177 protein-coding genes, 1 tRNA gene, 5 pseudogenes and 1 riboswitch (1 of these 184 running past the window's edge) are annotated in these 197,748 nt (G+C 71.7%); of the genes and pseudogenes, 76 read left to right on the top strand and 107 right to left on the bottom strand.

Annotated features, from left to right (window positions below):
* The 13 genes from ACGFW5_RS15370 to ACGFW5_RS15430 all read right to left on the bottom strand — a co-directional run.
* A protein-coding gene (locus tag ACGFW5_RS15370) for an alpha/beta hydrolase (protein WP_393834714.1) crosses the window boundary here: on the bottom strand, positions 1 to 53 show its start. The gene continues 817 nt to the left of window position 1, outside the view; 53 of the gene's 870 nt are visible here — the first part of the coding sequence; its start codon is at positions 51 to 53; its stop codon lies off the left edge, out of view.
* A gap of 107 nt (positions 54 to 160) precedes the next feature.
* Entirely contained in the window at positions 161 to 1,351 is a 1,191-nt protein-coding gene (gene kynU, locus ACGFW5_RS15375; RefSeq protein ID WP_393834715.1) for a kynureninase, read from the bottom strand.
* Positions 1,344 to 2,177, bottom strand: coding sequence for a tryptophan 2,3-dioxygenase family protein (locus ACGFW5_RS15380; RefSeq protein WP_393834881.1), 834 nt, complete (start codon positions 2,175 to 2,177; stop codon positions 1,344 to 1,346). The genes kynU and ACGFW5_RS15380 overlap by 8 nt, the downstream gene beginning before the upstream one ends.
* Positions 2,178 to 2,306: 129 nt before the next feature.
* On the bottom strand, positions 2,307 to 3,086 hold the full coding sequence (locus tag ACGFW5_RS15385; RefSeq protein ID WP_393834716.1) for a DUF3152 domain-containing protein: 780 nt from the start codon (positions 3,084 to 3,086) through the stop codon (positions 2,307 to 2,309).
* Between the two features lie 571 nt (positions 3,087 to 3,657).
* Entirely contained in the window at positions 3,658 to 4,071 is a 414-nt protein-coding gene (locus ACGFW5_RS15390) for a DUF3151 domain-containing protein (RefSeq protein WP_393834717.1), read from the bottom strand.
* A gap of 265 nt (positions 4,072 to 4,336) precedes the next feature.
* Positions 4,337 to 5,785: an MFS transporter gene (locus ACGFW5_RS15395; RefSeq protein ID WP_393834882.1), complete on the bottom strand. Its 1,449-nt coding sequence runs from the start codon at positions 5,783 to 5,785 to the stop codon at positions 4,337 to 4,339.
* 671 nt (positions 5,786 to 6,456) lie between these two features.
* Positions 6,457 to 7,479, bottom strand: a complete 1,023-nt coding sequence (gene fbaA, locus ACGFW5_RS15400) for a class II fructose-bisphosphate aldolase (RefSeq protein WP_393834718.1) — start codon at positions 7,477 to 7,479, stop codon at positions 6,457 to 6,459.
* Between the two features lie 215 nt (positions 7,480 to 7,694).
* On the bottom strand, positions 7,695 to 8,234 hold the full coding sequence (pyrE, locus tag ACGFW5_RS15405) for an orotate phosphoribosyltransferase (RefSeq protein ID WP_393834719.1): 540 nt from the start codon (positions 8,232 to 8,234) through the stop codon (positions 7,695 to 7,697).
* Positions 8,235 to 8,257: 23 nt separating this feature from the next.
* Positions 8,258 to 9,046 carry an aldose 1-epimerase gene (locus ACGFW5_RS15410; protein WP_393834720.1) on the bottom strand — a complete coding sequence of 263 codons (789 nt, stop codon included), beginning with the start codon at positions 9,044 to 9,046 and terminating at the stop codon, positions 8,258 to 8,260.
* Between the two features lie 90 nt (positions 9,047 to 9,136).
* Positions 9,137 to 10,141, bottom strand: a complete 1,005-nt coding sequence (locus ACGFW5_RS15415; RefSeq protein WP_393834721.1) for an SRPBCC domain-containing protein — start codon at positions 10,139 to 10,141, stop codon at positions 9,137 to 9,139.
* Between the two features lie 731 nt (positions 10,142 to 10,872).
* Complete coding sequence (locus ACGFW5_RS15420; RefSeq protein ID WP_393834722.1) at positions 10,873 to 12,477, bottom strand: polyamine aminopropyltransferase; 1,605 nt, start codon at positions 12,475 to 12,477, stop codon at positions 10,873 to 10,875.
* Positions 12,478 to 12,562: 85 nt separating this feature from the next.
* Positions 12,563 to 13,087 carry a DUF2617 family protein gene (locus ACGFW5_RS15425; protein WP_393834723.1) on the bottom strand — a complete coding sequence of 175 codons (525 nt, stop codon included), beginning with the start codon at positions 13,085 to 13,087 and terminating at the stop codon, positions 12,563 to 12,565.
* 386 nt (positions 13,088 to 13,473) lie between these two features.
* Positions 13,474 to 13,800 carry a hypothetical protein gene (locus tag ACGFW5_RS15430; protein WP_393834724.1) on the bottom strand — a complete coding sequence of 109 codons (327 nt, stop codon included), beginning with the start codon at positions 13,798 to 13,800 and terminating at the stop codon, positions 13,474 to 13,476.
* Between the two features lie 111 nt (positions 13,801 to 13,911).
* Between ACGFW5_RS15430 and ACGFW5_RS15435 the strand changes: the two genes are divergently transcribed.
* Both ACGFW5_RS15435 and ACGFW5_RS15440 read left to right on the top strand, forming a co-directional pair.
* A complete protein-coding gene (locus tag ACGFW5_RS15435; RefSeq protein ID WP_393834725.1) occupies positions 13,912 to 15,102 on the top strand; it encodes a pyridoxal phosphate-dependent aminotransferase in 1,191 nt (396 codons plus the stop codon).
* A 303-nt stretch (positions 15,103 to 15,405) separates the two neighbouring features.
* Complete coding sequence (locus ACGFW5_RS15440; RefSeq protein WP_393834726.1) at positions 15,406 to 16,467, top strand: hypothetical protein; 1,062 nt, start codon at positions 15,406 to 15,408, stop codon at positions 16,465 to 16,467.
* Positions 16,468 to 16,486: 19 nt separating this feature from the next.
* Here ACGFW5_RS15440 and ACGFW5_RS15445 read toward each other — a convergent pair whose 3' ends face one another.
* Together ACGFW5_RS15445 and clpB are read right to left on the bottom strand one after the other, a co-directional pair.
* A complete protein-coding gene (locus tag ACGFW5_RS15445) occupies positions 16,487 to 17,029 on the bottom strand; it encodes a YbjN domain-containing protein (RefSeq protein WP_393834727.1) in 543 nt (180 codons plus the stop codon).
* A gap of 136 nt (positions 17,030 to 17,165) precedes the next feature.
* The gene (gene clpB, locus ACGFW5_RS15450; RefSeq protein WP_393834728.1) at positions 17,166 to 19,769 is read right to left on the bottom strand and encodes an ATP-dependent chaperone ClpB; all 2,604 of its coding nucleotides are present in this window, start codon (positions 19,767 to 19,769) and stop codon (positions 17,166 to 17,168) included.
* A gap of 131 nt (positions 19,770 to 19,900) precedes the next feature.
* On the opposite strand from clpB, the gene ACGFW5_RS15455 reads away from it, so the two are divergent.
* The gene (locus tag ACGFW5_RS15455; RefSeq protein WP_393834729.1) at positions 19,901 to 20,314 is read left to right on the top strand and encodes a pyridoxamine 5'-phosphate oxidase family protein; all 414 of its coding nucleotides are present in this window, start codon (positions 19,901 to 19,903) and stop codon (positions 20,312 to 20,314) included.
* A gap of 112 nt (positions 20,315 to 20,426) precedes the next feature.
* Here ACGFW5_RS15455 and ACGFW5_RS15460 read toward each other — a convergent pair whose 3' ends face one another.
* Both ACGFW5_RS15460 and ACGFW5_RS15465 read right to left on the bottom strand, forming a co-directional pair.
* A complete protein-coding gene (locus ACGFW5_RS15460) occupies positions 20,427 to 20,759 on the bottom strand; it encodes a (2Fe-2S)-binding protein (RefSeq protein WP_120722622.1) in 333 nt (110 codons plus the stop codon).
* Positions 20,756 to 21,097, bottom strand: coding sequence for a hypothetical protein (locus ACGFW5_RS15465; RefSeq protein ID WP_393834730.1), 342 nt, complete (start codon positions 21,095 to 21,097; stop codon positions 20,756 to 20,758). The genes ACGFW5_RS15460 and ACGFW5_RS15465 overlap by 4 nt, the downstream gene beginning before the upstream one ends.
* A 248-nt stretch (positions 21,098 to 21,345) precedes the next feature.
* Here ACGFW5_RS15465 and ACGFW5_RS15470 point away from each other — a divergent pair, with 248 nt between their 5' ends.
* Positions 21,346 to 22,245 carry a helix-turn-helix transcriptional regulator gene (locus ACGFW5_RS15470; RefSeq protein ID WP_393834883.1) on the top strand — a complete coding sequence of 300 codons (900 nt, stop codon included), beginning with the start codon at positions 21,346 to 21,348 and terminating at the stop codon, positions 22,243 to 22,245.
* A gap of 95 nt (positions 22,246 to 22,340) precedes the next feature.
* Here ACGFW5_RS15470 and ACGFW5_RS15475 read toward each other — a convergent pair whose 3' ends face one another.
* From ACGFW5_RS15475 to ACGFW5_RS15505, 7 genes are all read right to left on the bottom strand, one after another.
* Positions 22,341 to 22,808 (bottom strand): heat shock protein transcriptional repressor HspR, encoded by a 468-nt coding sequence (locus ACGFW5_RS15475; RefSeq protein ID WP_393834731.1) that lies wholly within the window; start codon positions 22,806 to 22,808, stop codon positions 22,341 to 22,343.
* A 1-nt stretch (position 22,809) separates the two neighbouring features.
* Positions 22,810 to 23,985, bottom strand: coding sequence for a molecular chaperone DnaJ (gene dnaJ, locus ACGFW5_RS15480; RefSeq protein ID WP_393834732.1), 1,176 nt, complete (start codon positions 23,983 to 23,985; stop codon positions 22,810 to 22,812).
* 45 nt (positions 23,986 to 24,030) lie between these two features.
* Positions 24,031 to 24,669, bottom strand: a complete 639-nt coding sequence (gene grpE / locus ACGFW5_RS15485) for a nucleotide exchange factor GrpE (RefSeq protein WP_393834733.1) — start codon at positions 24,667 to 24,669, stop codon at positions 24,031 to 24,033.
* The gene (gene dnaK, locus ACGFW5_RS15490) at positions 24,669 to 26,531 is read right to left on the bottom strand and encodes a molecular chaperone DnaK (RefSeq protein ID WP_393834734.1); all 1,863 of its coding nucleotides are present in this window, start codon (positions 26,529 to 26,531) and stop codon (positions 24,669 to 24,671) included. The genes grpE and dnaK overlap by 1 nt, the downstream gene beginning before the upstream one ends.
* Before the next feature lie 193 nt (positions 26,532 to 26,724).
* Complete coding sequence (locus ACGFW5_RS15495; RefSeq protein WP_393834735.1) at positions 26,725 to 27,495, bottom strand: FkbM family methyltransferase; 771 nt, start codon at positions 27,493 to 27,495, stop codon at positions 26,725 to 26,727.
* Positions 27,496 to 27,551: 56 nt separating this feature from the next.
* Positions 27,552 to 28,631 carry an MraY family glycosyltransferase gene (locus ACGFW5_RS15500; RefSeq protein WP_393834736.1) on the bottom strand — a complete coding sequence of 360 codons (1,080 nt, stop codon included), beginning with the start codon at positions 28,629 to 28,631 and terminating at the stop codon, positions 27,552 to 27,554.
* A gap of 14 nt (positions 28,632 to 28,645) precedes the next feature.
* Positions 28,646 to 29,503 (bottom strand): NAD-dependent epimerase/dehydratase family protein, encoded by an 858-nt coding sequence (locus ACGFW5_RS15505; protein ID WP_393834737.1) that lies wholly within the window; start codon positions 29,501 to 29,503, stop codon positions 28,646 to 28,648.
* A 250-nt stretch (positions 29,504 to 29,753) separates the two neighbouring features.
* On the opposite strand from ACGFW5_RS15505, the gene ACGFW5_RS15510 reads away from it, so the two are divergent.
* Positions 29,754 to 32,021 carry a (Fe-S)-binding protein gene (locus tag ACGFW5_RS15510; protein WP_393834738.1) on the top strand — a complete coding sequence of 756 codons (2,268 nt, stop codon included), beginning with the start codon at positions 29,754 to 29,756 and terminating at the stop codon, positions 32,019 to 32,021.
* Positions 32,022 to 32,173: 152 nt separating this feature from the next.
* Here the strand turns inward: ACGFW5_RS15510 and ACGFW5_RS15515 are convergent, their stop codons facing one another.
* Positions 32,174 to 32,674 carry a hypothetical protein gene (locus tag ACGFW5_RS15515; RefSeq protein ID WP_393834739.1) on the bottom strand — a complete coding sequence of 167 codons (501 nt, stop codon included), beginning with the start codon at positions 32,672 to 32,674 and terminating at the stop codon, positions 32,174 to 32,176.
* A 330-nt stretch (positions 32,675 to 33,004) separates the two neighbouring features.
* On the opposite strand from ACGFW5_RS15515, the gene ACGFW5_RS15520 reads away from it, so the two are divergent.
* Positions 33,005 to 33,970 (top strand): YIP1 family protein, encoded by a 966-nt coding sequence (locus tag ACGFW5_RS15520; protein WP_393834740.1) that lies wholly within the window; start codon positions 33,005 to 33,007, stop codon positions 33,968 to 33,970.
* Between the two features lie 160 nt (positions 33,971 to 34,130).
* On the opposite strand, the gene ACGFW5_RS15525 is transcribed toward ACGFW5_RS15520, so the two are convergent.
* From ACGFW5_RS15525 to ACGFW5_RS15535, 3 genes are all read right to left on the bottom strand, one after another.
* A complete protein-coding gene (locus tag ACGFW5_RS15525; RefSeq protein WP_393834741.1) occupies positions 34,131 to 34,637 on the bottom strand; it encodes a phosphoribosyltransferase in 507 nt (168 codons plus the stop codon).
* Positions 34,638 to 34,639: 2 nt separating this feature from the next.
* Positions 34,640 to 35,215, bottom strand: coding sequence for a dCTP deaminase (gene dcd, locus ACGFW5_RS15530; protein WP_393834742.1), 576 nt, complete (start codon positions 35,213 to 35,215; stop codon positions 34,640 to 34,642).
* A gap of 263 nt (positions 35,216 to 35,478) precedes the next feature.
* Complete coding sequence (locus ACGFW5_RS15535) at positions 35,479 to 35,664, bottom strand: hypothetical protein (RefSeq protein ID WP_393834887.1); 186 nt, start codon at positions 35,662 to 35,664, stop codon at positions 35,479 to 35,481.
* A gap of 229 nt (positions 35,665 to 35,893) precedes the next feature.
* On the opposite strand from ACGFW5_RS15535, the gene ACGFW5_RS15540 reads away from it, so the two are divergent.
* Positions 35,894 to 35,967 (top strand) — tRNA-Gly (locus ACGFW5_RS15540).
* 307 nt (positions 35,968 to 36,274) lie between these two features.
* Here ACGFW5_RS15540 and ACGFW5_RS15545 read toward each other — a convergent pair.
* The 3 genes from ACGFW5_RS15545 to ACGFW5_RS15555 form a co-directional block, all read right to left on the bottom strand.
* Positions 36,275 to 37,501 (bottom strand): tyrosine-type recombinase/integrase, encoded by a 1,227-nt coding sequence (locus ACGFW5_RS15545; protein ID WP_393834743.1) that lies wholly within the window; start codon positions 37,499 to 37,501, stop codon positions 36,275 to 36,277.
* The gene (locus tag ACGFW5_RS15550) at positions 37,501 to 37,713 is read right to left on the bottom strand and encodes a helix-turn-helix domain-containing protein (RefSeq protein ID WP_393834744.1); all 213 of its coding nucleotides are present in this window, start codon (positions 37,711 to 37,713) and stop codon (positions 37,501 to 37,503) included. Before ACGFW5_RS15550 ends, ACGFW5_RS15545 begins: the two co-directional genes overlap by 1 nt.
* Positions 37,714 to 37,922: 209 nt before the next feature.
* Positions 37,923 to 38,174 carry a helix-turn-helix domain-containing protein gene (locus tag ACGFW5_RS15555; RefSeq protein ID WP_393834745.1) on the bottom strand — a complete coding sequence of 84 codons (252 nt, stop codon included), beginning with the start codon at positions 38,172 to 38,174 and terminating at the stop codon, positions 37,923 to 37,925.
* Between the two features lie 655 nt (positions 38,175 to 38,829).
* Between ACGFW5_RS15555 and ACGFW5_RS15560 the strand changes: the two genes are divergently transcribed.
* The 7 genes from ACGFW5_RS15560 (at position 38,830) to ACGFW5_RS15590 (ending at position 44,796) form a co-directional block, all read left to right on the top strand.
* Positions 38,830 to 39,747 carry a hypothetical protein gene (locus ACGFW5_RS15560; RefSeq protein WP_393834746.1) on the top strand — a complete coding sequence of 306 codons (918 nt, stop codon included), beginning with the start codon at positions 38,830 to 38,832 and terminating at the stop codon, positions 39,745 to 39,747.
* A complete protein-coding gene (locus ACGFW5_RS15565) occupies positions 39,744 to 40,460 on the top strand; it encodes an ATP-binding protein (protein ID WP_393834747.1) in 717 nt (238 codons plus the stop codon). Before ACGFW5_RS15560 ends, ACGFW5_RS15565 begins: the two co-directional genes overlap by 4 nt.
* Positions 40,461 to 40,584: 124 nt before the next feature.
* On the top strand, positions 40,585 to 40,821 hold the full coding sequence (locus ACGFW5_RS15570; RefSeq protein ID WP_393834748.1) for a hypothetical protein: 237 nt from the start codon (positions 40,585 to 40,587) through the stop codon (positions 40,819 to 40,821).
* Positions 40,818 to 41,735, top strand: a complete 918-nt coding sequence (locus ACGFW5_RS15575) for a DUF2637 domain-containing protein (protein ID WP_393834749.1) — start codon at positions 40,818 to 40,820, stop codon at positions 41,733 to 41,735. Before ACGFW5_RS15570 ends, ACGFW5_RS15575 begins: the two co-directional genes overlap by 4 nt.
* Before the next feature lie 420 nt (positions 41,736 to 42,155).
* Entirely contained in the window at positions 42,156 to 42,554 is a 399-nt protein-coding gene (locus ACGFW5_RS15580) for a mobilization protein (protein WP_393834750.1), read from the top strand.
* Positions 42,551 to 44,242: a relaxase/mobilization nuclease domain-containing protein gene (locus ACGFW5_RS15585; protein ID WP_393834751.1), complete on the top strand. Its 1,692-nt coding sequence runs from the start codon at positions 42,551 to 42,553 to the stop codon at positions 44,240 to 44,242. Before ACGFW5_RS15580 ends, ACGFW5_RS15585 begins: the two co-directional genes overlap by 4 nt.
* Before the next feature lie 197 nt (positions 44,243 to 44,439).
* Complete coding sequence (locus ACGFW5_RS15590; protein WP_393834752.1) at positions 44,440 to 44,796, top strand: hypothetical protein; 357 nt, start codon at positions 44,440 to 44,442, stop codon at positions 44,794 to 44,796.
* Here the strand turns inward: ACGFW5_RS15590 and ACGFW5_RS15595 are convergent.
* Both ACGFW5_RS15595 and ACGFW5_RS15600 read right to left on the bottom strand, forming a co-directional pair.
* Positions 44,756 to 45,325 (bottom strand): flavoprotein, encoded by a 570-nt coding sequence (locus ACGFW5_RS15595; RefSeq protein ID WP_393834753.1) that lies wholly within the window; start codon positions 45,323 to 45,325, stop codon positions 44,756 to 44,758. The genes ACGFW5_RS15590 and ACGFW5_RS15595 overlap by 41 nt on opposite strands.
* Complete coding sequence (locus ACGFW5_RS15600) at positions 45,322 to 46,584, bottom strand: helix-turn-helix domain-containing protein (RefSeq protein WP_393834754.1); 1,263 nt, start codon at positions 46,582 to 46,584, stop codon at positions 45,322 to 45,324. The genes ACGFW5_RS15595 and ACGFW5_RS15600 overlap by 4 nt, the downstream gene beginning before the upstream one ends.
* A 259-nt stretch (positions 46,585 to 46,843) precedes the next feature.
* Here ACGFW5_RS15600 and ACGFW5_RS15605 point away from each other — a divergent pair, with 259 nt between their 5' ends.
* From ACGFW5_RS15605 to ACGFW5_RS15640, 8 genes and pseudogenes are all read left to right on the top strand, one after another.
* On the top strand, positions 46,844 to 47,197 hold the full coding sequence (locus ACGFW5_RS15605; RefSeq protein ID WP_393834755.1) for an ATP-binding protein: 354 nt from the start codon (positions 46,844 to 46,846) through the stop codon (positions 47,195 to 47,197).
* A pseudogene (locus tag ACGFW5_RS15610) lies at positions 47,194 to 48,521 on the top strand (UDP-N-acetylglucosamine 1-carboxyvinyltransferase). Before ACGFW5_RS15605 ends, ACGFW5_RS15610 begins: the two are co-directional and overlap by 4 nt.
* Complete coding sequence (locus ACGFW5_RS15615) at positions 48,518 to 49,726, top strand: metallophosphoesterase (RefSeq protein WP_393834756.1); 1,209 nt, start codon at positions 48,518 to 48,520, stop codon at positions 49,724 to 49,726. The pseudogene ACGFW5_RS15610 and the gene ACGFW5_RS15615 overlap by 4 nt, the downstream one beginning before the upstream one ends.
* Positions 49,723 to 50,262, top strand: coding sequence for a dCTP deaminase (gene dcd / locus ACGFW5_RS15620; RefSeq protein WP_393834757.1), 540 nt, complete (start codon positions 49,723 to 49,725; stop codon positions 50,260 to 50,262). The genes ACGFW5_RS15615 and dcd (ACGFW5_RS15620) overlap by 4 nt, the downstream gene beginning before the upstream one ends.
* Entirely contained in the window at positions 50,259 to 50,795 is a 537-nt protein-coding gene (locus ACGFW5_RS15625) for a deoxycytidine triphosphate deaminase (RefSeq protein WP_393834758.1), read from the top strand. Before dcd (ACGFW5_RS15620) ends, ACGFW5_RS15625 begins: the two co-directional genes overlap by 4 nt.
* Positions 50,792 to 51,889: a glycosyltransferase family 4 protein gene (locus tag ACGFW5_RS15630; RefSeq protein WP_393834759.1), complete on the top strand. Its 1,098-nt coding sequence runs from the start codon at positions 50,792 to 50,794 to the stop codon at positions 51,887 to 51,889. Before ACGFW5_RS15625 ends, ACGFW5_RS15630 begins: the two co-directional genes overlap by 4 nt.
* Before the next feature lie 83 nt (positions 51,890 to 51,972).
* Positions 51,973 to 53,016 (top strand): serine hydrolase domain-containing protein, encoded by a 1,044-nt coding sequence (locus tag ACGFW5_RS15635; protein ID WP_393834760.1) that lies wholly within the window; start codon positions 51,973 to 51,975, stop codon positions 53,014 to 53,016.
* A 111-nt stretch (positions 53,017 to 53,127) separates the two neighbouring features.
* Positions 53,128 to 53,640, top strand: a complete 513-nt coding sequence (locus ACGFW5_RS15640) for a hypothetical protein (RefSeq protein ID WP_393834761.1) — start codon at positions 53,128 to 53,130, stop codon at positions 53,638 to 53,640.
* Here ACGFW5_RS15640 and ACGFW5_RS15645 read toward each other — a convergent pair.
* The 4 genes from ACGFW5_RS15645 to ACGFW5_RS15660 all read right to left on the bottom strand — a co-directional run bounded on the left by ACGFW5_RS15645 (position 53,597) and on the right by ACGFW5_RS15660 (position 58,033).
* Positions 53,597 to 54,388, bottom strand: a complete 792-nt coding sequence (locus ACGFW5_RS15645) for an IS5 family transposase (protein WP_393834762.1) — start codon at positions 54,386 to 54,388, stop codon at positions 53,597 to 53,599. The two genes, ACGFW5_RS15640 and ACGFW5_RS15645, sit on opposite strands and share 44 nt — an antisense overlap.
* Positions 54,389 to 54,691: 303 nt before the next feature.
* Complete coding sequence (locus ACGFW5_RS15650; RefSeq protein WP_393834763.1) at positions 54,692 to 55,492, bottom strand: maleylpyruvate isomerase family mycothiol-dependent enzyme; 801 nt, start codon at positions 55,490 to 55,492, stop codon at positions 54,692 to 54,694.
* Positions 55,493 to 55,632: 140 nt separating this feature from the next.
* On the bottom strand, positions 55,633 to 56,469 hold the full coding sequence (locus tag ACGFW5_RS15655) for an arylamine N-acetyltransferase (RefSeq protein ID WP_393834764.1): 837 nt from the start codon (positions 56,467 to 56,469) through the stop codon (positions 55,633 to 55,635).
* A 652-nt stretch (positions 56,470 to 57,121) separates the two neighbouring features.
* Positions 57,122 to 58,033: a polysaccharide deacetylase family protein gene (locus ACGFW5_RS15660; protein WP_393834765.1), complete on the bottom strand. Its 912-nt coding sequence runs from the start codon at positions 58,031 to 58,033 to the stop codon at positions 57,122 to 57,124.
* A 486-nt stretch (positions 58,034 to 58,519) separates the two neighbouring features.
* On the opposite strand from ACGFW5_RS15660, the gene ACGFW5_RS15665 reads away from it, so the two are divergent.
* From ACGFW5_RS15665 to ACGFW5_RS15680, 4 genes are all read left to right on the top strand, one after another.
* The gene (locus tag ACGFW5_RS15665) at positions 58,520 to 60,304 is read left to right on the top strand and encodes an N-acetylglutaminylglutamine amidotransferase (protein WP_393834766.1); all 1,785 of its coding nucleotides are present in this window, start codon (positions 58,520 to 58,522) and stop codon (positions 60,302 to 60,304) included.
* The gene (locus tag ACGFW5_RS15670) at positions 60,277 to 62,415 is read left to right on the top strand and encodes a S9 family peptidase (protein WP_393834767.1); all 2,139 of its coding nucleotides are present in this window, start codon (positions 60,277 to 60,279) and stop codon (positions 62,413 to 62,415) included. The genes ACGFW5_RS15665 and ACGFW5_RS15670 overlap by 28 nt, the downstream gene beginning before the upstream one ends.
* Positions 62,416 to 62,663: 248 nt before the next feature.
* Positions 62,664 to 63,698 (top strand): DNA topoisomerase IB, encoded by a 1,035-nt coding sequence (locus ACGFW5_RS15675; RefSeq protein ID WP_393834768.1) that lies wholly within the window; start codon positions 62,664 to 62,666, stop codon positions 63,696 to 63,698.
* 350 nt (positions 63,699 to 64,048) lie between these two features.
* Complete coding sequence (locus ACGFW5_RS15680; RefSeq protein WP_393834769.1) at positions 64,049 to 64,690, top strand: LysE family translocator; 642 nt, start codon at positions 64,049 to 64,051, stop codon at positions 64,688 to 64,690.
* A gap of 11 nt (positions 64,691 to 64,701) precedes the next feature.
* On the opposite strand, the gene ACGFW5_RS15685 is transcribed toward ACGFW5_RS15680, so the two are convergent.
* On the bottom strand, positions 64,702 to 65,577 hold the full coding sequence (locus ACGFW5_RS15685; protein WP_393834770.1) for an IS5 family transposase: 876 nt from the start codon (positions 65,575 to 65,577) through the stop codon (positions 64,702 to 64,704).
* Between the two features lie 212 nt (positions 65,578 to 65,789).
* Positions 65,790 to 65,978, bottom strand: coding sequence for a hypothetical protein (locus ACGFW5_RS15690; RefSeq protein WP_393834771.1), 189 nt, complete (start codon positions 65,976 to 65,978; stop codon positions 65,790 to 65,792).
* Between the two features lie 247 nt (positions 65,979 to 66,225).
* Between ACGFW5_RS15690 and ACGFW5_RS15695 the strand changes: the two genes are divergently transcribed.
* The gene (locus ACGFW5_RS15695; RefSeq protein ID WP_393834772.1) at positions 66,226 to 66,927 is read left to right on the top strand and encodes a UdgX family uracil-DNA binding protein; all 702 of its coding nucleotides are present in this window, start codon (positions 66,226 to 66,228) and stop codon (positions 66,925 to 66,927) included.
* 47 nt (positions 66,928 to 66,974) lie between these two features.
* Here ACGFW5_RS15695 and ACGFW5_RS15700 read toward each other — a convergent pair whose 3' ends face one another.
* Positions 66,975 to 68,246, bottom strand: coding sequence for an MFS transporter (locus ACGFW5_RS15700; RefSeq protein ID WP_393834773.1), 1,272 nt, complete (start codon positions 68,244 to 68,246; stop codon positions 66,975 to 66,977).
* A 693-nt stretch (positions 68,247 to 68,939) separates the two neighbouring features.
* Between ACGFW5_RS15700 and ACGFW5_RS15705 the strand changes: the two are divergent.
* From ACGFW5_RS15705 to ACGFW5_RS15715, 3 genes and pseudogenes are all read left to right on the top strand, one after another.
* Positions 68,940 to 69,845: pseudogene (locus ACGFW5_RS15705) on the top strand (NAD-dependent epimerase/dehydratase family protein); the annotation flags it as partial.
* Positions 69,846 to 70,118: 273 nt separating this feature from the next.
* The gene (locus ACGFW5_RS15710) at positions 70,119 to 71,066 is read left to right on the top strand and encodes a glycosyltransferase family 9 protein (protein WP_393834884.1); all 948 of its coding nucleotides are present in this window, start codon (positions 70,119 to 70,121) and stop codon (positions 71,064 to 71,066) included.
* Positions 71,067 to 71,189: 123 nt separating this feature from the next.
* Positions 71,190 to 71,381 carry a hypothetical protein gene (locus ACGFW5_RS15715; RefSeq protein WP_359966669.1) on the top strand — a complete coding sequence of 64 codons (192 nt, stop codon included), beginning with the start codon at positions 71,190 to 71,192 and terminating at the stop codon, positions 71,379 to 71,381.
* A 190-nt stretch (positions 71,382 to 71,571) separates the two neighbouring features.
* On the opposite strand, the gene ACGFW5_RS15720 is transcribed toward ACGFW5_RS15715, so the two are convergent.
* The 16 genes from ACGFW5_RS15720 to ACGFW5_RS15795 form a co-directional block, all read right to left on the bottom strand.
* Entirely contained in the window at positions 71,572 to 72,468 is an 897-nt protein-coding gene (locus tag ACGFW5_RS15720) for a glycosyltransferase family 2 protein (RefSeq protein WP_393834774.1), read from the bottom strand.
* The gene (locus ACGFW5_RS15725; RefSeq protein ID WP_393834775.1) at positions 72,465 to 73,334 is read right to left on the bottom strand and encodes a glycosyltransferase family 2 protein; all 870 of its coding nucleotides are present in this window, start codon (positions 73,332 to 73,334) and stop codon (positions 72,465 to 72,467) included. The genes ACGFW5_RS15720 and ACGFW5_RS15725 overlap by 4 nt, the downstream gene beginning before the upstream one ends.
* Positions 73,331 to 74,332, bottom strand: coding sequence for a glycosyltransferase family 9 protein (locus ACGFW5_RS15730; protein ID WP_393834776.1), 1,002 nt, complete (start codon positions 74,330 to 74,332; stop codon positions 73,331 to 73,333). The genes ACGFW5_RS15725 and ACGFW5_RS15730 overlap by 4 nt, the downstream gene beginning before the upstream one ends.
* Before the next feature lie 80 nt (positions 74,333 to 74,412).
* A complete protein-coding gene (locus ACGFW5_RS15735) occupies positions 74,413 to 75,831 on the bottom strand; it encodes a PfkB family carbohydrate kinase (protein ID WP_393834777.1) in 1,419 nt (472 codons plus the stop codon).
* A gap of 2 nt (positions 75,832 to 75,833) precedes the next feature.
* The gene (locus tag ACGFW5_RS15740; RefSeq protein WP_359966657.1) at positions 75,834 to 76,421 is read right to left on the bottom strand and encodes an SIS domain-containing protein; all 588 of its coding nucleotides are present in this window, start codon (positions 76,419 to 76,421) and stop codon (positions 75,834 to 75,836) included.
* Positions 76,421 to 77,638 carry a glycosyltransferase gene (locus tag ACGFW5_RS15745; RefSeq protein ID WP_393834778.1) on the bottom strand — a complete coding sequence of 406 codons (1,218 nt, stop codon included), beginning with the start codon at positions 77,636 to 77,638 and terminating at the stop codon, positions 76,421 to 76,423. The genes ACGFW5_RS15740 and ACGFW5_RS15745 overlap by 1 nt, the downstream gene beginning before the upstream one ends.
* On the bottom strand, positions 77,635 to 78,585 hold the full coding sequence (locus ACGFW5_RS15750) for a glycosyltransferase (RefSeq protein ID WP_359966651.1): 951 nt from the start codon (positions 78,583 to 78,585) through the stop codon (positions 77,635 to 77,637). The genes ACGFW5_RS15745 and ACGFW5_RS15750 overlap by 4 nt, the downstream gene beginning before the upstream one ends.
* The gene (locus ACGFW5_RS15755) at positions 78,582 to 79,571 is read right to left on the bottom strand and encodes a glycosyltransferase family 9 protein (protein ID WP_393834779.1); all 990 of its coding nucleotides are present in this window, start codon (positions 79,569 to 79,571) and stop codon (positions 78,582 to 78,584) included. Before ACGFW5_RS15755 ends, ACGFW5_RS15750 begins: the two co-directional genes overlap by 4 nt.
* A complete protein-coding gene (locus ACGFW5_RS15760; RefSeq protein WP_393834780.1) occupies positions 79,568 to 80,161 on the bottom strand; it encodes a D-glycero-alpha-D-manno-heptose-1,7-bisphosphate 7-phosphatase in 594 nt (197 codons plus the stop codon). Before ACGFW5_RS15760 ends, ACGFW5_RS15755 begins: the two co-directional genes overlap by 4 nt.
* A complete protein-coding gene (locus tag ACGFW5_RS15765) occupies positions 80,158 to 81,162 on the bottom strand; it encodes a glycosyltransferase family 2 protein (RefSeq protein WP_393834781.1) in 1,005 nt (334 codons plus the stop codon). The genes ACGFW5_RS15760 and ACGFW5_RS15765 overlap by 4 nt, the downstream gene beginning before the upstream one ends.
* 3 nt (positions 81,163 to 81,165) lie before the next feature.
* The gene (locus ACGFW5_RS15770) at positions 81,166 to 82,797 is read right to left on the bottom strand and encodes a carbamoyltransferase (RefSeq protein WP_393834782.1); all 1,632 of its coding nucleotides are present in this window, start codon (positions 82,795 to 82,797) and stop codon (positions 81,166 to 81,168) included.
* A gap of 164 nt (positions 82,798 to 82,961) precedes the next feature.
* Positions 82,962 to 83,924: an NAD-dependent epimerase/dehydratase family protein gene (locus ACGFW5_RS15775; RefSeq protein ID WP_393834783.1), complete on the bottom strand. Its 963-nt coding sequence runs from the start codon at positions 83,922 to 83,924 to the stop codon at positions 82,962 to 82,964.
* 190 nt (positions 83,925 to 84,114) lie between these two features.
* Complete coding sequence (locus ACGFW5_RS15780) at positions 84,115 to 85,374, bottom strand: cytochrome P450 (protein ID WP_393834784.1); 1,260 nt, start codon at positions 85,372 to 85,374, stop codon at positions 84,115 to 84,117.
* Between the two features lie 381 nt (positions 85,375 to 85,755).
* Positions 85,756 to 86,172: a CBS domain-containing protein gene (locus ACGFW5_RS15785; RefSeq protein WP_393834785.1), complete on the bottom strand. Its 417-nt coding sequence runs from the start codon at positions 86,170 to 86,172 to the stop codon at positions 85,756 to 85,758.
* A gap of 155 nt (positions 86,173 to 86,327) precedes the next feature.
* Positions 86,328 to 86,888, bottom strand: a complete 561-nt coding sequence (locus tag ACGFW5_RS15790; protein ID WP_393834786.1) for a hemerythrin domain-containing protein — start codon at positions 86,886 to 86,888, stop codon at positions 86,328 to 86,330.
* A gap of 273 nt (positions 86,889 to 87,161) precedes the next feature.
* Positions 87,162 to 88,118: a SigB/SigF/SigG family RNA polymerase sigma factor gene (locus tag ACGFW5_RS15795; RefSeq protein WP_393834787.1), complete on the bottom strand. Its 957-nt coding sequence runs from the start codon at positions 88,116 to 88,118 to the stop codon at positions 87,162 to 87,164.
* Between the two features lie 554 nt (positions 88,119 to 88,672).
* Here ACGFW5_RS15795 and ACGFW5_RS15800 point away from each other — a divergent pair.
* A complete protein-coding gene (locus ACGFW5_RS15800; protein WP_393834788.1) occupies positions 88,673 to 89,068 on the top strand; it encodes an STAS domain-containing protein in 396 nt (131 codons plus the stop codon).
* 90 nt (positions 89,069 to 89,158) lie between these two features.
* Here the strand turns inward: ACGFW5_RS15800 and ACGFW5_RS15805 are convergent, their stop codons facing one another.
* The 8 genes from ACGFW5_RS15805 to ACGFW5_RS15840 all read right to left on the bottom strand — a co-directional run bounded on the left by ACGFW5_RS15805 (position 89,159) and on the right by ACGFW5_RS15840 (position 99,685).
* Positions 89,159 to 90,253 (bottom strand): glutamate--cysteine ligase, encoded by a 1,095-nt coding sequence (locus ACGFW5_RS15805; protein WP_393834789.1) that lies wholly within the window; start codon positions 90,251 to 90,253, stop codon positions 89,159 to 89,161.
* Positions 90,254 to 90,297: 44 nt separating this feature from the next.
* Entirely contained in the window at positions 90,298 to 90,480 is a 183-nt protein-coding gene (locus ACGFW5_RS15810; RefSeq protein ID WP_393834790.1) for a DUF6381 family protein, read from the bottom strand.
* Between the two features lie 122 nt (positions 90,481 to 90,602).
* On the bottom strand, positions 90,603 to 92,069 hold the full coding sequence (locus ACGFW5_RS15815; protein ID WP_393834791.1) for an aminotransferase class I/II-fold pyridoxal phosphate-dependent enzyme: 1,467 nt from the start codon (positions 92,067 to 92,069) through the stop codon (positions 90,603 to 90,605).
* Between the two features lie 177 nt (positions 92,070 to 92,246).
* The gene (locus tag ACGFW5_RS15820; RefSeq protein WP_393834792.1) at positions 92,247 to 93,068 is read right to left on the bottom strand and encodes an SDR family NAD(P)-dependent oxidoreductase; all 822 of its coding nucleotides are present in this window, start codon (positions 93,066 to 93,068) and stop codon (positions 92,247 to 92,249) included.
* Between the two features lie 79 nt (positions 93,069 to 93,147).
* The gene (locus ACGFW5_RS15825; RefSeq protein ID WP_393834793.1) at positions 93,148 to 93,639 is read right to left on the bottom strand and encodes a hypothetical protein; all 492 of its coding nucleotides are present in this window, start codon (positions 93,637 to 93,639) and stop codon (positions 93,148 to 93,150) included.
* A complete protein-coding gene (locus ACGFW5_RS15830; protein WP_393834794.1) occupies positions 93,636 to 96,128 on the bottom strand; it encodes a molybdopterin oxidoreductase family protein in 2,493 nt (830 codons plus the stop codon). The genes ACGFW5_RS15825 and ACGFW5_RS15830 overlap by 4 nt, the downstream gene beginning before the upstream one ends.
* 439 nt (positions 96,129 to 96,567) lie before the next feature.
* On the bottom strand, positions 96,568 to 96,945 hold the full coding sequence (locus tag ACGFW5_RS15835; protein WP_393834795.1) for a 6-pyruvoyl tetrahydropterin synthase family protein: 378 nt from the start codon (positions 96,943 to 96,945) through the stop codon (positions 96,568 to 96,570).
* A 55-nt stretch (positions 96,946 to 97,000) separates the two neighbouring features.
* Positions 97,001 to 99,685 carry an AAA family ATPase gene (locus tag ACGFW5_RS15840; protein ID WP_393834796.1) on the bottom strand — a complete coding sequence of 895 codons (2,685 nt, stop codon included), beginning with the start codon at positions 99,683 to 99,685 and terminating at the stop codon, positions 97,001 to 97,003.
* 663 nt (positions 99,686 to 100,348) lie between these two features.
* On the opposite strand from ACGFW5_RS15840, the gene ACGFW5_RS15845 reads away from it, so the two are divergent.
* Positions 100,349 to 100,921: a hypothetical protein gene (locus ACGFW5_RS15845; protein ID WP_393834797.1), complete on the top strand. Its 573-nt coding sequence runs from the start codon at positions 100,349 to 100,351 to the stop codon at positions 100,919 to 100,921.
* A 401-nt stretch (positions 100,922 to 101,322) separates the two neighbouring features.
* Here the strand turns inward: ACGFW5_RS15845 and ACGFW5_RS15850 are convergent, their stop codons facing one another.
* From ACGFW5_RS15850 to ACGFW5_RS15875, 6 genes are all read right to left on the bottom strand, one after another.
* Positions 101,323 to 101,640, bottom strand: a complete 318-nt coding sequence (locus ACGFW5_RS15850; protein WP_393834798.1) for a hypothetical protein — start codon at positions 101,638 to 101,640, stop codon at positions 101,323 to 101,325.
* A gap of 121 nt (positions 101,641 to 101,761) precedes the next feature.
* Positions 101,762 to 101,959, bottom strand: a complete 198-nt coding sequence (locus tag ACGFW5_RS15855; RefSeq protein ID WP_393834799.1) for a hypothetical protein — start codon at positions 101,957 to 101,959, stop codon at positions 101,762 to 101,764.
* A 189-nt stretch (positions 101,960 to 102,148) separates the two neighbouring features.
* A complete protein-coding gene (locus ACGFW5_RS15860) occupies positions 102,149 to 102,496 on the bottom strand; it encodes a hypothetical protein (RefSeq protein ID WP_393834800.1) in 348 nt (115 codons plus the stop codon).
* Positions 102,493 to 102,618: a hypothetical protein gene (locus ACGFW5_RS15865; RefSeq protein ID WP_393834801.1), complete on the bottom strand. Its 126-nt coding sequence runs from the start codon at positions 102,616 to 102,618 to the stop codon at positions 102,493 to 102,495. Before ACGFW5_RS15865 ends, ACGFW5_RS15860 begins: the two co-directional genes overlap by 4 nt.
* Positions 102,619 to 102,772: 154 nt before the next feature.
* On the bottom strand, positions 102,773 to 104,056 hold the full coding sequence (locus ACGFW5_RS15870; protein ID WP_393834802.1) for a condensation domain-containing protein: 1,284 nt from the start codon (positions 104,054 to 104,056) through the stop codon (positions 102,773 to 102,775).
* Positions 104,053 to 104,757 (bottom strand): TetR/AcrR family transcriptional regulator, encoded by a 705-nt coding sequence (locus ACGFW5_RS15875; RefSeq protein WP_393834803.1) that lies wholly within the window; start codon positions 104,755 to 104,757, stop codon positions 104,053 to 104,055. Before ACGFW5_RS15875 ends, ACGFW5_RS15870 begins: the two co-directional genes overlap by 4 nt.
* Positions 104,758 to 104,876: 119 nt before the next feature.
* Between ACGFW5_RS15875 and ACGFW5_RS15880 the strand changes: the two genes are divergently transcribed.
* On the top strand, positions 104,877 to 106,067 hold the full coding sequence (locus ACGFW5_RS15880; RefSeq protein WP_393834804.1) for a cytochrome P450: 1,191 nt from the start codon (positions 104,877 to 104,879) through the stop codon (positions 106,065 to 106,067).
* Between the two features lie 168 nt (positions 106,068 to 106,235).
* Here ACGFW5_RS15880 and ACGFW5_RS15885 read toward each other — a convergent pair whose 3' ends face one another.
* The 5 genes from ACGFW5_RS15885 to ACGFW5_RS15905 form a co-directional block, all read right to left on the bottom strand.
* Positions 106,236 to 107,594 carry a cytochrome P450 gene (locus ACGFW5_RS15885; RefSeq protein WP_393834805.1) on the bottom strand — a complete coding sequence of 453 codons (1,359 nt, stop codon included), beginning with the start codon at positions 107,592 to 107,594 and terminating at the stop codon, positions 106,236 to 106,238.
* A gap of 89 nt (positions 107,595 to 107,683) precedes the next feature.
* Entirely contained in the window at positions 107,684 to 109,042 is a 1,359-nt protein-coding gene (locus tag ACGFW5_RS15890; protein ID WP_393834806.1) for a cytochrome P450, read from the bottom strand.
* Positions 109,043 to 109,052: 10 nt separating this feature from the next.
* Positions 109,053 to 109,970: a hypothetical protein gene (locus ACGFW5_RS15895; RefSeq protein ID WP_393834807.1), complete on the bottom strand. Its 918-nt coding sequence runs from the start codon at positions 109,968 to 109,970 to the stop codon at positions 109,053 to 109,055.
* Positions 109,967 to 110,917 carry a polyprenyl synthetase family protein gene (locus ACGFW5_RS15900; RefSeq protein WP_393834808.1) on the bottom strand — a complete coding sequence of 317 codons (951 nt, stop codon included), beginning with the start codon at positions 110,915 to 110,917 and terminating at the stop codon, positions 109,967 to 109,969. The genes ACGFW5_RS15895 and ACGFW5_RS15900 overlap by 4 nt, the downstream gene beginning before the upstream one ends.
* 380 nt (positions 110,918 to 111,297) lie before the next feature.
* Positions 111,298 to 112,338 carry a cytochrome P450 gene (locus tag ACGFW5_RS15905; protein WP_393834809.1) on the bottom strand — a complete coding sequence of 347 codons (1,041 nt, stop codon included), beginning with the start codon at positions 112,336 to 112,338 and terminating at the stop codon, positions 111,298 to 111,300.
* Between the two features lie 365 nt (positions 112,339 to 112,703).
* Between ACGFW5_RS15905 and ACGFW5_RS15910 the strand changes: the two genes are divergently transcribed.
* From ACGFW5_RS15910 to ACGFW5_RS15920, 3 genes are all read left to right on the top strand, one after another.
* On the top strand, positions 112,704 to 113,855 hold the full coding sequence (locus tag ACGFW5_RS15910; RefSeq protein WP_393834810.1) for an acyl-CoA dehydrogenase family protein: 1,152 nt from the start codon (positions 112,704 to 112,706) through the stop codon (positions 113,853 to 113,855).
* 868 nt (positions 113,856 to 114,723) lie between these two features.
* Positions 114,724 to 115,704, top strand: a complete 981-nt coding sequence (locus ACGFW5_RS15915; RefSeq protein WP_393834811.1) for an ATP-binding cassette domain-containing protein — start codon at positions 114,724 to 114,726, stop codon at positions 115,702 to 115,704.
* Entirely contained in the window at positions 115,701 to 116,495 is a 795-nt protein-coding gene (locus tag ACGFW5_RS15920) for an ABC transporter permease (protein ID WP_393834812.1), read from the top strand. The genes ACGFW5_RS15915 and ACGFW5_RS15920 overlap by 4 nt, the downstream gene beginning before the upstream one ends.
* Here the strand turns inward: ACGFW5_RS15920 and ACGFW5_RS15925 are convergent.
* Complete coding sequence (locus ACGFW5_RS15925) at positions 116,473 to 119,631, bottom strand: ATP-binding protein (RefSeq protein WP_393834813.1); 3,159 nt, start codon at positions 119,629 to 119,631, stop codon at positions 116,473 to 116,475. The two genes, ACGFW5_RS15920 and ACGFW5_RS15925, sit on opposite strands and share 23 nt — an antisense overlap.
* A 330-nt stretch (positions 119,632 to 119,961) precedes the next feature.
* Here ACGFW5_RS15925 and ACGFW5_RS15930 point away from each other — a divergent pair, with 330 nt between their 5' ends.
* The 4 genes from ACGFW5_RS15930 (at position 119,962) to ACGFW5_RS15945 (ending at position 122,436) form a co-directional block, all read left to right on the top strand.
* Positions 119,962 to 120,165, top strand: coding sequence for a cold-shock protein (locus ACGFW5_RS15930; protein WP_393834814.1), 204 nt, complete (start codon positions 119,962 to 119,964; stop codon positions 120,163 to 120,165).
* Positions 120,166 to 120,393: 228 nt separating this feature from the next.
* Complete coding sequence (locus ACGFW5_RS15935) at positions 120,394 to 120,696, top strand: SCO5918 family protein (RefSeq protein ID WP_393834815.1); 303 nt, start codon at positions 120,394 to 120,396, stop codon at positions 120,694 to 120,696.
* Between the two features lie 299 nt (positions 120,697 to 120,995).
* Positions 120,996 to 121,343, top strand: coding sequence for a MerR family transcriptional regulator (locus tag ACGFW5_RS15940; RefSeq protein WP_393834816.1), 348 nt, complete (start codon positions 120,996 to 120,998; stop codon positions 121,341 to 121,343).
* A gap of 217 nt (positions 121,344 to 121,560) precedes the next feature.
* A complete protein-coding gene (locus tag ACGFW5_RS15945; protein ID WP_393834817.1) occupies positions 121,561 to 122,436 on the top strand; it encodes a helix-turn-helix domain-containing protein in 876 nt (291 codons plus the stop codon).
* Between the two features lie 44 nt (positions 122,437 to 122,480).
* Here ACGFW5_RS15945 and ACGFW5_RS15950 read toward each other — a convergent pair whose 3' ends face one another.
* The 10 genes and pseudogenes from ACGFW5_RS15950 to ACGFW5_RS15995 all read right to left on the bottom strand — a co-directional run bounded on the left by ACGFW5_RS15950 (position 122,481) and on the right by ACGFW5_RS15995 (position 129,016).
* A complete protein-coding gene (locus tag ACGFW5_RS15950; RefSeq protein WP_393834818.1) occupies positions 122,481 to 123,188 on the bottom strand; it encodes a GntR family transcriptional regulator in 708 nt (235 codons plus the stop codon).
* A gap of 88 nt (positions 123,189 to 123,276) precedes the next feature.
* Complete coding sequence (locus ACGFW5_RS15955; protein ID WP_393834885.1) at positions 123,277 to 124,746, bottom strand: FAD-dependent oxidoreductase; 1,470 nt, start codon at positions 124,744 to 124,746, stop codon at positions 123,277 to 123,279.
* Positions 124,747 to 125,148: 402 nt separating this feature from the next.
* Positions 125,149 to 125,421 (bottom strand): annotated as a pseudogene (locus ACGFW5_RS15960) ((2Fe-2S)-binding protein); the annotation flags it as partial.
* Positions 125,422 to 125,588: 167 nt separating this feature from the next.
* Entirely contained in the window at positions 125,589 to 126,758 is a 1,170-nt protein-coding gene (locus tag ACGFW5_RS15965) for an NAD(P)/FAD-dependent oxidoreductase (protein WP_393834819.1), read from the bottom strand.
* 117 nt (positions 126,759 to 126,875) lie between these two features.
* On the bottom strand, positions 126,876 to 127,088 hold the full coding sequence (locus tag ACGFW5_RS15970; RefSeq protein WP_393834820.1) for a DUF397 domain-containing protein: 213 nt from the start codon (positions 127,086 to 127,088) through the stop codon (positions 126,876 to 126,878).
* Positions 127,089 to 127,115: 27 nt separating this feature from the next.
* Positions 127,116 to 127,346, bottom strand: a complete 231-nt coding sequence (locus ACGFW5_RS15975; RefSeq protein WP_393834821.1) for a DUF397 domain-containing protein — start codon at positions 127,344 to 127,346, stop codon at positions 127,116 to 127,118.
* A gap of 82 nt (positions 127,347 to 127,428) precedes the next feature.
* Positions 127,429 to 127,584 (bottom strand): hypothetical protein, encoded by a 156-nt coding sequence (locus ACGFW5_RS15980; protein WP_393834822.1) that lies wholly within the window; start codon positions 127,582 to 127,584, stop codon positions 127,429 to 127,431.
* A 95-nt stretch (positions 127,585 to 127,679) separates the two neighbouring features.
* A complete protein-coding gene (locus ACGFW5_RS15985; protein ID WP_393834823.1) occupies positions 127,680 to 127,892 on the bottom strand; it encodes a DUF397 domain-containing protein in 213 nt (70 codons plus the stop codon).
* A 24-nt stretch (positions 127,893 to 127,916) separates the two neighbouring features.
* Positions 127,917 to 128,141 carry a DUF397 domain-containing protein gene (locus ACGFW5_RS15990; RefSeq protein WP_393834824.1) on the bottom strand — a complete coding sequence of 75 codons (225 nt, stop codon included), beginning with the start codon at positions 128,139 to 128,141 and terminating at the stop codon, positions 127,917 to 127,919.
* Positions 128,141 to 129,016, bottom strand: a complete 876-nt coding sequence (locus ACGFW5_RS15995; protein ID WP_393834825.1) for a helix-turn-helix domain-containing protein — start codon at positions 129,014 to 129,016, stop codon at positions 128,141 to 128,143. The genes ACGFW5_RS15990 and ACGFW5_RS15995 overlap by 1 nt, the downstream gene beginning before the upstream one ends.
* A gap of 339 nt (positions 129,017 to 129,355) precedes the next feature.
* Here ACGFW5_RS15995 and ACGFW5_RS16000 point away from each other — a divergent pair, with 339 nt between their 5' ends.
* The 7 genes from ACGFW5_RS16000 to ACGFW5_RS16030 all read left to right on the top strand — a co-directional run bounded on the left by ACGFW5_RS16000 (position 129,356) and on the right by ACGFW5_RS16030 (position 136,132).
* Positions 129,356 to 129,550 carry a hypothetical protein gene (locus ACGFW5_RS16000; protein ID WP_393834826.1) on the top strand — a complete coding sequence of 65 codons (195 nt, stop codon included), beginning with the start codon at positions 129,356 to 129,358 and terminating at the stop codon, positions 129,548 to 129,550.
* 307 nt (positions 129,551 to 129,857) lie between these two features.
* A complete protein-coding gene (locus ACGFW5_RS16005; RefSeq protein ID WP_393834827.1) occupies positions 129,858 to 130,160 on the top strand; it encodes a hypothetical protein in 303 nt (100 codons plus the stop codon).
* Positions 130,161 to 130,449: 289 nt separating this feature from the next.
* Complete coding sequence (locus ACGFW5_RS16010) at positions 130,450 to 132,198, top strand: ABC transporter substrate-binding protein (protein WP_393834828.1); 1,749 nt, start codon at positions 130,450 to 130,452, stop codon at positions 132,196 to 132,198.
* 13 nt (positions 132,199 to 132,211) lie between these two features.
* Positions 132,212 to 133,159 carry an ABC transporter permease gene (locus ACGFW5_RS16015; protein ID WP_393834829.1) on the top strand — a complete coding sequence of 316 codons (948 nt, stop codon included), beginning with the start codon at positions 132,212 to 132,214 and terminating at the stop codon, positions 133,157 to 133,159.
* Positions 133,156 to 134,142 (top strand): ABC transporter permease, encoded by a 987-nt coding sequence (locus tag ACGFW5_RS16020; RefSeq protein ID WP_393834830.1) that lies wholly within the window; start codon positions 133,156 to 133,158, stop codon positions 134,140 to 134,142. The genes ACGFW5_RS16015 and ACGFW5_RS16020 overlap by 4 nt, the downstream gene beginning before the upstream one ends.
* A complete protein-coding gene (locus ACGFW5_RS16025; protein ID WP_393834831.1) occupies positions 134,142 to 135,155 on the top strand; it encodes an ABC transporter ATP-binding protein in 1,014 nt (337 codons plus the stop codon). The genes ACGFW5_RS16020 and ACGFW5_RS16025 overlap by 1 nt, the downstream gene beginning before the upstream one ends.
* Positions 135,152 to 136,132: an ABC transporter ATP-binding protein gene (locus tag ACGFW5_RS16030; protein ID WP_393834832.1), complete on the top strand. Its 981-nt coding sequence runs from the start codon at positions 135,152 to 135,154 to the stop codon at positions 136,130 to 136,132. Before ACGFW5_RS16025 ends, ACGFW5_RS16030 begins: the two co-directional genes overlap by 4 nt.
* 22 nt (positions 136,133 to 136,154) lie before the next feature.
* Here ACGFW5_RS16030 and ACGFW5_RS16035 read toward each other — a convergent pair whose 3' ends face one another.
* The 3 genes and pseudogenes from ACGFW5_RS16035 to ACGFW5_RS16045 all read right to left on the bottom strand — a co-directional run.
* Entirely contained in the window at positions 136,155 to 137,222 is a 1,068-nt protein-coding gene (locus ACGFW5_RS16035) for a Dyp-type peroxidase (RefSeq protein WP_393834833.1), read from the bottom strand.
* 223 nt (positions 137,223 to 137,445) lie between these two features.
* A pseudogene (locus tag ACGFW5_RS16040) lies at positions 137,446 to 137,703 on the bottom strand (isochorismatase family protein); the annotation flags it as partial.
* A 153-nt stretch (positions 137,704 to 137,856) separates the two neighbouring features.
* A pseudogene (locus ACGFW5_RS16045) lies at positions 137,857 to 138,252 on the bottom strand (isochorismatase family protein); the annotation flags it as partial.
* Between the two features lie 86 nt (positions 138,253 to 138,338).
* On the opposite strand from ACGFW5_RS16045, the gene ACGFW5_RS16050 reads away from it, so the two are divergent.
* Both ACGFW5_RS16050 and ACGFW5_RS16055 read left to right on the top strand, forming a co-directional pair.
* A complete protein-coding gene (locus tag ACGFW5_RS16050) occupies positions 138,339 to 139,352 on the top strand; it encodes a GlxA family transcriptional regulator (protein ID WP_393834834.1) in 1,014 nt (337 codons plus the stop codon).
* A gap of 140 nt (positions 139,353 to 139,492) precedes the next feature.
* A complete protein-coding gene (locus tag ACGFW5_RS16055; RefSeq protein WP_393834835.1) occupies positions 139,493 to 141,163 on the top strand; it encodes a sigma-70 family RNA polymerase sigma factor in 1,671 nt (556 codons plus the stop codon).
* A 289-nt stretch (positions 141,164 to 141,452) separates the two neighbouring features.
* Here ACGFW5_RS16055 and cobN read toward each other — a convergent pair whose 3' ends face one another.
* Positions 141,453 to 145,097: a cobaltochelatase subunit CobN gene (cobN, locus tag ACGFW5_RS16060; RefSeq protein ID WP_393834836.1), complete on the bottom strand. Its 3,645-nt coding sequence runs from the start codon at positions 145,095 to 145,097 to the stop codon at positions 141,453 to 141,455.
* Between the two features lie 71 nt (positions 145,098 to 145,168).
* A riboswitch (cobalamin riboswitch) is annotated at positions 145,169 to 145,254 on the bottom strand.
* Between the two features lie 134 nt (positions 145,255 to 145,388).
* Between cobN and ACGFW5_RS16065 the strand changes: the two genes are divergently transcribed.
* The 4 genes from ACGFW5_RS16065 (at position 145,389) to ACGFW5_RS16080 (ending at position 150,085) form a co-directional block, all read left to right on the top strand.
* The gene (locus ACGFW5_RS16065; protein WP_393834837.1) at positions 145,389 to 145,628 is read left to right on the top strand and encodes a hypothetical protein; all 240 of its coding nucleotides are present in this window, start codon (positions 145,389 to 145,391) and stop codon (positions 145,626 to 145,628) included.
* 805 nt (positions 145,629 to 146,433) lie between these two features.
* The gene (locus tag ACGFW5_RS16070; RefSeq protein ID WP_393834838.1) at positions 146,434 to 147,897 is read left to right on the top strand and encodes a cobalamin biosynthesis protein CobG; all 1,464 of its coding nucleotides are present in this window, start codon (positions 146,434 to 146,436) and stop codon (positions 147,895 to 147,897) included.
* Positions 147,894 to 148,535 (top strand): precorrin-8X methylmutase, encoded by a 642-nt coding sequence (locus ACGFW5_RS16075; RefSeq protein ID WP_393834839.1) that lies wholly within the window; start codon positions 147,894 to 147,896, stop codon positions 148,533 to 148,535. Before ACGFW5_RS16070 ends, ACGFW5_RS16075 begins: the two co-directional genes overlap by 4 nt.
* Complete coding sequence (locus ACGFW5_RS16080) at positions 148,532 to 150,085, top strand: precorrin-2 C(20)-methyltransferase (protein ID WP_393834840.1); 1,554 nt, start codon at positions 148,532 to 148,534, stop codon at positions 150,083 to 150,085. The genes ACGFW5_RS16075 and ACGFW5_RS16080 overlap by 4 nt, the downstream gene beginning before the upstream one ends.
* An 88-nt stretch (positions 150,086 to 150,173) precedes the next feature.
* Here ACGFW5_RS16080 and ACGFW5_RS16085 read toward each other — a convergent pair whose 3' ends face one another.
* On the bottom strand, positions 150,174 to 150,920 hold the full coding sequence (locus ACGFW5_RS16085) for a cobalt-precorrin-6A reductase (protein WP_393834841.1): 747 nt from the start codon (positions 150,918 to 150,920) through the stop codon (positions 150,174 to 150,176).
* Positions 150,921 to 151,068: 148 nt separating this feature from the next.
* Here ACGFW5_RS16085 and ACGFW5_RS16090 point away from each other — a divergent pair, with 148 nt between their 5' ends.
* Positions 151,069 to 152,184: a cobalt-precorrin-5B (C(1))-methyltransferase gene (locus tag ACGFW5_RS16090; protein ID WP_393834842.1), complete on the top strand. Its 1,116-nt coding sequence runs from the start codon at positions 151,069 to 151,071 to the stop codon at positions 152,182 to 152,184.
* A gap of 504 nt (positions 152,185 to 152,688) precedes the next feature.
* Here ACGFW5_RS16090 and cobM read toward each other — a convergent pair.
* Both cobM and cbiE read right to left on the bottom strand, forming a co-directional pair.
* Positions 152,689 to 153,432, bottom strand: a complete 744-nt coding sequence (gene cobM / locus ACGFW5_RS16095) for a precorrin-4 C(11)-methyltransferase (protein WP_393834843.1) — start codon at positions 153,430 to 153,432, stop codon at positions 152,689 to 152,691.
* A complete protein-coding gene (gene cbiE, locus ACGFW5_RS16100) occupies positions 153,429 to 154,697 on the bottom strand; it encodes a precorrin-6y C5,15-methyltransferase (decarboxylating) subunit CbiE (RefSeq protein ID WP_393834844.1) in 1,269 nt (422 codons plus the stop codon). The genes cobM and cbiE overlap by 4 nt, the downstream gene beginning before the upstream one ends.
* Positions 154,698 to 155,069: 372 nt before the next feature.
* Here cbiE and ACGFW5_RS16105 point away from each other — a divergent pair, with 372 nt between their 5' ends.
* Together ACGFW5_RS16105 and ACGFW5_RS16110 are read left to right on the top strand one after the other, a co-directional pair.
* Positions 155,070 to 157,046 carry a GTP-binding protein gene (locus tag ACGFW5_RS16105; RefSeq protein ID WP_393834845.1) on the top strand — a complete coding sequence of 659 codons (1,977 nt, stop codon included), beginning with the start codon at positions 155,070 to 155,072 and terminating at the stop codon, positions 157,044 to 157,046.
* 130 nt (positions 157,047 to 157,176) lie between these two features.
* Positions 157,177 to 158,049: a lytic polysaccharide monooxygenase gene (locus ACGFW5_RS16110; RefSeq protein WP_393834846.1), complete on the top strand. Its 873-nt coding sequence runs from the start codon at positions 157,177 to 157,179 to the stop codon at positions 158,047 to 158,049.
* Positions 158,050 to 158,489: 440 nt separating this feature from the next.
* On the opposite strand, the gene ACGFW5_RS16115 is transcribed toward ACGFW5_RS16110, so the two are convergent.
* The 4 genes from ACGFW5_RS16115 to ACGFW5_RS16130 form a co-directional block, all read right to left on the bottom strand.
* Positions 158,490 to 159,248 (bottom strand): response regulator, encoded by a 759-nt coding sequence (locus tag ACGFW5_RS16115; protein WP_393834847.1) that lies wholly within the window; start codon positions 159,246 to 159,248, stop codon positions 158,490 to 158,492.
* Between the two features lie 105 nt (positions 159,249 to 159,353).
* On the bottom strand, positions 159,354 to 160,712 hold the full coding sequence (locus tag ACGFW5_RS16120) for a sensor histidine kinase (protein ID WP_393834848.1): 1,359 nt from the start codon (positions 160,710 to 160,712) through the stop codon (positions 159,354 to 159,356).
* Between the two features lie 438 nt (positions 160,713 to 161,150).
* The gene (locus ACGFW5_RS16125; RefSeq protein WP_393834849.1) at positions 161,151 to 161,600 is read right to left on the bottom strand and encodes a hypothetical protein; all 450 of its coding nucleotides are present in this window, start codon (positions 161,598 to 161,600) and stop codon (positions 161,151 to 161,153) included.
* 183 nt (positions 161,601 to 161,783) lie between these two features.
* The gene (locus tag ACGFW5_RS16130; RefSeq protein WP_393834850.1) at positions 161,784 to 163,070 is read right to left on the bottom strand and encodes a serine hydrolase domain-containing protein; all 1,287 of its coding nucleotides are present in this window, start codon (positions 163,068 to 163,070) and stop codon (positions 161,784 to 161,786) included.
* A gap of 208 nt (positions 163,071 to 163,278) precedes the next feature.
* On the opposite strand from ACGFW5_RS16130, the gene ACGFW5_RS16135 reads away from it, so the two are divergent.
* From ACGFW5_RS16135 to ACGFW5_RS16145, 3 genes are read left to right on the top strand one after another with little or no spacing between them, the layout of a single operon-like run.
* Positions 163,279 to 164,106 carry a Scr1 family TA system antitoxin-like transcriptional regulator gene (locus ACGFW5_RS16135; protein WP_393834851.1) on the top strand — a complete coding sequence of 276 codons (828 nt, stop codon included), beginning with the start codon at positions 163,279 to 163,281 and terminating at the stop codon, positions 164,104 to 164,106.
* Positions 164,103 to 164,429 carry a DUF397 domain-containing protein gene (locus ACGFW5_RS16140; protein ID WP_393834852.1) on the top strand — a complete coding sequence of 109 codons (327 nt, stop codon included), beginning with the start codon at positions 164,103 to 164,105 and terminating at the stop codon, positions 164,427 to 164,429. The genes ACGFW5_RS16135 and ACGFW5_RS16140 overlap by 4 nt, the downstream gene beginning before the upstream one ends.
* Before the next feature lie 21 nt (positions 164,430 to 164,450).
* Positions 164,451 to 164,687, top strand: coding sequence for a hypothetical protein (locus tag ACGFW5_RS16145; protein ID WP_393834853.1), 237 nt, complete (start codon positions 164,451 to 164,453; stop codon positions 164,685 to 164,687).
* An 11-nt stretch (positions 164,688 to 164,698) separates the two neighbouring features.
* On the opposite strand, the gene ACGFW5_RS16150 is transcribed toward ACGFW5_RS16145, so the two are convergent.
* Positions 164,699 to 165,169: a hypothetical protein gene (locus ACGFW5_RS16150; RefSeq protein WP_393834854.1), complete on the bottom strand. Its 471-nt coding sequence runs from the start codon at positions 165,167 to 165,169 to the stop codon at positions 164,699 to 164,701.
* 257 nt (positions 165,170 to 165,426) lie between these two features.
* On the opposite strand from ACGFW5_RS16150, the gene ACGFW5_RS16155 reads away from it, so the two are divergent.
* From ACGFW5_RS16155 to ACGFW5_RS16165, 3 genes are all read left to right on the top strand, one after another.
* Positions 165,427 to 165,975, top strand: a complete 549-nt coding sequence (locus ACGFW5_RS16155) for a hypothetical protein (protein ID WP_393834855.1) — start codon at positions 165,427 to 165,429, stop codon at positions 165,973 to 165,975.
* 76 nt (positions 165,976 to 166,051) lie between these two features.
* A complete protein-coding gene (locus tag ACGFW5_RS16160; RefSeq protein WP_393834856.1) occupies positions 166,052 to 166,519 on the top strand; it encodes a MarR family winged helix-turn-helix transcriptional regulator in 468 nt (155 codons plus the stop codon).
* 343 nt (positions 166,520 to 166,862) lie between these two features.
* Complete coding sequence (locus ACGFW5_RS16165; RefSeq protein WP_393834857.1) at positions 166,863 to 167,300, top strand: VOC family protein; 438 nt, start codon at positions 166,863 to 166,865, stop codon at positions 167,298 to 167,300.
* A 27-nt stretch (positions 167,301 to 167,327) separates the two neighbouring features.
* Here the strand turns inward: ACGFW5_RS16165 and ACGFW5_RS16170 are convergent, their stop codons facing one another.
* Positions 167,328 to 168,920, bottom strand: coding sequence for an MFS transporter (locus ACGFW5_RS16170; RefSeq protein ID WP_393834886.1), 1,593 nt, complete (start codon positions 168,918 to 168,920; stop codon positions 167,328 to 167,330).
* 487 nt (positions 168,921 to 169,407) lie between these two features.
* On the opposite strand from ACGFW5_RS16170, the gene ACGFW5_RS16175 reads away from it, so the two are divergent.
* Together ACGFW5_RS16175 and ACGFW5_RS16180 are read left to right on the top strand one after the other, a co-directional pair.
* Positions 169,408 to 169,800 (top strand): SH3 domain-containing protein, encoded by a 393-nt coding sequence (locus ACGFW5_RS16175; protein WP_393834858.1) that lies wholly within the window; start codon positions 169,408 to 169,410, stop codon positions 169,798 to 169,800.
* Positions 169,801 to 170,069: 269 nt separating this feature from the next.
* Positions 170,070 to 170,807, top strand: a complete 738-nt coding sequence (locus ACGFW5_RS16180; protein ID WP_393834859.1) for a DUF2690 domain-containing protein — start codon at positions 170,070 to 170,072, stop codon at positions 170,805 to 170,807.
* Between the two features lie 10 nt (positions 170,808 to 170,817).
* Here the strand turns inward: ACGFW5_RS16180 and ACGFW5_RS16185 are convergent, their stop codons facing one another.
* The 3 genes from ACGFW5_RS16185 to ACGFW5_RS16195 form a co-directional block, all read right to left on the bottom strand.
* Positions 170,818 to 171,786, bottom strand: a complete 969-nt coding sequence (locus tag ACGFW5_RS16185) for an aldo/keto reductase (protein WP_393834860.1) — start codon at positions 171,784 to 171,786, stop codon at positions 170,818 to 170,820.
* A 149-nt stretch (positions 171,787 to 171,935) separates the two neighbouring features.
* The gene (locus ACGFW5_RS16190) at positions 171,936 to 173,492 is read right to left on the bottom strand and encodes an MFS transporter (RefSeq protein WP_393834861.1); all 1,557 of its coding nucleotides are present in this window, start codon (positions 173,490 to 173,492) and stop codon (positions 171,936 to 171,938) included.
* Positions 173,493 to 173,700: 208 nt separating this feature from the next.
* Complete coding sequence (locus ACGFW5_RS16195) at positions 173,701 to 174,702, bottom strand: LuxR C-terminal-related transcriptional regulator (protein WP_393834862.1); 1,002 nt, start codon at positions 174,700 to 174,702, stop codon at positions 173,701 to 173,703.
* A 711-nt stretch (positions 174,703 to 175,413) separates the two neighbouring features.
* On the opposite strand from ACGFW5_RS16195, the gene ACGFW5_RS16200 reads away from it, so the two are divergent.
* A complete protein-coding gene (locus ACGFW5_RS16200) occupies positions 175,414 to 176,748 on the top strand; it encodes an IS701 family transposase (protein ID WP_393834863.1) in 1,335 nt (444 codons plus the stop codon).
* Between the two features lie 19 nt (positions 176,749 to 176,767).
* Here ACGFW5_RS16200 and ACGFW5_RS16205 read toward each other — a convergent pair whose 3' ends face one another.
* The 3 genes from ACGFW5_RS16205 to ACGFW5_RS16215 form a co-directional block, all read right to left on the bottom strand.
* Complete coding sequence (locus tag ACGFW5_RS16205) at positions 176,768 to 177,445, bottom strand: lytic transglycosylase domain-containing protein (protein ID WP_393834864.1); 678 nt, start codon at positions 177,443 to 177,445, stop codon at positions 176,768 to 176,770.
* Positions 177,446 to 177,893: 448 nt separating this feature from the next.
* Positions 177,894 to 179,039, bottom strand: coding sequence for a tryptophan--tRNA ligase (gene trpS, locus ACGFW5_RS16210; protein WP_393834865.1), 1,146 nt, complete (start codon positions 179,037 to 179,039; stop codon positions 177,894 to 177,896).
* A gap of 437 nt (positions 179,040 to 179,476) precedes the next feature.
* Positions 179,477 to 179,881, bottom strand: a complete 405-nt coding sequence (locus tag ACGFW5_RS16215) for a hypothetical protein (protein ID WP_393834866.1) — start codon at positions 179,879 to 179,881, stop codon at positions 179,477 to 179,479.
* Between the two features lie 97 nt (positions 179,882 to 179,978).
* Between ACGFW5_RS16215 and ACGFW5_RS16220 the strand changes: the two genes are divergently transcribed.
* From ACGFW5_RS16220 to ACGFW5_RS16230, 3 genes are all read left to right on the top strand, one after another.
* Entirely contained in the window at positions 179,979 to 180,905 is a 927-nt protein-coding gene (locus ACGFW5_RS16220) for a hypothetical protein (RefSeq protein WP_393834867.1), read from the top strand.
* A 170-nt stretch (positions 180,906 to 181,075) separates the two neighbouring features.
* A complete protein-coding gene (locus ACGFW5_RS16225) occupies positions 181,076 to 182,089 on the top strand; it encodes an endonuclease/exonuclease/phosphatase family protein (protein ID WP_393834868.1) in 1,014 nt (337 codons plus the stop codon).
* Positions 182,090 to 182,333: 244 nt separating this feature from the next.
* Entirely contained in the window at positions 182,334 to 184,292 is a 1,959-nt protein-coding gene (locus ACGFW5_RS16230) for an FUSC family protein (protein WP_393834869.1), read from the top strand.
* Positions 184,293 to 184,752: 460 nt separating this feature from the next.
* Here the strand turns inward: ACGFW5_RS16230 and ACGFW5_RS16235 are convergent, their stop codons facing one another.
* Complete coding sequence (locus ACGFW5_RS16235; protein ID WP_393834870.1) at positions 184,753 to 184,974, bottom strand: hypothetical protein; 222 nt, start codon at positions 184,972 to 184,974, stop codon at positions 184,753 to 184,755.
* A 21-nt stretch (positions 184,975 to 184,995) separates the two neighbouring features.
* Complete coding sequence (gene snpA, locus ACGFW5_RS16240) at positions 184,996 to 185,649, bottom strand: snapalysin (protein WP_393834871.1); 654 nt, start codon at positions 185,647 to 185,649, stop codon at positions 184,996 to 184,998.
* Positions 185,650 to 185,886: 237 nt separating this feature from the next.
* On the opposite strand from snpA, the gene ACGFW5_RS16245 reads away from it, so the two are divergent.
* The 8 genes from ACGFW5_RS16245 (at position 185,887) to ACGFW5_RS16280 (ending at position 196,973) form a co-directional block, all read left to right on the top strand.
* On the top strand, positions 185,887 to 186,831 hold the full coding sequence (locus ACGFW5_RS16245) for a LysR family transcriptional regulator (RefSeq protein WP_393834872.1): 945 nt from the start codon (positions 185,887 to 185,889) through the stop codon (positions 186,829 to 186,831).
* A gap of 637 nt (positions 186,832 to 187,468) precedes the next feature.
* Positions 187,469 to 188,956 (top strand): APC family permease, encoded by a 1,488-nt coding sequence (locus ACGFW5_RS16250; protein WP_393834873.1) that lies wholly within the window; start codon positions 187,469 to 187,471, stop codon positions 188,954 to 188,956.
* Positions 188,957 to 188,970: 14 nt separating this feature from the next.
* Positions 188,971 to 189,942, top strand: coding sequence for a hypothetical protein (locus tag ACGFW5_RS16255; RefSeq protein ID WP_393834874.1), 972 nt, complete (start codon positions 188,971 to 188,973; stop codon positions 189,940 to 189,942).
* 147 nt (positions 189,943 to 190,089) lie between these two features.
* Complete coding sequence (locus tag ACGFW5_RS16260) at positions 190,090 to 191,529, top strand: VWA domain-containing protein (protein WP_393834875.1); 1,440 nt, start codon at positions 190,090 to 190,092, stop codon at positions 191,527 to 191,529.
* A 121-nt stretch (positions 191,530 to 191,650) separates the two neighbouring features.
* Positions 191,651 to 193,231, top strand: coding sequence for a methionine--tRNA ligase (gene metG / locus ACGFW5_RS16265; protein WP_393834876.1), 1,581 nt, complete (start codon positions 191,651 to 191,653; stop codon positions 193,229 to 193,231).
* 208 nt (positions 193,232 to 193,439) lie between these two features.
* The gene (locus ACGFW5_RS16270; RefSeq protein WP_393834877.1) at positions 193,440 to 194,117 is read left to right on the top strand and encodes a response regulator transcription factor; all 678 of its coding nucleotides are present in this window, start codon (positions 193,440 to 193,442) and stop codon (positions 194,115 to 194,117) included.
* A 127-nt stretch (positions 194,118 to 194,244) separates the two neighbouring features.
* The gene (locus tag ACGFW5_RS16275; RefSeq protein ID WP_393834878.1) at positions 194,245 to 194,955 is read left to right on the top strand and encodes a DUF4255 domain-containing protein; all 711 of its coding nucleotides are present in this window, start codon (positions 194,245 to 194,247) and stop codon (positions 194,953 to 194,955) included.
* Positions 194,952 to 196,973, top strand: coding sequence for an ATP-binding protein (locus ACGFW5_RS16280; protein WP_393834879.1), 2,022 nt, complete (start codon positions 194,952 to 194,954; stop codon positions 196,971 to 196,973). The genes ACGFW5_RS16275 and ACGFW5_RS16280 overlap by 4 nt, the downstream gene beginning before the upstream one ends.
* Positions 196,974 to 197,748 lie beyond the last annotated feature (775 nt).

Here is a 197,748-nt window from a genome sequence, read left to right on the forward strand (position 1 = left end):
TGGGAGAAGGCGGAGGCCTCTTCGGCCGCGTCACGCTCTGCGGGATCCGTCATTCCCCAACCTTTCGCCAGGCCAAGCCGGTTGATCACCCGGGCGCCCCGGACGCTACCAGGGCGTCCGGGGCCCCCTGCGGACCGGTGCGGCTGAACCGCCGTGCGGGTCAGCTCAGCAGCGCGGCCAGCTCCGACGCCGCCCGCTGCGCGTCGGCGAAGCCCACGTACAGCGGGGTGAAGCCGAAGCGCAGGACGTCGGGGCGGCGGAAGTCGCCGACCACGCCGCGTTCGGTGAGGGCGCTCATCACGTCGCCCGCCTTCTCGCAGCTCAGCGACACCTGACTGCCCCGCTCCGCGGCGGCCGCCGGGGTCACCGAGGTGACCCGGCCGGCCGGGACGTACGCCTCGACGCACTCCAGGAAGAAGTCCGTCAGGGCGAGGGACTTCGCACGGACCGCGTCGATCGACACGCCGTCCCACACGTCGAGGGCCGACTCCAGGGCCAGCATGGACAGGATGTCCGGGGTGCCGACGCGGCCCCGCACGGCCCCTTCGCCCGGCGCGTAGGCCGGCCGCATCCCGAACGGGTCCTCGTGCGAGTTCCAGCCGGGCAGCGGGGTGTCGAAGCGGGCCTGGTGCTCGCCGCGCACGTACAGGTACGCGGGTGAACCCGGGCCGCCGTTCAGGTACTTGTACGTACAGCCCACCGCGAAGTCGACGCCGTGCGCGTCGAGACCGACCGGCAGCGCACCCGCGCTGTGGCACAGGTCCCAGACCGCGACGGCGCCGGCGGCCCGGATCGCCGCCGTCGTGCCGGGCAGGTCGTTCAGGCGGCCCGTGCGGTAGTCCACATGGTTGACCAGGGCCGCCGCCGTGCGCGGGCCGAGCGCGCCGACGATCTCGTGTGGCGCGAGGGCGCGGATCCGACGGCCCGTCATGCGGGCCGCGGACTGGGCCACGTACCCGTCCGTGGGGAACGTCGAGGCGTCGACCAGGATCTCGTCCCGGTCGTCACCGGCCAGGCGCACCGCGCCCACCAGCGCCTTGAAGACGTTCACGCTCGTCGAGTCCCCGACCACGACGCTGCCGGGCGGCGCGCCGATGAGCGGGGCTATGCGGTCGCCGATCCGCTCGGGCGCGGTCCACCAGCCGCTCTCCTCCCAGGAGCGGATACGCAGATGGCCCCACTCCCGGGTGATGACGTCCTGCATGCGGGCCGGGACGTGCCGGGGCAGCGCGCCGAGCGAGTTGCCGTCGAGGTAGACCACACCGTCGTCGAGCGCGAACAGGTCGCGGTGGCGGGCGAGTTGGTCGGCGGCGTCGAGCGCCGCGGCCTTGTCGGCCAGGGCGTCAGACATGGCTGCGCGCCGTCCACAGCTCGGGGAACACGTTCTTGGTGGCGCGCTTCTCCAGCCAGGCCACCCCGGCCGAGCCGCCGGTGCCCGCCTTGGCGCCCATGGCCCGCCGGGTCGCCACGAGGTGGTCGTTGCGCCAGCGCCACACGAGCTCGCCGACATCCGTCAACGCCTCGCCCAGGCGCACCAGTTCACCGTTCTGGTCGCCCTGGTACAGCTCGGACCAGACCGCTTCGACCTCGGGGGACGGCTCGTACTTGCGGGTCAGGTCGCGCTGGAGGACGGAGGCGGGGATCGCGTATCCGCGCCGCGCGAGCAGCGCCAGCACCTCGTCGTACAGGCTCGGCTCGCCCAGCGCCTTCTCCAGCTCGGCGTGCACGCGCGGCGCGCCCCGGTGCGGCACCAGCATCGACGCGGACTTGTCGCCGAGCAGGAACTCCATCCGCCGGTACATCGCCGACTGGAAGCCGGAGCCCTCGCCGAGCGCGGAGCGGTAGGAGTTGAACTGCGCCGGGGTCAGCTGTGCCAGCGGCGTCCACGAGGCGTTCAGCGCCTCCAGTTCCCGCACCGAACGCTTCAGGGCGTCCACCGCGACCTGTATCCGGTCCGCGCGCAGCGCCTTCGACGCGGTCTCCCACTCGTGCACGACGACCGTGAACCACAGCTCCATGACCTGGGTGGTGACCAGGAAGACCATCTCGCCCGGGTCGTCGGAGCGCAGGTGTTGCAGATGGGTGAGGACGTCCGCCTGGACGTAGTCCTCGTAGGGTGTCGTGCCCTCGAAGTCCAGGTTCGGGGTCTCCGGCTCGTCGCCCCGTTCGGGCGGCATGACCGGTTCGGACATCTTTGATGACATCGCTGTCTCCTCGATGTGTCCGGGTAGCGGTCCGCCCCTTCCTTGGTCGGCATCGGAGCCCCGGTCCCCACCGGCATCATAAACACGGTTCCGCCCCCTTCGTCAGGGCACCGATGGCCCCGAGACGAACGTCCCGCTCGCGGTGAACGGCCAGGCGTTGGACTTGCAGCCGTCGAGACCCTTGATCTGCTGCATCATCACCGGGGCGAGCTTTCCGGCTCCGGGGCAGGCCATGTGCCGGTGGTAGCCGATCAGGTGGCCTATCTCGTGGTTGATGATGAGGTGGCGGTACTCGGCGGGCGGCCCGTCGTACTGCGGGGAGCCCGTCACCCAGCGCTTGAGATTGACGATCACACCGCCCGCGACCTCACAGTTCAGCTCGCCCCCCGTGTCGCCGACGGAGGCGCACAGCTTGTCCGTGTTCCTGGGCGTGGCGATCTTGATGGTCACGTCGGCGTTGCCCGTGACCAGCTGGAAGCGGCCCTTGCCGTGTGCGGCCCAGCTGCGGGGGTCGGACAGGATGGTCTGGATGTCGTCGGCGGCCTGTTCGGCCGACACGCCCGACCCGTCCTCGACCTGCACCTGATAGCGGCGCAGCGGCCCGCCGGTGCCGACGACCTTGCCGGACGCCTTCGCGGTGGTGAAGGTGCCGGGCCCCGACACGGGTACGGTGACGGGCTTCGTGCCGCTGGAAGCGCTCGCACCACCTGAGGGCGTGGGCTTGGCGGGCGGGTCGACCGGCAGCGGGGAGGTCTGCTCCATGGGGCTGGCGGCCACGTTGCCCGGCTCCACGGCGGCGGAGTGGCCGCCGCTCGACCGCTGGGCGATGGCGACCCCGCCGATCAGGGTGAGTCCGAGCAGACAGCCGACGACGAGCAGCACGCGCGAGCGCGGACGTCGTCGGCCGGCGGATCCGCCCTGCCGTCGCCCACCCCCGTCCCGGCGCCGGCCACGCCCTTGTGCCCCTGCCGCATTCGGCCTGCGGTCACGATCTGCTGTGCTGCGGGCGCCTCGCTTGCCCAAGACGGAGTTCTCCCCTGGTCCCCGGCTGGGGTGGGGGGAGAGGAGTGGGGCCTCTGCACCAGCCTGTCGATGCGGTCGGGGCGGGCGCGAGGCGATCGTGCCGTACGCGGCCGCCCGAACCGTCCGTGTCAGACATGGAAGAGGGCACGGAGGGCCCGGGCGTTCCCGATCGGCCGGGGTTGTCGCTACGGGTGGGCTTCGTACCGGGGGCGCGTCGCTCGGCTCGGCGGGGGGCGGTGGTGCTTGGCCTGGCCGGCCGGGGGCGCTGGTGCTTGGCCTGCGGGGGCTGGGCGTGTGCCGTGGTGCTTGGCCTGGCCGGCCGGGTGCGGGGTGCTTGGCCTGGCCGGCCGGGGGCGGTGGTGCTTGGCCTGCGGGGCCGGCCGCGGGCAGTGGTGCTTGATTGCGGGGGCCGGCCGGGTGCGGGAGCCCGTCAGCCCAGGGTGTCGGCCGCGAGCGGGGACGAGTCGCGCAGGAAGGTCGTGCAGCGCTCGTACTCGGCCTCCTCACCGATCGCCTGGGCGGCACGGGCGAGGGCGTGCAGGGCGCGCAGGAAGCCGCGGTTGGGCTCGTGCTCGAACGGCACCGGGCCGTGGCCCTTCCATCCGGCGCGGCGCAGCGAGTCCAGCCCGCGGTGGTAGCCGGTACGGGCGTAGGCGTACGACTCGACGGTGCGGCCGGCGTCGAACGCGTCGTCGGCCAGCTGCGCCCAGGCGAGCGAGGAGGTGGGGTACTTCGCGGCGACGTCGGCGGGTGCGGTGCCGCCGGCCAGCAGCTCGCGGGGCTCCGGGTCGTCGGGCAGCAGGGTCGGGGCGGGGCCACCGAGCAGGTTCTCGTGAAGGGACATGCGGGCCAGTCTGCCACCGTGGCCCTCCGGGGGTGGGCGGGGTGCGGCTGGGCTTGTGCCTCCCGGATGCCGGCCTGGCTCGCCCTCCCCCTCATGGGGCTCCGCCCCGGCCCCATGACGCGCCGTGAGGGCGCTCGTCCTCACGCACCGGACAGGCGGAGATGCCCATACCGGCCGGCCTGCGCGCCGCTGAGGGGCGCGGGGAACTGCGCGACCAGCCACGCAACGCCCGCACCCGAAAACGAGGTGTCAAGGAGCGCGTGGGTCAGGACTCGTTGTGATTGGGCTCGATGGCCGGCCCGGACACCCCGCACTGCATGCGGCACGAGGGAACGACGGCCTCCGCCGGCCGGCGTACGGTCAGGAACGCCACCACGGAGGCCAGCGCCAGCGCCCCCGCACACATCGGCATCGCCCGCCGAAACGTCCCCCCGAACTCCGCCGCCGACCGGTACGCCTCCGGCCCCATCCCCGCGGCCAGCGGCAACGCCGCCACCGCGATCAGCCCCGCCGCACGCGCCGCGGCGTTGTTGATGCCGCTGGCCAGCCCGGCCCGTCCCTCGTCGACGGACGCGAGCACCGTCGCCGTGAGCGGCGCCACCAGGGTGACCATGCCGAGCCCGAGCACGACGAGGGCGGGCAGGACGTCACGTACGTACGACGCGTGCTCACCCACCCGCAGCATCAACAGCATGCCCGCCGCACACAGCAGCGGCCCCACCGTGAGCGGAATTCGCGGCCCGACGCGCTGGCCGAGCTCGCCCGAGCGGGCGGAAAACAGCAGCATCAGGACGGTCGTCGGCAGCAGGGCCGCGCCCGCGCCGAGCGCCGAGTACCCGGCGACGACCTGGAGCTGGAGCGCGGCCAGGAAGAAGAACCCGCCGAAGGCGGCGTACACGCACACCGTCACCGCGTTGACCGCGGTGAACGTGCGGGAGCGGAACATCGCCGGCGGCAGCATGGGGTCGGGCAGCCGTCGCTCACGCCGTACGAACGCCGCGCCGAGCCCGAGCCCGGCCACCGCCGCCCCCACCACCAGCCCCGACGAGCCCTGGCCGGGCGCCTCGATCAGCGCGTACGTCACCAGGGCGAGGGTCAGCGCGCCGAGCGCCGCGCCCGGCACGTCGAAACGGCCCGTGTGGACGCGCGGATCCCGCGACTCCGGTACGTGCCGCAGCGCGACCGCCACGCAGAGCGCCGCGAGCGGCACGTTGATCAGGAACACCCAGCGCCAGCCCGGGCCGTCCACCAGCCAGCCCCCGAGGAACGGGCCGACGGCGGCCCCCACCCCGCCGAGCCCGGACCACACGCCGACCGCGCGGGCCCGGTCGTCCGGGTGGAAGCCCGACTGGATGATGGCGAGCGAGCCCGGCGTGAGCAGCGCGCCGCCGATGCCCTGGAGCGCGCGGGCGGCGATGAGCACCCCGGCGTTCGGGGCGAGCCCGCACAGCAGCGACCCCGCGGCGAACCAGACCACCCCGGTCACGAACACCTTCCGCCGGCCGTACCGGTCACCCAGGGCGCCGCCGAGCAGGATCAGGCCGGCGAGGGTGAGCATGTAGGCGTTGACGGTCCACTGGAGGACGGCCATGTCCGTGTCGAGGTCGGTGCCGATGTGGGGCAGGGCGACGTTGACGACGGTGGAGTCGAGCAGGGCCATGCCTGAGCCGAGGACGGTGGTGAGCAGCACCCAGCGGCCGGGTGGGGTGCGCATGCGTACGTTGTCCGCCACAGCACGACTGTCCCCCACGGGGGGCCACCCCGAAACCCGGGCCCGGGGGTTCTCCCACCCACCCGCCCGTGCGGCCACTTGAGGGTGCAGCTCCCTGGGGCTCGGCCCCAGACCCCGGGGGACGTTTTCCCACCCACCCGCCCGTACAGCGCATTGAATGAGCTGACCCCTGGGGCTGCGCCCCAGACCCCACGCGGGGGCTCCGCCCCCTGCACCCCCGGTTCGCGCCTGAACGGCGCTCGTCCTCAATCGCCGGACGGGCTGAAGATGCCCATGCAGGCCCGCACCGAGTAGCCAGGGGCGCGAGGAACTGCGCGAGCAACCATCCACAGCCCGCACCCGAAGGGGGGTTCAGGGGCGCGAGGAACTGCGCGAAAAGCGACCACGACCCGCACCCGAAAACGGGTTCAGGGGCGCGAGGAACTGCGCGAAAAGCGACCACGGCCCGCGGCCGAAAGCGGGTTCAGGGGCGCGGGGAACTGCGCGAGGAGCGACCACGGGCCGCACCCGACAACCCCCCTCAAGGGGCGCGGGGAACTGCGCGAGTGCCCCGGGTGCAGGGGCGCCGCGGCGCGGGCGCAGGAAGGCCCGGCCACCCCGAGAGGGGCGCCGGGCCGAGGGGGCGTGGCGGCGCGTGCCTACACGCGCCCCGCCTACTTCAGCTTCGTACCCGTCGAGCGCAGATTCGCACACGCCTCAGTGACCCGCTTGGCCATGCCCGCCTCGGCGAGCTTGCCCCACGTGCGCGGGTCGTACGTCGACTTCTTGCCGACCTCACCGTCGACCTTCAGGACACCGTCGTAGTTGCGGAACATGTGGTCCGCGACCGGCCGGGTGAAGGCGTACTGCGTGTCGGTGTCGAGGTTCATCTTCACGACGCCGTTCTCCAGGGCCGTCGCGATCTCCTCCGCGGAGGAGCCCGAGCCGCCGTGGAAGACGAAGTCGAACGGCGAGGGCTTGCCGTACTTCTCGCCGACGCCCGCCTGGAGGTCCTTGAGCAGTTCGGGGCGGAGCACGACGTTGCCCGGCTTGTAGACACCGTGGACGTTGCCGAAGGACGCGGCCAGCAGGTAGCGGCCCTTCTCGCCCAGGCCCAGCGCCTCGGCGGTGCGCAGCGCGTCGTCGACGGTCGTGTACAGCTCGTCGTTGATCTCGTGGCTGACGCCGTCCTCCTCGCCGCCGGTCGGGGTGATCTCGACCTCAAGGATGATCTTCGCGGCGGCGGCCTTGGCCAGCAGCTCCTGGCCGATCGCCAGGTTGTCCGCAAGGGTCTCGGCCGAGCCGTCCCACATGTGCGACTGGAACAACGGGTTCAGGCCCTTGGCCACACGCGCCGCGGAGACCTCGATCAGCGGACGGACGTAACCGTCCAGCTTGTCCTTCGGGCAGTGGTCGGTGTGCAGCGCGACCGTGACGTCGTACTTGGCGGCGACGACGTGCGCGAACTCGGCCAGGGCGACCGCGCCGGTCACCATGTCCTTGTTGTACTGGCCACCCAGGAACTCCGCACCACCGGTGGAGATCTGGATGATGCCGTCGCTCTCGGCCTCCGCGAAGCCGCGCAGCGCAGCGTGCAGGGTCTGGGTCGAGGTCACATTGATGGCCGGGTAGGCGAACTTGCCTGCCTTCGCCCGGTCGAGCATCTCGTTGTAGACCTCGGGGGTTGCGATGGGCATCTGTCCGCTCCTTGTGATGTGCGGGGTGTGCGATATGTGCTGGCCCTGACCTGGGGGCGACGTCATCGTCGCGGCCCATCTTTCCAGACTCTGGCGGCGGCTCCGCCCCCCGCACGCCCAAGGGGTGGACCGTTTCACGTGAAACAGTCCACCCCTTGAGAAATACCCAGGTCGGGAGCCGTACGACCGGATCCCGGGCCCGCGCACCACGCGTTTTACGCCAGCCCGAGGTCCGCCAGCTGGTATCCGGTGAGGTAGGGCAGCCCGGCCTCGTCGATCGCCGTGGCGGCGCCCCGGTCCACGATCGTGGCGACGGCGACGACCTCGCCGCCCGCCTCACGCACCGCCTCGACGGCGGTCAGCGGCGAGCCGCCGGTGGTGGAGGTGTCCTCGACCACGAGGCAGCGCCGGCCCTTGACCTCGGTGCCCTCGATGCGGCGCTGCATGCCGTGCGCCTTCTGCGCCTTGCGCACGACGAACGCGTCGAGACGCTGTCCCCGCGCGGCCGAGGCGTGCAGCATCGAGGTGGCGACCGGGTCGGCGCCGAGGGTCAGGCCGCCCACGCAGTCGAAGTCGAGCTCGGCGGTGAGGTCGAGCATCACCTGACCGACCAGCGGCGCGGCCTCGCCGTCCAGCGTGATGCGGCGCAGGTCGATGTAGTAGTCGGCCTCACGCCCCGAGGAGAGGGTCACCTTGCCGTGCACCACGGCCTTGTCCTTGATCTGCTGGAGCAGGTCAGCGCGTACGTCAGTCATGAGCGAGAGCTTACGGGCCGTCCTTACGGACGGCGCCAGGTCCACGTCGTCGCCAGCTCCAGGGGGTCGATGGGGGTGACCTGGCGGGGCAGGGTGTTGAGGCCGTTGGGCGGGCCCGACTGCGGCTCCACGCACACGGCCTCGTCCTGCTCGTCGTAGACGACGACCCACTCGGTGGGGCTGGTCACCTTCAGTTCGAGCCGCCCGGGCCAGGTGAGGGTGACATCGACGCCGTCCGGCATCCCGAAGCAGTCGTCCCACGGGCCCGGCAGCGGCTCGATGCGCCGTCCGGTGGGCAGGTGGTCGTCGCCGCGCTCCTCCTGCCACGCCGCGTCGAAGGCCAGCTCGACCCGGCTGCCGTCGATCTCCCGCACGAACCAGGGGTGCCAGCCCACCTGTGCCGGGAAGGAGTTGTCGTACGTCTCGATGCCCATCCGGACGGTCAGCGCGTCGGGGCTCAGCTCGAAGATCTGGGTGACCTTGCCGCTGAACGGCCAGGGCTCGGTCAGCTCATGAGTGAACACCGCTTCGGTGTCCGAGACCCGCGCGGTCTTCCACGCGTGGTCGCGGGCGGTGCCGTGAATGGCGTGCGGCGGCGAGTTGAGCGGCATCTGGTACTTCACGCCGCCGTCACGGAACTGGCCGTTCTCGACCCGGCCGCACCACGGCACCATCGGGAAGCAGCCGTACTTCTCGCCCTGGCGCAGCACCTCGGTGCCGTCGATTCGCAGGCTGCTGATCCGGCAGCCGTTGCCCGCGTCGACGGTCAATTCCACCGCGCCGACGCCCAATTTGATCTGGTCACTGCTCACACCGTCGACCCTAACCGGTGGCTTGCCACCGTGGGCTCACCCGCGAGTGCCCCGCGTCGCGGCCGGCACGGGCGGGGGCGGCGCGACGGCTCAGCGTCGGCGCCGCAGCGCCCGCCCCACCACGACCGCGGAGGCCAGCGCGAGGGCCGCGGCCGGGGCGACCCAGCGCAGCGTGGCACCGGCGTTGCTGCCGGAGGGTGCGGGCACCGGGGCGTACCGGCCGCGCGGCGGTGCGTGGTCGACCTCCTCGGCACTGCGGCCGATCATCGTGCGGCGCGCGTGCGCGGCCTCGGCGGGCATCGGCTCGCCCACCTCGATGGCGAAGTCGTCGTCGGCGAGCGGGTCGAGGGACGGCGGCGGCACCTCGGCGTCGAACACGGAGGGAAGGTCGTCGTCCCCGGGACCCACGCCGGGGCCCACGCCGGGGCCGGCACCCGGGCCGGCACCCGGGCCGGAATCGCGAGCGGCGTTCCGCTGCGCGCTCGGGTCCGTGTTCAGGTCGGTGTCCGCGAGGTCGGGTGCGCCGTCCGCGTCCGGATCAGCGTCTCGGTCGGCGTTCCCGTCGGCGCCGCGGTCCGTGTTGCGGTCCGTGTCGGTGGTTTTCGCCGGTGCCGTCGGTGCCGTCGGGTTGCCGGCTGCCTCCGCGAGACTCGCCGCGCCGGGCTGCTCCGCCCCGGCCGGACGGGCCAGCTGCGCGGCGAACCGGTCGAGTAGCCGCACGGCCGACGCGGTGACCGTCTCGTGCGGTACGTCCGCCGCCCGGCCCTCCGCGAGCGCCGTGCCCGAGAAGGCGAGGGTGGTGCCGTCGGAGGTCTCCTCAAGCCGTACGGTCAAGGTGAGTTTGGCCGCGCCCGCGCCGCGGACCTCGACACCCTCGCCCTCCAGGGCGAACGCGCCGCCGTCCTGCTCGGTGATGCGCAGGGCGCCGCGGTAGGTGATGGTGCTCCCGCCGAGACGGACCTTCAGCCGGCCCGCGATGGGCGGCTCCCCCGCATCCTGCTGGAGCCCCGGCACACAGCGCGCGACCCGGGCGGGATCGCGCAGCGTCTGCCGGAGTGCCTGGGCCTCAACCGGAACGAACACCTCATGCTCCATAGCCACCGAGCCTACTCAGCGCCGGCCGATACGTCTGCGCAAACGCGGCCCCGATCCCGCCCCTCCCGCGGCCGCCCCTGAACGGCGCTCGTCCCCAATCGCCGGACGGGCTGAGATGCCCCGTGCTGGCCCGCACCGGGCAGCCCGGCGGGCTGAGGATGCGCATGCGGGTCGGCACCAGCCCTGCCAGGGGCGCGGGGAACTGCGCGCCCAGCCCGCACGGCCCGCACCCGAAAGCCGAGGACCCCTGGGGCTCCGCCCCAGACCCCGAACGCGCCTGAACGGCGCTCGTCCTCAAACGCCGGACGGGCTGAAGATGTCCATGCAGGCCCGCACCGGCCGGCCCGCCGGGCTGAGGACGCGCATGCGGGTCGGCACCAGCCCTGCCAGGGGCGCGGGGAACTGCGCGAGAAGCGACCACGACCCGCACCCAAAAGCCGAGGGACCCCTGGGGCTCCGCCCCAGACCCCGAACGCGCCTGAACGGCGCTCGTCCTCAATCGCCGGACGGGCTGAAGATGCCCGCACCGCCCGCACCGGACAGCCCGCTGGGCTGGGGATGTCCATGCCGGCCCGCACCAGCACCGCCAGGGGCGCGGGGAACTGCGCGAGAAGCGACCACGACCCGCACCGAACAGCCCGGCCGGCTGAAGATGCCGATGTGCGGCCACACCGGGCAGCCCGCCGGGCTGAGGATGTGCATGCCGGCCCGCACCGGGCAGCCCGGTGGGCTCAGTCCCCGTACCGCGGATGCACCAGCGTCGACGGCGGGAAGCCGGCCGCACCCGGTGGCGGGGTAAGGGGGCGGCTTCCGCTGGGCAGCCGCACCCCCGTGCTGACGCCGGGGCCCATGTCGGGGCGGGCCGCCGACCGCGCCCGCAGCAAGGTCGGGGCCGGTCGCGTGGCGAGGACGAAGCCCCAGTCGCGGGGGGACGTCGCGGGGCCCGAGGCGCGGTCGGGGCCCGGGGAGAAACCGGGGCTGCGCCCGGCCGCCCGGTAGGCGAAGGGCGTCAGGCCCGCCGCGCGCAGGGTCGAGGCGACCGTCCAGAACGCGCGCGGCCTGCCCGCCACCGGGCCCGCGTGGACCGCGAGCCGCCCGCCGGTGGCCAGCACGCGGGAGGTCAGCCCGTAGAACTCCTGCGAGTAGAGCTTGGTGCTCGATGTGATGCCGGGGTCGGGCAGATCGCACACGACGACGTCGTACGGCCTCGACATGCGGCCCTCGCCGCGCAGCCAGTCGAAGGGGTCGGCGGTCACCGGGCGCAGCCGCGGGTCCCGGTAGGCGTGGTCGTTCAGCTCCGCCAACGCCCGGTCGCCGCGCGCCAGTTGGACGAGCTCGGGGTCGACCTCGACGAGGGTCACCGAGCGCACACCGGGGTGGCGCAGGACTTCACGGGCGGCGAGTCCGTCGCCGCCGCCCAGGATCAGGACCCGGCCGTGCGGGCCCGCGTCGAGCGCGGGGTCCACCAGCGCCGCGTGGTAGCGGGACGCGTCGCGGCCGTCGACGCGCAGCCGCCCGTCGAGGAACAGGCCGAGGTGGGCGCCCGCCCTGCCGGTGAGGACGATCTCCTGGACGCGGGTCTGGACGGCGACCCGCACCTGGCCGCCGTACACCGCGCGTCGCGCGGCCTGTTCGAAGTCGCCGGCCAGGGCGGTGGTCAGGGCGAGCACGGCCAGGACGAGCACATTGGCGCCGAGCAGCGCCCAGCGGGCGCGCGGGGACAGGTCGCGCCCGAAGACCAGCAGGACCAGCGCGCCGCCCGCGACCGCGTTGACCGAGCCGGTGAGCAACGCCGATGCCAGCTGGCCGAGTTGGGGCAGCAGCAGGAAGGGGAAGGCGAGGCCGCCGACGAGCGCGCCCACGTAGTCCGCGGCGAACAGGTCGGCCACCGTGCCGCTCGCGTCGCCCGCGGCGCCGCGCGAGACGCGCTGGATGAGGGTCATCAGGAGCGGGATCTCGGCGCCGATCAGCATGCCGATGGCGAGCGAGAAGGCGACCAGCGCGTACCGCGAGCCGCCGAACCAGGCGAACGTCGCGTACAGGACCACCGCCGAGCAGCCGCCCACCAGGGCCAGCGCGGCCTCGATGAGGCCGAAGCCGACGGCGGCCCGGCAGCGCAGCCGTTTGGCGAGCAGCGATCCGACCCCCATCGCGAAGACCATCACGGAGAGGACCACCGAGGCCTGGGTGACCGAGTCCCCGATCAAGTACGAGGCGAGGGCGACCAGTTCGAGCTCGTACACCAGGCCGCAGGCGGCGCAGATGAACACCACGGCCAGGACGAGGAACCGGCCCGACCGCGGACTACTCACGGGAGCGGGGAGCGGTTCGATCATGATGCGAACGCTACGTGACACTTCGTTCGCATCCTGTCACCCACACGGGTGCAACTGAAGCCAATCGCCGGGCACTTCGCGCGCCTCAGAGCCCGGCGTGGGCAGGCACCCGTAGGCCGACCCGGGTGCGGGTGACCACCAACTGGCCTTCCTGGGGGTAGGCGTGCCAGGTGCGCCACCACACCTGGCCCTCGCCGCGCTGGGCGAGCATCGCGGTGAAGGCGTGCGGCGATCCGGGAAACGTGCCGGCCAGCCCGTTGGGATGGTCGCAGACGAGGGCGAGGAGTTCCTGGGCGCGCCCCGCGAACGAGCCCTGCGAAAGCGTCTCGACGCGCGCGGCGAACTCGTAGTCCCACTCCCCGAGGCGTTTCGCCACGCCGAGCGGCAGCGGCGTACTGCTGCCGGGCATGCAGGCGACGGTCTCCGAGCAGGTTCCGCGCTCCTCGTCGAGGAGTACCTGGTGCGAGGCTCCCAGGAGCCTCAGTTGGAGCTTGGCGCCCGAGAGTTCGAGGTCGAGCACGGCGAGGGCGGGCAGCGGCTCGCGGCCCAGCGCCCAGGCGAGGTCGGCGGCACGCGTGTCGGTGTAGGCGGTCTTGAGGGTCGTGAGCATGGGTGGGCTCCGCAAAACACACATGTGGCGGGTGGGTGACCGATGTCGACTCGGACCGCAACGAAGGACCGGGGGACCGCTCCCTGATCGCCCAGGGTCCGAAGGCTGCGTGGTCTCTCTTGTTTCTTTCTGCGAGGGAATCATGAACTGTGCGCCGCTCACAGCTTTTTTACCCAACTTGATGGGGTTTCCATCCCCTCGGGGGCCACTCGGTTCAAACGTTCAACTACCGGCGTGGAAAACGGCGCCCGGCCGGCCGTGGCCGACCGGGCGCACAACGGGCGGCTCCGGTGGCGGAATCGGCTGCCCCGTGTCAGCCGCGACCGCCCACGCGCCGGCCGCCCGTCGGTCTCGCAGGACCGGGGCTCCTTCGCGCCCCGGGTCCGTCAGCTCGAACCGCAGCCGCCGCCCCCGCAGGACGAGCCGCCGCACGAGGAGTGGCCGCCGCCGCCGCAGGAGTGCCCGCCGCCGCACGAATGGCCGCTGTGGTGGCCGCCCCCGTGATGGCCGCTTCCGCTGCTCCCGCTGCTCGCGCACGACGAGTTCCCGCCGTCCGAGCCGCCGGCCGCCCACCAGCTGGAGCCCCCCGCCGCCGAGGCCGCCGACCGCTTGCGCGAACCCGCGCCCTTGCACCGCCGCTTGCGCGACGCGGAACCGGCCGTGACGACCAGCGCCACCAGTACGACCATCCCGAGCACGATCGCGATGCCCATCCCCCACCGTCCCTCCGTGACGCGGCCCCCCGTCGGCCCGCGTGGAGAGGGGATGCCCTTCGCCGTCCGGCGCCAAAGCACACTTGAGCAAGTCCAGAGGTTGCCCCCAGGATGGCCGTCATGACCTCCAGCGCGCGCCCTCTCCTCAACCGCCGTCTCGCCGAGTTCGGGACGACGGTCTTCGCCGAGATGTCCGCCCTCGCCCAGCGGACCGGGTCCATCAACCTCGGCCAGGGCTTTCCCGACACCGACGGCCCCGAGGCCGTACGGGAAGCCGCGGTCCGCGCCCTGCGCGAGGGCCACGGCAACCAGTACCCGCCGGGCCCCGGCGTCCCCGAACTGCGTACCGCGATCGCGGAACACCAGGAGCGCTTCTACGGTCTGACGTACGACCCGGACCGCGAGGTGCTGGTCACCGCGGGCGCCACCGAGGCGATCGCCGCCTCCCTGCTCGCCCTGGTCGAACCGGGCGACGAGGTCATCGCCCTTGAGCCGTACTACGACTCCTACGCCGCGTGCGTCGCGATGGCGGGCGGCACCCGGGTGCCCGTCACCCTGCGCCCCTCGCAGGGCCGCTACGTCCTCGACCTGGACGAGCTGCGCGCCGCCGTCACCCCGCGCACCCGGCTGATCCTGCTCAACACGCCGCACAATCCGACCGGCACGGTCCTGACCCGTGCCGAGCTCGCCGCGGTCGCGGAGCTGGCCTGCGAGCGCGATCTGCTGGTGATCACCGACGAGGTGTACGAGCACCTGGTCTTCGACGACGCCGCGCACATCCCGCTGGCCTCCTTCCCCGGCATGCGCGAGCGCACCGTGACCATCGGCTCGGCGGGCAAAACCATTTCTTTCACGGGCTGGAAGGTCGGCTGGGTGACCGCCTCCCCCGAGCTCGTGGCCGCGGTCCGCTCGGCCAAGCAGTTCCTGACGTACGTCGCGTCGGGCCCCTTCCAGTACGCGGTGGCCGAGGCGCTGCGCCTTCCCGACTCCTACTTCGACGCCTTCCGCGCCGACCACCAGGCCAAGCGGGACCTGCTGAGCGCGGGGCTCGCGGCGGCCGGGTTCGGCGTGTTCCGGCCGGCCGGCACGTACTTCGTGACCGTCGACATCCGCCCGCTCGGCGAGAGCGACGGCATCGCGTTCTGCCGCGCGCTGCCCGAGCGCTGCGGCGTCGTGGCGATCCCCAACGCCGTCTTCTACGACCACCGCACCGAGGGCGCCCCCTTCGTCCGTTTCGCCTTCTGCAAGCAAACGGCAGTCCTCGAAGAAGCGGTGACCCGCCTCAAGGGGCTGGCCGGGTAGGTCCGCCTCAGAGGGCGGCCGGCTGGTCGAAGTTCCCGGCGCCCGAGCCGCCCGGCCGCGCGCCGGCCGGTGTTCGCGCACCGCCGGGTGGGGGGACTTCCACCCGGTCGGGGGTGCAGCGGTCGCGGGGGACGGGATCCGCGCCGAAGGTCGGTCTGACCGATCACGCGCGCCCGGAGGTGCCTTCTGTCCGCCGAGATCACCGCTCACGCCCGCGGCCGACGGGCCGGCGGCCTCACCCGCACCCCGCCCTGGGCGGCCGTCCTGCGCCGGGCCGCCCCCGCGGTCGGTCTCTTCGCCGCGGTGCGGCTGACCGGGCTCCTGGTGGTCATGGCCGCGGCGCACCACCGGGGCGTCTCGACGCGCGGACGGCTCGCCACCGCCTGGGACGCCGGCTGGTACACCCGGATCGCCGCCCACGGCTACGGCCGCACCCTGTTCTGGCCGGACGGCGCGGTCCAGAGCGATCTGGCGTTCTTCCCGTTCTACCCGGGCCTGATCCGCGCCGTGACCGCGGTGCTGCCGTTCACCGGCGGCACCGCGGGACTGCTCGTGTCCTGGACGGCTTCGGTGGTCGCGGCGTGCGGCATCTACGTCATCGGCGAGCGGCTGTACGGGCGGGCCGCGGGCACCCTGCTCGTGCTCCTGTGGGGGCTGCTCCCGCACTCCGTGGTCCTGACGATGGCCTACACCGAACCCGTGATGACGGCGTTCGCCGCCTGGTCGCTGTGGGCGGTCCTGGAGCGCCGCTGGCTGTGGGCGGGCTCGCTCGCGCTGCTCGCCGGTCTGTCGCGGCCGAACGCCGTCGCGGTCGCCGCGGCCGTCATGGCGGCGGCCGGCCATGAGCTGTGGCGCGGCGAGCGCCGTTCGTGGCGGCCGTGGGCGGGGGCGCTGCTGGCGCCGCTCGGCTGGTGCGGTTACGTGCTGTGGGTGGGGGCGCGCGAGCACGACCTGTTCGGCGGGTACTTCGCGGTGCAGGCCGGCTGGACGTCCCGGTTCGACTTCGGCGCGGGCTCGCTCGCGTTCGTCAAGCGGCTCGCGGCGGTCCCCTTCGACCTGGGTTTTCCGGTGGCCGCGCTGCTCACCGCGGTGATGGCGGTGCTCTTCGTGCTGTTCGTCCTTGAGCGGCCCCCGCTGCCGCTCGCGGTCTACTCGGGGGTCCTGGTCCTGATCGCGGTCGGCGGTGCGGGCTTCTTCGAGTCGAAGCCGCGTTTCCTGCTGCCCGCGTTCCCGCTCCTGGTCCCGCTCGCCCTGGCACTGACGAGAGCCCGGCCCAGGGCCGCGGTCGTGGTGACCGTCGCCCTGGCCGGGCTCTCGTTCGGCTACGGCGCCTATCTGCTGACGCTGGCCACGATGGCGTTGTGAGCGCCGCTCGGAAGGGGATTCACTCGGAGTCCGCGGCGCCGGGCTCGTCGCCCTCGTCGCCGTCGACGTCCTTCTCAAGGCCCAGCTGCTCAAGGAGCCACTTGTCGAACTCGATCGAGGCGCGCACCCAGCTCACCGTGGAGGACACGAAGTGCTCCAGGGCGACGCCGGTGCCGACCAGCATCTGCGCCTCGCCGATGAGGCGGACGGTGCCGTCGTCGTGGGTGTGCGTGTAGACCTTGGGCCACAGGGTGCGGCGGTTCCAGTCGTCGATCGACTCCAGGATCTGGACCTTGTCGTCGATGCTGTGCGGCCGGTCGTAGAACGTCCGCACCGAGAAGACCTGCTGGTCCTCCTCGCCGCGGAACATGAAGTACGTACGGAAATCCTCCCACGGCGCGGCGAGGTCACCCTCGTCGTCCACGACGTACTTGAGCTCCATCTGGTCCAGGAGCTGCTTCACCAGGTCCTGGTCGGGAACGATGGGGCCGGCCGGCTGGCCGCCGGGCTGCGGGCCGGGCTGAGCCCCGAAATTCGGAATCGAGGACGGGTCGATGGTCATCGTGAATCTTCCTTCGTACGGTTCCGGTCATCCTCCCCCATGCCGGGGCAGGACTGGCAAGCCCCGCCCCCGGGTATCCGCTGCGGGCTGACTCAATCAGACCCGGGTGGCCGGATGTGCCCGGGGGCGGCGCCGCCTAGGGGGTGTCGGCCCCGATGACGAGCCCGTCCTCGAACCGGTCGACCCGCACCGTGTCGCCGTCCTTGACCTCGCCCGCCAGGATCTCCTTGGCGAGCCGGTCGCCGATGGCGGTCTGGATCAGGCGGCGCAGCGGGCGCGCGCCGTACGCCGGGTCGTTGCCCTCGTCCGCGAGCCATGCCAGGGCGGCCGGCGTGACCTCCAGGGTGAGGCGGCGGTCGGCCAGGCGCTTGGCGAGGCGGTCGATCTGGAGCCCCGCGATGTGGGACAGCTCGTCCTTGGTGAGGGCGGAGAAGACCACCAGGTCGTCGAGCCGGTTGAGGAATTCGGGCTTGAAGGACGCCCGCACCACGGTCAGGACCTGCTGCTTCTTCTCCTCCTCGCTGGTCGAGGGCTCCACCAGGTACTGGCTGCCCAGATTGGAGGTCAGGATGAGGATGGTGTTGCGGAAGTCGACGGTGCGGCCCTGCCCGTCGGTCAGGCGCCCGTCGTCGAGGACCTGGAGCAGGATGTCGAAGACCTCGGGGTGGGCCTTCTCGACCTCGTCGAGGAGCACCACCGAGTACGGGCGGCGGCGGACGGCCTCGGTGAGCTGGCCGCCCTCCTCGTAGCCGACGTAGCCGGGCGGCGCGCCGACCAGGCGGGCCACGCTGTGCTTCTCGCTGTACTCCGACATGTCGATGCGGACCATGGCCCGCTCGTCGTCGAAGAGGAAGTCGGCGAGGGCCTTGGCCAGCTCGGTCTTGCCGACGCCGGTGGGGCCGAGGAAGAGGAACGAGCCGGTGGGCCGGTCGGGGTCGGCGATGCCGGCCCGGGTGCGGCGCACCGCGTCGGAGACGGCGCGCACCGCCTCGGACTGGCCGATGAGGCGCTTGCCGAGCTCGTCCTCCATGCGCAGCAGCTTCTGCGTCTCACCTTCCAGGAGGCGGCCTGCGGGGATGCCGGTCCAGGCGCCGACGACGTCGGCGATGTCGTCGGGGCCGACCTCCTCCTTGACCATGGTGTCCTTGGCGTCCTTGGACTTCTCCTGCTCGGCCTCCTCCTCGGCGGCCTCCTCCAACTCCCGTTCCAGGCCCGGGATTTCGCCGTACAGGAGCTTGGATGCGGTGTCGAAGTCGCCGTCGCGCTGGGCGCGTTCGGCCTGGCCGCGCAGGTCGTCCAGCTTCTCCTTCAGCTCACCGACCCGGTTGAGGCCCTGCTTCTCCTTCTCCCAGCGTGCGGTGAGGCCGCGCAGCTCCTCCTCCTTGTCGGCGAGGTCCTTGCGGAGCTTGTCCAGGCGCTGGATCGAGCCGGCGTCGGTCTCGTTCTTCAGCGCCAGCTCCTCCATGCGCAACCGGTCGACGGAGCGCTGGAGTTCGTCGATCTCGACGGGCGAGGAGTCGATCTCCATACGGAGCCGGGAGGCGGCCTCGTCGACGAGGTCGATGGCCTTGTCGGGCAGGAAGCGGGAGGTGATGTACCGGTCGGAGAGGGTGGCGGCGGCGACCAGCGCGCCGTCCGCGATCTGCACCTTGTGGTGCGCCTCGTACCGTCCCTTGAGGCCGCGCAGGATCGCGATGGTGTCCTCGACGGACGGCTCGGCGACCAGGACCTGCTGGAAGCGGCGTTCGAGCGCCGGGTCCTTCTCGATGCGCTCGCGGTACTCGTCGAGGGTGGTCGCGCCGACCATGCGCAGCTCGCCGCGGGCCAGCATCGGCTTGAGCATGTTGCCCGCGTCCATGGCGGAGTCGCCGCCCGCGCCCGCCCCGACGACGGTGTGCAGCTCGTCGATGAACGTGATGATCTGGCCGTCGCTCTCCTTGATCTCGGAGAGGACCGTCTTGAGGCGTTCCTCGAACTCGCCGCGGTACTTGGCGCCCGCGACCATGGCTCCCAGGTCGAGCGAGACCAGCTTCTTGTTCTTCAGCGACTCCGGTACGTCGCCCTTCACGATGCGCTGGGCCAGGCCCTCGACGACGGCGGTCTTGCCGACGCCGGGCTCGCCGATGAGCACCGGGTTGTTCTTGGTGCGCCGCGACAGGACCTGGACGACCCTGCGGATCTCCTGGTCACGGCCGATGACCGGGTCGAGCTTGCCCTCACGGGCGGCGGCCGTGAAGTCCGTGCCGAACTTCTCCAGCGCCTTGTACTGACCCTCCGGGTCGGGTGTGGTCACCCGGCGCCCTCCCCTGCTCGTCTCGAACGCGTCAAGGAGCTTCTTCGCACTGGCCCCCTGCTGCGCAAGGATCTCACCGCTCCGCCCGCCCTTGGCCGCGAGGCCGATGAGCAGGTGCTCGGTGGAGAGGTAGTCGTCGCCCAGCTCCTTCGCGCGCTGCGCGGCGTCCGCGATGACGGCGAGCAGGTCGCGGTCGGGCTGCGGCGGGGCGACGGTGGAGCCGGCCACGCTGGGCAGCGCGGCCAGGAGCCGCTCGGCGCCCGAGCGCACGGCGGCCTGGTCGGCGCCCGCGGCGGCCAGCAGGTCGGTGATGTTCTCGTTGTCCTGGCCCTCCAGGAGCGCGAACAGCAGGTGGGCCGGGGTCAGGTCCGGGTGGCCCCCGGCTACGGCCCGGCTGCTCGCTGCGTTGATCGCGTCCCGGCTCTTGTTGGTCAGCTCGGCGTCCACGTGCGTTCGCTCCTCCTCGTCGTACGTCCGGTCATGGGTGCCCTACCTATGACCCTTCCAACGTACACAAAGTTGAGCCCATTCCGCTCAAGTCATGCTCTGGGAAAAAGCGGGGGCTAGGTTCTGTGGCCATGGCCACTGATGTACGCATGCCCGACGAGGGCTATCTCAGCTTCTGGCGCGAACGCCACATCTGCACCTTGACGACACAGCGGCCCGACGGCTCGCCGCACGTCGCACCGGTCGGGGCGACGTACGACCCGCAGGCGGGTCTCGCCCGGGTCATCACGAGTAAGGGCAGCCGGAAGGTGGCCAACATCGCGGCGGCGGTCGCGAAGGACCCGCAGGGCGCGCGGGTCGCGCTCTGCCAGCTGGAGGGCAGGCGCTGGGCGACGCTGGAGGGCCGCGCGTTCATCCGCACGGAACCCGAACTGATCGCGGACGCCGAGGCGCGGTACGCGGAGCGCTACACGCGGACCCCTCGGGTGAACCCGGACCGGGTGCTCATCGAGATCAGGCTGACCAGGGCGATGGGCAACGCCTGAGCGGGCCGCGGGCCGGGCCCGGGCAGCACAGCGGCGCCACCGTGTTCAGGTCCACGATGGCGCCGCTGTGTGGGGGAAGCACCTGCGCGATGTAAAACGACGGGGGATCGCGTCAGGCACTGCGGGGGGTGGCGGTGGATGAATCGGGTTGAGCCTCCGACTCGAAAAGCTGGTGGTCGCGCTGGTCGAGATTGACGAAGACCATGCCGTACCGGACCACGCAGCGAATGGGCTGCGGTGCCCCGCGCGGCCGGCGCAGGCACCGGTAGGCGCGGACGTCCTCGTCGTCCTCACGGGCGATCAGGATCGGCTCACCGAGCAGGGTGACCATCAACGAATCGCCACGGTGGGGAACCGCTGTGGCGAGGTCGATGAAATGCCACCCAGAGCGGTAGGCCGTGGCCATCTCGCGACGGAAGGTGCGGTCATCGGGCGGGAAGCTCATGCGACAGCACCTGCGGGAGCGTCCTCCCAGGTGATGTCACCGGGTGCCGCGCCCTTGGGGGCGGACTCCCACGTGATGTCACCGGGCGCCGCACCCTTGGGCGCGGACTCCCACGTGATGTCGCCAGGAGCGGCGCCCTTGGGCGCGGACTCCCACGTGATGTCGCCGGGAGCGGCGCCCTTGGGGGCGGTCTCCCACGTGATGTCGCCGGGTATCGCCGCGACCTTGGGTGCGATCTCCCAGGTGATGTCCGATGCGGTCGTGACATCCGCCTTCGCGGGGTGGGACTCCCAAGTGATGTCCCCAGGCGCCGAGAGAGCGCAGAGAGCAGCCGCCACAACGGCTGTCGTGCTTAGTGCTCGAACCATCCTGCTCATGGCCGATCTCCACCTCTTTTGATCATTACCTCCCCCCGCGGATACGACGATGGCTCACTCCGACCACTTGCACCAGCGCGGCCAGGCATCATGTTCCTGTAATTCAAAAGCATGAGGGGGGTGCAACTAGGTTGAAACAGGGGCATGTAGGACACGATCACGGCCCGGTTGATCTGTGCGAGACGGGAACGGCTCTGTACGCCCTCGCCCTGCGTACGGGCGGGATTTCCCGCTCGGATGCCGACAGCGCCCCGTGCCTGGCCGACCTCACCCTGCTGCGCCCCGATCCCGACGACGCCGAACTGCTGCGTCCGGTTCCGCCCACGGTGGTGCTCAACTCGCTGACCCAGCCGCTGGAACGCGAGATCGAGGAGCGCAGACGACTCTCGATCGCCCTCGCCGGCACCTTCGAGCCATTCATGGCGATCGCGACGCCGGACCTGGCCGGCACGCACGCGATCACGGTCCTCGAAGGCCTGGAACTGATCAACGCGACCCTCGACCGCGTCATCGACGAGTGCACCGACGAACTGCTGGTGATCCAGCCCGGCAGCGGACGCAGGCCGGAGAGCTTCGAGGCGGGCCTGCGCCGCATCGAGCCGCTGGTCGCCCGGGGCGTCGAGATGCGCACCCTCTACCAGCACACCGCACGCCACCACTCCGCCACCATCGGCTATGTGGAACGGATCGCTCCGTACGGCCTTGAGGTGCGCACCCTCGAAGAGATCATCGACCGGCTCATCATCATGGACCGCAAGATCGCCTTCATACCCGCGCGCAGCGATCGCCAGGTGGCCCTTGAGCTGCGCCACGAGGGGCTTGTGCAGTACCTGGTCGGCGTCTTCGACCAGTTCTGGCAGTCCGCGGTCCCCTGGGACGAAGAGGTGCCGTACCACCTGGAGACGGGCGGCATCACCGGCGTCCAGCGCTCCATCGCCAAGCTGCTGATCGAGGGTCACGTGGACGAGGCCATCGCCCGCCGGCTGGGGATGAACGTACGCACCTGCCGTGCGCACATCGCCAAGCTCGCCGCCGCGCTCGGCAGCGGCAGCCGGGCCCAACTCGGCTTCCTCATCGCCCAGTCGGGGATCCTGGACCAGGACGGCTGACGCCTCCACCACGCCCGTACGCACGCCTGAGGCCCGCCGCCCCGGAACGGGACAGCGGGCCTCAGGCGTACGTACGGGCGACGGACGCCCCGGAACTACTCCGACGTCCTCTTCGGACGCCACACGACCAGCGCGCCCGCCTGCTGGACGTCCTGGTAGCGGACCAGGTCGCGCCGGTAGGAGGCGTGCACCTGGGCCTCGCGCTGCTGCATCGCGACGGCCGCGCCCTCGACGGCGCCGGCCAGCTCGGCCACTCGCGCCTGGAGCGCGGCGACCTGGTTCTCCAGCTCGATGATGCGCTTGATGCCGGCCAGGTTGATGCCCTCGTCCTGCGACAACTGCTGCACCGTACGCAGCAGTTCGATGTCGCGGGCCGAGTAGCGCCGGCCGCGCCCGGCCGTGCGGTCGGGCGAGACCAGGCCGAGACGGTCGTACTGCCGCAGGGTCTGCGGATGCAGACCGGAGAGCTGGGCCGCCACCGAGATGACGTACACCGGCGTCTCGTCGGTCAGCTCGTACGCCCTGCTGCTGAACGGGGGCTGACGGCGCTGGCGGGGGTCCATCTCATGCTCCCTTCACGGCCTGGAACAGCTCGGCCCGCGGGTCCTGGCCCGCGGTGGCGTCGCGGAAGGTCTCCAAGGCCTCGCGGGCCTTGTCGTCCAGCTCCTTCGGCACGGTCACCTCGACCGTGACGAGCAGGTCGCCCCGGGTGCCGTCCTTGCGGACCGCGCCCTTGCCGCGGGCCCGCATCGTACGGCCGTTGGGGGTGCCCGCGGGCAGTTTCAGGGTGACCGGAGGGCCGCTGAGGGTGGGCACCTTGACCTCGGCGCCCAGCGCGGCCTCCGTGAAGGTGACCGGCACCGTGACGGTGAGGTTGTCGTCCTTGCGGCCGAACACCGGGTGCGCGTCCACGTGCACCACGACGTACAAGTCGCCCGCGGGGCCGCCCCGTTCACCCGGCGCGCCCTTGCCGCGCAGGCGGATGCGCTGGTTGTTGCTGACGCCGGCCGGGATGCGGACCTGCATGGTGCGCGAGGAACGCGCCCGGCCGCTGCCCTTGCAGACGTCGCACGGGTTCTCCGCGATCAGGCCGCGGCCCTTGCAGTCCACGCACGGGTCGGTCAGCGAGAACCCGCCGCCCGAGCCGCGCGAGACCTGGCCGGTGCCGACGCACGTCGGGCACACGCGGGGCGTGCCGTTCTTGTCGCCGGTGCCCGAACAGGCCTTGCAGGGCGCCTGGCTGGACAGCCGGATCGGGACGGTGGCCCCGTCGACCGCCTCGGTGAAGCTGAGCGTCACCTCGGACTCCAGGTCCTGGCCGCGGCGCGGCTGGGCGCGCTGGCCGGTGCCCGCGCCGCCCCGGTTGAACAGGCCGCCGAACACGTCGCCGAAGCCGCCGGCCCCCGCGCCGCCCCCGCCGGGCTGCTGCCCGCCGAACAGGTCGCCCAGGTCGAAGTTGAAGCTGCCGCCGCCCGCGCCAGGACCGGCACGGAAGCCTCCGTTGCCGAACAGGGCGCGCGCCTCGTCGTACTCCTTGCGCTTCTTGGGGTCGCCGAGGATGTCGTTGGCCTCGGAGATCTCCTTGAAGCGCTCCTCCGCCTTGGTGTCGCCCTTGTTGGCGTCGGGGTGGTTCTCGCGCGCCAGCTTGCGGTACGCCTTCTTGATCTCCGCGTCGGTGGCGTCCTTGGGGACGCCGAGAACCTTGTAGTAGTCCTTCTCGACGAAGTCCTTCGTGTTCATCGACGTCCCTCCTTCCGGACGATCACTTCTTCGATGACCGCTGCGTCAGCCCTTGTCGGGGCCACCGCTCTCCTCGTCACTCGACTCTTCCTTGGCGGCCGCACCCGGCTGGGGCTCGGCCACCGCGACCCGCGCGGGGCGGATCGTACGCTCGCCGATCCGGTACCCGGGCTGGAGGATCGCCACGCAGGTCGTCTCCGTGACGTCCGGCGCGTAGCTGTGCATCAGGGCCTCGTGGACCGTCGGGTCGAAGGGCTCGCCCTCCTTGCCGAACTGCTGAAGGCCCATCTTCGCGGCGACCGTCTCCAGGGATTCGGCCACCGACTTGAAGCCGCCGGTCAGCTCGCCGTGTTCCCTGGCGCGGCCGATGTCGTCGAGCGTGGGCAGCAGCTCGGTCAGGAGGCCGGCGACTGCGACCTCCTTGACCGTGACGCGGTCCCGCTCCACGCGGCGGCGGTAGTTCTGGTACTCGGCCTGGAGGCGCTGGAGGTCCGTGGTGCGCTCGGCGAGCGCCGTCTGGGCCTGGTCCAGCTGGGCCTGAAGGGCGATGTCCTTGGCAGCGTCCCCGGCCGGGGCCGCCTTCTCCTCCTCGGGGGAGGAGTCGGCGGCCTTCGGCTCGGCGTCTTCCGATGCGCCGGAGGGGACGTCGGGCTTCTCCTCGAAGCCCGGGGTCTCCTCCGTCATCAGGCGGCGCCACCCTTCGTGTCGTGCGGCTTCTCGTCGTCGACGATCTCGGCGTCGACCACGTCGTCCGCGGCGTCACCGGGCTGTGCCTGCGAGGCGCCCTCGGCGCCGGCGGCACCCTGGGCGGCCTGGGCGTCGGCGTACATGGCCTGGCCCAGCTTCTGCGAGACGGCCGCGACCTTCTCGGTGGCGGTGCGGATCTCCGCGGAATCCTCGCCCTTGAGCTTTTCCTTCAGCTCGGCGACGGCGGCCTCGACCTCGGTCTTGACCTCGCCCGGGACCTTGTCCTCGTTGTCCTTGAGGAACTTCTCGGTCTGGTAGACCAGCTGCTCGCCCTGGTTGCGGGACTCGGCGGCCTCGCGGCGGCGGTGGTCCTCCTCCGCGTACTGCTCGGCCTCCTCACGCATCCGGTTGACCTCGTCCTTCGGCAGCGAGGAGCCGCCGGTGACGGTCATCTTCTGCTCCTTGCCGGTGCCGAGGTCCTTCGCGGTGACGTGCATGATGCCGTTGGCGTCGATGTCGAAGGCGACCTCGATCTGCGGGACACCGCGCGGGGCCGGCGGCAGACCGGTCAGCTCGAACATCCCGAGCTTCTTGTTGTACGCCGCGATCTCGCGCTCGCCCTGGTAGACCTGGATCTGCACGGACGGCTGGTTGTCCTCGGCCGTCGTGAAGATCTCGGACCGCTTGGTCGGGATCGTGGTGTTGCGCTCGATGAGCTTGGTCATGATCCCTCCCTTGGTCTCGATGCCGAGGGACAGCGGGGTGACGTCGAGGAGCAGGACGTCCTTGACCTCGCCCTTGAGGACACCGGCCTGGAGGGCGGCGCCGATGGCGACGACCTCGTCCGGGTTGACGCCCTTGTTGGCCTCGTTGCCGCCGGTCAGCTCCTTGACGAGCTCGGCGACGGCCGGCATGCGGGTGGAGCCACCGACGAGAACGACGTGGTCGATCTCGGAGAGCTGGATGCCCGCGTCCTTGATGACGTTGTGGAACGGCGTCTTGCAGCGCTCCAGGAGGTCGGACGTGAGCTGCTGGAACTGGGCGCGCGTCAGCTTCTCGTCCAGGTGCAGCGGGCCCTCGGCGGACGCCGTGATGTAGGGCAGGTTGATCGAGGTCTCGGTGGACGAGGACAGCTCGATCTTGGCCTTCTCGGCGGCCTCACGCAGGCGCTGGAGGGCCATCTTGTCCTTGGACAGGTCCACGCCGTGACCGGACTGGAACTGCTTCACCAGGTAGTCGACGACGCGCTGGTCCCAGTCGTCACCACCGAGGTGGTTGTCACCGTTGGTGGCCTTCACCTCGACGACGCCGTCGCCGATCTCCAGGAGGGACACGTCGAAGGTGCCGCCACCGAGGTCGAAGACGAGGATCGTCTGGTCGTCCTTGTCGAGGCCGTACGCGAGGGCGGCGGCCGTCGGCTCGTTGACGATGCGCAGGACGTTGAGGCCCGCGATCTCGCCGGCCTCCTTGGTGGCCTGGCGCTCGGAGTCGTTGAAGTACGCCGGCACGGTGATGACCGCGTCGGTGACCTTCTCGCCGAGGTAGGCCTCCGCGTCGCGCTTCAGCTTCTGCAGGATGAAGGCGCTCATCTGCTGCGGGTTGAAGCTCTTGCCGTCGAGCTCGATCTTCCAGTCGGTGCCCATGTGGCGCTTGACCGACCGGATGGTCCTGTCGACGTTGGTGACCGCCTGGCGCTTGGCGACCTCGCCGACCAGCACCTCGCCGTTCTTCGCGAAGGCGACGACGGACGGCGTGGTCCTGGCGCCCTCTGCGTTGGTGATGACGGTGGGCTCGCCGCCTTCAAGAACGCTGACGACGGAGTTAGTCGTGCCCAGGTCGATGCCGACCGCACGTGCCATTTCGGTTCCTCCAGATGACTACTTGAGTGGATCTGGCTCAAGGATGCATGACCGGTCGCATCGCGTCAACAGAGCTGAGTCGGGCCGACTCAGGTTTTATCCTGCGCTTATGTGCAATGGCAGGCATTCGCGCAGGTCAGAGTTGTTGTCGACGGGGCGCCGCCTCGTGCGGAGAGCGCCCCACCAGCCGCTCTCACACCATCGCGGCGACCTGCGCGGGCACGTGCTCCCCCGGTCCTGGCGCGTCCTCGCGCAGCAGCACCAGGTCGCACCGGAGCAGCCGCCCGTCGCGCGGGTCGGTGAAGCCGGGCGCCAACGACATCAAAGTCAGCCCGAAGCGTTCACGGGCCAGCGCGAGCAGATCGTCGAAGAGCCGCCCGCCCTCGAAGAGCGGCACCAGCGGCGCCCCGATCCGCACCCCGCAGATCTCGTCCGCGAACTCCCCGGCGCCGCCCAGCACTTGGGCCTCGTACCCCTGCACGTCCAGCGCGAGGAAGACCCGCTCGCCCGGCGCGGTGACCTGTTTCCACACCTCGTCCAGGCGCCGGGTCTCCACGATGACGTCGGCGGTGTACGCGGCGCGGGGGGCCGCCGCGCGGTGGCGGGGCAGCATCGGCAGGAAGGAGCTCGCGGGGCCCGCGTCGCCGGAGATGTTGAGGGTGGCGGTGCCGGTGCGCTCGCCCAGCGCGTACGGCAGGACGCTCCAGGCGTCGTCGAGCCCGGCCAGGTGGCGCAGTTCGGCGCGGGGTTCGCGCAGCGGCTCGAAGGAGACGATGCGGCCGCGGTAGCCGGCCTCGCGCAGCAGCGCGCCGAAGTCGCCCCGGTGCGCGCCCACGTCGAGGACCAGGTCGATCTCGTACCGGTGCAGAAGGCGCACCAGGTCGCGGCCCGCGGGGCGGTGGCGGACCACGTCGATGCCGAGGCGGCGCACCGCGCGGCGCAGATGGCGCAAAAGGGTCGTCATCACGTCTGTGCTGCTCCCTGCTGGAAGTCCCTGCTGGAAGTCCCTGCTGGACGGGGTCAACTCCGGCCGCCCGCGATGTCGATGGAGGCAGAGGTCGAGGCAGAGGTGGAGGAGGCGGCGGGGTTCGCGGGGGTGCGGGCACGGGGGGTGCGGCGGCGTGCGTCGGGCCCGTACACCGGCACGCGCAGCAGCAGCACGATCGCGCCGGCCACCATCAGGGCCAGCGGCAGCGCGGCGACCGGGGCGAGGCGTTTGTCGTGGATCTGGAGCCCGATGAGTGTGCAGCCCAGGGTGGCGACGCCGAGCACGACCGCCGAGCCCTGGGCGCTGAGGCCGAGTCTGCGCAGACGGTGCGCGATGTGGTCGCCGCCGCCGCGCAGCAGCGGGCGGCGCGCGCGGGTGCGGGAGACCAGGACGAGCAGGGTGTCGGTGAGCACGACGAGGGTGAGCGCGAACAGTTCGGCGCCGGTGCGCCCGCCGGGCTCCCCCGCGTGCACGGTCACCGCGCAGGAGGCGAGCAGGAACCCGGTGAACAGGGAGCCGCAGTCGCCAATGGTGATGCGGGCGGGGTGCCAGTTGTGCAGCAGGAACCCGGTCAGGGCGGCGGCGAGCACGCTCAGGAGCAGGCCGTGCCCCGGGCGGCGCTCGGCGATCGCGCAGACCGCGAGGCCGAGCGCGGTGACGGCGGCCACCGCTCCCATCACGCCGTCGCAGTGGTCGAGGAACGTGAAGGCGTTGGTGACGCACACGATCCACAGCACGGCGAGCGCCCCCGCGCCCGGGGAGAGCCCGGCCGCCGTGACGACCGCGGTCGCGGCGCCGGCCTGCGCCACGAGCCGGATCCGTAGACCGAGCCGGATCCGTACGCCGAGCGGGCGCAGGTCCCCGACCAGGCCGAGCAGCGCGACCGCGCCGGCCGCGGCGAGCACGGGCGCCACGCCCTCGCCGAGCTCGGCGACGCCGAGCAGCGGGCCCGCGCAGGCCACCCCGAGCGTGGCGAGTACGACGGCGACGCCGCCCAGGTGCGGGGTGGTGTGCCCGGTTCGGCCGTACCTCAGGGTCAGGGTGCGGAGCAGGGCCGCGAGCAGTGCGGTCAGGACGAGGGCGGTCGTGGCGGCCGCGAGCCCGTGCAGCATGTCGGTCCGTCCTCTCAGCCGCGGGGTTGCCCGGCCGGTGAGGCGGCGGGCGTTCGCAGCCCCGGCAGCACGACGGGCGCCTCCTCGCGGGCCCGGGCGATCGCCGCGTCGAGGATGTCGTCGAGGCCGCGGGCGGGCCGCCAGCCGGTCAGTTCGCGCAGCGGCGCCGTGTCCAGCGGCCGCACGGCGGGCCTCGCGTACGTCTCGTGCGGCACGCGGTCGACGACGTACGGGAAGTGGCTGAGGGCGGACGTGCCGCCGCTGCGGACCCGGATGCGCTCGGCCAGGGCCATGACGGTCGTCTCCTCGGTGCCGGCGATGTCGAACTCGCCGCCCGCGGCGCCGGGGTGGTTCAGCAGGGCGAGCAGCGCGTCGATCGCGTCGGCGACGTCGAGGAAGCGGCAGGCGCGGGTGCCGTCGCCGTGCACGGCCAGCGGTTCGCCCGCCACCGCCCGGCGCACGAGCCGGGTCAGCGGGGTGACGTGCACGGGCGACTGGCGCGGCCCGACCGTGTCGCCGTGCCGTACGACGACGGCCCCCGCGGCCGCCTCGGCGCGGCCGTCCGCCGCCGCGATCAACAGCTTCCTGCCGTGCCGCAGGGCAGCGGCGCCGACGGCGCCCGTCACCGGCGCGAGGTGGGCCACGGCGTCGCAGCGGGCGACGAGTTCGCCGACCAGGCGCTCGTCGAGGACCGAGCCGCGCACGAAGCGCAGCCGCGGGTCGGACCAGGCGGCGGCGAGGTTGGCGCGGACTCCGGTGGACAGGTCGTCGAGGACGACCACGGTGTGGCCCTGGCCGAGCAGCGCATCGGCGAGGTGCGAGCCGATGAATCCGGCACCACCGGTGACGAGGTACGTGGCGGGAGCTGGCATGGGGACGCCCAATCGGTTCGATCGTCGTGGCCGACACCAAGTTAGTTTGTTATGTCCGTATATGTGGTGAATAACACGATGGATATCCGGGAGTGATCAAGGGCACGCTGAGCGACACAGATCACCGCCTGCGCGGCTACAGTGCGGCGATAGAAGTGGGTACGCTCAGGTGGACTGGATAAGTTACTGCTTAGTAATCCGTTTGAGCCCGTCCCCCGTACCCCACCTCGCAGGCCCGAGGAGCCCCCTCATGCAACTCGCCGCGATCATCGTGTCGCTGGTCCTAATCGCGGTCGGCGTAGCGCTGTTCGGCCGTGCCATCGTGCAGATCTACCGCTTCGTGCGGCTCGGCCAGAACGTCCCGGCCGGCACGCGCACGGACGATCCCACGCAGCGCACGATCACCGTGGTCAAGGAATTCCTCGGCCACACCCGCATGAACAAGTGGGGCATCGTCGGCTTCGCGCACTGGTTCGTCGCCGTGGGCTTCTTCTCGCTGCTCCTGACGATCGTCAACGCCATCGGCCAGCTCTTCAAGGCCGAGTGGATCCTGCCGATCATCGGCGAGTGGCCGCCGTACAACATGTTCGTCGAGTTCCTGGGCGCCATGACGACGGTCGGCATCGTGACGCTCATCGTCATCCGGCAGCTGAACCGGCCGGGCAGGCCGGGCCGCAAGTCCCGGTTCGCGGGCTCCAACACCGGCCAGGCGTACTTCGTCGAGGCCGTCATCCTCATCGTCGGCATCTGCATCTTCACGCTGCACGCCCTTGAGGGCGCCCAGCACCACGTGGACGGCTACGAGGCCTCGTTCTTCCTCTCGTACCCGCTCGTCTCCTGGTTCCGCGGCATGGACCTGTCCACGCTCCAGAACCTCACGTACTTCTTCGCGGGCCTGAAGATCGCCACGTCCTTCATCTGGATGATCACGGTCGCGCTCAAGACCGACATGGGCGTCGCCTGGCACCGCTTCCTGGCCTTCCCCAACATCTTCTTCAAGCGCGAGTCGCAGGGCGGCGTCGCGCTCGGCGCGCTCCAGCCGATGGCCTCGAACGGCGAACTGGTCGACTTCGAGGACCCGGGCGAGGACGACGTCTACGGCGTCTCGCAGATCGAGCACTTCTCCTGGAAGGGCATCCTCGACTTCTCCACCTGCACCGAGTGCGGCCGCTGCCAGTCGCAGTGCCCCGCCTGGAACACGGGCAAGCCGCTCTCGCCCAAGCTCCTCATCATGTCCCTGCGCGACCACGCGCACGCCAAGGCCCCGTACCTGCTGGCCGGCGGCGGCAAGGACATGGAAAGCAACGAGAAGGCGACCCCGGAGCAGCTGGCGAACGTCCCGGCGGCCGCCCTCGCCGAGGCCGAGCGCCCGCTGATCGGCACCGTCGAAGAGAACGGCGTCATCGACCCGGACGTCCTGTGGTCCTGCACCACCTGCGGCGCCTGCGTCGAGCAGTGCCCGGTCGACATCGAGCACATCGACCACATCGTCGACATGCGCCGCTACCAGGTGATGATCGAGTCCGCGTTCCCGTCCGAGGCGGGCACGATGCTCAAGAACCTGGAGAAGAAGGGCAACCCCTGGGGCCTCGCCAAGAAGCAGCGCGTGGAGTGGACCAAGGAGGTCGACTTCGAGGTCCCGATCGTCGGCAAGGACATCGAGGACCTGACCGAGGTCGACTACCTGTACTGGGTCGGCTGCGCGGGCGCCCTGGAGGACCGGGCCAAGAAGACCACCAAGGCCTTCGCGGAGCTGCTGCACATGGCGGGCGTCAAGTTCGCGATCATGGGCGGCGACGAGAAGTGCACCGGTGACTCGGCCCGCCGCCTCGGCAACGAGCCGCTGTTCCAGCAGCTCGGCCAGGAGAACGTCGCCATGCTGAACATGGCGTACGGCGAAGATGATGAAGACGAGTCGACGAAGAAGCCGAAGTCGTCGAAGAAGATCGTCGCGACCTGCCCGCACTGCTTCAACACGATCGCGAACGAGTACCCGCAGCTGGGCGGCGAGTTCGAGGTCATCCACCACACGCAGCTGCTCCAGCACCTCATCGACGAGGGCAAGCTGGTCCCGGTCACCCCGGTGGACGGTCTGATCACCTACCACGACCCGTGCTACCTGGGCCGCCACAACAAGGTCTACACGCCCCCGCGCGAGATCATGTCGGCCGTCCCGGGCCTGCGCCAGCAGGAGATGCACCGCCACAAGGAGCGCGGCTTCTGCTGCGGCGCCGGCGGTGCGCGCATGTGGATGGAGGAGCGGATCGGCAAGCGCATCAACAACGAGCGCGTCGACGAGGCCCTGGCCCTCAACCCGGACATCGTCTCGACGGCCTGCCCGTTCTGCCTCGTCATGCTGACGGACTCCGTCAACGGCAAGAAGAACGACGGGAAGGCCAAGGAGAACCTCCAGGTCGTGGACGTGGCGCAGCTGCTCCTCGACTCGGTGAAGACCCCCGTCGACCCGGCCGGCACCGCGGAGGCGGAGAGCGAGCCGGAGCCCGAGCCGGTGAAGTAACCCGCTCGGCCGGCCTACTCGGCTCCGGCCCCCAGGCCCACGAAGCGGCCGGTCCCGCCCCAGGCGGAGCCGGCCGCTTTCGGTTGCCGCCACCCAGGAGAACGCCTCGTCGAGCGGCGGTCGCAGCCATGGCTATGGCTATGGGGCTATGGCTACGGCTTCTCGACGCCCTCCTGGGCGGTGTACTTCTCGATCAGCTTGCCCTTGAAGTCGTAGACCCAGCTGTCGCCGCCGTTCTGGCCGTCGATGACGACGAACCTCTGGGCGCCCTTGCCGCCGTCGACGAGCTTGTACGTCCAGCCGTCGTTGAGCGCGGACGGGTCCTTACGGTTGATGGCGCCCAGGAGGCCGCCGTCGGGCAGGGAGATCTCGACGCGCGGTCCGTTGGCGGCACTGATCAGCTTGGCTGTGCGGCCGTCGGGCATCGTGATCTTCACGGGCCCCTCCCCGCCGACGCCCCCGTCCCCGGCCCCGTCTCTCGTCCTGGACTCGTCCGAGGTCTGCGCTCGGGGCGCAACCGTGGGTGATCCGGCGAAGGCGGCGCCGGCCGGCAGGGCGAGAGCGGCGACGGCCCCGGTGACGACGGCGGCGACGGCGGTGCGGAGGGTACGGCGGGTGCGGAGGGTACGGCAGGTACGGCGGGTGGCTCGCATGGATGCTCTTCCTCGTAGCGTTGAAGTTGAAGTTGCAGTTGAAGTTGCAGTTGAAGAGGTGACCAGGGGGCGGCGGAGGTAGAAAGATGTCCGTCATGCCGTACCTACGCCCTTCACTGGGGTAAAGGCCACAAATCTACGAATGCCATGTTTGGTCATCGCGTAAGCAACGCGACGAAAGTGCCCGTGCTTGAGCCGCGGCCGTGCGGATCCCCCGCGCGGTACCGAAGGTGGGCCCGGGCCCCTAGGGGATGTCACAGGTCGGCCGCAAAGGCGCCCGGTTCCGGCCGCCCCGGGTTGGCGTACCGGCGGAACAGGTACGTTCGATTCGTGGCTGGATTCAGGATGGGACGCGGCGGCCGGGACAACAACCGCCCCCCGCGGCAACCGCAACAGCAAGGGCAAGGGCAGCAGCAGGCGCCGGCACAGCAGTGGCCGGGCGCCCAGCAGCAGCCGCAGTACGGGCATGGGCAGGGGCACGGACAGCAGCGACCTCAGGGTTACGGGCAGGGGCAGCCGCCGCAGTACGGGAACGGGCAGCCGCAGTACGGGCAGCCGTCGCACCCGCAGCAGGACGAGCCGGAGTACTTCGGGGACCCGTACCACCAGGGCCAGGGCGCCCCGCAGGGCTATGCCCCCGCCCAGGACCCGTACGCGAACAACCCGGGCCACACCCAGGCGTTCAGCATCGGTGAGGACCCCTACGGCGACGGCGCGACCTACCGGGCCGGCACGGTGGCGGCCCCTCCCAGCGGCCCCCGGCTGCCCTGGAAGGAGCTCCTGTCCGGCATGGTGACGCGGCCGGGCCCGACGTTCTGGCAGATGCGGGACTACCCGGTGTGGGGCCCGGCGCTGATCACCACGTTCCTCTACGGCATGCTGGCGATCTTCGGCTTCGACAAGGCGCGCGAGGACGTCATCAGCACCACCCTGGCCAACGCGGTCCCGGTGGTCCTGATCACCGGCGTCGTGTTCGTGGCGGGCGGCCTGATCCTCGGCGCGGTGACCCACACGATGGCCCGCCAGCTCGGCGGCGACGGAGCGTGGCAGCCGACGGTGGGTCTGTCCATGCTGATCATGTCCCTGACGGACGCGCCGCGTCTGCTCCTGGCCCTGTTCCTGGGCGGCGACAACATCGTGGTCCAGGTCCTTGGCTGGGCGACCTGGCTGGCGGCGGGGGCCCTGTTCACGTCGATGGTGAGCAAGTCCCACGACCTGCCGTGGCCGAAGGCGCTGGGCGCGTCAGCGATCCAACTGGTGGCGCTGCTCTCGCTGATCAAGCTGGGCACGATCTAGGCGGGGCCGTCCGCACGTAGGGGCCCCGCCGGTCGTCCGGAGTGGACGTACGCACGTGTAGACGTACGCACGTAAGGGCCCCGCCGGTCGTCGGCGGGGCCCTTTCGCACGCACGTGACGGGGATCGTCATGTACGTGACGAGGATGGGAATGATGAGGGTCAGGCGTCGAGCACCTGGCCCTCACGCCGTACGACGGGAGGCTCGACGGACCAGGGGAAGTTGATCCAGTCGTCGGTCCGCTTCCACACGTACTCGCACTTCACCAGCGAGTGGGACTTCTCGTAGATGACGGCGCTGCGGACCTCGGCGACGTGGGCGACACAGAAGTCGTACACGAGCTTCAGCGTCTTGCCGGTGTCGGCCACGTCGTCCGTGATCAGGACCTTCTTGCCGGAGAAGTCGATTGCGTTGGGCACGGGCGCGAGCATGACCGGCATTTCGAGCGTGGTGCCCACCCCGGTGTAGAACTCGACGTTCACCAGGTGGATGTTCTTGCAGTCAAGCGCGTAGGCGAGGCCGCCGGCGACGAAGACGCCGCCGCGCGCGATGGAGACCACGATGTCGGGCTCGTACCCGTCGTCGGCGACGGTCTGCGCGAGCTCGCGGATGGCTCCGCCGAACTTCTCGTAGGTCAGGTTCTCGCGTACGTCGTTCTGGTCGCTCATGCTCACACCTGGGTCCGATGGAAATTGAGGAAGGACCGCGAGGCGGTCGGCCCGCGCTGGCCCTGGTAACGGGATCCGTACCGCTCGGACCCGTACGGCTCCTCGGCGGACGAACTCAGCCGGAACAGGCACAGCTGCCCGATCTTCATCCCCGGCCACAGCTTGATGGGCAGCGTGGCGACGTTGGAGAGCTCAAGGGTGACGTGCCCCGAGAACCCGGGGTCGATGAACCCGGCGGTGGAGTGCGTGACGAGCCCGAGCCGGCCGAGCGAGCTCTTGCCCTCAAGGCGGCTGGCAAGGTCGTCGGGCAGCGAGATGACCTCGTACGTCGAGGCGAGCACGAACTCACCGGGGTGCAGGATGAACGCCTCGTCCCCGTCGGGCTCGACGAGCCGCGTGAGGTCGGCCTGCTCGACCGCCGGGTCGATGTGCGGGTAACGGTGGTTCTCGAACACCCGGAAGAAGCGGTCGAGGCGCACGTCGATGCTGGACGGCTGCACCATGGATTCGTCGTAGGGATCGAGCCGGACCCGCCCGGCGTCGATCTCGGCCCGGATGTCCTTGTCTGAGAGAAGCACGCCCCGAGGATACGCAAGGCGCGCGGCCCCGCCCCAATCGGACGGTCCCGCGCGCCTGTGATCGCGGCTGCGACTGTGCTGGTGATCGCGCTGGTGATCGCGCCGGTGATCCACCGCTCCCGCCGGGCCGGCCCTGCCGCCGCCCCGACCACGGCCCTTACCGCTGCGCTGCGACTCCCGCGGCCTGGCAGCCGCCGCTCACCTACCGCTTCCGCTTCCCTACTGCTTCCCTACTGCTTCCCTACTACTGCCCTACTGCTGCCCTACCGCTGGTCGAGCAGCACCGGCACGGCATGCCGCAGCCGTGCGCACCTCGGACAGCGGATCAGCCGGCCGGGCCCGATCCGCGCGGCGCCGAGCTGCTGCATCGGAAACGAATCCGTGGTGAAGACATGCCCTTCGGCGCAGCGCACGACCGTGTGTTCCAACGAGTCCATCAAGTCGCTCAAGTCCCTTCCCCAACAAGCGTGGACGGAGAAAACACCACATTAGGGGATGAACAGGACGAGCACTCACGCGGCACTCCGCCACGTCGGACACCCTCCACCGTACGCCCCAACTCCCGGCCCCCGCACCGGGATCCCGGCCCCCGACAGCACGACGGCCCCCGGCGAATCCACCGGGGGCCGGGCATGGGGTAGAGTGAGCGGCGACCGCTTCCCCATGGGAAACGATCACGCGAGTGTAGTTTAATGGTAGAACATAAGCTTCCCAAGCTTAGAGCGCGGGTTCGATTCCCGTCACTCGCTCCATAACGAAGGCCCTGGTCAGCGACCGGGGCCTTGTTCGTTGTCTAGACCAATTCGGGCGCGCGTGCCATTCGCGTGCCATAAGGGACCGATTACCGCACAGAATTGAGCGCCGCAGCCCCGCCGAGCAGGCACTTCGCCAGATCGTCCCGAATATTGAGACGCATTTTGGGTGACCTGCACCACTCGCCAGGCAGGGCGCGTTATGTGTGCGGCTGCGAAGTGGCCCTGAGATCACCGCAGTCGGTGGACACGCCGTGGACATACCGCAGCGCCGGACCGAGGGAGCCGGAACCGGCGCTGCGAGGGATTACGCCTGCTGGGTGGCGGGGACGTCCAGGGCGCCGGTGTCGCGGGCGCGTGGGACGAAGGGATGGACGGTCGCCCCCTCGTCCGCCGCATGCTCGACCGCCTCCGCCTCCGCACGCTGGCGGCGCACATCGACGTCGATGGCGCCGGCGAGCTTGCTCTGATGCTCGCGCGTGGAGTGCTGGTAGATCAACTGGGCCCGCTCCGAGGAGTGGCCGGCGCGGACCATGAGGTCCTTCATCTTCGCGCCGGTGTCGGCGGCGATGGTGTTGCCGGTGTGCCGCAGATCGTAGAAGCGGAAGCCTTCAGGCAGGCCGGTCTGGTCGCGGGCCTTGCGCCATTTGCGGCCGAAGGTCGTCCCGCGCAGCCGGGCCCCGCGCTCGCCGACGAACACCAGCCCCTCCGGCCCGGCCTCGGCGAACCAGTCGAGGTGCCGCCGAACGTCAAGGTGCATGAAGCCGGGCAGGACGATCTCCCGTTTCCCCGCGCGGGACTTGGGGTCGCCGATCACGCGGCGGCCAACGTTCAGTTCGGGGGCAGCTCTTCGTACATAGAGAGCACTGCCGTCCGGAGCGACGTCCTTGCGCCGAAGCTCGGCCAGCTCCTCCGGGCGCATTGAGGCGAAGGCGCCGAGGAGAACCAGCAGGCGCCAGCGGATGCCGATCGCTTCGGCGACCGCGAAGACCTGCTCGACCGCGGCGACGGGACGCTCGTCTGCCTCCTCCTTCCCCGCTCCACGGATCTTGCAGGGATTGCGGCGAATCAGGTCGTCGTCCACGGCCGTCTCCATGATGGCTTTGAGCAGCCGATACGCCTTGGCCACTTGCGTCTTCCCAGTGGCCTGCAAGCGCTCAGCGCGCCAAGTGCGGACCTTGGCAGGACTGATGACATTCACGTACTGCTGCCCGAACGTTGGGCCGAGGTGGAGCCGCAGCAGGCGGCGGTACAGCTCTTCCGTCGTCGGCGCGATGCCACGCTCGTCGATCCAGCGCTTGGCGTACTCGGCGAACAGCACCTCACCTGCGGTTGGGTCGAGCCAGTCGCCGCGCGACTGATCGGCCTGCATCTGCGCGAGGAAGACCTCAGCGTCCTTCTTCGTCTCGAACGTCTCCGGCGCAGGCCGCAGGATCCCGTCCGTGCCGGGGTAGCGGGCCTGATAGCGGCCGGAGGGCAGCTTTCGTATGGCACCGAAGCTGCGGCGCGGCGCCTTCTGGCGCGGGCGGGCCATCAGGCCGCCATCCCATAGCGGGAGCGCCGGGTGCGGACCGGCTCGACCGTCCGCTCTTCTATGTACGCGGCCAGGACGCTTTCGGCGATGCGGACGTGCTTGCCCACCTTGACGTAGCGGATGCGGCGCTCGGAGACGAGGCGGCGGACGAAGCGTTCGCCGACGCCGAGGCGTTCGGCGGCCTCGGGGATGCTGAGTAGACGGTCAGCCATGCAGGATCACCTCCTTCGCGACGAGGAGGAGGGGGTGGTGCAGAAGGGCACGGGGCATTGCGGTTCGACGCAAGGAGGTTCCTTGTCTGGCACGGCGGTGCGATTCCGCGGATGTGCCGGCGGTGCTGGTCGTTCAGACGCGGGCGGGATCAAGGCAGCTGCGGCTCACGGGCGTTGGCGCGCCCAGGCGCGGGCCGGCAGCAGGGTCGCTACAGGGGCCCGTGGAGGAGGTCGAGCGGGCAGACCTCGAGTGCCGCGGCGATGGCGACGAGGTCGTCGACGTCGCAGCGTCGCCGCTGGCGTTCGATGCGGGACAGCATCGTGACGGTCATCGGGCGACCGAACACGGTCACGCGGGCGGCCAGCTGGCGCTGGGCGAGACCGCGGGCGGTACGGGCGCGCTCGATGGCGCGGGCGGCCCGCTCTCCGGCGGGGCCCACTGCGGTGGGGCGTGAAGGCATAGGTCAATTTGTAGCGTGGGAAACGCTGTTTTGGAAATACCGTTTTCGCTGCTATGTTGCGCCGCTTTGTTGTCAGAATCCATGCATCACTCCGGCGCGCAGAGCGCAACATAGCCGCCGATCCCCGGTTAGCCGAATAACGACCCGTCAGATCATCCCGGCTGGCGGAGCCGCTCGTGGGTCAGATGCTCCTTCCCTGGTCAGATGGCCTGCATCACCACCAGATACTGGGGCCCGCCTGGGTGATGAAGTGCCATGAGTTGTCCGTTTCGTTCCACCAATTTCCCGGAACCATTTCGTCAACCGGCGATCGAAGGCTAACGTCTTAATTCCCGGTGCGGGACGCGTTCGCCGACAGCTGTTTGCTTTCTCGGCACGATGCTGGACTTGTTCCGGGTGGGTGTGGCTGTATTGGCCATGCCCCCGGGCCTTCGGGTCCCGAAGGGCAAGAAAAAACCCCGGCGCGCCAACGCCGGGGCCAACGAGTCCCCTACCGAATCACCCGCGTCTGAACGACTGAGCGGTGGCGGTCGCACGCCACCGTGGGAGGAACCTCTATGCCCCACAGTAGGGCCTGCACGGCGCTACTCGCACTCCCGTCCGGCAGCACCACGCCTGCATCCCCGGTGTTCTCCGCGAAGGCGGGGCGATAGGCATGGCGCGGATCCGCACCATTAAGCCCGAGGCGTTCATCTCGGAATCGCTCGCCTCGGTCAGCGTCACCGCCGAGCGGACCTTCTTCGGCCTTCTCACCCAGGCCGACGACCACGGGCGCTTCCGCGATCAGGGCGCCGTCATCGCCGGCGCCCTGTGGTCCCTGCGCCCCGAACACGGCCCGCTGGGCGTCGAGGACGACCTCAACCAACTCCACGCGGCCGGCCTGATCTGCCGGTACGAGGGCGTGGACGGGAAGCGATATCTGCACATCGTCACCTGGGCCAAGCACCAGAAGATCAACCGGCCCAGTGGCAGCCGCTGTCCGGCCTGCCCACACCACGAGAGCGGACGAGTCGTGCAGCCTGCCGGGAGTCGTCACGGAGGACTCACGACGGCTTCGGTGAGCCCTCACGGAGCCCTCCCTGAGGATGCGCGCACGCTGCCGGGTTCCTCCGTGAGGAACGCAGAATCCGCAGGTCAGAAGCATTTCCGTGAGACATCACGGACGACTTGGCGAGGGTTCACGGAGAACTCAGTGAGCCCTCACCGTCCGGATCTAGGATCTAGGACCCTGGATCTAGGATCACCTCCGGTGGGGGACGCGAGCGCCCCCGCGCCCGAGACCATCTCAGCCAAGGCCCTCCTCGCCGAGTACGCCGCCGCTTGTACGAACCGCCCGCCCGGCAGCTTCCTCGGCCACCTCGGCAAGCAGACCGCCGTGCTGCTCGACGAAGGCATCGAGGCGGCGTACGTGCGCGCCGGACTGGAGCGACTGCGGGCCAAGGGCCTGCACCCCAGCGTGCTGCCGAGCCTCGTCAACGAGGCCATGAACCCGCCCACGCCGAGCGGCACGTCGGAGCACCGGTCGTGGACCAACCCCGCCGACGCGCAGGCCGCTTACGGGGGTGAGCTGTGAGCACCACGACCGCTGCTCGCGAGCCGCGCCAGCTCGGCGGAGCCACGGCCAGGCTGGAGGCGATCCTGGCCGCCCGCGACATTGACCCCACCGCCGCGCTCGCCGCCGCACCGTCGCCGGAGCCGGTGACCGCGCTGGAGCTGGCCGCCGCCCGCATCCCGCGCCGCTACCGCGACGCCCTGGCCGACCACACCCAGGTGTCGGCCTGGGTCGAGGAGATCGTGGCTGCCGGACGCCCAGGGCCGGGCGGGGCGCCGGGCATCGCCTACGGGCCGTCGCTGCTGATCGCGGGCCCGACCGGCACCGGCAAGACCTACCAGGCGTACGGCGCCGTACGCTCGCTGCTCGGCGCCGGGGTCCGGCTGCGCTGGGAGGCCATCACCACCGCCGAACTACACGCCACCCTGCGCCCCCGCCACGGCCACGACGGCGAACGCCGCTTCCAGGAACTCTCCCGCAGCCCCCTGCTGCTCCTCGATGATCTCGGCGCCGCCAAGGCATCGGAGTGGACCGAGGAGCTGACCTACCGGCTCATCGACCACCGGTACGTCCACGAGCTGCCCACCCTCATCACGACCAACCTCCCCATCGCCGACCTGCGCACCGCCGTCGGCGACCGCGTCGCCTCCCGCCTCGCCGAGATGACCCACCGCGTCATCCTCGGCGGCTCCGACCGCAGGCGCACCCCAGGCACTGGCTCGCAGGGCTATTAACAGGCCCTTGCGCCCCCGGCGCCCCGCGCCTCGCACCCCAGCTATCCGATCCACTCTCCTGCCGCGCCCGGCCGCCCCTCACTCTGCCCGGCGCACTCAGATCACCACGGAGATCCCCACCCGCATGCCCTCACCCACCGCGCTACCTCCTGCCCGCCGCATAGGCAGGGACCGCACCGGCAACACCCCACTGGCAGCATGCGGCTTCGCCTTGTTCCACGGCGCCACTACCGCGGCCCCCTTCGCCATCGGCCCGCTCGCCTCCGCCGGGGCCGACACCAGCTGGTGCCCCGGCACGCTCCTGGACCCCCGGCTCGTACGGATCGCGAACGCGTTCGTCAGGGCGGAAGGTGGGAAGTGACGACCAAGCCCGCCGCCGAGCGGACCGTGCTCATCGTGGCCGGGGCCGTCATCGCCGTCCTCACCGCTGGAGCGTTCGCGCTCTCGTACGCTCACCTGGCCGATGTCGCCGGCCAGCACGGACTGGGAAGCTCACCGGTCCGCCGCTGGGCCTGGCCCGCCACCCTGGACGCCTTCATCGTCGCGGGCGAACTGCTCATGCTCCGAGCGGGCCTGCGCCACGTCACCGACCGGTGGGCCATCGCCGCGACCGTGATCGGATCGGTCGGCTCCATCTCGCTGAACGTGGCCGGGGTCAGCGGCGCGAACCACGCCGACGCGGTCCCGTTCCTCGACTACGTGGTCGCCGCGGTTCCCCCGCTCGCCGCGATGCTGGCCTTCGCCGTGCTGATGCAGCAGATCCACCAGCTCGTCGAGCATCCCGCCGACCACCCGGATCCGGTCTCCAGCCAGGAGCAGGAAGCGCCTGCCATCCCCTCCACCGGCCCCGTCGGTGTACCGGCCGCCGTATGCGGAACGTCGCGGGCGTCGGCTTCCGGTACCGGTCCGCGTTCGCATGACCAGACGCACCCGGCACGCGAGCACGAACCGGAAAAGGCCCGCTCCCTGACCGGTCACCGGAACGCGGATCCTGTCAGCACGGTTCCGGAACGGAACGCACCGGTGAAACCGGAACGGACGCGGACGGGGAAGGGCAGCTCGCCAGGGCGCGAGCCCGACCTGACCGATGCCGAATTGCAGGCCATCGCCCACGACCTCGCCAACGGCACCGGAGTGCCCTCCGTCGCAGACATGCGCGCAGAGCTCAAGAGGCGCAATCACAAGGCCGCCACCGAGCGGATCACGAAGGCCCTCAAGGCCCTCAAGGCTGGCAGCGATGCCGGACAGCCCTCGCAGAACACCACCAGCGACTAGCGGTACGGGCTCAACGCCCAAGGCCCCCACCGGAATGCTTGAGGGCGCGTACCGAAATCACCGCCTGTACGCGCCCTCGCATTCAAACCCCATCACCCCCTCCCCGCCCACACGGAGAACCGATCCATGCACGACCAGCACCACGAACTCCCCATGCCTCAGGAGCAGATGACCACCACCCCCGTCACAGCGGGAGCAAGTTGGAGGTTCGGACACTCCCCCGCAGGGGGCGCGTCCCAACCAGGCTCCGCCCCGGGGGTGGCGGGGCCCGTCCGGCACCAGGGGGCGCCGGACAAAGGGGCTGCGACCGAGGGCGGGTCGCAGCCGGACAAGCAGCACCAGCCTCATCAGTCCACCGCGCCCGCACCCAGCAAGCCGCGCAGCCGCCCTCGTCAGAAGAAGCAGCGCCCCGCTGTCAGCGTGCGCCTCAGCAAGAACGAGAAAGCACTGATCGAGTCCGGCGCAAAGGCAGCGAAGCTGTCCACGGCCGGGTTCCTCGCCCACGCCGGACTGGCCGCCGCCCGCGACCTCACCCGCATCACCGACGTCGCCGCCGCGATCGCCGACAACCGGGCGATCCTGTCCGAACTCTTCGCCGCCCGCAGGGCCCTGACCCAGGGCGGCAACCTGCTCAACCAGAGTGCCAAGGCCCTGAACTCCGGCGGACAGTCCCCGCGCCTCGACGACGACATTGACCTGATGCTCGCCACGCGCACCCGGGTCGACGCCGCCATCGAACTCTTCATCGCTGCCATCGAAGGACGCAGCCCTCAAGGCCAGCCACATCCAGCCCGGGACCAGTTCGGCGAGGCCGCGTGATCCCCAGCATCCACAAGCAAGGCAGCAGCACCTACGGCCTCCTCAACTACCTCTACGGCAAAGGCACCAAGGAGGAACACGTCGACCCACACCTGGTCGCCTCCTTCGACAGCACTGCCCCCGACCCTGGCCGCGACCAAGCCGCCACCCTCGCCATGCTCCGCGACCTCCTCGACCAGCCCCTCCACCTCATCGACGCCGACCAGCGCCCCACCCAGCACGTGTGGCACTGCTCGGTCCGCGCCGCTCCCACCGACCGCATCCTCACTGACGAAGACTGGGCGACCATCGCCCGCCGCATCGTCGCCGCCACCGGCATCGACCCTGGCGACGGCGCCGGCTGCCGCTGGGCCGCCGTCCGGCACGCCGACGACCACATCCACATCATCGCCACCCTCATCCGCGAAGACGGCCGCAAGCCCGACCACCACCGCTCCGGCCAACGAGCCCAGACAGAAGCCCGCCTCATCGAAGCCGACTACGACCTCCACCGCGTCGCCCCAGGAGACGGCACCGCCGCCAAGCGCGCCACCAGCGCCGAACGCCACAAGGCCGAACGCCTCGGCCAGCAAGCCCCCTCCCGCGACCTGTTGCGCGAACACGTCCGCCAGGCGCTCGCCGGTGCCGCCGACGAGCAGGAGTTCTTCGACCGGCTCGCCGCCGCGGACGTACTCATCGACAAGCGTCTGGCCCCGTCCGGTGACACGCTCGGCTACAAGGTCGCCCTGCCCGGTGACGGGAACGGCGAGCAGGAGCCCATCTGGTACTCCGGCTCCAAACTCGCCCCTGACCTTTCCCTGCCCCGCATCCGCAAGCGCCTCACAGCTACCCCCGACGTACCCGAGCTCCCGGCCGTGCTGGGTCAGGGGGACAGCTCGGCCTCGGCCCGCGCCCGCCGCTTCGCGACCGAGACCGCCGACGGTGCCCTGGTTGTGATCGTCTCGGGGGACGATCCGGTCGTGGCCGCCCAGCTCGTCGGTGTCGGCGAGGTGCTCGACGCTTTGGCCCGGACTTCATCCGGACCGGCGCGCGAGGAGCTGCGCACTGCGGCCCGTGCCTTCGAGCGGGCGACCCGCTCGCACATCCAGGCTCATGACGCGGAGATGTACGCGCTGCGGCGGGCAGCCCGCCAGATCGCCCATTCCGGCACCTCCCGGGGGCACGGCCCGGAGCTGACTGCCACTGCCCTCGTGCTGGACGTTCTAATCCTGGCCGTGATCGCCGCTGCCCGCTGGCACGCCGCACGCGGCCACGCCCAGCAGGCCGAAGCCGCCGCACGCGCCGCAGAGTATCTGCGCACCGCATACCAGGCGACCGCCACCGAGCCGTTGGTCATGATGCGGGCGTACGGCGAGCAGTTGCCCATCCGTACACGGCAGCAGCACAGCACGACGCTCCAGTCCGCGCTCCCCCACCTCGCCGACCGCATCCAGGCAGAGCCCGGCTGGCCGGCTTTGGCCGCTGTCCTCGACCAAGCTGAGCACGCCGGCCACGACACCTCCGTCCTGCTGCAGAAGGCTGCGGCCTCCCGTGAGCTGGACAGCGCCGACACGATCAGCGACGTCCTCGTCTGGCGCCTGTACCACCTCGGCGAGACCACCGTCCCGGCCGCGAAGCGACGCCGCCCCGCCCAGGCTGCGGGCATCCCGGTTCCCGTACAGGAGGTGCCCCGACCACGAAGCCGATGATGAGCCCCGTCCGGAGACCCTGGGCGTGAGCAGCCCCGGCGCCTGCCGCGCAGCCAACGGTCAGGGCAGTGACCACCCTCTCGTCGGCGATGACCACGGAAGCGGACGGAACATAGCCGACGATCGCCGGTTGGGGAAACCGGCGCTTCTCCAGACCACTGACGCATCCCGACCCCACCCCTTTGAGGAGCACCTCCATGCCCGCAGCCACCCCTCGCCCCCACGTCATGGCCCTGCTGTTCGACACAGATTTCAAGCGCCCGGCGGATTCCCTCATCTTCCGCCACCTCGACGGACGCCTCTTCACCGAGGAGGAACAGGCCATCGTCCGTAAGGCCACCATCGAAGAACTCCAAGCCGCCGGCGTCCACGTCCACAACCCCGAAGCCGGAGCCGACGCAGCGGCAGCCGCGACCACACTGGTCGAGCTCCTGCTCAAGTACGCCGTCAAGCACCATGAAACCCTCGCCCCTCTCATGACTGACGAGGACCTCATCGAGTACGACCGGTTGGCTACGGTCGTCGCTGCGGGCGCGCAGGCAGCTCCGGAGTGAGCAGTTCCAGCGCCTCCTCCCAGCGGTAGCGGTCGGCGCCGCCGCCGGCCTTCGGCTTGTGCGGCTCGTACGAGCCGATCAGGACGCCCATCTCGCGCAGCCGCTCCAGACTCTGGCTGTACGCGGGGTGGGCGGCCTGGGCCGAGTTCAGGTACGGCAGCACCACCGTCGGGACACCGAAACCGTGCGCCTCGCACAGGATGCCCAGTGCCAAGGTGTCGGAGATCCCGGCCGCCCACTTGTTGATCGTGTTGAAGGTGGCCGGCGCCACCGCGATGGCGTCCGCGGCCGGCAGAGGTCGCGGATCGCCGGGCGAGCGCCATGCCGAACGGATCGGGTACCCGGTCTGCGCCTCGACCGCCTCGGCATCGATGAAGCCGAGGCCCTGCGGAGTGGCCACCACACCCACGTCCCAGTTGGCCTCCTGCGCCGCGGTGATCAGCTTCCGGACATCACCCGCGATCCCGGAGGCGCACACGATGACGTAGAGGAAGGGCTTCTTGGTCTGCTGGTCGGGCTGATCGCTCACGCGGGGACTCCCAGTTGACGGCTGAAGTGGTGCAGTTCCGGCAGGGTACGGCGGCGGTCGCGGGCGGCCATGTCGGCGACCAGTTCGCGGACGGCGGGGCGGCGGACGTCCTGGGCCGCGCAGCTTTCGGCGATGCGGAGGGCCTGGTAGCCGTCGGCGAGGCGGCCTTGCTGGTTGTAAGCGCGGGCGGCTTCGACCCAGAGGGCTGCCCGCCGCTCGGGGGCAGGGATGTGGCGGCGCATGAGGGGGCCGGCCGTCTCCAGGGCGACACCTGCGTCGCCGAAAGCATTGGCCGCGCTGACCGCGTGCAGCGCGACGTTGGTGGGGCTGAAGTTGGCCCATGCGTCGGGGCGGTCGAGGGCCACGTAGCGGGCAACGTCCGTCGCCTCGGTCAGGAAGTCCTTGGCCGCAGAGCGGTCCCCGCCACTGCTGGCCGCGGTGACGCCGCGCAGGAGCAGCAGACCCAGGGCAGCGAGGTAGCGCGGGGAGCGCTGGTCGTAGGCGCCGCTGAGTTGGTCGGCGGTGTGGCGGACCAGGGTGACGGCCTGCGCGGTGTGCTTCTCGCGGGCCAGCAGGTGGGCGTGGACGCGGACGCTGGAGGCGAGGATGACCGGGTCGCCGCAGCGTTCGGCCTCGGCCATGGCGCGGCCAACGGCGAGCCAGGCGTTGCCGTGGTCGCTCAGCTTGAGGAGCAGGCTGGCGGAGGTCTGGTACGCGGTTGCCAGCAGCCCCGTCGCCTCGGCCGAGCCCGCCGCCGAGTGGCGGAGGTCGGTGATCAGCGGCGGCAGGGTCCGCTCCAGCTCGGCGTAGTCGCACGTGCAGAAGAGACGGCGGACTGTGGAAATCCGGCTGCCCAGCTCCGTAAGGTCCTGAACTCCATCGCCCGCAGGCGGAATGGGACCGGGCAGGAGGGAGTGGATGAGGTCGCGGTGGCCGGCGGTCGGCGGGGCGGGTGTCGCGAGGGCGGCGAGGCTCGCGGCGAGGAAGGTACGGCGGTGCATGTCCTCTGTCTCGGGGTCGCAGGTGTTGGCATCCGGGACGGCGGCGAGGCCGACGGTGGGCAGCGGGATGCCCAGTTCCAGCGCGATGGCACGTAACACCTGGGAGTCTTCGGTGCCCTTGCCCTGTTCGAGGCGGCTCACCTTGGACTGGTGATAGCCCAGCGCGGCGGCGACGTTCGCCTGGGAACGTTTCGCGAGCACGCGGGCCCGGCGGATCACTTCACCGATCCGTCTCGCTTCGTCGTGTGCATCGGCCATCTGCGCCACGGCCCCTTCCGCCGTCGCCGATCCTGCCTGCTCAACCGAGCGTAGATGGACCGCACTTGGAGTTCATGCCCCTCTTGCATAAGCGATGCAGCACCGGCACCTGAGCTGGCCGGGCCCCTGCCCGACCCGGTTCCTTGGTGGGGCCGCACTCGCTTGGGAGGCAGCCCGTGGAACCGCAGCACCTCAGTTTCTCTGTACTCGGCACGGCGGTCGCCGTCGCGCACGCACGGCACCGGGTCGTAGCCGGGATATGCGGCTGGGACTTCCGGTCGGCGGCGGCGTCGTGGAGACCGTGGCGCTGGTGACCAGCGAGTTGCTGACCAACGCCGTGCAGCACGCCGGACAGGGCCCCATCTCGGTGGCTGCCCTGCTGAGGGACGACACCGTGCGCGTCGAAGTCAGCGATTCCAGCCCCGCCCTCCCCACGCCGGGCCTGCCGGACGAAGGCGACGAGCGTGGCCGTGGGCTGTTCATCGTGGCCGCCCTCGCCGTCCGGCACGCCGTCGAGACGACCGAGTCGGGCAAGCGGTGCTGGGCCGAGATCCCCGTACAGCACGAGCCAACTCCCCATTCGCCGCTGCACGTTCCGCTCCCGAGGAGATGACTGTGACAACGACCCAGATTCCGGCTGTGACGTCGGAGGTGATCGCGATCCGTCCCGGACCGCCGCTCGCCGGGACGGTGACCGTCGACGGCTCCAAGAACGCCGCGCTCCCCCTGCTCGCGGCGGCTGCCGCCCTGCGCCGGCCCGTCCAACTGGCCAACGTCCCCGCCAACGCGGACGTGCAGGCCATGCTCACGCTGCTCCAGTACGCCGGACACCACATCGTCCGCCCGGTTGGCGATCCGAACACAGTCCTGGTCCTTCCCAGCGACGGCACTCGCATCGCCCCGGAGCTTTTCGAAGCCGCCGCCCACATCCGCGCCTCGTACTACCTGGTGCCCGCTCTCCTCGCCGCGCACGGCCGGGCCTCGCTGCCCTGGCCGGGCGGCTGCCAGATCGGGGAGCGCGGCATGGAACAGCACTTCCGGGTCTACGAGACCTTCGGCGACCGCTACGCCATCGACGACCATGGCTACACGGTCGAGGCCCGGAACCCCCACAACGGCTCGGTGTCGGTGATGCTGCCCTTCCGCTCGCGCGGCGCCAGCATCGCGGCCATCCTCCGGGCCGTGATCGCCGGACGTCCACTGCGGCTGGGCCAGCCGAACCTCTCCCCCGAAGTCACCAGTGTCCTAGTGGCACTCCAGGCGGCGGGTTGGTCGGCCCAGGGCAACGAGCGCGTCATCGCCCTCGCACCACCGGTTTCCGCCTCGCAGGAGCCGGTGGCATGGACAGTCCCCGGCGACAAGGTAGAGGCTGGCACCCTGGCCTGTGCGCTCGCTGCCACCGGAGGCAATGGCCGCATCGAGGGCGTACGCAGCAAGGACGTCGCCCCGATGGTGGCGGCCCTGCGCTGGCTCGGCGTCCCCGTCGCCGCCCAGGAGGACGCACTCACCGTCCACGCGGCAGACGCCCAGCCCACCCATCACCCGCTACGGGCCATCGCCTCCCTGTCCCCCGGCGGTCTGGACGCCGACTTCGAACCCCGCTGATGGCACTGACATTGGGCCTACCGGGCACCCACCTCTTCGCCGACACCATCAACCCCGGCCGCCACGGCAACCTGCTCCCGCAGCTCACGAGGCTCGGGGCCGACATCCACGAGATCTCCCCCACTCAGTGCCGCCTCACGGGACCGCAGCGTCTGACGGGCGCGGGTGTGGAGGCCACCGACATCCGCACCGGCTCCGCTCTTCTCGTCGCCGGGCTCACCGCGCGCGGCGTCACCACCCTCGGCGGCCTCGAACAGCTCCGCCGCGGCCACGCCGACCTGCCCACCAAGCTCCGCGCGCTTGGCGCCGACATCTGCGAGGTCACCCCATGATCCGACAGCTCCAACGCATCATCGCCACCACCGACGTCCACTCCACCTTCGACGATATTCTGCCGATGCTCAGCCACCTGCACACCGCCCGAACGGACTCTCTCGTCGTAGACTGCGGCGACTTCTTCGAAGGCAGCGGCTACTACCGCCTCGCCGAAGGGCGCATCGAGCGCAGCCTCCTCACAACGCTGTACGCCGTGATCGCCCCCGGAAACCACGGCTGGGCCCACCACTTCGAACCCGACCTCCACCGCCTCACCGTGTGCGCCAACGCCGTGGATGACACGAGCGGAGATGCGCTGTTCCGACGCCTTCACCTGGCCGACATCGGCGGCCGGCGCGTGGCGGTGACCGGGGTGATCGCCCTCCAGGCGTTCAGCACCATTCCCCGCTCGCAGCGCGCCGGGCACCGCGTGACCGACCCGGTCCAGGCACTGCGAGAGCTGATGCTCGTCCACCAGCACGAGGTCGACGCCTGGGTCCTGCTCAGCCACTCCGGCTTCGACGAGGACCTCAAGCTAGCCGCCGCCTGCCCGTTCCTCGACGTGATCTTCGCCGGGCACTGCCACAGCAACCAGTACGGCCCCGTCCACGTCGGCGACACTCTCGTCCTGAAGGGCCGCGAACTCGCCGTCGGCTACGCCCAGGCAAAGCCGATCGGCCAGGGCTGGGGCACTCGTGCGGACCTCTTCCTGCCGACCTGGACGCCACTCCCTCCCGAACTCGCTGACGCGCAAGGGGAGATCGAGGAACTCAGCAACCAGCTGGCCGCGCCACTCGGCACGATCACGGAGACCTACCGTTACCGCCTCCCCGACCGTCGCGAACTCCTCGCCGAGGTCACCGCACGCCTGCACACCGGCCTCGGCGCGGAAGCCGTCGTCCTCAACGAGACCGCCCTGCGGCCCGTCCAGCTCGGCGACACCCTCACCATCGGCGACCTGCTGGCGACCGAGCCCTTCGACAACCAGCTCGTCCACGCCCACCTGCCCGACGATCAGCGCGATTTCGAGGGCCTGCTTGCGCGTCTGGCCGAGGAGGTCGGCCCGCTGGTGACCACGCCCGCCCCGCTGCCGACCGGTGCCCGCACCGTGCTGACCACGGACTACCTTGCCGAAACCTTCCTCGGTGGCCGCACCCAGCAGGCAGCCCTGCGCCTCGGCCAGTCCATCCAGCACGTACTGATCGAAGGAGTGCAGCCGTGATCCTCACTGGCCCCGAGATCACCACAGCCGCAGCCGACGGGCGCCTGCGCATCACCCCGTTCGACCAGAGCCAGGTCAACCCGAACAGCTACAACGTCCGCCTCGGGCCCACCCTCCTGACCTACACGACGCCGGTCATCGACGCCCACCACCCCAACCCCACCGCGGAGCTGAAGATCGGAGACGGCGGGTACGTCCTCCAGCCCGGCGAGCTCTACCTCGGCCACACCCTCGAAGAAGTCGGCTCCGACGTCTTCGTCCCGCTCCTGTTCGGCCGCTCCTCCGTCGGGCGCCTCGGCCTGTTCGTCGAGATCACCGCACCGATCGGCGACATCGGCTTCCACGGCCACTGGACGCTGATGCTCTCCCCGATCCGCCCGTTACGCATCTACGCAGGCATGAAGATCGGGCAGATCATGTTCTTCGTCGCGGTCGGGCCGATCGCCCTCTACGCGGGCAAGTACCAGGCCGCCACGGGACCGCAGCCCTCCTCCTACTGGCGCGACCTCACGCCGCTGGCGGCGGTGACCTCGTGATCCTTACTGGCCCGGCCATCGCCGCCGCACACACCGCCGGCGAGATCACCATCGAGCCCTACGAGCCCGAGCGCCTCTCCCCCAACGCCTACGACTGGCGTCTCGGCGAGACCCTGCGCGTCTGCGACGGCGACCTCGACGCCGCCACCCGCACCCTCTGCCCCGAAGCCCCCATCCCCGCAAACGGGTTCGAACTCGATCCTGGCGTCCTGTACCTCGGCGTCACCTACGAGAGGACGGGCTCTGAGGCGTACGCCCAGTTCCTCAACGGCAACCGCACCATCGGCGCCCTCGGCATCTGGGTCCACGTCTCGGCCCCGCTCGGCCACCAGGGCCACGCCATCCGCTGGACCCTGGAGATCCGGGCCGCCCGCCCCGTACGGATCTATCCGCTGATGACCTTCGGAAAGCTGGCCTTCCTCCAGACCTTCGGCGCCCGCGCCAGCTACCAGCAGCACGGCCTCAAATACCGAGCCAGCCAGGGCATCGAGACATCCCGCCTGTACGAGGAGCTTCCTGGGGGCCGGCCATGAACCCGACGGTCGCCACAGCGCTCGACCTCCCCTTCCCCAGCCCCGGCGGAAGCGTCGAACTCTTCCTCGACCTCTACACCGGCCCGCAACCGCGCATCCCCGCCAGGGCGTTCATGCTGGCCCCGATCGGGCCGCGCCCCCACACGCCCCACGGGTTGAACCTTCTGAGCATCGAGGGCAAGTGCCTGTCTGGCCCGGCCTTCCGCCGGTACGTCTCCGACCTGCGTCACGCGCTGGTGTCCGCGGTTGGCCCCGCGCAGGTCAGCGTCCTCCATCTGCACCATCTCGCCTTCGGGGCGACACCCGCACTCTTACGAGCCCTCCCCGAGCCGCCTCGAATCGCCTTCGTGCACGGCACAGACCTGCTGTTCGCCCAAACGCACCCCGACCAACTCGGCGTCCTGCAACAGTCCGCCCACGCCGCGGACCGGATCGTGGTGCCGACCAACGCCATGGCCGACCACCTGCTGAAACTCGCCCCCAGGACCGACCGCAGGAAGATCGAACAGATCCCGTGGGGCATCCCCGACCGCCTTATCGACAACCCGCCTTCACGAGCTGGACATCGCAGGACGAGCCACCTGAGACTGCTTTACGCCGGACGCCTGACCGAGGAAAAGGGCGTGGAAGCGCTGCTGCACGCGGTTCTCCTGGCGCCGGCGGTGGAGCTGAGCATCGCCGCCCCTCCTACGGAGTTCCACGCCCTGTCTCCGCTGATCCGGCGACCGGGCGTCCACGTCAATTACCTTGGCTGGTTCCGCCGTCCACAACTGTGGAAAACCTTCGCCGATCACGATGTGCTCGTCATGCCCTCCACCACCCTGGAGGCGATGGGCCTGGTCGCCCTCGAAGCCCAAGCCTGCGGCATGCCCGTCCTCTACCAGCCCGTTCCCGGACTGAACGAGACGCTCGGCGCGACGGGACTGGCCACGGACTTCACGAGCCCCGCCGCCGTCGCTCGGGACCTGAACCGGCTCCGCACGACGCCTGGCCTGCTGGCCGCCTTCCGAGCGGCGGGCCGGGCGAACGTCGCGCGCTACCCCCTGAGCAGCACCGCAGCCGCTCTGTCCGACCTGGGCAGGCAACTCAGCTGACCCGTCCGTGGCGCAGCCGGACCCGCCCCGGCCACGTCACTACCCTGACCGACGGGGAACTCACGGCACACGATCGGGAGACCATGACGCTCGACACCCACCGCATCGACCAGCTCTTGCACGACGGAGTCCGCGACAAGGTCTACCCCGGTGCCGTCTGGGCCATCGGGGACGCTACCGGCACGTCCGCGAGCGGAGCCATCGGCCTGCTGGACCCTAACCAGCCCGACAAGCCCATGCGGCTCGACACTGTCTTCGACGCTGCCAGTCTCACCAAGATTCTCGCGGTATGGGCCTCGATCGGAGCCTTGTGGGAGGACGGCAAACTCGATCTCGACGCTCCGCTCGGCGCCTTCTGGCCAGAGGTCAAAGGCCACCCGCTCGGAGTGGTGACCGCCCGCCACCTGCTGACCCACACCGCCGGTGTCCCTCTGCGCGCCCAACTCAAGAACCTCTACGGCACGGACCCACAAGACATCCGTGACGGCGTCCTGCACGAGGCTCTACACCGCCCACCCGGCGAGGCCGTCGAATACACCGACCGAGCCGCCCTCATTCTCGGCTACCTCGCCGAACACCTCGCTGGTCAGCGCCTCGACAAGCTCGCCTCGGAGCGGACCTGGCAGCCACTGGGCATGGACTCCACCCGCTTCGGGCCGCTGCCTGCCGAAATCGCCACGCGGTGCGCCCCGACCGAACTCGACCAGGACACCGGCACCCATCTCAAAGGCGTCGCCCACGACTTCTCCGCCCGACTCCTGGGCGGAGTGTGCGGTATTGCCGGCGTCTTCAGCGTCCTCGATGACCTCGCCGCGTTCCTGCGGTACATGCTCGATGCCAGCTCCGCACCCGGCAATGCAGGTTTGGGTCCCGCCTGGGCCACAGAATCGTTGACCATTCAAACCGGCGAGCTGGAACCCGTCCGCGGCCTGCTCTGGCACCCTGCCCCCGGTACCGGCCCCGGCGACGACGTCTGGGCCCATTACGGCTTCACGGGCACTGGCATGTGGATCTCACCTAGCCAGCAACGATGGGCAGTGTTGCTGACCAACAAGCTCTACTTCACCCGCGACCGCCGGCCCCTGACGGACGTCCGCAACTCCTTCCGCGGGCTGTCCTTCCCGTAAGTGGTTGTTGTCGTTCCGAACCTGGGGGCGGTGTTTTAGCTGGTCAGGCATAAGGGTGACCGTGTTGTGGGAGTGGTGGCCTGTCGTCGCATCGCTTCTGGGAGGTCATGGATGCCGCCGGTCGTGGGGTTGCTGGAACAACGTGAGCTTGCTGCCCGTCGTCGGGTGGACGAGCTGCGGGAAGAAGCCGACCGCGTGCAGGCCGAGTTGGCCGTGGCCGAGCGGGAGTGGAAGGAGTGGGCCATCGCCCGGTCCCGGGTGGGTGAGGTATTGGATCCGTCCGAAGAGCTCGTCGTTCCCGAGCAGACACAGGCAGCTCCGTTGGTGGCGGCCGCGAAGCCGAAGTCGCAGGTGCCGATCTGGCGCGAGGGTCTGGGCTGGTCGGTGCTGTCGGTGGATTACCAGCGCATCGGGCAGGTCCTCGCTGACCGGCGCCGCCTCCATCAAGGGCCGTTGACCTGCCAGGAGATGGCCGCCTTGTTCAGCCTGGATGCGGTGCCGGCGAAGGTGGAGGCACTGCGGTCGAAGGCGAAGCGCCTGGTGGCACGGAGCTGGCTGGCCGAGCGGCAACCGGGCCGGTTCACCCTCGCCGAGGGGGTTTCCGGGCCAGACGGCGGGTCATGAGCATCGTCATCGACCAGTAGATCATCGCCTCGGCGCTGGTGGTGGAGCGTTCGAAGTCGCGGACCAGGCGGCGCCTTCGCATCAGGTGGGCGAAGAACCGCTCGACGATCCACCGCTTGGGTAGGACCACGAAGCCCCGCAGGGCGTCCCGGCGTCTGACGATTACGAGGACGAAGCCGAGCGTGGCCAGGCAGTGCTCGATCAGGCTGCCGGTGTAGCCGCCGTCGGCCCAGACGAGTGCCAACTGGTGGTGCGCGTCGACGACGTGGGACAGGAGAACACGGGCGGCGGAACGGTCGCCGACCTCCGCGGCGGTGACCGTCACCGCGAGCAACAGGCCGAGGGTGTCGACCACGACGTGCCGCTTGCGTCCGTTGATGAGCTTGCCGCCGTCGAAGCCGCGGCTGTCCGCACCGACGACGGCGTCCGCCTTGACGGACTGCGAATCGATCACGCCGGCCGTGGGCTGTTCGTCCCGGCCCGCCCGCTGCCTCAGCCGGGCACGCAGGCGGTCGTGGAACTCCTTGACCACGCCGTGGTCGCGCCAGCGGCGGAAGAACGCATACACCCGGTCCCACGGCGGGAAGTCCACTGGCATCGCCCGCCACTTGATCCCGTTGTCGACCGGGTAGCGGACTGCGTCCAGTAGCGCCCGGTGGCAGTACGCCTCCGGCTGCCCGCCCCGGCCCCGTAACCAGCCGGGCACCGGCAGCAGTGGCCGAACCTGGGCCCACTCCGCGTCCGTCATGTCGGAGGGATACCGCCGAACACGCTCTGCATGATCGGCCGCGTTCCCGAACTGGTGAGCGACACAATCACACGACGGGGCAACCGAGTTGAACTCCACCGGCACGAACGCGTACACATACGACAACAGGGCCTCCCGGTACAGCTCTTGGCCTCGACAACCACTGAGCTACCGGGGCCCTGTCTCTATGTCCACGCCCCGCGGCGATCACCCGATCGACACTCCCGTCCGACTCACACCTCAAGACCGGAACGACAACAACCGCTTACCGGCTCGAGGTGCGGCCCACCGCCCCGCTACGTCCTACTTCTCCTCCGGCTCCCAGGCGCGGAGCAGGTCGAGCAGCCCTGCGTCTCCGTCGACGTGCAAGGAGGCGGCCTGGATCCGGTCGTACAGGTAGAGGACCAGCTCACCGGCCGTGCCGTGGACGGAGGCGCCGGCTGCGCCCACGTCCTCGGCGGTCGCGGCGGTGGGCGCGGGGATGCGAGTGATGCGCGCGCCGTCGCCGTCGACCGTGAGGCGCCAGGAGCGGCCCTCGGCAGTGTGGAAGTCGAAGGCCGTGGGCTTGTGCGGCCAGGCACTCGGGGTTGCGCAGACGGTGAACAGGAACTCCTCCACACCGTCGAGTGCCAGCTCGACCGGCAGCGGCTGCGGAGCTCCCTGGGCAAGCTGGGCGTCGTAGGTGTGCACCGCGGTCTCCTGGACCCGGTGTCGGGCGGTGCCGCCGGCGGTCTGCGGTGACTGCGACGCGGGCCACCACGTCCAGCAACCGCTCTCCGGCCCCGCCGCGCGCAGGGCGCCCAGCAGAAGCTGCGTCGACGCGTCCAGCCAGGCCAGCAGGGCCTCACGCTCCTGCGGCACTTCCAGCGCGGCGCGCGCAGCAACGGCCTCGGCCGGAGGACCGTCGGCAGGCCCCGCGCCGACGATGGCGGCCCAGAAACGGTCTCCCCCACCCAGGTGCTTCACCAGATCGGACAGCGTCCACCCGGGGCAGCTCGGCACCTGCACATCGAGGCGGGGAGCGGCGGCGACCACGGCGCGGAAAGCGGCCGACCGTTCATCGATCAGTCGCAACAGGTCAGGGAACTCAAGATTCTTTTCCACACCGGATGTCTATCATCATGATGCAACTACCGGACAGCGATTTTCATCGCCGACAAGACGCTGCTCCCGAGGCGGTTCGCGAACACACATGGGTGTGAGTTGTGTACGGGTCGGGCTGCCTTCCCGCAGGGCACCGCTCACTACTGCCCAGCGGTCTCCCACTCCTGATGCGCGGTGCGGACGCGGTACCACAGCTCCGCCCGAGCGGTGGTGTCGACGTCGGTCAGCTTCAGGTGGAACACGTCGGCCAGGACGTCGTACCAGTCGTCGGCCGAATCAATGATCCGCTGGTCTGTGCCTGCGGCGTCGATGCGGTGCAGCACACAGCCCCGCAGCATGTCCACGCCCTTGGCGTCGCGCAGCTGGGCCTGGAGGACCCGCACGAAGCCGGACTTGGGGGAGGCTGACAGGTGAGCGTGCTTCGCGGCGAAAGAGGACAGCTCCACGGGCTCCGGCGTGAAGACCATCGCCCTGAACGCGCCGCGGGGATCGTGCGTGAACCGCCAGCCGCCCGGCACCACGGCCGACGGAGTCATCCCGTAGGTGAACGGCCCCTGGGTATATCTGCCTTCACGCAGGGGCAACGGCTCGTACATGCCGCCGGCGAGCCCGGTATCGACCAGCCACCGCTCGCCGTCCAGCAGCACGGTGAGCGCGAGATGGTCACCACCGGGGCCCTCCGGGTCCTCGACCTCATCCTGTATCCCGGCCCGGTGCAGGGTCACGTCGTAGCCGAGCGCCGTCAGCAGTGCGGCGAAGGCCCCGTTGAGGTGGAAGCAGTAGCCGCCGCGCCCGCGCAGGATCCGGGCCACGGACTCCGCGGCACTGATGCCCGCCGGTCGGCCCAGTTGGTTGTCGAGGGTCTCGTAGGCGACCCGTTTCACCTGTGCCCGATGCAGTTCCCACAACGTATCGGCGGTCGGGGTGGCCGGCCGCTCCACCCCCAGCACAGCCAGATACCTATCGATACCGATCATGATCCCCCTCGTCGCCCCAACGGTTGATCAGAATCGGTCGACCGTTCATCGATCAGCCGCAACAGGTCAGGGAACTCGAGACTCTTTTCCACGCCGGATGTCTATCACCGTGCTCCGGGAGACGGACAGCGATTTTCCCTGTCGCCACCGATTGACCAGTGCGGACGTCCTCACCTGCCACCGCTCGGGTGACAAGCTGCGCACTGCTGCGAGGACGCTGGTAGCGGCGATATGCCAGGCGTCGTGCCTGTGGGTGCTCTGGCCCCGCCGTGCGGCCGGGCACCTCGGCGACGTGACGTCCACCCGGTGCGCGCGGTCATGCTGCCGCTCCGTGTGATGGACGCAGAGGTCACGACGGCGGGGGAGGACCGGTCGGGTCGGGAGTTCAGGTGACTCTCGTTCGACCAACACTCCTCAAGTTCGGAACAACAACAGCCACTAAGACGGCAGTCACGCAACCAGCGGGCACATCAGACCCGGCCATTCCCGTCGCCAACCTACGACGGAGACTTCTGCTGATGGATCTGGAAGGCCGCCAAGCGAAGCAGCTACGCGGGAGCGAGGTCGCGACGCCGGTTCCGTCGCGCTGGGCGGGCCGACACGGCTGGTGCCCACGACTCACGGCCCTCCGTCCCGGTGTGGGGACCCGTCGTCAGTGGGCGCCGACGAGGAGGGAGCGCAGGTCTGTGATCCGGTAGCCGCGGGCGCGAATCGATTTGATGAGCTGGGGCAGCGCCTGGGCGTCCAGAACGGTTCCGGTGCCCCGGGGCGTTCCGACGTGCATCTGGATGATCGCGCCGGGCACCACGGCGCGCAGTGCCCGGGCGATCACCTTCTGGGTGGTCATGCCGCCGGCGATCCCGAGGTAGCCGTTGGTGTCGTCGGCCCATTCGATGTCGGCGAAACCCAGCGCGTTGACCTCCGCGATCTCCTGGGGGGTGGTGTCGCCGTAAGGGAACCGGAAGAACGGCAGAGGCGGCGTCCCGATCGCCTTGCGCAGGGCGCGGTCCGCCTGTCGGACCTCCAACTCCCGTGCCTGCCGGTTCAGTTCATCCATGTGCGGATGGCTGTAGCTGTGGCTGGCGATGCCGTGTCCGGCCGTCACCATCGCCCGCGCCGCGTCCGGGTGGCGTTCGGCGAACTGGCCGGTCAGGAAGAACGTGGCCGGTACGTCGTAGCGGTCGAGCACCTTGAGAACCTCGTCCACGCCCTGTTCGTTCCACGCGGCGTTGAACGTCAGCGCGACGACGTGCCGCTGGGTGGGCATCCGGCGGATCGCGTGGCCGGCCAAGGCCGACGGCAGGGGCAGGATCCACGACAGGTCCGTCGGGGATGCGGTCGTCGGGGGAGCGGTCGTCGGGCGGGGGGTCGCGTCCGCCGGGACGGAAACGTATCCGGCGGAGGGGGTCCCCCCGGCAGTGAGGACGCCCGACACGGTGAGGACCGCCGCGACGAGGGTGGCGGTGATGAGTCTGCCGACGGCCCGAGACCGGCGGGCGCGGGCGGCTCGGCCGGGGGCGGACGCCGAGCGTCGCGGAGGGGTGGAGCAGCGGGGCCGGTTCACCCCGGACACCCTAGAAGCGTCGTCCCGACACAAGGGGCTGACGCGGCCGGGCACGCCGGTGGCTGACGCGACCGGGGCACACCGGTGGCTGACGCGGTTGCGGCCCGGCGCATGGGTGATGTTCAGCGCCGCTTCGGCACGTCTCTTTGGCGAAGTCGTCTTGAGGCCGGCCAGTCGGCGCCGAACGCCGGGCCGCCGAGCATCCGCGGGCCGCCTACCGGCAAGCTGCCGGCGTCACGCGGCCGAACGCGCGTTCCGCCACTCCCCTGGCCGCGCGAACGGCGAAGGCGAAGGCGACGGTCTTCCAGGGTCGGAGGCGACGAGTGCCGACGGAGCGGTCTCGCGACGCGTGTGAGATGGGGGGAACATGGAGTTCCGCGCGCCCCGCCGCCACTGTGGACATGCTCCGCGTTCGGTGGGGCACCCTCCCCAGCGGAGCGCGGTCACCGCTCGGGTCCGCCCGTGCGGCACGGCAAGGAGGGACGAATGTGTGGTCTGAGCGGTGAGATCCGCTTCGATGGCCGGCGGCCGGACGTGGCCGCGGTGGAGCGCATGACGGACCGTATGGCGGCCCGGGGGCCCGACGGGCGGGGCGTCTGGTCACAGGGCCGGGTGGCGCTGGGCCACCGGCGGCTGAAGATCATCGACCTGTCCGAGCGGGGCGCGCAGCCCATGGTGGACACCGAGGCGCGACTGACCGGCGTGTTCAACGGGTGCGTCTACAACTACCGGGAACTGCGGGAAGAGCTGCACACGCTCGGACACCGCTTCTTCTCCACCTCGGACACCGAGGTCGTGATGAAGGCGTACCAGCAGTGGGGCACGGACTGCGTCGACCACTTCATGGGCATGTTCGCGTTCGCCCTCGTGGAGAACGACACCGGCCGCGTGGTCCTCGGCCGTGACCGGCTCGGCATCAAACCGCTGTACCTGGCCCACGGACCGGGCCGGCTGCGGTTCGCCTCCACCCTGCCCGCCCTGCTCGCCGGTGGTGGCATCGACACGTCGCTGGACCCCGTCGCGCTGCACCAGTACCTGAGCTGGCACGCCACGGTTGCCGCGCCGCGCACCGTACTGAACGGGGTCCGCAAGCTGCCACCCGCCACCGTGCGCGTGATCGAGCCCGACGGGTCCTACCGCGACCGGTGTTACTGGCAGCCGTCCTACAGCCGCAGCGCCCGGTACGCGGACATGGACGCGGCCGACTGGCGTGACGCGGTGCTCGACGCCCTGCGGACGGCGGTACGTCGCCGCATGGTCGCCGACGTGCCGGTCGGCGTGCTGCTGTCGGGCGGCCTCGACTCGTCCCTGATCGTGGCGCTGCTGGCCGAAGAGGGCCAGAAGAGTCTGGCGACCTTCAGTGTGGGCTTCGAGTCGGAGGGCGGCGAGGAGGGTGACGAGTTCGCGTACTCAGACCTGGTCGCCCGGCGCTACGAGACCGACCACCATCAGCTGCTGGTGCCCTCGGACCGGGTCTCCACCGCCTTGGACGAGGCGGTGGCGGCCATGAGCGAACCGATGGTCAGCCATGACGTCGTCGCGTTCCATCTGCTGTCGGAGCAGGTCTCCAAGGAGCTGAGTGTCGTCCAGAGCGGCCAGGGGGCCGACGAGGTCTTCGCCGGTTACCGCTGGTATCCGGACCTGGCCGCCGTCGAGCGCGAGCAGGAACCGGAGACGTACGCGAAGGTGTACTTCGACCGGCCGCACTCCGACTTCGCGCGCATCCTCCAGCCGCACCTGCTCACCGGCCACGACGAGTCCGGCCGGTTCGTCCGCGAGCACATGGCCGCCCCGGGGGCGCAGACCGCGCTCGATGCCGCGCTCCGGCTCGACACGCATGTCATGCTCGTCGACGATCCGGTCAAGCGCGTGGACAACATGACCATGGACTGGGGCCTGGAGGCGCGTACTCCCTTCCTGGACCACGAACTGGTCGAGCTGGCCGCGGCCTGTCCGCCCGAGCTGAAGCTCGCGCACGGCGGCAAGGGTGTCCTGAAGGACGCGGGCCGCCAAGTGCTGCCCCGCGAGGTCGTCGACCGGCCCAAGGGGTACTTTCCGGTTCCGGCGATCCGGCACATGGCGGGGCCCGTCCTCGAAAGGGTGCGTACGGCACTGTCCGCCCCGCAGGCCCGAGCGCGAGGCGTCTTCCGCGACGAGTACATCGCCGAACTCCTCGCCGCCCCCGACGACCACCGCACGAATCGAGGGGCGAACGCCCTGTGGCAGGTAGCTTTGCTGGAGATATGGCTCCAGACACACGGGATCACCTGACCGTGGCCACGGCGGTGGCGCCCGTACCGGTGCCGCTGGCCGACGCGGCGGGACCGCGGGACACGTCCCAGCCGCTGGTCGCGCACGGTTGTTGGTATCCGTCCGTGGATCCGACGGGCGGGCAGGTGGCGTTCATCTGCGACCGGACGGGGGTCCCGCAGCTCTGGACCGGGCCGGTGGACGGCTCCGAGGCGCACCTGCTCGACGCGGACCCCGACCCGGTCACAGAAGTGGCCTGGTCCCCCGACGGGAGGTGGATCGCCTACACGGCCGCTCCCGGGGGCGGCGAACACACGCGGGTCCTGTGCGTACGTCCGGATGGCACCGGCCGCCGGATCGTGGCGGGCGCGGACGACGGCAGCTCGGCCTACCTGGGCTGCTGGGCGCGCGACGGCTCGGCCGTCGCGGTGACGGTGGCCGAGCCGCCGCCGTCGACCGGCCCCGCTCCTCGTCAGGGCGCGCGGCCCGTCCCGGACCCGGAGGTGGCGTTCGCGCGATGGCCCGCCGACTGGGCCGAACGGGACGGTCGCGCCACGCTGCTCAGCGGCGCGCACCGGGTCGGCGCCGACCCTGCCGGTACGGCGGGCCGACCGGACATGGCGTCGGATGGGCTCACTGCGCCGGGTGGCGGCCCCAAGGCGCCCCTCGACCGGCTCAGCGCGTATCTCGTCGACCCCGAAGGGCTCCGGGCCCCCGTACTCCTCGCCGCCGAATCCGGGGCGGCGACGCTGCGGGTGTGCGACCTGAGCGAGGACGGACGTTTCGCCCTGGTGCGGCGGGGGCCTCGTGGCCGACGGGAGGCCGTGGTGGTGCGCACCGCCGACCTCGACGCCCGTTCCACGCTTCGGGTGGCCGACGGCGATCCGTGGATCGGCAGGTTCTCGCCGGACGGACACACGCTGTGGTTGCGCAGCGACCACGAGCGCCAGTTCGCGGCCCTGTTGCTGGCCCGCCTCGACGACGACGGCGGGGGTCTCGGCGTGTCCGTGATGGCCGAGCGTGAAGGCTGTGACCTGGAACTCCTCGCCGTCACCCAGGACGGACGCGGCGCGGCTGTCGCGTGGAACGTACGCGGAGCGAGCGCGCTGCAAACACTGAGCCTTCCGGCGGGTGGCCCCTCAGCCCTCGACGCGATCGCCGCGCCGCCCCTGGACGTACCGCTGCCGCACGAAGTGGTCACCCGCATCGCCAGGGCCGGACCCGGTGGGCTGGCGCTTGCCGTCTCCGGTTCACAGCGCCGCCCGGGAGTGTGGTGGGTGCCCCACAGGTCACCGCCGGCGCGTACGCCCTGGTCGTCACGTGACGAGGACGCCGTACCACCGGGCAGGCCGCCCGTTCGGCCCGTCCCGCTGCGGCCGGTCGCCCGCGACGGGCTGCACCTGGGTGGCTGGTACTACAGCGCGCCGAGGCGCGGCGCCGGCGGGCCGGCGCCCTGCGTGATCCACCTGCACGGCGGCCCGGAGGAGCAGGAACGGCCCGTGTTCGACCCGCTGTACCACGAACTCCTCGGCCGGGGCCTGGATGTGTTCGCACCCGACGTCCGCGGTTCGTCCGGGTGGGGGCGGTCGTTCGTGGACGCCGACCTCGGCCGGGGACGGTTCGCGGCCATCGACGATGTCGCCGACTGTGCGGCACACGTGGTCCTGACCGGCCGCGCCGACCCGACGAGGCTGGCGGTGATGGGCCGTTCCTACGGCGGATACCTGACGCTGGCCTCCCTCGTGTGGCACCCGGAGCTGTTCCGTACGGGCGTCGCGGTGTGCGGGATGTCGGACCTCGGGACCTTCTTCGCGGGAACGGAACCGTGGATCGCGGAGTCGGCGGCACACAAGTACGGCCATCCGGTGCGGGACCGGGAGCTGCTGCGCTCCCTGTCCCCGATGAGCCGCATCGACGAACTGCGCGTACCTCTTCTCGCGGTGCACGGCGAGCACGACACCAACGTCCCGCCCGGCGAGTCGGCGCAGGTGGTGCGTGCCGCCCGGGAACGCGGACTCGCTGCCGAGCTGCTGACACTCCGCGACGAGGGCCATGAGTTCCGTCGCGCGGACAACCGGCGGCTGTTCCGCCGCACCGCGGCCGACTGGTTGGAACGTCACCTGGGCGGATGAGGCGACCGGGTCTTCCGCCGGCGAGGGCCCGCCGGAGGACCACCCCGGTTCGAGCCCTTCCTTCCCCATCCGGGTGGCTGCTCAGCACAGGGCGTGAAGCCCCCCGGCACGGCGTGTTCTCTCAGGAGGCCGTGCCCGGGGAACAGCCGGTCCGAGGGGGTATACGCATAAGCGGGGTTCCGCCGGACCGTCCATCCAGCCGAGGCGTTTCCGCCTCAGCACGCACCGCGCGCCCAGGGAGGTTTGCCTTGCGTCTTCGTCACAGTCGGCCCACCGACCCCGGTTACACCCGCCTGCGCCACGGGCGCGGCTTCCGCTACCTCGAGCCCCGGGGAGAGCCGCTGCGCGACCCGGCGGAGCTCGATCGCATCCGTGCGCTCGTCATCCCGCCCGCCTGGCGCGACGTGTGGATCTGCACCAGACCCACCGGCCACCTCCAGGCCGTCGGTACCGACGCCGCCGGACGCCGCCAGTACCTTTACCATCCCCAGTTCCGCGCCGAGCAGGAGCGGGCCAAACACGACCACGTCCTGGACGTCGCCGAGATCCTGCCCGCCGTACGGGAGGGCGTCGAGGGGCACCTGGGCGACCGCGGCCTGACGCGGCGGCGGGTCCTGGCCACCGCCGTGCGCCTGCTCGACCTGGGCTTCTTCCGCATCGGCAGCGACCGCTACATGGAGGCGAACAACAGCTACGGCCTCACCACGCTGCTGCGCGAGCATTCCCAAGTCCAAGGCGGCGCGTTCCTCTTCACGTACACCGGCAAGCACGGCAAAGAGATCGTCCAGACCGTCACCGACCCCGCCGCCTGCCGAAGCCTCACGGCGCTGACGCACCGCCGCGGCGGTGGAGACCGGCTCCTCGCCTACTGGGAGCGGCCGGCCTGGCATGACGTGACCAGCGCCGACGTCAACGCCTACCTCAAGGAACTCGCCGGCCTCGACATCACCGCCAAGGACTTCCGCACCTGGCACGCCACCGTCATGGCCGCTGTCGCGCTGGCCGTCTCGCAGCACGCCGCCCGCAGCGAAAGCGCCCGCAAACGCGCCATTGCCCGCGCCTGCCGCGAAGTCTCCGGCTACCTCGGCAACACCCCGGCCATCTGCCGTGCCTCCTACATCAACCCGCGCGTGATCGAACTGTACGAAGAGGGTGTCACCGTCGCCGCCGCCCTGCCGCGGCTCGGCGACGCATGCGCGGACGGCACCCCCGCCACCCAGGGGCCCATCGAGAGATCCGTACTCGACATGCTCCGGACCGGCCACCCGCCGCAGAGCGCCTGACCCCGGGCGGGGGGCCATCCCCGGGGCGCGAGAGGGGCGTCCCCGTGCGGGCACGTTGCCCCGAAGCGGTCATGCGCGAGCGGCCCCGTGCGCAGGGGTCCTCACCCGCTCGGCCCAGCCGGTCCGGCCCCCGCCGCGACAAGGAATGCGCCGTGCCTGCGGTCTCGCCCGTGGCGTCCATGGCTTCTCGGTCGGCGTCGTGGGGCAGGGCCGGCCCGTGCAGGGTCGGCCGATACGTCGCCCCTAGGGCGTGTATCGGAAGTGGATCTCGACAGTTCGGAGGGCACTGCCGCGACCTAGGTCGAAAGTCCCTCTGGTGCCGACGGGGTGCGCGGGAGAAGATCTGGCGCATGATCGACCCGCACCGGCTCCTGGCCTTCTGCACCATGTCCGTTCTCTTATCCGCTATCCCTGGTCCGAGCGTGCTGTTCGTCATCGGCCGGGCCTTGGCTCATGGCCGCCGGACGGCGCTGGCCTCGGTGTTGGGCAACGCACTCGGTGGATACGCGCTGGTCATCGCAGTCGCTCTAGGGATCGGCGCTTTGGTTGAGACCTCGGTCATCGTCTTCAACGCGATCAAGCTGGCCGGAGCCGTTTACCTCGTCCATCTCGGCGTGAAGGCTCTGCGAGCAAGCTGGAAGAACCGGGCAGAAGCGGCAAGTATCGCCTCGGCGCCGTCCAGTGGTCGGGGCTCGGTGCGGGCAGGTTTCATGGTCGGGGTGACGAATCCGAAGAGCGTCGTGTTCCTCACTGCGATGCTGCCTCAGTTCGTCGACCGAGAGGCTGGTCACGTCACCCTCCAGATGCTGAGTCTCGGCTTGGCAGGTGCTGTTTTGGCCCTGATCTCTGATGGATTGTGGGGACTGACGGCCTCTGCCGCACGGACCTGGTTCGGCCGCTCCCCCAGGCGGATGTCGCTGGTTGGTGGCGCCGGCGGGCTGGCCATGATCGGACTGGGCACAGCGGTGGCGGTTACCGGCCGCGCTGACTAGGAGCAGCCCCCTCACAGCCACTCATTAATGGCAGCTATGAGAACGGTCGCCTCGTAGCGCACTGCGAGTTTGTCGTAGCGAGTTGCCACAGCGCGGTGCCTTTTGAGGCGCTTAATGCCGCACTCGACCGCGTGGCGCTCACGGTAGTCGAGCGGGTCGAAACGCGGTGGTCGGCCGCCGCAAGGGCCGAGTTTTTGGCGGTTGCGGGCCTGGTCGGCCTTGGTCGGGATGGTGCATCGGATCCCGCGGCGGCGCAGGTAAGCGCGGTTTCTGCGGGAGGTGTACGCCTTGTCGGCCCTTACTCGATCGGGACGGACGCGTGGTCGGCCCGGTCCGATGCGGGGCACCCGGGCCTTCTCCAGCACGGCTTCGAACTGCGGTGAGTCGCCGCGCTGCCCGGCCGTGATCACGAGCGACATGGGTTTCTGACCTTGCTCGACGACCAAGTGCAGCTTGGTGGTGAACCCGCCGCGTGAGCGTCCCAGCCCGTGGTCTTCGGGCTCGATAAAGACACCGCCTGGTGGTTCCTTCTGCAGGTCACTCTGCCTCCGGGCCCCTGCTGCATGCTGATGGGCGCGGCACACCGTGGAGTCGACGCTCAGGTCCCACGTGATCGCCCCCTTCGACTCGGCCAGGGACTGGAGCTGTGTGAGGATCCGCTGCCACGTACCGTCCCGCTGCCATCGACGGAATAGGTCGTAGATCCGGCCCCACGGTCCGTATGTAGTGGGAACGTCCCGCCACGGCACACCCGTCCGGACACGGAACCGTATGCCGTCGATCAGCTGTCGACGAGGCCAGCACGGCGGCCGTCCAGCCTTTGCCCCCTTCGGCAACAACGGCTCCAGCGCCACCCACTGCTCGTCTGTGAGATCTCCCCGCCCCATACAGGGAGATCATTCACAGGCGAAGATCGACTTTCGATACACGCCCTAATACGTCCAGCGCATAGCGGCACCGATGCCCCGGCCGGAATTCGGTGTCCGCCGGATGTCGTCGGTCGGCCCGAGGCCGTCGTCGGCGCGGCCGGGTGGCCGCGGAAGGCAGGTCGCCGCAGTCGGTGACCGGCGCGATCGCTCCTCCTCTGCCGTGACGGCCGTCAGCTGTTCTCCGCTTCGCTCCCTTCGGCGGAATCGTCCTGCGTGTCGTCGCCTTCGGCCTGCGAAGGAGTGGTCCGCAGCACTTCGTGGCCACCCGAAGTCTCCGAGCCCGTGTCGGTGCCGGCGCCCTGGTCCCGCTCGTCCTGGTCCCGCTCGCCTTCCGCCTTCGACGGGGTCTGTTCACTCATCGTTGCCTCCCTGAGGTCCGTACGGCGTCCGTTCCCGATTCGCGAGCGTCCACGCGCCACACCGGAAGATCAGCCGATCATCCGGCCACGTTCTCTCCGCTTCACCGTGCCGCGCCATCCAGGTTGCTCCGAACGGCCCGCCGGATGAAGCGGGACGCCGGGCGAACCTGTCAGGGCACGAGTTCGGCGGGTGCTCCATTGGTCGCCGGTCCAGCGCGGTGGGAAGCTGCTCACAGGAGGAGGCGCCATGCCGGAACCGGAGAAGAACCCGGAGAGGAACAAGGCTCAGGGGGCTCTCCCCTATGTGCCTGCGCGCGGAGGCATCCCCGCGCTTCGCCGGGCAGCCGCCGACTGCCACGGCTGCCCGCTGTATGCCGACGCCACGCAGGTGGTCTTCGGCGCGGGCCCCGCCACGGCGCGCCTGATGCTGGTCGGGGAGCAGCCGGGCGACCAGGAGGACCGGGCCGGGGAACCGTTCGTGGGCCCGGCCGGACGGCTCCTGCGCAGGGCTCTCGACGAGGCCGGAATCGACGTGGAGCAGGCGTATCTGACCAACGCGGTCAAGCACTTCAAGTTCGCGCCCGTGGGCGAAGGCCGCAAGCGCCGGATCCACAAGGCACCGAACCTCAGGGAATTGACCGCCTGCCGCCCCTGGCTGGAGGCCGAGGTGGAGCGGGTCGACCCCGAGCTCGTCGTCGCGCTGGGGGCGACGGCGGGCAAGTCTTTGCTGGGCAATTCCTTCAAGGTGTCCGAGTCGCGCGGAGCGCTGCTCTCCCTCCCCTCGGGGGCCGAGCTGCCGATGTCGGCCGACGGCAAGGGCGAAGCCGACGGGAGCCGTCACCTGCTCGCCACCGCGCACCCTTCGGCGGTGCTGCGTGCGAAGGACAGGAGCGAGGCGTTCGATGGTCTGGTGGCCGACCTGAAGGTGGCGTCGCGCTTCCTCGGCTGAGGCGCGGACCACGGGCCACGGGCCACGGGCCACGGACAGAGACGGTCTCAGGCTGCCGTGCCCAGCGCCGGTTGCCCCGTGACGTCGCGCTCCCTCGTCGGCAGGAGCACCGGCGTCGTGCCTCCGCGCCTGCGGAGCAGGAGACCCGCGCCTATGGAACCGGCGACGATCAGACCGCCGGACACGAGGGCGCCGCGTGCGCCGGCCAGCTCCATGAGGAGTCCCAGCGCGGGCGGGCCGCCGAGACCCCAGGCCGTACTGATGCTTCCCCACACACCGAGCACCCGGCCCCGCAGGTGGGCGGGCGGGTCGGTCTGGAGAACGGTCGTCCCCGCGGTGTCGGAGACGGACTCGGCCACGGCCATCGGCAGGACGAGGACCAGCAGCACCGCGAACGAGGGCGAGAGCCCGGCCACCACCTGGAGCAGGGCGCCCGTGGCGGCCAGGATGCCCACGAGCCGCACGGACGGCCGCCGCAACCGGGCGCCGAGGACCGCGCCGATGACGCCTCCGACGGCGAGGACGGTCGAGACCGTGCCGAACGATCCGGCGCTCCCGGCGAGCGGCCCGGTGACGAGCACGGCCAGCGTGAGGGTGTAGTTCCGCCCGAAGACCGCGCTGACACCGGTGACGCCCGCGAGGGCCATGAGCCGGGGCCGCCGCATGAAGTACGCCAGGCCCTGTCGGACGGTCATGTCCTCGCCGACCGGAGCCGGGCCGCTCGGCGCCGGGGCGACGGACGGGTCACCGGCCCCGGCCTGCCGCAGAGCTCCGAGCGCGGGGCGCAGGAAGGGTATGACCGCGGCCACGAAGAGGAACGAGAACCCGTTGGCGGCGTAGGCGGCGGCCGTGCCGAGGAAGCCGACGGTGATGCCGCCGAGCGCGGCACCGGTGAGGCGGCCCGCGCTGTGGACCAGCGAGCCCACGCCGATGGCGGACGGCACGTCCTCGGGCGGCACGAGATCGTTGCCCAGCAGGGCGCACGCGGGCCCGTCGACCGTGGCGACGACACCCGTGAGGCCGGCCAGCACCATGAGCACGGTCAGATCGAGCCCCCCGGTGGCCACGAGCACGGCCGTCGTGAAGGCGATGGCACCGAGCAGCGCCTGGCTGGCCGAGGCGGTGAGCTTGCGCGGCCACCGATCGACGGCGGCTCCGCCGACGAGGCTCATCAGGAGTCCGGGTGCGGCCTGCACGGACATGGACAGGCCGGTGGCGGCGGCGGACCCGGTGATCTGCAAGACCAGCAGATTCTGCACGGTGAGCTGCATCCAGGTGCCGGCGTTGGACACGAAGTTGGCCAGGGACCACCAGCGCATGCTGCGGTACCGCAGGGAACGCCAGGGCGAACGTGACCCGGAGGAGGCGTGAGAAGTCGCGGACGGGGCAGAAGCGGCCGCGGAGAAAGAAGACACGGGCGAGGAAGACACAGAGGCACTCGGAGACTGAAGCGAGCCCGGAAGGACTCAGGTGGGGGTCTCGGCGGGAGTTGGGGGACACCGGCTGCACTGCGCGGTCACTCCACCGGAGCTGTCGGGGGCGCCGCGCTCCGGGAGGGACGTCGCCTGGGCGCGTCGCAGTGCGCGTGGACGTTCCGTAGTACGGCGACGACCATGGTGGCAGACGGGGCGGACGCGTCCCGGCCCGACGCCGTCCGCCGCACCGACGAACGGGCCCAACTGCCGGTCGGCATCGTGACTTTGGTCCTTCTGGTGTGCTTGCTCACACGTCTTCTCGCTGGTGTCTGTTCCCGAAACCCCGCCCTCGTTTCGGTGACGGCGGCCACAGGCACCCGCGGTCCGGCGGACGCCACCCCGACGTGCCGAACGGCGCGTCGGCCATCACAGTGGGAAGCGGGGTGGTGACGCGGAGCACCGCCCGATGATCGGCTCCAGGGACGGCACAGGCGTGGGCCGCGCTCCGCGAGACCCGGCCGGCCAGGCCCGGTCTTCGGGCGGCCGCCCCATAAGGGCGCACGGAAGGAGGTCTTCGCGATGACGAGCATGTTCTCCATGGCGCCGCAGCCGCCTCCTGTGTGGAAGAGGGCTCTGGTGACCGCCGGCGCCGGCTTTCTCGGCTCGCACCTGTGCGAACGGCTGCTGGACGCCGGAGTGGAGGTCGACTGCGTGGAGGACCTGGCGAATGGCTCGGCCCGCAACGTCGAGCACCTGGCCGACCGTCCAGGATTCCGGCTGCTGGAACGGGACCTCGCCCACCCGGGGTGCGCCGACACCCTCACCGGGCCCTACGCCCTTGTACTGCACCTCGTATGCCCGGCGGACAAGGCGCCCCCGGCCCCCCTGGAGACGCTCGACGCCGGAAGCGCCGGCACCCGCAGCGCCCTCGCCGTCGCCGAGAGGGACGGCGCCCGGTTCCTGCTGGCCTCCACCTGCCTCTTCGCGGGCGACCTCCCCGGGGACGATCGCGGGTTCGCCGAGGAGCCCGGTGGCGCGCGAGCCGCGCACGACGCGTCCCAGCGCTTCGCGGACGAGCTGACCACCGCGTACGTGCGGGCCAAGGAGGCCGACGCGGGCATCGTGCGCATCTTCCCCACCTACGGCCCGCGCATGGCGTCCGGCGACGGCGGGATCATCCCCGCGCTCATCCGGCAGGCCCTGAGCGGCGGGCCGGTGACCGTGCCCGATGACGGTGGCGCCAGGCCCTCGCTGTGTTACGTCGACGACACGGTCGAGGGTGTCCTGCGGGTGGCGGCGAGCCGCTCGGTACGGCCGGTCGACATCGGCGCCGACCCCGGGGCGACCGTGGCCGAGATCGCCCGCCAGGTGCTCAGCCTGACCGGTTCCACCGCCCGCGTCGAATGCACCGCGAAGCGAGCCGAAGACCCCGAGCCGCCCGCCCCCGCGACCGGGTTCGCCCACGAACTCTTCGGTTGGACGCCCACGGTCTCCCTGGCGGACGGGCTCAAGCGCACCATCGCCGACTTCCTCGGCGGGCCCACGGACGACGAGGTCCGCAGCCTTCTTCCGCAGGACCACGCCACGGAAAGGGCGGCAGCGCGGGCGCGCCGGGCGCCGAAGCGGACGTACGTCCAGCGCGCGCCTGGTGAGCGGGCGCCGCGCACACCCCTCGCTGCGCCGGTGGCCGCCACCCCCCTCGCGGCACGGGTGACCGCCCCGGGGCGCTCCGGGGCAGGCGACACCGGCAAAGCGCTGGTCGTCTGTCTCGGCGGTATGAGCAGCGTCCTGCTGGCCGGGCCCGCCGTCCGCGCGGTCGCGGCAGGAGCCGATCACGTGACGATGGTGTGCGGGCCGCGCGGCGCGCCGGCCGCCGCGCTGCTGCCGCACCTCGACGAGGTCCTCGTCTGGGAGGCGCCCTGGGAGGGCACCCGCCCGCCGCCGGTGGACGAGGCGGACGTCGAAGGGCTGGTTCGGCGCGTGCGGGAAGCGGCGTACGACGTCGCGCTCATCATCACCTCGTTCGGGCAGAGCCCGCTGCCCGCCGCGCTCCTGCTGCGGATGGCACACATCCCCCGCATCGGGGCCGACACGACCGACCACGCCGGGAGCCTCATCGACGTACCCCACCGTCGGCTGCCCGGCCGACATGACGCCGAAGCGGCGCTCGACACCGCCGCCGCCCTGGGCTTTTCGCTCAGGACCGGCGACGACGGCCGACTGCGCGTGCTTCCGCCCCCCGACACGACCGGCCTCACCGGCAACGGCCCGTATGTCGTCCTGCACCCGGGCGCCGCGACACCGGCCCGCGCCTGGGACGCCGAGCGCGCGGCGGAGGCGGTCGCCCTGCTGGCCGACGCGGGCCACCGCGTCGTCGTCACCGGCGGCCCGGCCGAGACCGCCCTGACCCGGCGGGTCAGCGGCGGCACGGCCGTCGACCTCGGCGACCACACGGACCTGCGGACCCTGGCGGGCGTCCTGCGCATGGCCGACGTGGTGATCGCGGGCGACACGGGACCGGCGCACCTGGCCGCCGCGACCGGCACCCCGGTCGTCTCCGTGGGCTCCCCGGGCGCCCCCGCGGAACACCGGAGCCCCTACGGCGTGCCCGCCGTCCTCCTGGGAGCCGACGTGGAAGCGGGCACCGGCCGCCCCGGCCTGGACAAGGCACTGCCGGACGACGTGGTGCGCGCGGTGCGCAAGCTCATGAAGGAGCGCATGTGAAAGCAGTTCCTTCAGGCGGAGGGACAATCCCGCCGCAACCGGTGTGTTTCGTACGCGGCTGCGAGGGAAACCCGAGGGACAGGCAAGCCCTTCGCCGAACACCAGTGGGAAGGAGCAGTACCCATGTCGAACCCACAACAGCCCGAGGTGCGACGCAGTGACAAGGGGGCCGGCACTCCCCAGGACAGCCAGGCCCGCAAGGCGGCGCAGCCAGGCAAGAGCGGTGGCCACGCCCACGGCACCGACCGTGGAGCCAAGGGCGGCGGCAAGGGCGGCGGCGTCCCTGAGGAGCAGCGGCCCGACCACCCGGCCTGAGCCCGCATCGCATCCAAGGAGAAGTGCAGACCTGCCGGGTCGTCGTCGGCCCGTCCCCCGCCCCGCCCTCTGCCCGCGAGCACGCGGCGAGAGGGAGGGGGGCTCCGTGTCCGTGCGGTCCGTGCGGTCCGTCGCGAGCCTTCCCCGCGCCGCCCCTCAGCCCACCGCGAGCCCTCCCCGCACCCGCCCCTCAGCCCACGTATCGCCGAGCGGAGGAACGCCGTTGCGCCTCCTCCAGGAGCCGCAGTCGAGCCTCGACCTCCGTCGGCAGGACCCGGCGCTCGCGCAGCACCCAGGGCAGGGCCACCGTGGCCTCGGCGAAGGCGCGTAGGGACACGGCATCGCGCGGGACGGTGCGGGCCAGGTGCAGGGTGCGGCGCAGCGCGGGCCCGGCCGGGCGGCGCAGCCAAGTGAACCACAGGGTGTTGCGGATGCCGTGGGCCCGGCGCAGCGTGGAGTCCCGTACGACTGACGGCTGGTGATGGATCGTCAGGTCGTCGGCGTAGGTGAGCCACCAGCCGTTGACCGCCAGGTCCACGGCGAGCAGTTCCTCCTCGCCGCCCAGCCACAACCGGGGATGGAAACCGCCCGCGGCGCGGAAGGCGTCGGCGCGCAGGACGGTCGCGGCGGCCAGGAAGGAGCCCAGCGCGGGGCCGGGCAGCCAGTCGGGGCCCCGTACGGGCGAGTCGCGCAGTTCCTCGTTGATCGGGTCTTCGGTGCTTCCCGGCTCCACCAGGATGCGGGCGGTGACGGTGGCGAGCGCCGGGTGCCGGTCCAGCAGGTCGGCGGCGCCGGACAGGGAGCCGGGCGACCACCAGGAGTCGTCGTCGCAGAACGCCACGTACGGCGTGCGGACCTCGCGGACCGCGAGGTTGCGGCCGACGGCGCCGAGGTTGCGGCCGGGACACAGCAGTCGGACCCCGGGGTGCCGGCGGACGACCGCGTCGGCGGTGCCGTCGCTTGAGGCGTTGTCGACGACGATGACCGCCGGCTGTTCGGGGAGCTCGGCCAGGCGGTCGAGGGTGCGCAGGAGTTCCGGGCGGCGGTTGTGGGTGATGACTACGACGGTGGTGCGGGCGTCGGTCATGGCTGTGCTCCGTCCAGCGTGCGGGCGGCCCGTTCGACGTGCGGCGGCAGGGGGCGGCGGGCGCGCAGGGCGGCGGGCAGCCGCGTCAGGGTCTGGCGCAGCGCCTGCCGGGCGGCCCGGTCGCGGCGGGCGTCGGCGGCCAGGCCCCGGGTGCGGTCCAGGGCGTGCGGCAGCGGGCGGCGCAGCCAGGCGGTGAGCAGTTCGTTGCGCAGGACCCTGACCGGGCGGCCGTCGCGCGGCGCCGGGTCGGGGTGGTGGTGGGCGACGACGTCGGGGCAGTGGGTGACCCCCCAGCCGTGCGCGGCCAGGTCGTAGGCGAGCAGGGTTTCCTCCGCGCCGAAGAACAGCAGGTCGTGGAAGCCGCCCGCGTCGAGGAAAGCGGTTCGCCGCACGACGCAGGCACAGGCGAGGAAGCCCAGGACTTGGGTGCCCGGCAGGTCGTGGGCCGGGCCCAGCGGGGAGGCGGCGAGGACGTCGTTGAGCGGGTCGGGTTCCTCGGCGGGGCCGACCAGCGTACGGGCGGAGATCAAGCCCAGCCGCGGGTGGCTGTCCATCAGCTCGGCCGCGCGGTCCAGGGCGCCGGGCGCCCACCAGGAGTCGTCGTCGCTGAACGCCACGTACGGGGTGCGCAGCGCGCGTACGCCGAGATTGCGGGCGAGGGCGCCCTGGTTGGAGGCCAGGGGCAGCACTTCGACTTGGGGGAAGTCGCGGGCGAGCCGGGGGCGGGTGTCGTCGGTGGAGGCGTTGTCGACGACGAGGATCTCGGGCCGGTCGGGGAGGTCGAGCAGATGGCGCAGGGTGCGCGCCAAGCTGTTGGAGCGGTCGCGGGTGGCGATGACGACGCCTGTCGTGGGGGTGCGGTTCATGAGGCGAGGGGGAGTTGGCCGAGGGCATGCAGAACGTCCCCGGTGCTGATGCGCAGGAGCGCCGGGTCGGTGCGTACGCCGTGCGGGTCGCCTTCCGCGCCCGGGCACGGGCGCCACAGCACGCGGTGGCGCGGGTCGGGCGGTGGGCCCCAGCGGCTCGGTGCGACGGGGCCGAAGAGGGTGACGGTGGGAGTGGCGTGGGCGACGGCGAGATGTGCGATGCCGGTGTCACCGCTAAGAACCGCGCGGGCGCCGGCGACCAGCGCGTCGAGGCGCCCGAAGGGCAGGCCGCCACCGAAGGTGTCGGTGTCGGGCAGGCGCGCCTGCTTGGCGAGGCGGGCCACGAGGTCGTCCTCCGCGGCCCCTCCGGTGACCACCACGCGGTGGCCGCGCTCGCGCAGCGCTACGGCGACGGCGGCGTAGCGGTCGACCGGCCAGCACCGGGAGGGCGCGCCGGCGCCCGGGTGCACCACAACGGCTCCCGGCGCGGGCGAGGGGGCCGGCGGCCGGGGCAGCAGCAGATCGGCGGGGTCGGCGGGGATGCCGTAGAACTCCAGGAAGCGGCACCAGCGGGCCCGCTCGTGTTCCTCGGCCCGCCAGCGCGGCCCGTCGATCTCGGGGGTCCCCGGGTGGGCGAAGGCGAACAGGCGGCGTGGGCGCAGGAGTTGGAGCAGGCGGTGGCTGGGCGGTCCGTTGCCGTGCAGGTCCACGGCGATGTCGGGTGGCGGCCCCTCCCAGTCGAGGGCGGAGGGGACGGCGCGATCCGGGGCGCAGGCGGGCAGCAGCCGGTCGACGGCTCCCGTCGCCGCGGCCACCGGCGCGAGTTCGGCGGGGGCGGCCAGGACCAGTTCGTGCTCGGGCAGGGCCCTGCGCAGGGCGCGCAGCGCCGGAACGCCGGCGAGGAGGTCGCCGAGGCCCAGGGCGCGCAGCACCAGGAGTCGCGGGCGCGTGACCGGCCGCGCCGCGCCGTCCGGGCCGGCAGCGCGGTCGGACGTCATCGGCCCTCCGACGTCCGGGCCGGCAGCGCGGTCCCACGTCATCGGCCCTCCCTCGCCCGGGCCGGGAGCGCGGTCCACCGTCATCGGCCCTCCGTCGCCGGGGCCAGAAGCGCCGTCGAGGACCGGCCGTCCAGGTAGGGCAGCAGCAGCACCTGCCCGCCCCACTCCCCCAGCAGAGCGGCCTCGGGCAGCTCGGCGCCGGAGTAGTCGCCGCCCTTGACCCAGATGTCGGGGCGCAGCTCGGCAAGGAGCCGTTCGGGAGTGTCCTCCTCGAAGACGGCCACCGCGTCGACGCACGCCAGCGCGCACAGCACCCGTACCCGGTCGGCGAGCGGGTTCCTGGGGCGGTCCGCACCCTTGCGGCGTCGTACCGAGGCGTCGGAGTTGAGGCACACCACCAGGCAGTCGCCGATGCCCCGGGCCGCCTGGAGCAGCCCGACATGTCCGGCGTGGAGCAGGTCGAAGCAGCCGCCGGCGGCGACGACGGTGCCTCCGGCGGCGCGGGTCCGGGCGATCACGGCCCGCGGGTCCGGGGCGTCGGCGACGTCGTGGGGCTTCTCGCCGGCCGGCGAGAAGCTTGTCGCGGGCGACGCGCCGTCGCTCACCGCCCCCGCGCCACCTCGGGCGACGAACGCGGTCGCTGCCGCCACGGCGCCCTCGACCGCCTCGCCGACGAGCGTTCCATCGGCCAGCAGCCCGGCCGCCGTGGCCGCGAACCGGTCACCCGCACCGCAGGCGTCACCGTGGTGCACAGCGGGCGCCGGGACGAACAGGGGCTGTTCGCCGTAGGACAGCAGCGCGCCGCGGGCGCCGAGCGTCACCGCGACGCAGGCGGCACCCCAGTGCCGTACGAGTGCCGTGGCCTGGGCGGCGACCGCTTGCAGGCCGTTGCCCGCCGGGCCGGTGGCGTCGAGCCCGGCGGCCGACGCGAACGTCTGGGCCTCCGACCGCGCCGGCGTCACCAGGCGGGTCCCCGGTACCGGTGGCCCGCCGCGCGGGTGCGGGTCCCAGACCACCGGGGGGCGTTCTGTCAGTACGTCCCGCAAGGAGTCGGCGGCGCCACGGCCGTAGTCGGAGACCAGCACCGCCCGGGCCGAACGGACCGCCTCGCGGGCCGTGTCCGTCGCGGCGCGGACGCGGCCGTCACCGCGGTCGAGCCGCAGGACCGGCCGGTCCTGCGCCAGCACCCGGGTCTTCTCCGCCAGCGCGCCGGTCAGCGGCAGCCCGATGATCCGCACCCGGCCGTCGAGCAGTCGGCGCAGCTCCTCGCTCGCCGGGTCGTCGCCCAGGCCGGTGATGAGCGTGACGTCCCGGCCGTCGTCGGCCGCGAGGCGGGCCGCGAGGGCGGCTCCGCCCGGCCGCGCCCGGCACGACCGTTCGGTGACCACCGGCACGGGCGCGTCGGGGGCCAGCCGGTCGGCGGTACCGGCCAGATCGCGGTCGAGCAGGGCGTCACCGACGACCACCAGAGGGGCCTTGCCGGAGCGGGTGCCGGCCATGGTCACCTCCCGTTCCTCTCGATCGCCGCGTCGAACGCGGCGCACACCATGTGCACCGCCACCAGATGGAGTTCCTGGACGGTCGCTGTGGAGGCCCCCGGCACGCACAGCGCCTCGTCGCTGCCCGCGACCAGCGGGTTCGGGGCAGGGCCGGTCAGCGCCCATACGCTCATCCCCGCCGCGCGTCCGGCGTCGGCGGCGGACAGCAGGTTGGCGCTGGCGCCGCTGGTGGAGAGCAGCATCAGCACATCACCGGGTCGTCCGTGGGCGCTTACCTGGCGTGCGAAGACCGCGTCCACGCCGTAGTCGTTGGCGATCGCGGTGGTGCTGGAGGTGTCGGTGTGCAGAGCGAGCGCGGAGAACGGCGGCCGGTCGTCGCGGTAACGGCCGACGAGTTCGGCCGTCAGGTGCTGGGCCTGTGCGGCGCTGCCACCGTTGCCGGCCGCCAGGAGCCGGCCACCGCCGCTGAGGACGGCGGCCAGTCGTTCGCCCCACCGCTCGGTGAGGTGGGCCCGTTTGCGAAAGCCGGCCATGGCGTCGAGGAGTTCGTCGCAGTGCGCGGTGACGGACGATTCGGCGTGGGTGCTCATCAGGCGACCTCCGTACGCAGTTCCTGGCCCAGGGCGATACGCCGGTAGACCTGTTCCACTCCGTCCGCGACGCGCTGCCAGGTGAAGCGGGCCAGCACGCGCTCGCGTCCCGCCTCTCCGTAGCGGCGCAGCCGGGCTTCGTGTCCCAGCAGCTCACGGACGGCGTCGGCGATCGCGGCCGTCTCGCCCGGCGGCACGAGACGGCCGGTGTGCCCGTCGGCGACGCTGTCCTTGTGGCCGCCGACATCCGTGGCGACCACCGGTGTCCCGCAGGCCATGGCCTCCAAGGGGACGATGCCGAAGGGCTCGTACACCGGGGTGCACAGGACCAGGTCGGCGCTGTTCATCAGGGCGGGCATCCGGCGTGGGTCGACGGCGCCGAGCAGCCGCACGCGGTCGGCGACGCCTTCCGCTTCGGCCAGGCGGCGCAGCCGCGCGGCCTCGGGCTCCGTGTCCAGTTGGTCGGGGGGCGGCCCCCCGGCGATGAGGAGTTCGGTGTCCGGGATCAGCGCGAGGGCGCGGATGGCCTGGTCGTAGCCCTTGCGCGGGACGAGGCGGCCACAGGCGAGCAGCCGGTGGCGCTGCCCACGGGCCGGGGCGTCGGCGGTGTCCGCCAGGGGGCGGAACTGCTGGGCGTCGACGCCGCACGGCACCACGGACACCCGGCCCACGGGAACCCCCATGGCGGCGAGCTCCTGGACCTCGTCGCCGCAGGTCGCGAGCACGCGCTCGCAGGTGCGGCCGATCTGCCGCTCGATGCCGACGCGTTCGCCCGGACTGGTGTCGTCCGGGCCCTGATGGCGCCGCTTGACGGTGCCCAGGGCGTGGAACGTCTGGACGACCGGAACGCCGTACGCGGCCGCTCCGAGCTGGGCGGCCATGCCGGACATCCAGAAGTGGGCGTGCGCCACGTCGGGCCGCTCGCGCCCCCAGGCCCGTGACAGGTACGCGCCGAAGGCGGGCATGTGCGGGAACAGGTCGTCCTTGGGCAGGACCTCGCGGGGCCCGGCGGGGACGTGCTCGACGACGGCGCCGCCGGGCAGCGGCGCCCGGTCGGGCAGGTCGGCGGCGTCACGGCGGGTGTAGACGCTCACGTCGTGGCCGCGCCGCGCCAGTTCCTCCGAGAGGCGGGCGACATACACGTTCTGTCCGCCGGCGTCGACACCGCCGAGCGCGGCGAGCGGGCTCGCGTGCTCGGACACCATGGCGATCCTCATCGGGTCACCTCCTTCAGCAGCCGCTCCCAGTCGTCCAGGAAACGGGACAGGCCGTAGCGGGCGAGCGCCGCGGCGCGGGCGCCCTCACCGATCGTGCGGGCGTACTGCGGGTCGGCGATGAAGTCGCCGACGGCCTCGGTCAGTACGTCCATCCGGTTGGACACCACCCCCGCGCCGGCGGGCACGGCCTCCGTGACCTCCGTGGTGGCGAGGGCCACCACGGGCATGCCCAGGTGCATGGCCTCAAGCAGCGACAGGCCCAGCGAGGTCCAGCGGATGGGGTGGAGGTAGAGGCGGCGCCTGGCCATCGCCGCGTGCAGCTCGCGCTGGGGGAGCTCGTGGGAGCGGCAGCGCTCGGGCGCGAGGCCGAGGTGGCCGGCGAGCCCGTCGGTCTTCATGCCGAAGACGTCGAGGGGGGCGGCCTGTGCGAACGTCGCCAGCAGATCGGTGCCCGTCGTCCGGCCGCGCCGCACCGGCTCGTTGACGACGACGGCGGCGTTCGGGATCTCGCCGGTCCACAGCGGTCCGGGGTCGACGATGCCGTGTTCGATGACGGTGGTCTCGGCGCGCCCGGCGTCCCACATCAGGCGGTTGAAGTGGGTGACGTGGACGAGCGGCACGCCCGGCAGGTCCGCGACCGGATGACGGGTGTCCGGAACATCACCGTGCGGGGCGTTGTGCTCCAGGTACACCATCGGCGGGCGGCGGCCCAGCCACTGCTCCACCAGGGCGTATTCATGCGGCCGTTGGAGGATCACCAGGTCGATGTCCGCGTCCCTCAGCCGCTCCGGCGGAACTTCGATCACGCTGTCCGGCCAGTCGAACGTGCGGGCACGGCCGAGCCCGTCGGCGTCCCGGTCGGGGGTGACCGGGACGACGTAGGTGTGTGGGCCCTGCACGAATGCGGTCGTCCAGGAACCGTGCACATGCCAGATGAGGATCCTCATTCCGCGACCATCACTTTCTCTACGGCGGTCACCACGTCCTGCGCGGAGACCGACTCCAGACACGGGTGGCCGGGCACCGGGCACTGCCGGGCTCGGCTGTCCGCGCATGCCGCGTCCTGGTCACCGAGCAGGATGTGGGGGACGCCGTAGGGGCGCCAGCGCTCGGCGGGGACGACCGGGGCGAACAGGCAGACCACGGGGGTCGCGACGGCGGCGGCCAGGTGCGCGGGCCCGGTGTTGCCGGTGACGACGGTCCGGGCCCTGGCCAGCACCCCGCAGAGTGCGGCCGCGTCGGTACGACCGCCGAGGTCGAGTGCGTACTCACCCGCGACGTACGCGGTCAGTTCGCGCTCGCCCTTCCCGCCGGTGACCACGACCCGGTGGCCGGCCGCCGCGAGTTCGCGCACCGCCTCGGCACACCGCCGCGGGCTCCAGGCCCGGGCCGGAACACTGGCTCCCGGGTGCAGCACCACATACGGATCGGGGCCGGTCAACGCGATCGTGGAAGGCGGGTCGAGTACACGCAGCCGGCCGTCGTCCGGGCAGGGGAACCCGGCGGCCTCGGCGAGGTCGAGCGCGGCCTGCGCCTCATGGGCGTGCGGCGCGCGCTGATGGCGTACGTCGAGCAGTGAACCGGGGTAGTCCACGCTGTCCGCGGCGATGTATGCCACCCCGGCCAGGCGCAGCAGCAACGCCGCGGGCAGGGGGGACTGGTGGAAGGAGGTCAGGATCAGGGCGGCGTCGGCGTCGATCGTCTCGATGAGTTGCTCGACCTCGCCACGGCCCACCGGCGGGGGCGAGAAGCCCACCCAGGGGGCGTCCCACACGAGGATGTCGTCCACGCCCGGCAGCAGGCGCGCCGCATGGGCGCCGACCGGCCCGCACAGGACGGTGACATGGTCGGCGCGAGCGGCGACGGCGCGGATCGCGGGCCCGGCGAGCAGCACGTCACCGAAGCTGTCCAGGCGAGTGACCAGGGCCTTCATCGGGCCCTCCCCGCACGGTCGCAGGCGGCCTTGGTAATCCGTTCCTCGGCGCGGCTGCGGGTGACTCGCAGCCGGCCCGACAGCACCGCACGCACGGCGCGGGCCAGGTCGGGGGCCACGTGCGCGGCGGCGGCGATCTCCTGCGACCGGGTCACCGGGGTGGGCACGAGGACGCCCAGTGCGCCGGCCCGGCGTGCGGCCTCGACGTCGGCGCCGATGTCACCGATCACCGCGGTCCGTCCGGGCGGGATTCCGAGCCGGCCGGCGGCCCACTCGATCATGCCGGGCCGCGGTTTGCGGCAGCGGCACCCGTCGTCGGGACCGTGCGGGCAGACGGCCCATACGTCGAAGGGGCCGATCAGTTCGTCGACGCGTTCGTTGACGCGGCGGACGTCGTCGGCGCTGAGCAGCCCGCGTGCGACGCCGGACTGGTTGGTGACCACGCCGGTGGCGATGGACCGGTCCCGCAACAGGCCCAGCGCCTCGCGGGCGGTGTCGACCGGGCGGACCAGGTCGGGATCGCCGTTGTAGGGGACGTCGTGGACGAGGGTGCCGTCCCGGTCGAAGAGCACGAGGTCGATCTCGTTCACGGCGCCACCGCCCGGTGCGGCGCCGCGTCGCGATGGCGCCACAGGCCGCTGAGCCAGTACCAGGTGGCGGCGGGCGGAATGAGCACGCTGGTGGCGAGCATGGTCTCGACCTCGTGGCGGCTGCGCGGTCCGGGCGCTATGCGTGCCCAGGCGAACTCGCCGGTGGCGGCGGCCCAGCCGAGCGCGGCGGTCGCGGCGGCCCGGCGGCGCCCGGTCGCGGCCAGCGCGCACGCCGCCGCGGCTGCGGCCGTGATCGCGAGGTGGTGGTACAGGCGTCCGCGCGGCGCGGCGGCCCGGTGCCACCAGTCGGGCCCGTGCAGGCGCCGCATGAGGGCGTCGTCGGCATTGCCGCGCTGGGCCCGCAGCGAAACCCAGCGGTCGGCGGGCCGCACCGGGTGCTTGGTGGTGCGCCGCCCCTGCTCGATGCGCCACCGGTCGTCCAGGACGCGCAGCGCGAGGTCGGCGTCCTCGCGGAAGGCCCGGCGAAAGCGCTCGTCGAAGCCGCCGACCCGCTTCAGCGTCTCGGCGCGGAACGCCATGTCGGCGGTGATCCAGCGGGCCTGGGCCAGTCCGGCGGTGCCGCGCTCCCAGTCGGTGGGCCGGCGCTCGCCGGGCAGCGGTACGTCGATGACGCCCTGGACCGCTCCGGTGTCCGGGGCCGCCTCGGCGAGATCCTGGGCCAACTGCTCGCACCAGTGCGGCCCGACCTGCACATCGTCGTCGAGGAAGGCGATCCAGGGGGCGGTGGCCGCGCGCAGCCCGGTGTTGCGGGCGGCTGCGGGACCGCGTCCACCGCTGTGGATCACCAGCGTGCGCTCGCGCAGATCACCGAGGACGCTCAGCGGATGCTCCAGCGCGCCGGGGTCCGGCGCGGGCCCGGGCCGGTCGTCGACGAGGACGATCTCCTGGGGCTTCGGGCCTGCGGCGGCGGCGAGCGCGGCGAGACAGTCGGCGAGCGTGTCACGCACCAGCGTAGGGATGACGACGGCGTAGGCGGTCATACGTCAGGCCCTCCCGTACACCGCGCCCCGGCGCACCGCGAAGGGGCCGATGGCGAGGAGGTCGACGGGTGCGGAACCGAAGCACTCCAGGGCGTCACGCGGGTCGTCGACCATGGGACGACCAGCGGTGTTGAGGCTCGTGTTGACCACGACCGGCAGCCCGGTACGCCGTTCGAACCCGGCCAGCATGCGCGCGACGAGCGGCTCCTGGCCGGCGTCGACTGTCTGGATGCGGGCGGTGCCGTCGACGTGGACGACGGCCGGAATACGGTCCCGCCACTCGCGCGCCACATCGTGCACGAACAGCATGTACGGGCTCGGCAGCGGGCCGGTGAACAGCTCGTGCGCGCGCTCGGCGAGCACCATGGGCGCGACCGGCCGGAACTCCTCACGGCCCTTCACCCGGTTGAGCCGTTCCAGGTTCTCCGCGCGGCCCGGGTGGGCCATCAGGGAGCGGTGTCCCAGGGCGCGCGGCCCGTACTCGCTGCGGCCCTGGAACCAGGCGACCACCCCATCACGCGCCAGTTCCTCGGCCACCGCCTCGGCGATGTCGTCCGGTTCCTCGTAGGGGACTCCGGCCCCCTCCAGCCAGGCCCGGATCTCCTGGTCGCTCCAGCCTCGACCGAGATCGGCGCCGGCCATCGGCTCCGGGTTCTCCGCCAGGTGCAGGGCGCCACCGAGGGCGGTCCCGGCGTCACCGGCGGCGGGCTGCACCCACACATGGCGGTACGGGCCCTTCGCCGCGACCTTGGAGTTGGCGACGCAGTTGAGGGCGACCCCACCGGCCAGGGCCAGGGCCTCGCCGCCCGCCTCGCGGTGCAGCCAGTGCACCAGTTCCAGCAGGACTTCCTCCAGGACGGCCTGGGTGCTCGCGGCCAGGTCGGCGTGGTCCTTGGTCCACGGCTCGTGCTTGCCGCGCGCTGGTGCCAGGGCGGACCAGTCGACGCCGTGAGTGCGAAAGCCCCCGTCGCCGGTGGCGTGGACGTGTTCACGCAGGCGGGCCAGGAAGCGGGGCTTGCCGTAGGAAGCGAGCGCCATCACCTTGTATTCGTCGCTGCTGCGCAGAAATCCCAGGTGCTGGGTCAGGTCCTCGTACAGCAGGCCGAGTGAATGGGGCAGCGGCTGGGTGAAGAGCGTGTCGAGCTTGCCGTCGTTGTAACGGCCCGCCAGGTGGGAGGCGCACTCACCGCGGCCGTCCAGGACCAGGACCGCGCTGTCGGGGTGCGGCGCTGCCCGTCCCGCCGAGGCGGCGTGCGCCACGTGGTGCGGTACGAAGACGACCTGCTCGGGGTCGAGGCCGGGCAGCGCCTCGGCGAGAAACCCCGGCGCCTGGCGGGCGTAGTCCTGGCGCAGGGGATCCCAGGGGTCGTCCAGGCCCATGTCGGCGGCGGGCCGCGCGAGCTTGGGGTCGTAGGAGTAGGTGACCGCGTCCAGTTCCTCCGGCCGGATGCCGGCGTACTCAAGGCACCAGCGGGCGGAGAGCTCGGGCAGTTCCCACGCGGAAAAGGGCAGAGGCCGCTTGCCGTGTTTGCGGCGGCTGAAGCGTTCCTCCTCGGCCGCGGCGACTGTGCGGCCGTCCACCACCAGAGCTGCGGCGGGGTCGTGGAACAAGGCGTTGATACCAAGAATGCGCATGATGTCCGTCCTGGCGGCGTTCGGGGGCGCTTGCGCCCCACAGGTCCCGCGCGGCGGTTGCCCCAAAACGTGGAGACAACTGCCGTGCGGCGGGCATCCCGTGTGTGGCTTTCGGCAGAGCCGGGCGGGGATGCCGGGTTGTGCTCTCGCGGCGTCGGCCGCTTTCAGGCGGTGACAGACCGGGAGAACCAGCTCACCGTCCGTTTCAGGCCCTCCGCCCAGCCCACCACCGGTTCCCAGCCGAGCCGCTCGCGGGCGAGCGTGGTGTCGGCCCGCCGTCGGCACGGGTCGTCGACGGGGCGCTCGACGAAGCGGACGCGGGAGGTGGAGCCGGTGATCTCGATGATGTGGTGGGCGAGCTCCAGCATGGTGATCTCTTCGGCGCCGCCGATGTTGATCGGGCCGCTCTCCGCCGAGGCGGCCAGCGCGAGGACACCGTCCACGGTGTCCTCGACGAAACACAGCGACCGGGTCTGGCCGCCGTCACCGGCGACGGTGAGGGGCGCGCCGTCCAGAGCCTGAGCGATGAAGGTGGGTACGGCGCGGCCGTCACCGGCGCGCATGCGGGGGCCGTACGTGTTGAAGATGCGGACGACGGCCGTGTTCGTACCGTGCACCTGGCGGTGAGCGGTGACGAGTGCTTCGGCGTACCGCTTGGACTCGTCGTAGACGCTGCGCGGCCCGATCGGGTTGACGTTGCCCCAGTACGTCTCGCGCTGAGGGTGCTCCAGAGGATCGCCGTAAACCTCGGACGTGGAGGCGAGAACGAACCGGGCACCGTCGGTGCGGGCCCGCTCCAGGGCGAACCGAGTGCCGTTGCTGCCGACCTCCAGCGTCTCCAGCGGCAGCCGGAGGTAGTCGGCCGGGGAGGCGGGGCAGGCGAAGTGCAGCACCAGGTCGAAACGGCCGGGCAACTGCTCCCAGACCGTGGGATCGGTGGCGTCGCCGCACACGAAACGGAAGGCGTCGTGCCGTTGGAGTTCCGCCACGTTGTCGGTCGAGCCGGTGGCCAGGTTGTCGAGGCACACCACCTCGCATCCCGCTTCCAGCAGCCGGTCACAGAGGTGGGACCCCACGAATCCGGCGCCGCCGGTTATCAGGGCCCGGCGCCAGGTGTGTCCGCTCATGGGGACGCTCCTTACTCACTGGATTCACTCGTGTCCGCTGAGTAACCAGGATGACGTGTCGTATGCGAGACAGCCAGTCGGGGGCCGCGCATGCGCCGCTGCCCCGCGGCGCACGCCGTGTGGGTACGCGGCCGGCCAAGCCGCCCGTCCGGCCCGGGCCCGTCAGGACGTCCCAGCGGGGCCGGTCCCCTCATGGCGCGCCCGTCACCCTCACCTGCTCCACGGCGAAGCCGCTGCGCACCCGGGCCGGAATGCGGTGCAGGGAAATCTTCAGGTCCTGGTCCGGCACCGTGTACTCCAGGTCGGCCAGACGCATCGCGAGCGCTTCAAGAAGTCCGATGGTCAGGCCCTCGCCGGGGCAGCGATGGCCGGTGCGCGGCTCGCCGCCGCCCTGGGGGATCAACTCGTCACGTCCGACGGGGTGTTCAAGGAACCGCTCCGGACGGAACACATGCGGATCTCCCCACAGCGCGTCGTCGTGGTTCTGCCCGAAGACGTCGAGCAGCACCATCGCGCCGGCCGGCACCGCCACGTCCCGCCAGGACAGATCCCGTACGGCAAGACCTCCGAGGTAGGGCGCGAAGGGGTAGAAGCGGCGTACCTCGTGCGCGAACGCGGCGGCGTACGGAATGTCGCCGTCACGGAGCCGGTCTCGCCGGCGCGTCGTCAGATGCAGATGCAGCGCATGGGCGGCGTAGGCGACGAACCAACTGATGGCGACGGTGGGCCGGATGACGTTCAGCAATTCGACGGCCGCCGTGTGGGGTTGCATCAGCTCGCCGGTGCTCTCGCGGTGCGCGCACACGGCTGCGAGCACCGACCCCTGGGGGGCGGTGGCACGCCCGGCGCGGACGTCCTCGACGAGCCGGGTGAAGTCCTGCTCCTGACGGCTGCGAGCGCGCCTGGCGCGGAAGTGCCGTGGCCCGGGGGTGGCGAAGCCGTCCACCATGGCCACCAGGTCACGTGCCAGTTCCTCCACCGCGGAGTCCCCGTCGAGCCGAATGCCGGCCCAGTCGCACACACCACGGGTGAGCACCACACTCGCGGCATCGAACAGAACCACCCGCCCCTGCTTGCTCCACTCGCGTGCGGCGTCGTCCCACGCCGCGTTGACATGTTCGACGAGACCGGCGATCCGCTCGGGGTCGAGCAACGGCAGGAAGAACTCCTTGCGCGTACGATGGGCGTCGCCGTCGAGGGTGTGAACGGCGTCATGGCCGAACAAGGTGCTCAGCACCGGCCCCGGGAGCGCGCCGCTCCGACGCACGTTGCGCTCGTCGTAGAAGAAGCGCACCGCCTCCGGCCCCCGCACGACGAGAGCCGGCTTGCCCAGCACCCGCGTGCGCGCCACGCCACCGGAGCGCCCGCCGAGCAGGCCGGGCAGCCAGGTGTAACCCCGGGCGAAGGCCGAAAGGGAACGGTCGATCAAAGGAGTGGTCGATACATCCATAGTCGGCAGGTTCCCACGCATATGGGCGGTACGCATGGGACACCGAAAGGGCTCGTAATGGGCTGAAAACGGTGGCAGTGCGACGGGATCAACCACGCTGCCAATGGTTGCTGGCCGCGCGCTCACGTCCCGGCACTGGGCCTCACGCCGGACTCTGCCTTCCCGATGGGCATCCGGCTCGACACCCTCGTGTCCGAAGCCGTGTCCTGAAGGCGCGCACCGGCTGGCCGGCCCCGATCACGGCTGTTCCGACAGCCGACCTTCAGGACCGAGCAGCAGGGATGCGGGATGGGTGATGCCAGGCACGATCCGGCCGTGATCGCGCCACGAAGCGCCGACGTGCGTGCACGTGCGTGTACTCCGACGGGCTTCGACTCGTCGTCAGTCGGTGGAGAGCGCCTCGAGGAGGTCTCCGACCTGCGGGTCGGGCAGCGCGCGGGCGACATCGGCCTGGGCGACGACACCGACCAGGTCGTGCCCGTCGATGACAGGTAGCCGACGCACCTTGTGCGCCGTCATGGTGCGCAGGATTTCCGCGGCGTCGTCGTCGGCGCCAATGGTGACCGCCTCACCCTGTGCGAGGTCACCTGCCTTCGTGTCGGTGGGATCCAGGCCCTTGCCGAGAACCTTGACGACGATGTCGCGGTCCGTGAGCATGCCCTTGAGTCGCTGATCGGTACCGCAGATCGGCAGGGCTCCCACGCCGAGCTGGGCCATCTTGCGGGCCGCCTCGGCCACCGTTTCCTCGGCCCCGACGCACTCGGCGCCGCCGGTCATGATCTCGCGTGCGCTGGTCATGTCACTGCTCCGTTCTCATGGGGATGGGTGACCGGCCCGGTCTTCGCCCCCGGACCGGTCAATACCTTGCGTACCTGTGCACGGTGGGGATGAACAAGGCCCCACGCGGACGCCAGGCCACTGTCAGCCGGTTGCCCAGCGACCGCGCGCGCCTCTCAGTCTTTGCCGCGCCCGGTGACGAAGTCGCGGGCCCGGTCGACGAGGCCCGCTCCGGGCGCGAGGAGCTTGTTGCCGGGCGGCGTGTCGGGCGCGCCCGGGTGGGGACGCGTGGGGGCCATCTTTTTGGCAGTCCGGATCTTGTCGCCGAGCTCATCGAGCACCTTCGTGGACACGGCGCCGGCCAGAGCGGGGAACAAGTGCTGCTCCTCGTCCGCGACATGGGTGCTGACCTCGCGGATCAGCTGCCCCACCAGGCTGTCGAAGCGGGCATCTCCGACGTCGGCCTTCTCCAGGTCCTTCAGGAGTTGCTCGACGGTCGCGTGGTCCTTGATCTCCCTGTCCGCCAGAGCCTCCCCACCGGGTACGTGCTCGCGAACGGCGGGGTAGAGGTACATCTCCTCCGCCACCGCGTGCCGGACCAGCTCGATCGTGAACCGGTCGGCGATATGCCGGCGCTTGTCGTCATGCAGGGGCAGGGCCTCGATCTGGTCGAACAGGTCCTCCACCTCGCGATGGTCCGCCTTCAGTTCCTCAATGACGTTTCCGCCGTGTCCCATAAGGGCGTGTTCCTTTCGGATCGATCGGTCCCCGAGTGCTTCTCTCTCGCGTCCTCCTCGGTGCATGGGTTCCCGCCTCTTTGCCGGACTAACGCGCCTATTTCGCCGTGCGCGGTTCCGGTGCCGTGCGAGCGCGTCCGACGGCGCCGCGGGATGTTGGCAACCGGCGCCGCCGCGGCGTCGGGCTGGCGGCGCCAGGCACAAGCCGTCGATCCCGCCCGGTAGTGACGCGCCGAGTCCCTCCCGGCCGGGCTGTCCACGAAGCCCGGCCGCTTATGAAGCGCGAGCGCGATGAGCGGTCAGGGACGGGCCAGGCGTCACTGTTGTACCGAGCCCTCGGCGGGGCGGTTGCCGCTGACCCGACCGATGCGGGCGGCCGCGCGTGATCGTGACGCCGGTCCGGGCGTCGAGCCGGTTCGCAGCGCTTCCCAGGGTCTGCTGCTTTATGCGGGTGCAGGTGCTGGTGAGCAGGCGCGACACGTGCATTTGTGAGATGCCGAGTGCCTGGGCGATCTGCTTCTGCGTCATGTCCTTGAAGAACCGCATGTGCAGGATCCTCAGTTCGCGTTCGGGTAGCGCCCTCAGAGCTGGTTTCACCGCCTCGCGGTCCACGACGATGTCGAAGCCCGCCTCGGGGACACCGAGTGTGTCGGCCAGCGCCGGGCCTTGCCCGTCCCCGCCTTCATGGCGGGTCCCGGCTTCCAGGGAGAGACTGCTGAACGACTCGAGTGCTCGCAGACCGTCGTGGACATCGTCTTCCGCCAGACCGCAGTGATCGGCGAGCTCCGGAACCGTCGGCTCCCCCGGCCGGAGCGTCATCAGTTCGCGGCGCGCGATGCGGACCTTGTTGCGCAACTCCTGGACGCGGCGCGGGACGTGGACGGCCCAGAGATGGTCGCGGAAGTAGCGTTTGAGCTCTCCGTTGATCGTCGGTACCGCGTAGGCTTCGAACGCGCCTTTCGCCGCCTCGTAGCGGTCCACCGCTTTGAGCAGCCCCACTGCCGCGACCTGGTACAGGTCTTCCGTCTCCGCGCCGCGGTCGCGGTACTTGAGCGCCAGACGCCGGGCCATCGGCATCCACTGACGCACCAGAGCCTCGCGCAGCGCCTCCCGTTCCGCGCCCGCGTCAAGGGCGCCCAGCCGGGCGAAGGCGGCCGCCGTGTCGGGTGCGTCACCGCGGTTCCTGGGGCGGTGCGCGTCGACCGTGCGGGGTCGGGTGGTGGCAGGCATGACCGAACTCCTCTCGTGGCAGCACGGGCCCTGGCCACACCGTCCGGGCACCATGCGCTCGGCCCGCGGACGGGTCCTGCGGGCGTGCCCCGGTCTGAAGCACAATCGGCGCCTGCCCGTGCCGCTCCACGGCAAACAGCAGCCGTTGGTCAGGAGCGCGCGCAGGATTTCAGCAGCGTGAGCAACCGCGCGTAACCGTTCCAGGACTCTCTCGTTGGGCGTGATGTTCGCCCCCGCGACACCGCAGGGGCCCTCGTCCGGGCACACACCTCCGTTGAGGGCTCCTGCGGCCGGCTCCCATGAGACATGTGCACCGGCCGGACGGAACGGCGACCACCTCGCCAACTGTGCAGGGACGCCATCGATACCGCGCCGACGGCGAGGCAGACCGGGTGAGTCCACTCATGCGCGACCATCCAAGACACTGGTTCTGGAGTCGCTCAGATGGGAAAATCGCTCCTGAGCCGCGTCGGCTTCCACGGTCGCCGGGACACGTCGCTTTCCGGCCCTGTCCAGCCGCCGCATCAGCGTCCTCGTAACCGAGGAGGATCGTCATGCAACGGAGTCGCCTTGCCGCGTCGGCCCGCTCAGGCGCGGCCATCCTCCGCTCGCCGCGGCGCCCGGCCGCTTCGGTGACGCGCGACGCGGACACCTGCCAAGGGATCCTCATCCTCCGCTTGGCCGGGGAGTTCGATGTGGACACCGTCGGGCCTGTACGCCGGGCCCTGGAGAAGGCGGCTGACGACGGCGCCGTGCGCCGCACCGTCGTGGACGTCGCCGGCGTGACCTTCGCGGACACGTCCCTGTTGAACGTGCTTCTGGACGCACGCAAGGATCACCACTTGGTCCTGGCCGGTCCGGTACAGCGCGAGGTCGGCATCCTGCTGACCCTGACGGGCACGAGCGGCGTGTTCACCTTCGCTCCCAGCGTGGCAGCGGCTTGCACCTGAGACGCCTGGAACCGCCTTCACGTCCTCAACATCCGGGGCCGCGACGGCCGCCCTGGCGGTGGGCATCGTTCCATTCGACGGCCGGTCAAGTCATTGGGCGGTACTTTCGGTGATGAGGTCGATCAGGCTGCGCGGGCCGTCCTGGGCGTGGGCCCGGCGCTGGCGCTCGGCTCCGGTTCCCACCCGGACGAGGCGCTGGACGGCGGGAAGCACGTAACGGTCGTCCCCGCAAGCCGCCAGGGCAGGGGTGATGTGGTCCAGCAGCCGCGCCACCACCTCTGCCGCCGGCCGGGCATCGCCGTGCGGGTGCATGAGCGTGCCGCCCAGGCCGTAGCGGGCCGCTTGCCACGTCGCCGCCTGCAGCTGCTCGGGCGTGCACGCGGGCACCGGTTCCTCTCGTCCGTACGCGTCGATGGCGGTGGCGGCCAGAGCGCGGACGATTCCGGCGAGCATGACCGCGTCCTCCACGCCGAGCTGCACGTCCAGACACCGCACTTCGACGGTGGGGTAACGCTCGGACAGGCGGGCGTCCCAGTACAACTGGCCCGTGTCCATGATCACTCCGGAGCTGACGAGAGCGGCGATGCGCTGGTCGTAGTCCGCGACGTCCGTGAAGAGAGGCGGCGGACCGCTCACGGGCCAGCGGTTGAACACGAGCGTGCGCCAGCTCGCGAACCGGGTGTCGCTGCCCTGCCACAGGGGCGAGTTCGCTGACATGGCAAGCAGTGTGGGGAGCCATACCCGGATCCTGTTGAGCACCCCGACGGCGGTGGCGCGGTCGGGCATCCCCACATGGACGTGCATCCCGTTGATGAGTTGCTCGTCCACCAGAGTGCCCGCCTGCTTGCGCATGCGCCGGTATCGCGGTTCGGCGGTGACGGGGACCTGCCGACCGGGGCAGGCCAACGGCGCCGTCGCCACCGCGGCCAGACGGCACCCGTTCCGCTCGGCGGCGGCCCCCAGCGCGTGCCGCAGACGAAGAAGGTGACCGCCCAGCTCCGTCAAGTCCTCACATACCGGCGTCGCCGCTTCCACCTGTGCCTGAAGGAGTTCCGGCTGGACCTCGTCCTCATCCGCGATCCACCCCAGCCCGACCGCTCCCCGTACCTCCTCGGACAGCGCCACGGGCACGCCGGTGAGGGGATCGATCAACACGTACTCTTCCTCGACACCGAGACTGATCACTTCACTCAGTCACTCAGCCCCTCCGTCAAGCCCGGCTCCGGCAATTACCGCACAGCCGCACTTCTGTCGCTGCCTTCCGCCCGCTCGCGCAGCCGCCGAGCCTTCTCCCTCAGCCGCTGCCGGTGCTCGGCGTCGGTCGTGCGCTGGGCAGCCATCTCCAGCTCTTCCGCCCGCTCACGGAGCCGGACGCCCCGGTCGGCCATCTCTTGCTCACTGTTCACAGACACGTCGCTCTCCCGATCTGCAAAGAGGGGCTCTTCAGCGAAGCACGTCCCGCTTCGTCACGCACGCCGGGGGCTGCGGATGGCCTGCCGGACCGATGCCGCGCTGACCTGCATGGCCAGACCCGTCAATCCCGTGCCACTACGCGCACGGTCTTGACGTCCTTGTCGACGGCGTCCGGCACGACCATGCCGGCGTCGACGCCGGTCCGCAGGTACGTCAGGACATCGGCGTTCAGGCGCTCACCCGGGAGTACGGCAGGGATGCCCGGCGGATACGGCGTCAGCATCTCAGCGCTGATCCTGCCTTCCGCGCGCTCCCAGGGGATCTGCTCGGTGCGTCCGAAGAACGCATCGCGCGGAAGCATGCTCTGCTCCAGCCGAAGCCTGCCGGGCGGCGGGACCTCGACCCGGGGCGCGGGGCGGAGATCAGCGGCATGGGCGGCGAGATCCCGCAGCGCCGTGATGAGTCCGGCCGTCGTGGCTTCGTCGTCCGCGTGGGTGAGCTGGGCGCTGATACGGCGGTGGTCGGAGAGGTGCAGGTTGATGTGGTGGTGCTCCCGGATCCAGTCGGCAGCGCGGTATCCGGTGGTTCCCAGTGCGGTGATGTCGATGATGATCTGGAGCGGGTCCATGTCGGCCGACCGTCCGGGCCCGCAGAAATCGTCCCTGCCGTGTACGTGGAAACCGTCGATCGCGGAGATCTGCGACCGCACGTCCTGAGCGAGTGCCAGGGCGTCGTCGTACAGGGTTTTGCCGTGCTCGACCATCTGTCGGCGCCAGCCGTCCAGCGCCGCGTAGATGAGCACGGAGGGGCTCGTGGTGCCGAGGAGGTCTTCCCGGCTCTTCAGCACCTCCGGCTTGACGAGATCTCCCTGGAGGTGGAACACCGAGCCCTGTTCGAGCCCGGAGCCCATCTTGTGGACGGATGTCACGCAGACGTCCGCCCCGGCGTCCATCGCCCACGTCGGCAGATCGGCGTGGAAGGGCAGGTGGGCTCCCCATGCCTCGTCCACGATGACCGGCTTGCCCAGCGCGTGGCACGCCTCAGTGATGGCTCCAAGATCGGAGCACGTCCCATACGGCGTGGGACTGGTCACCAGCGCCCCGCGCGCGTCGGGGTGCTCCCGGAACGCGGCAGCGAAACCCTCCGCGGACGGCGGGTGCGCCAAGTGACGTTCGGCGTCCCACTGCGGCTCCACCCACACCGGTTCGATGCCGGAGAGGATCAGCCCGGACACGACGGACTTGTGGGCGTCCCGCCCGACCAGAAGCTTTTCGTGCGGCCCGGCGACCGACAACATCGCGGACTTCACCGACAGGGAGCTGCCGCACGTCGAGAAGAAGGTGTGCCGGGCGCCGACGGCGTCGGCCATGAGCTCCTGGGCCTTTTCCAGCACCCCGTGGGAGGAGCGGCGGTCATCGAGCCCGGACGTCGCCAGCACGTCCGAGGAGAAGACAGCGTCTCCGAGCACCGACCGGACCCGCGGGTCCGCGCCCCGGGCCTGTTTGTGCCCGGGCGGCGTGAACGGCTTCTGTCCGCTCTCGTGATAGGCCGTCAACGCTTCCAGCACGGGCGCCTTCGAGTGGTCCATGAGGGCCAAGTGCCCCGGGCCGCCGAGTCAGAAACCGGGTACGGGGCTCGGCGGGGCCAGGCAGGTGAGCAGCCGCCGCGCCGGGTGCTCCAGCCGGCCGGAGTGCCCGAAGGGCAGAGGCGCGGCTCGCCGCGGCGCCACCTGGCGGCTCGCTGTGCATGGGGGTGGGGCGCGTCCTCAGGAGCGCTCGGGCGGGCCGTCGTCGCCTGACCCGCCCGACCCCGGTTCGGCCATCTTTCGGTGCGCGGCGGCCTTGGCGCTGTCGGGGAGGACTTTGTTCGCCATCTCCTGGGCCTTGGTCTTGAGCGAGCCCGCCACGCTCTTCGTCCTGCCGCCCATGAGGGCCTCGAAGCCGTCCTTGGCGACCTGGGCGGGGTCGTCCTTGTCCTGCCGGCCGAGCTTGGTGTCCTCCATGCCCGCCCGCCGGAAGAATTCCGTCTCCGTGGGACCGGGCATCAACGAGGTGATGGTCACCCCGGAGTCCTTGAGCTCGTTCCCCAGTGCTTGCGCGAAGGACTGGACGAATGACTTCGACGCGTTGTACACGGCCTGGAAGGGACCCGGCATGGTCGATGCGATGGAGGAGGTGAACAGCACCCTCCCCTCGCCACGCGCCACCATGTCCGGGAGGAGACGCTTCGCCAGGCGGACCGTCGAGGTGATGTTGAGGTCGATGACGCGGATCTCGTCGTCGAGCTCCGTCTCGATGAACGGGCCTCCCTTGCCGACACCCGCGTTGAGTGCCGCAGCGTCGACCGGTTGCCCCATCGACGTGACGGCGGCGTACAGGCGGTCCACCCCGCCGGGTTCCGCGAGATCGACCCGTACGGTCTCCACTCGCGCCCCTTCGGCGCGGATCTCGTCCGCCGCGATGTCCAGCTCATCGTCCTCCGCGGTCAGCAGGAGAACGAAACCGTTCCGGGCGAATTGCTTGGCCAGTTCGAATCCGATGCCGCTTGAGGCGCCTGTGACGAGGGCCAGCGGTTTGCTGTCGTTCATGTGCCGACAGGTACCCCGTGCCCGGTGCGACGTACCAACCCGCGCGGCCGGCCGAAGCCGAGTGCCCGCATCGGGCAGGTCACAGGCTGGACAGGACTTGCGGGCACAGATTTTTGATCATGGTGTTCGTCCAGCGCATCTGCCGCAGCGTCTGGGGGTGGCAGGCGGAGGCGAGCGAGAGGAGCCGTTGGTCCTTGGCCGCCTGTGCCGTCTGGGCCAGCATCTCCCAGTGCAGGGAGTTCTCCGCCGCGGCCAGGTGCAGCTCACGGAGGTCACGCAGCAACAGCAGCCCGGGTTCCGGCCGGCGCCCCACCGTCTCGGCGACCTTTTCCCGCAGCGTCGAGATGAAGCCGGAGTGAGATGTGGAGGGCGCTTCGTCCAGTTCCAGGTCGTAGTGGCCGGCGGTGTCGGCGATGCGCTCGACGTGCTCAGCGGACCAGCGCGCCAAGTCCGTTGCCACGTGGTGCACTTCGTGTTCCGTGCGGTGGCGTTCGGCCGCGGCGAGCAGCTCCTTCGCCAGGTGCTGCTCGCCGTGGTGCAGTGCGCGCAGCGTCAACGTGATGCCGTTCACCGGCGGTTCTCCTCTCGGGTGCTCCAACTGCCGCCGTCCGACTGCGTGACCTGGGCGGCGGCGCCGCCTCTCGTGGGCGGCACGCTCCCTGCGCCACGGGCCGGAGCGGAGGCGGTGGCGGTCGGCGCGGGGGCCGCCCTTCCGTCGCCACGTTCGACGAGGGTCAGCGCGGCGGCGGCCGTCTTGAACAGGGGCTGTTTGGAGGCCGGGTCCCAGTCGGTGATGGTCGCCTCGTTCGCGGCCCGCCCGGGCGTCTTCTCGTCGGGGCCGGAGCCCGCCGCGGTGTCCCAGTAGCCGTAGTGGAACGGCACGAACAACAGACCTCGGCGGATGTCGGTGATCCGCACCCGGGCCCGCAGGGAGCCGCGGGGGGACGATACCTCCGCCAAGTCACCCTCTGTCAGGCCGAGTTCACCGGCGTCGAAGGACGACACCTCGACCCACACCTCCGGCGCCGCGCCGTTCAACTGCGGGGCGCGGGCCGTCTTCGTGCGGGTGTGGAAGTGGTAGATCGTCCGGCCCGTGGTGAGGTGGAAGGGGTAGCGGTCGTCGGGCCGCTCATGCGGGGGAGTGTAGGAGGCGGCTTTGATCATCGCCTTGCCGTCCGGATTCAGGGAGCGGTACTCCACTGGCTCCTGTGCGGCGCCGGTCTCCAGGTCCTTGCCGTACGCCTCGCAGTAGTCCGGATCGGCCCAGTTGATGCCGTCGGTGTAGAGGCGTTCGGTTCCGTCGGGGGCCTGGTCGTTGCAGGGCCACTGGATGCCGCTCGGGCCGCGCAGCTTGTCGTAGGTCAGGCCGGTGTAGTCGCACGGCCGGCCCGCGCTGCACCGCTTCCACGCCTCGAACGCCGACTCGGGATCGTGCCAGTGGACCAGCGGGTCGTCGTCCTTGTCGCGGAAGTCCATGCGCCTCGCGTAGTCGAGGAAGATGTCGAGGTCCGGTTTGGCGTCGCCCGGTGGCTCGACGGCCTTCTCGGAGAGATGCACCGTGCGGTCGGCATTCGTGAACGTGCCGGTCTTCTCGCCCCAGGTCGCGGCGGGGAGCACCACATCGGCGAGCTGCGCGGTCTCGGTCAGGAACAGGTCCTGGGCCACGACGAACAGCCGCTCCTGGGCCAGGATCGACCGGATGCGGGCGAGTTCGGGTAGGGACACGGCCGGGTTGGTGCCGCTGATCCACAGCATGCGCAGGGAGCCCTGCTCGGCGTAGCGGAACATCTGCATGGCGTGGGTCGGCGGCGCGTAGTGCGGAATCTGCGCCGGCTCGACGTTCCACACCTTGGCCAGGTCGGCGACATGGTCGTCGTTCTGCCAGTTGCGGAAGCCCGGCAGGTCGCCGTTGGCTCCGCACTCACGCGTGTTCTGCGCGGTCGGCTGGCCGTTCATCTGGAGTACGCCCGCCCCGGGGCGGCCCAGCATGCCGCGGAGGAGGTGAAGGTTGTTGACCTGGACGGCGGAGGCGGTCGCCTGGTGGGACTGGTACACGCCCTGGAGCACGGTGGACAGGAGTCGTTCGGCGCCGCCCAGGAGTTCGGCCGCCTCCTCGATGCGGGCGGCCGGGACGTCGCAGATGGCGGCGGCCCAGGCCGGGGTGCACTCCTTGACCTGCGTCTTGAGTTCCTCGAAGCCGACGGTGTGGGCCTCGATGTAGTCGTGGTCGATCCGGTCGGTGCGGATGATCTCGTGGAGGAGCGCGTTGAGCAGCGCGAGGTTCGTGCCGCCGCGCGGCGCCAGGTGTACGGCGGCCCTGCGGGCGACGGCGGTGGGCCGCGGGTCCACACAGAGCAGCCGGGGCGGGTCGCCGCCTTCGAGGCGGTCGAGGATGCGCATCCACTGCACGGGCTGGGTCTCGGCGACGTTGTGGCCGAACAACGCGACCACATCGGCGTGGTCGATGTCGTCGTAGCTGCCGGGCTGGCCGTCGCAGCCGAAGGTCTCCTTGAGGGCCTCGGCCGCGGTGGAGGTGCACATGCGGGTGTTGCCGTCGAGGTGGTTCGTTCCGATGCCCGCCCGGGCCAGCACCGCCAGTGTGTAGTACTCCTCCAGGAACAGCTGGCCCGAGGTGTAGAACCCGATCGAGCCGGGCCCGTTCTCCCGGAGCAGGTCCTTGGAGCGGGAGACGACGCGGTCCATGGCCGTGGCCCAGTCGGTCTCGACCAGGTGTCCGTTCTCCCGCACCAGCGGCCGGGTGAGCCGGTCCGTGGAGGCGTTGGCCTGCCAGCCGAACAGATCCTTCGGCCCGAGCCGGCCGTGGTTCACGCGGTCGTCCGCCCGTCCGCGCACCCCGACCATGCGCCCGTCGCGCACGGCGATGTCCATCGCGTCCCCGTCGGAATGCAGGATCGAGGCCGCCCGCACCCACTGCTGCACGTCCGCTTCCGTCGTCCCGTCGGCGAGGTAGGTGTCGACGCGCACCGGCCAGGGTGCGCGCCGGGCGTAGGGCGTACGGGCACCCCACGGCTCCGCGATCCGGTCCACCGAAGCCTCCATACCGTGCCTCCCAGCATTGCCGCCACCAACCCCGTGCGAGTCGACGCCTTTCGCACCAGTACCCCACCTGGGCCCCAGGACGCGTTGCTTGACCGCGGTGGCGGCTCGCAGGGCGTCTACATGGAGCAAGAAGACACCTCAACGGAGGAGACGCCGCGCAGGTCCCCGGCGATCGCGGCCCCTGCCCACGATCGACCATGGGTGGGAAGCCGGCGACGGAAGGGTGGCGATCACCCCGACGCCCCATTCCGCCTCATCAGGGCACGCTGTCCCGTACGCAAACCGGAACAGCGGGCACGAGGGAGCCCCCTTACGGCCAATCCGGCGCTTGCTGCGGGACGCCGCCTGCTTTCGCAGGTCAGAGCACCCTTATCGCTTAAGGCCCCGAATCGAGCGCCGCAGCGCGGATCGAGGGCGCTGGTCCGGCGCAGGCGGGGGTTCATGCCTGCTGGGTCGGCCGGTAGGTCGCCCAGGTTTTGGGCGTTTCCGAAACCCGGACGGCGGTGAGTTCAGGCAGGCGTTCGCACCAGAGGTCGAAGATCCACACGGCGAGATTCTCAGCCGACGGAGAGACACCCCCCCCCATGGCCTCATTCAGGTGCCGGTGATCGAGGGTGTCATCCATCCACTTCTTGAACGCATCAAGCTCGCCATAGTCTCGGACAAAGCCCGCCTCCGTGAGGGCGTCACGGGGTGCGGAGAGTTCCAGAACCACGATGTAGTTGTGCCCGTGCATCCGGGCACACTGATGCCATGCGGGCAGCCGGTCGAGCACATGACTCGCAGAGAAGTGGAACTCCTTGGTGATGGTCAGCATGACCGCCCCAGTCTCACACAACCGCCCCGAACCGTTCCGCTCCGGCGCCTGGGGTTCACCGGTCCCCCCACTCGGCATGGAAGACGGCCCTGTTCAAGGGCACGTTCTGGAGGAACCCCTCCCGAAGGCGGTCATCCGCGATGCCTTCCGCCTTACGCGTGACCTCAGCAAGCGCTCGCGCCAGCAGTACCCGGGCTTCGGCGTGATTCCCCGCCGCGCGGAGTACCACGGCCGCTTGGTAAAGCATCTCCTCGGTGCGCAGGGCCGGCATGTCCCCGACCTCGTTCAGCAGGCTCAGAGCCTCCCGTGCAGAAACTTCAGCCTCTCCCAGATCTCCCTGTGCCAGCAGGACGCGGCTGCGCAGCGAGAGCGCGGCGACCTCGCTGCGGACCATGCCGCTGCGACGCGTCTCCACGATGGTGTCCACCACCAGTCGCGCCGCACGTTCCCGCGCATCGACTGATGGCGTGGGGGTCTCCAGCAGGGCTTGGGCGTACAAGTTCCGGACGATCGGGACCAGATTGACCAGCCAGGTCCGCTGGGTCTCGGCCCACGCTTCCTCCATCAGCCGGACGCCCTCCGCGCTGCGGGAGGGGTGAGGCACGAGCAGTTGCGCCAGTAGGGCTGTGTTGTAGGCGTGCCAACCGCTGTCCCCGCCCCTCTCGGCCTCGAAGTCCAGGGCCGTGCGAAGAACCTCCTCGGCCTCTGCTTCTTCGCCCAGCGCCACGTACACTTGCGCGAGGTAGTTGAGGGCTATCGGCAACTCGGCCTTGAGGGACTCACCGGCCAGGCGCTCCGTGCAGCGCCGCAGACGTTCCAGCGCCTCGCCAAGATGTCCGCTGTCGAAGAGCGAGATGCCGAGCTGCATCTCGCCCAGATTCCGGGCATGCTGAAGCACTGGATCGTCACGCTCCCCAAGCCGCGGGTCGGTGGCATACAGCCGCTCGGCCTCACGCAGCTGAGCAAGCCCGTCGGAGAGCCGCCTCTTGGAGACCTGGCGGCCGTACTCGACCCTGGCGACGAACAGAGGGACCGGATCCCCGTACGCCTCGGCGAGGTCGACCGCCTCCCTCAGCTTGGCCAGTGACGGCACAAGCCCTTCGGTCGCCAGCAAGGTCTTGCCACGCAGGAGTGCGGTGCGGATACGGAGTTCGGGAACCCCACACCGAGCGGCGGCGGCCTCCGCCTCGGCCGCCAGGGCGTCGATGTCCGGTCCACCCGCCGTTGTGCTGTTGCCCCGCCACCGCACCTCGGTGAGGGACAGCAGCAGCTCGGTGGCCTGGATCAGCATGCGGTCTCGCGCGGGATCACCGACCGGCAGGTTCTGAGTCGCTCGGATGGCTTCCTCGCAGTGCCGCTCCGCCTCGGCGAACGACAGACCCTCGGTCGCCGCCGACCTGGCCAGCGAGTAGTGGGCCTCAGCAGACGCGGCCAGGCAGCTCGGTCCACCGCGGCGCAGATGGTCGGCGATCTCCAGGAGCAGCGGGAGCGGCGGTGTACCGCCCGCAGGCTGTTCAGCCGTGAGAGCGCGGGCGACTGCGGCATGCCGTGTCCTGGCCTGCCCTGGGCTCTGCGTCTCGTAGACGACCCGCCACAGCGCGCCGTGCTGGAACCGGTAGCAGTCCGCGGCTTCAGCCGCGGCCCACGACGGCGGGACGGTCAGCTCGATGAGGCCGGTGTCGGCGATCCGGCGAAGCCGTTCCATCACGTCGCTGTCGCGGGCATCCAGGACATCCGCCACGACGCGTGAAAGGAAGACGGCGCCTTGGGTCGCAGCCACGGCGAGGAGTTCGCGGTCCTCGTCCGAGAGGTGCCTCATGCGTGCCTCCACAACCCGGGACAGGCTCGGTGGCAGGTCGATCTCGTCACCGGCGTCCTGGCGCCATTCGTCCAGACAGAGACGGACGAAGATGGCGTGCCCGTCCGTCAACCGGGCAAGGTTGTCGGAGAAGGTGAGCGGGGCCGTGGGATGGGTGCTCCGGACCAGTTCGTGGATGGCGTCCGTCGGCAGGCCACCGAGCCTCCGACGAGCCAGCACACCGTCGTCCGCCCAGCGCTGCAGCATCTCCTCGACCACGGCCGCGTGGCCGCCTGCACGCGCGGCGTCCGTCGTGTGACTGAGGACGAGGCCGAGCGGTGCGTCCGCGAGGTGGCGCAGAAGCCGGTCGATCACCAGCATGCTGCTCGGGTCCATGTGCTGGACATCGTCAATGGTCATCACGACCGGGGCGCCCGAGCGGGCGACATCGAGGACTGCCTCGGCGATCTGCAGCGCCACACTCTGTTGGAAGGGCTGCAGGCTGTCGAAGGGCATCGACCCGGTGGCCAGCGACGCCTGCGTCACCTCCTGGCCGATGGTGAAGGCCAGGCCGAGGCCCGGCACCATCGCCGACAGCAGCTCAGGCGCGGACTTCATCAGTCCACGACGTGTGAGACCAAGGAACTGACGCACCGGTCCCGGTTCCTTCACCGTCCGAGCCAGCGGAAGCAGGAGGTCCACAACAGGCCCGTACACGAGCCCGGGTCCGATGCCCGGATGGCAGCGGGCGCCCACCACCCGCAGAGCCCCGAGATCGGGGTCCCGCTCGGGCAACCGGGCGAACGCGTCGAGCAAGGAGGTCTTGCCCATCCCGGCAATACTGTCGAGGACGACAGCCCCGCCACGTCCTGAGAAGAGCCCTGCCGCCAAAGCGCGCAGTTCTGCCATGTGCTCCACACGGTCGACGAACTCGGTTCGCACGGCACCCTCCGTAGCCTCAGCCGATACTGAACTAGCCTGCCGAAGCGGCTCTTCGGACGCCCACGGTAGATCACTCACCCTCAGGACGGCCCGGATCGGCCCGAATCCAGCCACACCCCGCGCATTCATTGGGTCGAACGGCCGGAACGCGTCGGCCGGCGGGGCCCCGGGATGATCTACGTGGCCGCACCCCACGAGACTGGTGACATCTGCCTCCGTATCCACGCGGCAACGGCCCGGTCCTCTGGTCGACACCCGGGGTCGCCCGGCCCGGGAGGCACGGATCGGCTCCCCGCGCGGCCAGCGCGTCCGGCCGATGGCGCCATGTCCCTGTCCATTGAGGTGGGATCCTGTGCGCCGGAGGGCTTTTCGGCCTCCCGAATCAGTGACCGGGGTCTTGTGCTCTGCCATTCCGCTCGGTCGCCGCGTGCTGGACCCGCTGTCCGGATCCCCGCCCGGCCGATTGCACCCAGGTCCCCCGCCGACACCCCGATCGAGGCGCGCCTGGCACCCGGAAAGGCCGCGCGGTAAGCCCACGGTCTCATGGCACGCGCGTGTCTCCGCCGCATGGCGGAGGTCCGGCGGGCTGGTGGAGGGATGTGGCCCCAGGAGGTGCGTGACAGCGTCGAGTTGGCACTTCCGGACTTACACAGGAGCCCTCTCATGCGCACCCATGCACAGCCCCTGGCCCCCTCGCGGATCGCGCCCGCTTCGCCCGTCCCGCCCTGGGCACAACGGGTGGCGTCCGCCACGATGTGGGCATCGTTGCCGTCCGCCGTCTGGCGCTTCGCCGTGGTGCTGGGCGTTCCGCTCGGCCTGGCGAAGTCCGAGTACGACGAAATGCTCATACCGGGGTGGGGGTACCTCATCCTGCCGTTGCTGTGCGCGGGGCAGGAGGCGTTGGCCTTTCTGACGCTGGGACTGGTGCGGCCGTGGGGCGAGGTGTGGCCGCGGTGGATCCCCTTCCTGCGCGGCCGCCGCATCCCCGTGCCGGCCGCCGTCATCCCCGCGGCGCTGGGCTCACTCGCCTGCACGGTCTACGGTGTGCTCTTCGTCTGGACCACCTTGCACGCCGACATGAAGGCCACGCTCTGGGGAGAGTGGCTGATGAACATCTGCTACCTGCCGCTGGTGGCGTGGGGCCCGTTGCTGGCCGTCGTCACCGTGCACTATCACCGGCGCCGCACCGGCAGCGGCGGTCCTGCGGCGCTCGCGCAGGTCAGGGTCAGTGGGTGAACCCGGTGCGCGTCGCACCTGCCGGTGTTGCAGCGGGTGTCGGCGGCGCCCCCTGACCGTCAACCGCCGCCGGCCGGACGCAACCGAGCGAGCCACGCCGGAGGCCTGGCGCCCCGGTCCGGAGGGCCGCGAACGCGCGCTGCATCGGCTCGCCAACGGCGAACCCGACGCGTTGGAGTGGGTGTGCAGGTTCCCGCGCCGAAACCGGCCGGGCTGAGCGAACGGCAGGCCGCTGGTGCCGGGGCGCCCCGACGGGTCCGCCAGTCGGCTCAGGTGCATGACCCCTCCTTGGTGATGCTGATCAATTCGTGTGCAACGGATCGGATCCGGTACTGCTTGTTGGGCCGTGGGAGGCCGCGCGCGATGGCCAGGACGTCGGCCCCCGGGAGTTCTCCTGACGGTCAGAGCGGTTCGGCGGCGTAGGTGCCGTCGCCGAGCGGGAGGTCGGTCAGTTCGAAGTCGCGGGGTCGGCCGTCGATCTGGTGCGTGATGACGCTGCCGTGCGGCCGGGTGGTGGTGTAGTGGACGGGGGCGCCATCCGGGCCGGTGGTGCGCAGCAGGGTGTAGTCGCGGAGCCGGCGCGGCTGCTCCACCAGGGCGGCGCCGGCCGCCAGTTGGGCCGCACGGCGGGCGCGCAGGTGGGCCAGGGCGGCGGTGACCAGGGCAAAGGCGGCGCTGAGTGTGCTGAGCGAGCCGGGCAGGGCGGTGATCAGAGACATGGAGGCCTCCAGGGTGAGTCGGACGGTGCCGCGGTGGCGGGCCGGCCCCGACTGTCAAGGAGCGGGGGGTTAGCCCCGCAACCCCCTCTTCACCTGCGGGCTTCGTGACCAGGGGGACAGCTCAGCCGGCGCTCGGGCCGTCCGGGGCGGCGTCGGGGTCCAGCGCCCGCGGCACGCCTGTGAGGTCCCTCCAGCTCGGATGCGGCTCAACGGGGTCCAGTCCGCTCGGGACATCGCCATCGGCCCAGTTGAGGCGGGCGGGAGCGGCGCCCAGACGCGTGAAGGCGGCCCGGAAGACGGGCACGTTCTCAGCAGCCATCCTGTAGGCGATGGCCTTCCGCCACTAGGGGGTGTCTGGTGGATCAGGGTCGGTCAGGGTGCGGCGCCTGGTGCGGTGCATCGCAAGGCGCCGGAACGTCGTGATAGCGGAGCTATCGGGGCGTTTCGGCAACGCCGCGAGGTGCCGTGCCAGGCGCCGCACCCCCGGCCATGATCCACCAGACACCCCCTAGGGGTTGTCCGGGTCGTACACCACGGTGATGGGCGCCTGGGTGCCCTCCGGCCACCATCCCTCGCGGACCCCGCGCGGGACGGCACGGGACAGGGCGACGGTCGGGCCCTGGAGCCTGCCGACGATGCTGCGGAGGGCGTCGGCATCGGCGTGGCCGTCGCCGTCGACCACGACGGCTTCAGCGAACCGACGGGCACCGGCGGGCAGCGAACGGAGGTAACGATCGGCCCGGTCGACCGTCCACTCGGTGTCCGCGGTGACGGTCAGCTCGTGGCGGTGCTCGGCGAACAGAGCGAGCAGCTTCCGCTCGAACTCCTCCGAGGCGCCTTCCATGGTGATCCTCATGAGGCCTCCGACAGATACTTGCCCGGCTCTCCGGGTTCTACATGGCGGGTGCGCCCCGCTGGCTGCACATAGACGCCCTCGGCGCGTGTTTCGATGACGAGCACGGCGAGCGCGAGGTCCATGCCTGCGGTGACACCGGCCGAGGCCAACCCCTCATCGTCCCGGACGGATCGGACGGGGTCGGCCGTGACCTGCGGATACTGTTCGGCCGGCTGATCGCGGCCAGACCGGTGAGGGCTCGCGCACGCCGTGAGGGCGGACGGCCGGCGCCGGTTCTCAGGTCGCGGCCAGACCGGTGAGGGCGGCGCGCAGCGTCTCGCGGAGGCGGCCCATCTGCTCCGGGCCGTAGGTCCAGCTGTCGTACTCGTTCTGTACGAGCAGGCGGCCGCCGAAGCTGGCGACGCCGATCTTGGGCGGCATGCCCGGCGCGTTGGCCGTTCCACCGAAGCGGAGCAGTTCCATGTCGGCGGGGACGGGGTGGGCCGGGATCCGGCCGACGTTGGAGATGCCGTAGCTGACGGCCGGGACGGGCAGCGCGATCCCCTGTGCGCCCGCCCTCAGCGCCGCGAGCAGGAAGCGCTCCGGGTTGCGTGCGGCAAGGGCTCCGGCGACCTGGTCGGCCACCTCCCGGCCGACCGTCTCGGGCCGGTCGTCGTGGCTGACGGACAGCGTGGTCTGCAGCCCGGTGATGCAGTTGAGGACGGTGCTCAGGGGCAGCTCGGGTGTCAGCCGCGTACGCAGGTCCACTCCGTGGCCGCAGGTCAGTGTCAACGGGCCCTGCTCCGGCGCCAGTTGGGCGCGTACGGCGGTCAGCACCAGGCCCGTGACGAGGCTGTTGACGGTCACCCCGCGCGTCCGGGCGGCCGCCACCACCGCGTCGGTCGTCTGCGGGTCGAACTCCAGCCGGTCGACGACGAAGCGGCGGGCCGCGGCAGGGCGGTCGGGGCGGCCCACCCCCTCGGTGGACAGGACCGCGGGCTTGATCCCGTCGGCGCCCTGCGCAATGGCCTCCACCAGGGCGTCGAGTTCGGCTTCCGGGAAACTGCCGGCCAGCCGGGTGTCGATCGCCGGGGACAGTTCCTCGCGCCGCTCGGGAGCGAGATCCGCGCCGGCCGCCAGGGCGGTGTAGTACTGCCAGAACTCGTCGAGCAGGGCGAAGGCCGACCGGCCGTCGGCCACTCCGTGGTGTACGCCGAGCACCACCTGGCTGCGCTCGCCGTCGGTCAGCAGCCAGGCGTGCAGCAGGCTCTCGGTCCAGTCGGGCCGTGTGTTGATCAGCTCGGCGTAGGTGTCCTCCACGCCGTCGAGGACGACGAGCGGCGGCTCGACCCGGTCCCGGGTCCGCAGCGAAAGGCCCGCCTCGCCGGATGTCACTTCACAGCGAAGGATGGGATGGCGCTCGGTGAGCAGGTTGAGTGCCCGCCGCATCAGCTCGGGGTCCGGACGTCCGCGTACCAGGGACTCGACGAACGCGGGCATGTTGTACAGCGGCAGGGCCGCGGCTCCGAGGTCCAGGAAGTAGAGGCTCTCGAACGGGGATATGGGGCGCTGATGCGTCATGACGTGGGGTTCTCCGATGTCGATGGACCGGGGTGCGGCTCCCGCCGCCGGGGTGTCTGCGGGGCGGTGCCGAGGCCGTGCAGAGCGGCGTCGAACTGCTCGGGCCGGAGCGTGGGGACAGGCAGCGGGCGGGCGGTCGCGGGGCGGAGTCCGTCCAGCAACAGGGCAAGGTGGCGGCGCCAGTTGGCGGGCGCGGCCGAGGCGGCCCGGCCGAGGGCGGCCAGCAGGAACAGCAGGTCTTCGATGGTCAGGTCGGCCCGGACGGTCCGCTGTTCCCTGCCGCGGCGCAGCAGGATCTCCAGCGTCCGGTGGTTCTCCTCGCGCAGCACATCGAGTGTGGGGACACCCTGGATGGTGGTGGTCAACAGGTCGCCCGCGCCCCGGTCGACGGCGAGCAGCGCGAAGATGCGGTCGAGGTAGGCGGTGAGGCCGTGCCAGGCGTCGGGGTGGTCCCGGATCTCGCGGCCCATGTCCAGGATCGGGACAAGTGCGTCGTGGAAGACGGTCTCGATCAGGTCGGCGCGGTCCCTGAAGTGCCGGTAGAGAGTGGCGTTTCCGACGTCGGCCCTGCGCGCGATCTCGTCCAGCGAGGCGTCCACACCGCGCTCGGCGTAGATCTCCCGTGCGGCGGCGATCAGCATGTCGCGATTGCGCCGTGCGTCGCTGCGCCGTGGCGTTCGCCGGGCTTCGCTGTCGACCATGATCGGCACCCTAACATTAACCGTGGAGTGCTCCCCGCTTTCGCTGCTATGGTCACGTAGATCAACCAGGGGGTTGGCGCCGCTGCTTTTGGGCGGCCCGTTCGAAGCGAGGAACACAGGTGTCCACGACCGGTTTTGCAGATCTGTCAGCGCTCGGCCAGGAATTCGTCGACGACCCGTACCCGGTCTACGAGCGGATGCGGGCCCAGGGACCGGTGCACCGGGTGAGGACCGACGCCTCGGGGGAGTTCTGGCTCGTCCTCGGCCATGCCGAGGGCCGTGCCGCGCTGACCGACCCGCGCCTGTCCAACGACATCCGGCACTCGGCCGCCTGGGAGGACGACGGCGGCAACTCCATCGGGCTGAACATGGTGCAGACGGATCCCCCGCAGCACACCCGGCTGCGGGGACTGGTGGCCAAGAACTTCACGCCCGGACGCATCGAGGCGCTGCGCCCCACGGTGCAACGGATCGCGGACGAGCTCGTGGAAGCCATGCTGCCGCTGGGGCGGGTCGATCTGCTTGAGGCGTTCGCGCTGCCCCTGCCGCTCGCCGTCATATGCGAGCTGCTGGGTGTGCCCGAGAACGACCGCAAGACCTTCCACGACTGGTACTTGGAGAGCACCGACTTCACCCGGCCGGAGACCGCGGCGGCCGCTGCCCAGGCCATGACGGGCTACCTCGCCGAACTCGTCGCCGCCAAGCAGCGCGAGCCCGGTGACGACCTGCTGAGCGCGCTGGCGGGGAGCATGGGCGAGGAGGAGGACCGGCTCTCCTTCGAGGAAATGCTCGGTATGGCGTTCCTGCTCCTGGTCGCCGGCTACGAGACGGCGGCCAACCTGCTGTCCAGCGGCACGCTCGCCCTGCTGCGCCACCCGGACCAACTCGCCGCCCTGCGCGCCGACTGGTCGCTCCTGGAGAACGCCGTGGAGGAAATGCTCCGCTACGAGGGCCCGGTGGAGACCACGGCGTTCCGCTACGCCAAGGAGACCCTGGAGGTCGGCGGCACGACGATCGAGGCCGGGGATTCCGTGGCCGTCGTGCTGGCCGCCGCCTCGCGCGACCCCCAGCGGTTCGCCGGAGCCGACGGCTTCGACATCCGCCGGGACGCCCGGGGGCACATGGCCTTCGGCTACGGCATCCACCACTGCCTCGGCGCGCCGCTGGCCCGGATGCAGGGCGCGATCGCCTTCCGCACCCTGCTGGAGCGGTGCCCGGGGCTGGCCCTTGACGTCGAGCCCGAGGCACTGTCCTGGCGTCCCAGCCTGATGCTGCGCGGCTTGCACCAGCTGCCCGTCACCTTCGGCTGACGGACCTCGCGGCTCGGGGCCGGCCGTCCGGTGGTGCTCCGCCACCGGACGGCCGACCTCGGTCGTCCTCGCCGGGCCCCGCCGTCGCCGACGTCGCGGCCCGGCCCGCCTGCGCCAAGGCCGCAGCCCGCTCCGCCTGGGCCGACCCCGCGTCGCGACCCGGCCCCGTCAGCGGCGCTCCGGCACCATGGGCAGCCGCCCGGCGGTCAGGCTCATCTCGGCGCGGGGCGTGACCGTGGTGCCCGGCACCGGCCGCAGCCGCCAGCGGGAGGCGAGCGCGGCCAGCGCAAGCGTCGCCTCCGTCATCCCGAAGACGTCGCCTATGCACTTGCGGCTGCCCGCGCCGAACGGCAGGTATGACCCGCGTGTGACGTCCCGGGCCCGCTCGGGAAGCCAGCGGTCCGGGTCGAAGACGTCCGGGCGCGGGAAGAACTCCGGGATGCGGTGGATGACGTACGGACTGATCAGCAGGTCCGTCCCGGCGGGCAGCGGGTGGCCGGCCAGCTCGGTGGGCTCGGTGGTCATCCTGGTGTACATCCAGGCCGGCGGGTAGAGCCGCAGGGTCTCGGTGAAGATCCGCTGGGTGTGGACGAGCCGGGGAATGTCGGCGTACTGCGGGGTGCGGCCGCCGAGCACCTCGTCCACCTCGGCGTGCAGCTGTGCCTCGGCCTCGGGGTGCGTCGCCAGCAGGTGCCAGGCCCAGGTGAGGGCGCTCGCCGTGGTCTCGACACCGGCCAGCAGCAGCGTCATGACCTGATCGTGGATCTCCTGGTCCGTCATCGCACCGCCGTCCTCCTCGTCCCGCGCGGCCAGCAGGGCCGACAGCAGGTCACCGCGGTCCTCACCCGAGCTCCGGTAGTCCCCGACGATGCCGTCGATGAGGCCGTGCAGCCGGGCAAGGGCCGCGTCGAACTCCCGGTTGGCGGCGAGCGGCAGCCTGGCCACCAGACCGGTGGGATCCATCGCACGGCGGAAGGCGCCGCGGACCATGACGGGCAGGCTGCGCTGGATCTCGGCGACCGAATGCGGCGCCATCTCCGTCGAGAACAGCGCGCGGGCCGTCACCCGTGCGGTCAGCGCCTGCATCGCGTCCGCCACGTCCATGGGCCGGCCCGCCCGCCAGGCCTCTGCCTGCGCGCCGCACTCCTCCTGCATCACCACGGCGTACGTCGCGATGCGTGCGGTGTGGAAGGCCGGCTGGACCATGCGGCGCTGGCGGCGGTGGTCGGCCCAGTCGGACGTGATCAGCCCGTTGCCCAGGATGGGGCGTGCCTTGTCCTTCACCGGCCCCCCGGTGTCGTAGACCCGCGCGTTGCGCAGCACCTGCTGCACCAGCTCCGGATGGCAGGGCAGATGGGCCGGCTTGGTGCCGAGCCGCAGTTCGACCAGGTCACCCAGGGCGGGCAGCGAGCCCAGGAACTCCAGTGGGCGGCGCGCGAGTTGGAGGGCGTGGCCCACCAGCGGAAGTCCGCCTGGTGCCTTGGCGATCCGCCAACTGCGGGTGGCCGGTTCGGACTCGGTCTTCATGCCGGGTGTACTCCAAATGCGGTAGGAGTGACGGGAGGAAGCGGGCGGGGGGAGGCGGTGCGGGGGCGGGCCGGCGCGGCCGGCACCGGTCAGCGGCGGTGCAGCACCATGGGCAGCGGACCCGATTCGAGGGTGGCCTTCGGCTGCGGCCGCAACGTGGAGCCGGGCGCCGGGCTCAGCCGCCAGCGCGCGGCGACGGTCGCGACGATGAGCGCGGTCTCGGTCAGCGCGAGGACGTCACCGATGCACTTGTGGCTGCCCGCGCCGAAGGGCAACAGTGCCCCGCGCGGCACCTGGGCCGCGCGTTCGCCCTCCCAGCGGCCGGCGTCGAAGGTCTCCGGGTCGGGGAACAGCTCGGGGTTGTGGTGCAGGGCATAGGCGCTGTAGAGGATCATCGTCCCGGCCGGGACGGTCCGGCCGCCGAGTTCGACTTCCTGTGCGGCGACCCGCATCGCCATCCAGGACGGCGGATACAGCCGCAGTGTCTCGGTGATGACGTTGCGGATGTAGGGCAGCGCGGGCAGATCCTCGTGGACGGGGGTGCGCCCGCCGAGCGCCGCGTCGACCTCGGCGTGCACCCGCTTCTCCACGTCGGGCAGTGTGCCCATCAGATGAAAGACGAAGGCCAGGGTGGAGGCGGTGGTCTCACTGCCGGCGACCAGGAAGGTGATGACCTGGTCGAGGACCTGGTCGTCATCCAGCTTCTCCCCCGTCTCCGGGTGCTCCGCCCGCAGCAGGGTGGAGAGCAGATCGTCGTGGTCCTCGTCGGACTGCCGCCGTACGGCGATCATGCCGGCGACGATCTGCCGCAGCCGCGTGTTGGCGTGGTCGTAGGCGCGGTTCGCCGGTGTGGGCAGCTTCTCCATGATGCCCAGCGGGGCGACCGTGCGCTTGTAGATGCCGTGCGAGACGGTCCGCAGGCACTGCCGGGCCTCCTCGATGGTGGCCTCGTCGAGGCCGGTGGAGAACAGGGTGCGCGCGGCGACCCGCATGAGCAGGGCGTGCATGGCGTCGCCGATGTCCCGGGTCTCACCGTCCCGCCAGACGTCGGTGACGGTGCGGGTGTCCGCCGCGACCGCCGTCGTGTAGGCGGCGATCCTCGTCGTGTGGAAGGCGGGCTGGATCAGCCGCCGCTGGAAGCGGTGCTCATCGCCGCGGGACACCGACAGGCTGTTGCCGAGGAGCTGGCGCGCCTTGTCGAAGACGCCGCCCTTGTCGAACTGGCGGGGGTTGAGCAGCACGTGCCGGACCAGCTCCGGGTGGGCGGCGAGGTAGGCCCGGGTGGGTCCGAGCCGTACCTCGACCAGATCGCCGTGCGCGGGGAGCGAGGCGAGGAACTGCAGGGGCCGTCGCCACAGCGCGGGCACGTGTCCCAGCAGTGGCAGGGCGCCGGGCGCCGTACCGGTGCGCCAGGTCCGGTCCGCCAGGGATGACTGCGAGGGGGGCATGCTGTGATCCCTACTGGATGCGGGAGTTGACGTCGTTCACCGGGGCCTGGTAGCGCCGGTCGCGGGTGGTCCATACGAAGTTGCCCTGGATGAGGTCCAGCAGGACGTCCCGGGTGATGTCGTCGAACGCCCGGATACATGCCATGTCCTCGGCCATGTCGTCGAGGCGGTCCTGGAAGAAGCTCCGGAAGTCCGACTCGTCGCTCATGTCGCACAGCCGGAAGCAGTTGGTCGTCTGACCGAGGGCGTGCTCGCGGTCGTAGGAGTAGAAGTCGTTGACTATGGCCAGCCCGCGGGTGGCCATGCGGGCGGCGAGGCCCGTCTTGGAGTGCTCGGTCAGCTCGCGGTGGCGGTAGATCGGGTACGACATGCGCATCCAGAAGTCCACCCCGACGTCGGTGACGCGGTAGCGGAAGTACTGCTCGGGCGAGGTGCCGCAGAGCACCCTCTTCAGCTGGGTGTCGCGGAACATGTGGTCGCTGGTGACGAACGCCCGGGCGCCCTCGTAGGCGAACTCGGCGTCCTCCGGGGAGTAGTACCGCTCGCACACCTGCCGCACCTGCGGCAGGAAGAGGTCGAAGTCGTGCAGGGCGGCGTCCATGTCGTCCCACACGAAGGTCACGCAGTTGAGCACGCAGACAGCTTTGAAGGCCTCCATGTCCTTGAGGTGGCGGGCGCTCTGGGACCAGCGCACGACATCCATGTAGGAGATCCAGCGCTTGTCCGAGACGGTCTTGCCCAGCGGGGCGATCGCGCGGTTGCACGCGTCAATGACCTCGCGCAGTTCGGCGTCCGTCATCGCCACCTTCCGGGCCTCGTACCCGATGTGGTGGTCGAGGAGCGCGGCGAAGCGGTCGGTGCTGTCCTGCCAGTAGCGGGCGGCGCCCGCGGGAGGTGTGGCGGTGGGTACGGTCAGCTCGGCGGTCATGAGTTCCTTCTTGTGGCCGTGAGGGCGAGGTGTTCGAGGGCGGTCACCGCGTCGGCGGTGAAGGGAGCGGTCTCCAGGGCCTCGACGGCCCGCCGGTACCGGTCGTCGATCATGCGTTCCACGGCGGCTCGGGCCCCGGTGGCTGCGAACAGGGACCGGGCTTCCTCGGCGCCCGTCTCGTCCAGAGCAGGGTCACCGATCAGCGTGCGCAGCCGGGCGCGTTGGGGTGCGTCGGCCGCCCGCATGGCGAGTGCGGCCAGCGTCGTGTTCTTGCCGGCCCGTAGGTCGTCCAGGCGTGACTTGCCGGTGTCACGGACGTCGCCGTACACCCCGAGCAGGTCGTCCCGGAGCTGGAAGGCCTCGCCCAGGGGCAGCGCGAAAGCCGTGCACGCGGCCAGGGTCGCGGCGTCGGCGCCCGCGAGGGCGGCACCGATGTGCAGGGGGCGTTCGACGGTGTACTTGGCGGTCTTGTAGCGGTTGACGGTGAGGGTGGCGTCGACATCGTCGGTCAGCTCGCCGGTGGCCTGGAGGTCCAGATACTGGCCGAGCATCACCTCGGTACGCATCTCGGTGACGAGCGGCAGCACCGCAGCCGACTGCGCGGGGGTCAGGCCCGCCGTGTGCAGGAGCTGGTCCGACCATGTGAAGGCGAGGTCGCCGAGCAGCACCGCGGCGCCGAGCCCGAATCGCTCCGTACGGTCGCCGCCGTGTTTTCCGGCGAGTATCCGGTGGATGGTGGGGCGGCCGCGCCGGGTGTCGCTGTCGTCCATGATGTCGTCGTGGATGAGGGCGAACGCATGAAACATTTCGAGAGAGGCGGCCACACGCAGGACCGCCGCCGGAACGGGTTCACCCGAGACCGCCTGCCAGCCTATGACGGTCAATACCGGGCGAATTCTCTTGCCACCCACCATGAAATCTTCGAGCAGTTTCACGATTTGGGTCATCCGGGGATCACCGAAAGGTTCTCTCCGGCTTTCCAGGAACTCCATCAAGATACTGTCGACGGAGTTTCTGGTAAAACTCTGGTCACGGATTCCGGGAGATATCGCCTGGGTGCTCATATTCTGTGCTTCATCCCCACTCGTCGGAGGCGGTGGAACCGGCTGCGCGCCCACGGCCGCGTTCGCACGGGCATAGCACCCGAAGGTGCGGGACGCGTCGTACGTGCTGGACGGAAAAAGGCGGACGGACACATGAAAACGCCGTGCGGATACGCGGAGGGGTCATATGTGCGCGTACGGAACGGGCAGCTGTGCACATGTGCCGGGGCCCTGCGGAAAGCGGCCGCGCCGGGCGGTGCGGCGGACGGAAGGCCGGGCGGGCGTCAGGAGAGAAGATCGACGCGGAGCTCACTGAGCCCGCGGATGTTGACCTGTGGACGCCAGACGATGCCCTCGCCACGCAGTCTGATGTCGCGGTGGCGGCGCAGCAGTTCGGTGAAGACCAGCTTGGCCTCGGTCTTCGCCAACAGGGCGCCGATGCAGTAGTGAGGGCCGCCGCCGAAGGACAGGGGGCGCACGTCCGGGCGGCGCAGATCGAGGCGGTCCGGGTCCGGATAGCGCGACGGGTCACGGTTGGCCGCACCGAGCAGGATCATCACCTTGGAGCCGGCCGGGATCGTGCTGCCCGCGACCTCGATGTCGCTGGTCGTGATCCGTGCCACCAACTGGATGGGCGCGTCGTAGCGGAGCAGTTCGTCGATGCCGCCCTCGATGAGACCGGGGTCCTCGCGCAGGTCGCGGAGCTGGTCGGGGTGGCGCAGGAGGGCCAGCATGCCGTTGCCGATGAGGTTGACGGTGGTCTCGTGGCCGCCCAGGAAGAACATCATGACATTGGCGATGATCTCCTCGTCGGAGAGCTTCTCGCCGTCGAACTCCGCCACCAGCAGCCGGGAAAGAATGTCGTTCTGCGGATCCGCGCGCCGCTTCTCCAGGTGTTCGGCGATATAGGCGCCGAACTCCTCGGCCGCGTCGTTCATGGCCCGGCGGGTGGTCTCGTCGACGGCCGGGTCGATGACGTGGCCCAGCGCATCGGTCCACTTCCGGCACAGGTCACGGTCCTCCACGGGCAGGCCGCCGAGGCCGCAGAACACGGTCACCGGCACCAGCGCCGCGAGTGATCCGATCAGGTCGATGTCCCGGCCATCGCCCATGTCGTCCATGATCCGGTGGACGATCCCGGCGATCCGGGGCGCCATCTCGTGCATCGCCTTGGCGGTGAACAGCGGGTTGGCCAGCCCGCGCAGCCTGCGGTGCGCCGCGCCGTCCCGCATGAGCATCCAGTCGCGGGTGGCCCGCACGATCGGGCTGTCCTGCCCGCCCCGCTGCGCCGCCCATCCGGGGTCCTGCGGGTATTCACTGCTCAATCCGGGATTCTTTATGAGCGAAGCAACCGCATCATATCCGGACACCACCCAATGACCATAGGGCGTCCGGTGGACCGGTTCCACGTCCCGAACTTGTTTGTAGAGCGGGTACGGATCTGTTCGCAATCGCGGATCACGTGCATTGAACAAATGTGTATCGCCCGTTGGTTCCATGCCTGGCTCCCCCATGAAATTCGGCAGGCGGGACCACAGGCCGCATCGGCGGCCTCGGACCCGTTGGCCGAAGACTACCCATAGTGCGCCCGCACATGACAAGGCCTGTCAGCCTGGACAGGGTCCTCACCTCGCGCTTAGTGTCGAGTCGTTGGTTCAGACACCGATCAGACCTACGGGGGGAAGACACGGTGCGGCGCACTGTTTTCCAGGACGAGCACGAGACGTTCCGCGCGGCGGTACGGGACCTAATCGAGGCAGAGGTCGTACCCGTATATCCCGAGTGGGAGGCGGCCGGCCGCGTGCCGCGCGATTTTTACCTCAAACTGGGAAAATTGGGCATCTTCGGGTTCGGTATCCCGGAGGAGTTCGGCGGCAGTGGCGAGAGAGGTTTCAAGTTCAACGCCGTCATCACCGAGGAGTGCGCTCGGGCCGGTGTCACCTTCGGTGCCGCCAGCGCGCATCTTGCCCTGCCCGCCACCCTGGTGAAGTACACGACCAGGGAGCAGCAGGAGCGCTGGCTGCCGGGGTTCGTCACCGGTGAGCTGATGACGGCCATCGCGATCACGGAGCCGGAGGCCGGCTCGGACGTCGCCGGGCTGCGCACCACCGCCGAGCTGTCCGAGGACGGCACCCACTACGTCCTCAACGGGGCCAAGGCCTACGTCTCCGGAGGCGCCCAGGCCGATCTGGTGCTCGTCGCCTGCCGCACCTCGACGGGCGGGTCCGACCGGCGCAGTGGCATGTCCCTGCTCGCCGTGGACACCCGTGCCCCGGGTGTGAGGGTCGAGTCCGAGGCGGTCACGCTCGGCCTGCGGTCCAGCGACATAGTCGCCATGACGTTCAGCGATGTGCGGGTCCCGGCCGGCGATGTGGTGGGCCGTCCGGACGACGCCTTCGCCTGCCTCGCGGACATATTCCCGCAGGAACGCCTGGGGATCGCCGTCGGGGCGTACGCGCATGCTGCCGCCGCGGTCCACCTCACCAGCGAGTACGTCCGCGGGCGCATCGCTTTCGGCAAGCCCGTCGCCGCCTTCCAGAACACCAAGTTCGTACTCGCCGACTGCAAGGTCACGGTGAACGCGCTCCAAGCGGTCGTCGACCAGGCCCTGGACGCGTTCGACGCGGGGGAGTTGACCGCCGAGGAGGCCGCCGCCACCAAGCTGTACTGCACGGAGGCGGCGCCCGCGGTGCTGGACAAGTGTCTGCAACTGCACGGCGGCTTCGGCTTCACCCTGGACAGTCCGATCGCCCGGCTGTACGCCGACAACCGGGCGAGCCGGATCTTTGGTGGTACCAGCGAGATCATGCGTTCGATCGTCGCCAAGTCCATGGGGCTCTGAGCGGCGCAGGGCCTGGGCCGGCTCCGGCTCCGGCGCTCGTACGGGTGCGCGTGGCTGCCTCGCGGCCGCAGGGCCTACGCGGGCTCCGGCGCCCCGCACGCTGACCGCGTCCGCCCCGGTCGCTCGGCCGGGGCGTCTGCGACGACCGCCTCTCCTCGGCTCGGCGGCTGCGTGCGTGCTGCTCCTTCGGGGTCGGGGTCCTGGGGCCCATCGCGCCGCCGCCGAAATCCGTCCTCGGCTGCGGGCCGTGCGGGGTTGCTCGCGCAGTTCCCCGCGCCCCTCAAATCCGCCCTCGGCTGCGGACCGTGCGGGGTTCTCGCGCAGTTCCTCGCGCCCCTGAAACCCGCCCTCGCGTGCGGACCGTGCCCGGTTGCTCGCGCAGTTCCCCGCGCCCCTCAAAGCCGTTCCCGGCTGCGGACCGTGCCCCGTTGCTCGCGGCCCGGTTGCTCGCGCAGTTCTCCGCGCCCCTCAAAGCCGTTCCCGGCTGCGGACCGTGCCCGGTTGCTCGCGCAGTTCCCCGCGCCCCTCAAAGCCGTTCCCGGCTGCGGACCGTGCCCGGTTGCTCGCGCCGTTCCCCGCGCCCCTCAAAGCCGTCCCCGGCTGCGGACCGTGCCCGGTTGCTCGCGCCCCCGAAACCCGCCCTCGCCTGCGGACCGTGCCCAGTTGCTCGCGCAGTTCCCCGCGCCCCTGAAACCCACCCTCGTCCGCAGGAACGGGCCCCGCGCCCCTCCTCAAACCCACCCCCGCCCGCGGACCGTGCCCCGCGTCCCTCAAACCCACCCCCGCGTGCGGGACGTGGCCCGCGTGGGGGCGGGGGTGAAACCGGGTTGAAACCGGGTTGAATGCGAGGGGGCGCACGCTCTGGGGCATGACGACGAGCTCCGACATCGCAATCGCGGCCACCGGCCTGCGCAAGGCCTACGGCGACAAGACCGTCCTGGACGGCATCGACCTCGCCGTGCCGGCCGGCACGGTCTTCTCGCTCCTCGGGCCCAACGGCGCCGGCAAGACCACCGCCGTGCAGATCCTCTCCACGCTGATCTCCGCCGACGCCGGCGAACTGCGCGTCGCCGGACACGACCTGACGGCCGACCCCCAGGCCGTGCGCGCGGCGATCGGCGTCACCGGTCAGTTCTCGGCGGTCGACAACCTCATCACCGGCGAGGAGAACATGCTCCTCATGGCCGACCTGCACCACCTCCCCCGGCGCGAGGGCCGCAGGGTCGCCACCGGCCTGCTCGAACGCTTCGACCTGACCGAGGCGGCGAAGAAGCCCGCCTCGACCTACTCCGGCGGCATGCGCCGACGCCTCGACATCGCCATGACGCTGGTCGGCAGCCCGCGCGTCATCTTCCTCGACGAGCCGACCACCGGCCTCGACCCGCGCAGCCGGCACACCATGTGGACCATCATCCGCGGCCTCGTCGCCGGCGGCGTGACCGTCTTCCTCACCACGCAGTACCTCGACGAGGCCGACGAACTCGCCGACCGCATCGCCGTGTTGCACGGCGGGAAGCTCGTCGCGCAGGGCACGGCGAGCGAGCTCAAGCGGCTCGTGCCCGGCGGGCACGTCCGGCTCCGGTTCACCGACCCGCAGGCGTACGTGGACGCGGCCACCGGTCTGCGCGAGGCGACCCGCGACGACGAGTCGCTGTCGCTTCAGATCCCGAGCGGCGGCAGCCAGCGCGAGCTGCGCGCCATCCTCGACTGGCTGGACGCCGCCGCCATCGAGGCCGACGAGCTCACCGTGCACACTCCCGACCTCGACGACGTATTCTTCGCCCTCACCGCCCACCCCCTCACCGCCGCCACCCCGGCCGCCGCCGCCCCGAAGGAGAACGTCCGATGAGCTCGCTGTCCCTCGCCGTCCGCGACACCTCGACCATGCTGCGACGCAACCTGCTGCACGCCCGGCGCTACCCCTCACTCACCCTGAACCTGCTGCTCACGCCGATCATGCTGCTGCTGCTCTTCGTCTACATCTTCGGCGACGCCATGAGCATGGGCATCGGGGCGGGCGGGCCCGACCGGGCCAAGTACATCGCCTACATCGTGCCGGGCGTCCTGCTCATGACCGTCGGCTCCACCGTGGTCGGCACCGCGATCTCCGTCTCCAACGACATGACCGAGGGCATCGTCGCCCGCTTCCGCACCATGGCGATCCACCGCGGCTCGGTGATCGTCGGGCATGTCATCGGGAGCGTGCTCCAGTCGGTCCTCAGCGTGGTCCTGGTCGGCGCCGTCGGCGTGGCCATCGGCTTCCGCTCGACCGACGCCACCGTCCTCGAATGGTTCGCCGCCTTCGGACTGCTGGTGCTGTTCGCTCTGTCGCTCACCTGGATCGCCGTCGGCATGGGCCTGATCAGCCCGAACGCCGAGGCCGCAAGCAACAACGCGATGCCGCTGATCCTGCTGCCCCTGCTGTCCAGCGCGTTCGTGCCGCTGCACTCGATGCCCGGCTGGTTCCAGCCGATCGCCCAGTACCAGCCGTTCACCCCGGCCATCGAGACCCTGCGCGGGCTGCTGCTCGGCACGGAGATCGGCTCCAACGGATGGCTCGCCATCGCCTGGTCCGTGGGCCTCACGGTGCTCGGCTACTTCTGGTCGAAGGCCAAGTTCAACCGCGACCCCCAGCGCTGATGCCGCGCAGCTCCACCGCGGCGGCCGCCTCCAGCTCGCCGCGCCCCAGGGCGGCGTACTCCGACACCGCGTCGGCGTACGCCGCCCCGTCGGCGTCCTCGGCGGACCGCCGGGCCCGCGCGGCGGACATCGTCGGAAAGTCCCGGTGCACGCGCATCCGCTCGGCCAGTGCCAGCAGCCGTACGCCCGAACGCTCACCCCGGGCAAGCCCCGCGAGCCCGAGGGCCAGCAGCATCGTCCCGGACACCGGAAGCTCGGCGGGGCTGGCCTCATCGGGCGAACGGGACAGCAACTCCCGGGCCTGGGCCCGCAGTTCGGTCGCGAGGTCCGCCACCAGCTCCAGGCGCCCGTGCCGGGCGTGCGCGGCCACCGCCGTCGACTGGATTTGCAGCGCCCATGTGCCCACGAACGGGTCGTCGGGATACAGCGCGCCCGCGTCGCGCAACTGCGCCACCGCCTGCCGCCACAGCCCGAGCCCCACCTCGGTCAACCCTCTGAGCAGGGCTATCTCGGCCCGCGAGCCGAGCTCCGCGCTGAAGACCTGGGCCGGCTCGGGCGCCTGCTCAAGGGCCGCGAGCTCCAGCCAGCGCTCCGCCTCGTCGATCTCGCCCCGCTGGAGACAGGCCAGGACCAGCGCCCAGCGCACCCCGACCGCGTCGTACCAGCCGGCCGCGTCGGCCCAGTCACCGGTGCGTTCGAGTACGGCGAGCGAGGCCATCAGGTGCCGGTAGGCCTCCTCGCCCCGCTCCGTTTGCAGACACAGCTCGCTGATGCGGCCGTGGCCCAGCATCTCGGTGGCCGGATTGCCCAGCGCGGTCAGCGCGGTCAGCGCACGGCGGGCCGAGTCGAGGGCGCGGTCCACGTCGCGTTCGTACTCCCACACATAGCTGGCGAAGCACTCGGCGACGCCGGCGAGCAGCGCGTTCCGGGACGCGCACAGCTCCCGGAGCAGCGCGTAGTGCGGCGGGTGCACCTCGGGCAGCGCGCGCAGCACGGTGTCCAGGGCCCGCATCAGGGTGTCCGGCTCGGCGGGCGGCAGCCGGCGCAAAGTCACCAACTGGCGTACGGCGTGCGGCCCGTAGCCCATGAAGAGGCTGATCGTGCACACCACGGCGGCGCTGCGGGCGGGCTCGATGTCGTCGGGGCCGGGGCGAAAGTGCGAGAGCGGGCCCGCGGTGTCGGCGGCGAGTCCGGTCAGGCGGCTGTAGTTGGAGTCGGTGGCCCACAGCGAGGCGAGCACGGCGGTCAGGCCCGCGAGGGTGGGACCGTCGTCGCGGGCCAGTGCGTGGCGCAGCGCGAGGAAGAGGTTGTCCTGCTCGCTCCTGGTGAGCTCCCAGGACCGCAGCGAGTCGGGGCTGAACAGGGCGTCGTGGTGGGCCCGGCCGAAGCCGCGCGCCCAGCCGAGGAACCGGTCGGTGACCGCCTCGTCCTCCCCGGCCTCGGCGCGGCGGGCTGCGCTGAACTCCCGCACCGTCTCCAGCATGTGGAAGCGCACCCCGGACGGGGTGTCGGCGGCCTTGATCAGCGACTGGTCGGCGAGCTGTTCCAGCAGGAACAGCTTGTCGTCGCCGCGCAGGACGTGTTCCGCGGCGCTCTCGGTGAAGCCGCCGGGGAACACCGACAGGACGCGCAGCGCGGCCTGCCCCTCGGCTTCGAGCAGATTCCAGCTCCACTCGACGACGGCGCGCAGGGTGCGGTGGCGCTCGGGCACGTCGCGTCCGCCGCCGCGCAGCAGCGCGAACCGGTCGCCGAGCCGCCGGGCGATCTCGGGCACGGACAGGACCCGCACCCGGGCCGCGGCGAGTTCGACGGCGAGGGGCAGCCCGTCGAGCTGGCGGCACAGCTCCTGGACCGCCCGCTCGTCGAGCTCCGCGTCCGGCCGCGCGGCGCGGGCCCGCTGCGTGAACAGTTCGACCGTCGATACGAGGCCGAGCTCCGGCAGCGCGTACACGGACTCGGAGGTCAGCCCGAGCGGGGCCCGGCTCGTGGTGAGCACCCGCAGCTCCTTGGAGCGCGACACGAGGGCCCGCACCAGGTCGGCGGCGCCCCGGATGACGTGCTCGCAGTTGTCGAGGACGAGGAGCGCGGGGCCGGTCCCGAGCACGCCGACGATGCCGGCGAGCAGTCCGGCGGGGCCCGGCGTGCGTACGGCGCCGACGCCGAGCACCGAGGCGACCTCGGTGGCCACGTCGTCGTCGGCGGTGACACCGGCCAGCGGCACGAAGTGCACGACCCGCTGTTCGGCCTCGCGGCCCACCGCGTGGGCGAGCCGGGTCTTGCCGAGGCCGCCGGGGCCGACGACGGAGGCGACCCGCGCGGTGCGCAGCAGTGCGGTGACGGCGGTGACGTCGGCGTCCCGGCCGAGCAGCGGGTTGGGCTCGTGCAGTACGCCGTGCCGTACCAGCGGCGCCTCGCCGCGCAGCAACTCCTGGTGTATGGAGGCCAGTTCGGGTCCGGGGTCGGCGCCGAGGCGGTCCCGCAGGGCGCGCCGGTAGGTGTCGTAGCGGGTGAGCGCGGCGGCGGGTCCCGTCGTGGCCGCCTCGCAGCGCAGCAGCTCCGCAAGGACTTCCTCGTCTCGGGGCAGCTCGCGGGCGGTACGGGCCAGCGGCCGCAGCGCGTCGGCGTGCCGGCCGAGCCGGGCCAGTGCGAGCGCCCTCGACCGTTCCAGGGTGCGGTGGGCGGCGGACCGCGCGCGGCGCAGCGCCGCGACGGGGTCGTGCAGGTCCTCGCCGTCGCCGCTGTCCACGACGCCGTCCCACAGGGCGAGCCCGGCCTCCGCCTCGGCGAGCGCCCGCTCGTGCTCGCCGGCCCCGGCCCGCGCCTCGCTCGCCGCGGCGTGCAGCAGCAGCGCGGAGCTGTCGACCTGGTTGTCCGCGAGGGCGATGCGGTAGCCGGCGGGGGTGCTGGCGATGACGTCGGGGCCGAGCTGCGAGCGCACCCGCGAGACCAGCACCTGGACCGCCTTGCCGGGCCGCTCGGGCAGCTCCTCGCTCCACAGTCCCTCGACGAGCCGGCCGGTGCTGCACCCGGACTTCAGGTCCTCGGCGAGCAGTGCCAGGAGCCCGCGCAGCCGGGGCGCGGTCACCTCCTGGCCCCGGTAGGCGACGCGCGTCAGCAAGGTCAACTCGGTGGTCACCCGTGCAGAGTAGTCAGCGGACGGCCCCGCGCACCCCCGTGGCCAGAAATATCTGTCACCGCCACGAGAGAAATCGAAGCGACGCCCCGTAAGGATTTCTTACGCGACTGGCGGAGCGGAATTATTTACCGCGCCTCCACGGGGCACCGTGCTAGGGTCGATATCAGTTGCAGTTGTGGTTCCCAAAACTTCGGGCGACCGCGCCGGCCTCCGTGCCGACGGGTGCTCTTTTGTATGTCCCGGTCTTTTCATCTCCGGGCGGGGTAATCATCGCAGTGACGCGGGGTCCGCACGGTGTGGACTCCGGGAAATGCCCCGAAGGAGATTGTCATGAGCGCCGGTACCGTCAAGTGGTTCAACGCAGAAAAGGGCTTCGGCTTCATCGAGCAGGAGGGTGGCGGCCCGGACGTGTTCGCCCACTACTCGAACATCGCCGCCCAGGGCTTCCGTGAGCTCCAGGAAGGCCAGAAGGTCAACTTCGACATCGCGCAGGGCCAGAAGGGCCCGACGGCCGAGAACATCGTTCCCGCCTGACGCGTCGCGTACTTCGCAGCTGGGGCCCGCACCTTCGGGTGCGGGCCCCAGCTCGTTGCATTTCCGGGCCGGATTGCCGTACGCCATTCCGGTGGCGCGCCGCACCCGGCGAATTCGGCGCAATGCACGCCACGCTTTCGCCGGCATACGGCCCGCCCGACTTTCCCGCAATTCCCCATGCCGTTCGTTTTCCTGGGAATTCCTTCCTCCTGCTCCCTGTGAGGCATCATGCGCTGCGTCATCGCCCGCTTCCCGTTCGATCTGACCAAGAGCGGGGTGGTGGCCTCCATGAAGGGCATCAAGCCCGAGCCCATCACGGGTGAGTCCGTCCTCATCGGCCGCCGCCACTACCCGGTCAAGCAGGTCGGCGAGGTCGTCACCCGCCAGGACCGCCGCGACTTCAGCGCGCAGGAAGTGAGCCGGGCCATGACCCGCCTCGGCTTCACCTGCCAGGCACTCCCCGAGCCGGAGCCCGCCCTCACCCCGCTGGAGACGGCGTCCGCGCTGCTCGGCGTGTCGGCACTGGCGTAACACCGGGGGCGGCCACCGGCCGCCCGCACCGCACACCACCACGAGGGCCCGCCGACACACCGGCGCGGCCCTCGTCGCGCGTCACCCCTCATCGCACGCCACCCCTCGTCGCGCGCCACCCCGCTCGCGCCCGCCCACGCGGCGCCTCAGCCACGTCGTACGCGTACCGGCACCTCCGCGCCGTCCGCGCCGTCCGCGCCGTCCGCGCGGCGGTCGGCCCGCCCGATGGTGTTGAATTCTGCGGGGCCTCGGTGCCGTACGGCACCCTGGCCCCTCGACGCGTTGCACAAAGAGGTGACATGACAGCGGATAGCCCCCTTCCTGGCCGGCTGGACGACGACGACTACCCCGCTTACACGATGGGCCGGGCCGCCGAGCTCATCGGCGCGAGCCCGGGGTTCCTGCGGGCCCTGGGCGACGCCCGGCTGATCACTCCGCTGCGCTCGGAGGGCGGCCACCGGCGCTACTCCCGCTACCAGCTGCGCATCGCCGCGCGGGCCCGCGAACTCGTCGACCAGGGCACACCCGTCGAGGCGGCCTGCCGCATCGTCATCCTGGAGGACCAGCTGGAGGAAGCACAGCGACTCAACGCGGAGTACCGGTCGGCGGCGGCCGGCGACGACAGCACGCCCTCATCCGGCGCGTAGGTGAGCGCGCAGCCCGGTTGCGCACCTGACCCCGGCCGGCCGCCATGCCACCCGGCCACCCGGCCACCCGCAGACCGAACGAGCGTCGCACTGCCCGCACAGCCCCCTCGCCCGACCCCCGATTCCTCCCGCCCGACCGCACCGGGCAGGGAATGTCGGGTGGGCCCACCCTCGACGCTCCTAGCGTGGACGGCGTAAGGAAGGAAAGGGGGCCGGGGTGCTCAAGCGGCTCAACGAGGCCATGGACCACATCGAGGCTCACCTCGACAAGAGCATCGACGTGGCCGAACTCGCCCGCATCGCGACGACGTCGGAGTATCACCTGCGGCGGCTGTTCTCGGCGCTGGCCGGGATGCCGCTGTCGGAGTACGTACGGCGCAGGCGGCTGACCGTCGCGGGCGCCGACGTGCTCGCCGGGCAGCACACGCTGCTCGACGTCGCGGTGCGCTACGGCTACACCTCGGGCGAGGCCTTCGCGCGGGCGTTCCGAGCCATGCACGGCGTGGGCCCCGGGGAAGCCCGGCGAACCGGCGCGGCCCTGCGGTCCCAGCCCCGGATGTCCTTCCGCCTCGTCGTCGAAGGGAGCAGCAGCATGCGGTACAGGGTCGTGGAGAAGGGGGCGTTCCACCTGGTGGGCCGGAAGGCACGGGTGCCGCTCGTGCACCAGGGCGTGAACCCGGCGATCGCCGAGTTCGTCCGGGGCATCGCGCGGGACACGTCGCTCCGCATCCACCAGCTGTCCGACCAGGAGCCCGAGGGCATCGTCTCGGCCTGCGACGACCTGGACCCGAGCCGGGCGGAGGGCACCGAACTCGACTACTGGCACGCCGCGTTGGCGGGGACGGAGCCGCCCGACGACCTGGACGCCCTGCTGGTGCCCGCAGGCACGTGGGCGGTGTTCGAGAACACCGGGCCGTACCCGCAGGCCTTGCAGGAGCTGTGGCGGGACGTGTTCACGCAGTGGTTCCCGTCCAACCCGTACCGGAGCCGGCCGGGCCCGGAAATCCTGCGCACCCGGCCGGCAGCGGCCGGCGACACCACGGACGCGGCCCTGTGGATCCCGGTCGAGCGGGCCGCACCCAAGGGCACCTGAGCCGTACGCCGCCGGGCGTGCGCCGGGGCTGAAGCGCGGCAGGGTCAGCGGGTCGTGCTGAGGCGGCGTTTCGGTTTGGGGCCGGCCGCCTCGCTCCTCGCCCACAGTGAGCGGACGTGACCGAGGTGGCGGGTCATGCACTTCTCGGCGGCCCGGGCGTCGCCCGCCAGCATCAGGTCGAGGAGTTCGATGTGCTCCTCGGCGGAGGGGATCAGCTCGTCGCGCTGGTCGAGGGCGGTCAGACCGTACAGGCGGGAGCGCTTGCGCAGTTCGCCGACGGTCTCCACCAGGCGCTCGTTACCGGACAGGGCGAGCAGCGAGAGGTGGAAGCGGCGGTCCGCCTCCAGGTAGCCGATGAGGTCGTGGTCGCGGGCCGCGCGCACGATCTCCTCCGCCACCGGACGCAGCGCCTCCAGATCGGCGCGGTCCGCGGTACGGGTGATCCGGCCGATCATGGGGACCTCGATCAGGGCCCGGATCTCGGTGTACTGGTCGAGGTCGCGCTCGTTGACCTCGGTGACCCGGAACCCCTTGTTGCGGACCGGCTCCACCAGCCCCTCCCGGGCGAGGTCGAGCATGGCCTCGCGCACGGGCGTGGCGGAGATGCCGAAGTCCTCGGCGAGGCCCGGCGCCGAGTAGACCTGGCCGGGGCGCAACTCGCCGGAGATCAGCGCCGCCCGCAGCGCGTGGGCGACCTGGTCGCGCAGTCGCTCGGTGGTGGTGATGACCTTGCTCTGCTTCAGGTGTCCCATGCTGTTCCTCCGTACCGAGCGGGGAACCAGAGTACAATGTCACGTTGTTTTTCAGGATCGGCGGGTTCGTTCCGCTGCCCGGATCCGGTCACTTCTCGGCCCCCTCGGCCCCTTCGGCCCCCTCCGCACCCTCCGCACCCTCCGCACCCTCCTCACCCTCCGGCGTCGCGAGGGACGCCAGGGCCGCGAGCGGGACCGGTGTCGCCAACGGGCGCCGCTCGGCAGGGGGTTCGGCGCCGCCCGCGAGGCAGGACACCGCCGTGCCGCATGTCCGCCCCTGGCACCAGCCCATGCCGGCCCGGGTGAGCAGCTTCGCCGTACGGGCGTCGCGGGCGCCGTAGTCCTCCACGGCCTCCCGGACGCGGCCGGCCGTCACCTCTTCGCAGCGGCACACCTCGGTGTCGTCGGGCAGCCGGTCGAGCCGGCCCGGACCCGGCGCGTGCGCGGCCGCCATGGTGTCGGCGAAGGCGCGCAGCCGGGTGCGGCGGCTCCTCAACTGCCGCACGCGCCCACCGGGTCCGGGGTTCCTGCCGAGCCTGGCGGCGATCGCCAGCGCCGCCAACTCGCCCTCCACACACGCCAGTTGAGCGCCGCCCACTCCGCCCGGCTCGCCCGCCGCCCACAGTCCGCGCAGTGAGGTCTCCTGGCGGTGGTCGAGGGCGAGGGCGAGGGAGCCGTCGGGGGTGCGGCGGGTGGCGCAGCCGAGGGTGGTGGCCAGGTCGATCCCCGGGACCAGGCCGTGACCGACGGCCAGCGCGTCACAGGCGATGTCGCGGCCCGTGCCCGGCACGGGCCGCCAGTCCCGGTCGAGCCGTACGACGGTGACGGCCTCCACGCGCCCCTCCCCGTGCACCCGCGCCACCGCACTGCGGGTGCGCAGCGCCACCCGGTGGCGCACCAGCGCCGCGCCGTGCACCGCGGCCTCGACGAGCTTGTGCGGGTTGGCGGCGAGCGCGCCGGGGCGGCGGGCGTAACCGAGGTAGCCCGACGCCTCGATCACGGCCGGGACCTCGGCGCCTGCCGCGGCGAGCGAGGAGGCGACGGCCAGGAGCAGCGGCCCGCTCCCCGCGACGACCACGCGCCTGCCGGGCAGCACGAGCCCGGCCTTCAGCATGGCCTGGGCACCGCCCGCTCCGACGACGCCGGGCAACGTCCATCCCGGGAAGGGGAGTTGACGCTCGTACGCGCCCGTCGCGAGCAGCACGGCACGCGCCCGCACCCGTACCGGCTGCGTCCCCTCGCCGTCGGCCCCGGTGACGGCGTGCACGGTCCAGCGGGTGTCGTCGTGCCGCTCCACCGCCCAGACGTGGTGCTGCGCGAGATGCACGACCCCGCTCGCCGCAAGCCGCTCGCGCAACGCGACGAAGGCGTCCCAGTCATGGTGCAACGCCTCCGGCCGCCCGGCGTTGAGCCCGGCCGCGGGCTGCCGGTAGAACTGCCCACCGATCTGCTCGGCCAGGTCCAACAGAGCGACCCGAAGCCCGAGTTCGGCCGCCGTGACGGCCCCGGCGAGCCCAGCGGGCCCAGCACCGACGACAACAAGGTCATACTCCCCCACGCCCCTGGGCCCGGCCCCGGCCCCCAACCCCGCCAGGGGCGCGGGGCCCGCCTCCCCCAACCCCGCCAGGGGCGCGGGGCCCGCCTCCCCCAACCCCGCCAGGGGCACAGGCGCGGGCGCCCCCAACCCCGCCAGGGGCCCGGGGCCCGCCTCCCCCAACCCCGCCAGGGGCGCGGGATCCGTCTCGCCCGACCCCGCCAGAGGCACAGGCGCCCCCACCCCCAGCCCCGCCAGGGGCGCGGGGAACTGCGCGCCCAGCCCCGCACGATCCGCAGCCGACCCACAACCCGAACCGGCACCCCCCGCAAGGGCACCCGCAGGGGCACCCGCAGGAGCCACCCCCGACCCCTCACCCGAGCCCCCCGCAGGGGCCCCCGCACGCCCCACCCCCTCCTGTGTCGTGATCGCATCACCCGGCGCCGCAGCCACCAGGCACGCCCGCCGGTTGGGCACGCCGTTGACCGTGGCGAGGCAGTCGTAACACTGCCCGATGCCGCAGAACGCGCCCCGGGGCCCGCCCGCCTCGCGGGTCGTGCGCCAGGCCAGGATGCCCGCGCCCCACAACGCCGCGGCGACCGACTGACCGGGCAGCGCGGACACCGGGCGGCCGTCGACCGTGATCTCGAACTCCGGTCCGGGGCGCGCCCCGGCCAGCTCCCTGGGCTCTCGGGCCATCGTGGCTCTCCTTTCGTCGGGGCGGGCTGGTCACACTGAACGCCGGGCCAGGCCTGTCAAGTACGGGCGAAAGCGGCCGAGTTGGGGGCAGCGCCCACTACTGACACCGACACCAGCACCGGAGCCGGCACCCGCACCACACTCACACCACCCACCCCGCGTGAACCTCACGCATGGGCATCGCCCCCCACCTCCAACTCCGCCCCCTCGAACCGCCCCGGCGCAAACGCCCCCGTATCCAACGGAGGCCGCTCCCCCGTCAGGCATGCCGCGATGATGCGGCCGGTCGCGGGCGCGAGGCCGATGCCCGCGCCTTCGTGGCCGCACGCGTGGAGCAGGCCCGGCACCCTCGGGTCCGCTCCGATCGCGGGAAGGTGGTCCGGCAGATAGGGGCGGAAGCCCGCGTACGTCCGCAGGATCCGGACCTGCGCCAGGACGGGGAAGAGGCCCGCGGCGCCGGCCGCGAGGCGGCTCACCGCCTCGATGGACAAGGTGCGGTCGAAGCCGACGCGCTCGCGGCTCGCCCCGATCAGGACCGGCCCGGCCGGGGTGCCCTCGACGACCGGGGAGGTCTGGAGAGCGGCCGAGCCGCTGGCCACGTCGGCGACGTAGTCCGCCGCGTACACCTTGTGCCGCACCACGCGTGGCAGCGGTTCGGTGACGAGGACGAAGCCGCGCCGGGGCAGCACGGGCAGGAACACCCCGGCCAGGCGGGCCAGTTCACCGCCCCAGGTGCCGGCCGCGTTGACCACGTGCGGCGCGTGCAGCACCCCGTTGGCGGTCCGTACGCCGCGCACCGCGCCGCCGGGCCCGGTGAGCAGGCCGGTGACCTCCTGGCCGAGCCGGACCTCGGCGCCGGATGCGCGCAGCAGGTGGGCGGCGGCGAGGGCGGGCATGACCTGGGCGTCCTCGGGATAATGGAAGCCTCCTGCGAGACCCGGCGCCAGGTGTGGCTCCAGGTCGTGCAGCCGGTCGCCCGCGACCTCGTGCGTGGTGACGCCCGCCTTGTCCTGGGCCGCCGCGAACGTACGCAGCGCGGCCATCCCCGCCGCGTCACGGGCAACGACGAGACCGCCCTTGGGCTCGTACTCGATGCGCGGCGGCAGCAGCTCGGCCAGCTCCTGCCACAACTGGGTGGACAGCAGGGCCAGTTCGAGCTCGGGGCCGGGTTCCTTGTCGGACACCAGGAGGTTGCCCTCCCCGGCCCCCGTGGTTCCGCCGGCCACCGGGCCCCGGTCGAGCACGGTGACCCGCAGACCGGCGCGGGCCGCGTAGTAGGCGCAGGCGGCCCCCACGACCCCCGCACCCACCACGATGACGTCCGCGGTGCTTCTCATGGATCTCATGGACACCTCAGTAATATTTCACATGGCACTGTTCCTGCCAAGGGGGTGCCCCACGCGAAGGAGCCGCCACCCCACGGCCGGGGTGACGGCTCCGCCGTACGTCCGTACTCAGATGGTCCGACGTTTCACGGCGTCCAGGAAGACACCCCAGATGCCGCCGGGGATCACGAGCGCCGGACCGGCGGGGAACTTCGAGTCCCGCACGGGCATCGCGCCGGTGACGCCATGGGCGACCTCGACGCAGTTGCCGGAGCCGTCGCTGCTGTACGAGGATTTGCGCCAGGCGCTTTCAGAAGCCAGTTCATACGCGGTGCTGGGCATCACGGTTCAGCCTCTCGGGGTGAAGGTTCAAACGGTGGTGTTCTTCGCGAAGTCGATGAACGCGTGGAACGCGGTGGTGGAAACCTGGAAGGCGGGGCCGGCGGACTGCTTGGAGTCACGTACCGCGACGGTGGCGGTGAGCTCGGCGACTTCGACGCAGTTGCCAGAGCCGTCGTTGCTGTACGAGGACTTGCGCCAGGCCCTCTCGGGGGCCAGGGCGTACGCGGTGAGGGCAGGGACGGTGCGATGAGGCTTCATTGCTCAACCTCCCGGACTAGTCGTTGCACAAGCGCTGTGGTGTGTTCCGGCGGGAGTCCCCAGGCGGTCCGGACCTGGGAGGTCACGCGATCGCCCAGCTCGCCACCCCTTGGGGGAACATCCGCATCGAGATTCTCCCCATGGAGGCGTGCATCATCCAGTCCCCGCACGACTTCATCGTTCTCAACCCGGGCCACACTCTGCCCACCACCGTCCAGCCGGCCCGGGTGTCAGCCATCTCGACGTGGCACCCATCGTTCGTTCTCACCGAGCCGCACACCACAGAGCCGCCACCTCAAATGTAGGGGTGGCGGCTCCGCCGTACGTCCGTACTCAGATGGCGCGGTGCTTCACGGCGTCCAGGAAGACACCCCAGATACTGTCCGGGATCACCAGCGCCGGACCGGCGGGGAACTTCGAGTCCCGCACGGGCGCCGCGCCGGTGACGCCGTGGGCGACCTCGACGCAGTTTCCGCCGTCGCCGCTGTACGTCGATTTGGTCCAAGCGCTTTCGGGGACCAGTTCATACACGGTGCTGGGCATCATGGGTCAGCCTCTCGGAGTGGAGGTTCAAACGGTGGCGTTCTTCGCGAAGGCGAGGAACGCGCTGAACGCGGAGGTGGAAACCTGGAAGGCGGGGCTGGTCGGCTGCTTTGAGTCACGTACCGCGATGGTGGCGGTGAGTTCGGCGATCTCGACGCAGTTCTGGTCGGGGGAGCTGTACGAGGACTTGCGCCAGGCCTTCTCCGGGGCCAGGGCGTACGCGGTGAGGGCGGGGGCGGTGTGCTGAGGCATCATTGCTCAATCTCTCGGGCTAGTCGTTGCATGAGTGCCGGGGTGTGTTCCGGCGGGAGTGCCGAGGCGGTCATGGCCTGGAAGATCTCCATGAACCGGGTGATCTCGGATGGCTTGTCCGACATGGAGAGGGCGCCCCACGCGGTGTCGGTCTGGACAGTGGCGGGCAGAGTGTGGCCCAGGTCGAGAACGGTGAAGTCGTAGGGAAACTGGATGGCCCACGCCTTCATGGGGAGAATTTGGATGCGGATGTTCTCCAGGGCGGCCAGCCGGCCGATCTCGTCGTACTGGCCGTGCATCACTTCGATGCTGCCCACGGGCCGCAACAGTGCCGATTCGCGGATGACCACCCAAGCACGGACGGGATCGTCCGGCCGCAGAATCGACTCCTCTTTGCGTCGCGTCCGCAGCTTCACGTGCGTGTCGATGTAGCTCGTGGTCCGGCCGTCTATGGTGCGGACCTCCTCGAACAGGCCGCGGGCGTAGTCCTCGGTCTGGAGGATGCCGGGTACGAGTACGGGGTGGTACATGCGCAGCGCGCGTGCCTCGCCCTCGATCCCGGCGAACGCCTGCATCGGAGCGTTGAGGCTGCTGCGGAACTGGGTGAGCCAGTCCTGGCTCGACGCGTCCTTGTGGAGGTCGACCAGTTCCTCAACGACGTCCATGGACGCGCCGTAGCCGTCCGCGAGCTTGCGCAGATCCGCGACGTACCGAAACGTCGCTCGCCCCTTCTCGATCCGCTGGAGCTTGGTTTCGCTGAGGCTGCGCATCCCTACGACGGCTTCGGCGAGTGTGAGGGCGGAGGCCTCGCGCAGGACGCGTAGCCGCAGACCAAGCTCGATCTTTCGGGCGGTTACACCCACAGGCTTTGCCACGGTCGCGCCTTCCCGTGTCGAGAGTTGGCCTTCTGAAGTGCAGAACTCATCTTCTCGTCCCTCAATTGCACAGTCTGGCACCGCGAGTTGGGTATCCGGTAGGGCGGTTGCAGGTCCGGGCATATACCAATGCGGATTCACCGCCGGTTCGTTGCGGTTTCGCTTGCCCGCGAACTGTCCCACGGTGGACCGTGGTTGAGCGCGGCCGTCCCGCATCCGGGCACGGCAAACGGCGGGGCCGCGCACGTTCCGCACCCCAAACAAGAGCAGGCCCTCACGGGGGCGCGGGACGTCCGGCCCGGATCCCGATGGGCCTGCCAACCCCGAAGGGACGACGGCATGAGCAACAAATACGTGGTTGACGTGGACACCGGCCGGGTCGGCCAGGTCGTGGCGGAGTACGAGGGGTCGGTGTTCCTGCGGCCGCCCGGCGGTGGGCGGCAGTGGGCCGTCGCCCCGCACCGTCTGCGGCCGCCGACCGGCACCGAGCTCCGGGTCGCGCGCGTCTACGGCACTCCGGTAGTGACGCGCTGATGTGGGCGGTGCAGCCGTTCCTGCCGCGACGGGAACCCTCGGAGCACCACGGTTGCGCCGTGTGCCGCGATTGGGGGGAGCGGCGGGCCGAGGCGCGCGAGCGAGGCGACCAGGACGCCCTGGACGAGGCGAACACGACGATCGCCGCGCACCCGCGTCCGCACCCGCACCCGCACCCGCACCCGCACCCGCACCCGCACCCGCACCAACCCTGACCTCGACCCGCCCCAATCCGACCCGACCCGCCCCGAACCCATCTGACCCGACCCGATCCGAAAGGGGCGCCCAAGTGGAGTGCTCGCAAGGGGTGAGCCTGCCGGAGGACGAGCAGCGCAGGGCGCTGTCCTACCCGGGGGGCGAGGACGGTGACGTTCCGGCCTACGTCACCTGCGAGTTGGACCCGCACCTCTACGGCGAGCACGTGGCCCACCTACGCCATCTCGTACCGACCGAGGGCGTCCCGGACGAGCTGTGGCTGGTGTGGGGCGGCGCGGCCGGCATGGGACTGCGCCGCCTGCCCGCCTGCGAGCAGACCGGCCCCTCGGCGGACGTCTCATGCTGGCTGCCCGTGCGGCATCGGGGCGGCCATGTCTGGGAGCGCTACGAGTAAGTAACCCTCCATGAGCCCGCGCGGTGCTCGTCACAGGTGACCGCGCGGGGCAGCGGGGCCCGGACGCTGATGAGGTCGGTCGACCGGGCCCCCTGCCCGAAACCGCTGCACCAACGTGCCCAAGACGCACGGGAGTTGGCGCTGCGGGCGCCCCCAATCCAACACCCCCGTACGGCCAAGGACGGATAAAAGAGTCCCCGACACCTTGTCAGTGCAATTTCACATTACTATGTTACTGGTCACATTCCAGCCGCCCAGGCTGCCCGCACCGTCCACGGAGTGACCACAGATGAACAAGCAGACCCGCATCGCCCTCGCCGCCGCCGTGGCGGCGACCCTCACCCTCGGCGCGGTCGGCTGTTCGGGGGAGAAGCACGCGAGCTCCGGCAGGCCGGGCGGCAAGAACCCCGCCGTCGCCAACGTGGGCAAGATCGTCGGCGGCACCCCCGTGAAGGGCGGCACCCTGACCGTCCTGTCCAACCAGGACTTCACCCACCTCGACCCGGCCCGCAACTGGGTCATGAACGACATGGACTTCGGCACCCGGCTGCTCTACCGCACTCTGGTGACCTACAAGGCGTCCCCCGGCACCGGCGGCAGCGAGCTGGTGCCCGACCTCGCCACCGACCTCGGCACCTCCTCCAACGGGGCCCGCACCTGGACCTTCCACCTCAAGCAGGGCGTCACCTACGAGGACGGCACGCCGGTCACCGCGCAGGACGTCAAGTACAACGTGGAGCGCTCCTTCTCGCCCGACCTGCCCGGCGGCGCCGACTACGCGGCGCGCTACCTCACCGGCGCCGAGGGCTACCAGGGCCCGGCCCAGGGCAAGCACCTCGACTCCATCAAGACCCCCGACGACCACACGATCGTCTTCGAGCTGCGCAAGCCCTTCGCCGAGTTCCCCAGCGCCACCGTCATGCCGACGTTCGCGCCGGTGCCCAAGGCGCAGGACACCGGGCCCAAGTACGACAACAGACCGTTCTCGTCGGGCCCGTACAAGGTCGAGTCCTACCAGCGCAACAAGCAGCTGGTCCTGGTCCGCAACACCCACTGGGACGCCGCGACCGACCCGGTGCGCAAGGCCTACCCGGACCGCATCGTCGTGACGATGGGGCTGAAGGCGACCCAGATCGACGACCGGATGATCGCGAGCCAGGGTGCGGACGCCTCCGCCGTCTCCTGGGGGGCGCTGCGCCCCGAGAGCGCGCCGAAGGTGCTGCCGGACGCGGAGGTGCGCTCACGGCTCCTCGCGGAGTCCACCAACTGCACCGACATGGTGCAGATGCACACCGGGCGCGCCCCGTTCACCGACGTCAGGGTGCGCCAGGCCATGATGTACGCGCTCGACAAGGACGCGGTGCTCACCTCGTCGGGCGGCCCCGCGTTCAACGACCTGTCCACCGCCTACATGCCGGCCACCCTCTTCGGCGGCAAGCAGCCCGACACCCTCAGGATCCCGGCCACCGGCGATGTCGCCAAGGCCAAGGAACTCCTGAAGGAGGCGGGCAAGCCGGGCGGGTTCGAGACGAAGATGACCGTCTCCACCGGCGACAAGGGCCGCGCCGAGGCGATCCAGGAGTCGCTGGCCAAGGCCGGCATCAAGGTCACCATCGAGACCGTCGACCCGTCCGCGTTCTACGCCACCATCGGCGACGTCAAGAACCGCACGGACCTCGTGTACTCGGGCTGGTGCCCCGACTACCCCTCCGGCTCCACGTTCCTGCCGTTCGTCTTCGACGGGCGCTACATCAAGGACAAGGGCAACTCCGGCAACCACTCGATCTTCCGCGACGACGCGACGATGAAGCGGATGGACGAGATAGCGGCGATGACCGACGCCAAGGCCGCCGACCTCGCCTGGCAGCAGCTCGACGGCGACATCCTCGCCAAGGCGCCCGCCATCCCCGTCCTGGTGCGGCGCTGGCCGCTGGTGATCGGCAAGAACATCGCGGGTGCCTACGGCCAGACGTCGTTCGGGGGCCAGCTCGACTACGCCACCATCGGGCTCAAGAACCCGTCCACGAGCGGGAACTGAGGACGGCCCGACCATGACCACCACCCTGATGAAGACACCGGCCGAGAAACCCGTGGCCGCTCCCGGCCGGGGTCCGTGGCGGCTGGCCCGCGCCGAGCTGCGCCGCCGCACGTCCGTGAAGATCTCCCTCGCCGTCGTCGTGCTGTTCCTGATCATGGCGGCGGGCGCCCCGCTGCTCGGCGCGCTCGGCGGCTGGTCGCCCGACGCCTTCGACAAGAGCGCCATCGACCCCTACCTCGGCGGCCAGCCGCTCGGCCCGCTCGGCGGGATCTCCGCCGACCACTGGCTCGGCGTGGAACCGGTCACCGGCCGCGACCTGTTCGCCCGCGTCGTGTACGGCGCCCAGGTCTCCCTGCTCATCGCCCTGACCGCCACCGCGATCGTCGTGGTCGCGGGCACGGCGGCCGGGATCGCGGCCGGCTACTTCGGCGGCCGCACCGACACGGTCCTGTCCCGCCTGATGGACCTCACCATGTCCTTCCCGTCCCTCATCTTCATGATCGCGATGATGTCGGTGGCCAAGGACGTCAACCGCATCCTGCTGATGACCGCCGTGATCGGCCTGTTCGGCTGGCCCGGCATCGCCCGCGTGGTGCGCGGCCAGACCCTCTCGCTCAAACACCGCGAATACGTCGACGCGGCCCGCGTCGGCGGCTCGGGCCCCTGGCGCATCCTGACCCGCGACATCCTGCCCGGGGTCGCCGGGCCCGTCATCGCGTACACCACACTCATCGTCCCCGGCATGATCGCCACCGAGGCCGCGCTCAGCTACCTCGGCGTGGGCGTGCGCCCGCCGACCCCGTCCTGGGGGCAGATGATCGCCGAGAGCGTGTCGTTCTACGACACCGACCCGATGTACTTCGTCATCCCGAGCGCCTGCCTCTTCCTGACCGTGCTCGCCTTCACCCTGCTCGGCGACGCGCTGCGCGACGTCCTCGACCCGAGGGGCAGCCGCACATGACCCGCTACCTCACCCGCAGGATCCTCGGCGTGATCGGCGTACTCATCGCCATCGCCGCCGTCACCTTCACCATCTTCTACGTCCTGCCCTCCGACCCCGCGGCCGCCGCCTGCGGCAAGTCGTGCAGCGCCGACCGCCTGGAGGCGATCCGCGCCCACATGGGCCTCGACCAGCCCCTGTGGCGCCAGTTCTGGGACTTCGCCTCCGGGATCTTCACCGGCCGCACCATGGGCACCGGCCAGTACGCCCTGCACTGCGACTTCCCGTGCCTGGGCTACTCCTACGAGAACAGCGAATCCGTCTGGTCGCTGCTCATGGACCGCCTGCCGGTCTCCGCCTCCCTCGCGCTCGGCGCGGCCGTGCTGTGGCTGGTGCTCGGGCTGAGCGCCGGTGTCGTCGCGGCGCTGCGCAAGGACACCTTCACCGACCGGGCCCTGATGGTCGGCGCGGTCGCCGCGGCCTCCCTGCCCGTGTACTTCACCTCGGTGATGCTGATCTACGGACTGATCAGGGTCGCCGGACTGCTGCCCTACCCGCAGTACGTCTCCCTCGGCTCGGACCCGCTGCACTGGGCCTCCAACCTGCTGCTCCCCTGGATCGCGCTGGCGATCATGTACGCCGCCATGTACGCCCGCCAGAGCCGCAGTTCGATGATCGAGACGATGGCGGAGCCCTACATCCGCACCGCACGCGCCAAGGGCCTGCCGCGCCACACCGTCGTCGTCAAACACGGACTGCGCTCCGCGATGACGCCGATCCTGACCCTGTTCGGCATGGACCTCGGCGCACTGCTCGCCGGCGCCGTCATCACCGAGTCCATCTTCGGACTGCCCGGCATCGGACGGCTCTTCTACGGCGCCCTGTCCACCGGCGACCAGCCCGTCATCCTCGGCGTGACCCTGCTCGCCGCCGCCTTCATCGTCGTCGCCAACCTGGCCGTCGACCTCCTGTACGCCGTCGTCGACCCGCGAGTGAGGCTCTGATGCCACCTGCCACCGAGCCCCAACCGCTGCTGTCCGTACAGGAGTTGAGCGTCACCTTCGCGACGCCGCGCGGGCCGGTGCGCGCCGTCGACAGCCTCTCCTTCGACGTCCACCGGGGCCGCACCCTCGGCATCGTCGGCGAGTCGGGCTCCGGCAAGTCCGTCACCTCGATGGCCGTCCTCGGCCTGCACACCGGCGCCGATGTCACCGGCTCCATCACCCTCGAAGGGCGCGAACTGGTGGGCCTGCCCGAGCGCGCCCTGAACCAGGTGCGCGGCCGGCGCATCGCGATGATCTTCCAGGACCCGCTCTCCAGCCTCCACCCGTACTACACGATCGGCGAGCAGATCGCCGAACACCACCGCGTCCACTTCAACTCCGGGCGCAGACAGGCCCGTAGACGCGCGGTGGAGATGCTGGCCGAGGTCGGCATCCCCGAACCCGCACGGCGGGCCGGCGAGTACCCGCACCAGTTCTCCGGCGGCATGCGCCAGCGCGCGATGATCGCGATGGCGCTCGCCTGCGAACCGGAACTGCTCATCGCCGACGAGCCGACCACCGCACTCGACGTCACCGTCCAGGCCCAGATCCTGGAACTGATCGCCCGCATCCAGCAGGAACGCGGACTGGCCGTCGTCATGATCACCCACGATCTCGGGGTGGTCGCCCGCGTCGCCCACGACGTCCTGGTCATGTACGGCGGCCGGGCAGCCGAACAGGCCCCGGTGGACGACCTGTTCGCCGCGCCCGCCCACCCCTACACCCGCGGCCTGCTCGACTCGCTGCCCCGCCTGGACGACGGCGACGACGAGCCGCTGCGCGCCATCCCCGGCAGCCCGCCCTCCCTGCTCGACCCCGCCCCCGGCTGCGCCTTCGCGCCCCGCTGCCCCCGGGCCGCGGCCGCCACCACCGAACTGCGGGAGCGCTGCGCGAGCGAACGCCCCCTGCTCGACGGCCACCGAGGCCACCCGGTCGCCTGCCACCTCCCCGCGTACGAAGGCGTCGCCTCATGACCACCACCGCCCCACCCCTGCTGTCCGTACGGGACATACGCATGCACTTCGCGAGCAGGAGCAGCCGGTCCGCGCCCGTACGGGCCGTCGACGGCGTCAGCTTCGACGTCGCCGCGGCCGAAACCCTCGGCCTGGTCGGCGAATCCGGCTGCGGCAAGTCCACCACCGGACGCATGATCGTGCGCCTGCTCGAACCGACCTCCGGGACGATCGCCTACGCGGGACGCGACATCAGCCGGCTGAGCCGGCGCGAGCTGCGGCCGCTGCGCAAGGACCTCCACATGGTCTTCCAGGACCCGCACTCCTCCCTCAACCCCCGCCAGACCGTGGCCCGGATCATCTCCGACCCCCTGCTGGCCCACGGCACATCGGATGCCTCCGCACGCGCCAGGGCGGCCGAACTCATGGACCTCGTCGGCCTCATCCCCGAGCACATCGACCGCTATCCGCACGAGTTCTCCGGCGGCCAGGCACAACGCATCGGCATCGCCCGCGCCCTCGCGCTCGACCCGAAACTGGTCGTCGCCGACGAACCGGTCTCCGCGCTCGACGTCTCCGTACAGGCCCAGATCGTCAACCTGATGGAACGCCTCCAGAAGGAACTCGGCCTCGCCTATCTCTTCATCGCCCACGACCTGTCCGTGGTCAAACGGGTCTGCGACCGGGTCGCCGTGATGTACCTGGGGCGGGTGGTGGAGATCGGCGCGAAGGAACGGGTGTACGCGGCCCCGGCCCACCCCTACACCCAGGCCCTGCTCTCCGCGGTGCCGCTGCCCGACCCGGCGGCCGAACGGGCCCGCGAGCGCATCACCCTGCTCGGCGACCCGCCGAGCCCGGCCGCACCCCCGCCGGGCTGCTCCTTCCACCCGCGCTGCGCCCGCGCGCAGGCGCTCTGCCGCGAGCAGGCGCCGGTGTTGCGGACCGCCACGCCGGGCGAGGCACGGGAGGTGGCCTGCCACTTCCCGGGCCCGGCGTGAGGGGCCGGGGCCTGCCCCGGTGTCACAGGACCGTGCTGCCCAGCGGCCGGCCCGGGCGCGCCCCGGGAAGGACGTAGAACAGCGCGGAGCCGTAGGGCTGGGTGAAGGCGTTGAGCGCGTCACCGGACGCCATTCGCTCCCGTGCCCGCACGAAGAGCAGGGGGTCCCTCATGTAGGCGAGGAAGAGCGTCCCCCGGTCGGCCACGTCGTTCTCGTAGGAGTAGCCGCGCCGCAGCATGCGGGCGCCGCCGTCGAGGCCGGGGTCCGCCAGGCGCATGTGGGCGTCGGCCGGCAGGAGGTAACTGCCGTCCGGCGCGCGGGCGTCGAGGTCGCCCGCGTCGTGCTCAAAGCCGCCCCCCAGCGGCTCTCCCCCCTGTTTGCGGCGGCCGATGATCTGCTCCTGCCGGGCGACCGGGAGCCGCCCGAACTCCTCCACCCGCAGGCGGATGCGGCGCACCACGAGGAACGTGCCGTCCGCGTAGGGGCCGGGCCCGGGCAGCCACACCCAGCGTTCGCACTCCTGCGGCCCGGGGTTGGCCGTGCCGTTCTTGAAGCCGAAGAGGTCGCGGGGTGTCCCGCCGGACTCCGGTGGCGCGAGGAACACGGCCCCCGCCCCCGCCCCGGGCCGCCCGGACGCGAGGAACCCGGCCTGGCGCCAGCGCGGACGCAGCACCCCGGCCCCTGCGCCCGCGAGCACCCCGGCCAGCGCCTCGCACGCCCGGGGGCCGGGCCCGCAGATCTGGACGCCGATCTCCCCGCCGCCCGCCCCGGGCTCCGGGCGCTCCCCGGCAAAGGCGGGCAGCTCCCGCAGCGCGTCGGGCGCGCCGACCCCGAGCCTCGGCGGCAGGGTGGGCCCGATCCCGACGGTCACCGTCGTGGCCCGGCCCCGGCCGGCGATCAGTTCGCTCCACCGCGCCAGCAGCCGGCGCACCGCGTCCCGGCCCGGCGCGCCCCGGGTGTTCGCGTGCAGGTCGTAGGAGACGAACAGGACGCTCGGCTGCCGCTGTCCGGCCACACCGTCCTGGCGCACCGGCTGCGACGACGCGCCGTGAGCGCTCCCGTGCTCCCGCTCATGCCGCGCCGGACGCATGTCGCACCCGCTCGACGCGAAGGCCGCGGGGAGGCCGGCGAGAAGGGTGCGGCGCCCGATCCCGGGAGGTGTGGGGGCCCTCAAGTCATCGCACAAAGCAGCACATTCCATGAGAAAGGTGCTGCGCACGATACACCGGGCCCGCCGGCGCACGGGGTTTCCCCCGGCTGCGTGCCGCCCACGTCACCGGGGCGTACGGCGCCCCCGCACCCAGGCCGGTCCCCTATCGGCACGCCGCGAGAAGCCCTGCCGTCGTCACGACACGCGCGAACCCGCCGCCGTGCAGGGTCACCGCGGTGGCCCGGGCCAGTTCGGCGGCGGACCGGTGCCAGCCGAAAGGGCCGCTCACATCGAAGGTGTGGGTCGCGTCGAGGGGGAGGAGCACCTCGTAGCCGAGGTTGCCACCCATCCGGGCCGTGGTCTCGACACACATGTTGGTCTGGATCCCGATCACCACGATCTGGCGGATCCCGGCCTCATCGAACCGGGCGCCTAGGGGGTGTCTGGTGGATCAGGGTCGGTCAGGGTGCGGCGCCTGGTGCGGTGCATCGCAAGGCGCGGGAACGTCGTGATAGCGGAGCTATCGGGGCGTTTCGGCAACGCCGCGAGGTGCCGTGCCAGGCGCCGCGCCCCCGGCCATGATCCACCAGACACCCCCTAGGTCCGGCGTCCCGTAGAACGCCGAGTTCACGGTCTTGGTCACCAGCAGCTCCGGACCCGTGCCCAGCCCCCGCCGCCTTCGCACGTACTCCTTGAAGTCGTTGCCTGCGTATCCGGGCCGCAACGGCGAGCCCGGTTGCGACGAGTCGTGCCGTACGAAGACGACCGGCCGGCCCGTCTCCTGCCAGGCGTCGATCAGCGCGGCGATGTTCTCGTCGGCGGCCGGGTTGTCACGCGGCCCCCAGAACTCCTCCTCCTCGAAGCCCCGCTGCACGTCGACGACGACCAGCGCCGCGTTCGGCGCGAGGTCGGTCCGCTCGGGTGCCCGGGGGCTCCCCCCGGTCCGTGCGTTCTTGTGGTTGCTGCTCATGTCGCTGGTCATGACCCCATGCTGGCGGTGCGGACCACCTCGCCCCCAGAGGTACAGAAGTCAGCGATCGATGGTTTACTGCCAACGTGACGGACACATCGGCTCCCTCCGGCGCCGGCCACCGGGTCGCCCTGCTGGCCTTTCCCGGCATCCGGGCCTTCGACGTCTCCGTGATCACCGAGGTGTGGGGCGCGGATCGCACCGCCCGGGGCGTGCCCGCCTTCGAACTGCGCCGCGTCGCCGCCGATCCGGCGCCCGTGCCGATGCGCGGCGGCCTCGCCCTCACCCCCGACCGCACCCTGACCTGGCTTGACCGTGCCGGGCTCATCCTCGTCCCGGGCCTGGACGACCACACGACCCCCGCACCCGCGCCCGTACTGGCGGCCCTCCGCCGCACCCATGCCCGCGGCACCACGATCGCGGCGCTGTGCGGGGGTGCGCTCACACTGGCCCAGGCCGGGCTGCTCGACGACCGCCGCGCCCTGACCCACTGGGACCTCGCCGACCTGCTCCGGACCCGGCATCCACGGGTACGCGTCGAACGGAACGCGCTGTTCGTCGAGGACGGCAACATCTGGACCTCCGCCGGCACGGCGGCGGGCATCGATCTGTGCCTGCACCTCGTACGGACCGCGCACGGCGCCGAGACCGCCGCGACGATCGCCCGGTCGATGGTCACCGCGCCGTTCCGAACGGGAAGCCAGGCGCAGTTCATCGAACATCCCGTCCCGCGCACGGACCGGGACATGGACGCCCTGGCCGACGTACGCGCGTATGCGCTCCGCCATCTCCACGAACCGTTGACCGTGGCCGCCCTCGCGGAGCGCGCCCGGATGTCACCGCGCTCCTTCGCCCGGCACTTCACGGCGACCACCGGGACGACGCCCCTGCGGTGGCTGCTCGACCAGCGCGTCGCGAGGGCGCAGAAACTCCTGGAGCGCACCGACCTGCCCATGCCGGAGGTGGCCCGCCGTGCGGGCTTCGGCAGTGAGATCACCATGCGCCAGCACTTCGCCGCCCGCCTGGCCACGAGCCCACGCGCCTACCGGGCCTCGTTCGCCCCGGCCGGCGCGGGACTCGCCCCGGGCGCGCGTGGTTAGGCTGCGGGGGACCGGTCCGGTCGGAACGTGTTCGGTGGCGGACCGCAAACGTTCGCTGTTTTCTGTTATCCGGACACCGGCGGGGTGTCTCCTCTACGTCGGGTCAGTTGGGTTCGGTGCTCCGGGAGAGTGGACGAGGCGTGATCAGTGAACAGGAAGCCGCGGTGGTCGTCGCGGCCCGTGCCGGGGACCAGCGGGCGCGGGACGAGCTCGTCGCCGGGTGTCTGCCGCTCGTCTACAACATCGTCGGCCGCGCGCTGAACGGGCACGCCGACGTCGACGACGTCGTGCAGGAGAGCCTGCTGCGGATGCTCGACGGGCTCGGCTCGCTGCGCGACCCCGACGCCTTCCGGTCCTGGCTGGTCGCCGTCACCATGAACGAGATCCGCCGGTACTGGCAGGGCCACCGCCGCACCCCCGTCGACGGAGGACTCCAGGACGCCTACGACGTCGCCGACCCCGGCGCCGACTTCGTGGACCTCACCATCGTGCGGCTCGGCCTGTCCGGGCAGCGCAGGGAGGTCACCGAAGCCACCCGCTGGCTGGAGCCCGACGACCGGGCGCTGCTCTCGCTGTGGTGGCTGGAGGCCGCCGGTGTGCTGACCCGGGGCGAGGTCGCCTCGGCGCTCGATCTGTCGGCCGAGCACGCCGCGGTCCGCGTCCAGCGCATGAAGGGCCAGCTGGAGACCGCCCGGGTCGTGGTGCGCGCGCTCGCCGGGACCGAGCGCTGCGGCGAGCTGTCCGGGCTCACGCTGTCCTGGGACGGCGTGCCGTCCGCCCTGTGGCGCAAGCGCATAGCCCGGCACGCCCGGACCTGTGCGGTCTGCTCCGGGCACTGGAGCGGGCTCATACCCGCCGAGGGTCTGCTCGTCGGTCTTGCCCTCGTCCCAGTGGCGGCGACGACCGCGGGTCTCCTGGCCGTCCTGCACGGCGCGGCCCCGGCGCTCCAGAGCGCCGCGTACGCCACCCCCCAGCCCGGCGGGTCCGCCCCGCAGGCCCCGCAGGCCCCGCGCGCCACGCACGGCGCGCACGCGGCGGGCGGGCGGCGGGCCCCCGCCTCGCGGCGCGACCGGCGTGATCAGCGGGCCCGCCGTCGGCGCCGGGCCGCCGCGGTCATCGCCGCGCTGGCCACCGTGGGCGCGCTCGGCGGGGCGTACCACTTCGTGACGGATTCCGGTGAGGACACCTCGCGCTCCGTCGCGGACGCCCCCGCCACCCTCACGGACGCCGCCGCCGACGGCATCGGCACCACGCCCCTGCTCCCGTCCCCGTCGGTATCCAACTCGCCTGCCAGGCCCAGCAGTTCGCCGACACCCAGCGCCTCCAAGCGCTCGGCGCCGCCGGCCAAGCCGTCCGCGCGGCCCGCCCCGCCGAAGCCCGCGCCGAGCACCAGGCGGGCCACGCCGAGCGCCACCGACGCCAGTACGCCGGCAGCCGTCCAGCAGGTGCTGGACCTGGTCAACTCCGAGCGCTCGAAGGCGGGTTGCTCGGCGCTCACCAGCAACCCCGAGCTGTACGATGCCGCGCTCAAGCACTCCGAGAACATGGCCGCGCAGAACTTCTTCGACCACACCGACCCGAGCGGCGCCGACCCCGGCAAGCGGATCACCGCGGCCGGATACCAGTGGAGTACGTACGGCGAGAACATCGCTCGGGGCCAGGCCGACGCCGCCGCCGTGATGGACTCCTGGATGCACAGCCCCGGCCACCGCGCCAACATCCTGAACTGCGCGTTCAAGGAGATCGGCATAGGTGTGCACTACGGCTCGGGCGGCCCCTGGTGGACCCAGGACTTCGGCACCCGCAGCTAGCCGGGAGCGGCGGCGGGTGAACGGGGGCGGGTGAACGGGGGCGGGTGAACGGGGGCGGGTGAACGGGGGCGGGTGAACGGAGGCGGGTGAACGGGGGCGGGGGCCGGGGGGGGGGGCCCCGCCCCCCCCCCCGGGCCCCCCGGGGCCGCCCCCCCCCCCCCCGCCCCCCCCCGGGCCCCCCGCCCCGTAGGGGGGGGGGGGGGGGGGGGGGGGGGGGGGGGGGGGGGGGGGGGGGGGGGGGGCGCGCGGCCCCCCCCCCCCCCCCCCCCGCCTCCGTGGTCACCGTGGCTCAGCCCTCGTCCTCCAGGTCGCCCTCGGTCTCCAGGTACACCTGGCGCAGCGCTTCCAGCACCGCCGGGTCGGGCTTGGCCCACATGCCGCGCGACTCGGCCTCCAGGAGGCGTTCTGCGATGCCGTGCAGGGCCCACGGGTTGGCGTTCTGGAGGAATGCGCGGTTGGCCGGGTCCAGGACGTACGTTTCGGTCAACTTGTCGTACATCCAGTCGGCGACGACGCCGGTGGTGGCGTCGTAGCCGAACAAGTAGTCCACGGTGGCGGCGAGTTCGAAGGCGCCCTTGTAGCCGTGGCGGCGCATCGCCTCGATCCACTTGGGATTGACGACGCGGGCGCGGAAGACGCGCGAGGTCTCCTCGACCAGGGTGCGCGTCTTGACCGTCTCGGGCCGGGTCGAGTCGCCGATGTAGGCCTCGGGCGCGGTGCCGCGCAGGGCGCGGACGGTGGCGACCATGCCGCCGTGGTACTGGAAGTAGTCGTCGGAGTCGGCGATGTCGTGCTCGCGGGTGTCGGTGTTCTTCGCGGCGACCGCGATCCGCTTGTACGCCGTCTCCATCTCGTCGCGCGCCGGACGCCCGTCGAGTTCGCGGCCGTAGGCGTAGCCGCCCCACACCGTGTAGACCTCGGCGAGGTCGGCGTCGGTGCGCCAGTCGCGGGAGTCGATGAGCTGGAGCAGGCCCGCGCCGTAGGTGCCGGGGCGTGAGCCGAAAATGCGGGTGGTGGCGCGGCGTTCGTCGCCGTGTTCGGCGAGGTCGGCCTGGGTGTGGGCGCGTACGTAGTTGACGTCTGCGGGCTCGTCCAGGGAGGCGGCGAGGCGTACCGCGTCGTCGAGCAGGCCGATGGTGTGCGGGAAGGCGTCGCGGAAGAAGCCCGAGATGCGCAGGGTGACGTCGATGCGCGGGCGGCCCAGCTCGTCGAGCGGGATCGGCTCAAGGCCGGTGACGCGGCGCGAGGCGTCGTCCCAGACGGGGCGCACCCCGAGCAACGCCATCGCCTCGGCGACGTCGTCGCCCGCGGTGCGCATCGCGCTCGTACCCCAAAGGGAGAGCCCGACCGAGGTCGGCCAGTCGCCGTTGTCGGTGCGGTAGCGCTCGGCGAGGGATTCGGCGAGGGCCTGGCCGGTCTCCCAGGCGAGCTTGGAAGGCACGGCCTTGGGGTCGACGGAGTAGAAGTTGCGGCCGGTCGGCAGGACGTTGACGAGGCCGCGCAGCGGGGAGCCGGAGGGACCGGCGGGGACGAAGCCGCCGTTCAGGGCGTGCACGGTGTGGTCGAGCTCGGCGGTGGTGGCGGCGAGGCGTGGGACGACCTCGCGGGCGGCGAACTCCAGGATGGCGCGCACCTGTTGAGGCTGCTCGGCGGGAATCGCCGCGAGGTCCCAGCCGGCGTCGTCCATCAACTGCACCAGCGCGCGCGCCTGTTCCTCGGCCTCGTCGGCGCTGGTGCGGGTGGCGGCGGACTCGTCGAGGCCGAGGGCTTCGCGCAGGCCGGGCAGGGCGGTGGTGCCGCCCCAGATCTGGCGGGCGCGCAGGATGGCGAGGACGAGGTTGACGCGGTCGGCGCCGGCCGGGGCGTTGCCGAGGACGTGCAGGCCGTCGCGGATCTGGACGTCCTTGATCTCGCAGAGCCAGCCGTCGAGATGCATGATGAACTCGTCGAAGCCCTCGTCCTCGGGGCGGTCTTCGAGCCCGAGGTCGTGGTCGAGTTTCGCGGCCTGGATCAGCGTCCAGATCTGGGCGCGGATCGCGGGGAGCTTGGCCGGGTCCATGGCCGCGATCTGGGCGTGTTCGTCCAGGAGTTGTTCCAGGCGGGCGATGTCGCCGTAGGAGTCGGCGCGGGCCATCGGCGGCACCAGATGGTCGACGAGGGTGGCGTGCACGCGGCGCTTGGCCTGGGTGCCCTCGCCGGGGTCGTTGACCAGGAACGGGTAGATGAGCGGGATGTCACCGAGGGCTGCGTCGGGGCCGCAGGCGGCGGACAGGCCGGCGTTCTTGCCGGGCAGCCACTCCAGGTTGCCGTGCTTGCCGAGGTGGATCATGGCGTCGGCGCCGAATCCGCCGTCGGCGGCGGTCGCCGCGATCCAGCGGTAGGCGGCCAAGTAGTGGTGCGAGGGCGGCAGATCGGGATCGTGGTAGATCGCGATCGGGTTCTCGCCGAAGCCGCGCGGCGGCTGGATGAGGATCAGCAGGTTGTCGCGGCGCAGCGCGGCGAGCACGATGTCGCCCTCGGGGTCGCCGCCGTTGCCCACGCGGCTGCGGTCGAGGAACATCTCGCCGGGCGGCGGCCCCCAGTGCTGCTCGACGTTCTCGCGCAGCTCCTCGGGCAGGGTGGCGTACCAGCGCTTGTAGTCGGCGGCGGGGATGCGGACCGGGTTGGCGGCGAGCTGTTCCTCGGTGAGCCAGTCCTGGTCGTGACCGCCGGCGTCGATGAGAGCGCGGATCAGCTCGTCGCCGTCACCGGAGACGAGGCCCGGGATGTCGCCCTCGGGCCCGAAGTCGTACCCCTCGGCGCGCAGCCGGCGAAGCAGCGCGACGGCGCTTGCGGGGGTGTCGAGGCCCACCGCGTTGCCGATGCGGGAGTGCTTGGTGGGGTAGGCGGAGAGGACGAGCGCGATGCGCTTGTCGGCGGCCGGGATGTGCTTCAGGCGGGCGTGCCGCACGGCGATCCCGGCGACGCGGGCGGCGCGCTCGGCGTCGGCCACATAGGCGGGCAGCCCGTCCTCGTCGATCTCCTTGAAGGAGAACGGCACGGTGATGAGGCGGCCGTCGAACTCGGGGACGGCGATCTGGCTGGCCGCGTCCAGCGGGGAGACGCCCTCGTCGTTGTCCTCCCAGGCGCTGCGGGAGCCGGTGAGGCAGAGCGCCTGGAGGATCGGCACGTCGAGGCCGCTGAGCGCGCCCGCGTCCCAGGACTCGTCGTCGCCGCCGGCGGAGGCGGTGGCGGGCTTGGTGCCGCCGGCCGCGAGGACGGTGGTCACGATGGCGTCGGCGGCGCGCAGTTCGTCGATGAGCGCGGGCTCGGGGTCGCGCAGCGAGGACACGTACAGCGGGAGCGGGCGGGCACCGGCGTCCTCGATCGCGCCGCACAGGGCGTCCACGAAGGCGGTGTTGCCGCTCATGTGGTGGGCCCGGTAGTAGAGCACGGCGACGGTCGGGCCTTCGGTGTCGGCGGCCGTGCGCTCAAGGGGCCCCCAGGACGGGGCGGGCGCGGGCGGCTCGAAGCCGTGGCCGGTGAGCAGCACGGTGTCGGACAGGAACCGGGCGAGCTGGTCGAGGTTGGCGGGGCCGCCGTGCGCGAGGTAGGCGTGCGCCTCGGCGGCGATGCCGACGGGGACGGTGGAGGCGGCCATCAGCTGGGCGTCCGGGGCCTGTTCGCCGGTGAGCACGACGACGGGCAGGCCGCTCGCGGTGAGCCGGTCGAGCCCTTCCTGCCAGGCGCGTACGCCGCCGAGGAGCCGTACGACGACGAGGCCGACGCCGTCGAGCAGGGCGGGCAGGGCGTCGAGGGCGAGCCGGGACGGATTGGCGAACCGGTACGTCACCGGGCCGTCCGCGGCGCGGGCGCTGAGGAGGTCGGTGTCGGACGTCGACAGGAGCAGGATGGGGCGGGGGTCCTCTGCGGGCTCCCCGGACGTGTGCAGCATGCGGCGTCAGGCCTTCCTCGGGGTGTCCGCGCCCCGGGTGGTGTCGGATGGTTCTCCCTTGCGGGGAGCGGGAGTTCCTGACTCACCCGGGCTCCGAGGTGACCTCGGGCCGGGCTCACAGTGGCGGGACCGCGCCGGAATCTCACCGGGCTTCCTCCCCTGTCGCCGGTGACCGGCGACGGTGGCGGGTCGGTTGGCCCGCCGCGTGCATAGTAGCGACCTCGCCGAGCGGGGCTCCGGGCTGCCCGACACGGGGCCCCCAGCCCGCCGGGCTGCCCGGCGCGGCCCCGCATGCACATCCTCAGCCTGCCGGGCTGTCCGGTGCGGGCCCGCAAGGACATCCTCAGCCCGCCGGGCTGTTCGGTGCTGGCCGGCACGGGCATCTTCAGCCCGCCGGGCTGCCCGGTGCTGGCCGGCATGGGCATCCTCAGCCCGCCGGGCTGTTCGGTGCGGGCCGGCACGGGCATCTTCAGGCCGGTGGGCTGCCCGGTGCTGGCCCGCATGCACATCCTCAGCCTGTCCGGCGTTTGAGGACGAGCGCCGTTCAGGCGCGTTCGGGGTCTGGGGCGGAGCCCCAGGGTCCCTCGGCTTTCGGGTGCGGGCCGTGGTCGCTGCTCGCGCAGTTCCCCGCGCCCCTGGCAGGGCTGGTGCGGCCAGCATGCGCATCCTCAGCCCGCCGGGCTGTCCGGTGCTGGCCCGTCCGCGCACCTTCAGCCCGTCCGGCGATTGAGGACGAGCGCCGTTCAGGCGCGAACGGGGTCTGGGGCGGAGCCCCAGGGTCCCTCGACTTTCGAGTGCGGGCCGTGGTCGCTCCTCGCGCAGTTCCCCGCGCCCCTGGCGGTGCTGGTGCGGGCCGGCATGGACATCTTCAGCCCGCCGGGCTGTCTGGTGCGGGCCGGCACGGGCATCTTCAGCCCGGTGGGCTGCCCGGTGCTGGCCCGCATGCACATCCTCAGCCCGTCCGGCGATTGAGGACGAGCGCCGTTCAGGCGCGAACGGGGTCTGGGGCGGAGCCCCAGGGTCCCTCGACTTTCAGGTGCGGACCGTGGTCGCTCCTCGCGCAGTTCCCCGCGCCCCTGGCAGGGCTGGCGCCGACCCGCATGCACATCCTCAGCCCGCCGGGCTGTCTGGTGCGGGCCGGCACGGGCATCTTCAGCCCGCCGGGCTGTCCGGTGCGGGCCAGCACCGCCCCTGGCAGGGCTGGTGCCGACCCGCATGCACATCCTCAGCCCGCCGGGCTGCCCGGCGCGGGCCCGCATGGACACCTTCAGCCCGTCCGGCGATTGAGGACATGCCCCGCCGGGGAGACGGCCACGCCGTGGGTATGCTCGCCGCCATGCCGCCCCCCGCCACCAACCCCGCCCACCAGGGCGACCCCGCCGCACGCCAGGCCCCCACCCCGGCCGGGCCGAAAACGCCCGCCCAGACCCCCCCGCCCCCCGCCACGCGAACCCGCGGCGACGCCTGCCCCGGCGCCCTGCGCCTGCACGCCGCCGACGACGGCGACCTGGCCCGACTGCGGCTGCCGGGCGGCATCTTGACGGTACGTCAGGTAGAAGCCCTGGCCACCGCGGCCGAGCGGTACGGAGACGGTCACCTCTGCATCACCTCCCGCGGCAACGCCGAGTTGCGCGGCATCGACGGCGACCACGCGGGCGCACTGGCCGAACTCCTGCGCCACACCGGCCTCCTGCCCTCCGAGACCCACGAGCGCGTACGCAACATCGTGGCGTCCCCGCTCGCCGGACTCGACGGCCTCGGCCACGGCACCCTGCTCCCCCGGCTGCGCACCCTGGACGCGCTGCTGTGCGGCCAGGACTGGACGGCCGCCCTCTCGGGACGGTTCCTGTTCGCCCTGGACGACGGCCGCGGCGACGTCGCGGACCTCGGCGCCGATGTGACCTTGCTCGCACAGGAGGGCGCCACGGCGGTCGTACGGGCCGGGTCGAGTGCGCTGCGGGTGGCCGCGGACGACGCCCCGCGCGCGGCACTGGAAGCCGCCCGCGCCTTCCTCGACGCGGCGGCCGCCGCGGGCAACGGAGCGTGGCGGGTACGCGAACTCCCACCCGGCCACGACGTGGACCTCGCGTCCGCCCTGGCCCGCGCGAGCATCCCGGCCGAGCCGGCCACCGTACCGGCCCCGCACACGACCCGCCCCGCCCCCACCCCCGGCATCGTGGCCGGCCCCCACGGAACGTACGCCGTGGTCGTGGCCCCCGTACTGGGCCGGATCTCCGCCGCACAGCTCCGGGCGCTCCCCGGCCCCGGTGGCGAGGTCAGGATCACCCCGTGGCGCGGTCTTGTCGTCCCCGGGTTCACGGAGCAGGGCGCCCGCGAGCGGCTGCGGGAGCTGGAAGACGCCGGGTTCAGCACCCGCCCCGACGCGCCCTGGTCCGGGGTCGGGGCCTGCACCGGGCGGCCCGGCTGCGCCAAGGCGCTGGCCGATGTGCGCCAGGACGCCCTGCCGGGCGCGGGCGGGCTGCCGGTCCACTGGTCGGGGTGCGAACGCCGCTGCGGCCACCCGCACGGCGACTGGGTGGACGTGACCGCGACCGCCGACGGCACCTACACGGTGACGGTACGGGGCGCACACAACGCGCAGAACGCACAGGACACACAGGACACGCAGGCCGCGCGCAACACTCAGGGCACACGCAACACCCAGGCCGCACAGGACACACGCGACGCGCAGCAACAGCACAAGCAAATGCCGCTGAGCGAAGGCGAGTTGGCGGCGGCGGTGGCCCGTGCGCGCGGCGACCGGCCGCGAGCGTACGGGACAGGGACAACGACGAGATGAGCGAGAGCACAGTGTTCGACTACGAGAAGGACGGCGCGGAGATCTACCGCCAGTCCTTTGCCACGATCCGCGCCGAGGCGGACCTCGCCGGCCTGCCGGCCGACGTGAGCCAGGTCGCGGTCCGCATGATCCACGCCTGTGGCATGACGGACCTGACCCGCGACCTCGGCTTCACACCCGGCGTCGTGGCCCGGGCGCGCGAGGCGCTGCGCGCGGGCGCGCCGATCCTGTGCGACGCCCGGATGGTCGCCAGCGGGGTGACCCGCAAGCGGCTGCCCGCCGACAACGAGGTGATCTGCACCCTGAACGAGCCGTCCGTGCCCGAGCTCGCCGCGAAACTGGGCACCACGCGCAGCGCCGCCGCACTCGAACTGTGGCGTGACCGGCTCGACGGCGCGGTCGTGGCCGTCGGCAACGCGCCCACCGCCCTGTTCCGGCTGCTCGAAATGATCGAGGAGGGCGCGCCGCGCCCGGCCGCCGTCATCGGTGTGCCGGTCGGGTTCATAGGCGCCGCCGAGTCCAAGGATGCGCTGGCCGCGCACCCTTCGGGCCTGGAACACCTGGTGGTACGGGGTCGGCGCGGGGGCAGCGCGATCGCTGCCGCCGCACTCAACGCGATCGCGAGCGAGGCGGAATGAACGAGAACAGCAACGTGCCCGGCGCCGCGACCGGCCGGCTCTACGGTGTCGGCCTCGGCCCCGGCGACCCGTCCCTGATGACGGTGCGCGCGGTGGAGGCGATCGCCGAGGCGGACGTGGTGGCCTACCACTCGGCGCGCCACGGCCGTTCGATAGCGCGCTCGATCGCGGCGAAGCACATCCGTGCCGACCACGTCGAGGAGAAGCTGGTCTACCCGCTGACCGTGGAGACCACCGACCACCCCGGCGGCTACCGGGGCGCGCTGAACGACTTCTACGAGGAGGCGTCGGCCCGGCTGGCCGCGCACCTCGACGCGGGCCGCACGGTCGCCGTGCTCGCCGAGGGCGACCCGCTGTTCTACGGCTCGTACCAGCACATGCATAAGCGTCTCGCGCACCGCTACCCGACCGAGGTGATCCCCGGCGTGACCTCGGTGAGCGCGGCGGCCGCCCGGCTCGGGGAGCCCCTGGTGGAGGCCGAGGAGGTGCTGACGATCCTGCCCGGCACGCTGCCGGAGGAGGAGCTGGCCGCGCGGCTGGCCGCCACCGACTCGGCGGTGGTGATGAAGCTGGGGCGTACGTTCACCAAGGTGCGCCGCGCGCTGGAACGTTCGGGCCGGCTGGACGACGCACGGTATGTGGAGCGCGCCACCATGGAGGGCGAGCGGACGGGTCGGCTCGCCGACGTGGACCCGGAGTCGGTGCCGTACTTCTCGGTCGCCGTCCTGCCCAGCCGTATCGACGCGACGCCGCCGGAGCGTGAGCGCGGCGAGGTCGTGGTGGTCGGCACCGGGCCGGCCGGGCCACTGTGGCTGACGCCCGAGTCGCGGGGCGCCCTCGCCGCCGCCGACGACATCGTCGGCTACACCACCTATGTGGACCGGGTGCCCGAGCGCCCCGGGCAGCGGCGGCACGGCTCGGACAACAAGGTGGAGTCCGAGCGCGCCGAGTTCGCGCTCCAACTCGCCCTGCGGGGACGGCGGGTGGCGGTGGTGTCGGGTGGCGACCCGGGCATCTTCGCGATGGCCACCGCCGTCCTTGAGGTCGCTTCGCAGCCCGCGTACGCGGACGTGCCCGTGCGGGTCCTGCCCGGGGTGACCGCCGCCAACGCGGCCGCCGCCCGCGCGGGCGCCCCGCTCGGCCACGACTACGCGACCATCTCGCTCTCCGACCGGCTCAAGCCCTGGGAGGTCATCGCGGAGCGGCTGCACGCGGCTGCCTCGGCCGATCTGGTGCTCGCGCTCTACAACCCGGGTTCGGCCAGCCGTACATGGCAGGTCGCCAAGGCGCGCGACCTGCTTCTGGAACACCGGGCGCCGAACACCCCGGTCGTGGTCGCCCGTGACGTGGGCGGCCCCACCGAACGGATCCGCGTCGTGCACCTCGCCGACCTCGACCCGGCCGAGGTCGACATGCGCACGATCCTGCTGGTCGGCTCCTCGCAGACCCGTACGGTGCGGCGGGGCGAGGGTGCGGGTGATGGTGCCGGTGCTGGTGCTGGTGCCGGCGAGGAGATCGTCTGGACGCCGCGCCGCTACCCGGAGAAGTGACCTCACCCCACCAGCGGGGGGGGCGGGCCCGTTGACGCAACGCACGGCCGCCGGCCGCCGGCCGACGAGCTGACGCACCGCACGGCCGCTAACCGGCGAGCTGACGCACCCAGGCGGCCGCCTCCTCGGGGGTGGCCGCCCGGCGCACGCCGTCCGGCACGGGCGGCCGGCGCACCACCACGACGGGGATGCCCGCCTCGCGGGCCGCGGCGAGCTTGGGCGCGGTGGCGGCGCCGCCACTGTCCTTGGTGACCAGAACGTCGATGCGGTGGGCCCTCAGCACCTCACGCTCCCCTGCGAGGGTGAAGGGGCCCCGGTCGAGCAGCACGTCCATGTGGGCGGGGAAGGGCGGCTCGGGCGCGTCCACCGACCGCATGAGGAACCACAGCGCGTCCAGGCCCGCGAAGGCGGCGAGCCCCATGCGTCCGGTGGTGAGGAAGACGCGGTGACCGAGGCCGGGAAGCAGCGCCGCGGCCTCGTCGAGGGAGCCCGCCGTGTGCCAGCGGTCGCCCTCGACGGGGACCCAGCCGGGCCTGCGCAGCGCGAGCAGGGGAACATGGGCGCGGGCGGCGGCGGCCGCCGCGTTGAAACTGATCGTCCGGGCGAAGGGGTGGGTGGCGTCGATGAGCGCGTCCACCCGGTGCGTACGCAGCCACTGGGCGAGCCCGTCGGCGCCGCCGAACCCGCCGACGCGGACCTCGCCCGGCGGCAGCCGGGGCTCGGCGACCCGCCCCGCGAGCGAACTCGTCACGCGCGGCCCGGCGGCCCCCGCCCCGTGCAGGAGCTCCGCCAGCCGACGGGCCTCGCCCGTACCCCCCAGAATCAAGATGTGCACAGGATCCGGTTCCGTTCGTGAGTGAGGCCGAGGGTCATGAGTTCCGTGAGTGAGGCCGTGGACGTGGGCGTGGTCGTGAACGTGGGCGAGGGCGAGGGCGTGGTCGTGAACATGGTCGTGGGCGTGGGCGGCGCCTCGGGGGCGGGCCATGAGTGAGCCCGAGGGCGGCCGCGGCGCCCAACTCAAGCACACCGGCCTTCGCCCCGGCTGGACCACCGGTGCCTGCGCGACGGCGGCCACGACGGCCGCGTACACCGCGCTCCTGGCCGGCGACTTCCCCGACCCCGTGACGATCACGCTGCCGCGTGGCCAGACGCCCGCGTTCGCGCTGGCCGCGGAGGAACTGGCCGACGGGCACGCCATGGCGGCGGTGGTGAAGGACGCAGGCGACGACCCGGACGTGACGCACGGCGCGCTCATCCGCTCGACGGTACGGCTGCTTCCGCCCGGCTCGGGCGTGGTGTTCCGGGCGGGCGAGGGCGTGGGCACGGTCACGTTGCCCGGGCTGCCCCTGCCGGTGGGCGAACCGGCGATCAATCCGGTACCGCGCCAGATGATGACGCAGCACGTCACCCTGGTGGCGGGGCGGCACGGCGCCTCGCCCGACGTGGAGATCACCATCTCGGTGGACCACGGCGCCGAGATCGCCCGCTCGACGTGGAACCCGCGCCTTGGCATCCTGGGCGGCCTGTCCATCCTGGGCACCACCGGCATCGTGGTGCCGTACTCGTGCTCGGCGTGGATCGACTCCATCCGCCGCGGCGTCGACGTGGCGCGCGCGGCGGGCCGTACGCATGTGGCGGGCTGCACGGGCTCGACCTCGGAGCGGACGGTGGTCGCCGAGTACGGGCTGCCCGAGGACGCGCTGCTCGACATGGGCGACTTCGCGGGCGCGGTCCTCAAGTACGTACGCCGTCATCCCGTGGACCGTCTGACCATCTGCGGGGGCTTCGCCAAGCTGTCCAAACTGGCCGCGGGCCACCTCGACCTGCACTCGGCCCGCTCCCAGGTGAACAAGGCCTTCCTGGCGGCCCTGGCCCGCGAAGGAGGCGCACCCGACTCCCTCGCCGAGCAGGTCGAGTCGGCCAACACGGGCCTCGCCGCACTCCAGTTGTGCACGGCGGCGGGGGTCCCGCTGGGCGACCTGGTGGCGACGAGAGCGCGGGACGAGGCGCTGGGTGTGCTGCGGGGAGCGCCGGTGAAGGTGGACGTCATCTGCATCGACCGCGCAGGAACGGTAGTAGGCCGAAGCACCCCCAACTGACCCACCCCCACACTTTGAACCCCCTGACCGCCAACGCCCTGACGGGCAAAGGCCTCGCCCACCAACACCCTGGGCGGCAAAGGCCTCGCCCACCAACGCCCGGAGGCGGCAAAGGCCTCGGCCGCCAACGCCCTGAAGGGGCGCGAGGAACTGCGCGACCAGCCACCCACGCCCCGCAGCCGAAAACCGGCCGAGGAGCAGGGCCCCAGGGGCAGCCCCACAAAACCCCGGGGCCGGACAACGCCCTAAAGGGGCGCGGGGAACTGCGCGAACAACCCCCACGGCCCGCACACGAAAGCGGGTTCCAAGGGGCGCGAGGAACTGCGCGACCAGCCACCCACGTCCCGCAGCCACACACAACCAACCCACCCCCCACAGAGAAGCGGGACCGGGGCGCACCCCCGGGAAAGCCGGGTCCGGGCGCACCCCGGAAAGCTGGGCCGGGCGCACCCCGGAAAGCCGGGCTGGGCGCACCCCCGCAGAGGCACCCCCCCCCGCAGGGACTCAGCCGCGGTGCCGCTCCGCCGAGTACAGGTGACTGTCCCGGAACCCCTCCGCCCCCAGCGTGCGACCGACCAGAATCACAGCCGTACGCACCACGCCCGCCGACGCAACCTGCCCCGCGATGTCGGCCAGCGTCCCGCGCAGGATGAGCTCGTTGGGCCGTGAGGCGAAGGCGACGACGGCGGCCGGGCACTCGGCGCCGTAGTGCGGCAGCAGCTCCTCGACGACCCGGTCGACATACCCCGCCGCCAGGTGCAGGACGAGCAGCGCCCCGCTGCGCCCGAGCGTCGCAAGGTCCTCGCCCTCCGGCATGGCCGTGGCGCGCTGCGCGATGCGGGTCAGGATGACGGTCTGCCCGACCGTGGGCACGGTGAGCTCCCGCTTGAGCGCGGCGGCGGCCGCCGCGAACGCGGGCACCCCCGGCACCACCTCGTAGGGCACCCCGGCCGCGTCGAGGCGCCGCATCTGCTCGGCGACGGCGCTGAACACCGACGGGTCCCCGGAGTGCAGCCGCGCCACGTCCTGCCCGGCCTCGTGCGCGCGCACCAACTCGCCGATGATTTCGTCCAGATTGAGCTGCGCGGTGTCCACGAGCCGGGCGCCGTCGGGGCACTCCGCGAGGAGTTCGCGCGGCACGAGACTGCCCGCGTACAGACACACCTGACACGCGGCGAGCGTACGGGCGCCGCGCACCGTGATCAGGTCGGCGGCGCCGGGCCCCGCGCCGATGAAGTACACGGTCATCTGTCTGCTCCTGAAGGGGTGTCGTGCGGTACGGGGCCGGCCTTCACCACGGCCCACTGGGTGACCGGCATGGCCTGGCGCCAGCCGGTGAAGGACCCGACGGGCACGGCGTGCGCGACCGCGAGCCTGACGAGGTCGCCGCCGTGGCGTTGGTGCCACGCGGCGAGCAGCGCCTCCGATTCGAGCGTGACGGTGTTGGCGACGAGGCGCCCGCCGGGCCTCAGCGCCTCCCAGCACGCGTCGAGCAGCCCGGGCGCGGTGAGCCCGCCGCCGATGAACACGGCGTCAGGACGCGGGAGTTGGGCCAGGGCGGCGGGCGCGGCGCCGGTGACGACCCGCAGCGCGGGCACCCCGAGCCGGTCCGCGTTGCGGGCGATGCGTTCGGCCCGGACGGCGTCGCGCTCGACGCTGAGGGCCCGGCAGGAGGGATGCGTACGCATCCATTCGACGGCGATCGAGCCGGAGCCGCCGCCGATGTCCCACAGGAGTTCGCCGGGCGCGGGCGCGAGCGCACCGAGGGTGGCGGCGCGGACGTGCCGCTTGGTGAGCTGGCCGTCGTGTTCGTACGCCGCGTCGGGCAGCCCCGGCACGGCGCCCAGGCGCAGGGCGCCGGGGGCACGGCGGCAGTCGACGGCGACGACGTTGAGGGCGTCGCCCGGCACGATGTCCCAGTCGTCGGCGACGCCCTCGGCACAGTGTTCGTGCCGCGAGCCGAGTTGTTCGAGCACCCGCATCCGGCTCGGCCCGAACCCGCGGTCGCGCAGCAGGGCCGCGACATCGGCGGGGGTGGCGGCGTCGGCGCTGAGCACGAGGACCCGGCGCCCGTCGTGCAGCGCCGCGGCGAGCCGGTCCGTGGGCCTGCCGACGAGCGTGACGACCTCGGTCTCCTCGACGGGCCAGCCGAGGCGGGCGCAGGCGTAGGACAGCGACGAGGGGTGCGGCAGCACGCGCGGCGGGGCGCCCAGGACTTCGGTGAGGGTGCGCCCGATGCCGTAGAACATGGGGTCGCCGCTGGCCAGTACGGCAATGCCGCGCCCGCGGTGGTCCGCGAGCAGCTGGGGGACGGCGGGCCTGAGCGGGCTTGGCCAGGTGACGCGCTCACCCCCGCACTCCTCGGGCAGCAGCGCGAGCTGCCGCGCCCCGCCGATGACGACGTCGGCCTCGGTCAGCACGCCCCGCGCCCCGACGGCGAGTCCGTCCCACCCGTCGGCCCCGATACCGACGACAGTGACGTCGGGGCGGGCGTCGGCGGCTGCGGAATTCACGACGTGTGTACCTCGGGTGTGTGCGCGGGAGGGTCGGATCCGGCCCGGGGGGACGGAGCCGCACTCTACTGTCCGGCGCGACGGCCCCCACGTCCCGGGTGCCCCGCCCCCACGGAAAACCTCTCGCACCCGCGCCGCCCTTCCCCTAGCCTGACCGAGCCCAACCGATCGAGCCCGGCCCACCGAGCCGACCCGATCGACCCCATTGATCGAACCCGGCCCGCCAAGCCGACCCGATCGACCCCACCCGACCAACCCCCATCCGATCGAGCCACACCGATCGAGCCCAACCGCGGGAGCAATACGTGCGCCGACTCTTCGAAACAGCCCAGAGCCCAGACCTCACGGCGATTTTCGGAGAACCCCGCACCCATGCGCACACCCCTTCACACCCTGAACATCGGCATCCTCGCCCACGTCGACGCCGGTAAGACCAGCCTCACCGAACGCCTCCTGTTCGACACCGGCGTCATCGGCCGGCTCGGCAGCGTGGACGACGGCGACACCCAGACCGACACCGACGCCATCGAGCGGCAGCGCGGCATCACCGTGCACTCCGCCGTCGCGTCGTTCCGCGTGGGTGACACGCAGGTCAATCTGATCGACACCCCGGGCCACAGCGACTTCATCGCCGAGGTGGAGCGCGCGCTCGGCGTCCTGGACGGCGTGGTGCTCGTCCTGTCCGCCGTGGAAGGCGTACAGGCGCAGACCCGCGTCCTGATGCGCACCCTGCGCGAGACGCGGCTGCCGACCCTGATCTTCGTCAACAAGTGTGACCGTGCGGGCGCCCGCGGAACGGACCTCCTGTCCGAGATCCGGCGCACCCTGACCCCCCACATCGCCCCCATGACAGCGGTACGCGACCTGGGGACGCCGTCCGTCACCGTCGTGCCCCGCACCCACGACGACCCTCAACTCCGCGCCGACATCGGCATGTTGCTCGCGGAGCACGACGACACGGTCCTCGCCCGCATCGTCGACGGCCCGCCGCCCACCCCCGACGAACTCGGCGCGGCGCTCGCCGCGCAGACCGCCGACGCGCTCGTCCACCCCGTGTACTTCGGCTCGGCGATCGGCGGCCAGGGCATCGCCCCGCTCATCGACGCCATGGTGACGCTGCTCCCCGCACCGGCGCAGGACACCGCCGCTCCGCCCAGCGGCACGGTCTTCGCCGTGGAGCGCGACAGCCACGGCCGCAAGACGGCGTACCTGCGCCTGCGCCAGGGCACCGTGACGACCCGTCAGCGCCTGACCTTCACCTCCCCTGCCGGCACCCACACCGGACGCGTCACCTCCCTCGACGTCGTGGGCGCGGGCCCGGGCACGACCCACCTCACCGCGGGAGACATCGGCAAGGTGCGAGGCCTGCCCGGCATCCGCGTCGGCGACCACCTGAGCCACCCGGACCACCCCACCCGCCCCGCCCACCCGTCGGAGCGCGCGCCGCGCTTCGCCGCCCCCACGCTCCAGAGCGTCGTACGCCCCCGGGAGCCGGGCGGCGCGGCGGCCGCCCGGCTGCACACCGCCCTCCAGCACCTCGCCGAGCAGGACCCCCTGATCCGCGCGCGCACCGAACCGGGCGGCGCCACTTCGGTGTTCCTGTACGGGGAGGTGCAGAAGGAGGTCATCGGCGCCACCCTGGCCACCGTGTACGGCATCGAGGTGGTCTTCGAGCCGAGCCGCACGGTGTGCGTCGAACGCCTGACGGGCCGGGGTGAGTCGGTCGAGGGGATGGACCGGGGCCCGTCCCCCAGCGGGCACTGGGCGACCGTCGGCCTGCGCGCCGAGCCGGCCCCGTACGGCCAAGGCAACACGTTCCGCTACGAGACCGAACTGGGCGCCCTACCCCGCGCGTTCCACCAGGCGGTGGAGGACACCGTGCACGATGCACTGCGCGCCGGCCCGCTCGGCTGGGCGGTCGCGGACTGCACGGTCACGCTCGTACGGTCGGGCTTCTCCAGCACCTCCAGTACGGCGGGCGCCTTCCGCGCCCTGACCACGATCGTTCTGGGCCGCGCCCTGCGCGACGCCGGCACTCAGCTCTATGAGCCGTACCAGGCCTTCGAGTTGGAGGTGCCGGCCGACACGCTCGCGGCGGTCGCGGGACAGCTCACGACGATGGGCGCGCTCATCGAGGACAGCGCGGCCACCGCCGGGGGCAGGCTGCTGCGCGGCACGGTCGCGACGCGCCACGTCGCGGCGATCGAGCGGCGCCTGCCCGGCCTGACGCACGGTGAGGGCGTCTGGTGGGCGCGCCCGGCCAACGACCGCCCGATGGCCGCGCGCGGTGGCCGGACGGCGGGCTCGGCGGACACTCGGCCCAAGGTCGCGCCGGACGGGTTGGCGTAGACCTCTTGCGGCTTGGTCCAGACCAATGCCACGCTCTCAAGTGCCGCCACCAAGGGGCGAGTTGGCGCGCCCGGCGTCCATGTCGGGCGCCCGGCCCGCCCCGCCACCCCCACGATCAAGGAGCTCACGCATGTCCGCTCGGCGTACCGCAGCGTCCCTGGGTGTCCTCGGGGCGACCTCCCTCACGTTCCTCGCCCTCGCGCCCTCCCCCGCCTCCGCGCACGGAACCATGTTCAACCCGGTCAGCCGCATCGCCGCCTGCTTCGCCGAGGGCCCGGAGCACCCGGTGTCGCAGGTGTGCAAGGACCTCGTCGCCGACTCCGGCACCCAACCGCTGTACGACTGGAACGAGGTGAACATCGCCAACGCCAACGGCCAGTCCCGCCAGCTCATCCCCGACGGCAAACTGTGCTCGGCGAACCGGGACAAGTACCGGGCCCTGGACTGGGCCCGCACCGACTGGCCCTCCACCGGCGTGGCCGCGGGGCAGTTCAACTTCAAGTTCCGGGTGACGGCGGCCCATTCGGGCACCATGACGGTCTACATCACCAAGGAGGGCTTCGACCCGACGAAGCCGCTGAAGTGGTCCGACCTGGACAGTACGCCCGTGGCCACGTACCAGACGGCGCGAACGGCGACGGACGGCTACTACAACTTCACCGGTACGCTGCCGGCCAGGACCGGCCGCCACATCATCTACAAGGTCTGGCAGCGCAACGACAGCCCCGAGGCGTTCTACAGCTGCTCGGACGTGGTGTACGGGGCGGGCACCGGCACCACCGCCACGTCTGCCGCGGCCCCCACGGAGCAGAAGATCACGGCGGGCGCCCCGCACTCGACGGTGACCCACCACGGCCACGGCGGCGACCCGACCCCGCCGCCCCCCACAGCCGCCCCGACCCCGCCCCCCGGCCCGGCGGTGGCCCCCCAGGCCCTGGCCGCCGTGTCGACGGCGAGCGTGCTGGGCGGAGGATTCCTCCTCCTGCGCCGCCGGCGGGCCTGACCGGAAAGCCCCGGGCGTCCCGCCGCGCCCGGGAGGGTGCGCCGGCCCGCCCGGGCAGGGGCGCACCCCCCGGGGTCGGCCGCCCGCCCCTGCTCGGGCGCACCCCCCTGGCCGCCCGCCCGGGCAGGGGCGCGCCCCCGCGTGGGGTGCAGGGGCGCAGCCCCGCATGGGGTCCGGGGCGCAGCCCCGAGGGGGTGCAGGGGGCGAAGCCCCCGCGTGGGGTCTGGGGCGCAGCCCCAGGGCTCAACCGGACCAACCCCGAGCAACGGGCGGGCGGGTGGGCGACCTCCCGGGGGTGCAGGGGCGCAGCCCCGCATGGGGTCTGGGGCGCAGCCCCAGGGCTCAGCCCGACCAACCCCGAGCAACGGGCGGGCGGGTGGGCAAACCCCCGGAGTGCAGGGGCGCAGCCCCGCATGGGGTCTGGGGCGCAGCCCCAGGGCTCAGCCCGACCAACCCCGAGCAACGGGCGGGCGGGCGGGCAAACCCCCAGGCCGAACCACGCCCCACTCATACGCAAACACCGCCGCCTGCGTCCGATCCCGCAGCCCCAACTTCACCAGCACCCGACTGACATGCGTCTTCACCGTCTGCTCCGCCAGCACCAACCGCCCCGCGATCTCCGCGTTGGACAGGCCCTGCGCGATCAGGGCCAGCACCTCGGTCTCGCGCTCCGTCAGGGCACCGACCTTCGCCCCCGGCGGAGCCTGCGGCACGGGCGTGAGCCGCGAGAACTCCGCGATCAGCCGCTTGGTGACGTTCGGGGCGAGCAAGGCGTCCCCGGCCGCCACCACCCGTACCGCATGCGCGAGTTCGTCGGCGGAGGCGTCCTTCAGGAGGAACCCCGAGGCCCCCGCGCGCAGCGCGTCGTACACGTACTCGTCGAGGTCGAAGGTGGTGAGGACGAGCACCCTGACCCCCACCCCCTCACCACCACCAACACCATCACCCGCACCCCCGCCGCCGCATCCGCCCCCACCATCCGCCGCCGTAACCCGCCGAGTCGCCTCGATCCCGTCGAGCTCGGGCATGCGGATGTCCATCAGAACGACATCCGGCACCAGCTGCGCGGCGAGCGCCACCGCTTCGAGGCCGTTGACCGCCTGTCCCACCACCTCGATGTCCGGTTCCGCGTTGAGCAACACCGTGAATCCCTGCCGCACCATCATCTGGTCGTCGGCTATCAACACCCGGATCGTCATGGCCTGCCCTCCAGCAGATACGTGTCATCCAAGCCCGCTAGGCACGAGCGCCACCGCCAACCAGCACCACCGCCAACGAGCACGCGCCATTAACCGGCACCACCGCTACGCGGGCGAAGTCAGGGGAAGGGTCGCACTGACCTCGTACCCCCCGTCCGGCGTCGCCCCCACCGCCAGTTCCCCGCCCAGCATCGCAGTCCGTTCGCGCATGCCGAGCAGCCCGTGCCCGGCACCGGGAGAGGGGGCGACCGGCCGGTCCGGCGCGGTGTTGGTGACCCGTATGACGAGCCCGGCCCGGTGGTAGGCGACCAGCACCCGTACCGCCGCCCCCGGCGCATGACGCATCGCGTTGCTCAGCGCCTCCTGGACGATGCGGAAGGCCGACAGTTCCACACCGGGAGAGAGCGGACGCACCACGCCGGTGATGTCGGTCGCGACGGTCATACCCGCCCCCCGCACATTGGCCACCAGCTCGCCGATCCGGTCGAGCGAGGGCTGCGGGGCGTGCTGCCCGGAACCCGCCGCCAAGTTTCCCGGCGAACCCACCCCCGAATCCCCCACCGGTTCCTCGGATCGCAGCACCCCGAGCACGCGCCGCAGTTCGGTGAGCGCTTCGACGGCGTTCTGCCGGATGCCCGCAAGGTTCTCCTTCAGCTCGTCGGACGGGTTGTCCACCAGGTGGGGGGCGACCTGCGCCTGGATGGAGATGACCGACATGTGGTGGGCCACCACATCGTGCAGCTCGCGCGCGATCCGGCTGCGCTCCTCAAGCAGCGTGCGCCGCGCCCGCTCCTCGCCGGTGAGGACTTCCTGCGCGACGAGCTGCGTACGGGCCACCCGGCGTCCGCGCAGCGCCGCCCCGAGCACCACGGCGATCGCGAAACTCGCCGACGCGACCCCGACACTGGACGACTTGTGGAACCCGCCGGTGAGGACGGCGCACATCAGACCCGTACCGAAGCTGATCACCAGCGTCTCGACGGCGACCCGGGGCCGGCACGTCAGGGCAACGAGCAGCAGCACGCCGGACGTCAGCGCCACCCCGACCCCGCTCCAGGGGTAGAGCGCGCCCTCGTCGAGCCGGGGCCCCGCCCACAGCGCGGCGACCACCGTCACGGCCGACACCGCCCACCAGGCGGGAAGCGGCCGGTACAGGCCGACGACCAGCGCCCCCGCCTGCACCCCGGAAAGCACCGTCCCCACCGCGATGCCCAGATGGAACCCGTGGGCGTACTCCTCGGCGCCACCGACCATGAAGACGATCGCGCCGAGCAGCAGCGGCACCACGAGCGCGGGCCGCCAGGCGAGCCAGCCCTCCTGGGCCCCGGCCGGCAGCGGCTCGGGCGCGGGGAGCAGATCCCGGCGCAGGGTGCGTGACGCCGCCCGCAGCCACCCCAGGACCAACCGCCCGCTGAGCGAACCCGGTTCGCGCTCACCCCTGTCCGCACCGCTCACCCTAGGCACGCTCCATCCCCCTCTCCACTTTCATCCTCTTTCATCCTGGCGGTACCGCCTTCGCGCACCGCACAGCTCGCTCCGTGCCCGGGTTGTTCGTACGTACGGAACGTCATCCAGCCGCCGCCCACAGCGCGGGCCGCCGCCGCAGCGCCCAACAGGGCGGCCGTAACTCGCCCACGGATGCCATCAGTTGACGGGCGGCGCTAGGTGACCGGACCGACGTGACGCCATGGAGAAGCCTTCCGTACCGGGGATGTTCGTCCGGTACCGAAGCTAGGGAGCGGACCCCGTCGTCGGCGTCGCGCTGGAGAGCCCACTTGGTCAGTAGCTCTCCGGTCCTACGGGTAGCCCTCCCGTACTACTGCGGGGCCCCGGCGTCATGCCCACGACTCCCGAGACCCCGAACTCCGGCGTAAAGCCCCGTGCGCCCCGCGCGCCCTGCGCTCAGCCCGCGTTGACGGTGAGGCTCAGTTGGCACTGCACGCCCCGGTAGTTTCTCGGCACGTTCCCGGCCATCTGAATCGACGCCTGCACAAAGTAGACGCCCGGGACTTGAGGGACCGGGATCGGGGTGTCCAGTGCCTCACTGGTCGTTGTGGGCGGCTCTTGTCCGCCGCTGACGGTGACCGAAGCCATCCGGGAGAAGTAACCCACCTCATTGCTCGCCGCGCTCAACGACACTTGGTAGGCGGTGATGACGCCCGTGACGGTCGGTTGCGCGGAGATGCTGCACGACGCGTCGCTGTCACCGACGGTCGGTTCGCTGCTGCCGCAGGCGGCGAGGAAGCCGCCCGCGACCAGGAGTGCGGCCGTGCGCCGGGCGAGGCGCCAGGGCCGGGAGAGCTGTCGTCTTCGTACGTCGTGAGTGTGCGGGCGTCCCCCGGTATGCAGCATCGCCCGAACGTAGCGGCGGACGTCACCCACGTCCAGAGGATGCGGGAACCAGACTCACCGCGATCCAGCACTCATTGGACGCGCTGGGGCGGAGCCCCCAACAAGCCTCATGCACAAGCCTGTTGCGTACGACGTGGCGGGTGCGGGCCACCCCCGAAGGGCGGCCTCGCCCCCGCCGTTCCTTCAGTTCGACGGGAAGAGCTTGGCGATGAGGAACTTGGTCAGCTCGTCGGCCGGGGCCGTACCGTCCGGCGACTGGTTGAGGTTCACGAGCACCACGATGGTCGCGTGGCGCTCGGGGTCGTAGCCCACGAAACTGTTGTAGCCGGGGATCTGGCCGTCGTGACCGATGAACCCCAGTACCTTCGCGACCCCGAGCCCGTACTCCGGGGCCCCCGGCTGGTCGGAGGTCGGCACGAAGTGCAGCCGCTCGTCCTGCACCTGCGGGCTCAGGAGCGCGCCGTTGGCCAGCGCGGGCGCCCAGCGCCGCAGGTCGTCGACCGTGGAGACGGCCGCGCCCGCCGCGCCCGCCCAGGAGACGTTGACGTGCGTGACGTCGTCCGGGTTGCCCGCCGACCAGTCCGCCCAGGCGGCCTTCTTGCCGGTCAGAACCGGGGCGGTCAGGCTGGCGACGTTGCCGATGAACTGGTACCCCCGGGCGTACGGCCCCGGGATCGAGGTGTCGTCGACCAGGCTGGACTCGTGCATCCCCACCGGCTCGAAGACCCGCTCCTGGAACAGCCGGTCCAGCGGCTGCCCGGTGAGCTTTTCGGCGATGAGGCCGAGGAGGACGTAGTTGGTGTTGGAGTAGTGCCAGCCTTCGCCCGGCGGGAAGTACGCAGGGTGCCGGAAGGCCACGTCCAGCAGTTCGCGCGGGCTCCAGTGGCTCTCGGGCCGCTCGTCGAGACGCCGGTTGAAGCCGGGGTCCTCGGAGTAGTTGTAGAGGCCGCTGGTCATCTGGAGCAGCTGGCGGATGGTGATGTGGTCCCCGTTCGGCACGTCGTCGCGGTACGCCGACACCGGGTCGTCCAGGGACAGCCGGTCCTCCTGGACGAGCTGGAGGATCACCGTCGCCGTGAAGGTCTTGGTGATGCTGCCGACCCGCAGGTGCAGGTCGGTCCGCATCGGCCGGCCGTCCCGGAGGTCACTGGTGCCCAGGGTCGTGGTCCAGGTGCCGTGCTCGGGCGTGCGGACGGAGATGATCGCCCCCGGGATGCGCGTGCGCTGCATCATCGCGATCAGGTCCGGAGTGAGCTGTTCCGGCGACGGCACCGGCGTCGCGTGCGTCACGCGTACGTCCCGCGCACCGACGGGGGCGCTCATCGCGGGCGCGGCGGCGGCCAGCGGCAGCACGGCGGCCAGGAGCAGCGCGGCCCAGGGGCGGGTCCGCGTGGTTCGGCGGGCCGGGCGGTGGAGCCCGTCCGTCGGGGCTCGGTCGGGAGCGTTGTGGGCCAGGGTGTCGGTCCGCATACGTGGCATCCAGGTCGCCTCGGGGGAAATGGTGCACATGGTGTAACACCGGCCAGGACACCCCGGACCACCTTGAGCCGTCGGTGGGCGTGTCTGCCGGGACCCGGGGCTTTTCACGTTCCGTATGCGCGAGGTGACCCTACGCAGCTAGGCTCGGACCCGGTACGTGCGGTCCCGACAACGACGTTGCTGCACAAGGGAGTTGCCCATGCGACCCAAGGACCTCAACCCGTGGGACTCACCCCGCGCCTTCTACGGCAGCGAGCTGCGCCGCAAACGGGAGGCCGCCGGGCTCTCCCAGGAGGAGCTGGGCGCGCTCGTCTTCTGCTCGGGCGCGTACATCGGTCAGATGGAGGCGGCCACCCGCCGCCCCACGAAGGAGATGGCCAAACTCCTCGACGCGGCCCTGCACACGGACGGCATCCTGACCCGCATGTGCGAGGCGATGGAGCAGGCGTCCCAGCATGCGGAGTACTTCCGTTTGGCGGCGGAGCTTGAGTCGATGGCCTCGGCGATCTACCACTGGACGCCCATGGTGGTGCCGGGCCTCCTGCAAACTGCGGCGTACACCCGCGCCCTGACCCGAGCAGGTCGCCCCTTCGCCTCAGAGAAGGACGTTGAGCTCAACGTCACGACCCGCGGGGAACGGGCCAAACTTCTCGATGGGCCAGCGGCGCCCGAGCTCTGGTGCATTCTGCATGAGTCCGTACTCAGGATCCGAGTAGGCGAACCCCGTGTGATGCGGGCCCAGTTGGCACATATCAGCGAGTTGGCCGAGCGTGGCCAGGTCGTGGTCCAAGTCCTGCCGTTTGATGCGGGAGTGCTTCCCTTGATGCACAGTTCAGTGAAGGTGATGACTTTCGCCGATGCTCCACCCGTCATCTACCTCGAAGCAGCCCGATCGGGCCAACTACTGGACACGCCTGCCCTGGTCGCCAGTTACATCAAGACCTACGATCTCGCCAGGGCCGTAGCGTTGTCGCCGGACGCGTCCCTGTCCTTGATCCAGGCGGCGATGGAGGACTACGCATCATGAACATATCGCGCTCTCTTGCCACCGGCCGTTGGCGGAAGTCGTCCTACAGCAATGCGGAGGGCGGCAGTTGCGTCGAGGTGGCGGAGGGAGCGTGGCGCAGGTCGTCCTACAGCAACGCGGAGGGCGGCAACTGCGTCGAGGTGGCGGAAGGCGCTTGGCGCAAGTCGTCGTACAGCAATGACGAAGGCGGCGACTGCGTCGAGGTGGCGGACGGGTTCGGGGAGGTCGTACCGGTACGGGACAGCAAGGTGCCGGCCGGCCCCGTCCTCCTCGTGGCAACGGGCGCGTGGACGCGATTCGTGGGGGCGGTCAAGGGAGCCTGACCGGGCTCGTACGATCCAGCCATGGCGATACCGCACCTTCCCCCCATAGCTCCGGACTCATGCCCCCTGTGTGGCGGAGGGTTGGAGACCGTCGAGCTGTACATGACCAACTCCCCCGGTTCCGAGCTGACGGCCAGGTTCTACCGGCCGAACAAGATGTTCGGGAGCAAGAGCCACCTGACGTCCCTGGCCTGCCGGGACTGCGGGCACGTCCTGATGTTCCTGGCGAACAGGGGCATCATCGCGCCGGGCAAGTAACCCTGGCCGGGTCAGACGGCCTTGGCCTGGGTGTGCTGGAGGGTGCGCAGGATGAGCCACTGGTCGCCCCAGGCCATCGCGGTGCCGATGACCGCCATCACGATGCCGAGCGCGACCTGCCCGGTGGCCGCACCCAGCGCGAGACCGGCGACACCGAGCCCGTACCGGATCACGAAACGAACGGCCAGGAGACCCAGCGCCAGGAACCGGGTCCGCTTGTTCTTCCACAGCGACTTCATGAACCGCATCCGCGCCTTCAAAACCGTGCACGCCAGCACGATCTGCACCACAGCGATCACCGGGACCAGCGCGTACAACACCGGGTACGCACGGGCGACATCGAAGATCCCCGCGAAGGCACCCACCAGGGGGAAGTACCAGCTCGGCAGACCCGTGAGAGCCACCGTCTCAACCGGGCGAACCTGACCCTGACCCTGCGTCTCGACCTGAACCGGCATCTCCATCGCGACCGTGGCACTCATGGCGTTCCCCTCACCCTTGTTCCCCGTAACCCGCCGGCCTCTTGCCGACACCCCTGATACTCCCGCCCACCCCAGCCCCCACGGCAGAGCGAAGAATCCCAACTCCCACAGGACAAATGTCCCGACCAACCCCGGCCGGGCCGTGCCCCGCGCGCCGGGGCCGGCGTAAAGGTGATGGCGCGGGCACAACGCGCCTATAGGTTCGATGACTTGGGCAAGCTGCGCCGCGCCGCCGCCGGAGAGAAGGAGCCGACCTCGTGCAACCGTCAGCCTCACCGTCCCCCGCCGCGGGCCCCACGGCCGGAAGCATGGTCGGGCTCTTCTGGGTCAGTGGGGATGAGGTGCACCTGGGTACGCCCCCGTCGGCCGGGAGCACGGGCGTACTGCTCTCCTCCATAGGTGTGCGGGTCACCGGGGACAGCCCGGGGGAATGGCGATGGCCGGACGTGCTGGACCTTCGGGTGACCGACGCGCCGGTCCGGTCGGCGGCCGTGCGGTGGGGGACCCGGGCCCTGTCCATGGCGGCTGCGGCGTTCGACCTGTGGGTCCCCGGTGAACCGCCGTCGATGACGGTCACGCTCATCACGAAGGAGGGGGACGAGACCACGGCCGACGTGCTGTCGGGCGCCGCGGTCGCCTACTCGCAGCGCGAGGTCGACCTCTCGCTCGGGCTGCTCGCCCGCTTCGTGCGCGGCGAGTCCTCGCCCACGGCTCTGATGCAGTGGTGGGACGAGGTACGACCTGTCCGCGTGCTGCGGTCCCGCGACCGCGAGACCATACTCGAAGGCTGGTCGCAGCTCGGGTGACCTTGACCTCAAGTCCAGTTGAGTTTCTACGGTCGATCTCATCGAACCGGCTCAGACGACGACAGGGGTACCAGCCATGGAGTACGCGCAGTTCTCGCACAGCGACGCCGATCTCATCAAGCAGCCCATCGGGTACTGGAGTTGGGCGGCGTACAAGGCCGTCGTCACTCGCACCCGGGCCGCCCTCGCAGGGATCGGCACCACCCAGCCCCAGTGGTGGGTCCTCGCGCAGGTCGCGGGCGCCGACACCGTCAAGACCCGTGACGAGGTGTGCCACGTGCTGCGGAACTACCTGGACACCGGCCCGGGACTCATGGAGTCGGAGATCGACACGGTCATCGCCCGGGGCTGGATCACCGAGGATGCCGAGAGGCGTCTGGGCATCACGGCCGAGGGCAGGGCGTTCCACGCCAAGGCCGCGGCCCTTCAGGACGAGCTGTGGGCGCAACGGCACGCGGGTATCTCCGACGAGGAGTACCTGATCACGCTCAAGGTGTTGCAGCGGTTCATCCACAACACGGGCGGCGAAGCCTGGCACCACTAGACCGCGTATCGGGTCGGGTCGGGACAGGTCGGGTCGGGACAGGTGGGGGTCGGGACAGGTCGGGTTGTGGTCGGCAGAGCCGTGGCGACCCGCCACGTCGTAACGGCGGCTCGATCCGTGGGCGGGCACGGGCAGGAAACGATGTTGCCCCCGTCTGCGGTGGTCACTAGGGTCGGTCGGGTGACTGCCGGGTCGGCCATGGGCCACGCACGAGTGAGGTTCCCGGCCTCGGCGTGAGCACGAGGCGGGCACGAGGCCCGCCCCTTTTCTCCGCGTCTTAGCTCCCGGCGCCCGTATACGGCGCCCCATTCCAGCGGACCCCAAGACCGGAGACACACCACCGATGTCCCATGACCAGCAGTACCCGCATGCATCCGAGCTGCCGACGGCCGGCATCCATGGCATCCAGCTCAACCACACTGCCGTCTACGCGAGCGACCGGTACCTGTCCGCCGAGTTCCTCGCCGCGGTGCTCGGCTTGAAGGTCAGCGCCCCGTTCGGGCCGTTCCTGCCCGTCGACCTCGGCAACGGTGTGACGCTCGACTACTACGAGAAGAGGGACGAGCCGATCCAGTCGCAGCACTACGCCTTCCTCGTCCCTGACGAGCAGTTCGACGCCGTTGTCGCCCGGCTGGAGGCGGTCGGGGTCACCTACTACGCCGACCCCAACCACACCGAACCCGGCCGGATCAACCGTCTATTCGGTGGTCGCGGCGCCTACTTCGACGACCCGGACGGTCACAACATGGAAGTCATGACGCGGCCTTACGTCCGCCCTTAGGGACCGCGACGGGGCTGTCAACAGGGGTCACATGTGCACCGGCCCCTCCGACGGTCCCACCGCCTGCCTCGGCGGGCCCTTTCGGTACAGCACCACCGACACCAGCAGGCCCAGCGCGAAGAACGCCGCCGACCACCAGTACGCCGTCGAATAGCTCTGCAACTGCGCCTGGACCTTGGCCCCCGGGGTGGGTTGGCGGCCCACCAGGTAGCTGGTGGCGGCGCTCGTGGCGAGGGTGTTCAGCAGGGCCGTGCCGATCGAACCGCCCACCTGCTGGCTCGTGTTGACCATCGCCGACGCGACACCCGCGTCGTGCGCGGCGACACCCGCCGTGGCCATGCTCATGGCCGGGGCGAAGATCAGGCCCATGCCGACACCCATGACGAGCAGCGGCGGCAGGACGTGGCCCGCGTAGCCGCTGGTCGCGTCCAGGGCCGTCATCCAGGCGAGCCCAGCCGCGCCCAGTCCCATGCCCAGGGGCACGATCGGCTTCGCGCCGAGGCGCGGAACGAGCTTGTTCTGGGCGACGACCGAGCTGACGATCATCGCGAAGACCATGGGCAGGAAGGCGAGCCCGGTGCTGACCGGGGAGTACCGCAGGATCTGCTGGAGGTAGTACGTCAGGAACAGGAACACGCCGAACATGCCCGCGCCGGAGATGAACATGGCGAGGTAGGACGCGCTCCGGTCGCGGTCGAGGACGACCCGCAGGGGCAGCAGGGGGTGCTTCGCCCTCGTCTGCCACCAGGCGAACGCCATCAGCAGGATGCCGCCGACCGCCAAGAACCCCCAGGTCTGCGCCGAACTCCACGCGTGCGTCTCGGCGTTGGAGAACCCGTACACGATGCAGAACAGGCCGGCCGAGACCAGCACCGTGCCCGGGATGTCCAGCTTGGGACGGTCCAGGGGCGCACCCGGGTGCAGCAGTCGCAGCGCGCCGAGGAAGGCGAGCGCCGCGAAGAGGAGGTTGACGTACAGGCACCAGCGCCAGTCGAGGTATTCGGTGAGGATGCCGCCGAGGAGCAGTCCCACCGCGCCGCCGGTGCCGGCGACCGCACCGTAGATGCCGAACGCCTTGGCGCGTTCCTTCGGGTCGGTGAAGGTCGTGGTGAGCAGCGAGAGGGCGGCCGGTGCGAGCAGCGCGCCGAACACGCCCTGGAGCGCGCGGGCGGTGACCAGGACCTCGAAGTTGGGCGCGGCGCCGCCGATCGCGGAGGCCAGCGCGAAGCCGACGAGGCCGGTCAGGAAGACGACCTTGCGTCCTACGAGGTCGGCAATGCGGCCGCCGAGCAGCAGCAGCGAGCCGAAGGCGAGCGCGTACGCCGTCACGATCCACTGACGGTTTCCGTCGCTGAAGCCGAGATCGCGCTGCGCGGAGGGCAGCGCGATGTTCACGATGGTCGCGTCGAGCACCACCATGAGCTGGGCCAGCGCGATGACGCCGAGGACGAGCCAGCGGTGCTCGTGCTTGGCGCCGGTGTGCGGTGCCTGCGGGGCCACGCCCTGCGTGGCGTACGCGACCGACGGGGGCCGGGCCTGATGTCCGGACGCCTGCCCGGATGACTGCCCGGACGCCTGCCCGGACGCCTGCCCGGATGACTGACTGGACCCCTGTTCCATGGCCTGGCCCGCTTCCTGGCTCGCTTCCCGGCTCGCTTCCCGGCTCGCTCCCTGGGTCGCTTCCTGGGTCGCTTCCTGGGTCGGTGGCTGTCCTTCCGGCCGTCCTTCCGGCCGTCCGTCCGGCTGTCCGTCCGGCTGTCCGGCTGCGGAAAGGCGCGCGGACGCGGCCGCTATGCGCTCGGCGCGTCCGCCCTCTACGGCGTCCTTGGTATGACGGCCCATGTGCCGGTCTCCCTCGGTGGCGGCCCCTTCCTCACGCTAAGTGAGGCCGAGGCGTTCCGCCACGCGAGTGAACGGGGGTGGGCACGGGCCCACGTCGGCCGGCGCGCGTACCGCTCCGGACGGGCCTTGCAGGTGGGGAGGGGCCCGGGTGGTCGTCCCGCTTCGTCCCAGGGACGCCTGGGACGCATCCCCGCGTCGCTCCCCGGACACCTTTGCTGACACAGGGTCACTTACTCGGGGACCCCGCACCTTGGAGAACACAGACATGAACCGAAGCACCGTGCGGCACAGCGTCGTCGCCGTCGCCGCCCTGCTCGCCCTGTTCCCGACCACCGCGATGGCCGCCGCCCCCGCCTCCACCCCGGCCTCCGCCCCCGCGAAGGCGACCGTCGCCACCGCCGGGCAGCACAAGGTCCTCCCGCAGGGGACGGTGGTCACCGGCCACGGCCGCCGGCTGCACATCAGGGCGGGCGCCGGAGTCACCTACAAGGCCACCGGCACCCTGCGCTCGGGCCGCCAGGTGTCGCTCGTCTGCAAGAAGGACGGGACCTCGGTACACGGCAACCGGGTCTGGTACCGCCTCGCGGGTCACCACGGGCGCTATGTGTCCGCGCACTACGTACGGGTCGCGGCCGGATCGTACGTGCCGTGGTGCTGATGCGGTGACGTGCTGATGCGGAGAAGTGCTGATGCGCTGCGGTGCTGGGGCGCCGGGGCGCTCACGCACAGGCACACCGACCGCGCAGGCACGCTGACGCATCGACGCGTCGGCGTGCCGGCGCGCTCACACGCCGAGGGGCCCGCGGCGTCGCCGTCGCGGGCCCCGCAACGTCGCCCGTTCGCACCGGGGGCCGGAGCTTGGTTCCGGTCCCCGAGGGGTACAGATGCCCCTCGAACGGGATTTTGTGGACTTCTGGGAGGGACCGCGTGGCGCAGTGGCGACCGTTGCCCGAGTCGACCCGGCCCGAAATGAGGCTGCTGGTCGAGGAGTTGAGGCACCTCAAACAGACCGCGGGCCTCAGCCTCGCCGGTCTGGGCGCCCGCACCGCGTACAGCAAGTCGGCATGGCACCGTTATCTCAACGGGGACAACCTGCCGCCCCGCGACGCGGTCGACGCCTTCGGCGCGCTCGGCGGCGCCGAGCACCACGCCCGGCTCCTCGACCTCTGGGACCACGCGGCGCGGCCCCCGCGCCCCCTCGCTCCGCCCCCACCGCCCCCGCAACCGGTGGGGGCGGACCCCGTGCCGCATCCCCGGAGCCCGCTCCTGCGCCGCCCGCACCGCCGTACGGTGACCGTCGTCGCCGCGCTCGCCCTGGTGGGGAGCGCGACCTGGGTGGCCGTCCCGCACTCGCCCGCGACCGCACCCGCCGCCCCCGCGCCGCTCGCCTGCCGGGGCGCGAGCTGCCAGGGCGCCGACCCGGCCGTCTCCCTGTGCCGCACCGACGCCCGCACCCAGAGCGCCCTGACCACGGCCTCGTACGCGGTGAAGCTCCGCTTCAGCCCCTCGTGCGACACGATCTGGTCGGAGGTGCGCGTCAGCTCGACCGGCGCCGACACCGAGAGCCCCATGCTGCTCGCCCCCGACCCTCAACGGGCCGAGGCCTGCGCCGAGGTCGACCACCGGATGCTCTGCACGGGCGGCGTCACACAGGCGAGCCACTAGGGGGCGCGCCCTACCGGCGGGCTCCCTCCACACGCGTGGCCACCTCGTCCAGGCGGGCCAGATCCTCCTGGGTCAGTACGAGGTCGGCCGCGGCGGCGTTCTGTTCCAGATAGCTGACGCGCTTGGTGCCGGGGATGGGGACGATGTCGGCGCCCTGCGCATGGACCCAGGCCAGGGCGATCTGGCCGGGCAGCGCGTCGTGCGCGTCGGCGATGGAGCGGATGATGTCGAGGGTCCGCTGGTTGGCGTCCAGGTTGTCCTGGCTGAAGCGGGGCATGCCGCGTCGCATGTCGTTGACGGCGAGGGAGTCGCGTGCGGTGACCGCGCCGGTCAGGAAGCCCCGGCCGAGCGGCGAGAACGGGACGACCCCGATGCCCAGCCGGCGTGCGGTGGGCAGGACGGACTCCTCGATGTTCCTGGTCCAGAGGGAGTACTCGCTCTGGACGGCCGTGACGGGGTGCACCGCGTGGGCGCGCTCCAACTCGTCGGCAGGAAGTTCGGAGACGCCGATGTGCCGGATCTTGCCCGCCTTCACCAGCTCCGCCATCGCCCCGATCGAGTCCTCGACGGGGGTCTTGGGGTCCACCCGGTGCAGGTAATAGAGGTCGATGTGGTCGACGCCGAGCCGCTGGAGGGATTCGTCGCAGCAGCGGCGTACGTAGTCCGGGTCGGCCCGCAGGACCATTCCCGTGCCCGGCCGCACGTCGGCGATGCCGCACTTGCTGGCCAGGACCACGTCGTCGCGCCGTCCCTTCAGCGCGTAGCCGACCAGTTTCTCGTTGGCCCCCACGCCGTAGAGGCCGGTGGCCCCGTACACGTTGGCGGTGTCGATCAGGGTCACGCCGAGATCGAGGGCGCGGTGGATGGTCTCGATCGACTCGGTGTCGTTGCCGACTCCGTACGACTGGCTCATGCCCATGCAGCCGAGACCCTGTGCGGAAACCCGCAGTCCTTGGCTGCCCAGAGCGACCTGGCGCATCGGTGTGTCCTTTCGTCGGGGGTTGTTGTGAGTTGTTGCGGGGAGACGGGACGCCCCCCGTGCTGGTGGTCCCGCATCTGGGCGCCGCCCAGGCCAACCGGGCGTCCATCCTGGCCCAATCGCCGCACCGTGCAAGCAAGTTGGCGGCTTCAGCCGGTGGTCTCCTGGCGGCGGGACCGGGCGAACAGGGCGACGACCGAGACCAGCGCCACGGTCGCGAACAGGGCGACGCCCAGGCCGATGCGGTGCATGGACACCAGCGTGCCGAGTACGGCGACGCCGAGCGCGGACCCGGCCTGCCGCGAGGCGTTGAGCGCGCCCTGCGCGGTCGCGGCGAACTCCGCGGGCGCCGTCATCGCCACATCGGCGGTGGAGGCCGGGATCGCGGTGGTGGAGCCGAGCGCCAGCATCAGTTGGGCGGCGACAAGCAGCGCGAACGGGGTCTCGGCGCCCGAGAACGCCAGGATCACCCCGGACAGCACTCCGCAGGTCAGCCCGAAAAGGATCAGCGGGCGGGTGCCGACGCGGGCCACCAGGCGGCCGGTGAACAGCGGCAGCACGGCCAGCGGCAGCGTCATGGGCAGGAAGGCGAGACCCGTCTGGAGGGGGCTGAGGGAGCGCTCGTTCACCATCCACTGGGTCATCGCGTAGAGCAGCCCGTAGAACACGAACGACGCGGCGCTGCCCGCGATCATGTCGGCCTGCACTCTGGCCCGTACGAGAAGCGCGGGCGGCAGAGCCGGGTACGCGGCCCTGCGCTCGACCAGGACGAGGGCGATGAAGGCCGCCGCGGCGACGGCCACCGCGACGATCGGTGCGGGGTGGCCCCAGCCGGCGGTGCCGCCCTGGACGAGCCCGAAGGTCAGTGCGCCGAGACCGACGATGGAGAGTACGAGACCCGGGGCGTCGACCGGCTTGTGCGGGCGCTCCCCGTCGGCGGCGAAGCCCCGCGCGGCCAGCCAGGTCACCAGCGCGATCGGCGGGTTGACCAGGAAGACCAGCTGCCAGCCGCCGAGCGCGACAAGACCGCCGCCGAGCACCGGCCCGGCCACCAGGCCGAGCGCGCTGACCGCCGCCCACGCACCGACCGCGCGGGCCCTCTTCGCCGGGTCGGGATAGAGCCCGGCGAGCAGCGCGAGCGACGCCGGGACCAGGCCCGCGGCGGCGACGCCGAGCAGCGCGCGCCCCGCGATGAGCAGCCCGGCCGAGGTCGCGAGGGCGCACAGCAGGGACACCGCGCCGAACGCGATCAGGGACGTGCGGTAGATGCGGCGCGGCCCCCAGCGGTCCGCGAACGAACCGGACGCCAGCATCAGGCCCGCGAAGACGACGGTGTACGCGTCGACCGTCCACGCCAGCGCGCCCGTCGAGGCGTGCAGGGCGTGCTGGAGGTCGGGCAGGGCGACGTTCAGGATCGACGCGTCCATCAGGACGAGGAAGTTGCCGACCGCGACCCCCAGGAAGCGGCCCGCGGTGCGCGACCGTCCGGAAGGCGGCGGGGGCGCGGGAGAGGGTGGCCCGGGCGCGGGGCAAGGTTGCGCGGGAGCAGGAGAGGAGTGCGCGGGTGGTCGCTCCGGGGGGTGTACGGGTGGATGTGCGGGAGGTTGTGCGGCGAACTGTGTGGCGGGCGGGGCGGCGGGCTGTGCGGCGGGCTGGGCCGGCGTGTCGTCCGCCGCCGGGGTGACGTCGATGCTCTCGGTTGTCATGGACGGCAGGTTGGCGCGGCGGTGCCGGAGCGGCCAAGGATTCGGCGCGGACTTCCTGACCTCGGGCCGGGGGCCGCCGCGGACTTCCTGACCTCGGGCCGGGGGCCGGGGGCGGGGGGCCGCCGCGGACTTCCTGACCTCGGGCCGGGGGGCCGGGGGCGGGCCCCCGCGAACTCGCGGGGTGGGGGCGGCGCGGCAGGCGCGGGCCTCAGGAGGTTTCGGCGGATCGCACCGAACTGTCCTCCAGGATCTCCGACTGGGCCAGCAGATAGGCGAGTTGGGCGCGGCTACGGCTGCCGAACAGTTCCGACGCCCTCTTGATGTGGGTGGAGACGGTGCGGGTGCTGATGCCGATGCGGGTGCCGATGACCGCGTCGGTGTGTCCCTCGACCATGAGCCGCAGCACCGCGCGCCGCGTCTCGTCGGTCATCAGCCGGGGCCGCGCTCCCTCGGTGGTCGTCGTGACGGGCTCGGCGCGCGCCCAGGCGTGGTCGAAGACCTTGACGAGGTACTGCACCACGGCCGGATGCTCGACCAGCAGCGCCGTGGTCCTGAGTTCGTGCCGGTGGTCCGGGATCAGCGCGAGACGCCGGTCGAAGACGATCAGCCGGTCGAAGAGCTCGTTGAGGGTACGCACCTCCGCGCCCGCCGACGCGACCTGCTCGATGTAGGCGAGCGTGGGCCCGTGGGCGCGGACGGTGTGCTGGTAGAGGGTGCGCTGCTTGACGCCGCGCCGCGACATCGCGACCTCCTGCGGCAGGGTGCGCGCCAGCGCGTCGGGGTCACGAGAGCCCCCCGGCTGTGCGGTCAGCATCTCCCAGACACAGTCGTCTCTCGCCTGGAGCAGCGCGGAGTGGATGACGTCGGCGCCGTGCAGGAGCCGCAGCGGGATCGCGGACTCACGGTGCTCCTCGCGATAGACGTCCTCGGCCCGCGCGACGGCTTCCTGGATGGCCGCGATGGTGTGCTGCCGCTCCAGAACCGCCCGCTCCAAGGGGCGCACCAACTCGCCGGTGGCGATGTCCGGCGGGACCGCCGCCCACACCGTCGGCGTCTCCGTCAACGGCCGCAGCAGCCCCAACTCGCGCAGGCACTGGGGCATTTCACCACCGACCGGCCCCTTGGTCAGCGCCTCGCGGTACCGCTCAAGTCCCCATGCGCAGAGCCGTATCACCTCGCCTTGTGGCTCGATGTCGGGATTTCTACACATGTGCCTCCCCTTCTTGTTTTCGCATTGCGCAATCATGATGCCAGCGGGAAGCGGATAGGGGGCTTTTTCTGCGGCATGCTTCCTGTGACGGAAGGCCCGGCCCACAGGCCTTTCTGCCATAGGGGAGGCAATGATGAACCACAACCAAGGAATGGTTAAGAGATTTACCGGCGTTCGCTCGCCTTATCTCACCATGTGGTCCGGCGCCCCGGTCCCGCTCACCGGAACCGCACATTCCCGCGCCGGATCGCCCAGCGAATTCGCGCCCCGAAGCCACTGAACTGAGCGCGGGCATCCGGCGGCGCCCGCCCGCCCCGGACCTCCGACCCGCGCCGCACCTCGCTGCTCGCGCTCCTCGCCCCCGACCGGGCGCCGGGACGCCACACCATCCGACTCGGCCGACGCCACCGCGCACCGGGTCACCACGACGGCCTTCGGCCGGCCCGTGCGACACGGCGGGCCCGCCCCACCCCGACCGGGTGCCGTGACACCCCGGTCGCCCCGTCCGACGGGGGCGGATTACTGAACCATGCCCCCGTCCCTCCCGTCCGTCGGCCGTTCCCCCGGACCGACGAACCAGGAACCGGGTCCGGCCAGGCCCGGCGGCATCGCCGCCGCGGCCGCCGGCCCCGGTCTCCGCCCACACCGCGGCAACGGGGCCCGAGTGCGACGGATTCCGAATTCCCTGGAGAGGGCTGGGTAATAACCGTGATGGGTTCCGTGATCGTGACCGAGCAGGGGCTTCCCGGAGAAATCGCACCGCAGACGGTCAGCGCTTTCCTTTCCAGGACCCTCGCCTCCATTCCGCGCGCCGATCAGCGACGCTGGGGCGACGTGTATGTACGCGGTCTGCTCTCCGTCGACGGCAAGAAGACCATGCGGGCCCTCGCCGGAAAGGGGCGGGGGAACGCCGAGCAGAGCCTGTACCAGTTCATCAGCAAATCCCCGTGGGACTCGATGGCGGTGCGCGGGGAACTGGCCCGCCTTTTCCAGGAACAGGCACGCCCGCGCGCCTGGGTGGTGCGGCCGCTGGTCATCACCAAGGCGGGGCGCCACTCGGTGGGTGTGGAGCGGCAGTTCGTGTCGCAGTACGGACGGGTCGTCAACTGCCAGCGTGCGATGGGCATATGGCTGGCGTCCGACGCGATGAGTTGCCCCGTGGACTGGCGCCTCGCGCTCCCCGGCTGCTGGACCGACGAACCCGGCAGGCGCGAGCAGGCCGCCATTCCCGACGGCGTGAGCACCTGCCCTCCCGAGCAGTGCGCCATCGGCTCGCTCGCCGACATGTCCGCCGCGTGGGGTCTGGACAGCCGTCCGGTCGTGATGGACCTGCGCGAAAGCGACCCGTATCCGGTCTGCGCAGCCCTGACGCGCCGTCACATCCCTTTCGTGGTACGGGTCCGGGCGGAAGCGGCGTACACCTCATGGGCCCCGTCCCCGTCCCCGTCCCCGGCTCCGTACCGGGGCACACGGCCGGGCCTCGTCGGCGCACTGAGCGCGCATCGGATGCCCGTGGAATGGCTCGATCACACCACGGGCACCCTGCGTGCCACCTACGTGGGCGCCACCCGGGTCGTGCTGCGCGACCGCCATGTGCGTACGGACAGCGGGGAGTTGCTGCTGCTCGGCGCCTGGACCACGGCCGGGCGTCCGGAGCCCGACGAGTTCTGGCTCACCCGCATGCCCCGGTCGCAGCTCGGCGCCGCCTACCGCACCGCGATGCTCAGCCGCCGGGTCGGACGCGACCTCGCCGAGGTCGCCGAACCGCTGGGACTGCGCGACTTCGAGGGCCGCTCCTTCCGGGGCTGGCACCACCACATGACGATGGTGTCCCTCGCCCACGCCCTGCGGGTCCTGACGACGCCGCGCCCGACACGGGACGTGACCGCGCCGCACCCGGCACGGGACCTGCCCGCCCAGCAGTCCGCACGGGACCTCACCCCGCCGCGCCGGGCACGCGGCCTGACCGCCCAGCAGTCCGCACGCGACCTGACCGCCCAGCCGCCCCGGACCACGACCACCACCACGCAGGCAAGCGCCGCATGACCGCGGCCCCGCCGCTCCCTCAGGTCCCGTCCTGGGCGACGGCCTTCCCGGCCTTCTGCCAGTTGTCGCGCAGCCGCGCCAGATAGTCCGCCGCCTGGCTCCCCGGCTTCGCGCCGCGCGCGAACGCCGCCATGTTGCCGCCACCCGCGTTGTACCCGAGTGCCATCAACTCATCGCGCGAGTAAGGGCCCTTCCAGTGCGCCGGGAGCTGGGCGGACATGTCGTGCAGGTACCAGGCCGCCGCCTCCACCGCGAGCGCGCGGTCGTCGGGCAGCTCCTCCCACCGGCGGGACGCGAAGTCGCGCCCGCGCTTGGTCTGGTCGAACGCGGCCCGGTGCATGTTCGCGATGCCGAAGGCCGCATCCGGCTTGTACTTCTGCCAGCTCCGTTCGAAGGCGGGATCGTGCGGCTTGTAGTCCTCGTTGTAGAGGACCGCCATCACGAGCTGTGCGCTGACCCCGGCCTTCTTCGCGTACGTACGCACCTGGGGCGCGTAGGCCGCGGGATCGTAGGTTCCGCCCGGCGACGCGGTGGGCGAGGGGCCGGCGGAGGACGCGGTGGGAGCGGGGGTGCGTGCCTGCGGGCTCCCCGAGTCCGGGCCCGAGCCTTGGCCCGGCGCACATCCCCAGGTCATCAGCGCGGCCACCGGCAGCACCAGCCACCGCGCGCGTACGCCCCGCTTGCGCCGTTCAGCCATCGCCGCCCTGTCCCTCCCTCGGATCCGCGTCCTTCGCGCCCCAGTCTAGGAAGGCACCGGCCGTGGCGGTGCGGCCGGATGACACAAGCCCGCGCGTCCCGCCGGTCAGCTCGGCCCGGCCGGACACATGCGTGGCGGCGGCGGGACCCTCCCGGGCCACCGTCGCCGCCACTCCCCCGTGCCCCTTCAGGCTCGCACCCGGCGACAGCGCTTCCATCCCCCTGGCGACCCATCCGCCTCCCCTGCGCGGCGGAGGCATGGGCCTCCAACGGCCCGTTCGGTCCCGGGGCTCCGGCCGCCGCCCTGCCGTCGCCCCACCCCGCCGTCGCCCCACCCCGCCCCGCCGTCACCTCGATCCTGCGCACGCCATCGCAAGCCGCCCACGCGCGAGTCCGGCTGCACTCCCCGGCACAGCAGCCGGACCCCAGGGCCCACCGGAACGTGCCCCCTACCGGAACGTGCCCATCGCCCGGCGCACCTCGTCGAGGGTCGCATCGGCCACCTCGTTCGCCCGGGCGTTGCCCTCGCGGATCAACTGCCGTACGTAGTCCGTGTTCTGGGCGTACTCGGCGCGGCGCGCCCGCAGCGGGGCGAAGTGGTCGTTGACGGCTTCCGTGACCGCCGCCTTCAGGGCCGACGCGCCGCCCTCGCCGATCTCCTCGGCCACCGCGTGCGGATCGCGGCCCTGGCAGAGCGCGGCCAGCAGCACCAGGTTGCTCACTTCGGGGCGGTGCTCGGGGTCGTAGGAGATCAGCCGGGCCTGGTCCGTCTTCGCGCCCCGGATCAGACGGGCCGTTTCATCCGAACTGGCTCGGAGCGCAATGGAGTTGGCTCGGCTCTTGCTCATCTTCGTACCGTCGGTGCCGAGCAGCAGGGGCGCCTCCGACAGCAGGGTGCGCGGCTCGGGGAAGACCGGCCCGTAGCGCTCGTTGAAGCGGCGGGCGATCGTGCGGGTGAGCTCCAGGTGCGGCTCCTGGTCCTTGCCGACCGGTACGAGGGTCGCCTTGCAGAACAGGATGTCGGCGGCCTGGTGCGCGGGGTAGGTGTACATCAGGCCCGAGACGGCCGCCTGGCGGGAGTGGGCGATCTCGTCCTTGACCGTGGGGTTCCGGCCGAGCTCGGCGACCGAGACCAGGCTCAGGAACGGCAGGAGCAGCTGGTTGAGTGCGGGGACGGCGCTGTGCGTGAAGATCGTCGCGCGGGCCGGGTCGACGCCTGCGGCGAGGTAGTCCAGGACCAGGCCCTCCACGTGCTCGGTCAGGCGCTCGGCGACGTCCCGGTCGGTCAGGACCTGGTAGTCCGGGATGACGAGGAAGAGGTCGGCGCCCTCGTTCTGGAGCCGGACCCGGTTGCGGAGCGTGCCGAAGTAGTGGCCGAGGTGGAGCGGGCCGGTGGGGCGGTCACCGGTCAGGATGCGGTCGCCGGTCGGGAGGGCGGCGGGATCGGCCCCGGTGTGCTCGGTCCCGGTGGCGGGCGCGGTGGCGGTCCCGGTCCTGGTGGGCTCGGTCCCGGTGGGTGCGGGCGCGGGGCCGGTGGCCCGGGGGGTCGTGGGGCGGCTGCTCGGGGTGTTCGTGGGCGGCAGGGTCGTGGTCATCGGGGGCTCCTCGGAAGGGCAGTGGGTGGTGGGGCGGGTTTGGACGGCGCCCACTGCGGATCCAGCGAGGGCAACAAAAAAGGGGCCGTCCATGTGTGAACGGCCCGCTGACGATGTCGTGCGTGAGTCGTGGCCGCTCCTAGGAGGAGCGCCACCAGCAGAGGTGAGAGCGACACTGCGACGCGGACGACATGGCTCCCACTCTAGCCCGCACCACCCCGAACGCCCAGGGTGATGAGGGTGGGGGTGGGGGTGGGGGTGGGGGGACCAGGGGGCGGATGGGGATGCGGGGGCGGGGTCCCGGAGGCGGGGTCCCGGAGGCGGGCTCGCGGGTGCGGGGTCCCAGGAACGGGGTCTCGGGAACGGGCTCGCGGTGCGGGGTCCCGGGAACGGGGTCTCGGGAACGGGCTGGCGGGTGCGGGATCCCGGGGACGGGGTCAGTTCTCGTGCGTGTAGAACACGTAGAACGAGACCAGGAACATGGCGCCGCCCCATATCGCGCCCAGGCCGGACGACCGCAGGATGCTGTGGTCGGACAGGCTGTACAGGAAGCCCATGGCGCAGCCGAAGAGCGTGCCGTACGCCGCCGCCCGCAGCTCGCGCGGCAGGGCGCCCTGCATCATCAGGAGGCCGACGCCCAGCGCCATCACGGCCAGGCCCGACACGAGACCCAGAACGATCTGGCCACCCGAGAGCACCCCGTCGCCGCCGTTGCGCTGGATCGCGGCGGCCCAGATGCCGTACGCCACTCCCAGCACGACGGGGATCGCCAGGACGGCCCTGCTCGGGCGGTGAGCCGTGCGGCGGCGGCTCGTGACGGGTACCGAAGCGTGTGTGGCCATGGCGGCACTCCTTCCGCTTGCCCGGGACACATGGGTGCGTCCCCCATACAGCCCACACCCGCGCGCGCCGATGGGCAACCCGGGATTACGTGGACGGGTGCGCAGCTTCCTGTCGGCGGTGCTGATCGTCCTGGCGGCCGTCCTGGTACCGCTCGGAGCGATCGCCGCCTGGGCGAAGACGGAGATCGCCGACAGCGACCGGTACGTCGCCGCCATGGCGCCGCTCGCCCACGACGAGGCCGTGCGGGGCGCGGTGGCCTCCCGGATCACCGACGCCATCACGAAGAACATCGACGCGGGACCGCTCCAGGCCTCAGTGGCCGCGCTGATCGGCGGGGCCGTCCGTTCGTTCACCACCACCGCCGCCTTCCAGGCCGTGTGGAACACCGCCAATCGGGCCGCCCACGCGAGTGTCGTGTCCGCCCTCACCGAGAACGGCGGCGGCAACGACGTACGCATCGACCTGGCTCCGGCGATCGAGCAGGTCAAGTCCGAACTGGAGGCACAGGGCGTGCCGTTCGCGAACAGGATCCCGGTGGAACGTACCGATCTCACCGTCGCCGATTCGACGAAACTCGGCCCGGTCCGCACCGTTTTCCGGTGGCTCCGGCGCATCGGCGTGTGGGGTGCGGTCGCCTGCCTGGCGGCGGCGGGCGGGGCGGTGCTCGTCGCGGTGCGCCGCCGCCGCGCACTCATCGGGGTGGGGGCAGGGCTCGCCGTCGGCGCGGCGGTCCTGCGCGTGCTGGTCGCCGTCGGCAGGTCGCTCACGCTCGACGGGCTGCCCGCGGACTCCGACCCGTCGGCGGCGGGCGCGGTGTACGACGCGCTCACCGATGTCCTCAGCACGGCGGCGTGGGCCGTCCTCGTGTTCGGGCTGGCGCTCGCATGCGGCGCGTGGCTCGCGGGCCGGGTGCGGGGGCGGGACCGTACGTCCACCGAGGGGCCGGGGCAGGCATCGGGGCCGGGGCCTGGACCAGGGCCGGGTCCTGGACCGGGGCAGGGACCGGGGCCGACCCCGGGGTGAACACCGGGGTCGGGTGCGGCCGGGTCGTCGGACGGCACCTGACCGGCCGCGGGTGTCGGTGCGTGCCAAGTGCGGCGCGCGGGCAAAGGCTTGAGCAACCGTCCCCGGCGCCGGGCCGTCTTTACGGCAGGATGCGAATGCCCTGACCGGCTAGCGGGAGGCAGGCCGCCTTGGAGACCCTGGGCACCAGGACCGTGGCGGACCGCGCGGTGGCGGACGTACGGCGGCGCCGTCCCTGGCGTGTGGTGTCCTCGCTGGCCGGGGCGCTCCTGCTGGCCGGGGTGAGCGCGGTGGTGGGCTGCCGGGTCGCGGGTTCGGACGGGGTGACACCGGTGCCCCAGGCCCTCGCATTCCTGCCCTGGCTGCTCGTGCCCGGCGGCGCGGGGCTCGCGCTCGCGGCGCTCGGCCGGTGGCGCACCGGGATGGTGTGGGGGGTGGCGGTGCTCGCGGTCACCGGCTGGTACACCCAGCCGTACGGGGACGCCACGACCCGGCCGAAGGGGGCGGTCCTCGCCGAGTTGTCCGTGCTCACCTCCAACACCGAGTTCGGGTGGGCGACGGACGATCTGGTCGCCACGGTCAAGCGCGAGCGGCCCGGCCTCGTGTTCGTCGAGGAGTGCGGCTTCCGCTGCTCCGACGCGCTCGCCGCACGCGTGCCGGCCTCGGACTATCCCTACCGTGACGTCGTACGCGAGGACGGTTCGGCGGGCTCCGCCATCCTCAGCCGCTTCCCGCTCAAGCCGGCCGAGCCCATCGCGTCGGAGATGGCGATGCCGGGCGCGGTCGCCACGATCGGCGGGCGCGACGTACGGCTCCAGCTCGCGCACCCCATGCCACCGCTCCCCGGGCACGACAAGACATGGCGTCAAGAGCTGGGCAGAATAGGGGAGTTCGCCGCATCGGCGAGGGGCCGGCCGGTCATCCTCGCCGGGGACTTCAACGCCACCCAGGACCACGCGCTGTTCCGTTCGGTACTCGACGGGGGCGCCCTGCACGACAGTGCCCGGCTCACCGGACAGGCGCACGCCTGGACCTGGCCGGCCGACCGGACCAGCCCGGTACGTACGCAGATCGATCATGTCCTGGTGAGCGGCGACTTCAAGGCGACATCGGCGCGCTTCCTCACCCTGCGCGGCACCGACCACCGCGCGCTCCTCGTGACGCTCGGGCTGTACGGCGGATAGCGGGTGGGGGCGGACGGGGACGGTCGGGGGCGGACGCGGGGGGCCGGAGGCGGACGCGGGGGGCGGAGGCGGACGGGTGCAGGGCGGCGGCCGGCCGACGCCGCGACCGTGAAGGCCGGGCGGGCGCACGACACCCCGACCGTCACACAAACCCCAAAATTTATCCACAACCTGTGGACAACATGAACGCTTCCGTTGGCCGCCCCGTTTGCGCCAAGTGATCCTTTTGCGGTGTCGTATGTTCATGGCTGATCAGAAACGGATGGGCAGCGGCGGGCGGGCCGGATTCCCGTCGCCCCCGGAGTGGCTCATCGGGGGACTGCGTCCCGCCCCCACCCCCGTCCCCTGGCCGGCCGTCGCCCGCGCCGCGATCGCCATGGCCGCGCCGCTCGCCGTGGGCCTCGCGAGCGGACAGAGCGCGTACGGCGCGCTCGCCTCCATGGGTGCGCTCAGCGGAGTCATCGGCGACACCGCCGACGCGTACCGGATGCGGATCCTGAACATCGCCGTGCCGCAGCTGTTCGGCGCGATCGGCGTGACCGTCGGCAGCCAGGTCTTCGGACACGGCTGGCTCGCGGTGGGCGCGCTCACCCTGGTCGCCCTGGTGTCCGGGATGATCTCCTCGATCGGCGCGGTCGCCTCCGTGTCCGGGCTGCTGCTCCTGCTCAACGCGGTCGTCGGAGCGGGCCTGCCCATGCCCGGCCCCTGGTGGAAGGCGCCGCTCCTGCTCAGCCTGGGCGGCCTGTTCGTCCTGCTCCTGAGCCTGCTCGGCTGGCCACTGCGCCGCACCGAACCCGAACGCGCCGCCGTCGCAGGGACCTACCGGGCCGTCGCCGCGGCCGTCGAAGCCGCGGCGACCGACGCGTACGACACCCGCCGTCAGGCCGTCACGCACTCCCTCAACACCACCTACGACCTGATCCTGGGCCGCCGTGCCCGCGAACACGGGCGCCGCGGCGAGCTGGTGCGTCTGCTGGCCCAGCTCAACGTGGTCATCCCGATCGTGGAGGCGGCCCCCGCCGTGCACCTGCGCGGCTGGGGCGTGGACCCCGCGATCCCGGCCGCCGTACGGCAGTTGGCGGACGCGGTCGACGAAGGCCGCACCTGCCCCGTCGAGCCGGACCTGCCCCCGCCCGCCACCCCGGCCGAACGCGCCCTGGACGCCGCGCTGCGGCACGCCTTCGCCGTGGTGCACCACCCCGACCCCGACCTGACCAACGTCGACGACCGGCTCGGCCGCCCCGCCGCGCTGCGCATCCGGCTGCGCCGCGCCACCCGCAACGTCCTGCTGTCCGGCGCCTCCTGGCGCTACGGCCTGCGCCTCGCGCTGTGCATCGGGCTCGCCCAGGTGCTGGTGTCGGTGGTCCCGGTGGAGCGCTCGTACTGGGTCGCCCTCACCATCGTCTTCGTCCTCAAACCCGACTTCGGCTCGGTCTTCGCGCGCGCCCTGATGCGGGCGATCGGCACCGCGGGCGGCCTCGTCATCGCGGCGGCCGTCCTTGCGGAGGTGCCGCGCGGGTGGTGGGACGTGCCGGTGATCATGCTGTTGGCGGCGCTCATCCCGGCGTTCTCCGCGAAGGGGTACGCCTTCCAGACCGCGGCCATCACGCCGGTGATCCTGCTGCTCTCCGACACCCTCAACCACCAGGGCTTCGACCTGGTCCTGCCGCGCCTCACCGACAGCCTCATCGGCTGCGCGATCGCGCTGGTGGCGGGGTATGTGCTGTGGCCCGAGAGCTGGCACACCCGCGTCGGGGCCCGGCTCGCGGACGCGGTCGCGGCGACGGCGGCGTACGTGGAGTACGCCTTCGGCCCCGAGGACGACCGCACCGAGCGGGCCCGCCGCAGGCGCCGTCTGTACCGGGATCTGTCGACCGTACGCAGCGAATTCCAGCGGGCGTTGACGGAACCGCCGCCCATGGGGGCGCGGGCCGCCGCGTGGTGGCCGCTCGTCGTCGCGGTCGAGCGGGTCGTGGACGCGACGACGGCGGCGCGGGTCCGGGTCGACCACGGGGCGGGGTGGCCTGCGGCCGGCGAGGCCGGGGAAATCGTGGTCCAGCTGAGGGAGTTGGCGGCGGGGCTGCGGCGCAGCGAGGTACTTGTGGCGGTACGGGTTTCCCTCTCGGGGGACGACGAGGGTGTCCTGGCCCCACTCCGCCAAGAGGTCCTGGCCGCCCGATCGGTCGCGTCCCCCCGCCCCTAGGCCCGGAGCCCGGCGCAACCCTCTCACGCAGTCCCCGCGCCCCTGAAACCCGTCGCCCCCTATGGGCCGTGGCTGGCTTGTCGCGTAGTTCTTCGCGCCCCTGAACCCGTCCTCAGCCTGCCGGCCGTGCCCGCGTCTCGCGCAGTTCCCGCGCCCCTGAAACCCGTCGCCCCCTATGGGCCGTGGCTGGCTTGTCGCGTAGTTCTTCGCGCCCCTGAACCCGTCCGCGGCCTGCCGGCCGTGCCCGCGTCTCGCGCAGTTCCTCGCGCCCCTGCAACCCGTTCTCGTCCGCGGGCCGTGGTCGCTTCTCGCGCCGTTCCCCGCGCCCCTGGCAGGGTGCGAGCGGAGGCATCCTCAGCCCGTCCGGCGATTGAGGACGAGCGCCGTTCAGGCGCGAACCGGGGGTGCAGGGGGCGGAGCCCCCGCCCGGGGTCTGGGGTGCAGACCCCGGGGCGCTGGCTCAGAAGAGGGGGAGCTGGCCCGGGGTTGGGGGGAGTTCGAAACCGTCCAGGGTTCGTTGGGCGGCGTCCGCCGGGGCACGCCGCTTGGAGCCCGGGCAGAGGGTCAGCTCGACCCCCTCCCGCGTACGAGGATCGTGACGCACGAACTTGCCCGCCACCACGGCGACGGAGCGACCGCAGGACGGGCAAGTACGGCGCGGGGAGACGGAGAGCTGCGGCATCCCCCCCATGCTGCCAGAGGCTTACGCGGCGGACTTGAACGCCGAGGCGAGCCCGTTGCGCCACAGGCTGTTCACCCGGGACTTCTCCGTGCTGTTCGGGTAGGCGTTGCGGCACGACGTACCGGGGCCACCGCCGGACATGAGCTCGCTGCACGGGCCGGAGTAGTGGTCGGGGAGCCCGAGCACGTGCCCGGTCTCGTGCGCGACGACCCGCACCGAGTAGTACTGCTGGTTCTGGCTGTAGTCCAGGAAGATGTACCCGTTGCCGTGCCCGTCGGTCGAGGCGTACGAACCGTTCTGCGTGTCGTTGCCCTCGTAGTACGTGAAGTCGGCGCCCCCGCTGCTCTCGGCGAGCCGGACGTTCTGCACCGAGGAGTTCCAGATCTGCGCGGCCTGCGATATCTGCGAGCGGAAGGTGGGGGCGTTGGCGGCGCTGTAGTACACGGTCACCGAGGCGGCGAGCGGGTTGGCGGCGCGCTTCTTGGCGACCGACTTCATGACCGCGCGGTAGAACGCCTGGTCATTGGCGGCGGAGTGCTTGCCGCCCGCGGTGAAGTGCGCGCCCGCGCCGGGGGCGGCGGAAGACGGGGTGGCGGCGGTGGCGGGGATCGCGCCGAAACCGGCGAGGGCCAGGCCCAGGGCAGCGGTCACGGCAAAGGTACGGGGGTGTCTCATGGGGGGTTACCAATCGTTGGGGGATCCGTGTCCGGCTGGGTGGGCCGGGCCCGGGGTGGGGGTTCACTGATCGGTCGCTGCGCCGACGGCACGCCGTCACCCTGCGGCGGCGTCGTCCCGGTGATTGTGGAGGCCACAGCGACGTACGGGAATGATGCCGATCTGCGATAACTCCCGCGTATCAGAGCGGTTTTGGCCACCTGGTGCGATCATTTGGCGCGCCTTAACCTCTGCCGCATGGAGCTGGAGGTGAGACATCTGAGGGTGCTGTGCGCCATCGCCGACACCGGCAGTCTGCACGGCGCCGCCCGGGCCCTCGGCACGAGCCAGCCCGCGCTGACCACGCAACTGCGCCGCATCGAGAAGACGTTGGGCGGACGGCTCTTCTCGCGCGAGCGCACCGGCTGTGTGCCCACGGTCCTCGGCCGGAGCGTGGTGGGCCGGGCCCGGCCGCTGCTCGCGGCGCTCGGCGCGCTGGTCACCGAGACGCGGGCCGCGGCCGCCCGCGCCGAATCCGGTGAGCGGCTGCGCATCGGCTCCACCGCGAGCCGCGCCATCCCCGGCTGGCTGCGCCGGCTACGGGAGCGGCTGCCGGGCACCGCGACGGAACTCCAGGTGGCGGTTTCGGCCACCGCGCTGCTGCGCCGGGTCGCGGCGGGCGAGCTCGACGTGGCGTTCGTGCACGAGGTGGAGGGCTGCCCGCTGCGCGTTCCGCCGGGCCTCGACCTGCGCACCCTGATGGAACGCGAGCCCCAGTTCGTGTGCCTGGCCGCCGACCACCCCGCGGCCCGCCACCCCGTCGTGGACCTGACCGACCTCGCCGCGGACCGGTGGATGATCGACCCGAGCGTCGACGGCGAGTGGGAGGGGCTGCGTCGCGTCCTGAACGCGGCCGGCCTCAACCCCCGTGTCCTGCAAGGCGATTACCTGACGGCGGCCGGCCTCGTCGCCACGGGCGAGGTCGTCACCCTGTGCCAGCCCACCTCCCTCCCCCGCGCTGACCTGGCCATCCGGCCCCTGCGCGGCGACCCTCTGGGCGTACGGCTGCTCCTGGCGGTCCGCAGCGGGGCGTACGGGGGGACGCTCGCGGGGGTGGGGGCGGACCTGGAAGCGGCGTACTGGGAGGCGGCGGCGTCCTCGCCCCCCTACCGCGCCTGGCTGGCGGAGCGGGGCAGGCATTAGCGCGGCCGGGGCCGGCTCCGCCCAGCGCACCACCCCCTGGGGCTGCGCCCCGGACCCCGGGGGGTTCTCCCACCCACCCGCCCGTGACGGATGCCGGAAGGTCCAGCCCCCTGGGGCTGCGCCCCAGACCCCCTGCGGGGGCTCCGCCCCCTGCACCCCCGTTTCGCGCCTGAACGGCGCTCGTCCTCAATCGCCGGACAGGCTGAGGATGCCCGAGCAGGCCAGCACGGCCCCTGCACCAGTGCTGACAGGGGCGCGAGGAACTGCGCGAGAAGAACCCACGACCCGCGGACGAAAGCCAGCCCCTCAAGGGGCGCGGGGAACTGCGCGAAAAGCCACGCACGGCCCGCACCCGAAACCGGTCCTACAAGGGGCGCGAGGAACTGCGCGAGCAACCGTCCACAACCCGCACCCGAAAACCCACCCCTCAAGGGCCGTGGGGACCTGCACGAAACGCGACCACCGCCCCCGCGCGAAGGCGGGTTTCACGGCGTGGGGAACTGCGCGGGCAGGCGTGGGCGGGCCCGGGGTCGTCCCGGCGACTACGATGCCGTCGACTCCGGGTGTCGCGCGCGACCGCCGCGCCCGGCGCAGATGACATACCGCCATATGTCTTGCCGTCAAAGGATGTTCGGCCATGAGCAGCAGCACCAGTGGCAGAGGGCTCCAGCCCAACGTCCTGTCCACGTTCGACACCGTTGTCATGGCGGTGGCGGGCAGCGCGCCCGCCTACTCGCTGGCCGCCACCACCACCGTACTGGTCGGGGCCGCCGGACTCGCCGGCCCCGCCGCACTGCTGTACTGCGCGATACCCATGCTCGGCATCGTGCTCGCCTTCGGGCGGCTCGGCCGGATCGACGTCAACGCGGGCGCCGCGTACTCCTGGGTGGGACGCACCCTCCACCCCTTCCTCGGGTTCATCAGCGGCTGGGCGCTCGTGGTCGCCGCCACCCTCTTCATGGTGGCCGGCTCCCTGCCCGCCGGGCAGATGACCCTCGGCCTCCTCGACCCGGGCCTCGCCCACAACACCGCGCTCGCCACCGCCACCGGCGCCGGCTGGTTCCTGCTGATGCTGGGGGTTGTCCTGGGCGGCGCCCGCCTCTCCGCTGGAACCCAACTGCTCATTTCCGGGGCCGAGTTGACCATCCTCCTCGGCTTCGCCGCCGCCGCGCTCATCCGGGTCGACGAGGGCCGCGGCGCCGTCCCCTTCGACTGGTCCTGGCTCGGGTTCAGCCACTTCGACGGCGTCTCAGGGTTCGCCTCGGGCACCCTCATCGCCGCCTTCTCCTACTGGGGCTGGGACGTCACAAGCAACCTCAGCGAGGAGACCCGCGACAGCCGCCGCACCGCCGGACTCGCCGCCCTCGTCGGCGTCGGCGTCGTCCTCGCCCTGTTCGTCGCCTTCACCGTCGCCACCGACGCCCTGCTCACCGGTGACGAGATCACCAACGGCCAGTCCGACGTCCTGGCCGTACTCGGTGAGCGGATCTGGCCCGGCGCCGGCGGCAAGCTCATGGCGCTCGCCGTGGTCCTCTCCACCATCGCCACCCTGGAGACCACCCTCATCCAGGTCACCCGCTCCCTGTTCGCGATGGGCCGCGACCGTACGATGCCGGGCGCGCTCGGCGCCGTACACCGGCGGTGGAACACCCCCTGGGTCGCGATCGTCGTCGTCGGCGCGGTGGCGCTGCTGCTGTTCGTCGCCTCCAACGCGCTCGGCTCGGTGCAGGACATCATGGCCGACGCGCTCGCCGCGATCGGCCTCCAGACCACCCTCTACTACGGCCTCGCCGGCCTCGCCGCGGTCGTCGCCTACCGCAGGACGCTCACCGAATCCATCGGCTCCTTCCTGCTCGGCGGCGCCTGGCCGCTGCTCGGCTCGGTCTTCATGTTCTGCGTCTTCGGCCTTTCGCTGACCCGGCTCAGCGGCGCGGCGGTGGCGATCGGCATCGGCAGCCTCCTCGCGGGGATCGTCCCGATGCTCTGGTACTGGCGCCGGGGCAGCCCGTACTACCGTCCCGCCCGCCTCGACGCCACCCGTTCCTTCGAGGCCGGCGCCGGGCACCGCGCCTCACCCACCAGGCCCGCCGACTACGCCAACGCCGGGCACCCCACCGACTTCTGAGAGGCGGTACGCGGATGGCAGCACTGCGTCGCCGCCGCTCCGAACGCAAGACACCCCTACGCTTCGACCCCGACCTCGGCGACCACGCCCTCACCGTCGCCCGGCACGACATCGTCATCGGCCGCTGGCAGGGCGTACGCGACCTGCTGCGGGCCACCGGCGACAACTGGCCGCTGCGCACCCACCGCATCAGGCTGCTCGCCAACGCGGCCGCCGGGTCCTCCATCGTCGAGGCCTGGCGGGCCGCCGAGCCGGACAACCCGGACGCGGCGGTGCTGCGCGCCGCGACCGAGGTGACCCGGGTGTTCAACGCCGCCATCGCCGCCGGGCGCGGCGCCGGCACCGACCGCGACCGCATCGACTTCGCCGTGATGGCCTGCCTGAGCGCCGCCGACGCCCGCCCCGCCGACCCCATGCCCTGGGCCTCGCTGCTCACCGTGGTCCGGCTGTACGACGGCGGGGTCGCCCGGCGCGAACTGCGCGCCTGGTGGGACGAGTTGCGCCGACGCGACCCGTACCACCTCGAGGGGCACGTCCAGATGCTGCGCTACTTCTCGGCGCGCTGGCACGGCACCCACGGCTCGATGTACGACTTCGCGCGCGACGCCGCGGGCGCCGCCCCGGCCGGCTCCCCGCTGCCGGTCCTGGTGCAGATCGCCCGCGTCGAGGAATACCGCTACGTCGCCGAGGCGGCGAAGGGGCAGCCGGTACGGGGCTTCGGCCAGCACTGGAACCACGAACTCGCAGTGACGGAACTGCGGCGCACCTACGACCGCTGGCTCGGCGGCCGGCCCCCGGGACCCGTGCGCGTCGAGGAGGCCGCCGAGCTCAACTACCTTGCGCACGCCGCCTGTTGCGCGGGCCTGGCTCCGGAGGGCACCGCGCTGGTCGGCCTGCTCGGGGAGCGGGTCGCTCTGGTGCCCTGGGTGTACACGGGCGACCCCGCCCAGCAGATCCTGCGCCGGCGCGCTCAGGGCGCGGGCTGAGGTTCCCTGACTTGCCCCGGCCCCTTTCCGGGAAACCCCCGACGGGGTCGCTAACCTTACGTGTCCGCGCTGGCCAGGGATCGGACCCCGGACCTGTTGGCGCAGCGCGGTACGTATCGCACCCAACTCATGCGAAAGGCCTCGCCCATGGGCATTCGGAGCTTGCTGCGCAAGGTGTTCGGACGCGATCGCGCGGAGCGTGCCGACGCGACGGCGGCTTCCGTACCGCCCCAGACGGAACGCACCCTGGAGTCGTCCGAGACGCCGGTCACCACCACGGCCGAGGCCGCGGCGCCTTCCGTTCCGGCCGTTCCGGCACCGGGCCGGAGCGACGACCTGTCCGCGGCGGAGGCCCTGGTGGCCGCCGCGTTCGACGGACCCCGCCCACCCGCCCCGGCCTCGGGCACCACGGACACCCCGGATACCCCGGATACCTCAAACACTCCGGATACGCCGGATACACCGGATACCTCGGAACTTCCAGACGCATCGGGCATTTCGGCCGTCTCGAAGGCCGACGCCACCCCTGCGCCGGTCGTGGGTGAGGTGCCGCAGCCCCGCACGGAGGCAAAGCCGCAGCCGCAGCCCGCGCCGGAGAAGGTGGCTGAACCGGAGCCGGAGACGGAGACGGAGACGGAACCGGAGCCGGAGCCGGAGCCGCAGAAGGTGGTGGCCGGGCCCGAGTCGGTCGAGGAGTCGACGACCGCCGAGCCCGAGCCCGCGAAGGTAGAGCCTGCGAAGGTAGAGGCCGCGAAGGTAGAGGCCGAGCCCGTCGCCGCACCGGAGCCGGAGCCGGAGCCCGAGCCCGAGCCCCTTCAGGCCGAAGCCGAAGCCGAGCCCGAGCCCGCCCAGGCCGAAGCCGCCCCCGTACAGCCCGAGCCCGTACAACCCGACGCCGAGCCTGCTGCCATGCAGGCCGCTGGCAAGCCCGCTGTTTCCGCCGCCCGGATCAAGTCGCGGGCGGCCGGGCTCGCGGGGGCGTACAAGGCCGCCGGGGCCGCGCTCAAGAAGGCGGGGCTCGGTGGGGCGCGGGCCAAGGTGTACCTCGTGCTCGACCGGTCCGGGTCGATGCGGCCGTACTACAAGGACGGCAGCGCCCAGGGTCTCGCCGACCAGGTGCTCGCGCTCGCGGCGCACCTGGACGAGGACGCCACCGTGCACACCGTGTTCTTCTCGACCGACATCGACGGGTCGGTCGACGTCACCCTCGACGCGTACGAAGGACTCGTCGACGAGACGCACGCCGGGCTCGGGCGGCTCGGCCGCACCAGTTACCACCGGGCGGTCGAGGAGGTCGTCGAGCACGTCGAGAAGGCGCGGCACGAGGGGCCGGTGCTGGTCGTGTTCCAGACCGACGGCGCCCCGGACGCCAAGCTGCCCGCCCGCCAGGCGCTGGCCGACGTCGCGGACAAGCCGCTGTACTGGCAGTTCGTGGCGTTCGGCGAGGACGACTCGAAGGCGTTCGACTTCCTGCGTACGGCCGAGGAGGAGCACGACCACGTCGGGTTCTTCCACGCCGGGCCCGCGCCGCGCGAGCTGAGCGACACCGAGGTCTACCGGGGGCTGCTCAGCTCGTACCGCCCGTAGAGGGCGTGGCCCGGCCACCGCTCGGCCACCGTCCGGCCGCCGCCCGGCATCCGCCCGGCATCCGTCCGGCATCCGGACATCCCGGGCGGGCCGGGCGGGGCCGGCGGATAGGATTTGGCGCATGCCTTCGCCGACGTACTACGTTTCGACGCCCATCTACTACGTCAACGACGCCCCGCACCTGGGCCACGCCTACACCACCGTCGCCGGTGACGTGCTCACCCGCTGGCACCGCCAGCGCGGCGAGAAGGTGTGGTACCTGACGGGCACGGACGAGCACGGCCAGAAGATCATGCGGACGGCCGAGGCGAACGGCGTCACCCCGCAGGAGTGGTGCGACAAACTCGTCGGCGAGGCGTGGCAGCCGCTGTGGGAGCACCTGAACATCCGGAACGACGATTTCATCCGCACGACCCAGAAGCGGCACACCGACCGGGTGCAGGAGTTCGTGCAGGACCTGTACGACAAGGGCGAGATCTACAAGGGCGGCTACGAGGGCCCGTACTGCGTGGGCTGCGAGGAGTACAAGCTCCCCGGCGACCTGATCAAGGGTGAGGACGGCACCGAGCTCTGCGCCATCCACAAGAAGCCGGTGGAACTCCTCAAGGAGGAGAACTACTTCTTCAAGCTCAGCGAGTACGGCCCGAAGCTCCTTGAGTTCTACGAGGCGAACCCGGGCTTCATCCAGCCCGAGTCGGCCCGCAACGAGGTGCTGAACTTCGTGCGGCAGGGGCTTCAGGACCTGTCGATCTCCCGGTCGACCTTCGACTGGGGCGTGCCGGTGCCGTGGGACACCAAGCACGTCATCTACGTGTGGGTGGACGCGCTGCTCAACTACGCGACGGCGGTCGGCTACGGCGCCGACCAGGACCGCTTCGAGGAGATCTTCCCGGCCGACGTGCACCTGGTGGGCAAGGACATCCTGCGTTTCCATGCGATCATCTGGCCCGCGATGCTGATGGCCAACGGCCTTCCGGTGCCGGGCAGGGTCGCGGCCAACGGCTGGCTGATGGTCGGCGGCGAGAAGATGTCGAAGTCCAATCTGACCGGCATCAAGCCGCAGGATCTGACCTCGCACTTCGGCGTGGACGCCTACCGCTGGTACTTCCTGCGGGCCATCGCCTTCGGCCAGGACGGCTCGTTCTCGTGGGAGGACTTCACCGCCCGCTACACCTCCGAACTCGCCAACGACTACGGCAACTTGGCGTCGCGGGTGGCGGCGATGGTCGGCAAGTACTTCGGCGGCGAGCTGCCCGCGTCGGCCGCCGAAGGGGATGCCGAGACGGCCGTGCGGGAGGGACTGGCGCAGGCCGTCGCGGAGGCGGACCGGCGCATCGGTGACGAACTCGACTTCCAGGGCGGCATCCTGGCCGTCTTCGACTTCGTCAAGCAGGTCAACGGCTACCTCACCGAGCAGGAGCCGTGGAAGGTCGCCAAGGACGAATCCGCCGAGGGCCGGGCACGGCTCGCGACGATCCTGTACACCGCCGCCGAGGCGCTGCGCGGCGTCGCGGTGCTGCTCAACCCGGTGATGCCGGACACCTCGCAGAAGCTGTGGGACTCGCTGGGCGCCGAGCCCGTGCTCGGCGCGCTCGACGCGCAGCGGGTCCAGGACGCGGGCCGCTGGGGCGCGCTGCCCGCCGGGTCCCGGGTCACCAAGGGCGCGGTGCTCTTCCCGCGCCTTGAGGACAAGCCCGCCTGAGGGCCCAGTTGAGGGCGCAAGGTTCCGTCGCGGCTGCGGTACGGGTGTGCCGTTCCCCGTCCGCGGCGGAGCCCGGCGCCACCTTTCCTGACGCTTGCGCCGCCGCGTGACCGGATCGGTGGCCCATTCAACGGTTGTTGATTCGCTGTTGATCGGGCCCGGCCAAGCTGTTCCGGTCGGTACGCACGGGGAAGGAAAGGACAGGGAAATGCCATTGCTCGCGAATCGTGTCACGGTGACCGTTCACGCCTCCGATCCGCTGAGCCGGGCCGGAGTCATCAGTCATCTTCAGCACCAGCCCACCGTCGAGGTCCTGCGCGAAAGCCGCGACACCCGCGAGACGGACGGCCGGCCGGCCGATCCCACGGTCGCCGTCATGCTCGTCGACCAGGTCGACGACACCGCATCCGCCGAGCTGCGCAGGGTCGTGCGCGGCGGCGAGCAGCGCGTGGTGCTCATCGCCCGCGAACTGCGCGAGCCCGACCTCCTGACCGTGGTCGAGTACGGGGTGCGCGCCATTCTGTGGCGTCACCAGGCCACCGAGCAGCGCCTGTTGAAGGCCGTGCACAGCGCGGCGCGCGGCGAGGGCGAACTGCCGCCCGACCTGATCAGCCGGCTGCTCGTCCAGGTGGGGCGACTGCGCCGCTCGGAGACCACGTCCGCGTCGGCCGGGTCCTCCTCCGCGGCCCCGCTGTTCGGCATGGCGCCGCGCGAGGTCGACGTGCTTCGTCTGGTCGCCGAGGGTCTCGACACCCGGCAGATCTCCGAAAAGCTCGCCTACTCGGAGCGCACCGTCAAGAACATCCTGCACGCCCTCATGACCCGCCTTCAGCTCACCAACCGCGCGCACGCCGTGGCCTACGCGCTGCGCGAGGGCTACATCTAGCATCCGGCCGCCGGAGCCCCGCTCACGGCGGCGTCCCCACGCACCCGGCCGGTACGGCTGTCACCGCACGAACGCCGCCGGAACCACCGCGTTCCGGCCGTGTCCGAGAACTCGGGAAATTGGCTCAATGATCCACGAAATCGACGAGGCGCTGCGGCGCATCCTGCGCGGCGGGGCGCTGCCCGAGGGAACGGGGGACGTCGTCTTCGAGGCGCCCACCCGCGACTGGGCGGCCCGGCGCAACACCCCCACCCTCAACGCCTATCTGTACGACATCCGCGAGGACGTGGCCCGCCGCGAGCGCGGCTCGTACGCGGAGCGCGACGCCAACGGGGTGGTGCTGCGCAGGCGCCAGCCGCCGCGCTGGTACCGGCTCTCCTACCTCCTGACGGCGTGGACGAGCCGGCCCGAGGACGAACACCGGTTGCTCTCGGGCGCGTTGGCGTGTCTGCTGCCGCACGAGATGCTGCCCGGCGAGTACGTTCCGCCGGCCCTGGAGGCGTACCAGGTGAGCATTCCGCTGACCGTCGCGGTGCCGCCCGCCGAGTCGCGCTCGCTCGCCGACATCTGGTCGGCGCTCGGCGGCGAGCTGAAGCCCTCGCTCGACGTGGTGATCACGACGCCGTTCCCCGTCACCCCGGTGTACGACGTGGCGCCGCCGGTGACGGAGGGCGTGATCACCGTGCGCGGCCGGGACGGTGTGCCCGACGACGCCAAGCCCCGCATGATGCGGTCCCGCCGGGACGGCGCACCCGGTGACGCCAAGCCCGACGACGCCACGCCCGACGACGCCAAGCCTCGCGTGACGCGGTCCGGCCGGGACGGGGGCGGTCGGTGAACGGGGCGTCCCGCGCGCTGCTGCTCCGCCTGGAGCGCCTGCGCACCTCGGTCGCGGAGCTGGTCGAGGTCCGCTCCGTCGACGACCCGACGGCCCAGGACCCGCTGCGCGGCCTGTACGTATCGGCCGACACCGCGGCCCGCCTGGCCACCGAGCCTGCGCCCCAACCGGCTTCGGCGCAGGTCGCCTTGGCGTCGGACGTCGAACCGATCGGCCCCGAGGGGGAGTCGGGTCCCGTCCCCGGCGACCGGTTGGCGGCGCTGGCCGAGGGCTTCGGCCTCGGCGCGCTCGACGCGTTGCTGCTGCTCGCGGCGCTCGCCCCCGACGTGGACCGCCGCTTCGAGGTCCTTTACGGCTATCTCAACAACGACGTCGGCCGCCGCAGGGCCTCGGTGGCCCTCGCCCTGGAACTCGCCGGGACCGGCCCCCACGACCCCGAGGCACGGGGCCGCTTCCACCCCACCGCGCCGCTGGTCGCGCAGGGACTCGTGGTCCTGGAGGACGAGGACCGGCCGCTGCCGGGCCGGGCCCTGCGCGTCCCGGAACGGGTGGTCGCCCACCTGCTGGGCGACGACACCCTGGACGGCACACTGGGCGACGCGGGCATCGAGGTGCTTCCCCCCGGCGGCAGCGCCCCCGACGACGGTCTCGCGGCGCGGATCGCCCGTGCTCCGCGGCCCGTCGCCGTCCATCTGCGCGAGCGCAGGGCCGGCAGCGGCGCCGACGCGGTGACCGCCGCGCTGCGCGGCGCGGGCCGGGTCGTGCTGCGCCACCGTCCCGAACACACCGACCGTGCGGCGGCGCGCGCCCTGCTGCGCGAGGCCCGGCTGCGTGGCGCCGGGACGGCGGTGGTGGTGGAGCTGCCGGACGAGCAGCCGGGGCCGCTGGTGCGTGAGCTGGCGGTGCCGGACGTGACCGTCGTCTTCGCCGGGACCCAGCCCTACGATCCGACCTGGGCGCCGGGCGCCGCGCTGCTCGCGTTGGAGGACAGCTCCGCCGAGACCGACCCGCTGACCGCCTGGACCGAAGAGCTCCCCTCCTACGAGGGCGACTTGGCGGAGGCGGTCGGCCCTTACCGGCTCGGCGCCGGGCAGGTGCGCAGGGCCGCAAGGGGGGCCCAGGCACTCGCCGGGTTCGAAGGGGTGCCGGTGGGGCTCGGCCACGTCCAGCGGAGCGCCCGGCTGCTGTCGGCTCCGCTGCTCGACCGCCACGCACGCCGGGTCAGGCCCGCCGTAGGCTTCGCCGACCTGGTGCTGCCCGAGGAACCGCTGGGGATGCTGCGGGAGCTGGCGGGACGGGCCAGGCACCGCGACCGGGTGCTCGGCGAGTGGCGCCTTCGTACGGGCGGCGGGCGCGGCCGGGGTGTGGTCGCACTGTTCGCGGGGGACTCCGGCACGGGCAAGACGCTCGCGGCGGAGGTCGTCGCGGGTGAGCTCGGACTCGACCTGTATGTGGTGGACCTGTCGTCCGTCGTCGACAAGTACGTCGGCGAGACCGAGAAGAACCTGGAGAAAATCTTCGCGGAGGCGGACAGGACCGACTCGGTGCTGCTGTTCGACGAGGCGGACGCGGTGTTCGGCAAGCGGTCGGAGGTGAAGAGCTCGCACGACCGGTACGCGAACCTGGAGAGCGCGTATCTGCTCCAGCGCCTCGAAGCGTTCGACGGGATCGCGGTCCTGACGACGAACCTGCGGGCCAACATCGACGAGGCCTTCACCCGGCGGCTCGACCTGGTCGTCGACTTCCCGTTCCCCGACGTGGAACTGCGCGCCCTGCTGTGGCGCAGCTGCCTGGCGGGTGTGCCGCAGGAACCCGGCCTTGCCGCGGAACTCGACCTCTGCGCGAAGGAGTTCGAACTCGCGGGCGGAGCGATTCGCTCCGCGGCGGTGACGGCGGGCTATCTCGCGGCGGGCCGGGGCTCCGCGGTCACCGTGTCCGATGTGCGCACGGGGGCGCGGCGGGAGTACGTGAAGTCCGGGCGACTCGTGCCGGGGGTGGGCACGGCCTGGACGCCGTAGCCCGTCCGGGGGGTGGGGGCCTTCGGGTGCGTCCACCCTGCGGGTCGGCTCGGTGGGGGCCCCAGCGTGGGGTGCGTCCACCCTGCGGGTCGGCTCGGTGGAGGGGTGCCTCACCGTGCGGGTGGGCTCACCGTGCGGGTGGGCTCGGTGGAGGGGTGCCTCACCGTGTGGGTGGGCTCACCGTGCGGTGGGCTCAGTGGAGGGGGCCTTGAGCGTGCGGCCCGTTCGCGCAGTTCCCCGCGCCCCTGAAACCCGATCTCGACCGCGGGCCGTGGTCGCTTGTCGCGCAGTTCCCCGCGCCCCTGAAACCCGTTCCCGCCCGCGGGCCATGGTCGCTTCTCGCGCAGTTCCCCGCGCCCCTGTAGGGCAACCGGAATCGCCTCTCGCGGCCACCGCCCCTGAAACCCGCCTTCGACCGCGGGCCGTGGTCGCTTGTCGCGCAGTTCCCCGCGCCCCTGTAGGGCAACCGGAATCGCCTCTCGCGGCCACCGCCCCTGAAACCCGCCTTCGACCGCGGGCCGTGGTCGCTTGTCGCGCAGTTCCCCGCGCCCCTGTAGGGCAACCGGAATCGCCTCTCGCGGCCACCGCCCCTGAAACCCGCCTTCGACCGCGGGTCGTGGTCGCTTCTCGCGCAGTTCCCCGCGCCCCTCGCGGCACTGGTGCAGGGGCCGTGCCGGCCCGCTCGGGCATCTTCAGCCTGTCCGGCGATTGAGGACGAGCGCCGTTCAGGCGCGAACGGGGGTGCAGGGGGCGGAGCCCCCGCATGGGGTCTGGG

Origin of the sequence: Streptomyces sp. NPDC048416 (genome assembly GCF_043200435.1) — a bacterium.
Lineage (GTDB): Bacteria > Actinomycetota > Actinomycetes > Streptomycetales > Streptomycetaceae > Streptomyces.

What these genes read in the sequence shown, in the direction of transcription:
- ACGFW5_RS15895 (WP_393834807.1), bottom strand. Translation starts at nt 109,970, where the DNA reads ATGACCGCCGAGCTGACCGTACCCACCGCCACACCTCCCGCGGGCGCC.
- ACGFW5_RS15920 (WP_393834812.1), top strand. Translation starts at nt 115,701, where the DNA reads ATGAGCTCGCTGTCCCTCGCCGTCCGCGACACCTCGACCATGCTGCGA.
- ACGFW5_RS15800 (WP_393834788.1), top strand. Translation starts at nt 88,673, where the DNA reads ATGCAACGGAGTCGCCTTGCCGCGTCGGCCCGCTCAGGCGCGGCCATC.
- snpA (WP_393834871.1), bottom strand. Translation starts at nt 185,649, where the DNA reads ATGAGACACCCCCGTACCTTTGCCGTGACCGCTGCCCTGGGCCTGGCC.
- ACGFW5_RS16245 (WP_393834872.1), top strand. Translation starts at nt 185,887, where the DNA reads ATGGAGCTGGAGGTGAGACATCTGAGGGTGCTGTGCGCCATCGCCGAC.
- dnaK (WP_393834734.1), bottom strand. Translation starts at nt 26,531, where the DNA reads ATGGCACGTGCGGTCGGCATCGACCTGGGCACGACTAACTCCGTCGTC.
- ACGFW5_RS15460 (WP_120722622.1), bottom strand. Translation starts at nt 20,759, where the DNA reads ATGAGCTTCCCGCCCGATGACCGCACCTTCCGTCGCGAGATGGCCACG.
- ACGFW5_RS15445 (WP_393834727.1), bottom strand. Translation starts at nt 17,029, where the DNA reads ATGACCATCGACCCGTCCTCGATTCCGAATTTCGGGGCTCAGCCCGGC.
- ACGFW5_RS16275 (WP_393834878.1), top strand. Translation starts at nt 194,245, where the DNA reads ATGATCCACGAAATCGACGAGGCGCTGCGGCGCATCCTGCGCGGCGGG.
- ACGFW5_RS15990 (WP_393834824.1), bottom strand. Translation starts at nt 128,141, where the DNA reads ATGCCTCAGCACACCGCCCCCGCCCTCACCGCGTACGCCCTGGCCCCG.
- ACGFW5_RS15820 (WP_393834792.1), bottom strand. Translation starts at nt 93,068, where the DNA reads ATGAACGACAGCAAACCGCTGGCCCTCGTCACAGGCGCCTCAAGCGGC.
- ACGFW5_RS16125 (WP_393834849.1), bottom strand. Translation starts at nt 161,600, where the DNA reads ATGCTGCATACCGGGGGACGCCCGCACACTCACGACGTACGAAGACGA.
- trpS (WP_393834865.1), bottom strand. Translation starts at nt 179,039, where the DNA reads ATGACCACGACCCTGCCGCCCACGAACACCCCGAGCAGCCGCCCCACG.
- ACGFW5_RS15740 (WP_359966657.1), bottom strand. Translation starts at nt 76,421, where the DNA reads ATGAGCACCCACGCCGAATCGTCCGTCACCGCGCACTGCGACGAACTC.
- ACGFW5_RS15720 (WP_393834774.1), bottom strand. Translation starts at nt 72,468, where the DNA reads ATGACCGACGCCCGCACCACCGTCGTAGTCATCACCCACAACCGCCGC.
- ACGFW5_RS15390 (WP_393834717.1), bottom strand. Translation starts at nt 4,071, where the DNA reads ATGTCCCTTCACGAGAACCTGCTCGGTGGCCCCGCCCCGACCCTGCTG.
- ACGFW5_RS15435 (WP_393834725.1), top strand. Translation starts at nt 13,912, where the DNA reads ATGGCCGTCATGACCTCCAGCGCGCGCCCTCTCCTCAACCGCCGTCTC.
- ACGFW5_RS15395 (WP_393834882.1), bottom strand. Translation starts at nt 5,785, where the DNA reads ATGCGCACCCCACCCGGCCGCTGGGTGCTGCTCACCACCGTCCTCGGC.
- kynU (WP_393834715.1), bottom strand. Translation starts at nt 1,351, where the DNA reads ATGTCTGACGCCCTGGCCGACAAGGCCGCGGCGCTCGACGCCGCCGAC.
- ACGFW5_RS15900 (WP_393834808.1), bottom strand. Translation starts at nt 110,917, where the DNA reads ATGACCCAAATCGTGAAACTGCTCGAAGATTTCATGGTGGGTGGCAAG.
- ACGFW5_RS15640 (WP_393834761.1), top strand. Translation starts at nt 53,128, where the DNA reads ATGCCGCCGGTCGTGGGGTTGCTGGAACAACGTGAGCTTGCTGCCCGT.
- ACGFW5_RS16260 (WP_393834875.1), top strand. Translation starts at nt 190,090, where the DNA reads ATGGGCATTCGGAGCTTGCTGCGCAAGGTGTTCGGACGCGATCGCGCG.
- ACGFW5_RS16015 (WP_393834829.1), top strand. Translation starts at nt 132,212, where the DNA reads ATGACCACCACCCTGATGAAGACACCGGCCGAGAAACCCGTGGCCGCT.
- ACGFW5_RS15560 (WP_393834746.1), top strand. Translation starts at nt 38,830, where the DNA reads ATGGCGCGGATCCGCACCATTAAGCCCGAGGCGTTCATCTCGGAATCG.
- ACGFW5_RS16110 (WP_393834846.1), top strand. Translation starts at nt 157,177, where the DNA reads ATGTCCGCTCGGCGTACCGCAGCGTCCCTGGGTGTCCTCGGGGCGACC.
- ACGFW5_RS16150 (WP_393834854.1), bottom strand. Translation starts at nt 165,169, where the DNA reads ATGAGTGCCACGGTCGCGATGGAGATGCCGGTTCAGGTCGAGACGCAG.
- ACGFW5_RS15670 (WP_393834767.1), top strand. Translation starts at nt 60,277, where the DNA reads ATGGCTCCAGACACACGGGATCACCTGACCGTGGCCACGGCGGTGGCG.
- ACGFW5_RS15770 (WP_393834782.1), bottom strand. Translation starts at nt 82,797, where the DNA reads ATGCGCATTCTTGGTATCAACGCCTTGTTCCACGACCCCGCCGCAGCT.
- ACGFW5_RS15750 (WP_359966651.1), bottom strand. Translation starts at nt 78,585, where the DNA reads ATGAGGATCCTCATCTGGCATGTGCACGGTTCCTGGACGACCGCATTC.
- ACGFW5_RS15630 (WP_393834759.1), top strand. Translation starts at nt 50,792, where the DNA reads ATGAACCCGACGGTCGCCACAGCGCTCGACCTCCCCTTCCCCAGCCCC.
- ACGFW5_RS15590 (WP_393834752.1), top strand. Translation starts at nt 44,440, where the DNA reads ATGCCCGCAGCCACCCCTCGCCCCCACGTCATGGCCCTGCTGTTCGAC.
- ACGFW5_RS15795 (WP_393834787.1), bottom strand. Translation starts at nt 88,118, where the DNA reads ATGCCTGCCACCACCCGACCCCGCACGGTCGACGCGCACCGCCCCAGG.
- ACGFW5_RS15845 (WP_393834797.1), top strand. Translation starts at nt 100,349, where the DNA reads ATGCGCACCCATGCACAGCCCCTGGCCCCCTCGCGGATCGCGCCCGCT.
- ACGFW5_RS16135 (WP_393834851.1), top strand. Translation starts at nt 163,279, where the DNA reads ATGCGACCCAAGGACCTCAACCCGTGGGACTCACCCCGCGCCTTCTAC.
- cobN (WP_393834836.1), bottom strand. Translation starts at nt 145,097, where the DNA reads ATGCTGCACACGTCCGGGGAGCCCGCAGAGGACCCCCGCCCCATCCTG.
- ACGFW5_RS15755 (WP_393834779.1), bottom strand. Translation starts at nt 79,571, where the DNA reads ATGAAGGCCCTGGTCACTCGCCTGGACAGCTTCGGTGACGTGCTGCTC.
- ACGFW5_RS16145 (WP_393834853.1), top strand. Translation starts at nt 164,451, where the DNA reads ATGGCGATACCGCACCTTCCCCCCATAGCTCCGGACTCATGCCCCCTG.
- ACGFW5_RS15510 (WP_393834738.1), top strand. Translation starts at nt 29,754, where the DNA reads ATGCAACTCGCCGCGATCATCGTGTCGCTGGTCCTAATCGCGGTCGGC.
- cobM (WP_393834843.1), bottom strand. Translation starts at nt 153,432, where the DNA reads ATGACCGTGTACTTCATCGGCGCGGGGCCCGGCGCCGCCGACCTGATC.
- ACGFW5_RS15685 (WP_393834770.1), bottom strand. Translation starts at nt 65,577, where the DNA reads ATGGGGCGGGGAGATCTCACAGACGAGCAGTGGGTGGCGCTGGAGCCG.
- ACGFW5_RS15915 (WP_393834811.1), top strand. Translation starts at nt 114,724, where the DNA reads ATGACGACGAGCTCCGACATCGCAATCGCGGCCACCGGCCTGCGCAAG.
- ACGFW5_RS16035 (WP_393834833.1), bottom strand. Translation starts at nt 137,222, where the DNA reads ATGCGTCCGGCGCGGCATGAGCGGGAGCACGGGAGCGCTCACGGCGCG.
- ACGFW5_RS16165 (WP_393834857.1), top strand. Translation starts at nt 166,863, where the DNA reads ATGTCCCATGACCAGCAGTACCCGCATGCATCCGAGCTGCCGACGGCC.
- ACGFW5_RS16270 (WP_393834877.1), top strand. Translation starts at nt 193,440, where the DNA reads ATGCCATTGCTCGCGAATCGTGTCACGGTGACCGTTCACGCCTCCGAT.
- ACGFW5_RS15700 (WP_393834773.1), bottom strand. Translation starts at nt 68,246, where the DNA reads ATGCGCTGGTGGTCCCTGGCCAACTTCGTGTCCAACGCCGGCACCTGG.
- ACGFW5_RS15830 (WP_393834794.1), bottom strand. Translation starts at nt 96,128, where the DNA reads ATGGAGGCTTCGGTGGACCGGATCGCGGAGCCGTGGGGTGCCCGTACG.
- ACGFW5_RS15515 (WP_393834739.1), bottom strand. Translation starts at nt 32,674, where the DNA reads ATGCGAGCCACCCGCCGTACCTGCCGTACCCTCCGCACCCGCCGTACC.
- ACGFW5_RS15605 (WP_393834755.1), top strand. Translation starts at nt 46,844, where the DNA reads ATGCGGCTGGGACTTCCGGTCGGCGGCGGCGTCGTGGAGACCGTGGCG.
- ACGFW5_RS15600 (WP_393834754.1), bottom strand. Translation starts at nt 46,584, where the DNA reads ATGGCCGATGCACACGACGAAGCGAGACGGATCGGTGAAGTGATCCGC.
- ACGFW5_RS15570 (WP_393834748.1), top strand. Translation starts at nt 40,585, where the DNA reads ATGCCCTCACCCACCGCGCTACCTCCTGCCCGCCGCATAGGCAGGGAC.
- ACGFW5_RS16065 (WP_393834837.1), top strand. Translation starts at nt 145,389, where the DNA reads ATGCACATCCTCAGCCTGCCGGGCTGTCCGGTGCGGGCCCGCAAGGAC.
- ACGFW5_RS16175 (WP_393834858.1), top strand. Translation starts at nt 169,408, where the DNA reads ATGAACCGAAGCACCGTGCGGCACAGCGTCGTCGCCGTCGCCGCCCTG.
- ACGFW5_RS16075 (WP_393834839.1), top strand. Translation starts at nt 147,894, where the DNA reads ATGAGCGAGAGCACAGTGTTCGACTACGAGAAGGACGGCGCGGAGATC.
- ACGFW5_RS15970 (WP_393834820.1), bottom strand. Translation starts at nt 127,088, where the DNA reads ATGCCCAGCACCGCGTATGAACTGGCTTCTGAAAGCGCCTGGCGCAAA.
- ACGFW5_RS16160 (WP_393834856.1), top strand. Translation starts at nt 166,052, where the DNA reads ATGGAGTACGCGCAGTTCTCGCACAGCGACGCCGATCTCATCAAGCAG.
- ACGFW5_RS15745 (WP_393834778.1), bottom strand. Translation starts at nt 77,638, where the DNA reads ATGAGGATCGCCATGGTGTCCGAGCACGCGAGCCCGCTCGCCGCGCTC.
- ACGFW5_RS15870 (WP_393834802.1), bottom strand. Translation starts at nt 104,056, where the DNA reads ATGACGCATCAGCGCCCCATATCCCCGTTCGAGAGCCTCTACTTCCTG.
- ACGFW5_RS16170 (WP_393834886.1), bottom strand. Translation starts at nt 168,920, where the DNA reads ATGGAACAGGGGTCCAGTCAGTCATCCGGGCAGGCGTCCGGGCAGGCG.
- ACGFW5_RS16010 (WP_393834828.1), top strand. Translation starts at nt 130,450, where the DNA reads ATGAACAAGCAGACCCGCATCGCCCTCGCCGCCGCCGTGGCGGCGACC.
- ACGFW5_RS16185 (WP_393834860.1), bottom strand. Translation starts at nt 171,786, where the DNA reads ATGCGCCAGGTCGCTCTGGGCAGCCAAGGACTGCGGGTTTCCGCACAG.
- ACGFW5_RS15690 (WP_393834771.1), bottom strand. Translation starts at nt 65,978, where the DNA reads ATGAGTGAACAGACCCCGTCGAAGGCGGAAGGCGAGCGGGACCAGGAC.
- ACGFW5_RS15875 (WP_393834803.1), bottom strand. Translation starts at nt 104,757, where the DNA reads ATGGTCGACAGCGAAGCCCGGCGAACGCCACGGCGCAGCGACGCACGG.
- ACGFW5_RS16130 (WP_393834850.1), bottom strand. Translation starts at nt 163,070, where the DNA reads ATGCGGACCGACACCCTGGCCCACAACGCTCCCGACCGAGCCCCGACG.
- ACGFW5_RS15425 (WP_393834723.1), bottom strand. Translation starts at nt 13,087, where the DNA reads ATGCTCACGACCCTCAAGACCGCCTACACCGACACGCGTGCCGCCGAC.
- ACGFW5_RS15430 (WP_393834724.1), bottom strand. Translation starts at nt 13,800, where the DNA reads ATGGGCATCGCGATCGTGCTCGGGATGGTCGTACTGGTGGCGCTGGTC.
- ACGFW5_RS15975 (WP_393834821.1), bottom strand. Translation starts at nt 127,346, where the DNA reads ATGAAGCCTCATCGCACCGTCCCTGCCCTCACCGCGTACGCCCTGGCC.
- ACGFW5_RS15545 (WP_393834743.1), bottom strand. Translation starts at nt 37,501, where the DNA reads ATGGCCCGCCCGCGCCAGAAGGCGCCGCGCCGCAGCTTCGGTGCCATA.
- ACGFW5_RS15555 (WP_393834745.1), bottom strand. Translation starts at nt 38,174, where the DNA reads ATGCCTTCACGCCCCACCGCAGTGGGCCCCGCCGGAGAGCGGGCCGCC.
- ACGFW5_RS15715 (WP_359966669.1), top strand. Translation starts at nt 71,190, where the DNA reads ATGTCGAACCCACAACAGCCCGAGGTGCGACGCAGTGACAAGGGGGCC.
- ACGFW5_RS15420 (WP_393834722.1), bottom strand. Translation starts at nt 12,477, where the DNA reads ATGATCGAACCGCTCCCCGCTCCCGTGAGTAGTCCGCGGTCGGGCCGG.
- ACGFW5_RS15730 (WP_393834776.1), bottom strand. Translation starts at nt 74,332, where the DNA reads ATGACGTCCGACCGCGCTGCCGGCCCGGACGGCGCGGCGCGGCCGGTC.
- grpE (WP_393834733.1), bottom strand. Translation starts at nt 24,669, where the DNA reads ATGACGGAGGAGACCCCGGGCTTCGAGGAGAAGCCCGACGTCCCCTCC.
- metG (WP_393834876.1), top strand. Translation starts at nt 191,651, where the DNA reads ATGCCTTCGCCGACGTACTACGTTTCGACGCCCATCTACTACGTCAAC.
- ACGFW5_RS16000 (WP_393834826.1), top strand. Translation starts at nt 129,356, where the DNA reads ATGAGCAACAAATACGTGGTTGACGTGGACACCGGCCGGGTCGGCCAG.
- ACGFW5_RS15775 (WP_393834783.1), bottom strand. Translation starts at nt 83,924, where the DNA reads ATGAGCGGACACACCTGGCGCCGGGCCCTGATAACCGGCGGCGCCGGA.
- dnaJ (WP_393834732.1), bottom strand. Translation starts at nt 23,985, where the DNA reads ATGAACACGAAGGACTTCGTCGAGAAGGACTACTACAAGGTTCTCGGC.
- ACGFW5_RS15550 (WP_393834744.1), bottom strand. Translation starts at nt 37,713, where the DNA reads ATGGCTGACCGTCTACTCAGCATCCCCGAGGCCGCCGAACGCCTCGGC.
- ACGFW5_RS15865 (WP_393834801.1), bottom strand. Translation starts at nt 102,618, where the DNA reads ATGGACCTCGCGCTCGCCGTGCTCGTCATCGAAACACGCGCCGAGGGC.
- ACGFW5_RS16190 (WP_393834861.1), bottom strand. Translation starts at nt 173,492, where the DNA reads ATGACAACCGAGAGCATCGACGTCACCCCGGCGGCGGACGACACGCCG.
- ACGFW5_RS16020 (WP_393834830.1), top strand. Translation starts at nt 133,156, where the DNA reads ATGACCCGCTACCTCACCCGCAGGATCCTCGGCGTGATCGGCGTACTC.
- ACGFW5_RS15985 (WP_393834823.1), bottom strand. Translation starts at nt 127,892, where the DNA reads ATGATGCCCAGCACCGTGTATGAACTGGTCCCCGAAAGCGCTTGGACC.
- ACGFW5_RS15695 (WP_393834772.1), top strand. Translation starts at nt 66,226, where the DNA reads ATGCCGGAACCGGAGAAGAACCCGGAGAGGAACAAGGCTCAGGGGGCT.
- ACGFW5_RS15500 (WP_393834736.1), bottom strand. Translation starts at nt 28,631, where the DNA reads ATGCTGCACGGGCTCGCGGCCGCCACGACCGCCCTCGTCCTGACCGCA.
- ACGFW5_RS15790 (WP_393834786.1), bottom strand. Translation starts at nt 86,888, where the DNA reads ATGGGACACGGCGGAAACGTCATTGAGGAACTGAAGGCGGACCATCGC.
- ACGFW5_RS15525 (WP_393834741.1), bottom strand. Translation starts at nt 34,637, where the DNA reads ATGAGCGACCAGAACGACGTACGCGAGAACCTGACCTACGAGAAGTTC.
- ACGFW5_RS15780 (WP_393834784.1), bottom strand. Translation starts at nt 85,374, where the DNA reads ATGGATGTATCGACCACTCCTTTGATCGACCGTTCCCTTTCGGCCTTC.
- ACGFW5_RS15645 (WP_393834762.1), bottom strand. Translation starts at nt 54,388, where the DNA reads ATGACGGACGCGGAGTGGGCCCAGGTTCGGCCACTGCTGCCGGTGCCC.
- ACGFW5_RS15855 (WP_393834799.1), bottom strand. Translation starts at nt 101,959, where the DNA reads ATGGCTGCTGAGAACGTGCCCGTCTTCCGGGCCGCCTTCACGCGTCTG.
- ACGFW5_RS15965 (WP_393834819.1), bottom strand. Translation starts at nt 126,758, where the DNA reads ATGAGAAGCACCGCGGACGTCATCGTGGTGGGTGCGGGGGTCGTGGGG.
- ACGFW5_RS16255 (WP_393834874.1), top strand. Translation starts at nt 188,971, where the DNA reads ATGGCAGCACTGCGTCGCCGCCGCTCCGAACGCAAGACACCCCTACGC.
- ACGFW5_RS15930 (WP_393834814.1), top strand. Translation starts at nt 119,962, where the DNA reads ATGAGCGCCGGTACCGTCAAGTGGTTCAACGCAGAAAAGGGCTTCGGC.
- ACGFW5_RS15680 (WP_393834769.1), top strand. Translation starts at nt 64,049, where the DNA reads ATGATCGACCCGCACCGGCTCCTGGCCTTCTGCACCATGTCCGTTCTC.
- ACGFW5_RS16090 (WP_393834842.1), top strand. Translation starts at nt 151,069, where the DNA reads ATGAGTGAGCCCGAGGGCGGCCGCGGCGCCCAACTCAAGCACACCGGC.
- ACGFW5_RS16250 (WP_393834873.1), top strand. Translation starts at nt 187,469, where the DNA reads ATGAGCAGCAGCACCAGTGGCAGAGGGCTCCAGCCCAACGTCCTGTCC.
- ACGFW5_RS16080 (WP_393834840.1), top strand. Translation starts at nt 148,532, where the DNA reads ATGAACGAGAACAGCAACGTGCCCGGCGCCGCGACCGGCCGGCTCTAC.
- ACGFW5_RS15495 (WP_393834735.1), bottom strand. Translation starts at nt 27,495, where the DNA reads ATGACGACCCTTTTGCGCCATCTGCGCCGCGCGGTGCGCCGCCTCGGC.
- ACGFW5_RS16195 (WP_393834862.1), bottom strand. Translation starts at nt 174,702, where the DNA reads ATGTGTAGAAATCCCGACATCGAGCCACAAGGCGAGGTGATACGGCTC.
- ACGFW5_RS16200 (WP_393834863.1), top strand. Translation starts at nt 175,414, where the DNA reads ATGGGTTCCGTGATCGTGACCGAGCAGGGGCTTCCCGGAGAAATCGCA.
- ACGFW5_RS15950 (WP_393834818.1), bottom strand. Translation starts at nt 123,188, where the DNA reads ATGGGACACCTGAAGCAGAGCAAGGTCATCACCACCACCGAGCGACTG.
- ACGFW5_RS15850 (WP_393834798.1), bottom strand. Translation starts at nt 101,640, where the DNA reads ATGTCTCTGATCACCGCCCTGCCCGGCTCGCTCAGCACACTCAGCGCC.
- ACGFW5_RS15860 (WP_393834800.1), bottom strand. Translation starts at nt 102,496, where the DNA reads ATGAGGATCACCATGGAAGGCGCCTCGGAGGAGTTCGAGCGGAAGCTG.
- ACGFW5_RS15475 (WP_393834731.1), bottom strand. Translation starts at nt 22,808, where the DNA reads ATGGACCCCCGCCAGCGCCGTCAGCCCCCGTTCAGCAGCAGGGCGTAC.
- ACGFW5_RS15765 (WP_393834781.1), bottom strand. Translation starts at nt 81,162, where the DNA reads ATGACCGCCTACGCCGTCGTCATCCCTACGCTGGTGCGTGACACGCTC.
- ACGFW5_RS15725 (WP_393834775.1), bottom strand. Translation starts at nt 73,334, where the DNA reads ATGAACCGCACCCCCACGACAGGCGTCGTCATCGCCACCCGCGACCGC.
- ACGFW5_RS16230 (WP_393834869.1), top strand. Translation starts at nt 182,334, where the DNA reads ATGGCTGATCAGAAACGGATGGGCAGCGGCGGGCGGGCCGGATTCCCG.
- ACGFW5_RS15940 (WP_393834816.1), top strand. Translation starts at nt 120,996, where the DNA reads ATGACAGCGGATAGCCCCCTTCCTGGCCGGCTGGACGACGACGACTAC.
- ACGFW5_RS15885 (WP_393834805.1), bottom strand. Translation starts at nt 107,594, where the DNA reads ATGAAGACCGAGTCCGAACCGGCCACCCGCAGTTGGCGGATCGCCAAG.
- ACGFW5_RS16105 (WP_393834845.1), top strand. Translation starts at nt 155,070, where the DNA reads ATGCGCACACCCCTTCACACCCTGAACATCGGCATCCTCGCCCACGTC.
- ACGFW5_RS16235 (WP_393834870.1), bottom strand. Translation starts at nt 184,974, where the DNA reads ATGCCGCAGCTCTCCGTCTCCCCGCGCCGTACTTGCCCGTCCTGCGGT.
- pyrE (WP_393834719.1), bottom strand. Translation starts at nt 8,234, where the DNA reads ATGACTGACGTACGCGCTGACCTGCTCCAGCAGATCAAGGACAAGGCC.
- ACGFW5_RS15665 (WP_393834766.1), top strand. Translation starts at nt 58,520, where the DNA reads ATGTGTGGTCTGAGCGGTGAGATCCGCTTCGATGGCCGGCGGCCGGAC.
- ACGFW5_RS15415 (WP_393834721.1), bottom strand. Translation starts at nt 10,141, where the DNA reads ATGGAGCATGAGGTGTTCGTTCCGGTTGAGGCCCAGGCACTCCGGCAG.
- ACGFW5_RS15615 (WP_393834756.1), top strand. Translation starts at nt 48,518, where the DNA reads ATGATCCGACAGCTCCAACGCATCATCGCCACCACCGACGTCCACTCC.
- ACGFW5_RS15785 (WP_393834785.1), bottom strand. Translation starts at nt 86,172, where the DNA reads ATGACCAGCGCACGCGAGATCATGACCGGCGGCGCCGAGTGCGTCGGG.
- ACGFW5_RS16025 (WP_393834831.1), top strand. Translation starts at nt 134,142, where the DNA reads ATGCCACCTGCCACCGAGCCCCAACCGCTGCTGTCCGTACAGGAGTTG.
- ACGFW5_RS15710 (WP_393834884.1), top strand. Translation starts at nt 70,119, where the DNA reads ATGAGCAGCGTCCTGCTGGCCGGGCCCGCCGTCCGCGCGGTCGCGGCA.
- ACGFW5_RS15815 (WP_393834791.1), bottom strand. Translation starts at nt 92,069, where the DNA reads ATGGACCACTCGAAGGCGCCCGTGCTGGAAGCGTTGACGGCCTATCAC.
- ACGFW5_RS15505 (WP_393834737.1), bottom strand. Translation starts at nt 29,503, where the DNA reads ATGCCAGCTCCCGCCACGTACCTCGTCACCGGTGGTGCCGGATTCATC.
- ACGFW5_RS16030 (WP_393834832.1), top strand. Translation starts at nt 135,152, where the DNA reads ATGACCACCACCGCCCCACCCCTGCTGTCCGTACGGGACATACGCATG.
- ACGFW5_RS15935 (WP_393834815.1), top strand. Translation starts at nt 120,394, where the DNA reads ATGCGCTGCGTCATCGCCCGCTTCCCGTTCGATCTGACCAAGAGCGGG.
- ACGFW5_RS16115 (WP_393834847.1), bottom strand. Translation starts at nt 159,248, where the DNA reads ATGACGATCCGGGTGTTGATAGCCGACGACCAGATGATGGTGCGGCAG.
- ACGFW5_RS15655 (WP_393834764.1), bottom strand. Translation starts at nt 56,469, where the DNA reads ATGATCGGTATCGATAGGTATCTGGCTGTGCTGGGGGTGGAGCGGCCG.
- ACGFW5_RS16140 (WP_393834852.1), top strand. Translation starts at nt 164,103, where the DNA reads ATGAACATATCGCGCTCTCTTGCCACCGGCCGTTGGCGGAAGTCGTCC.
- ACGFW5_RS15455 (WP_393834729.1), top strand. Translation starts at nt 19,901, where the DNA reads ATGGCCACTGATGTACGCATGCCCGACGAGGGCTATCTCAGCTTCTGG.
- ACGFW5_RS15380 (WP_393834881.1), bottom strand. Translation starts at nt 2,177, where the DNA reads ATGCCGCCCGAACGGGGCGACGAGCCGGAGACCCCGAACCTGGACTTC.
- ACGFW5_RS16070 (WP_393834838.1), top strand. Translation starts at nt 146,434, where the DNA reads ATGCCGCCCCCCGCCACCAACCCCGCCCACCAGGGCGACCCCGCCGCA.
- ACGFW5_RS16205 (WP_393834864.1), bottom strand. Translation starts at nt 177,445, where the DNA reads ATGGCTGAACGGCGCAAGCGGGGCGTACGCGCGCGGTGGCTGGTGCTG.
- fbaA (WP_393834718.1), bottom strand. Translation starts at nt 7,479, where the DNA reads ATGCCCATCGCAACCCCCGAGGTCTACAACGAGATGCTCGACCGGGCG.
- ACGFW5_RS15890 (WP_393834806.1), bottom strand. Translation starts at nt 109,042, where the DNA reads ATGCCCCCCTCGCAGTCATCCCTGGCGGACCGGACCTGGCGCACCGGT.
- ACGFW5_RS15835 (WP_393834795.1), bottom strand. Translation starts at nt 96,945, where the DNA reads ATGCTGACCATCACCAAGGAGTTCCACTTCTCTGCGAGTCATGTGCTC.
- ACGFW5_RS15980 (WP_393834822.1), bottom strand. Translation starts at nt 127,584, where the DNA reads ATGGCTGACACCCGGGCCGGCTGGACGGTGGTGGGCAGAGTGTGGCCC.
- ACGFW5_RS15735 (WP_393834777.1), bottom strand. Translation starts at nt 75,831, where the DNA reads ATGGCCGGCACCCGCTCCGGCAAGGCCCCTCTGGTGGTCGTCGGTGAC.
- ACGFW5_RS16215 (WP_393834866.1), bottom strand. Translation starts at nt 179,881, where the DNA reads ATGGCCACACACGCTTCGGTACCCGTCACGAGCCGCCGCCGCACGGCT.
- ACGFW5_RS15635 (WP_393834760.1), top strand. Translation starts at nt 51,973, where the DNA reads ATGACGCTCGACACCCACCGCATCGACCAGCTCTTGCACGACGGAGTC.